Below are 230686 nucleotides of genomic sequence, written 5' to 3' on the forward strand. Positions count from 1 at the left end.
CTTAGTTTCAGGTCAATATCGTATAACGTTCTTTCCGCGAAATACGCGAATGCTTACGAAACTTGGGGTTAGGCGTATTCGTGATAATATCCCCGCTCCGATTCGCTTCACGCTGACCCTCTTCCTATCCTTGCACGAGACCCACATTGTACCTCCGACCCCACCCACGGTTCCCTTTCCTCACCCGCCAAATCCTACCGCTCCAAAGCTATTCCTCCATATCCATGAGACGATCAAGCGGACTTTTGATGCGCCTAATATCCTTGATGCTGACGTGGGTGTAGATCTCGGTCGTCTTTGGGCTGGCATGGCCGAGCAGCTCCTGGATGTATCGCAGGTCGGTTCCTCCCTCGAGCAGGTGTGTGGCAAAGGAATGCCGCAAGGTGTGAACGGTAGCGGGCTTGCGAATGGCTGCCAATCGCTTGGCGCGTTCGAAGGCAAACTGGATGGACCGCACATGGAGCGGCTTATGTAACCCTTCCCCGCTGGGAAATAGATATTGGTCAATGTCAGTCAACCTCATATATTGCTGCAGCAGCCGGTAGGCGGCATCGGAAAGTACGGTGTAGCGATCCTTTTTCCCTTTGCCTTGCCGGATATGGATGACCTTTCGCTCCGGATCTATATCCGATCTTCGTAAGGCGACGACCTCGCCGATCCGAAGTCCCGCGGAATAAATAACTGTCAAAATGGTGCGATGCTTGATATTCGGCACCGCTTCTAACAGCCGCTTTACCTCGGATGCGGTCAGCACCGTCGGCAGCTTCTTCTGCCGTTTGGGCCGAACCCAAGCCCTTGCAAAACCAGAACGCTGCTCAACCTCACAAAACCAAAACCGCAGCGCGCTAATGGCTTGGTTAATATAAATAGAGGTCCGCTCCTCATGAACCAGCAGGAGAATATACTGCTGCACGTCGCTTACGGTAACCCGTGACAAGCATTGGCTCTGCTGCTTCAAAAATCGCTTAGCATGACCGGGGTAAGCGCGCTGCGTCCCCGGCTGATACCCTTTTTGCTTCATCCATTCGTTCAATTGTCGCAGTGAATCAAACTCATACGGTGTCTTCAACGCACGCATAGCAGGAAATTCCGTATAAAGATACGAATCTGCCACACTGGCAGGCACCTCGCAAAAGTAATGGCATAAAACCGAAACCGCTTCCTGCGTCCTTGGGATCACCCAACAGCGGCGGACGGCATCCCATCGTCTACCGGGTACCCTGCGAATCCATTCCACCCACTGAGGAATCCGCGGAACAAAAACGGTTAATGTCGCCTCCGCCCCATCCTCAATCCCAATCTTACCAATTATTTTCGATCTCTTCTCCATAATTACCTCCTCTTCCCTTTACAACCACAAAAAAAAGAGACGACAAAATACAATTGTCGTCTCCGATGCTTTCGGATGAATAAATTATCAGAACTGATGTTCCCACAAGTGGAATTATACCATATTACTCATATTAATCAACGTAAGCCACTTTTTCCTGCGCGGTTTCGAATTCAAGCAGCAGCCACGTTCCCTGAGCAGAGGTGTGAATCGACATCCGATCCGTGGCCACATACATGAGAGAAAACCCTTTTCCCAAGGAGCGCTTGCTGCTGTACCCCGAAATGAGAATCGTCTTCGGCAGCTCATGCAGCGGAATCCCCGAGCCTTGATCCGAAACCAGAACCTGCAGCATCCCCTCGTCGGACTCGTATATCGATACCTTTCCATCCGCTGCGTGCTTAATCAAATTAGTCACGCCTTCGCTGACGGCCAGCTTCATATTCATTAGTTTACGCGGATCAGTCGGCTTCAAAAATCCGGAGGTGAACGCCCTGCTCTTTCCAACATCCGCTGTGGTCAAGATATCCATGGAGCCGAGAAACGTGCCAAGCTTCCCCTTCAATTCTTCACGTGTGAGGCAAATTGTGATTTTTTGGTGGGACAAGGTTTCAATCACATCTTTATACGCCTTCATCGAGTCGTTATAGATCTTACGCTCATACTGGACCATCGGTGTAATATCAAGCAAAAAAATGCGCACCTCCGCATCCTCGGGGTAATAATGCGCCTCAAACACGCGTTCCTCGTAAGTCAGCACCTCATGAAATGGTTTTCGCAATTGCCAACACAGCTTGGCCAGCTTCTTAATCTCATCATAAGGAGCATTCATATCCATCCCAAGCATTCGATCCGTGTTGTCATAATAAGTAAGCAAGGAGGCTTGACCCAGCCGTTGAAGCCGTTTCTCGCACTGCTCCTCCTGCTGCTCTGCAATATCTTTCGGCGATTCCCGCTTTTCTAAATACGGAAATCTCTCACGCAGTTCGCGAATCGTCTGTATCGTAACTGCAGAGACAAGGGACGGATCCAGACTTTTTCCAGACATTTCCTGAAGCAGTTCAAATACAATTTGATCATCTTTATACTTGAACATAAGTATGTCCAGCTCATTACAAACAGCAATGATTCTAGATTCCATAGGGATGTTTGTGCCAGCCAAGCCTTCCGGATAACCTTTTCCGTCATATCGTTCATGGTGATGCAGGATCCACGCAGATGCTTTGGGATTGGACAGAAAGTTCCGAACGATTTCCGCCCCTTTTTCGGAGTGCGCTTGAAATTCTTTCTCCTCAGATAGCGTGAAGGCTCCACGTTTTTGCAGCAACTGCGGCGGCAGCACCACCTTGCCGATATCGTGTACAATGGATGCTTGGATCAAATCATTGATTTTATCCTTAGGATAGGGAACCGTTTCAAGTAATTTTTCACATATAAACCCAACGCGTTCCCCATGCCCCTCCATCTGATTCGACATTCTTGATTCAAACAACCGAATAAACTGCTCCGAAGCCTTATGATTCACCTGCATTTGTTGAAAATACCCTCTGGAGAAAAAAACAATGATACCGAGATAGATCAAGAAGACAACCGCCTCCTTCACCCAGTCCTCTCCATGAGTTAAATAGTGAACGCCGACCACCGAATACGTAATGATTCCAACAGCCATTATCTTCGCCCTGCTCATAACACGCCGCCAAATCGGAACTCCATTGCCTTTTCCTTCTACTGCAATGAGTACATGCTTGAATACAAGAAAGAGCGTAACAGCTGCCAGAACTTTTAAATAAATGGATGATGATTCGAGCAGCTCCCATGCGGCGTAGGCTCCAAGGGCACTCACAGTATAACGGCCATACATAATCATAAACCATTTAATCATCATCCGCTTCGGTGATTTCCATGTATGCTTTACAGAAAAAAATGCGGTACTAAGAGCAATTCCTACCATACAAGCAGCATAGCCATAACTCATCAACAGCATTAGATAACAAACGATTCCTGCAGTGTAATACTCCCCGCGAAACAACCGCATCGGAAAAAAATCGAAGATGACCATGAGAAGCAATAACGGCCAGATAGACTCAAACGGAATTAAAGGGAATTGATAGAGTAGCACAAACATGGAAAGAACACCTATAAAATACATCATACGGGTATATTTCGTTTTCTCGATTACGGGAGTCTTTCCATCCTCCATAACACTCCATTTTCGAAGCATTGAGGCCATCCTTTTCATCGTCATTACCGCCGATCTCAGTAATATGGTTAGGCCAAAACATTCTCCCCAAAAATGTCCTCGATTTGCAAAAACTCAAACACTTCCATCACTTCTGGACGTACGTGCGTAATACGTACAGCTCGCCCGAGCTCCAGCAGCGCTTGAACAATTTTGATGAGAAGACCGATTCCGGTCGAATCGACGAAATATACCTCGGAAAAATTCATTTCAATCGTGGTGTACTTCACAAGCATCGGCTGGATCTCGGTTTCCATCAAATCCGTCACGTCAATATCGATATCACCTTCAAAAAAAATTACCGACTGCTCGCCATTTTCAAACAATTTATAGGTAAACATAGCTGCACTCCCTTAGTTTAATTTTAGATTGCCGTCCGCATCGAGCCGGGCATGAATATGTGTGCCGTTTTGCATAAATTGATGGGAACGGTTACCCACCTGAATGATCGTATTTTCCATAACTCTTGCAATCTTGATGAACGCATCAGCCGGCACTTGAATGCGGGTAGCCGCACCGCCGTGGGCCCCTGCCTCCTGAATGGATGTGCCAACATGCGCATAATACGTTCCACCCCGGAGAAAACCATTAACCTGAAGCTGCCCCCGGCAGTGAACAGTACTGTTATAGCATCCATTGTGAACGATCATATCACCACCGGAATACATATAGCTGTTATGTGCATAGTTGAACTTCATAAAGGACGCAACCTCCTCATTCAACTGACACAGCGCGAACATCCCTTCTGTCAATTCCACGAATTGGGCTACATCCCCTGCCGTATGAAACGTGCTTGAAACCGGGTTTAAGAAGCCTTTATGCACGGACTCCACATATTTTCCCCAAGCGGGCTCAAGCTCCGCTTCATAGGCAGACAGCTTCTGCGCTAGCTGAGTAAATTGCTGATGCAGACCTTTGAATTTCCCTTGCAGCAGTACTTGAATCAGCGTCCGCAAGCCTGTTTTTTGCAGATCAGCGACCTTGAAGGCACTGGCCCCGCTCACTTGGATAACCGCCTGCTGAAGCATTTTGACATTCCGGATAATCTCTCGCAAAATCGGCTCGATTTCCGCCATGACAATACTGCCCTTCCCAGCCGTAACATTACTCGTAATAATATTTGAACGAACGATGATTGATTGGGTTGCGCTCACGGTTGCCATGTTGCTATTGCCTTGAATCGTTACATTGCCAAGAGCGTCGACGGTCATTCCATCTTGGACCGAGCCAGTAATTTCAACATCCCCTTGGAAATGAATGTTTCCGCTCGCCAAGTCGACATCTCCCCCATGCACCAGCTTCGGGACGATGGAAACCGTCAGAATCTGACCTTTTTGCTGAATTTGAGGCATTCCCGCTTGAAGCGCAACAATCTTTGAACCTGAATCAATTAGAGATACGCCTTTTCCTTCAACAAAACGCAGCTCTTGAACGGGGTCCGCCACAATCTCCGCTCCGGTTACTGCAGTACCCGGCTTTCCTGGCACAGGCGGCAGGATCATTCCGATCACACTGCCTTTATCAACGGACGGAAACTCCTTAATTTCTCGAAAATCTACCGTGCCGTCTTCCCTTTCCTTTGGGGATGACTTTCGAGTTGTTGTATCCAGCAGACTTTTAAACTCGCCATGGGAGCCCGCTTCCGGCGCCTTGCCTGCAGCAATGATAAATTGGCCAGGCACCGTCGCCATACACGCTTTGCCGATTTCATCATGCTGAATGCCGAATACGACCCCAAGCTGACGCAGCTTTTGCTCAATATCCAATGGATCCAATGGAATAAACTGCTTACTTTGCTCAACACGCAGCACCGCCATGCGAGCTGGAGACAGATCCTCCAATTTCTTATCCATTCGGTATCCCGGGGTTACGGTCAGTCTTGCCATCAGCTTTCGTTCATCAAGGTCAATGCTCCATACCGGCTCAACGGCTTCCTCCTCAAAGGAAATTTCAAACCGGTCACTTTCCTTAACCTCCACTGTCTTTTCAACCATGACCCCGTTTTGAACAATTTTCACCCCAGGGCAAGGAGTCATCATTGGATGCTGATCCGGCGCATCTTTACAATGAATCATGCCGCCGACAACCCATACATGTCCTCCCAGCTCTCCCGCCGCCGAAACCGAGAAGGCATCGGAGCCCGGCGCATCGATGGAGGAGTCAATTAAATCTTCTATCAGCTTTTCAATGGACACCGAAGCCTCGGCATGATTCGCAGGCTCTGAAACAGCCTTGGGCCGAACGAGTGTGACACGAACAACCGCAGGCTTCGCTTTGCCAAAAAAACTTTTTGCTTCCGTTTCCAAAATTTCAATATGCACCTCCTGCTTGGAGGCCTCTAATAAGTCAAGCGCCGTTTCAATGGCCAGCTTCACTGTTTTCCCCTTGGAAACCACACTTTTTTCCATTCTCCCCACCGCCTTTATGAGCTAAAGTAGCCTAAGCCCCAATGAGCAACGAAAAAAGAAGACCTCCGAAAAGGGGGTCTTCTCCCGCTAACTTTTCGGCAACCCGGCTGCCATTGCATTGCACAGTGTAGCTATCATCTTTGATGTGGCGAATGCGTTAGGCCCGTGGCTTTGCGTCCCTGACTTTCGTTCAGGTTTGCCTTTTTCGATTGTCTAATAGGTAATTTGGACTAGGTAATATATACTATAAATATATTGGAAATATGGAACGTTTACAAGTCTTTTAATTTGGTAATTCAATCCAACTTTACTTGAGGAGGATGGAGATCAAACAAACATCATCCGCTTTATTGTCTCGAAGGGACACTACACGGTCAATAAACTCCTGATTATTTAGGGAATGAAAGCGCACTGCATCCAGCTCTAATTGGTGAATCCCTGCGGATATGGCGGTCCCCTTCGTTTCCACAAGACCATCGGTATAAATGACTAAACGATTCCCCGTTTCATAAGGAATGTAAGCGGTTTTAACATTCGGGGTTCGCTTCACCCCAATCGGCACACATGCGCTTTCCAATCTTGCAGCGACCTCTCCCTGCTGAATAAGAAGACCAGGCGGATGTCCTGCATTAAAATACTTGATATGCTTACGCTGGATATCGATCACCAAATAAATGGCCGTTAAGTAAACAAACTTTTTCCCGCCTCCGAACAACTGCAGCATTTGACGGTTCAATTCATAAAAGATTTGTTCCGGCTCGGTTCCCCGGTTTACTAAGCCTCCCAGCAAAGAACGGATGGACATGCTGATTAAGGAAGAGGACAAGCCGTGCCCGGATACGTCAATAAGCATGATGCCATACCGGTGCTCATCGATTGGCGTCCAATAAAACATGTCTCCCGATACCTCGTCGGATTGAATATATGCGCCATGTATCTCAATATGTTGATCGACAATGGGCGGGCTCAACACGCTTCTTTGGATCGTCTTGGCTAGCTGAAGCTCTTTTGTCATTTTCGCTTCACGGTCTTTACGGCTGTCCATTTCCTTCTTCAAGGTTATTGCCGATTTCACCCTTGCTAAAAGCTCCACACGCTCAAACCCTTTTTGGATAAAATCCATGCCTCCGGCATCGAAAGCATCCTGTAAGTGGTTTTTGTTCGCGGTTACAAAAATGATCGGAAGATCACGGTAACGGCTGCAGGACTTGATGCGGCGGCAGGCCTCAATACCGTCCATTTCCGGCATTACTACATCTAGCAGAACTAAATCGAATGAAGTAATCGGTCTGCCGATTTCTTTCCCGTCGGCATCCATTCCGAGTTTGATATATGCATCCTGAGCAGAGCTGGCCGTATGAATATTCGAGTAGCCGGCCTCCTGCAGGATATCCTGGAAGAATTTCATGTTGAGCAGGGAGTCGTCTACAATCAGGATACTCATGATGCATCTTCCTTTCCGCCTTTGTATCTTAATAATTCGACAATTTTTGCGAAATTCCTCTTTTCATCTTTTGGATTGCGTTATTGTAGTAATAAAGGCCTATATCGGACAAGAAACAACAGCCGGTCCCAGACAGCATGACGAGAAGCAGGTTCTGCATAGCAGGATACTTCTGCCTTGATCATTTATGACATCATCCACGTAGCACGTGTATATCCAAGCCTCATTCCGCAGCGCTCCATGTTCCGGTGGCTCGTCGAGGCGAATGCGGCTTGACTGACGGCAAGCACCGCTCCCTGCATCTCCGCATCCCGCAGCCTGCGTTGAATGAGTGCCTGCTGAATCCCGCGGCCCCGAACCTCCGGCAGCACCGCTGCAAACGTAAGCGATGCTGCATTCCCCTTCGTGTACATCACCGATACCCCGGCAGCCTCCCCTTCTAGGGACGCAAGGTAGAACGACCATCCTTCCCGGCCTAGCAGCACCCGGTTATTATGCGCCACCTCGACCGCTCCGGACAGCGGCAGGCCTGTTCCTAAACAATGAATTCGTGCGTAGATGTCAATCTCATCCGGCTGCAATGGGCGAATGTCGATCCTGTGAGAGGGATCGTTTTCTCTTGCCATAGCGCCCCTCTCTGCTCCTTCAAGTCTTTTCACAGAAGCCGCCTCTGACTGTAACCCACGATAAAAGCTGGCATGATAACCAACCGGCCGGCAGTCCTTCTCCAGCAAAGCTTGCATGGTCTCCTTCCCCGCGCGTCCCGGCACCAGCTCAATGGTCGCTTTTCTGCCTCGCTCCCGGTAAAGATCCAGCATTTCGTCAAGCTGAGGAAGATCCGCATCGCTAAAGCCCTTAATCGTGTTAAACTGCGGCCATGGCATCGCTTTGCTGTAAAGCAAGGTTGAAGTGCCCAGCCTGTGCAGCTCCACTCCCATTGGATTTCCTTCTCTCTCTTGAATCGCAATCATCCGATCCGTCATATATTCGATTTCCGAGCGCTCCAGCGCTTCGGCCAGCTGAGATGACATGTACATTGATAATCCCTCACCTTACATCCATAGTAAGCACTGCCCAACTCATTTCCATTTTCGTTCGACCAGTACGTTGTAACAAAATTCTCCAGCAACTAAAAAATCCCCTGCACCCAACATGAACATGTTGGATACAGAGGATTTGGTTTACTACATTATTTTGTGAAAATGTCTGTAAGTACAGGAACAATCTGCGATTTGCGGGACACAACGCCTTTAAGCACCGCTTTGTTATTTTCCAGCGTTACGTTGTAGGCTTTCTCTACCGCATTCGCCGAACGTCCGAGAGCAAGGCCGATCGAATCGTTGTTCAAGATGTCCGTTACGACAAACAGGAACAGATCCAAGCCCTTCTCTTCAATAATGCCGTTCAAAGCAGCTTCAATCTCAGCTTGACGGGACAGAACGTCGTTCGTGTCAACCGCGTTCACCTGTGCGATTTCAACCTTCGCGCTGCCCATTTGGAATTCCTTGGAGTCGAGGGAAATGAGCTGAGGAACCGTTTTGTCGCTCAGGTCAGCGCCTGCCTTGAGCATTTCCAGACCGTAGGCTTCCGCGTTTACACCGGCAATTTCTGCGAGCTCGCGAGCTGCGGCAACGTCTTCCTGCGTGCAAGTCGGCGACTTGAAGAGCAGCGAGTCGGAAATGATCGCGGACAGCATGAGGCCTGCAACCTCTTTGCGGATCTCCACGCCGTTTTCCTTGTACAGCTTCTTCAGAATGGTCGCTGTGCAGCCAACCGGCTCCGCGCGGTAATAAAGCGGACCGCTCGTTTCGAAGTTCGCGATACGGTGATGGTCGATTACCTCAACGACACGAACTTTCTCGATATCGGAAGCGCTCTGCTGACGCTCGTTGTGGTCAACGAGAATAACGTCCTTCGCTTCGTTCGCAACCGTCTCCACTTGGCGAGGCGCTTCTACCTTGAAATAGTCGAGCGCGTATTGCGTTTCGCCGTTTACGCTGCCGAGGCGTACTGCTTCCACCGATTGGCCTAAGCTCTTCTTCAGCTCCGCGTAAGCAATCGCCGAGCAAATGGAATCTGTGTCTGGATTTTTATGCCCAAAAATAAGTACTTTTTCCATCGTATGACTCCTTATTGGTTTATTTTGGCGAGAAAAGTATACCGTAGATCGATATTCCAATCAAGATTATATCGTGAAATGCCATTAATTCCAATCCCTTTAATGGGTTTTTTTCGGTATTCTTTTCCTCGGCCGATGTTATAAACCAAATGCCTGCTCTAAGTCGCGAATCTTCGCTGCGTCAATCGTCACGATGGAGCCAAGACTCTTCGCATCAATCAACGCGGCGGCGCTGTATTCCGCAACCTCCAGCCGGTCGAATGCCTCCAGCAGGCTTTTGCCGGTCGTCACGATGCAGTTGTTTTCCACGATAGCGATCGGCGTGTCCTTTACAAACCGGCTTGCTGTTTCCTGCTCCTTCTCGTAGACGGAGCGAAACGGCAGCTTTGGCGTGCCGCGCAGTAAAATATAGCTCTCCGGAATCGTACGGGAGTCAAAGGTGCTCTCGGTCACTGCAAAGGCCATGATGCTGGGCGGATGCGCAATAATGACCGAATGAATATGCGGATGCTGCTCGTAGATGGCTTGGTGCAGCAGCACCGAACGGCTCGGCGTTTTTCCAGCCTCAATCGCCCCGTTCTCCACCCGCACCAAATGCCCCGGCTCGACGTATTTCCGGTCCATGCCATAGGGCGTAATCAGGAAGGAGTTTCCTTCCAGCCGTTGGGAAAAAGTCCCCTGCGTGCTCGTAAACAATCGCTGATCATACGCGCGGCGGATAAAGCGGCACATCTCCCTGCGCGCTTCCCGCTCCGGTGTCGGGAAGCCTTCAGGCGTAAAGCTGGGAAGCTTTGGCTTCTGCTGAGCGAGCCGCACCGTGTTTAAGCTTTCTTCATCCAGCAGCAGCGGCTGGCCGACCCGTTTCGCCTGGATCTCCAGTCTCGCGCAAAAATCAAGGGTTTCAAATACTTGAAACGCGGTAAACAAATCCGCCCCACCAACCACGACTCCGTGGTTTTCCAGCATTACCGTATTGATGCCTTTGGCGAACACCTCGGCAATATTGCGCCCCAGCTCCTCGCTGCCCGGCAGCGCGTAGGCGGCCATGCCGATTTCGCCGCAAATTTGCCGTTCGTTCGGCAGCAGCCGTGTATCGGGAGCCGCTCTCACGATGCTGAAGGTGACCAGCGCAGGCGGATGGGCGTGGATCACTGCCTTCAAATCCGGCCGGGCACGGTAAATGCTCTGATGGAACGGCAGCTCGCTGGACGGCTTATGATTCCCGATCACCTCACCGCTGGACGTAACACAAACGATATCGCTGCGAGTCAACGCGCCTTTATCGATCGCCGACGGCGTAATCCAGAGGTCACCTTGATCATCAACAATCGATATATTGCCGCCAGAGGTCGTCGTCATTCCGTACGTGTAAATCCGTTCCATCATTAAAATAATTTGATCGGCAGGATGTAGAAGCTCAAACTGCATACCCAGCACCTCACTCACGAATATTTGTTTGTATTTGATTGTGTTTGTTTTCCTTTGTTTTACTATATACCAAACACACGCTGCTTTGGAATGATTTCCATCACAGATCGGAGAGAGATTCGCTTCGTCTTGCCATCCACGCCAAAAAGGCCAACCTCTGATATGGTTGACCTTTTTCATTCCTACATATGACGATGATTAGCGTCCGTATCCCTACTTTATGAATGTACCTGATGAGAATCCGCGTCGTTTCCCATGCTGCGGAGGCAGCGCAAGCCATACCTTGTTTTATTCCTCATCCTCGGAATCATACGTGCAGCGGAACCGTTCGACGCCCGGATACAGCTCACCCAAGCTTTCCACGGCAAAGCCGATGTTCCGATAAAACTCGATGGCTTCTTCGTCCGTATCGGCCACCACCCGCTTCGGCTCTTCCGACGCTAGCAGCTCCAAAATAATACCTCTGCCATACCCTTTTCCGCGCTCTAACGGATCAACGGCAAGATGCAGCACGCGGATGACTCCGTGCTCCAGCTTCTCATAGCCGATAAGCCCGATCACTTCGCCCTCTTCCTCCAAACCTAACAGCGAAAGCTTCGGATTCGTTTTATACAACGCCCGCGCCCGCTCCAGCTGCTCCGGGTCCGGAAACACACTGTATCCAAGCAGCTCGGCAATTTTCCCGTCCTCCAAACGGTGTTGAATATCGATCAGCATACCAGCACTCCTAACCTTTTCGAATACATACTGCTTTTAACACTGTACCACAACTGCTCCGCAGCCGGAACTGGCCCGGGCTAATCGTACGAGCAAAGAAAAAACCGGCGTCTGATAGACACCGGTTTTGCCCGCTAGCGGGTTATTATTTCTTTTGAGCTGCCTTGTAGGAAGCGTTAAACTCTTCGGTAATAGTTTTACCGCCGTCTTGGTTCCAACGCTCAACTTCTTTCTTGAAGCCAGCTTCATCGATGTTGCCCAGGATGAACTTGTAGGTAGCGTCCTTAATGATTTCTTGCAGACGTACGCCGCGCTCTGCATAAGTCGGGGAATCCAATGGAGCTGTCGGATCGTTGATCAAGTACTTGTTGTTATCGAGTGTAAGCTCTTCCGCTTTACGCTTCGCAGGAAGCTCGTGGTAGAACTTAAGGCTCGGGATTGTGCTCGGTCCGCCGATCAGGAGCGACTGGTAAGGCTTAACTTCCTTGTCTGTCAGCTTCGTGTCTTGAACTGGAGCAACCGCGCCGTCCTTCATGCTGTAGTGCTCGCCTTCAACACCGCTATAAATCAAGAGGCCAAGCTCTGGGGACATCAGCTGATCGTAGAACGTCAAAATTTTCTTCAGCTCGTCTTCTGTCTTCACTGCGGATTTCGGGAACAGAACTACGTTACCATATCCTGGTACAGACCAGATGCCGTAGCCCTTCGGTCCGCCGTCAACTACGTTGTGAACGTCAAGAACGGCTTTCGGGTTAACATCTTTAATCTTCTTATCCATGCTTACAACGTCGCCCATCGAACCGATATACATACCGGCTTTGCCTGTAATGAACAGGTTCTGCTGGTCGTTCTTCGAAGTTACAGGGAAGTCCTTATTGATCAAGCCTTCCTCGTAAAGCTTTTTCATGAATTTCATTGTTTCTACGTAAGCTGGATCTTCGAATTCTGGGTACAGCGTGCCGTCTTTAATGCCCCAGTTGTTCGGTGTTCCGTGCCACGAAGCGATTGTTTTGAATGCACCGTAAACGAGATCGCTGCGGTCAGTCAAGCCGATCGTATCGTTTTGGCCGTTTTTGTCCGGATCGTTTTCTTTGAATGCTTTCAGCATTTTGTAGACATCATCCAACGTTTTTGGAGCGCCCAGACCGAGGTTGTCCGCCCAATCCTTACGATAAATGATACCGGAACGTGCCGATGGGTTTTCTCTGTAGACACTATAAATCTTACCGTCGACCGATGTGTTTTCCAGAACGGTCTTGTCCAGCTTGCTCAGGTTCGGGTAGTCCTTCAGAAGAGGTCCGATTTCCCAGAACTGATCGTTGCGGATCGCGTCACGGAACATGATCAGCGAGGTTTGGTTTTTTAAATAAGTAACCTTCGGAAGTGTTCCTGTTGCGAAAGCGGCATTCAGCTTTTCTTCATAGCTGCCGTCCGGAACCCATTGGATTTCCAGCTCGGTGTTGGTTTTCTCTTCGACCATTTTTTCTATCTTGTCGGAAGGAACCTCTGCCGTATGCAGGTTAGCCATAATACTGATCTTTGTTGCTCCGTTCGCTGCGCTGCTGCCTTCTTCAGCTGGTTTCTCCCCGCCGCAAGCCGATACCATAGAAACGGTAACTGCAGCGGCAAGCATCATGCTTACCCTTTTTTTGTTCATTCTGCATCTCTCCACTTTTTCTATATATTTTTTGTACTGCACATCTCAAAGTATAAGTCTTCGGAGTACTGTCCGTACATAATCCACACATCAGCGCTTGTTGAAACACAAAACACAAAAGCCGCAACACAAGGCAGCTTCTAAGGCACCCCCTTATCTAATGATTATCGAAAAAATAGATGATTACTCGATGAAAACGCTGTCGTATCAAGCGATCTGATTCAATGATCATGCTTTGATTATCATTTTTCCCCTTTAGAAAAGTCTCATTTTCCATTCCATAACAAAAGGAGCCACTGTATTAGTGGCCCCTGCAAACTGATTTTCAATTATGCTTTCCTATTATGGTGATCCGAAATATGTGCCCGGTTGTGTCGCCTGCATGTACCCCATCGTTTCCGCAGCCAGTGAGCTTCGGTAATCACTGTCCTGCAGGAAGGTCGGAAATCGCTGCTGGGAAGGAATGGTGGTCGTATAAATTCGCAGTTCGCTATTGTTATAGATATACCACACTTCCTCCCTCCAGTCGCCGATAATATCGCCGTATCCCATCGGTGCGCTGCGCGAACCAACCGAGCCCTCTGCCGTAAGCAAACGCGTTAGTGTTCCGGTGCTGTAATTCCACTTATCGATCTTGGTTCCGTCCAGCAGCTCGCGCTGTACATCGGCATCCCACCAGATCGCCATATTGACGCTGGAAGGCTTCGTTCCGATCTTTGTCCCCGTACTGCTGTATAGATCGCCTTTGGACGACCATACCTCCAGCCCCCGGTAGCGCGGGTCGATATCTGCGGCCAAGCCGCGCCCCACGTCCGCCCACGAATCATCGCCCTGTCCCCAGATTAGCTTTCCCGTACGGGCTTCGCGAAGACTAATCGGATTCTCATAATCTCCGGGATCCTCTTGGATATAAAAGATTTCTTTGCCCGAACGATCCGGGTTAATATCAGTCATATGCACCCGGTCGCCATGACCTTCGCCAGTTGTCCATAGCGTTGTTCCATTATCGTCAATAGCGACGCTTCCATTAATAATTTCGTCGCGGCCATCATTGTCAATATCACCGGCGCGGAAATTGTGGAAGCCACCGCCGCCACTTTGCGACCATGCCCATTTGCGCGACAGATTGCCGCCGCTAAAGTTCCATGCCTCAGCCTTCAATGTCGTATACGTTCCGCGGAACGTAATGAGACTCGGCCGCTGTCCGTCTAGAAACGCAATCCCAATCAAATTCCGATTGACCCGATTGCCGTAGCAGTCGCCCCAATCACACACATTGCCGCGTGCAATCCAGTTTTCCCGGTCGCGGATGGCACCCGTTTGCCCATCCAGAATGACCAAATATTCCGGTCCCGTTAAAACCCGTCCGTCGCTATTAAAATAATTCGTCGTACCGTCACCGTTCCAATCCTGGTTAACCTCGCCGAATTTTGTCGCTACCTCAGCTTTGCCGTCCCCATCTAAGTCGTAAACGACAAACGGCGAGTACCAAATGCCTGGACGAATGTTTTTCCCAAGGTCGACACGCCACAGGAATGTTCCGTCGCTCTTGTACGCTTCAAGCTTGTAGGTTTCATTGGGTATGGTGCTTTGCGAAGGGTCGATATCCCCGTTCCCTCGCTTCACTACGAAATCCATCGTCCCATCCCCGTCCAAATCGCCGGTGCCGACCATTCTGGCTGCTTGTCCCGTATCATTTCGCAGCGGTACACTAATATAAGGCCGGGCAGGAGCATTCGCAGGAATGGTGAAGGAGGCGCTGGCTGCCTGCTCCTGTCCGTTGATCACTGCCCGCACATAATAACTGTTAGATTGCCCGATACTTACTCCCGTATCCACCCAGTTCGTACTCTGCGTAATGGGTTGGGAGTTCAGCTTAACCGCGCTCCCGCTGCCTGTTTTTCGGTAGACGTTAAAGCCGGTGCTTGCGGAATCGGATTGCAGCAGCCTCCAGCCGACATAGACGTTGCCGCTTCCTTGATAAACGGCGACTACGCCTCGGTCCGAAAGCGTAATCGCTGCTGCTTCGACCTTGCCGGTGTTAATTGTTGAAGCGGGAATCCATGCAGCGGCTGTCATGACCCCGCAGAGCAGCCATGAAATCGTCTTCTTACGTCCTAATGTTACCATTCTCATAAATTATTTCGCCTCCTCATCATTTTTGCTTCTTTTTGTTTAGACATGGGTAACGAACTGCAGATTAAGCGCTTTCAAAATAAGGTGCCATCCCGCCGCCAACCACTTTTTTTGCCGTAATGACTCCGTTATCACCCCTTTCCATGAATACAGCAACTGCGTTGTCTAGATCAATCTTTCAATTACACTTCCATTTAAACAAGAAGCACTTTAAAACTACAATAGGACAATCTTGTTTCATATGATCATTTCAACTAAAAATGATAAAACGATTTTGTCTAAAGTTGCAGTTTTTTGATTGAAGAAGTATTTCCCCCTCTGTAGATTGGAATCCGCGTCAAAAAAAGCGCCCAGGATCGTGTCCTGGACGCTTTGTTCTGACCTGTGATCTCGGGATCACGTGATCACGGAATCTGCCTATCATATGTCTCAACTCATTCCGAAGCTCCGTCACCCGGCGGTTACGCCGTCTCCTGCGCCCGGTATTTCAACACAAGACCTTGATACACCGACGAGCTTCGCATCAGCTCCTCATGTGTCCCGCTTGCGGACACCGTACCGCGGTCAAACACATAAATAACATCGGCATTTTGAACCGTGGACAGCCGGTGTGCGATTATAATCGTCGTTTTGCCTTTACGCCGCTCATCCAAATGATGCTGAAGCTGGCGTTCCGTCTCCAGATCAAGCGCGGACGTCGCTTCATCCAGCAGCAGCAGCTCTGCGTCCTTTAGCAGCGCCCGTGCAATCGCCAGCCGCTGCCGTTGGCCGCCTGAAAGCGTGATCCCCCGCTCACCGATCAGCGTATCGTATCCGTCGGCTAAACCGGCGATATAATCATGGATTTGAGCGGTGCGGCAAGCCTCCACCAGCGCGGCCTCCGTCACCTCTCCTAAGCCCATGATCAAATTATTACGGATCGTATCCGGAAATAAGTAAGGCTCCTGGAACACGACGGACAGCTTAGCCGCCCAGTCTTTACGCTTAACCTCCGATAAAGGCTCTCCATTGACCAGAATCGCCCCTTCTTCCGGCTCGTAAAAACGGGCCAGCAGTGCGGCCACCGTCGATTTACCGCCGCCGCTCGTCCCGACCAGCGCAATTTTCGCGCCAATGGGAAAGTCCAACGATATGCCGCTCAACACCTGATCCTGACGGCCCTCATAACGGAATGCAACCTGCTCAAAGCGCAGGGACGCAACAGGGTCGTGTAAGGACTTTGCCCCGTCCCGGGTGATTTCCCCATGCAGCGCGGCGCGCAGCCGTTCCACGGAGGCAAGCTCCGCCGAAAACTTCATGATAAAGTGAAAAATATTATGAAAGGACTCCATCAGCCTTGAGGAAAACTGAAACGTAACGACAAACATGCCGATGGACAGCTGATCCTCCAGTACAAGCCAGCCTCCGTACAAAAGAACGATCAGCGTCGCACCCCATTTGACCGGATCGCTGAACAAAATTTGTCTGCCCATCAGCTTTGCTTCCTTCATCGCGCTCTCGTAATAACGGCCGAAAAGCGTGTTATACCGCTCATCCTCCCACTTCATCCGGTGAAACGCGATGACCTCTCGAGTCGAGGACACGCCTTCTTCCATATGCACAAGCAGCTCCGATTTTTTCTTGTTCACGTCCGAAGCGAGGAGCTTACGTCGTTTGCCGAAGTAATTGCCGATCACAAAGTAAAGGGCACTAAAGGCTAACAGCATCAACACAAGCTTAATATCGGCGAGAGCAACGATCCAGATCAAAACGACCGCACTCGCGATATGCTGAATCGTGCGCGGAACAAATCCGCTTATAAATTGGCAGCTCAATTGCAAGTCCGTGGAGAAGTGGTACACAAAAGTCGCAGTCCGTTCCTTTTGCAGCAGTGAAATCGGCAGACGATACATCCGTTCCAGCAGTTTACGCGACATCAGCTTCTTCATCTTCGCCACCGTCCGGTAGGGCATAAGAGAAGCGTACGTAAACAGGAACGCATGCAGCAAATAGGCTCCGGCAAGCAGCAGCACAATGGAAAGAAACTGCTGCGGGTTACCGCCGAGCAGCACATCGTCGATCATCCGCTGCTGCAGGGCCACAGTAGCGAGTGCGCTGTACGACTCCGCGGTCAAAAGCAGTACCGACAGAAGGATCCACCAGCGAAACGGCTTCGCCTCTTTCCAAAGCCAACGCAGGCTACCCGACTTCTTGTCGTTGTTCATCACTCGACTCCTCCTTTGCCAGGGAGTAGAAAACTCCCTTTGCCGCAAGCAGAGCTTCATACGTTCCCGATTCCACCACACGCCCGCCATCGAGTACAAAGATCTCATCGTAATCCTTAATCGTCGACAAGCGGTGCGCCACCGTTAGAATCGTTCTACCGGACAGCAGCGTATCGAGCGCCTGCTGCACCTCGGCTTCGCTGACATTGTCCAGCGCCGAGGTTGCTTCATCCAGCAGCACGACAGCAGGATTTTTCATATACATTCGGGCGATCGCAATCCGCTGCCTTTGCCCGCCGGACAGCTTCACGCCCCGCTCCCCGACGACCGTATCGTACCCTTCAGGCAGCTCACGGATAAAGCTGTCGGCGTAAGCGGCTTTCGCGGCCTGAACGACCTCTTCATCGGAAGCTTCAGGACAGCCGAAACGAATATTTTCGCGGATGCTCGCACCAAACAAATACGTTTCCTGAAATACATATCCCAGCGCATTTCGTAAACTGCCGAGCGACAGCTCATCTACCGGGACGCCATCCAGTGTGATCCTGCCCTCCTGCGGATCGTAAAACCTACCCGCCAGCTTCAAGATCGTCGATTTTCCATTGCCGCTTGTGCCGACCAGCGCTGCCCTTGTCCCTGCCGGAACTGTAAAGCTCAGTCCCTGGAGCACGGGCGGCTTCCCTTCATAGCCAAAAACAACGTCATGAAAGCAAAGCTCGCCGCGAACCTGTTTCAGCTCCCTCGAAACTTCCGGCTCCCGAATGTCCGGTTCGGTTTGCATAAATTCATACAGCCGCTGCGCCTGGTACATCAGCACCTTTTGCTCCGTAATATTGGTCACGACTGCAGTCAGCCGGTGCATTGCAGCAAAGTAATACAAGGTAAAGGCAACAAATTGTCCGGCAGCGAGCTCGTTATTCACAAACAAATAGTAACCGTATACAAAAATGACGATCCCGCCGATATAATAGCTCATCCGCCGGTTGCTGCCGCGCAGATAGGCATACCAGAACATCTTCAAAAAGCTCGCATTGTGGGTATCGACCTTCGCTTGATACCGCTCCATATCCCAAGCTTCAGAGCCGTGCGCCCGCAGCTCCGCGAGGGACGATATGCTCTCGTATACCTTCTGCTGCTCGGCAATCCGATCCTGTGCAAGCTGCTTACCGTACACAGAAGCAAGGCGCTCCAGCTTGGGGCCGAAAATATAATAAAGCAGAAAGCTTGGCAGCACGATAAGCGTCAGCTGTACACTCGTTGCCACCATGACCCCGATCGAAATCGCCGAAAAAACAATTCCATTGATCATCCAAGGAAAGCCCTGCCGGTACAGCTTCTGCACCTCCGCGACCTCCGTATTCAAAAACGACAGCGTCTCTCCGATCGGCCGCTTCTCAAAGTACGAAAACCCGAGCTTCCTTAAGTGCCGAAACATGCTGTATTGCAAATCCCGGGCCGCCTTTTCCTGCAGCTGGCGTTGTGACAGATTTTCCAGCACGCTTGCTCCAAACATGAGCCCCAGCGCCGCAGCCAATATGCCGATCAGCAGCAAAAACTCCGTCTTCACCCCTGTGGCTCTCTCTTCTGGAACAATGACATCGATAAAATGCTCGATCAGCTTCGGGATCGCCAGCTCCACAGACGAAACAACTCCCATGGCCAGCACGAGAAGTACAAGCGTTTTCCAGTACGGCTTCATAAAAGAAAGAGTCCAGGCATAAACCTCAAGCATACGATGCGAATTAGGATTGTCAGCAGATTTCGTCCTTGTTTGCAGCAACTCCCCACCCCCATACTTCATTCCTTCGTTCCTGCATGCGTTTCTATAATCTACCATTAATTCTAATAGAGGACAATCCTCAGTTTCCAAAAATGAATGCGCTCCAACAAAGCAAAAATGGACCTGTTTCCAGGCCCATTCCATCATGCTTCAGACATCCCGTCCTCGCACCGTTTCGGCATTCGCAGTCGGCTGCTGTCCAGACGCTTCTTCCCGCTCCTGCTCGGTTTGGGGAGTATTAGAGCCCTCGGTTCCGCCCGCGATAAACGTATCAATCGCGCTAACCTCGTCTTCCTCCCATTTTTTCGAATACGCCTTGTTGGTAATCCAAATGGTCGGATAAATGACTAAAATGGCAATGATCCCTACGGTCACCCATACCCCAATGCTAACCATCCGCTTATGCTCCCCCTGCTGCATCCTCGTCCTGTCCCTCATTCAATTGCTGCGGCTCAAGACTGTATTTTACCTCGGAAAAATTCCGAATGATTCGTTCCTCGTTCTCCACATTGCCCGTGCGCTTTGCAATCGTCCTGCGCCAAATCTCGTTTTGCCGGTAATACTTCCCGTCCTGCTCCATAAACCGATGATTCCATTCTTCCATATGATAAGTATAAGGCCATTCGTTCGCGCTGCGAAGCGTTCCTTTTAGGTGGCGGTCAGCGACCTCGACTTCAAATTGAAATGTTTCCGCCGTACCGTTATAAAAGCGAAGATCAACATAATTATAAAAGACACTCGCGCCGCTGCCAAACGGCAGCACCCGGCGGTCATCGGGAAACGGATCGAAGCTGTGATGATGCCGCTCTACAATGTCCAGCGGCGAATGCAGGGCAAGCCAGAACAGCAGATTGGCCAGCTGGCAGATGCCCCCGCCTACCCCGGTTCGCACCTCGCCATGGGATAGAAGCAGCCCTTCAATATATCCTTTGCGCGCCGTTGTCTTTCCGACAAGCTTCCAGAATGAGAACGTTTCGCCCGGGCGGATCAATATGCCGTGAACCCGGCTTGAGCTGAGCCGCAAATTCGTTATTTTGTTTTCCTGCAGCTGCGGGTCCGTTGCACCAAGCCTTCTGCGAAGCAGAGACTGATGCCTTTTGCAGACAAAAGGCAGCGGCTCACTGACGGTTCGTGCGTAGCGAATCCGCGGATCGAAGTTTTGCATATGCCGGCTTAAACGCAATTGGGCCACCCGAAGCCGGTACAATGCCGGAAACACCCTGCCTACTCGCTCTTTCCACATCGCTTATGGTCACTCCCTCGCTTCATGATTTGAGGCTTCGCTGCTGCAGCCTGCCATCGATGCGTGAACTACGCGCGAAATCCGAGCAGCCAATCCAGCCGGCGCACCTGGACTGGCGCAGGCATGATGCGCAGCGCCGCATTGCGTGCGGCAATCGCCGCCGGCAGCTCAAGCTGCACGAGCTTCGCCATTCGCCGCGAGCCGCGTACCACGGCGTTCGTGCGGGGAATGCGCGCCCGCTCGTAAGCGCGCAGCAGCTGCGGCAGGCGGCTTAGATCGCCGTCGGCAGCGGCGATTTGCAGGTGGCGGCCCAACACCAGCGCGTCTTCCATCGCTTGGGCGCCGCCCTGCCCCAAATTCGGCAGCATCGGATGCGCCGCGTCTCCCACAAGCGTCACGCGACCCTTTCCCCATTGCGGCAGAGGCACGCGGTCATAAATATCGTGCGAGAGAATCGCCTCCTCTTCCGTTGCCCGGATCGCTTCAAGGACGGGTTCGTACCAGCCGCGGAACAATGAAAGCGCCGTTTTCTTCCGAAATCCCTGCGGAATGATTTGATTTTCCGGCCCGTTTACGGCCGAGAACCAAAACACATTTCCGTCGCCGAGATGCGACAGACCAAAGCGTCTGCCGGGTCCCCACGCCTCAAAGCCGCCGCCTGCTGAGGACGTGTAGAGACCCTCCCCCATTCCGGACAGCCTGCAAATGCCGCGCAGCGCGTGATAGCCGGAATAACGAAGCGGCGACAATCCGAACAGCTTCTCTCTCACTTTTGAATAAAGTCCATCGGCACCGATTAATAGATTTCCTTGAAGCTCAGAGCCGTCGGCAAACACCGCCGTAATGCCCTCTTTATGCTCCGTCCATCCGACGCACTGTTTCCCGTATCCAATTTCAGTATCCTCTCCCATCGCTTCCAGCAGCACCGACTGAAGCGCCGCGCGATGAATAAGATAGCTGTATGTGCCGTAAATCGCGGCCTGTTCGTCCACCGGCAAGCGGGTCAGCAAGTCGCCCTCCCAGGATCTGATGTCAGCGGTCTTTACTGCCGCACCCTTCCTGCGAACCGCTTCGGCAATGCCCAGCTCCCCGAGAGCATGCATCGCGTTTGCGGCCAGCACGATGCCGGCTCCGGCTTCCCGCAACGCAGGCGCCTGCTCGCAAAGTACAGTCTCCCATCCCGCCCTTTGCAGTGCCAAGGCTGTGCACAGCCCGCCGATGCCCGCGCCGATTAAGACGGCCCTCGGCCTCTTCCCCATTACCCCGTTCTCCTTTTCGATTCACCAACGCTGTAATCGATTTCCCTGTTGGTATTTTTTCACGATTTTGTATCTAATTGTTGCCTATAATTTATCATTCGTCAAATTGAAATCGAGTCTGATACAATAAAGCTACGTTGAATGGAGGTATCTTGAAATGACGATCTACTTTTTTGTTATGCTGACGGTTTTATTTATCGGGGTCATCGCTACCTTGATTATTGGACATTCTCAAGAAAATCGCGAGGAAACGCCTCGTTACATGCTCGGCTCGAAACGAAACCTGATCATCATTACCCTGATTTATCTCTTAGGTACAGGCATATTTCTTGCACTCATGTTTCTTAAATAGTCGACCAACACGTATTGGCCTCTCCGGTTACATCTCAATAAAATATCGAAAAAAGTCGAAATATGTTATATAATCGTGTGGACTCTCGACTTCTTAAGGATTATTTCACCATGGGCTTGGAGTGAACACAATGAGCACGTATTCTTTTGTCCTTTCTTTACATTTATACATAATTCCAATTGCTTTATTGTTTTATATGGCTGTAGAGATTTTTCTGCGCGACCGCAGGAATACGTTAAATCGGCTCGCTGCAGCCGTTTTTCTTATGATGCTGCTGCTGCTAACCAGCGATTTTTTCACGAAAATGTTTCCGCTCGAGTATAGTCAAGTGTTGACTCGCTGGTTTAAGCTAATCCCCGCATTTCTAATCCAAGGGTTTATCCTGCATTTTTATAGCCGGCTAACCGACCGTTTCGCACGATGGTCCTTTATTCGCACCGCCGTAACCTGTTATTTGCCTGCGATCCCTTTGGCTCTCCTTTTTTATCCGTCGGATTTATTCTATATCCAAGTCAACAGCGAAGGAGTATGGAAAGCTGCTATCCTTAGTCCTGCTTTGTACATGCTTGTCATCATTCCAGCCGTATATACGTTGACCCTATCCACTTATTTTCTCGCGACGGGCCGCCGTCACATCAAACGCACCCATAACTCGCCAAATCAAAGAAAACAAATCCGGCTGATCATGATCGGCACGGTGATCGGTGGAGCAATTGCCATATTCGGCTCCTATTTCAACCCTCTGCTCATGTTTTCCGATTCCTTTAGTTATCCCGAACCGAGCAGCTTAGGCATGGTCTTTTTTGCTTTAATGGTTCGGTACGCCATGACAAAATACGAATTCTTCCCTTCGATTGAGCGAAAATACAAAATTTTATATGACCGCTCCCCGATGAGTATTCTTTTGTTCAACGATCAAGGTCAAGTGATCGAGTCTAACCCTGCTTCCCTTGCCCTGTTTCGTAAATCAAGGCGGGAAATGCTCCGCTGCACATATAACATGCTGCTGGCACCCTATAGCGGCACGGCCGCCTCTCCTTCCGCTCGAGCTAATATTGTAGTAACGAACGTGCCGGGAATCCCCGAACGTCTGCTCCAAGTAGACAGCGAAATGATCACTTCGGGCGGAGAAACCTACAAATATATGCTGCTCCATGATGTGACCGACAATTTGATTGCCGAACAGAACATCACCTACATGGCTTATCACGATGCATTAACCGGACTGTACAACAGGCGCAAGTTCCAGGAGACGCTGCAGGAAATCACTCAGGCCTCTCAGGCTTCCAGCCGGTATACCGCTGTACTGCTACTTGATCTGGATAAGTTCAAGCATATTAACGATACAAAAGGACACTTGGCGGGAGACCGTATGCTCCAGCATTTCAGTCTCCAGCTGCAAAAGCATGCAGGACAAGCACTGCTCATCTCTCGATTGGGCGGCGACGAATTTGCATTACTCGTGAATAGCGACTCCTCAGAGGAGATCGAGCATTTGTGCCAATCGATCTTAATTGCGTTTGCGGTGCCGTTCATCGCCGATGACGAGCAGTTCTACATTACGGCCAGCATTGGAATCAGTATGTATCCGGACTATGGTACGGACCCGGAACAATTGCTTCAATATGCCGACATCGCCATGTACGAATCAAAACGTAACGGTCGAAACCGCTATACCTTCTTTCACAGCGGAATGGTGGAGCAGGAAAAGCGCAGGCACACCCTGGAAGCACGTCTTCGTTCCGCGATTGCCGAAGAACGGTTTGCTCTTGTTTATCAGCCGCAAATCGATCTGGAATCCGGGCAAGTATGCGGGCTGGAGGCACTGGTGCGCTGGCGAGAACCGGATGGAACCTTCATCTCCCCAGTGGAATTCATTCCGGTTGCTGAAGATACCGGGCTGATTGTCCCATTGGGCAAATGGGTCTTGAAGGAAGCCTGTGCAACGGCAAAACGCTGGATGGATCAAGGCCTGCCCGAAATCTCCCTTTCCGTGAACGTATCATTCCGTGAGCTCACGGATGAAGAATGGTACTCGGGTGTTAACACAATTGTCGCCGCTTCCGGCTTCCCATCACGTCTCGTACATCTGGAAATGACCGAGAGCTCCATTATCGCTGACGAGCATCAGGTAAAGATGGTTTGCAATCAGCTCCTGTCCCAAGGCTTTCAGCTCGCGATCGACGATTTCGGTACCGGCTATTCAACCTTTGCGGTGATCCAAACGTTGCCATTCCAGTATCTCAAAATCGATAAATCGATCATTCAAAACATCGAGGATAGCGCAAATACGCAAACGATTGTAAAAGCAATGATATCGATGGCACGGAGCCTCGGCCAACGGGTCGTCGCCGAAGGCGTTGAGACGGCGGGGCAGGCTGACATTCTGCGCGGCTTAGGCTGTCACAGCGTCCAGGGCTACTACTTCAGCCGCCCGTTGCCGGAGAAAGAAGCGCTTCAGTGGGTGCTGCAGTTTAATGACAGCGAAAAAAGGGGAGTCGGGGCATAATCCCGCTCCCTTCTGCTAATTCAACTCTTGGAGCCGTCCTGTTCCCGTTTTGTCCCCCTGTTCTTTTGCCTCCGCACTATGCCCTTTTTGGGAGGAACGAAGCGGAATTTCTTTTAGCAAAAAGGTCAATAGAAACGCAGCTGCAATGATCGCCGCCCCCACCAAAAACACACCGGTAAGCGCATAACTCATCGACTCCCTCAGCATTCCAATCATCTGTACAAACAGCTGCTGCATGCTTTCCGGCATGCTTCGATGGATCGCTTCCAGCTGATCCGGTGCCATCAGCACCTGCGGATCCTGCAGCTTCTTTAACGCGGCTGCTGCTTCCGGCGGCATTTGCGCCGGGTTAAGCTGCAGCTGAGCGAACTGCTCCGCCATTTTATCCTGCATGCGGTGCGCCATAACCGTACCGAGCAAGGATACGCCGATCGTCCCGCCCAGCTGGCGGAACAGCTGTGAAGACGCCGTGGCCACACCCAGCATATTTTCCTTTACCGCGTTCTGTACGGTTAACGTGAAAATCGGGAAACCGATGCCAAGTCCGAAGCCGACCACAATCATATACAAAATCGCCGTCCAGTTCGACGTAGCCGTACTCATCGTCGACAAGAGCACCATGCCGGAGGCCATAATAAACAGGCCGGCTAGCGCAAGCTTTTTATATTTTCCGCGCTTGGAGATGATTTGCCCGCTGATTGCACTTGCGAGGACAAGACTTAGCGTCATTGGCATCATCACATACCCCGAAATGGTTGCGGAAGTGCCAATAACCCCCTGCACAAAAAAGGGCATATACATGATCGCTCCGAACATGCCCGCGCCCATGATGAATCCGACCACATTCGAAACAGTGAACACACTGTTTTTAAAAAGCTGCAGCGGCAGCACCGGATTTTTGGCTACTGCCTCGACGATCATGAAAATAACGAGAGAAAGCACAGCACCCGCCAAAAGCATAATAATTTGCACCGAGCCCCACTCGTAACGCTGGCCTGCCCACGAGAACGCCAGCAACAGCGGAACAATCGTCGTGGTTAAGAACAGTGAACCCAGATAGTCGACGCTCTCCCCCTGCCTTTTCGGTACCGATGGAAACAGCATAAAGATCAGCACCAATGCAACCACACCGACAGGCAGGAACACCCAAAAGACCCACTTCCAATCGGTGTGATCCACAATATATCCGCCGAGCGTCGGACCGAACACACTCGCAAGACCGAACACGCCGCTCATGAGCCCCTGCCAGCGGCCTCGTTCCCTCGGAGCGAACAAATCGCCTACGGCAGTAAATGCCGTACTCATGATCACCCCGGCCCCCAAGCCTTGAATGCCGCGGTTTATAATCAATTCCACGATATCGTCCGACAATCCCGCCGTAAAGGAACCGCCGATAAAAATCAATAGCCCGATGACGATAAACGGCTTTCGTCCATAAATATCCGACAGCTTGCCGACAAGCACTGCGGTTACGGTTGAAGCTAGCATGTAGACGGTAAACACCCAGCTGAAATATTCCATACCGCCCAGATCGGCAATAATTCGCGGCAGCGCCGTTCCCACGATGGTCTGATTCAGCGCCGCAAACAGCATGGCTGCCATGATGGCGATCATAATCGTTACTTTTTTCTTTGGATCTAAGTGCTCCACCCTATTCCCCCGTCCTTTCTATCTCAATGTTGTTCAGCACCTTTTTGTAGATCCGCACGAGATCCGCTTGATCATCATCCGACAGCCCTTGAAAAAATTGCTGAATAATCATTCTTCGTGTCGATTCAAATGTGCGGAGCATCTCGATTCCTTCCGGAGTCGCTTCGACATAAACGACCCTTCGATCCTCTTCCGTCCTGCTTCTGCTGGCATACCCCGCAGAAATCAGCTTATCGCATAGAGCAGTTACCGCCCCTGAAGTAATCCCGAGCAGTTCCGCAATTTCGGAAGCACGGAGCCTTCCCCGCTGCTCAAGAAGCTCAAGAATCCATGCCTGGGAGGAGGATATCCCCCGTTCGACATTTTGTGTCCACGCCTGCGTCATTTTTCGGTACACCATGCGAACCACGTCGTCGAGCTCCAACAATTTATGATGATCCATATCCTATTTCACACTCCCAAAAGATATACCCATAAAATATTTTACCCACAGAGATATGTAACATTATGCCCCGAACGAATTTCTTTTGTCAAAGCGTACTATTGAATTAATATCGCCATTTTTACAATTTGATATCCATTAATTTCCCCTTTAGGGTTCATTGCAGCTGCATTACTACGATATTTACGTGATCTTTTGAAATATATTTAATGTGATTAATTCATGTTATTTCATGTCGTTAACTATATTCCGGAATACGCCTTATTCGTTTGGTTTTTCTCCCCGGCAGCGCTACAATGGAATTGAACTCATCCAAAGAAAGGAAGATTGCCCATGGCTCACTTATTTTCGGAGTGGAACATCCGCGGTCTTACGCTGAAAAATAGAATCGTCATGTCTCCGATGTGTATGTATTCTTGTCTTGAAGAAGACGGGAAAGCAACGAGCTGGCACGATATTCATTATGCCTCAAGAGCGGTTGGGCAGGTTGGCCTGATTGTTGTCGAAGCAACAGCCATTGCTCCGGAGGGACGAATTTCTCCCCGCGATCTTGGGATTTGGGAGGATGGACAGATCGCCGGACTGCAGCGCATCGTTTCTCTCGTTCATGAGCGCGGCAGTAAAATCGGAATTCAGCTGGCGCATGCCGGCCGTAAATCCGAGGTAGAGGGCACGATCTTTGCCCCGTCAGCAATCCCGTTTCAAGAAACGAGCCGGACTCCGCAGGAAATGACCGTAGAGCAAATCCGCGAAACCGTGAATGCCTTTGCTGCAGGCGCGAAGCGTGCGAAGGAAGCCGGCTTCGACGTCATTGAAATCCATGCCGCTCACGGCTATCTCATTAATGAATTTCTCTCCCCGCTTTCCAACCGTCGCGACGATGAGTACGGCGGTGATGAGGCTCGCCGTTACCGCTTGCTATCGGAAGTCATTGATGCGGTTCGCGGCGTGTGGGACGGACCGCTATTTGTCCGCATCTCCGCCAACGACTATCACCCGGAAGGAAATACACCGGAGGTTTATGTAAGATATGCTGTGAAGATGAAAGAGCAAGGCGTCGATCTCATTGACTGCAGCTCCGGCGCGGTCGTTCCGGCACGGATACCGGTATCTCCCGGCTATCAAGTGCCCTATGCCGCCCAGATCCGCAGCGAAGCCGGAATCGCCACCGGTGCCGTTGGCCTTATTACGGAAGGGCCGCAGGCCGAGCAAATTTTGCAGGACGGCAGTGCCGACCTGATCTTCATCGGTCGCGAGCTTCTGCGCGACCCGTATTGGCCGCGTACGGCGGCACAGCAGCTTGGAGCCAAGCTGCAAGCGCCCGTGCAGTACGAGCGCGGCTGGGCGTAAAGATTCGGCTCACACGCCGCACAAAAAGGCTTTCCGCGAAAACCGTGGAAAGCCTTATTTTCACTAGTGGAGCCTCCTAGCTTCACTGTCTAGGTAAATAAAATTATGGAGAGAATCTCTTGATCCTATCGTTTTCTTGCCTTGATGACAAAAGTAACAGGAAGCATCTTTGCTTTTTTTGAAAAATCGCCGCTATTCATTAATTCCTCATCAGATTGCTCAATCAATTCCTCAATGACAAATCCCGCTTTTGCCAACGCATTCACATAGGTGGATAGTTTACGGTCAGACAAGGTAAGCGTACTTCCGTCAAGAGATACCGAATACCAAGATTCATCGTGATAACATTTTTTAAATACAAGCATATTATTTTCTGCAGCAACACATTTGTGTATAGGATGAGACCAGCTAAAAATAAATACGCCGTCTTTTCTCAAGTAAGAAGCAATCCTGCGAAAAGTACCCTCTAGGTCGGTTGTCCAGCCTATAGCGTAAATCGAGTAAACAAAGTCAAAATACTCCTCTGGTATACCACATTCTTCTTCCATGGGAGAGCAGATTAATTTTGCTGATAGACCATAGTCGCTCAAATGTTGCTTTGTCTTTTCGATTTGGTTTTCAGAAATATCCAAACCCCATAGTTCAGATGCTTTACGTTCTCCCAAATATTTCAAAGATTGACCGCTTCCACAACCTATTTCTAGCACCCTTTTTCCTGAGACATCACCAAATAGCTGGCATTTTTCTTCGGAGACAAACGCCCCATACAAAGGAAGTGCGGTTGCTCCTAAAACATCATTACCTTTTGTATCCCAAAATAAGCCGTTTGTTTTATGTACAATACTCTTATCCATATTGACCGAGACGGCATCAACCTCACCACCGCCTATCATGTTTGTTCTATGTACAATATTCTTGTTCATAACCAATTATCGCCACCCCAACTCTATATTGGTATATTTGCAACACCATCATATCGTACATATGTTCCTATGTAAATGCTGTCTATAACGAATCATTAGAACGAAAGTGCCCACTAATGAGAAAACGGCATCCGGGTAATTTCCGGTATACCGTCATTGTGTTGTAAACTTTATATAATTTTTTTCCGGTAACGAGAGGATTTCGCCTACTGGCTTTCGTGCATCCCTTTTTCATCTATCTTGGATGCATCTTCTCCTGCTCCTGCTCCAGCCCCCGTACTATTACCATTAGCCGCCTGCAGCCGCTCCAATATTCTGCGCTTGCGATAAAGCATCCGGCCTGCCTCGGCTACGTCTTTTACCGTCCCGCGATTGATATACGCTCCAAAGACCATACCGGCCACCGGCACGAGCTGAAACAGCTTCTTCCAGCCAAAATTGTCGCGGTACGCCGCGATTACCTCTCTCCAGCCCTGCAGCTGAGAAATTCCTCGTTCGCTTCGTCCGTTTTGCGAAAAGTTAACAAGCTCATCTAGGACTGCCCTTTTGCCCACAATATCGGAAGACACGAACTGAAGACATTTCACAATGAAAATACGCTCCTGACGGTCATTAGGATCGTACCCGTAGCATAGTGCCATTTCCTGCAGCACCTTGAGGGACAGTCCGAGCAGCACAGGAATGTCAATGGCTAGCGTAAACACACCGCCAAAGCCTGTCGTTGCCCCTTGCACGGTAGCTACGCGGGCCCTGGATTGCTCCAGCTCGATAGCTGTCAAATCCATCACCTCAAGAGGAATCCGGGCCGCCTCCTGCGCCGATTCTATGACATTGTTCGAAAGCTGAGGGGAACTGCCTTCCACCGCTGGCAGCCTCCGCTGCAAAGCTTCATACACCGAGCGCGACGACACTAAATACCGCCCGCCGCTTTGAATAAACTGGCCGATCTCATCTAATATGACATTGATTTTCTCATGAATAAAAGCCGGGGTGATTTTGTCCAACAGGACGAACGGAAGACGGCCAATCTTTTCCCAAAACCATAAATCCTTCTGATCCTGCTCCCATTTTTCCACTTCACGGAGCTCGTGCTGCAATGTCTCTCGGCTCTCAACCATCGTCATGAAACAGGTCCTCCTATACCGAACATCAATTTTCATCATTGGGTACTCTCAGTGTGCCATGATTTTCTGCGTAATACTACGCATAGAGGAGAGCTCCGGTTGCATGCGGGTGCATGCGATCTTTGCTAATTGAACTGCAAACGAGGGGCTGCCAGGCACTTCGGTTACATGTCCAATAATCCATGTTTGCTCATCTTGTCTACTTCCAATATTAAATTGCTAAACAGCAAAAAAAGCGGGATCGCTCCCGCCTCAATTCCGATGTTTATCTCTCATTTCCCTTCAGAAGCAAATCTTCCTCAGAAATCACCGATAGTCCCGATCTATCGTATATGCCCCGCCGCTGATGTATTGAGGTACTGGCTTACAGCCTGCCTTGCTTCCGTCCGCCTCTGCTTGCGCTCTTCCTCGTTCATCCGTGGACAAGTGTAGCAATAGTACCCTCCATCTGTGCGATAAAACAAACAGCAGGACGATTTCAGTGCCACGGTTTTACCGGGGTCCTTCATGTCCTCCACAAACGTAAGCTTCGCATGAAAAGGATTGTGCTTTAGGCCGAACAGGTCCGGCTCCAGCTCTTTGAGAAACGCGAAGTCATCGCGGATACGCCCTACCACCGCCGCTTCATCCTCAAGGGCGGAGCACCAGGATGCGGTCTGGTTGTAGAACGCTCCCGGAAGCTGGCCCCACAGCTGCCCCGCAGGCAGCTCTGACACACTGGAGATGCAGTCGAACACCGGCTTTAGGCATTCGGAATATAACCCGCGAACGGCTGCCTCCCTCCACTCCGCTCTCTCTTGCGGGTGAACCGGGGCATCCAGAAGCTCGCCGTTCGCCAAGACAAACTCAAACCGAATTCGCCCCGACTGCTCGTCGCGAATCACCTGCAGGCGTGTTTGCTCAGCCTTTACGCTAAAGGCCGAATTATACACGGAAAGCCCATATTGGAAGCCAAGGGCAAACGTTCTCAGCCAGCCGGACAAAAAAGTCGCTGCAGGGGCTTGGCTATCCGCTTTAATACTTTCCGCATACGTATGTAGAAGCCCGCTCATCCGAGCCGGGTCGCACAGCTCGCGAAAAGTTAAAGATTCCGGCGCATCTGTAGCAGTATCCTTTGGCAGCGTAATCGCAAATTGCTGCTGCAGCCAGGAATAATCGACCTTCATCTTTTCTCCTGTCTTACGCATTCGAGGCCATGGCAATCCGCGGCTCTTCTTTCGCGACGGATTTGGTGATTTTATCGGAAGCTGCCGCCTGCTCTTGTCCAGTTAACTCATAAGGTAGACAAAGCGGCACACCGGTTCTCGGATCCGGAATAATGTCGGCCTCAATACCGAACACCTCACGCAATACATCCTCGGTCACAACCTCTGCCGGCTCCCCTTCACTGATCACTCGACCGGATTTAATCGCTACCATATGCTGAGCGAAACGAGTCGCGTGGTTTAAATCATGCACAACCATAATAATCGTACGGCCTTCCTCGGCATTCAGCTTTTCGAGAAGCTTCAGCACTTCCAGCTGGTGAGCCATGTCAAGGTAGGTGGTCGGCTCATCGAGGAACAAAATATCCGTTTGCTGCGCAAGCGCCATCGCAATCCATGCGCGCTGTCGCTGTCCTCCCGAAAGCTGATCGACAGGGCGGTCGCAAAAATCGGTCATTCCCGTCACTTCAATCGCCCATTGAATAACGTCCTTGTCCTCTTTAGACAAGGAACCGAAGCCCTTCTGATGCGGGAAGCGCCCGTAGCCGATCAGCTCGGATACAGTAAGTCCGTCCGGTGCAGTCGGATTTTGCGGCAAAATGGCAAGCTGCTTCGCCACTTCCTTCGTCGACTGCTTGTGAATACATTTGCCATCGAGAAATACGTTTCCGCCGGCCGGCTTTAAAATACGAGCCAGCGTCTTTAGAATCGTCGACTTGCCGGAACCGTTGGAGCCGACGAGGGCAGTAATTTTTCCTGTTGGGATCGAAAAATTCAAATCTTCAACAATAAGACGATCTCCGTAGGAGATATCCAGCTGCTTCGTAAAAAGCCTAGTCATTATGGCTGCCCCTCTCATACAAAATTTCGATCGACACCGATCAGCGAATCATTAAGGTGAAGTATTCCATATGTTAAATGAGAACGATCATCATTAGCACTCATTAATGATAATCGTTCTCATTTTTTACGTCAAGATTTTTCGTGCATTTTTTCCCAAATCCCGAAAATTTTCTACATCCGGGCAACCTTCTGGATTCCCGCAACGATTTTCAGCCAGCAAAAATAAAAAAACGCCGGGAACAAAGCCCCAGCGTCTCATTAACTATTGTAGCGGAATCCGATACTGCGATTTTTCCTCAACGATATGCTCCCCATCCTGATACACCCAGCGAAATAGCAGCTCATCCCCATCATAACCGGTTCGTGCACGCAAATCCGGTACAATGACGGAGTTTAGATTGTCGAGAATCGTCTGCTGCAGAAGCTGAAGCCGCTTCATCGCCTCGTCGGCTAAACGCTCCGCCTCCGGCTGCGGATGCTGTAAACCGTAAAAACGGATCGGCACCTGTTCTACAAGCAGATCGCCCGCTATCGGATGCCCGGCTTCCGCTAAGGTTCGGCTTAGAAAAGCAATCCAATCCTTTACCAAATCAATTTCAACCCTCATTCCTTCCTCCCCTTTCCACCATATGAACGGCTCCCTAGGTAAACTGCGGCCGTCGAGCTGTCTCCTCCGAAAACAACTTCCCTACCTTAATCCCATAAACGCTGACCCGAGAGCAGCACCTGCACCGCCTTTTTCATCAATGGCTTCGTCAGACCGTCGTATGGATCGCAGTGGACAAAATGCGTTTTGGTGTAATCCCCCATCGATTCCTGATCGTCCAAAATGACGATGCCCTTAATTTTCAGCCGCTTATTTTGCTCCAGCCACAGCTGAATTTCTTGCCACCGTTCTGCGCTTTCCTCAGGCTTGTCCAGCTCCGGCGTAACGCCAATCACGCGGCTTTGCAGCCCGGCCTCCTCCATTGCCTTCATAAACACCTTCCACAGCCTCGAGGTCTCTCGTTTTTTACGCCAAGAAGAGGTTACCACAATATACGCATTCGTCACCTCGATCATTTCCTTCAAAGAAAGCAAGGGTAAGGGGTCGAGCCGGATCTGGTCAGGACGCGTGTCCGCGCCAGCCCCCTGGAACTGTAAATTCCGGACTGTATTTATAACGCCGTCGATATCCAAAAATATAATTCTCATCAATATCCTTCCCTATCTGTACCAATATGTACAACGGGACGACCGTGCGGCCGCCCCTAACAAAATCGTTCTATTTACAGTGCAAATGTTTGGCTGATGATCACAAGAAGGATGAACAGAACCAAAATCGCACCAGTGGACGTCCAAACTGCTCCTACACCTGCTTCGTAACCTTTTGCTGCGTATGCCATGTTACTTCAACCTCCCGATATTGGTCTACGTGATGTTCATCACACTCATAGTCTATGGGCAGAGGCGAAGAAACGGATGGGCGTCAGGCTACCTTTTCTGGATTTGGGCGGATGCCATACGTGACATGATCGGGCTTCCATCCCACACAACCTCGCTTGAAGCTTTGCGAGACTGCACTTCAGGCTCCTCCAGCAGCACAAAAAAGTTTTTCGTCGGCAGGTCTCCGAGCTGATGCTTTGCGCATAACCGGTCCAAATAATAGCGCATATCCCCGTGATTGCCGGACAAATTATCTCCCCCGCCGTCAAAAGCGAACGCATAGATGGCGCTGGCCACCGGAACCCTTTTAACCGTAAAACGCCCCGATACCCGTAAAAAGAAATCCCAATCCCAATAATGATACATCTCCACATCAAAAGGACCGATCACATCATGAATCGATCGCCGGTAAAGACAGCCCGATGACACAAAAGTGGAGAAACGCTTCATCGCTTCCAGATCATGCTCGTACGCAAACAACAGCCGATCCATCGGAATTCGCCGATTGTTCGCCCGCTGGAAGTGAACGATTTCCACATCGCTGTATACGAGATCAAAGCCCTCGATTTCGTGCAGCATACGCCGGATATGCCCGGGAAGCAGCAAATCATCATCATCGCAAAGCATAATATACTCCCCTGCGGCTTTCGCCAACCCCGCATTGCGTGCATGAACATGCTTCACATTTTGCTCCAGCGTCACGATTTCAATATTCAATTCCGGATAATGCCCGCATACGGCTTCGACTGGGGTTCCTGCATCGTTGACAACGATAATCTGCATGGAATCTACCTGTTGGCGGGTCAAGCTCTCCAGCAGCTCGGCAAGCTCTAGCGGCCGGTTATAGGTTGGTATGATAACGGAAAGCAGCATCGTCGTTCCTCTTCCCACTATGTTTTGAGCCTACTTTACCTTTTTTATGAAAATTCGTCAACGTAAGTTCACACTAGCAAAATAGGCATCGACACGCAATGTTCACAGCTCCCCCGGCTGTTCGTGACAGAAATCACAGGTGCGGAGGATCCAGCGTGATATAAATAAGATATAAGATCGAACACCACGGAAGGGAAGATGAAACTATGAAACCATTCGCTCTTTTTAATATTGCTATGGTAATTACATTGATGCTGGGGGCACTGACCGGCGATGTTGCAGGCAACCTTACAGGCTACTTTGGACTCATTCTGCTCGTCATGGCTCTTGGCTGGTTTGGTGCCAGCGTAGCGTTATGGGTGAGTGCGCTCCGCACACCGGCGAAGCAATAACGACCCGAGCCCCAAGTCTCCATATTAAACCGTACTAGCACATGGAAAGTGGAAGAGAATACGGCCCAATATAAAAAGGCAGCGAGCGGCGGACACCGTTCAGCTGCCTATTGTTGTTGTATGTAATGGAGCACACAAGCGGCGATCGCCTCCTGCTGCGACCGCATAAAAACTAAATATGGTTCATGCTCTAGCGATGGCAATAGCTCCTTCGTAACGGTCACGGCAGCTATAATATGGTTAAGTGCGCCAAGCAGCTCCAGATCCTCCTTGGAACGCAAAAGCACAAGCTTCGGATGACCCTCCTGCTTGAACCCTTCAACCAGCACGATATCCAAGCCGCGCATTTGGTTAAGCAGCTCGTCCAGCGTGCTGCCTCTTCTTTCGTAGTAAGCGGTTTGCCCGGGAGAGGTAATCGCCGAACGCTGGGCCCCGGCCTGCCGGTGACGCCACGAATCCGTATCCGGCACATCCGGCTCGAAATCATGGGCGTCATGCTTTATGGTGCCGACCTTCAGTCCGCCTGCAGCAAGACGCTCGATCAAAGCGCAGACGAGCGTCGTTTTCCCGGAGTTTTTATAACCGACCACTTGAATGACTACCGGCTTCTGCCCCATAGCAATCCCCCTACGTCTGAATTCGGATTGCCGATACCACAGTGCCCTTGGGCAGCCCGCTCCCGCCGGGAGGAATCATAATGAAGCAATCCGCTCCCTTACCCGGATACATGCGGCTGGATTGATCGGCTCCCATCGGCTCGACATAAACAGCCGTCTGCTCGATCCAGCTGCGGCCCCGGATATAACGGGGATAAGCGTTGACCTTAGGAAAATCAGCGGCGAGAATCGCGCTGAACGGGCTTGGCTCGGCTGCTGCGGAGCCGAGCATGGCTTGGAGCGCCGGGCGCACAAGCAGCTCGAAGCCGGCGAAGCAGGCACCGGGATTGCCGGACAGCGCAAACAGCAGCTTGCCCCGGTGCACTCCCGCCGAGGTCGGGCTGCCCGGGCGCATCATCACTTTAGTAAAGAGCAGCGTTCCGCTCCATTCATGCAAGTAATCCGTCAAAATATCGTAGTCGCCGACGGATACGCCGCCGGTCGTGATGACCGCATCGCAGCTTTCCAGCAGCTGCTCGATGCTTTCACTAAGCGCGGCCGGTTCGTCCGACACCGCCGTACCGATGACCGGCTCGCCGCCGGCCGACCGCACCTGCGCGGCGATCATATATGCGTTGCTGTTGCGGATTTTACCCGGCGCAAGCGGCGCGTCAATCGGCAGCAGCTCCGTGCCGGTCGACAATATGCCGATGCGCGGCCGGCGGTACACCGCCACGGTGCTGCGCCCCGCCGAGGCCAGCAGCGCCGCTTCCGCCGCGCCGATCCGCGCACCCGCCGCAAGCAGCAGCTCGCCGGCCGGATGGTCCGAGCCGACGGCGCTGACGTTGGCGCCTGCGGGCACCGGCTTCTTCACGGCGACCACTGCCGCCGCGCGACCGCCCGCTTCCGCCGCAGCCTGCGCCTCATGACCGGCAAGCTCGGTCATCTCAATCATGACCACCGCGTCGGCGCCCTCCGGCACCATCGCGCCGGTCATAATTTTCGCCGCCGTACCCGGCGTGATCGCAAGCGCCGGCACCGTGCCGCAGGGCACGCTCTCGATGACGCGCAGCAGCGCCGGCTCCTGCGGGGTCGCCCCCGCCAGATCCTCTGCGCGTACCGCGTACCCGTCCATGCCGGAACGGCGAAAGTGCGGAACCGGCTCCGCCGCAGCAACCCGCTCGGCGCAAACTCTGCCGAACGACTGCTCCAGCCGGACCTGTTCCGCATCCATGACCGCCGCATATTGCAAAATCAGGCGGCGCGCTTCCTCTACACTAACGGCTTTCCGCTGAAAACGCCGCCTCCATTTTTCATCTCCGCTCATCTCCGGCCCGCCCTCCTTAGCACTCGCATCAGCCGCCGCTAACCGGCGGAATAAAGGCAACCTCGTCGGCTGACGAAACGAGCGTATCATCGTCGGCGTACGCCTGATTGACCGCTGCGAAGCTGATCGCCAGCACATCGGCGGCCGAAGGATACTGCGCAGCAAACCACGTCTTAAGCTCCCGCACGGCAACTGCTTCCTCCGCTGGATAGTGCAGCTCGCGGCTGCCGGCGGCTTCGGCCAGACCGGCAAACAATAAGATTCGAATCATAGCGGCCCGTCCCCCAATGAATAACAGCTTTGTCAGCTTTTATCACACGAATACGTATCAATTATTCGTTGTCCTTACCAATTTATAATATAAATTGGCTTCGGGGTCAAAGGCTTTTACCGAATTCTCCGAAATTTCCGTGCGAGCATCCATCGGGACTGCAACAAAAGTAAACAAGTCAAAGTACCATTTGATATGAGTGTGCTCCTCGTTCGGGTGAACACGTGCAAGCGTCTTCGGCACAGCCGGAGCCTTCTCCTCCCCGTCGGGCCCCTCGATGGAAACCAGTACCTGACGGCCTACAAACGGCTGCAAGCTTTTCTTCCATTCAGCCTCGTTCACAGCACGAGCATCCTTTCTTGCCCTTCAGCACTTCCAAGCGGAAGCCGGACACCGTATCCAGCAGTTCGAGATCCGCATTTTGTTCAAAATAGTCCAAGAGCTGCTCCTCATCGTTCCATGCGCCCTTGCCGCGCACCTCTGCAAGCACAATGTCGAGCTCCTGCTCCCGCTTCGAAGTAATATATTGATAATGACCGGCAAACAACCGGCCAAGCTCTCCGCGCACCTGATTTTCCAACACGCCTTCCGATTCGGCCGGATGAACAAAGCACAGTTCTAATGTAAATTCCTGCTCCACTTAGTCCACCTTCTTTTCTCTATAATAAATCCATAATGCGAGAGGAAACACCGCCAAATTCAGCACCGCATACAGGATCGTCTGCTCATAACGCTCATAATAAAACTGGTGAACCGCCTTCTGTGTAAACACGATGTTTAGAAAAAGCACCCCGCACATCAACAGCACACCGCGCCAACTACGCTTCATAACGCTTCACTCCCGTCGCATAGATGACTCCGCCGTCGATCTCAACCGTAATTTCCGGGAGCGGGCGGCGCGGCGGACCTGCTGTCGGCACACCGTTCTGCGGATTAAAAAATCCGTGGTGACAAGGGCAGACGAGTTCTTTCTTCGGTCCATCCCAGAACACCGGACAGCGTAAATGCGTACAGGCATTCTGGTACGCTTTATACTCGTTCTCGCCCAGCCGAATCAGGAGCGCGGTGTCATGCTCCGACGGATAAGCAAACTCCAGCGCTTCTCCTACCTTCAGCTTGGCCGTTTCGCCAATCTTCACACGCTCGTATTTCTTGCCGCCAAAGCCGGCAAGCTCCTTCGCCGCTAACGCTCCCCAAGGCAGCGTCGATACCCCGAACACTCCGGCTGCGCCGGCCACGGTTTTCATAAACGCGCGGCGATCCAGCTTCCGTTCGTTGTTCTTACGTATATTATGCGTATAATTATCTTCCTCAAACGGAATTTGATTGTTACGATTCGAATTCATGCTCGCTCACTCCTTTTCCGTAATGGCCGATTAAGCTCCCGGCTGCATGCAAGCAGCCGGCTCGGCTTTAACCAGCTGCTCTAAAACAGCTTCACTGTCCCCTGCAAAATACCCGGAAGGCTGATATGAACATTCGTTTCATTTTCCAAGTAAGGCGTGCTGGCCACCCATTTCTCGTTTGCCAGGACATGGCGTTCCTTCTTACGAGCCAGCTCCTCCTTGGAAATCCACTGCAGCGTATTCGTCGGGCACACGCTCGCGCACATCGGCGGGATATCGTCCTTCGTACGATCAATACATAGGTCGCATTTGTACATCAGCTTCTTCTCATCGTCAAACTTCGGAATGCCGTATGGGCATGCAATCGTGCAATTTTGGCAGCCCAAGCATTTTTCCACCATCGCCGACAGCACGGCCCCGGTTTCATGAACTTGAATCGCCTGTACCGGACAGCTGCGCGCGCAGGCCGGATTGACACAGTGCAGGCACATAATCGGCATCGTCTGCCGGCTTACAAATGGATCGACATCGACCACATAGTTTCGGTTCTCATTGTCATGTCCGCCGCACTGGGTGCAGGCCGCTAAACAGGATCGGCAGCCGATGCAGTTGTCCAGCTCGATATATAAAACGCTCTTCGCTGTATTTTCCATGTTTCGCTTTCCCTCCCGGTCAGCTGCTCTTTATTTTTTGAATTTGTGCGGCGCACGCCTTAAATTCCGGCATCCGCGACATCGGATCAAGCGCAGGGATCGTCAGCAAATTAATCGAATCGTTATGACCGAAATGATAAGGTACGAACACCGTATCCTTTCGAATCGCTTCGATCACCTTCACTTTCACGGCCATTTCGCCGCGGCGGGTAAACAGCCTCACCTGCTCGTCATGGGCAATGCCGTACTGCGCGGCCGTTTCGGGATGAACCTCAACGTACGGCTCCGGGCACATCGCCTTCAAAAACGGCGTGCGGCGCGTTTGACTTCCGGACAGGTAGTGATATACAACGCGTCCGGTCGTTAAACGCAGCGGATACTGCTCGCACGGCTCTTCCGCCGGAGGACGGTATGGCAGCGCACAAATTTTCGCCTTGCCGTCCGGGTAATTAAACTTCTTATCGAGGAACATGTGCGGCGTTCCTTGATCCTCTTCACTGCGGCACGGCCAGAATACGCCGTTGTTTTGCTCGATCTTCTCCCAGGTTGCTCCCGTATAATCGGCATAGCCGCCCTTTGTTGCTTCACGGAATTCATTATTGATATCGCGCGGCGTCTTCAAATGAGTAAAGTACTGCCCCCGTCCTAGACGCTCCGCAAGCTCGATTTGAATCTTCCAGTCCGGCTTCGCTTCGCCAAGAGGCTCCTGCGCTTTGTTAATTTTAATAATTCGCCCTTCGAGGTTCGTGACCGTGCCCTCATCCTCCGACCATGTTGTCGTCGGCAGAACCACATCGGCAAATTCCGCCGATTCCGAAAGGAAAAAGTCTGCGCACACCATAAAATCGAGCCCTTTCAGCGCAGAGCGTACATGGTTCAAGTTCGGCGCCGAGACGGCCGGATTGGAGCAGAGCAGATACAAGGAGCGAATCGTTTTCTCCTTCATCTTGTCAAACATTTCGTAGGCGGAAACACCAACGCCCGGCATTTCCGAAGGCTCGATGCCCCACACCTTCGCTACGGCCTCCACATGCGCAGGATTGTCGATTTTACGGTAGCCCGGCAGCTGATCGCATTTTTGCCCATGCTCGCGACCGCCTTGCCCGTTTGCCTGTCCGGTGAAGGTGGCCACGCCCGCCTTCGGCCGTCCGATTTTGCCGGTCACCAGCGCCATGTTCATGTAGCCGGACACGTTGTCCGCGCCCTTATGCTGCTGCTCGATGCCGCGTGCGAACATCACGATGGCGTTCGGCGCTTTGCCGTACAGATGAGCGGCGCGCACCAGCTTCTCCGGCGCAACTCCCGTAATTTCGCTCGTATATTCTGGAGTAAATTGCTTCACAACCTCCAGCGTTTCGGCGAAGCCGTTGGTATGCTGCTCAATAAATTGTTGATTCGCATAGCCATATTCAATGAGTAAATTAACCATACAGTTGGCCAGCGCCAAATCAGTTCCCGGGCGCAAATCCAAGTGCAGATCCGCTCGGCGGGCAATCGGCGTTTCACGCGGGTCGGCGACGATCAAGTAGCCGCCGCGCTCCTGCACCTCCCAGATGCGGAACATCGAGGTCGGATGGCATTCCGCCGTGTTGCTGCCTGCGATAAACAAGCAGTCCGTCTCATGCAGATCCGTCCACGGAAGCGTGGAGCCGCGGTCAATGCCGAAGCTGCGGATCATGCCGGCCGCTGCGCTGGACATACAGAAGCGTCCGTTATAGTCGATATATCTGGTTTGCAGCGCAACTCTTGCAAATTTCCCTGTTAAATAGCATTTCTCGGTTGTCATCGATACGCCGCTAAACACGCCGATGCTGCTGTTTCCATACTGCAGCTGCAGCTGCCTCCATCTGCGGGCGATCAGGTCGTAAGCTTCCTCCCAGGTCGCCGGACGGAAGCCTTCCTTCGTCCCCTTTAAGGAAGCATCCTCACGAATTAGCGGTGTAAGCAGCCGGTCAGGGTGATTCACCGTTTGATATGCGGTGACACCCTTCGGGCACATTTTGCCGAGCGTAACCGGCCAGTCGTAACGGGGCTCAACCCCGATAATCTTATTCGTCTTTGTGTTGACCCGAAGCTTCATCCCGCACTGCATGCCGCAGTAGCAGCAATGGGTGGACACCAAGTTTTCATCGGGATGGATGACGTTTTGTATTTTTTTCACGGCTGTATTATCCCTTTGCATCCTGGTTCGCCTCCTTGGCTTTAATCGTGTGTGTCGGAATTCCGCTAAACCGTCCGATTCGGAATTTCCGGCGGCAGGACGGGCACAGCTCGGCAAGATGATAGCCTTCCTGCGTCTTGAAGTTGATTTCGTTCTGCTTCAGCACCTCGATAACATCATTCGACTGCTCCAGCGAAATAAATTCGGTGCCGCAAGCCTGGCATGGCTTCATCGCCTGTGCACTGTAATGCTCGCGGTAATTTTTGACGAATACGCCAAGCGGGCGCATCGGAATATGAGCAAGCTTGCCGAACGGCAAATAAATCAGCGTTACGATGACGGAAAACTGATGGATCAAGGACAGCTCCGGATGCAGGAAGCCGTGCATCACAAGATTGCTGAAGGTAAGCAGCAGCCCGGTCACACTCACAAAAAGCAGCATGTACAGCGGCATAAAATCGTACATAAACGTTTGTTCCGCTCTCGCCTGCATGTTCTTCACCCGTCGGTAAAGCGCCATGCACACACCTGCAATGACCATGAAGGCCGTAATATTCAGCGCATTATAAAACAGGTAAGCGATGAAGCCGTCTGCACGCACGGTCATCAAATTCATGCCCATACCGACCACGTTGTACATGCCGTTGTCGTCCATCGTGAAGTACATCCATCCGAACACAAGCGGGAAGGTGACGAAACACGACAGCATACAGCCCCACCCGATCAAAAAATGCTGCAGCCAACGGTACGGCGCACGATTCCAAATGAAACGGTACAGCACCAAATTATCGGCCGAATTTACTGCGGTTTTGGAAGCTTTCCCTTGGAACAGCAGCTTCCAGCCCTTAGCGATAAACACCTTCGCCGGCGGCCGCTCGCTCCAAGCGAGAAAGCGGTAAAACAACCCGCCTAAAAAGACAATCGTTCCGACCATATAGCCGTAAAGATTTAAATCGATATGGGTGAACATCCGGGTTCCGATCAGAGACAAGAGGAACAAAATCAAAACTGAGAAAAACATGTTTCTAGCAAACTTAGAGGCAAATGCTCTATCGATTGATGCTTTGTTGTAGCTTCCTGCAGCCGTCTGCGGCTTCATGTTTATTCCTCCTTGCTTCGTTTGGTCGAGCTTCTTGTTCTTAATAGTAAGGGCTAGCCGGGAAACAAACCATCAGGGTTTCCCCCGAAACTTGCCGGGAAAAACCCTGATCTTGTTTCAGACAATTCATCAGCTTAACATTTCACTTCCGCGTTCTTCCGGAAATAGAACCAATAGGTAATCACCAAGCAGGTGACATAATAAGCAAGGAAAGCGTACAGCGCTGCGTCCGGCGCACCGGTTTTGTCGATCGCAAGACCGAACGCCTTCGGAATAAAGAACGCCCCGTAAGCACCGATCGCCGAAGTGAAGCCGATAACAGCCGCCGCTTCCTTTTGCTTGAAAATGACCGGAATCATGCGGAACGTCGAGCCGTTTGCAATCCCCGTTGTAATGAACAGCAGCAGGAACATGAGCAGGAAGCCGGTAAAATGGTGTACGCTTAGGAAATAGATAACCCCCACCGTTGCGCCCAGCATCACAATAATGTCCCAGAACGTAACCTTCGCGCCGCCGAGCTTATCGGACAGCCAGCCGCCCACCGGACGGATCAGCGCCCCGAGCAACGGACCAATGAAGGCGTACGTCAGCGGGTTGATGCCTTCAAATGATGTCTTTATAAGAAGCGGGAATGCCGCGGAATACCCGATAAACGATCCGAAGCACATCGTGTACAGCCAGCTCATAATCCATGTATGTTTGTTTTTGAATACTACTGCCTGCTCACGGAAGGAGGACTTGGCGGAAGCCAAATTGTTCATGCCGAAATAAGCGACAATACAAGTCAAAATAATCGGAACAACCCAGATAAAAGCCGCATTTTGCAGCCACTGCTGCTGCTCCGCCCCGTTTTTCGTTAAAATTTGCGCCGAGCCTCCGAGCGAGCCGAACACGCCAAACGTTACGATAACCGGCGTCAAGAACTGGACAACACTGACGCCAAGATTGCCTAAACCCGCATTCATGCCAAGCGCGGTGCCCTTCACCTTCTTCGGGTAGAAGAAACTGATGTTCGCGCTTGAAGAAGCGAAATTACCGCCGCCGAAGCCGCAAAGCGCAGCGAGGATCACCATAACGTAGTAAGGCGTTTCAGGGTTTTGCACGGCGAAGCCGATACCAATCGCTGGGATGAGCAGCGACGCGGTAGATAAAATTGTAAAGTTTCGTCCGCCGACAATCGGCACGAGAAAGGTGTAAAAGATGCGCAATGTCGCGCCGGTTAGCCCCGGCAGAGCGGCCAAGGTAAACAGCTGGTCCGGCGAAAACTGGAAGCCGACGCTGTTCAAATTTACCGCTACCACCGACCAGAGCTGCCATACGCAGAAAGCTAAGAGCAGCGCCGGGATCGAAATCCAAAGGTTGCGCGTCGCAATACGCTTGCCCGTAGACTCCCAAAATGCTTCATTTTCCGGATCCCACTGCTGAATCGTTGCCGGCACCTTCTCCGGCTGCTTGGGAATTCGCTGCTTTATTGTGGTTTGCATGCGCAATCCCCCCCGTTTTCGTTTAAGTACGCCTCGATTCTCGGGAATAAAATGTTGTTTTCCAAATGGATGTGGTCAAACATATCCGCTTCCAGCTCCTGAAGCTTCTGGAACGTGATCCGGTACGTGGTGCAAGCTCCTGCCGGCAGCTCAAATTGATTTGTCGTTTCGCGAATTTGCTTCAGCAGCTCGCCGACCCCGTTATGATCGTGGACGAGGCCTCCGATGGCGTGAACCGCTTTTTGCAGCGCCGCTCTATCATTTGTTCCTTCCGCCTGCTTAACGAGCGGGAACAGCACCTGCTCCTCCTCCGCCAAATGCAGCTCGATTTCCAGCTTCAGCTGGTGGTACAAGCGATGAAGCGGTTTCAACACATCCGGCTGATGTTCCCCGTGTACGCGCATTACCTTCGTTACAAATTCGCTTAATACCGGAAGCTCCTTCACTAGAAAAGCATGATGCTTCGTGGAAATGTGATCGACCAATTCGCCCATCGTTACCACTCGCCAGTCAACCGTCGCTGCCGCTCTTGCATCGGACTGCTGCTTCGCATCATTCAAACGCTGGATGACCACCTCGCGCTTTAGTCCTTTTAACGCAATGGCTTCCTCTAATGGCTTATGGCCACCGCAGCAAAAATCAATCTGAAATTCCTTAAATATATTGCTCGCTCCCGGAAAATCGGCAACAATCGCTCCTACCGTTTCTGCTCCGCTGTATGCTCCCATTTTCACAGCCTCCTCTATCCGTTAAGTTCTTCATTCATTGTAGATAAAGATGGCTTGTGTCCGATGTGATGGTCATCACCTGTCAGGTGTGAACAATATCACACGAAAAACCGTTGTGATGCGCATCACTTTCTTGCCTATAAAGCGGCTTTATAATCAGCGTATCGAACTGAAAATCATTCTCACCAACTATTCATCATTGGAGGCTGATTCATCATGGCAAAAACAATTGAATTCGACGCACGTCCTTATCTGAAAAAGAAGCTTGAGCCTTTTCAGCTCATTATGGAGAAGGTCAAGGAGCTGACACCAGAGGACACCTTCCTTCTCCACGCCCCCTTTCGCCCGACTCCTCTGCTCGCTCTAATGAAAACGAAGGGATATGTAAACCGTGTGGATCAAATCTCGTCCGATCATTGGGCGGTAACCTTTGTACCGAAACAGCGGCGGGCGGAGTTAGAAAAGGAAGCGGCATCGATTGAAGGATGCACCGGCGAGCCTTCAGTGGATACGGATGCTGCCGAATGTGCTGGCGGGGTTGGCCTTGTCGTCTTGGATAACCGGGGGCTGCAGCCGCCCGCTCCGATGGTACGGACGCTAAAGACTCTAGAGGAGCTCCAGCCGGGAGCTATGGTCCAAATTCATAATGACCGCGTCCCGGCATTTCTGATCGAGGAACTAAATACATTGGGCTATTCCTACAGCATTGAAGAGCAAGAGGATGGTTCCGCGAAGGTGACGATTACGAAATCGTAAAGGGGGTGTATTTCCATGTTCAGGCTGCCGCTATGCTTTATTGCCACCGGAATAGCCGGTTTCCTGCTTCATCAAGCCGTATCGTTCTTCACCTTGTCCTCGTGGCTCGTAAACCATCCGCGCAGTCCGGAAACATGGACTCAGGCGCACCTTCTTATCTTAGGCTGGGCCACAATGATTGCGATGGGCGCGGTTTATCAGCTGCTGCATGTCGTCCTGCAGCGCCATGTATTCAGCGAGCGCCTCGGCTTCGTCCATTATGCGCTGTTCACTTTAGGTACTGCCGGCATGCTCATCAACTATCGACTGGGTGCTGTCATGCCATTGGCATTTTTCGCGTCGTTAACCTTTAGCGGCATTATGGTTTTTGCCGTGAATATCGGGATAACCCTGCTTCGTGCACGGCTGTGGAATTCCGTGACGATCAGCGCATGCGGAGCGGTGCTCTGTCTTGTCCTTACCGGGGCAACTGGGCTCGCTATGGGATTAAATCTGGCCTTTACGTGGGCACCTGACTATCATTCAGCACTGTTTGGCGCGCATCTGTGGCTTGGCATGGTGGGCTGGTTCGGGCTGCTGATTACCGGCTTCAGCTACAAAATGCTCCCCATGTTTTATTTGTCCCACGGGTACCCCGTTCGCTTCGAAATCGCAGCGACGTCGCTATGGTTCGCTGCTGTTGTAGCCGGCGCTGCCGGAAACCTGCTTCAGCTTTCTCGGTATGTACAAAGCGCTGCATTATTGCTGCTTACCGTGTCTCTGCTCTGCTACCTCGCCCATATGCGCCTTATTTATAAGAGGAAGCATAAGTTTCCCGGCTCCGGTATCGCGTTCACGATCGCAAGCGCAGCCTGTTTGGCCTTCGGCGCGGCAGTCTGGACCGGATGGAGCTTTTATGCTCCGGAGGCGGCCGTATCCCCTGAAGGGATGCTGGCTGCAGGATGGTTTTATTTATGGGGCTGGGTTGGTTTTACGATCCTTGGCTACATGTCAAAAATCGTGCCTTTTCTTTGGTGGACGCGAAAATACGGAAATCTCGTAGGAAAGCAGAAAACTCCCTCGATGGCCGATTTACTAAATGACAGGCATGTGAAGCACAGCTTAATCGCAATCGCCGGGGCGCTAATCGTCGCGCTTGCGGGGCTTGTCGGCGAATGGCCTGCCGTCTCAGCCTTGGGAGGAACACTTCTCGCAGCGGGATGCTTCGTATATATGACGCTCATCGTGAACGTATTTCGTAAATAACGGAAGGAGTAGATTACAATGAAAACATGGACGGTAGAGCAAATTCAGGAGCTGCTTAAGCAGGTCATCGACCCGGAGCTAGGCATCAATATTGTCGATCTCGGCTTACTATACGGCATCGAAGTAAACGAAACGGATATCAATGTTACGATGACGTTAACTACGCCGGGCTGCCCGCTCCACGATACAATCTCTGGCGGTGTAGAACAGCTGTTAAAGCTTCAGGAAGGAATTCAATCGGTGCAGGTCGAAGTGGTCTGGCGGCCTGCATGGACGCCGGAACGGATGACCCCGGCTGCAAAGAAGCGGCTGCAGTGGTAACGAGGAGCCTTGGACAAAAACTGCGCCCATTCTACAAAAATGCGCTGCGGAAGGCGAATTATGCGGTTTCCCAGGAAATTGAAAAGCCGTATGGAAGAAAAAAAAGACGATCGCCGTTATCCAGCGCATCGTCTTTTTCGATTTGGGGAATGTTATTTTCCAATGAACATTTGTGTCCAATAATAGCGGTAGGAACCGCCTTTCGTAAGTCCAACCCCGATCGACGTAAACTTGTCGCTCAAGATATTGGCGCGGTGGCCCGGAGAATTCATCCATGCCGTCACAACCGCCTGCGGAGACGTTTGACCTGCAGCAATGTTTTCCCCTGCCGCACGATACGTAATTCCGAACGACTTCATCATCTCAAAAGGAGAGCCATAGGTCGGCGATTGATGGGAGAAGTATTTATTGTTCATCATATCCGCCGATTTCGCACGGGCTACTCCACTCAACTTAACATCCAAAGTTAATGGGTTTAATCCTGCCTTCGCACGCTCCTGGTTCACCAGATCGGAAACCTGCTTCTCCCAAGCTTCTATCGAGTCAGCAGCAGCCGTGGCTGGAGCACCCGTTGGAGCAGGCTGCGGTGCTGCCGGAGCTGGGCTCACCGGTTGGCTGGCTGCAGCAGGAATCGTTACACTTTGTCCCGGGTAAATCAGATTAGGGTTTAGCAGCTTCGGGTTGGCCTGCAGCAGCTTTGAAAAGGATACTTTATATTGAACGGCGATAGACCAGATGCTGTCGCCTGCTTTCACGATGTGTGTCGGTTGAGCGTTCGCGGAAGCTGCTTGAGGCAGCATAGAGATTGCGGCAACCATCACGCAAGCGGCAAATGCTTGTTTCCAATGTTTCATTGACGAAATCTCCTCCATTACATTTTGGTTTGGACGCTTCTTAGCGACCTGGGCTCCATCATAACGGATTCGATTCTGAAACGATACCCATAATATTTAACATGGAAAATGTGTGATAAAATAGTTGTTGCACAAGTGCTTGCTCCATGTTATGATACTACTTGTCCGAAAAACGATATGGAGCTGTGGTGTAGAGGCCTAACATGCCTGCCTGTCACGCAGGAGACCGCGGGTTCGAATCCCGTCAGCTCCGCCATTTACATAAGGACATTGTACGAGCAGCCCTTCTGGACTGCTCGTTTTTGCATTCATTTTTCACATCCAATCTACAAACAACCCCATGAGGAGATGAAATCAATGGTACGCGGCAGGTTTGCACCCACTCCCTCCGGCCAGCTCCATATTGGAAATGCACGCACCGCCCTGCTTGCTTGGCTGCAAATCCGCCGTTTAGGCGGTACCTTTGTGCTGCGAATGGAAGATCTCGACCGCCCTCGCACAAAGCCGGGCATGGCAGAGCAAATAATCGAGGATCTGCGCTGGCTTGGCCTCGATTGGGACGAGGGACCGGATGGTGCCGGCGGCCCTCACGCCCCCTATGACCAGAGCGAACGTACCGAGCTTTACGAGCACGCGCTGGAGCAGCTGAGGCAGAACGGCAGGTTATACCCCTGCTACTGCAGCCGGGCCGACCTCATGTCGGTCGCAAGCGCCCCGCATGGCATTGCCTCCGAGGGGCCGATATATCCCGGCTGGTGCAGGACGCTAACCGCCGAGGAACAGCGTGAACGGGCAGCAATAAAAACACCCTCTGCCCGCTTCGTGCTGCCGAACCACGATTGCCTTTTTCACGACCTTGTGCACGGCGACATGCATTACTCCGCACAATTCGGTGGTGATTTTATCGTAAAACGCGCAGACGGAATCATAGGCTACCAGATCGCGGTCGTTATTGACGATGCCGCCATGAACATTACGCACATCACAAGAGGAGCCGATCTGCTCGATTCGACTCCAAGGCAATTGCATTTATATGAAGCGTTAGGGCATGAAGCCCCGCAGTTCGCGCACGTCCCGCTGCTTTATGGCCCGGACGGAAGCCGCCTTTCGAAGCGGCACGGTTCCGTTGCTGTCCGCTCGATTCGGGACGGCGGCAGCTCAGCCGAACAGCTGATCGGTTATCTAGCTTGGACATGCGGCCTGCTGGACCGGCCCGAGCCGGTCTCAGCTGCGGAGTTAGTCCCTGGCTTTTGCTTCGACAAGCTTACGAAGGAGCCCTTTATCACTTCGGCTGAGCATCTTCACGCTTTAGCCAACGGAGTTTCACTTACATCATGATTCACGCTCTAAAATAAATGTTTCGGTCGCCTGCTTTAAAGAGAGGGCGGCCTTTTCCATATCCTCGGCCAGCTCCGTGGTTTGCTTTATACGAGCAACCTGATGGGAAGACGCCTCTGCCAAGCTCGCCGTAAAGCCGGCCGAATCGTTTGCAACGACCGCCATATTCTCCAAGGACGCAGTGACCTCCTCCGAACCGGCCGACATTTCTTGCGAGGCAGCGGATATATCTTGGATTTGCTCCGTTACGTGCTTCACCGATTCATAAATGCTGTGGAAGAGCGCGCCGGACTCCTTAACCGCCTCCAGGTTTTTGTTCACGTTTTCCGTTCCCGCCGAAATGGCTTGAAACACCGCCGATGAAGTATGCTGAATCGCCGTAATCCGCTCCGTAATGGATTTTGCCGACGTTTGCGTTTGCTCCGCAAGCTTCCGAACCTCAGCGGCTACGACGGCAAAGCCTCGTCCGTGCTCTCCCGCCCTTGCCGATTCAATTGCTGCATTCAAAGCGAGCAGATTGGTCTGATTCGAAATTTCCGTAATTAACCGGGCGATTTCCCCAATTTCCTGTGCTTGGCTGTTTAACGTGTGCACAGAACCATACAGCTTACCGGTTGCCTCGCCAAGAAGGTTCATTCCTTCAACCGTTCGGTCAACATATTTGTTGCCCGCTTCGGCATGCTGCAGCAGTGTCCCTGCAGATTCGCTTACGGCGGCTCCCGCTTCGGCAATACGCTGGATGCCAACCGCCATTTCCTCCATGACCCCCGCACTTTCTCTTGTTGCTTGGTTTTGCTTTTCCGTTCCTTCCGCGACCTGCTGAATCGACATGTACATTTCGTCCGTAAGACGACTGGACTGCTCGGCGGTGATTCGGAGTACTTCAACCGAAGAAGCGGTTTCCAATGCCGACTGACGGATCCCGCGGATCAACCCCTGAAGACGGTCCAAAAATTGATTAATTTCAATGGAAAGCATCGAAAGCTCATCACTGCCCTTAACCGGTATACGGTACGTCAGATCGGCCTCTCCGGAATTTAAATTACGCGCCGCCCGAAGCACAAGCGCCAGCTTGCGTCCGACCACCACACGATTGAGAATGAAAATAATTGCGATGATAACAAGGAATAGGACACCAAACTGTACAAGCAGCATCGTTCTTTGCTTGGCAATCAATGCATCCGAATCTTTCTTGGAAAAGGCAATCCGTACGCCGCCCCAATGCTGGCCGTCAATATAGAGCGGGTACGAAATGTCCCAAACCTCCGAAGAAGCTCCTTCCATCACACGCTCATATTTTTGCAGCAGCACCTGACTTTGGTCATTGTAGGCAGCTGCGGCGTAACCGACGGGATCATTAAACACCCGGTTCGCGCGGTATTTTTGGCTTACCAAGCCCGTATTCCCCCAGGTGTCCGCCGAAGCCGGCCCTTCCGGAGAGTAGCTGCGGTTATGCGTGGACACATATCCAATCGCTGCAGGATTATCCGAATAAGCAATCGGGATGGCAAATTGAATCGTCGGGTCCGCTAAAAATCCGTCAATCAGCGATTGCCAGCGCTCATCCGTATATCGATCATAGGCGCTTGTATATTTCAACTCGTACTGCCAAAGCGGCGCCGTACTTCCGTTAAATAAAGCTTGTTCTGCGGACATCTCCGCTGCGTTTGCTTGAAGCCGATGTTTTGCCGCCTGTTCACTTTCAGGAATAAGAGTAAGCTCGTCGTTAAAAATTTGCCGCTTCAACTCTTCTCCCTTTACATATGTACCATCGGAGAGCATAACCCCGTTTCGTATATCCTGCTCGGTAACCGCTTGCAGCGACTGGGACATAGACTTGGCTAATCCGCTGCCTTTATCCATAAGCTGTGCCTCCACATCTCGAGCAATGGTGTTCCATTGAAGAGATAGCAGCCCGAGCATGACGACAAGCATAACAAGTCCCGTGCTCAGCATAAATTTAGCCGATAAAGACGATCCCAATTTCCGTGAAGCTGATTGCACTCTGACCACTCCATTTGTCCTATGTATTTAGCCCTGATGATAATGGTTATCACTAGTCTAGGAGCCTATAATAACACGGAAAATTATGTATTGCTACTAAAAAAGACTAATTTTTAGTCAAAAAATACTACCCTGGAATTCATCCATGGGTAGTATTTTAGTCTTACATATTACTCTCCAGCTGGCGGAGTAAAAGAGCGGGAAGCAAATTCCGTATCCATCATAAAGAAGGCGTTGCTGTCCTTATCGATCCGCTTCAGCTTTTGAATGATGCTGTCAAACAACGATTCTTCTTCCACCTGCTCATCGATAAACCATTTTAAAAAGTGGATAGTCGCATGCTCTCGCTCGTCGATCGCAAGGTCGGACAATTCATAGAAGCGCTTCGTTACTTTAAGCTCGTGTTCATAGCCTTCCTGGAATGCCTGAAGCACCGATTCAAAGCTATTATTCGGCGTCTCCATTCCTTGGATTAAGGCACGTTCGCCCCGCGCATTGATGAAATGGTAAATTTTCATCGCATGGAAGCGTTCCTCTTCCGCCTGCACAATAAAGAAGTTTGCAAATCCGTCCAAGCTTTCCGCCGAGCAATAAGCGGCCATCGCCATGTACACATTTGCGGAAGCAAACTCGTAATTCATTTGGTCATTCAGCTTTTCCAGCAGTTTCGCACTAAGCATTGATAATCCCCTCTCCTCTAATTTGCTTTACCGCTCTCCTAACGCTTCCCTCACAAGCGGTCGTAAAGCGGTTGTTTCTTCCACATGAATGAGGGCGTCGTAACGCTCAGCCATTACCGTCGGTACGTAATTTCCCCATTCATATTTAGGGTGATATACGACACCAACCGCACGATGTCCTTTTTTTTCATAAAATTTGCCTGTTTTGTTGTCGAATCGAATCCAGACATTCTCACCATTTCCTTCTTTATGGAAATATTGCTCCCAGCTTTGCAGCTGCGCTTCCGGAACCTTCATCACCTCCGGCTCCGCTCCCCACTCCGTACCGGCGATTACCGATCCTTTGTAGGTAGAAAAACCGATGGCAAATGATGAGGCTTCACGTTCTCTCACTAGCTGGCCGACATTGACCATGCCTTCCCCAGCCATATCCGTTGCTCTGGCATCCCCAATATGGGTGTTGTGCTCCCAAATGACCGCCTTGGCATCCGGACCATGGAAATCAAGCAGACGGAACAGCACCTCCGTCATATGCATGTCTCTAATATTCCACGATTCGGCGTCGCTGCGCACCATCGAACGGTAATAGCGTTCAGCATTCACCGCCACAAGAGCATTCAGCTCCTGACTGAGCTGCTCTTCGTTTTGCAAATCCGCCTTACTGTATTTTTGTCTCATGGAGGTCAGCAGCTCTACAACCTCGTCTTCACAGGTGGCGGATAAAAACGCTGCCGAAACTCCATACATTTGCGATTCCTTATGGTAAGGCTCAAAGCAGTGATATGCCCGCTTAGCCGCCTGTATTTCTTCTGGGGACGCTCCTGTGCGCTCCAAATAGCTCATGATCTCGTCAAGAGACTCCCACAGGGAATACACATCCATTCCATAAAAACCGCAGGTACGCTCCTGCCCTTTCTTCAGCTGCTCTTGATTGTAATTGGACAGCCACCGAATAAGCTCAGCAGTCTCCCGGTTCGCCCACATCCACTCCGGCCATCTTCCAAACGCTGCAACCAAAGCATCCTCAGCGGAGGTTTGCGGCTTCTGCTTTACATAACGATTCATTTCATAACAGGAAGGCCAATCCCCTTCAACTGCGATGAAGGAGAAGCCATGCTTTTCGATTAATTGCTTCGTAATTTCCGCACGAATCGTGTAAAACTCCGACGTACCATGCGATGCCTCACCCAGCATTACAATTTTGGATTGGGCGGCCTCGTTGATCAGTGCGTCCAATTGGTTCATATCAGTAAAGGCTTGCAATGAGTCACTCATCCGCAATTAACCCCTTCCAGGCCAAGTCTCAGTAGGAAGTATGTCCCCTGACGCTGCGAATATTCTGTACCAAACGAGCCTTTTTTCGTAAAAAGATAAGAAAGAATCGCGGGTTCCTGAATAGGATGTTACATCGAATCATTTGGAGGGATGAAAAAGGTGGAGAACCAAAGGAATGAAATGGTGGCATCCAACCATGAACTACGGGCACTCGCAAGGGAGCAGCTGAAAGGGAACTGGGGCATTAGTATTGCGGTTGGCTTGATCTATATCGGAATATTTACCGTGTTAAGCTATATACCGCAGGTCGGCTATATTGTCCAACTTCTTATCAGCGGAGCGTTCACTCTAGGCATATACTTATTTTTTATCCAATTCCCGCGTGGAGGTGTCCCTCAAATTTCACAGCTGTTTGAGGGCTTTCAAAACTTTGGAAAATCGCTCGGACTATATTTACTGATCTCCTTGTTCACGTTTTTATGGACTTTGCTGTTGGTTATTCCGGGAATCATCGCTTCGTTCCGCTACTCCCAAGCCTTTTACATTTTAAACGACAATCCGAATATGAAGGTAATGGATGCGATCCGTCAAAGCAGCGAGCTGATGGACGGATACAAATGGAGGTACTTTCTTCTGCAGCTTAGCTTTATCGGCTGGGCGCTGCTGAGCATTGTTACATTTGGTATTGGATTTATTTTCCTACTGCCCTATGTATTAACGGCCAACGCTAACTTTTACGACCAGCTCAGCAAATCTCATGCCGGCCCGAAAATGTAACCTCCAATCATGGCCCGAAAAAACAAAGAAACAGCGGATTCATCATCTGAATGCCGCTGTTTCTTTTTCATTTCCCGTTATTATTCGCTGCAGCTTCCGCCGCTCGAAACTGCTGTACCGGATTCCACATTGATCTGATCCGAAACTGTATCCTTCACAATGTTGATAATCAATTGCAGCAAGTAGTTCAAGTCTTCCTGAGTTTGACGGAATTCGGTTACGATTGGATACTGATCAAGCTTGTCCTGCAGCTCTTCAATTTCCTGTTCGATCTTCTGCACCATCTTCTCATTCTGAAACGATTGGAACGCGACAATTTCCTTCTGCTTCCGCTTGATGGAGGAAATGATGTCTTGAATTTCTTTGTGGCCGCTGATTTTGCGTTCTGCTTCCTGAAACGTACGGACCTCGTCCGACGTCATAATAAGCCCTGCGAGATCCTCTGCTTTGGCCAAAATATCTTCACGTACCCGCAAATCGCGGATGTGGAACTTTTCAATTCCGCATCCTTCTCCGTGCTCATGATCATGATCGTGCTCGTGGTTATGTGCTGCCATCCTCTATCACTCCTTAACCGTGTGCCACGGTTTTCATCGGTGTTTCCACCAGTTCACCTTTGAGTACCCAAGTTTGCGGTTCCAAGACGCGGACATATACAAGCTGTCCTGTTAGCGCCTTATCTCCCGTAAAATGAATCAGCTTGTTCGTCCGTGTGCGGCCGGCGAGTACATCCGGGTTGTTTTTGCTCTCGCCTTCAACCAACACTTCGACAATTTCTCCTCGAAGTGCTTCATTGCCTTCCTTGCTGTATCGATTGAGCAAATCGTTTAGACGCTGAAGACGTTCTTTCTTGACTGCCATCGGTACGTTATCCTCCATTTCCGCCGCCGGCGTACCGGCACGTGGAGAATAAATGAACGAGAAGGCAAAGTCGTATTTCACTTCCTCGACCAGCGACAGCGTGTCTTGGAACTGTTCTTCCGTTTCCCCAGGGAAGCCTACAATAATATCCGTGGTCAGAACGACATCCGGAATCGCCGCTTTAATCTTACGGACCAGCTCAAGATAATGCTCGCGGCTGTACTTCCGGCTCATCCGCTTCAAAATTTCCGTATTTCCGGACTGCACCGGAAGATGGATATGCTCTACGAGGTTGCCTCGTTTCGCAAGAACCTCAATCAATCGGTCATCGAAGTCGCGTGGATGCGAAGTCGTGAACCGTACGCGCGGGATTCCGATGCTGCGGATCTCGTCCAGCAAATCACCGAAGCCATAGTCCATGTCTTCCAAGTCCTTGCCGTACGCATTCACGTTCTGACCCAGTAGCGTAAGCTCCATATAACCTTGACGCGCCAGCTCCCGTACCTCTGCGATGACGTCCTGCGGAAGTCTGCTGCGCTCCTTGCCGCGTGTATACGGGACAATACAGTACGTACAGAACTTGTCGCAGCCATACATGATGTTTACCCATGCCTTCATGCCTTCACGCTTCTTAGGAAGGTTCTCAATAATATCCCCTTCCTTGGACCACACCTCAACGACCATTTCCTTGCTATAATAAGCTTCCTTCAGCAAATTCGGAAGACGGTGAATATTATGTGTTCCAAAAATAATATCGACATGCGCGTGCTTCTGCAAAATCCGGTTGACCACCGATTCTTCCTGCGACATACAGCCGCATACGCCAAGAATCAAATCCGGCTTTTCCAGCTTGAGCGTCTTCATATGGCCAAGCTCGCCGAATACTTTGTCCTCTGCATTTTCGCGGATTGCGCAGGTATTAAATAAGATAACATCCGCCTTTGTTCGATCCTCGACGCGGATAAAACCCATTTCTTCGAACATACCCGCCATCGTTTCCGTATCATGCTCGTTCATCTGGCAGCCGTAGGTTTGAATATGATAATACTTCTGACCGCCTATGCGGCCGAAGTCCTTCATTTCCTCAGGAATCGCCTGCTCATAAATAATTTGCGTCTCTTCCTTGCCGCGCTGCTTTTCTTGTTTATAGGAAGGCTCCGAGATGATTTGCACATCGCGGCCCGGTATTCTAATTTTCTTCGCGTTCTCATCCTCAGAGAGAATCTTATAGGAACCGTTAAAATATTTCGAGTAATCCTTCGTTTCTTTCGACATCTGTTCACTTCCTCTCTATCATGCCGATTTACGATCTATAAAATCGCAAAATATCTAGCGGTTTGCATTTTGACATTATAGCATTTTTTTAACCAAACAAAAAGCCTCCCGCCAAAAAGGCGCGAGACATTGTTTACTTCATCAGATTACGGAAAAAGGATCGGTTCGTCAATCGATAATTTCCGCCAGATCGCCGTTCTTCACTCCGGCCGCATTTGCTTCGTCGGTATCGATATGCATATCCAGCGCGAATTGATCGGAAACTCTGGCTATCACGTGTTCAAACACGACACCGCGTTCTCCGCCTACTCTTACGCGCAGCTCCTGCTGATCCGCAACTCCCATACGTTCGGCATCGCTCGTATGGAAATGGATGTGGCGCGCTGCAACGATTACGCCTTTATCTACGGTCACCTCGCCTTTCGGGCCGACAATCGTGATTCCCGGCGTGCCGTCAATTTTGCCAGACTGCCGAACCGGCGCCGGAATGCCAAGCGTAAAGGAATCGGTGCGCGAAATTTCCAGCTGCGTTGCTCCTCTTGCCGGTCCTAAAATGCGGACTTTATCAAAACGTCCCTTCGGTCCGACAACCGCTACCTGCTCTTCTGCCGCGAATTGGCCGGGCTGCGACAGCGGTTTGAACTCTTTAAGTTGATAACCGGCGCCGAACAAAATTTCAATGTGCTCCGGGGATAAATGAATGTGACGTGCTGATACACCAACAGGTACTTGCTTCATATGGGTTCCGCCTCTCTATCTGAACAATGTTTATGTATGGTTTCCTACTTAGTATAACATGTAACGCAAAAAGGCATACGGGTGAGTCGGCCCGCATGCCTAATTGTGCGAAACTTATCGGAATTCTGCAACCAATTTGTCAAAATACTCCTGCGAAAGGGTAAGATCCTGCTTCGCAAGCGCTTCTTCCTTAAAGCCAACAACGAGATTTTCGTAGCTCTTTTTGGTTTTATCTTGATAAATAAGGCCTGTCAGCATACCGTTTGTTTCCATCAACTTCGTCATAGCGCCGATCCGGTTCGAGTTATCGTAGTCTGGAGTCTCTTCCAGATCAACAATGTTTTCTTTGAACCAATCATACGTATTGATTTTGTTGAAGGTTACGCATGGGCTGAATACGTTAATTACGGAGAAGCCTTCATGCTTCATGCCTTCTTCGATCAAGGAAGTAAGCTGCTTCAGGTTACTCGAGAACGATTGAGCAACAAACGTTGCACCGGCTGCCAATGCGATTTCAAGAGGGCTAAGAGTCGTCTCAATGGAACCTTCTGGCGTACTCTTCGTCTTGAAGCCTTCCGCACTGCGCGGAGACGTTTGACCCTTCGTCAGACCGTAAATTTGGTTATCCATGATGATATAAGTTACGTTCATGTTACGGCGGATCGCATGGACCGTGTGGCCCATACCAATCGCAAAGCCGTCACCGTCGCCGCCTGCAGCAATAACAGTCAGCTCACGGTTAGCCATCTTCAGGCCTTGTGCGATTGGCAGTGCGCGGCCGTGAATGCCGTGCAGGCCGTATGCGTTAATATATCCGGAAATCCGGCCGGAGCAGCCGATACCGGAAACCACTGCAAGATTTTCTGGCTCAAGGCCTACGTTAGCCGCTGCGCGCTGAATTGCCGCTTGTACGGAGAAGTCTCCGCAGCCCGGACACCAGTTAGGTTTAATATTATTACGAAACTCTTTAAAAGTTGCCATGATTAAATCAGCTCCTTGCAAGCTTTATGAACTTCGGACGGGATGAACGGTGTGCCGTCGTATTTGAGTAAGTTTTTAATTTTTTCGCCATTCCCGACATGGAGCTTAATTTGGTCAGCCAGCTGGCCTGTTGCGTTGTTTTCCATTACAACAACCGTCTTGGCTTGCTTCACGCGTTCTGCAACCTCTTCTGTTGGGAACGGGTGGATTTGGCGAACCGTCATGTGAGCGGTTTTGATGCCTTCCGCTTCCATACGTTCACGTGCTTCATCAATCGTACCGCCGGTAGAGCTCATGCCAACGATGATAATATCCGGGTTTTCATGATTCGTCTTGTAGTGAATTGGGTTTTGAATACGCAGCTTGCTCATCTTACCCATCCGCTTATCCATCATCTTCTTACGGTTGATCGGGCTTTCCGATGGGCGTCCTTCCTGATCATGCTCAACGCCTGTTACATGGTGAATACCATACTTCATGCCAGGAACGACACGCGGGGAAATGCCGTCTTCCGTAAATTCGTAACGCTTGAACAGCTTATTGTCTTCAAGAGCTGGAAGCTCTTCTGTAGCCAGCTTGCCTCGGCGGATTTCCACGTTCTTGAAGTCGATGCCTTCCGCCGTTTGCTTACCAAGGGAAAGCTGGAGGTCGGTGATCAAGATAACCGGGCACTGATACTCTTCTGCCAAGTTAAACGACTCAATCGTGTCGTAGAAGCACTCTTCCACTGTGCTCGGCGCGATAACGATCTTCGGAATTTCACCGTGCGTACCGTAAATCATCGCGTTCACGTCGGATTGCTCCTGCTTTGTTGGCAAGCCTGTGGATGGACCACCGCGCATCGTGTTCACGATAACAACCGGAGTTTCCGTCATACCGGCAAGGCCGATGCCTTCCATCATAAGCGACAAGCCAGGACCAGCAGATGCCGTCAAGGAACGAACGCCGCCGTAGTTCGCACCGATCGCCATGGTCACAGCGGAGATTTCGTCCTCCGTCTGAATTACCGTTCCGCCAAGCTTCGGAAGCTTCTTAATTAAGTACTCCATGACTTCGGAAGCCGGAGTGATCGGGTATGCCGGCATAAAGCGGCATCCGCCTGCTACTGCGCCAAGACCGATCGCTTCGTTGCCGATCATGAACAATTTTGCTTGACCGTCGGAAGGCTCAAGCTCGAATTCTTTCAGCGGTCCGCCCGCTTGATCCAGAATCGATTGCGCGCCGCGGCGAACAGCCTCTACGTTCTTCTCCACGATCGCTGCGCCTTTGCGGCCAAACTCTTCTTCAACCGCTTTTTCGAATATTTCGAGCGGCAATCCGAGAAGCGCCCAAGATGCGCCGGAAGCCGCCATGTTTTTGAATAGCGAGGTGCCGAGATCCTCTGCAATTTGTGTAATTGGAACCGGGAACAGTCTTACATCCGCAATTCCTTCTGGAAGTGTAGGATTGAATTTCGCATCGGCAACAACAACACCGCCGTTACGAAGCTCATGTGCGTTCAAGTCAATGGTCTCTTGGTCGAACGCAACCAGAATATCAAGATCATCGGATATTGCACGAATCGGCTTCGTACTGATCCGGATTTTATTATTTGTGTGTCCGCCTTTAATCCGGGAAGAGAAATGTCTGTAGCCGTACAAGTAGTAGCCCAGTCGGTTTAATGCGGTCGAGAAAATGCGGTCAGTACTTTCTACGCCCTCACCTTGCTGTCCACCGATTTTCCAAGACAATTGACTAATCAAAACGCCCATCTCCTTTGATATGTGTGAAGCGCCAATAAAAATATCTTTTCACGAGTCAAATAAAGTTTATGACGCTCGCCCTAAAATTGCAAGTGCTTTCTTATTGTTTTAGTGATAGCTATTTTCGATGAAATTCATACAATATTGAGATTGATTCTTTCAATTATTGTTCGCTTTCCGCTTTTATTTTATGAAAACGCTTGTGCGAAGCTTTTTCTCAGCCCTGCTGCCCGATAGGAAGCTGGTCGGACAAAAACTCGTACATATTGCGCCAAACGATACGTTCCACCAACTCTTCGCTGTAGTGCTGCTGAAGAAGCTCATAAAACTCAGCCAAGCTTTCACTTCTTTCCAAGCCTTCAATCCACACATCAATGCCGTCCCAATCCGAACCGATTCCGATCTGTTTTTCTCCCCCTAGAGAGCAGACATGATCAATATGTTCCAATACGTCGACCGCCCGCACCTTCCCCTTAGCTTTTACAAACCAAGGGACAAACGTGATCCCCATTCGGCCGCCCGTGCGAATGATTGCCTTAATCTGTTCATCCTTCAAGTTTCGCGGATGCGGACACAGCGAATACGCATTGGAATGCGAGGCTATAATCGGCTTCGAGGAAATTTGCAGGAGCTCCCAAAAACCGTTCTCCGACAAATGGGAAACGTCAAGCACCATGCCTAGGCGATTGCATTCCCGTACCAGCTCCCGGCCTTTTCTCGTAAATCCGCCCCCGCGCGGCTCCATAATGCCGTCAGCCGCCCAATTCGCACTGTTCCACGTAATTCCAACCGCCCGTACCCCAAGCCGGTACAGCGTACGGAGACACATTAAGTCCGCGTCGAGTCCATCCGCTCCTTCCAGCGTAAGCATGGCTCCGATTCTCGCATTCGATGTAAAAAGCTGCTCCAAGTCTTCTCGTGTAACGATAGGAGTCATTTGCGGGTGGGAGAGGATATGAGAATGATACAAATCCACTTCCTTCAAAATATGTGAAAAGTTCGGCTCCCCGAGTTCCTGAGAAATGTATATGGCAAAGGTCTGAAGCTTCACACCGCCCTTGCGCAAACCTGGAAGTGTGACGTCCAGCTGCCCTTCCCGATCAAATGAAAGACGAGGCTCGTTCATTAGCTTACTCAACACATCGCAATGCAAATCGATCCAACGCATGTTTCGTCCCCCCCAAAAAAATGAAAACCTCTAATGCGTAGGATCGCATCCAGAGGTTTCATGTTTTAGACGTTTCAAATGTTGTTGACGTCTACGTTACCGCGGTTCTACAATGAGCTTGATTGCCGTTCGGTCTTCCCCATCAATCACAATATCTGTAAACGCAGGAATGCATATCAAGTCTACACCGCTCGGTGCGACAAAGCCCCTTGCGATGGCTACCGCCTTAATCGCTTGGTTTAGCGCCCCGGCGCCGATCGCCTGCAGCTCTGCTGCTCCGCGCTCGCGCAGTACTCCGGCTAACGCTCCTGCTACGGAATTTGGGTTGGACTTAGCGGAAACTTTTAATACTTCCATTATCAGTACCTCCTCGGGGACTGCTACTTTCGTCCGGTACTAATAATTATTCAGAATCCGTAAAAAAATGACTATTTTGCTTAGAACCAAGCTCTATTGCCTTCCGCGGCACTTTTTTGAGGTAAAACGACTTCCTACATTTATTCAGGCCTAATCCATTACAAAGTCATTTTCGTACTGGCGTATTTTCGTTATGCTGCGCGCCTTCCCCGTTTCCTCGTCCATATCGATCGCGACGGCATGCAGCATCCACTGGCCTTCGGCCACGGTAAAACGGACAGGAAGCTGGGTTTTAAACTTGTTCAGCACTGATTCCTTGTCCATACCCAATACGCCTTCTCTAGGGCCTACCATGCCGACATCCGTTATGTACGCTGTACCGTTAGGCAAAATGACGTCATCGTTCGTTTGTACATGGGTATGGGTCCCCACCAGTGCGGAGGCTCTTCCGTCGATATGCCATCCCATCGCTATTTTTTCCGACGTTGCCTCGGCATGAAGATCAACTAATATACATTTTGTTTTTTTGCGGAGTAAAGCTAGCTGCTCATCCGCTTTGCGAAACGGGCAATCCAGGGGTGGCAGAAACGTTCTTCCCTGCAAGTTTAAGATGCCTAGCTCCTTGTCTCCGGCCTTGATGACTGCCGCCCCCTTACCGGGCGTACCCGGGGGAAAATTGGCCGGACGCACCATTCTCGGCTCGTCATCGATAAACTCGAACACTTCCTTATGGTCCCATGTATGATTGCCCATCGTTAGTCCATGAACGCCGAGCTCAAACAGCTCGTGCGCTACTCCTTTGGTAATCCCCTTGCCGCCGGCAGAATTTTCCGCATTGGCAATGATGATCTGTGGGTTATACTTTCTCTTGAGTGCTGGCAGCGCTTCTTTTACCGCCCGTCTGCCCGGGTTTCCAACGATGTCACCAATGAAAAGTACTAGCACGTAAGCTTTGCCTCCCAAACTATCGGATGATGAAAGAAAAAGTGGCGCATCGGCCACTTTTTCCAGGTTTGCGAAATTATTTCGCGTATTCAACTGCACGAGTTTCCCGAATAACCGTAACCTTAATATGTCCCGGATAATCGAGCTCGTTTTCGATCGTTTTGGTAATGTCTCTTGCGAGACGGAACGCTTCGGTGTCGTCGATCTTTTCCGGCTGAACCATGACACGAACCTCACGACCAGCTTGGATCGCATACGACTTCTCGACTCCGTCAAACGATTCGGAAATTTCCTCAAGGCGCTGAAGGCGCTTGATGTACGTTTCCAGCGTTTCACGGCGTGCGCCAGGACGTGCGGCAGATAAAGCATCCGCTGCCCCAACGAGCATTGCGATGACCGAAGTCGCTTCACAGTCGCCATGGTGGGAAGCAATAGAGTTGATCACGACCGGATGCTCTTTGTATTTCTTCGCCAATTCGACGCCGATTTCTACGTGAGAGCCTTCCACTTCATGGTCAAGAGCTTTGCCGATGTCATGAAGCAAGCCGGCACGCTTTGCCAGCGTGACATCCTCGCCCAGTTCCCCAGCCATAAGTCCGGTTAGGTAAGCAACTTCCATTGAGTGCTTCAACACGTTCTGACCATAGCTTGTCCGGAACTTGAGCCGGCCCAAAATCTTGATCAGATCTGGATGCAGTCCGTGTACGCCAACCTCGAATGTAGCCTGTTCCCCGTATTCACGAATACGCTCGTCCACTTCACGGCGGGATTTTTCAACCATCTCTTCAATACGAGCCGGATGAATACGTCCGTCAGCGACGAGTTTCTCAAGCGATGTTCTTGCGATTTCTCTTCGAATCGGATCAAAACCAGAAAGAATAACCGCTTCAGGCGTATCGTCAATAATAAGATCGATACCGGTCAACGTCTCAAGCGCGCGAATATTGCGTCCTTCGCGGCCGATAATTCGACCCTTCATTTCTTCATTCGGCAAGGTTACAACAGAGACCGTTGTTTCCGCGACATGATCCGCAGCACAACGCTGAATCGCCATCGTAATAATTTCTCTGGCTTTCTTGTCGCCCTCTTCCTTCGCCTGCTGCTCAATTTCTTTAATAAGCTGGGAAGTTTCGTGACGAACCTCCTGCTCCACGTTGCTAAGAATAATCTTTCTTGCTTCTTCCGTTGTTAAACCAGAGATCCGTTCCAGTTCGCTGACCTGCTGCTTGTACAACGAATCGATTTGTGCTTGAGTTTCTTCGATCCGCTTCTCTTTGTTGGTGATTTGTTCTTCTTTGCGCTCGAGGGACTCCATTTTTTTATCCAGCGATTCCTCTTTTTGCAACAACCGTCTTTCCAAACGTTGCGTTTCATTCCGACGCTCGCGAATGTCTTTCTCCGCTTCAGAACGAAGTTTGTGGATCTCATCCTTCGCTTCCAGCACCGCTTCCTTCTTTTGCGCCTCGCCATCCTTTTGAGCATTTTCAAGGATTAAACGCGCCGCTTCTTCCGCACTGGAAATTTTCGCTTCTGCAAAGGACTTCCGAATAAAATAACCAATCCCTAAGCATGCTGCACCAACAACGAGAACGATCAAAATCCAGATCACAGGATGCATCTGATTCACCTCCTCGTTGCATCACCAAGGGGTAAGCTTGGGATTTTTGTAATTGTCTCTTCCATTTCAACACACATTTTGATATTTGCGATTTCGCCAGAAAAAATAAAAAATACGGCGAAAAAAAGAAATATACAAGTTATATTGTAGCTTTTGCGTTAGAAAAATGTCAAGACAAGCTTATACTGCTTTTGTCGGCTTTTCATTGGGTATTTTGGCAAATAAAAAGCCGCCTTCGGAAAAATCCGTTGGCGGCTCTGAGCGATACGGTTCTTGTAATCAGCTAATCCTCTTCTTCCCATCCATTCTCCGGCTCGGCATCAACATCCGATCGCTGCTCCAATTCACGCAGCACCCTTTGAACTAACGCTCCTGTGAATCCTCTGCGCATTAAGAAAGAAGCTGTTTTATGCTTCCGTTCGAGCTTTGTTTGATAGGTTCTCGCCCATTTTTTCGCACCGGCTTCCAGCGCCACACGAAATTCGTCCTCTGGGTTGATTTCTTCAAGAGTATGCTGGACAAGCGTCTTGGCGACACCCTTCTGCAGCAGTTCCTGCTGAATCAGCCTTCGGCCCTTCTTTTGATAATAAATGCGGTTTTCGGTCCACAGCTCCGAAAATTGCTCGTCGTTCACATACTTGTCCGCAACAAGGCGGTCCATGGTGTGATCAATAACCTCGGAAGTAAATTGCTTGGAGGCAAGCTTATCGCGCACTTCTTTGGCCGAGCGTGGTTTTCGGCCGAGAAACCGGAGTGCCGTCGCATACGCCGTTTGCTTCTCCTCCGCATCGAGAATCGTCTGAATGCCCTCTTCATCAATCGGCTCGTTCTTAAAGAGACGAAAGCGCACCAACACGTCTTCATGCACGGAAAAAGCATAGGAGCCTTCAACAAAAATATTGTATCGGCTTCGATTTTTCGGCTGCTGCTCGACGGCAGAAATCCGCCGGATCGGCTCGTCCTTCATTCGCTGTCAACTACTCCAAGAGCGAAAGCTCTTCTTCTTCTTCGTCAACATCCGCCCCGGTCTTCGGGAACGGGCCTCCGAGGTTGCTTGCTTCGCGGATCTTTCTTTCAATTACTTCAGCAATTTGCTTGTTGTCCTTCAGGAACTGCTTCGAGTTCTCCCGGCCCTGACCGAGACGCTCGCCTTCGTAAGAGTACCAAGCGCCGCTTTTGTTCACAATATCCATTTCAGTAGCAATATCAATGATGCTGCCCTCGCGGGAAATGCCTTCCCCATACATAATGTCAAGCTCTGCTTGTTTAAACGGAGGCGCCACCTTATTCTTTACAACCTTAATGCGGGTACGGTTACCTACGACATCGTTACCGTTCTTAATCGATTCCACACGGCGAACATCCAATCGTACAGAAGAGTAGAACTTTAACGCACGTCCGCCCGGAGTGGTTTCCGGGTTTCCGAACATAACCCCGACCTTCTCACGGAGCTGGTTAATGAAGATAGCAATCGTCTTCGACTTGCTGATCGCTCCGGACAGCTTACGAAGCGCCTGCGACATTAAACGTGCCTGAAGGCCGACGTGGGAATCTCCCATCTCACCCTCGATTTCCGCTTTCGGCACGAGTGCCGCAACGGAGTCAACAACAATGATATCGACCGCATTGCTTCGTACCAGCGCCTCGGCGATTTCAAGCGCCTGTTCGCCTGTATCCGGCTGCGACAGCAGCAGCTCGTCAATGTTTACGCCAACCTTGCTCGCGTAAAGTGGATCAAGAGCATGCTCGGCGTCAATAAAAGCAGCTTGTCCGCCGGCTTTCTGCACTTCCGCAATGGCGTGAAGCGCCACTGTTGTTTTACCGGAGGATTCCGGCCCGTAAATTTCAATAATCCGACCGCGTGGGAAACCGCCAATTCCCAGTGCGATATCAAGTGCCAGCGCACCCGTCGGAACTGTTTCCACCTGCATATGGGTGGATTCGCCCAATTTCATAATCGAACCTTTGCCAAATTGCTTTTCAATTTGACGTAATGCCATTTCCAATGCCGCGCGACGATCCGTCAACGAATTCACTTCCCTTTTCCTATTCGATATGATTCCATCATTCATTGCATACATTCAAGCCTAGAAGGCGTGTTTACTAGATAAAGCTGTAAAGCTATCAGCTTCTTTTCTCTCTACTATCATACCGCCTTTCGATAGGTTTGCCAAGCTTTTTATCGAACATACATTCGATTATTTTGTGAACGGCAAACAAAAAACCGCAGCACACCAAAAACGTGAGCTGCGGTTCTTCCGCAATGATTGCCTTTATTATAGCTTAACCCCGCTCCAGCGGCAAGACTATTTTAACAGCGTCCAAAGGCGGTAAAACGCCGATTTGGCGGCGCGCAGCTTGATCAGACTGCGGTTCCCCCGCAGCGAGAGCTTAAACACCTGCGGCTCTCCCCCGGGGCCGGCCACGCCGACAAACACGAGTCCGACGGGCTTCCCTTCGGATTCCGCCGGTCCAGCAACGCCTGTGACCGACACGCCGTACGTTGTGCCGAACCGCTGCCGTACCGCCGTCGCCAAGGCAAGCGCCGTCTCCTCGCTCACCGCTCCAGGAGCACCTTCGCCTTCTAAGAGCTCTGACGGCAAGCCTAACAATTCCCGCTTCACTTGATTGGTATAACATACGATGCCCCCAGCAAATATGTCGGAGGAGCCGGGAATTGTCGTAATCATGTCGCTCAGCAGTCCGCCCGTACAGCTCTCGGCTAGGGCAAGCGTCTCGCCGCGCTTAGTCAGCAGCGCCATGACTGCCTGCTCAATCGAAATATCTTCCGTCGCATACAGATAATCTCCGACCCGTGCCCGGATCTCCGCTTCCGTTGTCGCAATTTTTGCGGCACCTTCCTCCACTGAGGAGGCTTTGGTCGTCAGCCGGATCGTCACTTCCCCTTCTTTGGCATAAGGGGCAATGGAGGGGTCCTGCTGCGAATCGATTAAATCAATCAAGGCATGCTCGAGGGACGATTCGCCGATGCCCGCGAACTTCAGCATCTTGGAGAAAAGCGGCTGCTCATCACCCATCATTTTACGAATCCAAGGAATGCTGTACTGCTCAAACATTGGCTTCAGCTCGCGCGGAGGTCCAGGAAGCATCATATAAAGCGTGCCGTCATGTTCATAAGCCGCGCCGACGGCCATGCCGGTGTCGTTCATTAGAGCGTCTGCCCCTTCGGGCAGCAAAGCCTGACGGGCATTACTCTCTACCATCGGAATCCCGCGTTCCTCGAAGAAGGAGCTGATTCTGCGCATCGATTCCTCATGAATGACCAGCTTACGCCCGGTAAACCCCGCAACCGCATCCTTCGTAAGATCGTCCTGGGTTGGTCCAAGCCCTCCGGTCAGCAGCACCAGATCCGCCCTTTGCTTGGCAATGCGGAGTGCCTCCTCCAAGCGTAGAGCGTTGTCACCGACGACGGTTTGAAAATAAACGTGAACTCCCAAACCTGCCAGCTGCTGCGATAAGTACTGAGCATTCGTGTTTACGATTTGTCCGAGAAGCAGCTCTGTCCCGACTGCAATAATTTCTGCTTTCATACAGCCACCCGCTATGCTTTATTTTTAGGGAAATGCAGTACGTTCTTATTTTTCCAAAAATAATCGATTCCAGAGTAAATCGTTATAATTGCCCCTGCCCAGCTGGCCAAAAGATCAAAACGGAAATGGATGAATGCAAATGGGAAGTTGTTCAATAATATTGCAACAATCATCGTAATTTGTATGCCGGTTTTCCATTTCCCCCATGTGGATGCAGCCATAACAGTGCCTTCGAGCAGCGCAACCTGCCGCAGCCCTGTTACTGCAAACTCTCGCGAGATAATGACGATCGCGATCCAGGAATCCAGCTTTTGCATATCGACAAGCGAAATCAAAACCGCTGCGACCAGCAGCTTGTCAGCTAACGGATCAAGCAGCTTCCCCAAATTGGTGACCATCTTCTTCTTGCGCGCAATGTAGCCGTCCAAACCATCGGTGCTTGCCGCAACAATGAAAATAAAAGCAGCAATAATTTGATTGTATGTAATGGAAAAGTCCTCGAGTTTAATCGAGGGCAAATCCAGCTTGACCAGCAAAAAAAACACCATAACCGGCACTAAAAAGATGCGTAGCAGCGTAATTCGATTCGCTAGGTTCATCCGACCGCCACCCCAGACAAGTCGTATTCGAACGCATGGGTAACCTTGACTCGGCAGAAATCGCCAAGCTTTAAATCCTTGCCCTTCACAAACACTTCTCCGTCGATTTCCGGCGCGTCATATTGAGATCGGCCGATATAAATATCATTTCGCCCGTCGTAGCGCTCAAGCAGCACATCAATCTCCTGTCCAACGAGACGTTCGCCAACCTGAGAGGAAATACCGCGCTGAATTTCCATTAATGTATTGGCGCGCCATTCCTTTACTTCATCCGCAACCTGGTCTGGAAGCCGAGCTGCGGGAGTATCCTCTTCCTTCGAGTACGCAAACACGCCCATCCGGTCGAACTTCATCTCTTGCACAAACGAAGATAACCGTTCATAATCCCCTTCGGATTCTCCCGGAAAGCCAACGATCAGCGAGGTGCGCAGGAACACATTCGGAATCCGCTCGCGAATCCGCGATACAAGCTCGCGTGTATCCCGCTGACGGCCTGGACGCCGCATTCTTTTTAGAATGCTGTCTTCACTGTGCTGAAGCGGCATATCGACATACTTGCATATCTTCGGATTGCTTGCCATAACCTCAATAAGCTCGTCCGTAAAAAAGCCGGGGTAAGCATAATGCAGCCGCACCCAACCGATTCCCTCGACTTCGCTAACCCGCTGCAGCAGCTCAGGCAGCATGAAACGGTCGTACAGATCGGTGCCGTAGTTCGTTGAATCCTGGGCGATGAGGCTGATTTCCTTCACACCCTGAGAAGCAAGCTGCTCAACTTCGCCAATGATCGATTCAATCGAACGGCTGCGGAATTTGCCCCGCATGATCGGAATACTGCAGAAGGTGCAGGCGTTATCGCAGCCTTCCGCAATTTTTACGTAGGCCGTGTATCTCGGCGTCGTTACTTTACGCGGCAGCTTCTGCTCATAGTTGAACACCGGATTTCCAACGTAAATCGGTTTTTTGCCGGCCAGCGCCTTGTCGACAATTTCATTGATTCGGTGAAAATCGCCCGTACCGACGATCCCGTCGATTTCCGGCATCTCCTCCAGCAGCTGTTCCTTGTAGCGCTGGGTTAGGCAGCCGGAAACGATCAGCGCCTTCAGGTTACCGGTTTCCTTCAGATCCGCAAGGTTCAAAATCGTGTTGACCGACTCCTCCTTTGCGGCATCAATAAAGCCACACGTATTAACGACGATTACGGTGGCTTCTTCTTTATCTTCTACAAGACGAAGGCCATGTTCTGCAACAAGACCCGCCATGATTTCAGAATCAACTAAGTTTTTCTCGCAGCCTAACGTCACGAATTTAATCTTCTCTGTCATTTCCACCGCGCCTCCTATCCCATAAAGTATAATATAGACGTTTCTCCAGTGTCAAAAAAAGAGACCTGTCGGATTTCCCCAGGTCTCTTCCTGATTATCTGTAGTTTACAAATTGCAAATCAATATCAAGGTCGGCCCCGCGCAGCAGCTGAATGACTGCTTGAAGATCATCGCGGCTTTTTCCCGTTACCCGGATCTGATCGCCTTGAATTTGCGACTTCACTTTCAACTTCGAATCGCGGATCAGCGTGTTGATTTTTTTGGAGATATCTTGGCCGATTCCCTGCTTTAAACCAACCCGCTGCCGCACCGTCCCTCCGGAAGCAGGCTCAATTTTACCGTAATCCAGATTCTTTATCGGCACACCGCGTTTAATCATCTTGGATTGCAGCACATCAATTACGGCGTTGAGCTTAAACTCATCGTCGGAAAGGATCACTAAAGCGTCCTTTTCTAGATCGAACTTCGTTTTCGTTCCTTTAAAATCAAAACGATTTTCAATTTCCTTCTCTGCCTGCTGAATGGCATTCGTTAATTCCTGCATGTCCATTTTCGAAACAATATCAAAAGAGCTTTCCGAACTCAAGACGTACACCCTTTCCCGAAAAAATAACAAATCCTAACTTTCATCATACCAAAACCAATCACACAAAGAAAGGCACCCGTTGAAACGGCTGCCCTTCCCCTTCACCCTTGTTCAATTATGCTCGATTGCGCTCAGGCTGTCTGAACATGTCCAAAATACCGAGAACGATATGGGCAAGTCCGAAGCCAAAAATACCGTACCCCCATTCGTCAGGGGTCAAATACCAACCGAGCAAGCTTACGATGACACCCAAACCAGTAACAATCCAGCTGACGGTCATAAGACACCTCGCTTCTATCGTAATGGCTGAACTTGTCATAGCTTGCCCGGCCGAACGCCAGTTATTCACATTATTGCTGCGTGCCTTGGGAGATTACGAGTCGAATCCGCTTCGGATTCGGTTGGTCCCCCGTATCGATTTCGACGCCATTGACATTTAGCTTCACCGCATTGGCAGCGCCCAAGACCATGTACACATCGTGGGAGTATTCCCACGACATCGAGTCACCCTGCTTTAAGGAGCCTTGATAAAGCATATCTCCCTTATCGTTCTGCTTATTTAAACCTACCCAGCATGCGCGGCCGTCCAGCGTAAGCTCGATTTTCATGCTTCCTGCTTTTACGGCGTAGACATCGACATTGTTTTGGTTTTCAACAAATTCAACCGCCGCTTCCTGCTTAGCCGGCTGCTCCGGCACTTGAGCTTGAGGGGCTGCAGGTGCCTGCTGCTCAGGAACTACCTGCGTTTCACCTTGATTTTGATAAACGGCTCCTGTAACATCCTTCGGAAGCTCGGAAGCAAGCTTCGGCGTAACCCGTGTTTCTTCTACGGATTGATCCCTTGGAGGAAGCGTCTTTAAAAAGTAAAAGTAAATGGAGCCCAAAATCAGCATTGCGAAGCACACCATAAGCATTGTTGAAGCCGCTTTGCTGAACCGTTCTGCTCCTATGCCCCGCGGCCTCCTGCGAGTGACAGGCTCAATTGGCTGCTCAACAGCCGGTTGAGGAATCTCACCCTTATACATTTCGAGCACCTCGTCTGGATCGAGGCCAACCGCTTCCGCGTAGCTTTTGACAAAAGCCCGAACATAAAAGCTGCCGGGCAATGCACTTAATTGTCCTTCTTCAATGGCTTCCAGGTATCGTTTTCGGATTTTCGTCGCTTCCTGGAGCTCATCAAGCGTTAATCCTTTTTCTTCCCTTGCTTTCCGAAGCAATTGTCCTAAGTCCGACAACCTTTTCACCTCCAGAATTTCAAAACTCAGCAGTAGTACTTACATTAAAACCCTTCATAGTTGGTCGTAAACGTTTCGTATGTAATCTCTTCTTCCGGATTGTTGCGCAATTCGACGATATAATCGAATGCATCGTACGTGTAATGCGATTCACGAATAAAAATGTCCGGATGTTCGATTACCTTGGTGGACGGCATCGCCATAATTTCCTGCAAAAGCGTGTGGTGCTTCTCGTTTGATCGGATCGTGCTTACAATTCCATCGATAATAAACACGTTGTTCGGGTTATATTCATCCTCTGACAGCTGACTGCGAACCGTTTGCCGGAGAAGAGTCGAGGAAACAAAGGTCCACCGTTTTTTTGCACAAACGCTTCCGGCAATAATCGATTCGGTTTTTCCGACCCGAGGCATACCACGCAGTCCGATGACTTGGTTGCCTTCCCGCTTAAATATTTCACCCAAGAAATCAACCAGAAGTCCCAGTTCATCGCGGGTAAAACGAAACGTTTTACGGTCATCCGAATCCCTTTCAATATAACGTCCGTGACGTACTGCAAGGATATCCACCAATTTAGGGGCGCGTAAAGCGGTTACGGTTATATTGTCCACTTTTTTTAGCATTTTACCCATCAAATCGATTTTTTCGTCATCATCCGACTGCAGCAGCAGCCCACGGGTTTTATCCTCTACTCCATTAATTGTAATAATATTAATGCCGAGCATGCCGAGCAGAGACGCGATGTCTCCAAGCAATCCGACACGGTTTTTATGTATTTTATATTCCATATACCATTCTTTTACTTCTTTATTCTCCATACTTGGTGCTCCTCTGCCTTCTTAATAGGTCTCCTTTCCTTACTTCTACAGGCAAACAGGGATTTCCTTCCCATGGGGCCAAAATAACTAAAATGTATGGAAAAAGCCTCCGTTCGGAGGCTTTTTCACTTTATATCCAAAATTTACGCGTTCTTTTCAGCAAGCTTGAACATCAAGTGAGCGATCGTTTTCTTTTCTTGCTCGTCCGCTACATTCCACAATTCCTGCAAAACGCGCTCTTCATCATTTTTCGGATCTACTTTTTTCGCAAGGAAATCGCCGATTTCTTTGGCTAAGTTTGTAATAACCTCTTCATTCATGCCGGTTTGCTTTGCGTTTTGTACACGCTCGCCCAAAAACTCTTTCCATTTATCCCAATACGTCAAAACTGTTGTCATTTTTCTCTTCCTCCCTTTGAAGTTTATTAAAATAACAGTTGTAATATGTGCGGAAAGGGAGGTGTCTATTCATAATGAATGAGCCGAGAAAAATCAGGTGATCCAGCCGCCGTTCGGGGAAATAATTTGACCCGTAATATAGCTTGATTCAGGCAACGCGATAAAATAAACGAGCGATGCAATTTCATCAGGCTGAGCAAATCGCCCTGCCGGAATTTCCTGCTGGAGCATCTGCCGGTCTTCTCCTTGCAGAGGATCGTTCATCGCCGTTTCGACCACTCCGGGAGCGACTGCATTGACCGTTACTCCGGAAGGGGCCAGCTCCTTAGCCAGCGCTTTAGTAAATGCATTCACTCCGCCTTTGGCAGTGGAATAGGCGACTTCGCACGAAGCCCCTGAAATCCCCCACACGGACGAAACATTAATGATCCGACCGTATTTTTGCTGCAGCATGTATGGCAGAAAGGTCTGAGTACAAAGGAACATGCCCTTGAGATTAATGTTCATGACATTATCCCAGTCCTCCTCCGATAAATCCTGCAGTAAACCATAATGCGCAACACCCGCATTATTCACTAAAATGTCCGGGAGCATTTGATGCTGCTCCAGCTTATCCCGCATGCGCTCGATTTGTTCCTTTGAACGCAAATCGGCGGAAATCGTCAGTACGTTAACGCCGTAAGCTAAACAAGCACGAGCCACCTCATTGGCGGATTCATGCGAATGTAAATAATGAATGACAATGTTAAAACCCGCGGAGGCGAACCGTTGTGCGACGGCAGCACCAATTCCTCTGCTGCCGCCGGTTACAAGCACGCACGATTCCGCAAAAGACTTTTGCGTCATATGTTCTCTCTCACCCGTTCGCTACGATAGATACGGCCAGCTGCGGCCATTGAATATGCTCGCGCATACGCTGGTTTACATCGTCCAGCGTAAACGACTCATATGTGGAAATGACATCAAATAAATCGGTATCGCGGAACTTAAACTTCGTAAACTCATTCGCGATCGCTTCCGGCGAATTGAGCATCCGCAAAAACCCGCCGATTCGCTTTTTCCGTGTTCTCTCGAAATCAGCAGCAGCAATGCCGCTTTCAAGCACCCGATTAAGCTCCTCTTGAATTCGGGACAGCAGCAACTCAGGATCGCGGGTATCTCCCCCCATAATGGAAAAAGCGTAATCCGGAGCACTGTTATACTCATGTCCAAACGAATCGGAAATCAGGTTTTCATCGTAAAGCTTTTGATAAAGCTCAGAGCTTGGATTCAGCAAAATATCCAATGTCAGCTTTGTCAGCAGCTCGCGGCGCAGCAGAGCGTCCCCGCTTTCCCCGACAGGCGCTTCCTTGAAGCCAAACAAGCATTTCGGCTGAGATACCGGAAGCTTTACTACCTTTTTGGCGGAACGAACCTCAAGCGGCTCCTCATTAAAGAAGCGGAAAATTTCGCCCTGCTCAGGGAAAGTCTTCTTTGCCTGATTATCACGAATCATGCGCATGAGCCGTTCTGCATCGAAGCCTCCAACAACAAATAGGAGCATGTTCGACGGATGATAGAACGTCCGGTAGCAGGTGTACAGCGTTTCCTTCGTAATTTCACCGATGGATTCTACCGTGCCTGCGATATCGATATGCACCGGATGCTGCTGATACATCGTTTCGATCAATCCGAAATATACGCGCCAATCCGGATTATCCTGATACATTTTAATTTCTTGGCCGATAATACCCTTTTCCTTATTTACATTTTCATCGGTAAAATAAGGGTTTTGCACGAAGTTAAGCAAAGTCTCCACATTTGCTTCAATATGCTCGGTAGCGGAGAACAAATAAGCCGTGCGGTCAAACGATGTAAACGCGTTGGAAGACGCTCCCTGCGAAGCAAAGGTAGCAAAAATATCGCCGGTAGGCTCCTCAAACATTTTATGCTCCAAAAAATGGGCGATACCGTCCGGAACATGAACCTCTTCCGAGCCTTCGACTTGGAAATGGTTGTCGATCGAGCCATAACGCGTGCTGAATGTCGCATACGTTTTTTGAAAGCCCACCTTTGGCAGAAGATAAACCTGCAGCCCGTTGGGCAGTGTCTCATGATACAAAGTTTCATTCACCTTTGGATACTCAAGCGTTTGCATTCGCAAATACCTCCTTCCGGTCGCGCAGGAAATAGATCGTATCAAGCCGCACGCCTTCCGCTACCCGTTTGATGGCATCAAGTCCGGTCGTTTGCACCGCTTCAATCAGCTGCGCGGTTGTTCTCTCCCGGCCGGAAAGCACCGTATTAAAGTCAAACATGATCATCTCGTAAGCACTGTCTTGAATTTCGCGAAGCTGGTTGACAATCATTGCACGCGTTTGCGCGAGCTCCAAATCGGAGATCTCGCCTTTCTTAATCGCTTCGAGCTGCTTTAGAATAATGTCGACCGCTTTCTCGTAGTTGGCAATTTCGATACCCGATTGAATGGTCACAATTCCTTTATGCCCATCGAATCTGGAGGAAGCGTAATACGCCAAGCTTTCCTTTTCCCTCACATTCGTAAACAGCTTTGCATGCGGGAATCCGCCCAAAATGCCGTTATACAGCAATGCTGCAGGGTAATCCTCGGAGGCGTAATGTGCAGCGGAGCGAAGGCCCATATTCAGCTTGCCTTGGTTGACCTCCATTTCCTCCGTTACACGTTTCACCTCGCGCACCGACTGTTTGCCGTATTCCATCCGGTACTCCACGGATTGTGCTCTTCCTTCGATTCGGAAAAAACGGTTCACATAATCCTCTACCTGCTCCGGAGTCGTTTCTCCCACCACATACACGTCGATCGGCGCCTTCGCTAACCATTCCCGATAAGCGGCAAACAGCCCTTCCGGTGTGATGGCAGGCAGATCCTCCAGCTTGCCGAGCGGGTGAAGCCGGTACGGCTCGCCCTCGCACATTTCTTCCAAGCAGCGTTCGGCGGCGTAACGGATCTTATCGTTTATGATCGACTGCAGCTTGCGCTCAAGCGTTTTTTTCTCCGCTTCAACATATTTCGCCAAAAAACGGCCGTTTTCGGTTGCCGGCTTCGTAATCGTTTCTCCTAAAAATTTAAAGGATTGCTCCAGCAGTGAATCTGCGGTTTGTACGAAACGATCGTTTATCACATCCATCCGGAACTGTACCATTTGATAATCTCCGCGCTTATACACATCAAAGCCGAAGCCTGCTCCGTACAAATCATCAAGCCGCTCGCGGAACTGCTTTGTTTCCGGGTAGGCTTCATTGCCCCTGCGCAGAACAAAAGGAATTAATGCTTGCTTCGTAATCGTATCTTCACGCAGCGGAGCACCGATAAAGACGGAAACCGCAAAGGTTTTGAACCGGTCGGTCGGCAAGACATGCAGTCGAATACCCCCGGCGGTTTGGCGTTGAAATACAGACGTTTGGGTCACGGTCATTACTCCCTTCCTGTTGCCCTAGGATATACATTCCATTATATACCTTTTGCAGACAAAAAAAGAAGCAACCAGACGATCGAATTCCTCTCGGCTGCTTCTTTTTCCGACAACTACATACAGAAAATATGTTTACCAATCGTTTTAACCTGCGGTCTTGTCCAAATCCATTTGGAAGTCGCCGTTACCGGGTTGAAGTAATACAGGCACCCGCCGCTCGGATCCCAACCGTTGAGAGCGTCCTGTACCGCCTGGCGGGCACGATCATTCGGTGTCAGCCAAATCTGTCCGTCGGCTACTGCTGTAAACGCACCCGGCTGGAAAATAACACCGGATGGCGAGTTTGGAAAGCTTGCCGATTCTACACGATTAAGAATAACAGCAGCCACGGCAACTTGTCCTTCATAAGGCTCGCCGCGAGCCTCGCCGTATACGGCGTTCGCCATAATTTTCAGCTCTTCCTCGGAAAAGCCGCGATGCGAGGAGCTTGCGATGCGGGTCGCTCCTCCGGCCGCTTGCGTCTTGGTACCGGCGGCTGCCCCTGCATTCGTTCCGCCCCCGCCTTGCCTTGGGGCAGCTGTATTCTGCTGGTTCGCTCCCGGTCTCCATTGCTTCGTTGCATTATAAAGCTTGACCTTTGTTTTGGCGCCTACGACTCCATCGACCTTCATACCGAATTTGTATTGAAAATCTTTTACTGCACGGGAAGTCTGCCAGCCAAATTCACCGTCAATCGGACCTTTGTAATAGCCCAAATGCTGAAGCCGGCCCTGTAATTCTTCTACATCCTTACCTTTCGCCCCGTAAACGAGGATGGCGTCGCTAAATGTCGGCTTCACATTCAGAGCGTCTGCGACCTGAAAGAACATGACAGCACAAAGGATTAGGGAAGCCAAAATCACTACCAAACGTTTGTTCATAAAAAGCAACAACCTCTCTCTACATGATGTGGCAAATTTACGTTTAGTATGAGAAAGGTTGCTTGCTTCTATTCGGTTTTTAGGAAGGGATCCGGCTTTGCTGCAGCTGCTCCAAACTCATCAGCACTTCACGAGGCTTACTTCCCTCATAAGGACCGACAATTCCTTTAGCTTCCATCGTATCAATAAGGCGTGCCGCTCTTGTGTAGCCGACGCGCATTCTCCGCTGCAGCAGGGATACCGAGGCCTGCTTCGCCTCCACGACAATTTGCACCGCTTGATCAAATAACTCATCCAGCTCCAAATCATCCTCGCCGCCGGATTCCTCGATCTCCGGCACCAGCTCCTCGCGATACTCCGCTTGCGCCTGGTTGCGGGAATAGGTAACGACAGCCTCAACCTCGTCGTCGGACAAGAAGGCCCCCTGCACGCGAAGCGGCTTTGAGGCGCCTACCGGCATAAACAGCATATCGCCTCGTCCAAGCAGCTTCTCCGCGCCGACGGAATCCAAGATCGTCCGGGAGTCGACCTGCGAGGATACGCCGAAGGCGATCCGCGACGGGATATTCGCTTTAATGACCCCGGTAATAACATCAACCGACGGACGCTGCGTGGCAATAATCAAATGAATGCCTGCGGCACGAGCCATTTGCGCAAGGCGGCAAATCGCATCCTCGACATCTCCGGCCGCAACCATCATCAGATCGGCAAGCTCGTCCACAATCACTACAATGAACGGCAAGAGCGGCTGATTGTTTTGACGCTGAAGGTTGTTATATCCTTCCATATTACGCGTACCTGACTTCGAGAAAAGCTCATAGCGCTTTTCCATTTCCACCACGACCTTCTTCAAAGCCAAGGAAGCGCGGCGCGGGTCGGTAACAACTGGAGCAAGCAAATGAGGAATGCCGTTATACACATTCAGCTCCACCATCTTCGGGTCAATCATTAAAAATTTAACCTCATCCGGCTTTGCCTTATATAAAATGCTCGTGATAATCCCGTTAATACAAACGGATTTCCCCGATCCTGTCGCACCAGCGACGAGCAAATGCGGCATTCTGGCTAAATTGGCTACGATCGGCGTGCCCGAAATATCTCTTCCGAGCGCAATCGTCAGCTTTGCTGAAGACTCATGGAACACAGAGCTTTCCATAACCTCCCGCAAGGTGACCATCGATACCTCCGTATTCGGCACCTCAATTCCAATCGCCGATTTACCAGGGATCGGCGCCTCCATTCGGATATCTTTGGCGGCCAGCGCCAAGGCAATATCGTCCGTTAAGCTTACTATCCGGCTGACCTTCACTCCAGGTTCCGGGTAAACCTCATAGCGGGTTACAGCAGGACCGATCGTGGCAGGGCCGACAGAGGCCTTTATACCGAAGCTTTCCAGCGTTGAAGCAAGCTTTCGCCGGCCTTCATCATTCGATCCCGAGCTCCCTTTCGAGCCGCCCTGCGGCCGGTTTAACAAGCTGAAAGGCGGCAGCTGATAAAACTGCTCCGGAGAATCCGGTCTTATCAAATTCGCTTCTCCTTCTTCATCTAGAAGAGCGGCATCGGTTAGTTCCGCTTGCTGTGCAGGCTGCTGGGCCAATTCCTCAGGGTATTGATCCGTAGCTCCCGTCACGAGTGCCGGCGAATCGGAATATCCCTCATCCGCCGTTTCAGGGACATCCATTAGGGTGACATTTTTAAACTCTTGCTTTGGTTCATCCTCTTGCAGCGGTTCAAAAGGTTCATCCTCAAAAGGATTTACGTCATGCGGAGTCGCTTTTCCTTTCGCAGATGCGCTTTTATCCCGAAGTATCACATCGTCAAGAGAAGGCTCATCGTCCTCATCCCAGTCCTCTGCTTGAGCGGACGCGGCTGACTTCGGCTTCTGCAGAAGCTCAAAAAACAGCGTACCCTTTTTCTTACCTGCAGGCTTTTCAAAATAAGTTTCTTCATCAAAATCATCCGTAAACACCGGTTTTTTCTCCGGCTTTGCCTTGCTGCGCTTTAAAGCTCCTCCGCTTTTTTGCTTTTCACCCGACACTTCCTTCGCGCGAATGCCAAGCTGACGGAAAACGGCACGAATGACCTCTCTAACCTTTTGCACGATATCGACATACGACTTACCGGTGATCAGCAGGAAGCCGAGAATAAACAACGTATATTGGATGAGCCTTGCTCCCCAAATATCAAACAGCATAAACAAAACGGAAAACATCGCTGCTCCGGCCATTCCGCCGCCGGCTTCCAGCTTCAGCCAGCGCTCGCCCGACGTCATGCCGTCAATTAAAAACAGCCACGATTCCGAAAGGATCGAGCCTGCGGTGTAATCCACCACGGGATGCAGCCTCGCAAACAGGTCGATATGGCTCATCAGCACGAAACCGAGAAGCACCAGCAAAATTCCCGTCTTGCGGGAAGACCAAGCGGCCGGCCATTCTCTGCGGATCATAATGCGAATCGCTGTAAAAATAAAGACGAGTGGAATCACCCAATCCCACTGCCCGATCAAAAAACGAAACATATAGGTAAGCGAATGTGCGACCGTCCCTTGGCGGGATAGGGCTATCACCGACAAAATTAAAATGATTATGCCGTACAGCTCAAACTTGACACTCGTTTTCAGGGATTTCCCAGTTGTTCTTTTTTTGCGCTTAGCCAAAATTACGACACCCCCAGAGCTCTATTATAGCATAGAACCCTAGGGGTGGACATCCTTACCAGTATGACAGCCTTCTTATACACCAAGCTTCGGCTGCAGTTGAATGGTTGTACCTGGAGCGTATGCCGGGTTTAAATACGGGGCAGGATCGGCAGAAATGAGTCTGACGATTTGCGCCTGATTCGCAGAAATATACCGTACCTGCATAAGAAGTCCCCCGTATTCGATTTCCTCCGGAGCTTCAATATCTTCCGAGCCCTCCATGATCATCTCAAGAGGAACTATCGAATGGATCATGTTAATGCACTCCTTTGGCACCGGCTGTGGCCGTGCCTCTTCTTTCTTCGATCCGTCTATTGAGCTCTCGAATCGCCTCGCCAACGCCGCCGACCGCATCGATTAAGCCGTATTTCACGGCATCGTGACCGATGACCGTCGTACCGATATCGCGAGTCAGCTCTCCTGTTTTAAACATGAGCTCCTTCAGCTTCTCCTCGCTTATCTTCGAATGCCCTACGACAAACCGGATAACCCGCTCCTGCATTTTGTCCATATACTCAAAGGTTTGCGGCACACCGATTACCAGCCCGTTCAGGCGAATTGGATGAATCGTCATCGTAGCTGTCTCGGCGATAATGGAATAGTTGGATGAAACCGCAATCGGAACACCAATACTATGCCCTCCGCCCAGTACAAGCGTCACGGTTGGCTTGGATAACGAAGAAATCATTTCAGATATAGCGAGACCTGCTTCGACGTCTCCGCCTACCGTATTGAGAATCACCAGAATCCCTTCAACCTTAGAGTTTTGCTCTGCGGCTACAAGCTGCGGAATTAAGTGCTCGTACTTAGTCGTTTTATTTTGCGGCGGAAGCACCATATGGCCTTCAACCTGCCCGATAATCGTTAAGCAAAAAATATTCGATTCCACAGCGGGAGTTGCGGTTTGCCCAAACTGCTGAATCGTTTCATTGACAATCCCTTTCTTTTTATCCGTTTCCGGCATTTCGGGTTGTTCACCTTTTGGTTTTTCGTTCATTGCGGAAATTCCCTCCTGTGCGGTTCCAGACTCTTTCATTCCTAATCTTCCCTAGTATGGTTGAAATCCGTCCAAATATTCACAGATGGTGGATGCGAAAAAAGCCCCGCGGTCTGTTGACCGAGGAGCTTTCCGGAGTGTCGGTTATGGTGAGTGATGTTTCGTCAAACTTCCATAATGATCGGTAAGATCATTGGACGTCTTCTGGTTTGCTCGTATAAAAATCGTCCGAGAGCATCTTTCACATTTGTTTTTAAAGATGCCCATTCATTTACATTTTCGCCCATTAGCTTCATTAATGTGCCGGTAACGATTTTGTTCGCTTCATCAAGCAAGCCTTCGGATTCGCGAACATAAACGAAACCTCTGGAAATAATATCTGGACCAGACAAAATTTTCCCTTCTTGCTTGCTGATTGTTACAACTACAACAAGAATTCCGTCTTGAGACAGCAATTTGCGGTCGCGAAGAACAATATTTCCAACATCTCCGACTCCCAAACCGTCAATCAAGACATTTCCTGCAGTCACTTTATTTCCTTTACGAGCAACACCGTTTTGAATTTCAACGGTATCGCCATTGTCGACGATAAAAATATTTTCCTTTTCCATGCCTACCGCCTCAGCTAATTGTCCATGCTGGCGGAGCATTCGGTATTCACCGTGAATCGGAATGAAATATTTAGGCCGCATAATGTTGAGCATGAGCTTCAGCTCTTCTTGGCTTCCGTGACCGGAAACGTGCATTCCCGTTTGCGAGCCAGGACCGTAGATTACGTTGGCACCAAGACGGAAAAGCTCGTCTACAGTACGCCCTACAAAGCGTTCGTTGCCCGGGATAGGCGTAGCCGCAATGATTACAGTATCTCCCGGTAAAATATCCACTTTACGGTGAGAAGAACGAGCCATACGAGTCAGCGCCGACATTGGCTCCCCTTGACTGCCTGTAGACAAGATCGCTACCCGATCCGCTGCCAGCTTCCCAACCTCTTCCGGCTCAATCAGCATGCCTTCCGGGATGTTTAAGTAACCAAGCTCCTGCGCAATGGATACCACATTGACCATACTACGGCCGATGACCGCTAGTTTACGGTTGGAAACATAACAAGCATCGATAACCTGCTGTACACGGTGTACATTCGATGCGAAGGTCGCTACAACGACACGCTGCCGCGCCGAACGGAAAACCTCTTCAAGCTGTGCGCCTACGACACGCTCCGAAGGAGTAAATCCAGGCCGTTCTGCATTGGTACTATCGGACAATAAAGCGAGAACGCCCCTGTTCCCGATCATGCCCATCTTATGCAAATCAGCATGCTGCTCATTTACCGGTGTGTGATCAAATTTAAAGTCACCGGTATGAACCACATATCCTTCCGGTGTATCTATACAAACGCCTACCGAATCCGGAATACTGTGATTCGTTCGGAAGAACGTTGCTGTCAAGCCGCCCAATTTCACTTCGGAATCTGCATTGATCAGAATCCGTTTCGTTTCGCCGAGCAAGCCGGCTTCCTTTAATTTACTTTCGATAAGTCCAAGGGTAAGTTTTGTTCCAAATACGGGTACGTTCAGATGTTTCAGCACATACGGCAGCCCGCCGATGTGATCTTCGTGACCGTGTGTGATTAATATTCCGCGTACTTTATCGCGATTTTCCGTTAAATACGTAATATCCGGAATAACGATGTCGACCCCAAGCATATCCTCTTCTGGGAACTTAAGTCCGCTATCAATCACTACAATGTCATTTCCGTACTGAACGACATACATATTTTTGCCAATTTCGCCCACGCCGCCAAGAGCAAAAATGACCACTTTATCCATATTCTTTTTTGACAAGAGAGTTCCTCCTCAGTGTTATTGACGACGATCTTATTCAAGCAAACCATTACTACGAAACCGCACCATTCACTCGGAAATATTATACATGATGCAAAACCAAAAACTCAAGTTCAGGCATAAAACCGATGAGCGATGCTTATAGCTTCTCCAAAACACTTCTTGCCGATGCCCCGCATCGGGCTTGACTCGCTGGCAACTCAAAGAAAAAAAGACCGATTGAGGGCATGCCCCAACCGATCTCTCTTTGCTTTATGATTTGGTTGCAAATAAGTTCGCAATAAATTTGCCTTCTGCTTCTGTCACTTCCACCATAGGAAGCCGCAGACCGCCTACATCAAGCCCGTGAAGCTTTAACGCATGCTTCACCGGAGCCGGGTTCGGTACGCGGTGTGGGCAGAAGAACAGGCCCTTAAACACCGGCATCAGCTTGCCATGCAGCTGAGCAGCGCGCGTGACTTCTCCGCCAACGAACGCATCGATCATCTCACGCATCGGCTTGCCGACTACATGCGCGGCAACGCTCACGATCCCATAGCCGCCAACGGACAACAAAGGAAGCGTTAAGCTGTCGTCACCGCTGTAAAGGCGGAATCCATCCGGCGCATTCGCAGCGATCAGTGACATTTGATCCAAATCACCGCTCGATTCCTTTGTTGCAACGATGTTCGGAATTTCTGCAAGGCGAAGCGTGAGCTCCGGCGACATATTGACGCCGGTCCGGCTCGGAATATTATATAACATGATCGGAAGCGAAGTGCTTTCCGCTATCGCTCTAAAGTGGCGGTATAAGCCCTCATCCGAAGGACGGTTGTAATATGGGGCCACCAGCAGAACACCGTCGACACCGGCCTTCTCCGCCACCTTCGTGAGATGGATAGAGTGTGCCGTATCGTTGGCGCCTGTGCCAGCAATGACCTTGCAGCGGCCAGCAGCCTTCTCTACCGCAAATCGGAACAATTGCTCCTTCTCTTCATCGGTTAATGTAGGTGATTCACCTGTCGTTCCCGCCACAACGATCGCTTCATTGTGTTGGTTCACGATTAAATCGTTAATAAGCTTTTCCGTCTGGTTCCAATCGATGCGCAGCTCTCCGTCAAACGGAGTAACCATAGCGGTAATTAATCTTCCGAAATCCAATGCGGTTTCCTCCTCAACGCACAATAGTCCTGTTGTTTTATGAATGGTGAAGGTTAAATTTTTGATGAAGCGCGTTCACGGCTTTCGCCATATCGTCTTTGCGGACGAGTACCCAAATGGTCGTATTGGAGTCGGCCGATTGAAGGATCGGGATGTCCTGTACCGTCAGAGCTTCTACGATTTGAGCCATAATACCGGGAACACCATTCATACCGCCGCCGATAACGGCGACCTTCGCACAGCCCGATAAAAGAGCGGGCTCGTATCCGAGCTCCCGCAAAATCTGCTGTGCCTGAGCTGCTTCCTTATCGTATACGGTGTAAACGACTCCGGAAGGGTAAACATTTATAAAATCAACACTGATTCCCTTTCGGGCCATAGCCTGAAAGACCTGCAGCTGCAAATCAAACTGGCCTTCCTTGGCTGCCACTTGAATCTGGGTCACCTGCTGCACATGGGCAATCCCCGTAACATGGCGGTCACTAACCTCCAGATTCATATCGCGGATCATCTCAGGACTGCACACCAGAGTGCCTTCCTCTTCCGAAAAGGTAGAGCGTACTCTCACAGGGATATTCGATTGCATCGCAACCTCAACTGCCCGGGGATGGATGACTTTAGCCCCATTATACGCCATATTACAAATTTCGGCATAGGTTACGTGGCTTAACGGCTTCGCATCCGGGACAACACGCGGATCTGCGGTAAGAATGCCTTCCACATCCGTAAAAATATCGACAACTTTTGCACGAAGGGCCGCACCAAGCGCGGTAGCAGACGTATCGCTCCCCCCGCGTCCCAACGTTGTATAGTCACCGTCTTTGGTTACACCTTGAAAGCCGGTTACAATGACGACCTTGCCTTCGTCCAGCAGCTGGTGAATCCGGTGCGGACGAATCGTTTCAATTCGGGCGTCACCGAATTGGGAGTTCGTCGTGATGCCCGCTTGCGCCCCGTTCAGCACGGCTGCCGGGATCCCTTCCCGATGCAAAAGGCTGCACATTGTGGTTGCCGAAATAATTTCTCCGCAGCACAGCAGCATATCCTTTTCCCGATTCGGTAATTGGTTTCCATTGTGTTCAATCCAATCAAGCAGGGTATCCGTAGCATACGGTTCCCCTTGACGCCCCATTGCAGACACAACGACTACGACTTTGGCATTCGTCTGGACGGCTTTCTTAATATGCTTAATGGCATGCCCTCTCGCTTCTTCAGTAGAAAGCGAGGTTCCGCCAAATTTTTGCACAATAATAGGCAATACTTTCCCCTCCTGACAGATCAGCGCCGATCAAAGGCGTTCTGCCGTTCGGGATCAAGCTTCCGTTGGTGTTGAAGCATCGTTCGATTGCGTATATTCTGCGATTTGTACGGCTTTCCAGGCTGCTTCTTTAGCAGGTTGTCGGAAACGATCCACAATTCAGCGCTCTTGGGCTGTTCAAATCTTTTCGCATAGTGCCGACAAAAGCGAGCTCGACGCCATTACAGCTGCCGGTCCCGCTTCTTCAGCCACAAAACTAAAGATTAATTGACTTCATCTAAAAAGCGTTCCACAAGCAGCGGCTGCAATTGCTTCCCTTGAAGCGCAGCTTCACAGGTTTCCATAATCAGGCTCATACGCGCAACCAGCGAGTTAGGCTTCGCTTCGGGAGCGTCCTGGCCGAACGGAACGAAGAAGATGTTCTTCGCAAAGATCAGCTTCGCAATGTTCGACAGGTTAAAGCCAAGGCCGTCATTGGTTGAAATCGCCAATACAAGCGGCCGTTGGTTACGCATTTGCGCCTTTGCCGCCATCAGGACCGGACTCTCTGTCATGGCATTCGCCAGCTTCGATGTCGTGTTGCCGGTACATGGCGCAATGACCATGACATCAAGCTTTTTGCTTGGCCCAAGCGGCTCCGCGTCAACGATTGAGGCAATAATATCATTTCCGGTAATTTCTTTCAACTGTTTTTGCCAATCTTCGGACTTGCCGAAACGAGTGTCCGTAGACATCATCGAATACGATGCGATCGGGATTACATTCGCTCCAGCGTCTACAAAACGCTTGATTTGCGGCATGACTTCCTCAAAGGTACAATGCGAACCTGTCAATGCATAACCTACGGTAATTCCCTTCCAATTCATCGATTCATCCCCCGTTTCTTTGCTTCTGTGAGTATTAACTCACTCACCGCATTGGCAATGATCCGGCCGGCTGTTTTGGGCGCAACCATTCCGGGCAAGCCCGGTGCCAGCATTGCCTTAATTCCTCGACGTTCCGCAAAGCGGAAATCCGTCCCTCCCGGCTTTGACGCCAGGTCGATAATGATCGAACCGGGCGGAAGCTGAGCAATAACGCCAGCCGTCAACACCTGGGCTGGCACCGTGTTAAACACAATGTCGACGTCCCGCAGTTCCTTGGCCAGATGATCCGTATGGAACGGAGTCACCCCCATTTCGACTGCTCTTGCAAAATGCTCGTTCCTGCGCACGCCGACCTTCACGTTCGCACCCAGCCCTTTCAGCGTACGCGCCAGCGTTAAGCCCGTGCGTCCGATCCCAATCACCGTGCAGGTAGAGCCATGAATGGTTATATCTGTGTTCTGGATCGCGATCATGACGGCTCCTTCAGCGGTAGGAATCGAATTATAAATGGCGACATCATCTCGATCGAGCAGCTCTACTACCGGAATGCCGTGCTTTCCGCACAGATTTGTTAAGAACGGCTTCGCCATCCCCGTATACACCTTGGCGTGTTTCGGCAGCGCCGCTACATGGCGTTCCTCCAACCGGAGCTCTTGTGAAGAAAAGATCGCCTCCACTTTGCCGGTATCATCGGTACCTACAACTGGCAAAATTACGGCATCGGCTTCGGAGAGCACCTCTTCGGTAAGATCGGCTTTGCGCACACCGCTGTAGCTCCGCTGCAAATTATCAAAACCAATCAGCTGAATGTTCGCATCCAACTCGTAAAGCTTTTGGATCACCTCCAGCTGCCTCGCGTCACCACCGAGGAAAACCACTTGAATCCCGGTCAGCATGGGTTCGAACTCCTTTCTTTTAAGACGCGTTGATACGTTATCCTATGCCATGCGCCCAGAAAGGTTCCTAAACAGCAAAAACCCATTCGCGGCGATCGCCTAGAATGGGTTTAAGAATCAAGTCTATTTTGTTCCTGTACTGCCAAAGCCGGAAGCGCCTCGAACGGTAGCTTCCAACTCCTCTACTTCAATCAAAACGGTGGTCGGAACGACGCCAAATACCATTTGTGCAATCCGTTCGCCGCGCTCAATGATGAATGGCTCCTGCCCGTGGTTAATAAGCAGCACCTTCACCTCACCGCGGTAATCGGCATCGATGGTTCCCGGCGAATTTAAGGTCGTTATTCCATGCTTGAACGCCAGCCCGCTCCGCGGACGGATTTGCGCTTCTAAACGGTCAGGCATCGCCAAGGCGAGCCCCGTCGGAATCAGCTGTCGTTCCCCGGGAAGCAGCTTCACCGGCTCCTCTACCGCTGCATATAAATCATACCCCGCCGCCTGCTCCGTCATCTTGGCAGGCAAAGGCAGTCCGGCTGCATTCGGCAGCCTCTGAACAAATACTTCAAACGACAAACTGATCCCTCCTGAATCCCGACAGCGCTTCATCGGACTGGCCGACGGCCGCTACCGCAAACGGCTTGCTGAACATCTGATCGGCAACTTTCTTTATGTCACTTGAGGTAATTCCATCAATTTTGGCAATTAGCTCATCCAGCGTATATTGGTACCCGAGCATCAGCTCGTTTTTTCCGTTACGGTTCATCCGGCTCGTCGAGCTTTCCAGACCGAGAATAAAATTACCCTTCAGCTGCTCCTTGCCCTTCTTCAGTTCCGCTTCCGTTAACCCGTTGTTGCGGATATCCGAGAGCACCTGCATCGTTACATCCAGCACTTCTTTCGTTTGCTTCGGGGCAGTCCCTGCATAAATGGTAAACATACCGGAATCCACATGCGCTGCATGGTACGAGTATATGGAATAAGCAAGTCCCCGCTTCTCACGAATTTCCTGGAACAGTCTTGAGCTCATCCCCCCGCCCACTGCATTATTCAGCAGTGTCATTGCATATAAAGCGGGATCGTCATGAGCGACACCCGGCAAAGCAAGACAAATATGATTCTGCTCAGTTTTTTTGCCATGAACGATTAAATCGGGAGAATATGCTGGTGCAAGCAGCGGAGTCTCAAGGCTTGAGTTATGAAACTGGCCAAAATGCTGCTCCAACAGCTCCAGTACGCTCTCATTTACATTCCCGGCAAGGCTAATCACCGTATTTTCCACAAAATAGCGCTGCTTCATAAAATGACGCAAATCATCCGACGTCATCTGCAGCAAATTGTCCTCTGTACCCAGAATGGAAAACGCAAGCGGATGCTGGCCGTAAGCCGCTTTGGATATTAAATCATGCACCATGTCATCCGGGGTATCATCGTACATTGCAATTTCTTCTATTATAACGTTCTTTTCTTTATCGAGCTCCTGCGGGTCAAAGGTGGAGTTGAAAAACATATCTGCCAGCACATCGACCGCAATAGGAAGATGCTGATCCAGCACCTTGGCATAATAACAGGTGTATTCCTTGGCAGTGAAGGCGTTGACATGTCCTCCAATGCTGTCGAACATATCGGCGATTTCCGCCGCATGAAACCGGTCCGTGCCTTTGAAAAGCATGTGTTCTATAAAATGAGAAATGCCGCTTGTTCGCTCATTTTCGTTCCGTGAGCCGTTCTTTACCCAGATGCCGAAAGAAACGGATCGGAGCGACGGTATTTCCTCAATAACTACGCGAAGCCCGTTGCTTAGTGTTTTTTTGATCACTCCGGCAGGTCCTCCTTGGTTCGAATTACTTCAACTAATAAACTATATCAAAATTACGAAGAAGGCTCAACCTGCCCTGGCTGCGAAAGCTGCTTCGGCTCGAGCACGCGGTCTACCGACAGCAAATCACTTACCGTTCCTAAGGATAGCCCTTTGCTCTTGATTGCTTTAATCATACCCGGAAGCGCCTCGCTGGACGACTGGGTTGGATGCATTAAAATCATCGCCCCCGGCTCAATGCGCTGTTCAATCCGCTTGACGATCCAGCCCGGCTCAGGCTTCTTCCAATCGATGGTATCGATCGTCCACAAAACGGTTTTTAAACCTAGCTCATGTGCGATTTTAACCGTTTCCATATTAAAGTCACCTGAGGGTGGCGCAAACCAGCGGTTTGTCACACCGACCTTTTCCTTAAGAAGCGCTTCCGTCTTCTGAATTTCCGACATTGCCGCAGTTCGGCCGAGCTTGCTCATTTCTTGATGGGAATATGCATGATTCGATGCCTCATGACCCATTTCCACCATCTTTTTCGCCGTTTCAATATGCTTGCTTAGCCACGTTCCGTCAAAGAAAAAGGTTGCCCGAACATTTTCCTTTTGAAGCGTCTCTAAAATCGAAGGCAAAAATTCATCTCCCCAAGCTACATTTATCATGATAGCGGCCATCGGCTTTTGGGAATTGCCCTTATAAATCGGGTTGGGCGGCAGATCATCCAGGGTAATGGCTGGAGGAATTTGCCGATATACATAGGGAATCTCTCCATCCTTGGATTGAAGTGCAAGCTCGTAGGTTTTCTCCACATCCACCTGCAGCCCGCTATACCCTTGAATCCCTTTCCACACCCGATCAATGCGCGCGTTAATCGGCTTTTCTTCTCTTTTTGCCGCTTCCTGCTGTATTTTTTCATAAAGCTCGCGGTTTTCCTGATCTTGAAATAAAAAAGCGTCAGCAGTAAAATTCGTCCCGTTCGATTTTACCGACTGTATGTATTGTTGGACGCTGTCCACCTGACTAATCGACACCCAAGTCACCAGCATAAACGTTCCCGTGATCCACCACTTTTTCACCGTTTCAACAACCCCTTTTCTTCCAATTTCAGCCGCACTACGAACAGGTTGTTTCCATCCTATGAAAAAGCGGACAAACTTATGCGGTTTTGCCCAACAAAAAAAGAGCCTGCAAAAATTCGGCTCTTTCGGTGTAATGCTATGTTATTGCTGTACCTGCGGCTGCTCCGGCTTCGGAAGCGTTGCCTTGCGGGACAGGTTCACCCGGCCCTGCTGATCGATCTCCGTAACTTTAACCGTAATCGAATCGCCAAGCGCCACCACATCCTCGACTTTAGCGACGCGATCATGCGAAAGCTGGGAAATGTGAACGAGGCCTTCCTTGCCCGGTAAAATTTCCACGAACGCTCCAAATTTCTCGATGCGCTTTACCGTGCCGAGATATGTTTCGCCTACGACCACTTCACGCACAATGCCTTCGATAATTTCCTTCGCACGTTCGTTTTTCGATTGGTCCGGCGATGCAATAAAGACGCGGCCGTCCTGCTCGATATCGATCTTAACGCCAGTTTCTTCAATAATTTTATTGATAATCTTTCCGCCTGCTCCGATAACATCACGGATTTTGTCCGGGTTAATCTGCATAACGGTAATTTTTGGTGCGTACTGGGACAATGCTTTACGCGGCTCATTCATAACCTCGGTCATTTTACCGAGAATGAACATGCGGCCTTCTTTCGCCTGCGCCAGAGCCTGATTTAAGATTTCACGGTCAATCCCATCAATCTTAATATCCATCTGGATTGCCGTTACGCCTTCACCGGTTCCTGCAACCTTGAAGTCCATATCACCGAGATGATCTTCCATGCCTTGAATATCAGAGAGGATGGAGAAATGCTCGCCGTCCTTAATCAGACCCATCGCAATACCCGCAACCGGCGCTTTAATCGGCACCCCTGCGTCCATCAGTGCAAGTGTGCTTGCGCAAATACTTGCCTGCGATGTGGAACCGTTGGATTCCAGCACCTCGGAAACAAGGCGGATCGTGTACGGGAATTCCGTTTCGGAAGGAATAACCTTCGCGAGCGCACGTTCGCCCAATGCACCATGTCCAATTTCGCGGCGGCCTGGCGGACGAAGCGGTCTCGCTTCCCCTACGCTGAACGGTGGGAAGTTATAGTGATGCATAAAACGTTTGGAATCCTCTAAATCGATGCCGTCCAAAATTTGCTCATCACCGATCGCGCCAAGCGTACATACGCTCAGTGCCTGCGTTTGACCGCGGGTGAACAAGCCGGAGCCATGTGTTCTTGGAAGCAGGGAAACGTCACATTCAATCGGACGAATCTCAGCAAGCTGACGTCCGTCTGGACGAACCTTGTCCACCGTAATGAGACGGCGAACCTCTTCCTTCACGATATTGTACAGCACTTCTTTCACATCGGACATTTTACTTGGTGTCTCAGCATAAACCTCCGAGAAGTGCTCTTCCGTTTCCTGATTGATTGCCGCAATTGCATCCGCACGGGCATGCTTTTCAGCAATACGAACCGCTTCAACGAGACGGGCGGATGCATGCTGTCTTACTTGCGCATCTACCTCAGCATCCACTTCATGAAGCTTTACTTCCATCTTAGGCTTGCCGGATTTCTCCGTCAGCTCCTCGATCGTTGATACGATTTTCTTGATTTCATCGTGACCAAACATAATTGCTTCCAGCATAACTTCTTCCGGAACCTCGTTGGCTTCAGCTTCCACCATCATAATCGCATCTTTTGTGCCTGCAACGACAACATAGATGTCGCTCTTCTCTTCCTGCTCAACCGTCGGATTGACGACAAACTTACCGTCAACACGTCCAACGATAACGCCGCCAATCGGTCCGTTAAACGGTACATCCGAGATGCTAAGCGCGGCGGACACGCCGATCATTGCTGTGATTTCCGGCGGGCAGTCCTGGTCCACGCTCATGACAAGCGCGACAACCTGAACATCGTTACGGAAACCTTCCGGGAAAAGCGGACGAATCGGACGGTCTGTCAAGCGGCTTGCCAAAATCGCTTTTTCGCTTGGACGTCCTTCCCGTTTAATAAAGCCTCCCGGAATTTTACCAACCGAGTACAAGCGTTCTTCATAATTCACAGTCAGCGGGAAAAAGTCAAGATCCTTCGGTTCAGCGGATGCTGTAACCGTACAGAGTACCGCTGTATCTCCATACTTAGCCATAACGGCGCCATTGGCCTGCTTCGCAAGCCTGCCCGTTTCGAGAACTAGGGTTCTACCGCCCAGTTCCATTTGCACACGGTGTTGTTCCATTGTGCTCCTCCCTTAAATTAACATATCCTACCTAACATTCTGCATACGGTCTAGTATTTCCTTCCTAGGCCGAAACATTTCATGCAATCTTATGTACAGAAAAAGCAACCCGTTTCCCTCGTAAGAGGAAATTCGGGTTGCTTCTTTAGGCTCGAATTAACGGCGAAGGCCGAGACGTTCGATCAAAGAGCTGTAACGTTTAACGTCTTTGTTCTTCAGGTAGCTGAGCAATTTACGACGCTGACCGACCATCTTGAGCAATCCGCGGCGGGAATGGTGGTCTTTCTTGTGCTCCCGCAGGTGGTTTGTCAAGTTAACGATGTTTTCGGTCAGGATAGCGATTTGAACCTCAGGGGATCCTGTGTCGTTCTGATGGGTTTTGTAATCACCGATCAGCTGCTGCTTGCGTTCTTGCGTAAGTGCCATCCTGATCACCTCCTTTAATTATAAGTATAATCGCCGACAGCCCAGACCTCGCCGGAGTGAACGAAAGTCCATGCTGCGGTTCTAATCTGTCCCTTGTAGGACAGCAAAAAGAATTATAGCATAATGCGATCCGAAAGTAAATGCTGCTTCGCTTCCATACGATCATTATTGATTTGCGCAATGAGTTCATCCACAGATGAAAACCTGCGTTCGCTCCGGATAAAGCGGTGCAGCTCCACTTCGATGATGCTGCCATATAGATCGCCCGTGAAATCAAACAAATGGATTTCGATGGTCACGATCCCTTCATCCCCATGAAACGTCGGTTTTTTACCGATATTCATAACGCCGCCATATCGGCTTCCTTTCGTCAGAACGGAAACCGCGTAAACGCCCTGCTTAGGGATGATATAAGGGCCAATCAGCTCCACATTGGCGGTCGGAACTCCTATCGTTCGGCCTCGGCCTTCTCCGTGCACGACCGTACCGGCAAACCGGAACGGCCTGCCTAAATAACGCTTAGCAAGCTCAGGCTGGCCGTTCTGCAGCGATGCTCTGATCAAGGTGCTACTTACGCGGTCTTCCTGCATCACATAAGGCTGGACGATCTCCACCGCAAAGCGGCCGCCGGCAAGCTCCTGCAGCAGCTCCGGTGTGCCCGCTCCCTTATGGCCGAAGGTAAAATTAAACCCGACAATTACGGTGGATACCCCTAGCGGAATAAGCACTTCATCGACGAACCGTTCCGGAGACACGCTGGAAAAGGGCTTGTCAAATTGGACGACGTAGGCTTCCTCAAGTCCGAGCTGCTCAAATTCACGCAGCTTATCCTCCAGCGGCGTTAAATATCGGGCATACTGCTCCAGACCCAGCACTTCGCGGGGATGCGGATGAAACGTCATTACCGCGGATACACCGCCGGTTTCTCCGGCGATCCGAACCGATCGGCCGAGCACCTCGCGATGGCCCAGATGGACGCCGTCAAAATCTCCAATTGAAAGCACGAGGTTTCGATGTGAAGGTTCACGGGTGGAGAGCGGATAAGAAAGATGATGAACGATCAACGATTCCGCGCCTCCTTAATTAAATACTTTAACAGGGGTCAACATCCGATCCGATGCTTCCCATGCAAAAATCCCTAAAAATAGCTGCTCTTCATTGTAAAGTCGCACGATGCTGCCATTCTCTAATGACTGTAAGGCCGGCTGGTCAATGGAAACAAGCGCACGGCCTTGAAGAGCCATCCGAGTAAGAGTTTCGTTAACCTTTACTTGAGTGATATGAGGAAGCGCCTGATCGGCTGAAATCAGCTTCTCTGTAAGCTTTCCCTCTGCCCATAAACGCTCCACTTCCTCTAAAGGAACCGATTCTGCTTCAGTAAAAGGCCCCGTTGCAGATCGCACCAGCTGCTTCATGGTCGCAGGTACCCCAAGCTTTTTGCCGAAATCCACACACAAGGTACGAATATAAGTCCCCTTTGAGCAATCCACTACAAATTGCACTTCCGGATACTCCTGCTCAAGCTGCATCTTCAAAATATGAATCCCGTAAATTTCTACTTTACGGGATTTCCGTTCGACCTCGATACCCTGTCTGGCCAGCTCGTAGAGACGTTTACCGTCATGCTTCACCGCGGAATACATCGGAGGCACCTGCTCAATCGTCCCTACAAAAGAGAGCAGCGTATGCTCGATCTCATCTTGGCTGAGCTTGATTCCTGGCCTATCTTCAATCAGCTCACCGGTAACGTCTTCCGTATCCGTGGATTGACCGATCCGCACGACAGCCTCGTATTGCTTGGGTAAATCCTGAATATATTCGACGACACGCGTTGCCCGGCCAATGCAAAGCGGAAGCACTCCGGTTACTTGAGGATCCAGCGTCCCGGTGTGCCCGATACGTTTAATTCGAGTGATTCTCCTTACCCGTGCTACAACGTCGTGGGAAGTCATTCCTGCCGGCTTCCAAATCGGCAGCACTCCTTCTATCGTTTCCGCCGTAATCATAAATTCGCTACCACCCGTCCTACGACTAGCTGAACCGCCTCGTCCATTTCTAGCTGCACCGATGCCCCCGCTGCCCGTCGGTGTCCCCCTCCGCCAAGCGATTGCGCGATTTCAGCGACATCCACGGTTCCGGAGGAACGAAAGCCTACCTTCACTCCGCCTTTAGGGGACTGCTTGAAGAGAAGCCCTACTTCTACCCCTTCAATGTTCCGGGGGTAGTTGACAAGCCCGTCAAGATCCTCCGGATTCGCACCGCACTCCTCGACATCCTTCAGCGTTACCGTCATCCAAGCGACGCGATTGTCTGCGGCCAGCGCCAGCGTGGAAAGCGCCCGGCGCAGAAGCTGAATCTGCGCAAGTGTCACGCGCTCCAGCAAACGTTCCGCCAGCTCCGGACCTTTCGCCCCTAGCTGAAGCAATCGTCCCGCCGTCTCCATCACCTTTGTGCTGGTGTTGGAATAACGGAAGCCGCCCGTATCCGTAAGCAGACCGCTGTACAAGCAGGTCGCAAGCTCCGGCGTCCATCGTGCGTTCATTTCGATGGCAAGGTCGTATAAAATCTCAGCGGTTGCGGCAGCATCGGCTTGAATCAAATTGACTGTGCCGAAGCTATCATTTGTAGCATGATGATCAATGTTCAGAAACGGTGTTCCCGACGCAATGAGTTCCGAAACAAGCCCTAGTCGCCCAAAATCCGCGCAATCGACAGCTATGACGGCTTGAAATCGCTGTCCCAGCTGCTGCACGGATTCATAAGTATGTATAGAAAGGCCACCCGACATAAACCGATACTTCTCCGGCATGGTACCTTCATTAACAAGCGTAAATGTTTTCCCTAAGCTGTTAAGCATATGACCAACGGCAAATGTGGAACCGGCAGCATCTCCATCCGGCTGAACATGGGACACAACAAGCACATCGTTATGCCCCATTACAAATTCAGCCGCTAAGCGGAGCTGCTCCTGGTAAGAAGCAAGAGGAGCGGAACTCATAGTTCCGCCGCTCCTGAGTTGATTTGTTCCAGCAATGCTTCAATGCGCGATCCGTAGTCAATGGAAGTGTCGAACTTGAACAGCAGTTCCGGGGTATGGCGAAGACGCATGCGCTTGCCGACCTCGGAACGGATAAAGCCTTTCCCCCGCGCTAAGGCGTGAAGGGTCGCTTCACGCTGCTCGTCGCTGCCAAGTACACTCAAGTATACTTTTGCCTGCGAAAGATCACTCGTTACATCGACACCGGTTACCGTAATAAAGCCGATTCGTGGATCCTTGAGTTCCGATTGAATGATCTGGGAGAGCTCTTTTTTGATCTGCTCCCCAACACGACCTGCTCGAAATTTAGCCATGAATGTCTCACCTCTCAACGGTTTCCATGATGAACGCTTCGACGATATCTCCTTCTTTAATATCATTGAAACGCTCCAGGCTGATTCCGCATTCGAATCCTTGGGTTACTTCACGTGCGTCGTCTTTGAAACGCTTTAAGCCTTCCAGCTTGCCTTCATAGACTACGACACCGCCCCGGATAAGACGAGCTTCCGCGTTACGAACAACTTTGCCGCTCGTAACCATACATCCGGCAATCGCGCCGACCTTGCTGATTTTGAAGACATTGCGCACTTCGGCTTGGCCGATTACCGTTTCCTTGTAGACCGGATCCAGCATGCCCTTCATTGCCTGCTCAATTTCATCAATTGCCGTGTAAATAACACGGTGCAAGCGAATGTCGACCTTCTCTTGGTCGGCTGTTGAAGCGGCTTGCGCATCCGGACGAACGTTAAAGCCGATAATGATTGCACCCGAAGCTGCAGCAAGAATAATGTCGGACTCGGTAATCGCACCGGCACCGCTGTGAATAATTTTCACGCGCACGCCTTCGATCTCGATTTTTTCAAGGGAGCCACGCAGCGCTTCGACGGAGCCTTGAACGTCCGCTTTGATGATGACGTTCAATTCCTTCATTTCGCCCTCTTTGATTTTGCTGAACAAGTCGTTAAGCGTTACGCGGGAATTCGCCCCGAGCTCGCTTTGACGCTTCGTAATGGAGCGTTTGTCCGCAATTTCACGCGCTTTTCGCTCATCCTCAAACACGATAAACGGATCGCCCGCCTGAGGCACGTCGGTCAAACCGGTAAGCTCAACCGGCGTGGAAGGTCCCGCTTCTTTAATACGGCGTCCCTTATCGTTTACCATGGCACGAACGCGGCCAAAACATACACCGACAACGATCGCATCGCCGATTTTCAGCGTACCGTTCTGGATCAATACGCGGGCCACAGGACCGCGAGATTTATCAAGCTCGGCCTCAATAACTGTACCGCGAGCGCGTTTATCCGGATTTGCCTTATACTCCTCCACCTCTGCAACGAGAAGGATCATTTCCAGCAAATTCTCGAGATTCAGGCGCTGCTTTGCCGATACATTGACGAAAATCGTATCGCCGCCCCACTCTTCCGGTACCAATCCGTACTCAGTCAGCTCTTGCTTAATCCGGTCCGGATTCGCTTCCGGCTTATCGATCTTGTTGACAGCAACGATAATCGGTACCTTCGCTGCTTTGGCATGTGAGATGGCCTCAACGGTCTGCGGCATGACGCCGTCATCTGCGGCAACGACAAGAATCGTAATATCCGTTACTTGAGCCCCGCGAGCACGCATCGTGGTGAACGCCTCGTGGCCTGGAGTATCGAGGAACGTGATTTTCTTGTTGTTGATTTCAACCTGGTATGCCCCGATATGCTGGGTAATGCCGCCTGCTTCACCTTCAACCACGCTTGTGGAACGGATAGCGTCAAGCAGGGTAGTTTTCCCGTGGTCAACGTGACCCATGATCGTAACAACCGGCGGACGTTCTACCAGATCCTCGTCTTCATCCTTTTCTTCGACATCCTCGAAGTTTTCATCGTTAACCGGAATTTTCACTTCCGTTTCTACACCGTACTCCGCAGTCATTAACAAGACTGTATCCAAATCCAGCTCTTGGTTAATGGTTGCCATCGTTCCCATGAAGAGCAGCTTCTTGATAACCTCAGAAGCGTCTTTATGAAGCAGCTTCGCAAGCTCTCCAACCGTCATTGGGCCGCGAACGATAACCTTCTTTGGAGTATTATCGATTTTTTCCTTACGAGGCTGCTCGTTTTGGCCTCTGCCACGACCCTGGTTCCGTCCGCCCTTGCCGCCGCGGAAGTTTCCGCCTTTATTATCGTCAAACCGCTTCTGATTCGGTTTCGATTTCTTAACCTGCTTGCCTTTGTTTGCGTCATCACTCGTATCGTCGTTGAACGAACGCTGTGGACGCGCATTGTCACGCACACCGCCGCTTGGTGCCGGACGAGCGGCTGCATTGCCATCGCGTCCGCCGCTTGGACGAGCGGCTGCATTACCGTCGCGTCCGCCGCTTGGACGAGCGCCCTGCTCGCCTGGCTTGCGCNTGCTTGGACGAGCGGCTGCATTACCATCGCGTCCGCCGCTTGGACGAGCGGCTGCATTACCGTCGCGTCCGCTGCTTGGACGAGCGGCTGCATTACCATCGCGTCCGCCGCTTGGACGAGCGGCTGCATTACCGTCGCGTCCGCCGCTTGGACGAGCGCCCTGCTCGCCTGGCTTGCGCTGAAAGCCGCCCTGACGTCCGCCCTGCTGGCCTCCGCCTTGGCCGCCCTGACCGCTGCTGCGCGGCTGGCCTTGACGGTCTCCGCCGCCCGATTGCGGCCCGCGGTTTTGCCCGCCGCCGCTTGGTCTGCGGTCGCCCTGCTGGCCTCCGCGATTATCGTTGCTTCGATTTTGTGAAGTTCCTTGCGGTCTGCGGTCCTGCTGCTGCCGCTCCTGCGGCGCCCGGTCCCGTTGCTGTCCATCATTACGTTGTTGATCGGACGGCTGAGAATTCGTTGTTGTATTCATCGTTCTTTGATCACCATGCCCCCGGTCTTGTTTCGCTTGCATTCCTTGATCTCCCCCCGCAGCCGGCTTTGGCTGCTCTTCGGAAGCCCGCCCTGCATTTTGCTGAGCGCTAACTGCAATAGATTTATTGGTATCAGCAGGCCGCTTGGACGCTGCGTTTGCTTTCACATCGCGGAAAAACTTTTCCACGGACTCTACCATTTTATCTTCCATCACGCTCATATGATTATTAACCGGCAAATTAAGCCTTTTTAAAATTGTAATAATTTCTTTACTGCTCATATTTAAAGATTTTGCATATTCGTAAACGCGCAGTTTATCCTTTGGATCTTGTTTACTCAATACTCTTCACCTCCGCTGTTATACGCAAGCCTTTACGGATCAATTCGGCGAACCCGTCGTCCGTGACAGCGATAACGACGCGCTCCGGCTTGCCAATCCCCTGCCCAAGCTGTTCACGTGTGAGCTGCTCCAGCACAGGCACATCGTAGAAGGAGCATTTGTCCTTATATTTTTTCCTTGCATTATCCGAAGCGTCGGTAGCCAGAAGCACCAGCTTGGCCGTTTTGCTGCGAACAGCCTTCAGCACCGCTTCATCCCCGGTCGCCAGCTTGCCCGCTCTCATCGCCAGTCCAATCGTCTGGATAGGATTCGCATTATTCTTCATCGTCTTCATCCATCCGATCTTTGCTCGCGTGGAACTCATCCTCGACCCGAATAAAATCCTGTTCCAGGCGGTCATAAATATCATCCCCTACGGCGGCCTTCAAGGCGCGGTCCAGCGATTTTGCTTTCTTGGCCAACCGGAAGCAGCTCACCTTGCCGCATAAATATGCGCCACGGCCTGATTTTTTTCCCGTCAAGTCAATGAGCACATCGCTTTGCGGCGTTCTGACGACACGAATCAGTTCCTTCTTAGGCATCATTTCTTGACAGGCAACGCATTTCCGCAGCGGCACTTTTCTAGCCTTCACGCCGATCCCTCCTCCCGCGTAAGCGATACGTTATCAACTAATCAATGCTAACAGAATCCTGCGGCATCTCTTCAGCATACGTCTTCTCACGGCCAAACTCTTGTTCTGCCTGCGTTTCGCTCTTAATATCAATTTTCCAACCGGTCAGCTTAGCCGCCAGGCGGGCATTCTGCCCTTTAATCCCGATCGCTAGAGAAAGCTGGTAGTCCGGAACGATAACACGCGCCATTTTCTCTTCCTCAAACACTTCCACTTCTACAACCTTCGATGGGCTGAGCGAATTGGCGACGTACTCCCCAACATCTTCCGACCAGCGGACAATATCGATTTTTTCGCCCTTCAGTTCGTTCACGATCGTTTGCACGCGCGCGCCTTTTGGACCTACGCAGGAACCGACCGGATCAACTTCCGGGTTGCTGGAATATACGGCAATTTTAGAACGGAAGCCTGCTTCGCGGGCAACCGATTTAATTTCAACGACACCGTCGTAAATTTCAGGAACTTCCAGCTCAAACAATCGCTTCAGAAGGCCCGGGTGCGTACGGGAGAGCACAATTTGCGGCCCTTTGGTCGTATTCTCAACGCGGGTGATATACCCTTTGATGCGGTCGTTCATTTTGAATTTTTCAGTCGGCATCACTTCGTTGAGAGGCATAATCGCCTCGACCTTACCCAAATCGATATAAATAAAGCGGGTATCCTGCCGCTGCACGATGCCCGTTACAATATCTTCTTCTTTGTCCACGAAGGCGTTGTAAATGAGTCCGCGCTCCGCTTCACGAATGCGCTGGGTAACGACCTGCTTCGCCGTTTGAGCGGCGATACGGCCAAAGTCACGAGGCGTAACCTCGATTTCGACGATGTCCTCCAGCTGGTAGTTCGGATTTAGCTCTCTAGCGGCATATAGTGAAATTTCCATCCGCGGGTCGAGTACCTCGTCGACTACAGTCTTTCTGGCAAATACTTGAATGCGGCCGGTTTGGCGGTTAATGTCAACGCGCACATTTTGCGCCGTGTTGAAATTGCGTTTATAGCTGGAGATCAGCGCTGCTTCAATCGCCTCGATGATCACTTCTTTGCTGATACCCTTTTCACGTTCCAAATCCGACAGCGCCTCGATAAAATCCATATTCATGGAACGTAGTTCCTCCTCTCAGAACCTCTGTTTACTTACACCGTCCGGTGCTTCCTGTTAAAATACAATCGCCAATCTGGCGCTCGCTACTTTTGCAAAGGGAATTGTATGTTCTTTTTTGCCGATCCGAACGACGAGCTCTTCACCGTTGTACGATTCGAGCAAGCCCTCGAATTCCTTCAGACCGCCGACCGGCTCATAGGTGGTAATAAACACATGCGAGCCTACCGCTCTGCGGTAGTCATCAGCTTTCTTGAGCGGCCTCTCCGCGCCCGGGGAGCTCACTTCCAAGAAATAAGCGTCAGGAATCGGGTCGGTCTCGTCAAGCTTCTGACTTAAGTATTCGCTGATTCGTCCGCACTCGTCGATGTCAATTCCGCCCTCTTTGTCAACGAAAACCCTTAAAAACCAGTTGCTGCCCTCTTTCACGTATTCCACATCGACCAACTCGAAGCCCTCAGCGTCTAAAAACGGCAGGAGCATTTCTTCCACGATTGGTTTGATAGGTTTGCCCACGCCTTGCATTTCCTCCTTTGTATATCGCAATTCCGCCACATAAAAGCTAAAGAGTGGGTTTCCCCACTCTTCATCATGACGAGAATTTATCACATCGCAACCATGTAGATTATAGCACAGGAAATAACAGGATGACAAGGGCAGTATAACAGATGTGCCTCCAAGCCCTAGAATAAGGACAGCTGATTCGATTCCGGCAAACCTCTAAAGCAGCCCATCGCGCCCAATATTTCAATAATCGATTTGGAAGCTTTAGAACGGGACTGGAAATCCTCGATCGATAAATATGGGCCATCCTCACGGGAGGCGGCAATATTTTTCGCGGCGTTTTCCCCAATGCCCTGCATCGCCGAAAACGGCGGAATAAGAGAGCTTCCTTCGATCAAAAACTTTGTCGCGTCGGACTTGTACAGATCGATCGGCTTGAAGGAGAACCCGCGAGCCGTCATTTCCAGCGCCATTTCCAAGATCGAAATCATCGCCTTCTCCTTCGGCAGCGCCTGGTGGCCCTTTTCTTCAATTTCGATCAGCTTCGCTTTAATCGCATCGTACCCGCGGCAGAACAAATCAATATCGAAGTCCGCGGCACGAATGGAGAAGTATGCACAATAATATTGCAGAGGATGATACACTTTAAAATAGGCGGTACGCACAGCCGAGATAACGTATGCGGCGGCGTGCGCCTTCGGGAACATGTACTCGATGCGTAAGCATGAATCGATATACCACTGCGGCACGCCGCAGCGCTTCATCTCCTCGATCCATTCGTCGGTAAGACCCTTGCCTTTCCGTACGCTCTCGGTAATTTTGAAGGCCAGACCCGCCTCCATGCCCGCTTTGTAAATCAAGAACAGCATGATATCGTCGCGGCAGCCGATAACGGTTTTAATGTTGCAGATGCCGGACTTGATCAGCTCCTGCGCATTGCCGAGCCAAACCCCGGTACCATGGGACAAACCGGAAATTTGCAGCAAGTCGGCAAATGTCTTCGGCTGCGTTTCTTCAAGCATCTGGCGAACAAATTTTGTTCCCATTTCCGGTACCCCAAAAGTGCCGACCGGTGAGCGTATTTGCTCAGGAGACACGCCCAGCGCATCCGTTGAGGAGAAAATCGACATGACCTTCGGGTCATTCATCGGAATTGTCGTCGGGTCAATGCCCGTCAGGTCCTGCAGCGCCCTCATCATCGTCGGATCGTCGTGTCCGAGAATATCGAGCTTGAGCAAATTCGCATCAAAGGCATGGTAATCGAAATGCGTCGTTTTCCATTCCGCCGATGTATCATCGGCAGGATACTGCACCGGGGTAATGTCCTCTACCTCAATATAATCCGGCACAACGACGATTCCGCCCGGATGCTGGCCGGTGCTCCGCTTTACGCCGGTGCAGCCGTTCGCCAACCGGTTAAGCTCGGCATTCCGCCACTTTTTGCCATGCTCTTCCTCATACTTCTTTACAAATCCGAAAGCCGTTTTCTCTGCCACGGTACCGATTGTCCCGGCACGGAAAACACTTTTCTCACCGAACAGCACTTTCGTATAGTTATGGGCGACAGGCTGGTATTCCCCGGAAAAGTTCAAGTCGATATCGGGAACCTTGTCCCCTTTAAAGCCAAGGAACGTTTCGAACGGAATATCCTGGCCCTCGCCCTTCAGCTTGCCTCCACAGTTCGGGCAATTCTTGTCCGGGAGGTCAAATCCGCTTGGGTAGGAGCCGTCCGTAAACCACTCGCTGAACTTACACTGACTGTTTAAACAAATATAATGCGGCGGAAGCGGATTTACCTCAGAAATCCCAAGAAACGTAGCCACGACCGACGAACCGACGGAACCACGTGAACCAACGAGATAGCCGTCTTCGTTCGATTTTTTAACAAGACGCTCGGAAATCAAATAGTTCGCGGAGAAGCCATATTTAATGATCGGTACCAGTTCTTTTTCCAGGCGTGCAGTGATGATTTCATTCAATGGCTCGCCATAAAGCTCTTTGGCCCGGTTATAGCATTTGTCGCGAATTTCGTCGTCCGCGCCCTCAATAATCGGTGTAAACAGCTTGTCAGGGAACAAGGCGTATTGTTCAAAACGGTCAGCCAGCTCCGACGTGTTGCGAACAACGACCTCAAAGGCAAGCTCCTTGCCCAAATGCCCCTCAAACTCACGCAGCATTTCGTTCGTTGTACGCAAATGCACATCTGGCTTTTTCTGATCCTTGAGCGGACTAAAGCCCGTAATCCCAAGAATCGTTATATCGCGGAACATCTTGTCTCTTGGGTTCAAGTAATGTACATTCCCGGTTGCTATCACCGGTTTCCCCAGCTTCTTGCCGATTTCACAAATCGTCCGATTCGCCTGCTCCAGCAGCTCGATGCCGTTTACTAACCCTTTGTCCACCAAATGCTGGTTAACGGTAGGCGGCTGAATTTCCAGAATGTCGTAAAATTGCGCTACCGCCTCGGCTTCCTCCAGCGATTTATTCAGCACCGTTTCAAAAAATTCGCCCTTTTCGCAGCCTGATGCGATAAGCAGCCCTTCTCGCAGCTCCTCCAGCTTCGATTTCGGGATACATGGCACACGATTATAATACTCGGTATGTGAAAGTGACACGATCCGGTATATGTTTTTCTTCCCTACCTCATTCAGCGCATAAATACAGCAGTGAAACGGTCTAGTATTGGATAAATCCTTGCCGACATTATCGTTTAATCGGTTCAATGTCGTCAGCCTGCGTTCCATCGCTTCCTTTACCAAGTGGAACAGGATATTCGCCAGCGCCTTCGCATCATCAATCGCACGGTGATGGTTGTCCAGACTAACCTTGAACTTGTCGGCTAACGTATTGAGTCGATGGTTCTTCATCGACGGGTACAGAAGACGCGCCATTTCCAGTGTATCCAGCACTGGATTATTCATTTCCGGCGCTCCGGTCTGCCGGCACGCTGCCTGCAGGAAGCCGGTATCAAATCTAGCATTATGCGCAACCATAACGGCATCGCCGGCAAATTCCAAAAACTTTGGAAGCACGTCCGGCAGATCCGGTGCGTCTACGACCATGTCATCGGTAATATGGGTCAGCTGCTGAATATGATATGGAATCGGCTCATGCGGATTGACGAATGTTGCAAACGTATCGATGATTTTACCGTTCTGTACCTTTACTCCGGCAAGTTCGATAATTTTATTAGCCGTTACGGACAGACCGGTAGTCTCGACGTCATACACCACATAAGTCGCCTGCTCCAGCTCCGTCTCATCCGCATTCATCACAACAGCTACCGAATCGTTAACGACATTCGCTTCCAGCCCGTATATGATCTTAATGCCGTTCTTCTTCCCTGCTTTTTCCGCCTCGGGGTAACACTGCACGTTTCCGTGATCAGTGATTGCGATCGCTTTATGCCCCCACTTGGCGGCAAGCTTTATATATTGATCGACGGATGTTGTCGCATCCATCGTACTCATCGACGTGTGCAGATGAAACTCAACCCGCTTCTGCTCGGCCTCATCCATCCGTTCTTTGGGAGGCGTAACCTCCACCAAATCCGACGGAATCATGACCAGCTCGGGAACCATCATAAAGCGGTCCAGCTCAACCTTGCCTCTGGCCCGGATCCATTTGCCGTTTTCCATCAGCTTCATAATCTTAACGTCTTCTTTATTTTTCGCGAACACTTTCATTTGAATTGAATCGGTATAGTCCGTTAAGCAGAACGTAAACAGGGTCGTTCCATTTTTCAGCTCACGAACGTCAAGATTAAATACATAGCCCTGAACGGTAACCTTCTTTTCTTCTTCTTGTATTTGTTGAATCGGTACCGGAGGGTCCTTGATTTCATAGCCCATCATCAGCCTCAAATCCGCATCCGGCGCTTCAACCGGCTCCTGCTCGGATACGACTGCCGACATCATTTGCTGCGTCAGTGCACGCTCTTCATCGCGCAAGCGCTGCATGAACTGTTCGTATTCCTCCTGCTTCTGCTCTCCGATTTGCTGCTGCTGAAGCTTGACGACAAGCTTTCTATTAAAATATCGGCCGTAAAAGGTTTGCACCAGCTCATCGATGCCTTTTTTCTTGGCCAGCTCCAAAAACGTCGATTCCGCGATGGCTACAGAAACTTTATTTCCTTCCACCTCAATAGAGGCCCGGCTTAACCAGCCGTTCACCGAAGGAACCTCTTTCTGCACCCAAGAGATAAACAATCCCCAATACTCGGGAACAATCGCCGAGTCCGGAACTGAATCGTCGACGATCAGAAACACCCGCACATGCGCGATATGAGCCAGCTTCTCATGAATTTTACGCACGAACGCCGTATAAATCTCGGCAGGAATCATTCGCCTAACCCCGATATAAAACGTCCACTGCTGCGAAGACTTCCCGCATTCCAAGCGCTCGATCCACCCGTCGTGAAAATACGTCTGCACGAGATCAGGTGCAATTTCCGTCTGCTTCAACAAAAGCTCGAAGCGATTCTGCTTTTCCACTGCATTGCTCACGTTCCGTCTCCTCCCCTGTCTATGTGAACGGATCCTTGAGTAAAAAAAGAAAGGCTTGAGGGTTCGAAAAGGAACGAACGCATCAAGCCGACAACAACCTTACTGAAACTGCAAAAGAGATAGAATCCCCTTATATTAATACGCTCTTGCAAATACGACCGTATGCTTTGCTTGCTCTCCGCAAACGAGGCAGGTCGATTTCTGCTCTTTCGTTTCGAACGGAATGTTACGGCTCGTCGCACCGGTTTCTTCCTTCACCTGACGCTCGCACGCTTCCGATCCGCACCAGCCGGCAAGGACAAAGCCTTTGAGCTTTTCTCCATCGCCGGTTTTCAGCTCGTCCAGCTGATCGATGGAACGGAAATGGTCCTGCATAAACTGTTTTGCCTTTTCAAGCATTTGCACTTGCGTTTCCTCGAGTAAACGCTGCACTTCCTCAACTAAGGAATCCAAGGCAACCGGACGTTTTTCACCGGTAATTCGTGAAACCAGTACAGCCTGTCCGTTCTCGATATCACGCGGTCCAAGCTCGATCCGAATCGGCACTCCGCGCATTTCGTATTCATTAAACTTCCAGCCTGGGCTTACATCTGCGCGATCATCCATGCGGACGCGGATTCCGGCCGCCTTCAGCTGCGCAAACAGCTCGTCCGCCTTAGCAATCACCTGCTCGCGTGTCTTCGGCGGTCCGATTGGAATCATAATTGCTTGTGTCGGCGCAACCTTCGGCGGAAGCGCCAAGCCGCGGTCGTCCCCATGCACCATGATCAGTGCACCCATTAGGCGCGTACTTACCCCCCACGAGGTGGTGTGCACAAATTGATGCGTATTATCGCGGTCCAAATATTTAATTTCGAACGCTTCCGCGAAGTTCGTTCCAAGATAATGCGATGTACCTGCTTGAACCGCGCGGCCATCCTTCATCATTGCTTCGATGGAGAAGGTGTCTACCGCGCCGGCGAATTTCTCGGATGGCGTCTTCTGGCCGGTAATGACCGGAATCGCTAAGAAATCTTCAACGAAAGAACGATAGATCTCCAGCATCTTCATCGTCTCTTCACGCGCATCCGCCTCGTTCTCATGAGCCGTGTGGCCCTCCTGCCACAAAAATTCACTTGTGCGCAGGAACGGCAGCGTCCGCTTTTCCCAACGGACTACGTTAGCCCATTGGTTAATCAATACAGGAAGATCACGATACGAATTGATCCACTTGGAATACATGTGGCCGATCATCGTTTCCGAAGTTGGACGAACAGCGAGGCGTTCCTCCAGTTTTTCTCCCCCCGCCTCGGTTACCCATGGCAGCTCGGGGTTAAAGCCCTCAACATGCTCCTTCTCTTTCTGGAAGAAGCTTTCCGGGATAAATAGCGGGAAGTAGGCATTCCGGTGCCCTGTTTCCTTAAAGCGTGTGTCCAGCTCGCGCTGAATCAGCTCCCAAATTTCAAAGCCGTCCGGCTTAAAGACAATACAGCCTTTGACCGGTGCGTAATCCATTAAATCCGCTTTACGGATGACGTCCAAATACCAACGCGAAAAATCCTCCGCCTGCGGCGTAATTTCTTTCACAAACTGCTTGTCGTTCTCTTTCGACATAAATGAAACCCCTTCTTATCCGCGGAATAAGCGTAAAATATCGTTATAAGTTACAGCGATCATTAACAGCATGAGCATCGCAAAGCCAATAAAATGAACCATGCTTTCCCGGTTCGGATCAATCGGTTTGCCGCGCAGCGCTTCTAGTCCGATGAAGAGAAGCCTGCTGCCGTCAAGCGCCGGAAATGGAAGCAAATTAAACAAGCCCAAATATAAGCTGAATAAAGCTGTCCAGAAAATGTAATATTCCAGACCGGCCGCCGCATATTCCCCAGTTACTTCCACGATCCGTACCGGACCGCCTAGGTCATCCAGCTTAAACTGCAGCAGCACCAGGCGCTTAAAGCCGATTAAAATTTGTTCCGAAGATTCGATCGTCGTCGTCCATGCCCCTTTAATCGCTTCCGGGAAGGTTGCGCCGCGCGCCAATACCTGCGGGCGAATACCAACATAGCCTTTCCCGTCCTTGAGGCGCGGCGTAACCTTCTTCTCAATCGTTTCACCGTTGCGCTGAAGCGTCCAGGTCATCGATTTTTCAGGCGAATCCGTAATTAGGCTGACCAGCTTGCGTGGGTCAGAGCCAACCGTCTCACCGTTAACGGCAACGACTACATCGCCGGCCATAAGTCCTGCTTCGCTTGCCGCTGTGTCTGGCTCAACGGAGCCAAGCTTGACTGCCTGCGGAATGCCGCTCATAAACATAAACACGACAAACAGCACAAAAGCAAGAATAAAATTCATAAACGGGCCAGCAAAAATTGCCAGCGCCCGCTGTCCGACCGTTTTACTGCCGAATTGACGGTTAACAGGAGCGATTTGTGTCTCCTGTCCCTTTGTCACCATCATCGCCTGTGGATCTACCGGATATCTTTGGATGTCTCCATCCACGTCCAGCTCCACAAATAAACGATGATCGAGATCAATCTTCTGTACTTCACCGCGCACTGCGGTCGGGTGGTCGTCCAATTTATCCAAATATAAATGTGTAACCGTACCATTTCGCAGTCCAAGAGCAAGCGTCTGCCCTTCCGCTATATGTACGATTTCCGGGTCTTCCCCCGCCATTCTCACGTAGCCGCCGATTGGAAGCAAACGAAGCGTATATCGAGTTTCCCCTTTACGGAAAGAAACGACTTTCGGGCCGAAGCCAATCGCAAATTCCCTTACAAGAATACCGGCCCGCTTGGCAAAGTAGAAATGTCCCCATTCATGCAGTGTAACCAAGACAAAAAACATTAAAATGATCTGCAGTATCACCTGCGGTGTGAACATGACCGGTTGCCTCCTTTGTTCTCCCCATGCAAGTATGTCCTAAGATTAACATTATTCTCAATACCCACACAAGAGAATCACAATTCAGCCTTTTTTCTTGCCCAACAATCGGCTTCCATTATTTCCTGCAAGCTCGGGTTCTCTATCCGTTCGTGCGAGGAAAGGGCATCTTCCACAATCGATTCAATTTGTAAGAATGGAATTTCGCCGCGCATAAAACGAGCAACAGCCACTTCATTCGCCGCATTGTATACCGTAGTGGCAGTCCCAGAAGCCTTTCCTGCATCGTAGGCAAGCCGAAGCATCGGATAACGGTCGAAATCCGCTTCGCGGAAATGAAGAGCAGCCGCCTGCGCTAAATTCAGCTTCGGCGCATCGTTCGTTAAGCGTTCCGGATAAGTCAGCGAATATTGAATCGGTACCCGCATATCCGGGACGCCAAGCTGAGCCATTACACTTCCGTCATGAAACTCGACTAAAGAGTGAATAATGCTCTGCGGATGAATCAGTACTTCAATCCGATCGTACCCGATATCATACAACCATCTTGCCTCGATAACCTCCAAGCCTTTGTTGGCCATCGTTGCCGAATCGATGGTGATCTTCGCTCCCATGGACCAATTCGGATGCTTCAATGCGTCCTCTACTGTAACATGGGCAAGCTCAGCGCGTGTCCGGTCACGGAAGCTTCCCCCGGATGCCGTTATGATCAGCTTCGCGATCGCTTCAGGCGGCTCACCGTTTAAGCACTGGAATATGGCGGAATGCTCACTGTCCACCGGTACCAGAGTAACTCCTTTTCGCGCCGCAGCGCTTGTTACCAAATGTCCGGCGCTGACAAGCGTTTCTTTGTTGGCCAGCGCTATCGTCTTGCCCGCCTCAATGGCACGAAGCGTCGGAAGCAGCCCTGCACTGCCGACGATAGCAGTGACCGTAACATCCGCACCATCCGCAGAAGCCGTTTCAATGAGTCCCTCTTCCCCGTACACGATACGAGTATCGGAAGCCTTCACACCGAGCTGCAGCCGAAGCTGCTCTGCAAGCTCCTTGGTCGCAACCGATACCATCTTCGGTTGAAACTTTACGATTTGTTCATAAAGAAGAGGAAGGTTATACCCTCCGGCTAAGGCCACGACATGAAAACGCTCTGGATGCCAACTAACGACATCGAGCGTTTGCGTTCCAATCGAGCCTGTACTGCCAAGTATGCTGATACCTTTCAATTCGTTAATCCCCCTAGTTAATACGGGATGAGAGACAGCAAATGCATGATTGGGAATACGATAATCCAGCTGTCCGTGCGATCCAGCACTCCACCATGTCCGGGAAGTAAATTCCCTGAATCCTTCACGTCCCGCACCCTTTTATACGCGGATTGAATTAAATCGCCCATTTGTCCGAGAACAGCCGCTGCGATCCCGATCGTAAGCGCATGCCCCATCGTAAGCAAATCCGGGCGAAGCAGTGAAAATACTACCGCGGACAAAACGGAGAATACAACTCCTCCCAGCGCGCCTTCTACTGTTTTTTTCGGAGATATGGATGGCCATAATAATGTTTTTCCAAGAGTACGACCTAAAAAGTAAGCTCCCGTATCGCTCAGCCAAATGCAGGCAAAGAGCAGTGCCGTCCAAAAGAGCCCATTATCCCCTAGTCTAGTATATATCATATAGTAAAATCCGAAACCGATATAAATCGTCCCAATAAATAAAAGCGCGATTTTATCGATGCTCGTCTTATTTTTCGAAAGGACTGTAATTGCAAAAAACAAAAACATCATGAGCCATACGACGGTCGGATAAGGCGGAACCGTAATGCCGAAGAGGTTTTTCCACGGCACAACAAAATACAAGACGCCAAGCAGACCTACTATAGCAGCCGCATCTGTGGGTCGGGAATGGTTCATTCGAACAAATTCAAAATACCCCATGATCGCAAGTAAGACGATAAGTGCCGTATATAGAACATCTCCTACGTACAGCAACGATAAGAACACGGCAGCTCCCAAGATCCCTGTGATCATCCGCTGCTTCATGCCGTAACCCCCCGTTGACGTATTGCGCCCTTCCTCATATGCCGCCAAAACGTCTGGCGCGCTGCTGATACCCGGCGATCGCTTCGTAAAAATGCTCTTTCGTAAACTCCGGCCACAGCGCATCGGTAAACCACATTTCGGTATACGCCATTTGCCACAGCATAAAATTGCTGACACGAAGCTCTCCGCTTGTTCGAATAAGCAGATCCGGGTCCGGAAGACCGCTTGATTGCAGCACAGCTTCCATATGCTCCTCGGTAAGCTCCTCTGGCTTCAGCTCACCGCGTGAGACAGACTCACAAAGCTGTTTCGCCGCATAAAGAAGCTCTTTTCTGCCGCCGTAATTCAGAGCAAAATTTAAGATAAGTCCTGTATTGTTCTTCGTACGCTCAATACCTTCTTCAATCGGCCGTAAAGCATGCTCAGGCAAGCCCTCTCGGCTGCCCATCATACGGATTTGCACGTTATTTTTAATCAATTCCTCTATTTCCAAACCAAGGAATTCCTGCGGAAGCTTCATAAGAAAATCAACTTCATCTTTAGGCCGCTTCCAATTCTCTGTTGAAAATGCATACAACGTTAAAATTTCGATCCCTAGATCATTGGCTGTCATCGTGATTTGCTTTACATTCTTCATTCCTTGATGATGCCCTGCCACACGCGGCAGACCACGCTTACGCGCCCAGCGTCCGTTGCCGTCCATAATTACTGCAACATGCTTCGGGATTTTCCCGGACGTAATATCGACTCGATCCGCCTGTTTCGTTTTTCCGAACCAGAGGTTCAACCGTTCCTTCATATCGAATCCCCCAACATCGGCGTGAACCATGACACCCCCCGAAACGGGGGGTGTGCGGATACGCGTTTATACTTCCATGATTTCCTTTTCTTTCGCTGCCAAAATCTTATCAACCTCTGCGGTGAACTTATCCGTCGTTTTCTGGATGTCTTCCTGGTGGCGACGGGATTCGTCCTCGGAGATTTGATCCTTTTCCAGCTTCTTAATATCATCATTCGCGTCGCGGCGGATGTTGCGGATCGCAACCTTCGCTTCCTCGCCGAATTTTTTCGTCATTTTCACGAGCTCTGCTCTGCGCTCTTCTGTTAAAGCAGGCACGACAATGCGGATGATCGTTCCGTCACTGGACGGTGTAAGCCCCAGATCGGACTTCATGATCGCTTTCTCTACGGCCGACAGTGCAGATTTATCCCAAGGCTGAAGAACGATGGTCCGAGGATCTGGAGTCGTGATTGAGGCCACTTGGTTAATCGGTGTCATCGAACCGTAGTATTCGACTTGGATCCGATCCAATAATGCAGGATTCGCTCGCCCCGCACGCAGTGTAGCAAGATCGCGCTTTAGCGCAGCGATTGCTTTATCCATACGCTCTTCAGCGTTTTTCTTAATGCTTTGCGGCATGTTTACACACTCCCCTGTACGACTGTTCCAATTTTCTCCCCAAGTACAGCGCGTTTGATGTTGCCCTGTTCTGTGATAGAGAAAACAATTAATGGTATGTTGTTATCCATACATAAAGAAGAAGCGGTGGAGTCCATAACTCCCAAACCTTTGTTTAACACTTCGAGGAACGTCAAACGCTCATATTTCTCAGCATTCGCGTCCTTGAACGGATCGGCGGAATACACGCCGTCCACTTTATTTTTCGCCATCAGGATGACTTCAGCTTCAATTTCCGCTGCACGAAGCGCGGCAGTCGTATCCGTGGAGAAGTACGGATTGCCGGTTCCCCCTGCGAAAATGACAACACGGCCTTTTTCCAAATGGCGGATGGCCCGTCTGCGTATGTACGGCTCGGCAACCTGCTGCATGTTGATCGAAGTTTGCACACGGGTCGGCACACCGATCTTTTCCAGTCCGTCCTGCAGCGCAAGTGCATTCATTACCGTGGCAAGCATTCCCATGTAATCGGCCGTGGCCCGATCGATTCCTTTGGCGCTACCGGAAATTCCTCTCCAGATATTGCCTCCGCCAACGACGACAGCCACTTCCACGCCAAGCTCAACGACATCCTGCACCTGCTCGGCAACCGTGGTGATCATACCAGCGTCGATCCCGTATCCAGCTTGACCGGACAGGGCTTCCCCGCTCAATTTTAATACGACGCGTTTGTATACTGGCTCACTCAATGGGACTACCTCCGTTTCGAACCTATTCAAAAGCTAAAAAAGAAGGAACACAGCGTGTTCCCGTCAGTCTTCTTCTTATTGTTTCACTTGCGCCATAACTTCTTCGGCAAAGTTTTCTTGCTTCTTCTCTAAACCTTCGCCAAGCTCAAAGCGCGCGAAACGACGGATCGAAAGGTTTTCCCCGATCGTTGCGATTTTTTCGTTCAACAGCTGCAGAACTGTTTTGTCTGGATCTTTAACGAACGGCTGCTCCAGCAAGCAGTATTCTTCGTAGAATTTCTTAACGCGGCCTTCAACCATCTTTTCTGCAATGTTTTCCGGCTTGCCTTCATTGATTGCCTGCGCCTTCAAGATTTCGCGTTCTTTCTCGATTTCGCTTGCAGGCACTTCTTCCCGACGAATGTAACGCGGGCTAGCTGCAGCAATGTGCATTGCGATATCACGCGCAAATTCTTTGAATTGAGCGTTTTTCGCAACGAAGTCCGTTTCGGAATTGATTTCAACGAGTACGCCGATCCGGCCTGCACCGTGGATGTAAGCTTCAACTACACCCTCAGTAGCGACACGGTCTGCTTTTTTCGCAGCTGCAGAAAGACCCTTCTCACGAAGAAGTTCCGCCGCGCGAGTCAAATCGCCATTTGCTTCTTCCAATGCTTTTTTGCAGTCCAGCATTCCTGCGCCTGTTTTTTCACGCAGATCTTTTACTAGGGACGCGTTAACCGCCATGTTATGTATCCTCCTTGAATTAAACTTCATGTTTAGAAGTGTAAGTTTGTATCCATAAAAAAGGGTAGGGTTCGGTTTTCAACCTCTCCTACCCTTATTTGTTGTTCCTTTAATTCGAATAATTATGCAGTCGTTTGCTCGCCCTGGTGAGCTTCGACAACAGCATCCGCCATTTTCGCTGTAAGCAGCTTAACAGCACGGATTGCGTCATCGTTACCTGGGATTACATAATCGATTTCATCCGGATCGCAGTTTGTATCAACGATACCAACGATCGGAATACCAAGCTTGCGCGCTTCTGCAACAGCGATACGCTCTTTACGAGGATCGATGATGAACAGTGCGTCAGGAAGCTTGCGCATATTCTTAATGCCGCCGAGGAATTTCTCAAGACGCTCTTGCTCTTTGCGAAGCAAGATAACTTCTTTCTTCGGCAGAACTTCGAATGTTCCGTCTTCTTCCATACGAGTAAGCTCATGCAAACGATCGATACGCTTTTGAATCGTTTGGAAGTTTGTCAGCGTGCCGCCGAGCCAACGCTGGTTAATGAAGTACATACCGCAGCGCTCTGCTTCTTCAGCAACGGAATCTTGAGCTTGCTTTTTTGTTCCGACGAACAGCATCGTGCCGCCTTCAGCAGCCAGGTTGCGAACAAAGTTGTACGCTTCCTCAACTTTTTTGACCGTCTTCTGAAGGTCAATAATGTAAATCCCGTTTCTTTCGGTGAAGATGTATTTGTCCATTTTCGGGTTCCAACGACGGGTCTGGTGACCGAAGTGTACCCCAGCTTCAAGAAGCTGCTTCATGGAAATAACTGCCATCTCCACACACCTCCTCTAAATTGGTTTTTTATGGTGTCCTCCGCGTCTCGCATCTTCGCTAAGACTTCTGTTTCCAGAAGCACCGCTTAGTCGAATTAAGGCGCGTGCGTGATTACAACCGACATTTAATATACCATAATCGACAGATGCAATGCAACCGGAACTATCCCTATGGCTTAATGGTAATTCGCGTTATAATTTCCGCCAGCTCCGGCTTACCCACGAACACATAGGTGCCAATCTGCAGCTTTTGATTCAGCTGCTGTTCTGCAAGTGCTGTCAAAAATTGATTCCGGCTCGATACGAGACCTAATTTTGTCAACGCATCGGCAATGGACGTTGCACTCGATTGCTCCGTTATAATCAACGCCGTTTTCATTTCCTGCTGCTGCTCTGCGGCCGCCTTCTTCGCCGCTTCTTCAGCCGCAGTCTGCTGAAGCTTGGCCACTTCTTCCTGCGTGTAAAGCTTCTCGCCTTTCTTTACTAACTCATAGCCATGAGCTGAAGCTTTTTCTTTTACGACCTCGACGGTGTCCTGCGCAGCTTCCCCAGGCTGTGGAGGAAGAGTCTTGCCCGGACCCTCCTGTGCAAAGGTAAGCAGCTGCATGATTAAGGCTGTGCCAATAATCCCCCATCCGAGACCATACAGAAATCGTTTTTTATCAGACACGGGAATCCTCCTCCCGCTCCGCTAGCCCAATAATTAGCTGGACTTCGCCTTTATTCATAGAAAGCTTTTTCGCTATGTACTCAACCGATTTCCCCTGCTCGTGCAGCTCAAACAGCTCGCTGTAGCGCTGCTTCATCGTCTGCTTTTCCATCGGCTGCTCCTCTGGAACCATTTCAGCTTCCGCTACAGCTTCAGCTTCCGGCTCGATCGTTTCAGAAACGTTTTGGACAGTTTCCGCAGGCTGAACCGTTCTAGCCGCTTGATCGAAGCGTTGTTCCTTTAGCCAAGAAATTTGTTCTTTTAAAAACGCCATTTCATCGCTGTTCATTTCCAGTTTTTGCAGCTTTTGCTTCAGGCCTCCGACTTCCTCGGCATGAGCCTGCTTCATCTCTAAAATTACGTTCATCAGCTGCTTGTTTTCCTGTTCGAATTCGACAGCAAAAGCCTCCATCGTCTGCTCAAAGTCATTGGGAATTCCCCCCTGATCTTCGGCTTTCAACGCAGGCTTTTTAGGCAGCATAAATGCGTACAATAAAATTACCGCTCCAAGTAATACGATGACTTGCCATGGCTCCAAGTTTACGATCACCCAATCTGTCAAAAATTTTATGTCGCCTAGAGCTTGAAATCAATATGCTGCCCTTTAAAAGGATGCGGCCGCTCCTGCTTCGAGTCCTCTTCATGCCGCTCGCGGTTAGGGGACCGTTTTTTTTGCTTTTTGCTTCGGTTGTACGGATTTTTGGCTCCATGCTCATCGTGAATGACTACGGCATCTGATTCTTGAACCTTGGCACTCTTTTGGCGCATGGCCTCCGTCCGTCTCAGCTCATCTTTCCCCTGCTGTGCCTGCTCCGCAGTCATTTTGTTTTGCAGCTGGCTTTGGAGCAGCGCAGCATCGTTTACACGCGGCAGCGCAATTTGCAGTTCTACGGGCTTAAAGTTCATTCATTCGCCCTCCAATCATCACGAATTGAAGTTTGAGACCTGAGCGATTTCCCCGTCAATTAAACGGAAAGAGATTTTCGGCGTTGGGTCTTTGACAAACCGGGTATACCTGCCGATTACAATTTTAGAACCTCCGTAGATCGTTCCGTTGATATCCACTCTGGCCCGTTCCGTATCCTCTAGCGAATGCTCAATTTCCAGTACCCGATCCTTAAGAACCGCCTGTTCTTCCAGCGTCTGCTTTTTGGTATGGTTTAACCGGATTCGCATCGCCATTTTTTCCTGATTCAATTGTCCTACGGAAGCCAGTTGATTCAGCAAGGCTAGCGCCTGCTCTGTTTTCATCAAATTTTCTTCCAGAGATTTAATCTGGCTTCGAAGCTCTACCAGCTCGTTTCGCAATTCAGGAAGAACACCAACCTCAATAACCGTAACCGTGGAGGTAGAATTCCCGACTGTCCTAGCCACGACTCTCTCGCCAGCCTGGATCACCCCGCCAACGACAAGCCCTTTCGCGCCATTGCAAATGACATCTTTTCCTGCCTTCACTTTGGAGTGCATGATGCTTTGGCTAACGATTACGTCTTTATCGGCCTCGACATTGCCTTCTAGAATAAACGAGGTCTTTACATTTTCCCCTGCTTTAATCAAGCCCTTATGGTTCGCTGTAATACCCGCTGTGATATCAATAGATCCGCCGGCCTCCAGCTCCGCGCCTTCAATTCCGCCTACTACACGAATATCGCCGGCTGCCCGAATACGAAAGCCCGTCAGTACATTCCCACGGATCACGACATTCCCGACAAAATCAATATTCCCAATATTATAATCGACATCCCCATTTACTTCATATACAGGGAATACATTAATTTTATCTTTTTCGGTTTTCGTTATCAGTCCGTCAATTGCTGCATACAGCTTCATCTTCTCAGGATCGGTGACAACGTTTTTGCCGACTTTAAAGTACGCCTCACGTCCGTCCTTCGCTGCTGCAACCTCACCCGTCACAAGCATTCCCGCTTGTCCTGCGGTTGCCAATATCCGTTCCGCGATTAGCTCGCCTTTTTTCACATTTTTCAGCTTAACGACTTCTTTATAATCAACCGTTCCGTCTTCGTTTGTCTGCGGTCGAACTCCTTCGCTTTCCCAATCGAATTCGGAAACAATTTTCCCATCCTCGCCCTTGACCGGAGCCTGTCCTTCGGCAACTACAATCGTTTGCCCGCTAAAGCCTTGCGGCGATTCAGCAAATTTTTTCAATACCTCGTGACGCAGACCATATACTACGCCGTAAGACTGCAAATACTGCTCGACCTGCTCAACTGAAAAAGCGACCTTCTCGTCCACTCGCATCACACGCATCTCTGCCGTTAACTTATCATCAGCGATTGCAAGAGTAACGAACTCATCCAACGAAAAATCCGGATTGCTCACAGTTCTCCCCCTAACGGTGCGAACACCAAAAAAAATTAGTCATGCATGAGCTGGCTTTTATACCTGCCCAGCACTCCCTTAAGCCTTAAAATTGCTTTGGAATGAAGTTGTGAGATTCTAGATGGGGATAAGGACATGACTTCCGCAATTTCACTTAAGGATAAATCCTCGTAATATAACAGGGATACGACGGTACGCTCCTTGTCCGTCAATCTTAAAATTGCTTTGGCAAGAGCGTCTTTTAGATAAATTTCGTTGACTTTACGCTCCGGGCTGACCGCCTTATCATCCACAAGCAGAGAAAGCCGTGTTTCCGATTCCTCTTCACGGATCGGGTCCTCAAGCGAACAAATCGTAGTGACGGCGATATCCTGGAGCATGGCTTGAAACTCTTTTTCCGAAATATCTAAGTACTCGCATATTTCCGCGTCGGAAACCGTACGCATATACTGCTGTTCAAGCTTCTGGTAAGCGTCTTCTACTTTCTTTGCTTTCTCGCGTACCGAGCGCGGGACCCAATCTCCTTGTCGCAATCCGTCGATAATCGCCCCGCGTATACGCCAGGAAGCATACGTTTCAAACTGCAGTCCGCGCTCCAGCTCAAACTTTTCCACAGCATCAATTAAGCCCATAATACCATAACTGGATAAATCGTCCCTAGATACATTCTTCGGCAGTCCGATGGCCAGCCTGGAGGATACATAATCCACAAGAGGAAGATAATTTTCAATCAGCTCTTTGCGCGCTTCCTTATCGCCAGCTTCCTTCCAAAGCTTCCAGAGGTCCTCTGTTTGCGTCTTCGTTACTTTTTGTACGGTCATGGTCTCACCACTTTCATTCGTCGCTTAATTTGCTGCGGATTGCTTTCGCCAGTTCCTCCGGATCAACGTTTTCTTCCTTTCGAACAATTCGTGGAGGCTGGAAAGGGACAAAATCATCCGATTCTTCTGCTTCAGCCGAGTGTTGCTCGGAATCGCTTTCAGAACTTTGGTATAACCCCTTTACGTCCAAATCATCTGGAGGGGTAACGTAATCTACCGAACCGCCCTTCCCATGGTTCGAGTCCCCTCCGGATGAATTGGGCTCAGCCTTCAGCAAGGTGCCAAAGGCGTACCGAATTCCAAACACGAAAATAAAAATCATGGCAAAGGAATACAAGCTTCTTAGAAGGGATAAAACAAATGGATTGCCCTGAATCGACACAAGAAACACAACTGCTGCAACAGCCAATCCAGAGCCAAGGTTCCATCGTATGCTGCCTATCATGAACTAGATCTCCTTTGTTCCTTGCTGCACGCTCCGAATATGGAGCATTCCCGTTTCACAATGAAATTCGATGGTTCTGCCATAGCTGCCTCCCGTATCCTCCGACCGAAGCGGAATGCGGTACTGCTTTAGGATTTCTTTACAAGACTCGACGTTACGAGGGCCGATCCTCATGGCATCTCCCGCCCCTGTGGAAAACGCAAACATCTGCGCACCGCCGGCCATTTTTGCTTCCATACGAGAAACTACAGCTCCAAGCGAATTCATTAGCCGGATCAATTCGGGAATTGCAGTATCCGCGTACTTTGCAATATTGAGCTGCCCTTCTCTCGCAATATCGGATGATGGGAGCATCACATGTGCCATACCGGCGACACCGGCCTTCGCATCGAATAGTGTAAGTCCTACGCACGAGCCAAGGCCCGTCGTCTTTAAAATCCCCGTCTTGGACAAAACATTTAAATCGGCCATTCCCACTTTTGTGATTGTATCTTCCATCATTCGCCCGCTGGCACTCCTAGTGCTCGAAAAATTTTATGAAACGAGTCTGGATCGGGAATAAAGAAAAAATGTCCCTCAACCTTGTCGTCTCCGTCGAAAAACATGGTGTCGATGAGCAGAGCATGGTCACCCATATGACCGAACTGCAGGAGTCCAAAGCTGAGAATCGCCCCGGCCATGTCGATTGCAAGAGCTGGAACAGTGGGAGCCATCGTCAGATGCGTAAAATCCGCCAAAGAAGATAAATAAGAGCCAGCCAAAATATTACCGATTTCCGCCAGAGCAGAAAGCTCGATTTCGGAATACTCCCCTTCCGGAAATACCTCTACCCCGACGAGAGAGGTAAGCAGAAGCTTGGCAGATTCAGGAGAAATCAAGAAAAACATATTCCCCGGTGTTTCTCCATCCACTCGCAAAAAGATTGCGATAACGACCGCTTCGTCTCCTCCAACACTTTCAGCAATTTGTTCAAAAGGAACCAGACTTACCTTCGGGACCTGCATATCGACCTGCCGATCCAGCATTGTGGCTAGAGCGGTGGCTGCATGCCCCGCTCCGATATTCCCCACTTCCCGCAAAACATCCAGCTGATAATCCCCAAAGGGCTTTATTTCATTCACAAAAATTTACTCCTCGATGTCAACAAGTTGTTTAAGCTCGCTCTTACTAAGCACTTCTTCCAGGTTAAGCAGAATGAGAAGACGGTTTTCCCCGATCTTCGCAACACCGTTCAGGTACTTCGCACGAATGCCGCCTACAAGCTCCGGAGGCGCACTGATCATATCGGAATCAAGATCGATTACATCGTTTGCGGAGTCAACGACAAAGCCAACCTCCATATCACGAACCGAAACGATAACGATACGTGTATTGTCTGTTACTTCGGTTTCCGGAAGATCGAAACGTCCGGCCAAGTGAATAACAGGGACAACAACACCGCGGAGATTGATTACCCCTTTTACAAAGGAAGGTGTCTTCGGCACGCGTGTAATCGGCTGCATGCGCTCGATCGTTTTTACCTTATCGACATCGATGCCGTACTCTTCATTTGCAAGTGTAAAAATAATAATTTTCATTTCGTTTCCCATCGCTGATCACTCCGTTCGTTTTTTTGAAAATTATTTGATGAGTGCGTTTGTGTCGACAATCAGTGCAACTTGACCGTCGCCCAGAATGGTGGCACCGGATATTGCGAACAGGTTCGTCAAATATTTGCCGAGAGTTTTCAATACGATTTCCTGCTGACCGATAAATTCCTCAACCATGACAGCCGCAACCTTTTCGCCTTTGCGGATGATGACAATTTCAGTTTCTTCTTCGTCGTCCTCGGAATAATCCGGAACTTCAAAGAGCTGGCTTAAGGAAATAACCGGTAAAACCTGTCCGCGGAAGTCCATAATCAACGTACCGTGCATATTGCGCAGATGCTTTCTGCGAATCGTTGAGGTTTCCACGATCGATGACAGCGGGATCGCATACTTCTCACTTCCCATTTTTACAAGCAATGCAGTAATAATGGAGAGCGTAAGCGGCAGCTGAATCGTAAACTTTGTACCTTCGCCCAGCTTAGAAGTAACGATAACATTTCCGCCTAGAGAAGTGATTTTCGAACGGACTACGTCAAGACCTACGCCGCGTCCAGAGATGTCAGAAATTTTATCCGCCGTACTGAAGCCGGATGCAAACAGCAGCATGTAGACTTCCTCGTCGGTCATTTTCTGTCCCTGTTCCGCCGTTACAATCCCCTTCTTTACTGCCGTAGCAAGCACCTTCTGGCGATTGATACCACGGCCGTCGTCCTCAATCTCAATAAATACATGATTCCCGCTGTGGAATGCCCGCAAATTTACGGTTCCCGTTTCCGGCTTGCCTGCAGCGATCCGGTCAGCGATCGGCTCGACGCCATGATCCGCCGAGTTCCGGAGCAAATGCACAAGCGGATCGCCGATTTCGTCGATAACGGTACGGTCCAATTCCGTTTCAGCACCGGTGACGACAAGATCCACCTTCTTATTCAGCGACTTTGCCAAATCCCGAATCATGCGAGGGAAGCGATTGAATACAGAATCAACCGGAACCATTCGAAGCTTCAGAACGATATTTTGCAAATCGCTGCTTACGCGGCTCATGTGCTCGACGGTGTCGTTCAGTTCACGGTTTTTCAGCTCGCCTGCCAGCTGCTCAAGACGGACGCGGTCAATGAGAAGCTCACTGAACAGGTTCATCAGGACATCCAGCTTTTCGATATCAACGCGAATCGTTCGGTTGGCAACCGGCGCATTCGCCGCAGCAGGCTTGGCATTACCGGCTGCCTGCTTCACTTCTGCAGCTTTTTCTTCGGAAGCTTCGTTTTTCGCTTCTTCTTTCCGAATCGCTTTTTGCTCCTCGGATTTTTTCGTTAAGTAATCGCGGTCAACCGCATTGATTTGAACGCTTTGAATTTCGGAGACACTTTTAATTAAGTGCTCCAGCTCCGGCATTTCCAGCCTGCTGATATAGTATACCGAGAAGGAACGGTCAAATTTATCCTGCTCAATGTCCTCCACCGTAGGGGTCGATTGTACAATTTCTCCGTTATTCTCAAGCCCATTAAACACCATGTATGCGCGTGCCGCTTTAAGCACACAATCGCTGTTGATTGTAACAACGAGATGGTAAGCTTTATGTCCGCTGGAAATGGATTGCTCGAGAATAGACATTTGATATTCGTCTAACCCTCCAGTTGCTTCCGCTGCAGCAGCGGCTGCATTTGCTTTGCTTGGCTTGCTGTCTGCATCCGCTTTACGGTAATCACCGGATACAATCGACTTTAAAGTCGCAACCAGATCACTGACATCCGCTTTCCCCGTCCCGCCTTGAATAATGTCCTCCACCATCGATTCGAGTGTGTCCAAACATTTGAACAAGCAGTCAAAAATGACACTGTCCATGGCAAGCTTGTTGTTACGGACTAAATCCAGTACGTTCTCCATTTCATGGGTTAAGGAAGCTAAGTCCTCAAATCCCATCGTTGCAGACATTCCCTTGAGGGTATGTGCGGAGCGGAAAATCGTCTGCACAATTGAAATGTCTTCAGGTGCTGCCTCCAAGGCGAGCATATTGTCGTTCATCGCTTGCAAATGTTCTCTGGATTCATCAATAAACATACTTAAGTATTGATTCATTTCCATTGTCCTGCACCTCCAAGTTTGCCTCGAATCTCTTAATTAAGTATAGGTGGTCTTTAAACGGGTCAGCGGGAAACGAGTTCAACCAGCTTGGCAGGGATATCGTTCTGCGGCAGGATGAAATCCACACATTTCAGTTCCACAGCCGATCTCGGCATTCCGTAAACGACACAGGTTTGTTCCGCTTCGGCGATGGTAGACTGAACCCCTTTTTTATATAAAGCTTCCATTCCCTTGGCGCCATCGCTGCCCATTCCCGTCATGATGACGAGATGCAGCTTGAGACCGGTGACGGAGAGCAGGGAATCATACATCGTATCAACCGACGGTCGGTGACCGCCTCGAGGCTCGTCCTTGTTCAAGCTTACCTTGTATAATCCGCCTTCTCTAATCATCGTCATGTGACTTCCGCCGGGAGCAATATAAGCCATCCCCGCTTCAAGCACATCTCCATGCTCTGCTTCCTTTACTCCGATTTCACAAAGTGAATTTAATCTTTGAGCAAGGGATGCTGTAAACCCGGGCGGCATATGCTGCACAATTAGGATAGGAGCCGGGAATTTCTTCGGAAGCGGGACAAGCACATGCTGTAATGCCCGCGGTCCTCCCGTGGAAGTCCCGATGGCAACCAGATGGGTAAAATCCGCTTTGCCTGTTGAGCTTGGCGGAGCCGCTTTAAAGGTTGCCGGCAGCGGAATGGGTGCTCTTGGCTGAGTAAGCTGGTAACCAGCACCCGTACTATTATGTTTACGAACATTAGATTTGACGGCCGCCAAGAGCTTGTCGTGCAGTAATGTCTTTACCTTCGCGATATCGAGTGAAATGGAGCCCGAGGGCTTGCCGATAAAATCGACAGCGCCCAGCTCCAACGCGCGGATCGTTGCGGCGGCCCCCTCCTGCGTCAAGCTGCTCAGCATGACAACAGGAGTCGGATATTCTTTCATAATTATCGTAAGCGCATCCAGACCGTTCATTTCCGGCATTTCAATATCCATGGTTAAAATGTCGGGTTTAAGCTGTTTCGTTTTTTCAATCGCTTCTTTTCCGTTTCTCGCAGTTCCAATTACCTCAAATTGAGGATGATCGGAGACGATATCGGAAACCATTTTTCGCATGAAGGCGGAATCATCGACGACAAGAACCTTATGCACAAAAACCCTCCTTCAAGCATCGTACGTTTTACTTCAGCAGCTTTATCATTTTGTTAAGGAAGCCCTTTACCCCAGGCTCGTTCACCAAATCAGGGGATGCGTCCGTTTGAACACCGTCAGCAAATCGTTCGGCGATTTTTTGAATACCTCGGGCAGCCGGTGTATTCGGAAAAGCAATGCTGAACGGCACTTGCTTTTTAACAGCCCTTGAAACATTAATGTCATCCGGTACATAGCCTAGTGTCGGTATATTTAAATCAAGAAATTGCTTGGCAACCATACTGATTTTATCGGCTGTTTGCTTGCCTTCCTTTGGTTCGGTTACCCGATTGACAACTAAACGGTAATTTACGTTTGGCTTGTTCGTGCTCACCATCTTGATGATGGCGTAGGCATCGGTGATCGAAGTTGGCTCCGGCGTCGTAACAACAATCGTTTCTTGCGCCGCTAAAATAAACTTCAAGGTCTCCTTGCTTAACCCAGCCCCTGTATCGAACAACATAAAGTCCGCGTAGCCGGAAAGCTGGCCAATTTGCTCCGCGAAGTAATCCAACTCCTCCTCGGTTAACCGAAGCAAGTCTTGAAATCCGGAGCCTCCTGCAATAAACTCGAGTCCGCTTGGACCCTTATGAATAATTTCCCATATCGTCTTTTGACGTTTCAGAAGGTGATACAGGTTGTACTGGGGCGAAGCGCCCATTAACACGTCGATGTTGGCCATTCCAATATCGGCGTCAAACACAAGTGCCTTGTAGCCAAGATTTTGCAGTGCAAGGGCAAAATTGAGCGTAAAATTCGATTTTCCTACGCCGCCCTTGCCGCTTGTAACGGTTACGATTCGTGTCGTTTTGGTGTGGGGAGTTCGCTGCAGCTCAACCAAGTTGCGTAAGCCCTGAGCTTGATCACTCATTGCGATCTTCCTCCACTATGGCGTCGATATACCGCTCTGCTTGCAGCAGCCCGATATCGTCCGGCACATTTTGACCGTAAGTGATATAAGAAAGCTGGAACGGGAAATCCTCCAACAGGTTGAAAATGGCACCGAACGAGTCCGTTTCATCCGCCTTCGTAAACAACACCTTATCCAGCTTAAACTTACTGAAATTCTCCGCAATCACTTTCATGTCTTTGTATTTCGCAGTCATGCTGAGAACGAGAAAGGTCTCGCTGCTGCCAGCCGCCTGCAGTAGGCTGTTCAATTCGGAAACATACAGCTCATTCCGAAAATTACGTCCGGCCGTGTCCATGAAGATCATGTCGCAATCCTTAAGGTTGTGGAATGCTTTAGCCAAATCCTGCGGCGAAAATACGACTTCAAGCGGAACGTTCAAAATATTAGCGTACGTCTTCAGCTGCTCTACTGCAGCGATTCGGTACGTATCCGACGTAATAAATCCAACTTTACGCTGATGCTTCAATACTTGTTCAGCCGCTAGTTTTGCGATGGTTGTCGTCTTGCCTACTCCGGTCGGACCGACAAAATGGATAACTCTTGAATTCGGCGAAATGCCATTCTTCGTGCGTCCCGAAGCCAGCGCAAGAAGCTGCTCCTTTACAAGTCTTGCAGCGTCTGCTGTCTCCAGCTGAAACGGCTCCTCTACCCCTGCAATCGCCTGCTCTATCATCCGTGCCGCAAGCGGCGGCAGGATATCGTGATTCAGCAAGCGCTGCTTCACAGCCTCAAACGGCTCAGGGAGCACGTTCTCTCCCGCAGTCTGCTTCGAAATGCGAAGCATCATCTCTTTCATCTGCTTCAGCTCTTCCAAGAGCTGATCTTCTCTTCTTGGTGACGAAGCGGTTGATCCGCCACTCTTTCCTGTAGTCGGGTTATCCGCAAGCAAGAGCCGCTCTTCTTCGTCAAGCAGCGCGGTTGAAGATCTAGCCTTTGCGTGGTCGGCCTGTGCGGCTCGAATGGCCGCCTGTAACGCCTGCTGTGCACTTGCTTGCGGCGATCTCGTTTCCGGCGCTTGTATGAGTTCAGCGTTTGGCGCTTGCAGCCCCCCGGTTTGCGTTTGCGCCTGATAAGCAGCTCTTCCGCTAGCATTGGAAATGGAAGCTGCTGCAGAGGAAGCCACAGCAGGCTGCAGCTTTGAGGGGCTCGGAGCAGCATCGTTTGCCGCGATCACTTCGATCTTTTTCTTCGTAAATAACCCGAGGAAGCCGCCAATCTTTATTTCTTTGGTGTTAATGATGACGGCGTCCTTCCCTAGTTCACTGCGAATCTTTTGCAATGCATCCGGCATGGAATCAACAACATATCGCTTTACTCTCATAGGTTCACCACCCCGACGCTTTGAATTTCAACGCTTGGTTCAAGCTCGCTATAAGACAAAATCGGGACATCCTGCATCGTACGATCTAAAAGCTGACGCAGGTACATCCGAATCGTCGGCGAGGTAAGGATGATGGGCTGCTGACCGAGCTGAAGCAGCTTTTGAATTTGTTCATTCACTTTTTGATAAATCATTTGCGAAGACATTGGGTCTAAGGCAAGATAGCTGCCCTGATCCGATTGCTGCACCGATTCGGCAATTTTTTTCTCAAGCTGAGGGCCAACCGTAATGACCTTCATGGCTTCCGGTCCGGCCGCATATTGATGCGTAATTTGTCGGGATAGTGCCTGGCGCACATATTCCGTTAATATATCAGTGTCCTTTGTATAACTTCCGTAGTCGGCCAGCGACTCGAAAATCGTAACCAAATCGCGAATTGAGACTTTTTCCTTAAGCAGCTTCGACAAAACCTTCTGAATTTCGCCAACACCCAGGACCCCAGGGATAAGCTCCTCGACAATCGCCGGATAGCTCTCCTTCAAATTTTCGATGAGCGCCTTCGTCTCTTGGCGGCCGATCAGCTCATGTGCGTGCTGCTTAAGCACTTCTGTTAAGTGCGTTGCAACAACGGATGGCGGATCAACCACGGTATAACCCGAAAGCTCGGCAATACTTTTCGTCGCTTCATCAATCCATAAGGCCGGAAGTCCAAACGCGGGCTCCTTCGTTTCGATCCCCATGACCGAATCGTCATCGATCCCAGGACTCATGGCCAAATAGTGATTTAGCAATAATTCGCCACGAGCCACCATATTTCCTTTAATTTTAATGATATATTCAATCGGTTTTAGTTGAATATTGTCGCGAATTCTTATAACAGGGACCACAAGACCCATTTCTAAAGCCACTTGTCTTCGAATCATAATGATACGATCCAGCAAGTCACCGCCCTGCTGCGTATCCGCGAGTGGAATCAATCCATAGCCGAATTCAAATTCGATCGGGTCAACCTGCAGCAGGTTGATAACACTTTCGGGACTGCGGACCTCTTCGATCTCCTGCTCCTCTTCCCGCTGCTCCTCTTCGATTTGCTTTAGGTTCAAGTTTTTCTGCATCTTATATCCGCCATATACAAGAAGCCCTGCAATCGGAAACGTCGTAACCACTCCAATCGGAGTGAACACACCAAGGAAACCAATCGTACCTGCTACAATATACAGCAGCTTCGGGTAGGAGAACAGCTGTTTGGTCAGGTCTTCCGCCAAATTTCCTTCCGACGCCGCACGCGTTACGATCATACCGGAGGCAACGGAAATAAGTAGTGCCGGAATCTGGCTGACTAGTCCGTCGCCGATCGTTAAAATCGAATATCTGGATACCGCTTCGGTAAAAGGCATGTCGTGAATCGCCATACCAATCACAAAGCCGCCAATCAAGTTGATGAAGAGGATGACAATACCCGCAATCGCATCCCCTTTGACGAATTTTGTCGCACCATCCATTGCGCCGTAGAAATCCGCTTCCTTTTGAATCTTAGAGCGTCGTTCCCTTGCTTCCTTATCATTGATTAATCCGGAATTTAAATCTGCATCGATACTCATCTGCTTACCCGGCATCGCATCAAGCGTAAAACGCGCCGCAACCTCAGCGACACGCTCCGAGCCTTTCGTAATAACGATAAACTGAACGACAACCAAAATTAAGAAGACGATAAATCCAACGGCAAGCTGTCCTCCGGCAACGAAGGACCCAAAGGTTTCGACAACCTTTCCCGCCTCCGCGTGCGCTAAAATGTTTCTCGTTGTCGAAATATTAAGTGCAAGCCGAAATAGTGTCGTGATTAGCAAAATGGTAGGAAATATGGAAAACTCCAAGGCATCCTTTGTGTTCATCGACATCAGCAATATCATGAGTGCGGCCGATATATTCACAATAAGCAGTAAATCCATAAGGTGAACATTGACCGGTACAACCATCATCAGCACAATGCCAATAACACCTACTAAAACAAATAAATCTCTTGGTTTCAAACGGACGCCTCCTTCCTAAGTCCTACATCACTTTTACCCACGCGACGCGGCTTTTCCCTTAAGTTTATATACATATGCCAAGATTTCGGCCACCGCCTGGAACAAGTCCTCAGGGATTTCCTGGCCGATCTCTACCTGTGCGTACAGCGCACGGGCCAGCGGCTTATTTTCCATCGTTGTAATCCCGTTGTCACGAGCGATCTGCCTTATTTTTAAAGCAACGAAGTCCTGCCCCTTAGCCGTAACGACGGGCGCATTCATTTCTCCTGCTTCATATTTGATCGCCACCGCAAAGTGCGTCGGGTTCGTAATCACAACGTCAGCCTTCGGAATTTCCTGCATCATCCGCCGAAGCGCCATTTGACGCTGCTTTTCTTTGATCTTTCCTTTAATCAGAGGATCGCCCTCCGATTTTTTATACTCGTCTTTGATATCCTGTTTGGACATTCGCAGGCTTTTTTCATATTCATACTTTTGATAAAAATAGTCGGCGACGGCGATCAGTACGAGTACCGCCCCTACCTTAAGTCCAAGCATTAGGACGAGATTGGATACATAACTAAGCATCATTTCAAGCGGCAAATTGGCCAAAGCCAAGAGCTGCTTTTGTTCCCCTGCAAGCGTCGTATAGACGATAAAACCAATTACACTAACCTTAATGAGAGATTTCAAAAATTCAACGACCGACCGCAGTCCAAAAATATTTTTGAAGCCAGTGATCGGATTAAGCTTGTTAAATTTCATCTGCAGGCCGTGACCCGTGAAGAGCAAACCAATCTGCAGATAGTTCCCCAAAATACCAACAACGACTGCGATCCCAAATATGGGGGCCAACAAGAGCAGTCCTCTGGCAATGAGATCCCCAAACAATCCAAATAAATTGGAGGGTGAAAATTCCATCAGCATATAATCTGTGAAGATAGACCGAAACAGGGCCATGATTTGATCCTTCATCACTGCCCCGTACATAAACAGAAAACCAAAGCTTGCCAGCATGAGGAGCGATTGCGGAACTTCCCTGCTTTGCGCAACCTGCCCCTTCTGACGAGCCTCCTGACGCTTTTTGGGAGTGGCAGGCTCCGTCTTTTCCTGGGAAAAGAACTGCAAATTTATCGGGATACGATGCCGCTGCAAGTGATAATTCTCCTCTCGTCGCAGCGCCAGGCTGCATTCATTTCGATTCAATCAGCTTAAGCAGCTCATCCATCGAAACAAACAAGGTTTCAAACAAACTTCGAAATAGGTAAGCAAAACCCGACATCAATAGGACCAGCATAAATAATCCTAAAATGATCTTGAGCGGTACACCGACCACAAACAAGTTAAATTGAGGTGCGGTTTTTGCCAAAATGCCTAACGCGACGTCAACTAAGAACATCGTCACGACAATCGGTGCAGCCATTTGAAACGCCAATGCAAACATTTTGCTGACAGAGGCCAAAATAAACATACTTAGCTCTCCCGAAGCAATATGGCTGAACAATTCGTTCTGCAGAGGCACCAGCTTATAGCTGTCCATCATGCCGCGGATCATATAGTGATGACCGTTCATTGTCACAAAAAGAAGCGACGCGATCATAAATTTCATATTTCCGAGCATCGGGCTCTGTGTGCCAGTTAAAGGATCGATGACGTTGGCGATACCGAAGCCCATTTGGATATCCATAAATGAACCAGCCACCTGCACAACCGAAAAGAACAAGTAAGCGACGAACCCGATCACAAGTCCAACAAGTACTTCTCTTAACACCAATAACACGTAGGCATCATCAAAACCGACGGCATTCTGTTGATCCATTGCCAAGAAAACGAGCAGAGCAATGAAAAACGAAAAACCAACCTTATATTGAAGCGGCAGCACTCTCGATGAAAAGATGGGAGCCACGACAAAAAAGGATGTAATTCGACAAAAAACAAGCATAAAAGTAGGCAGAAAAGATAATAACAGCTCCATAATCGTTCCGCCTAACCGATAAACCGGTGCAAATTATTAAGAAGGTTGTACGTGAAATCTAGAATCTTAGTCAAGATCCACGGACCAAATACGAGAACAGATAAGAAAACGGCAACAATTTTCGGAACAAACGCTAAGGTTTGCTCTTGGATTTGGGTTGTGGCTTGAAAAACGCTGATGATCAATCCGACAAGAAGGCCGAGACCGAGCATCGGAGCGCTGGCCATCAAGACAGTGTATACCGCTTGGGCAGCCAGAGAAATAACAAATTCGGTGCTCATGGTTCATCTCCTATTGCTCGGATTTACGTGTTAAAGCTGAACAGCAGCGACTTAACAACCAAATACCAGCCGTCTACTAAAATAAACAATAAAATTTTAAAAGGCAGCGATATCATGACCGGCGGAAGCATCATCATCCCCATAGCCATTAGCGTACTGGCGACGACCATGTCAATGACCAGGAACGGTATAAAGATCATAAAGCCCATTTGAAAAGCAGTTTTAATCTCGCTAATCGCAAAGGCCGGCACAAGCACCGTTAACGGAATTTCTTCTACCGTTTGCGGCTTTGCGGTACCAGTATAATTTAAAAACAGCTGCAAATCCTTTTCTCGCGTTTGCGCTGCCATAAACTTTTTAATCGGAACGCTTGCTTTACTAATCGCTTCCGTTTGTGTAATCTCGCCTCGCATATAAGGCTTATAGGCTTCCTCGTTTACTTGTCCGATGACTGGAGACATCACAAAGAGTGTGATAAACAAGGCCAATCCGATTAACACTTGGTTGGGCGGCATTTGCTGCGTCGCTAAGGACGTCCGCACAAAGCTTAGTACGATTACAATTCTCGTAAAACAAGTCATCATAATCAAAATAGCAGGCGCTAAGCTAAGAAGTGTTATTAGTAAAATAAGATTAATAGAGCTCGATACATCCGCTGGATTATTCGACGTGCCAATATTGACGTCGATACCCGGAATGCCGATTCCCCCTGCCGGATCAGCTGCAAGGGCGGTTTCCGCTGTACCGAAAGCGAAGGAGAACAACAGGAGCATCGCCACTGCGATCAAGCGAATATTCATTTCTCGTTCTTCCGTTCTTCTTTATATTGTTCGTTCAGCATATCCTCCAGCATTTGCTTACGGCCTGTTAACCCTTTCAGCCTTTCTTGGAACAACTGCTGAAATTCTGAATCTGGAAGCTCCTCAGACACAACCTGATTTTCCAAAGATGTTCTTTGGTCCTTCCCAAAGCGGCGCTTCACGAGTCCGGATAAAGAATGAATCCATTCGTTAGGCTTCATCGTCCCTTCCTGCTGAAGAGAATCGATGATATAGCCAGCCTCTTCCGGGTCTGAAATTTTGTCAACCAGACGAATCTCGTCGCCTACCCCGATAAGGTAAACGGATTTTCCTATTTCTACGACCTGAAGCGACTTATTCGGTCCAAGCCCTACTCCGCCCAATTGGCGGATAGCCCGGTGCGATTGGAACGATCGGTTTTTATTGGCCAGCACTTTAATGAGGAGTACAATCAGGCCTACCATTACGATAAGAACGAGAATGACCTGAATGATGCTGCCCGCAATACTCGGAGAATCGAAGTTTGGGGCTTCGGTTCCCCCTTGAAGGGGTGTACCCAAGCCCGTCCCTTGCTCACCGGCTTCCCCGGTCTCTCCACTAATGCCCGCCGCAAATACCGATACCGCATGGTACAACCCGACCGAAAGCGAGAGAAGGAAAGCTGCGATATACTTCCGCATTAGCCTAGCGTTTTCTTGATCGCTTCAATAACGCGATCCGCTTGGAATGGCTTAACGATGAAGTCTTTCGCGCCTGCTTGAATCGCATCGATTACCATAGCCTGCTGTCCCATTGCAGAGCACATGATGACTTTAGCGGAGCCGTCAAGCTTCTTAATTTCTTTCAGTGCAGTGATTCCGTCCATCTCTGGCATCGTGATGTCCATCGTTACCAGATCAGGATGAAGCTCCTTAAACTTTTCTACAGCTTGTGCGCCGTCGCTTGCTTCCCCAACAACTTCGAAGCCATTCTTTGTCAAAATATCTTTAATCATCATTCTCATGAAAGCTGCGTCGTCCACCACTAAAATTTTCGCCATTGTCACCGTCTCCTTTTGTTTTTATGCTAATTTCTGTTCTACTGTAATTTTTGCAGTCGATCCCACTGGCTGACAATATCCGTTACGCGCACGCCAAAATTTTCATCGATAACGACAACCTCACCCTTGGCAATTAATTTATTATTGACCAGAATGTCAACCGGCTCACCGGCCAGCTTGTCCAGCTCAATAATCGAGCCTTGTGAAAGCTCAAGAATGTCCTTGATCACCTTTTGAGTTCTACCCAGCTCTACGGTTACTTTCAGCGGGATATCAAGCAGCAGGTTTAAATTCGTTCCATCGGCATGGATGTTTGGTCCGCCTTGGAAATCAGAAAATTGTGCCTGCTGTACATTTACGTTCCGCTGCGCAGCTGCGGCGTATCCCGGCTGGCCATAATGCTGAGGCGCAGGCGGCATCATCGGCGGCTGCTGGTACATCGGCTGCTGCGGATAGCCCGGGTAAGGCGGATACGGCGGATACGGCGGCTGATAACCAGGCTGGCCGTATGGGTCATGCGCAGCTGGCGGTGCAGGCGGCGTTACCGGCGCCTGTTGCGCTGCTGGCTGCGAAGCGGCTGGAGCTGCTTTCGGCGCTTCCGGCGCTGGTGCAGGCTCTGAATCCATGCCTGCTCCGCCCATCAAGGAAGCGATCAGCTCCTTCGCAAACGAAACCGGAAGCAGCTGCATTAGATTGGAATCAATCAAATCGCCAATAATGAGCCGGAACGAAACTTTAATAAGCACTTCTTCATCCGGCAGCTTATCCGTGCCTTCTCCATTGGCCAAATCGATGATATCGATTCCCGGCGGAGAGATATTGACAAAGCGGTTAAAGATGGTTGACATCGATGTTGCCGAAGAGCCCATCATCTGATTCATTGCTTCTTGAACGGCACTGACGTGAATTTCGTTAAGCTCTACGCCTTCTTCGACGTTACCGGTTCCGCCCAGCATAAGGTCGGCGATGACCTGAGCATCGCGAGTTTTAATGACTAGCAGATTAATGCCTTGAAATCCGTCAACATAATTGACGTGAACGGCGACATGCGGTTTTGGGAACTCATTTTCCAGTTCCTTCTTCGCGATGACGGATACCTTTGGAGTCGTAATATCGGTTTTCATCCCGAGCAGAGTAGACAAGGCCGTTGCTGCGGAACCGAAGGTAATGTTACCGATTTCACCCAGTGCATCCTGCTCTAAGGGCGTTAAGTAATCATCGATTAGCGGCACGACGGGAGATGAGTCTGAAGCCCCGCCGTCCCCATCGGAATCGCCCGATTGGCGGAGTAATGCATCGATCTCCTCCTGCGACAAATAATCCTTACTCGTCATGTTCTTCTTCTCCTTCGCTGATGACATCAGTAATTTGGACTGACATTTTACCCTTCTTTACGCCGGGACTGCCAACAAACTTCAACTTTTCCCCGACGCGGATACCCAGTCCTTCTTCCGTCGTCTTATTCAGCGTAATGACATCCCCTACTGCCAAATTCAGAAACTCATGGACATTGATCATCGATGAGCCGAGCTCAGCAATAATCGGTAGCTTCGCTTTATTCAAGCGCTCCTGAAGGATTTCGGTTTCTTCCGTTCCTTTCGTCTTTTTAGGCGAGAAGAATAAGTTGTTGACCGAAAGCCGAGGCATGATTGGTTCGATTACGACGTGAGGAATACATAGATTGATCATTCCCGATGTATCCCCGATCTTCGTACTTAACGAAATCAGAGCTATCGTCTCATTCGGAGAAACGATCTGCATAAATTGCGGATTCGTTTCAAGCGAATCAAGACGCGGATACATATCGATTACGGTCTTCCATGCTTCCTGCAAGCTTTCAAAAGCTCTGCTAAAAATACGCTCCATAACGATCGTTTCAATTTCCGTTAATGCATTGATCTTTGGAGGCGTCGTTCCTGCCCCGCCGAGCAAACGGTCCAACATGGCAAACGCAACGTTAGGGTGAACCTCAAGAACCATTCTTCCTTCTAACGGCTCCGCCTCGAAAATGTTCAAGATTGTCATTTTCGGAATGGACCGGATAAATTCGTCATAAGGCAATTGTTCAACCTGCACTACGTTAATTTGCACAAATGTACGCAGCTGAGCGGAAAAATACGTCGTCAAAAACCTTGCAAAGTTCTCATGAATTCGGGTTAAACTTCGAATATGATCCTTTGAAAACCGGACTGCACGCTTGAAATCGTATGCGCGAATCCGCTTTTGCGTATCCTCTTTTTTCAGCTCCTCAGCATCCATCTCACCTGAGGAAAGAGCGGCCAAAAGCGCGTCTATTTCATTTTGCGAAAGAACGTCCACCATGAAGAGTCACCCCCTTATCTGCCTTTAAAATGTTGGAATGTAGTTTGGGTTTACTGCTCGGTCAAAATAAAATTGGTGACGTACACATGAGTCAGCTTGCCTTCTTGCAAGAAGCCATTCATCTTGTTGATCAAATCGGCAGCAAGCTGATCTCTGCCTTTACTTTCCTGTAATTGCTCTCCCGTCATTCCAGACAGGGTCTGAATGATCGTGCTTTTTACTTTATGATCAAGAAGCGTGAATTCATCTTTCGCTTTCTTGTTCTCGAGTTCAAAGGCAAAGCTGACTTTCACGATACTGGAACGATCCGATAAATTCGTCAGGATATCGTTCACTTCATGCGTAAGCTCCTTTAATTCGGAAGCCGGCTTCGGTTTCACCTTAGCCTCATCAGCAGCCTGCAGGGCCTGTGCTTTCGGATCTGTTGGCCCGTTTTCTTTCTCCAAATAATTTAACAAAATGAAGGCGGCCAAACCGACCAGCGTTATCGCGATCAGGATGACGATAAGCCACGGCAGCATTTTTTTAAACACTACGATCCCTCCGTATGTTCGAACATGACAGATGCCCGAGTCGCTCCAATGCTGCGCAAATAATGTCGAACCAAGTCTACCACATCATCCACAGATTCGAGAACGACCAATTTTTTGCCCGTTGTCATCGTAATGACAGTATCGGGTGTCGCTTCCATTGTTTCAATAAATAAGGCATTGATAGTGAGCTTTGTTTTGTTTAATCGAGTGACTTCAATCATCGGTCCTCCCGGCGTTTCCGCCTCTTATAAAGCTTGGGAATATTGGGGATGAAGTTTTAACGCCTCATCCCCAAAACGTTATTATCGCTTCAGGTTAACAATTTCTTCAAGCACACTGTCAGATGTTGTAATAATACGGGAATTCGCTTGGAAACCGCGCTGAGCTACGATCATTTCCGTAAACTCATTGGTTAAGTCGACATTGGACATTTCCAGCTGACCGGAAATAATCGCACCCGTTCCTATTTCTGTGTTGTTGGCGCCTACAGCGATATCAATTTCATCCAAGTTTGCGTTCGGAGTAACACGGTACATGTTGCTGCCGATCTTTTCCAAGCCTGCCGGGTTTGTTACTTTGGCTACGGCAATGAAGGTTCCAGTCCCTTCCGCAACACCTTCCGCGTTGATCGCTACGATTTCACCGCTTGTTGAAATCGAAAATGCAGTAACATCCTCTTCAAGCGTTACCCCTTCACCATCGGTGCTCAGAACAAGCATCCCGTCAGAGGTAACCAGCTTGCGTTCGGAATCTAACGTGAAGTTGCCGGCACGAGTTAAAAACTGCTGCTCTCCATCCGGACTCACCACGAAAAATCCGTCGCCGTCGATCCGCAGGTCCGTTACCACATTCGTAGTCATCGCGCTGCCCGGCGTATGCAGGGTGTCGATCGATCCCAGCGTTGAGCCAAGACCAATTTGCTTTGCGTTCACGCCACCGCGTCCGTCAGCCGGAGCGGTTACCCCGGAAATCGTCTGGCTTAACATATCCTTGAACATCACACGGCTGGCTTTAAAACCGGTGGTGTTGACGTTCGCAATGTTATTTCCGATAACGTCAAGCTTTGTTTGAAATCCGCGCATACCGGAAATACCGGAATAAAGTGATCTGATCATAGTCAGCCTCCAGGTTGGTTGGTAATGTAAGACCGCCTCTGTCGGTCAGCGGTCATGGGCTTCCTTTTACGGGCCGGCCCTTGATTAAGTAACGAATACAGCGCTATCGATCTGTGTAAACACATTCTCTTTCATCGATGCGTGGTCCATCGCCGTTATAACGGTTCGATTGGATACATTGACGATCATCGCCATATCCTGAAAAATAACTAATGAATCCTTTGCTCCTTTAGCCGCAGCTTTATCGATCGCATTCTCCAGCTTCTGGAGCTGCTCAGGCTTCAGTTCAATTCCCCGCTGCTGCAGCCTTGCTTCCGCATGGTGACTGAATTTAAGCAGCTTGGATTGCAGCATCTTGTGAAAAGCTGCTGTGCCCGCGGAACCGGCCGATGTCGTTGCCGACGTCTTCCTTGATCCGATAGGGGGAACTGCTCCCGGATAAAGCGAGCCTACGGAAACAGAAATATGTTCGCTCACGGGGTTTCCTCCTCCGCAGCGTTTGTACGCAATACCGAAACGATGTCCGTAATCGAAACAAGCTTCGATCCGATCTTTGCAAACGGCTCATTATCTTTCATCGTAATTGCTTCGACAAGCCCGGTCTGAACGGTCGCTGAGCTATCGTTGGAATCGATCCATTCTACCGTTTTGCCGATAAAATTCGAGGAGCTTGCTAACGATTGCCTGAACAGCTTAAATTCGTTAGACATGTTCATCATCTGCTCCAAGGAGCTGAATTGAGCCATCTGTGCAATAAATTCACGGTCCTGCAGCGGATTCGTCGGGTCCTGCGTTTTAAGCTGCATAACTAAAATTTTCATAAAATCGTCTCGTCCGAGCGCGCCGTTATCCTTTTGCTTATCGGCGGATACCGTCTTGGTGTTGTTTGCCGAATAATAAGGCCATACGCCTGATGACCCATACACACTTTGCGACATTCCATTCACCTCCCGCCCCGTTTTTACCGAAATTAGGCCGTTACGTTCAACTGCCCTCCGGCCAGTAAATCGATAAGCTCCTGCTCATTGCCTTCCAAATCAACAGCGAAATCGATGCTATCGCTTGAAGCTTCATTTCCGTTGCGCTGCTGACGCGCTTGCTGCTGGGATGCTTGCTGCTGGCGTCCTTCCTGGAATTGCTGTGAAGCAAATTGAGGCTGATGAGATACCTCGATTTTGGCAATTTGCAGCCCTTGGTTCTGAAGAGCATTTCTCAGCGAAGCCAGCTGGGATTCGATGGATTCCTTGCCCTGAAGAGTCTCAGCAGCGAAGGTAGCAACGACTTGACCGTTCTGCACGCTGACGCGGACATCAACTTGTCCAAGATGCTCCGGACGAAGAATAAGCTTCGCTTCGCTAAAGCCTTTCGCATCAGTGATGCTAAAGCCCTTAAACAAGAAACGAGATACCTCGTCTGCAAATTGATCCGCTTGAACCGTGTAGGTCGCCTCCGCTTTTCCGCTCGCAGGAGCCGAAGTCCCCGGCTTTAACGAATCGTTGTTTAACATTTGAAGAAAGTCTTTCCCCGCACTTTGATCCTCTGACTGGATAAGCTGGTCGCTAGTCTCCAAGCCCATCATTGCGAAGCCGGATTTTGCCTGTAAGCGCTCGAGGTGATTCATCTGACTCACCTGGATGCTTGCCGCCGAAGCGGTGCTCAGCTTTTGTGATTGTTCCTCAAGATTTGCGGTCGCTGAATTTGTACCTGAAGACGCTTCAACAGTAAAACCGGAGCGTTTCGCTAACTGTGCAATCAGTGCCGCGCCCTTTGCAGGTTCCGATTCATTCTGTGAAAGCTGCTTTAATGCATTCGTGCTTCCGACCAAGGCCTGCTGCAGCAGGTTCAACTGCACGGAAGCAGCCTTACCGTCAGACAGCAGCTGTCCGTTTTGGAGCATTCCCTGAAGCTCGGCTAGAATCGACGATACGGCCCGCACTTCATCTCCGGCAGCAGCCGATGCATGAAACGCACCCGCATTTGCAGAAATTCCAGCTGCCAGTTCGTTCACTAAGCCCTTTGCTTCTTCCAGCTGCGCCGGCGTCATATTTGGCACCAGCAAAGCCGCAAGCTGCTCGGCTCCAGCCAGCCAGTCATGAAGAGAAAACTCTTCTTCTCCGGTACTGCCAGCTGCCAAACCTGCAAAAAGACTTGCAAACATGCCAAGAGATTCTCCGTTTGCCTGTTTGACCGGAACCGACTGTACATTCGTCACATTGCCGCCTTGTATAAACCCGATAATTGGTCCACCCATTGTATATTCACCTCCTTTCAATAAGTAAAAATAATGATTTAATTACCAAGCTTTTCAGCGATTTTCGCCGTTTCTTCTTTAGAAACGTCCGCCATTGCTCCGAGTACAGCTGCCCTCTTGGCGTTATCCATCGCGGTTAAAATCGATACAACCTTTGCGCTATTCGTCTTGTTCATTTCCATAAGCACAGCGGCTGCATTTTTCGCAGTCATATCGCCGAATGTGCGGGATACCTCTTCTTTTGTGAGTCCGGTAGACTTCTGTGCGGAAGCGGTCGTTTTTTGAATATCTAATCTTTCCTGAAGCGCTGCGATTTGCTGGTTTTCGGCTAATGAAACGTCTTTTAACGCAATGGAGGCTTCCGCTGCTTTTTTCGGATCCATCTTTTCCAGCAGCTCCACCCGATCGTCTTGGCCCATTTCACTTAACACAAGCACCTGTTCGGCAAGAGTAAGATTTTGCAAAATCGGACCGGCTTTCGTTGGACTCATCTGTGCATACATTTCAGCCAAAGACTTTATTCGTGCCCGATATTCTTCATCCGATTGCTTTTTCTCCTCTGCCTGCTTTTTCAGCGCTTCTGCATCGGCTTGAAGCTTCTTAATCGTTTCGTCCTTCTCGCTGTTAGCCGCTGTCAACGTGTTGATTTCCTGATCCTTCTCCGTCAGCTTCCCTTGAAGCTCCGCTACCTGCTCTTCCGCTTGAGGTTCAGCTTCCGTTTCTGCAGCCGAACCCTTTGGTTCCGAACCTGCTTCCTTCTTCGGATCGGGAATTACCGTATTCAACAGGGGCACCTTATTTGCTGCTTTTAATGTCTGATTGACAACGTCATAACCGAACACCGTAAGCAAGACACCGGTTAACAGAAGCGTAAAGACGATGGGGATGGCGTAAAACAAAAAGCGCTCAAAGCCGCTGTAAGACCCCTTTTCCATCTCCATGTCGCTCACCGTCTCCCCTCCTTTAGCTTAGGTTTTAGTACTAATTAATAGGTTCCGCTTGCCCGCGCATGACGAATCGTTGCCATCTCATCCAAGCGTTCCTGCTCCTGCTTCAAAAAGAGCGCGTTGAATTGGGAGCGGGCCTTTTCCTTCGCGTTTTGCCATACCTTCTCGTCAAGCATCTTGCGCTGAAGCTCTTGACGGCGTTCGAGAACAGCACCCTGAGCTTTGGTAATTTCACGTTCCTGCTGCTTCTGCATCGCACTCAAGTGTTCCGTATACTGCTGCACCATCAGCATATCTGAAATGGTCATATGGCTCTCAGACGCAAGTTTAGCACGGCAAAAATCAATTTCACCGTGCAGAGCCTGCAATTTTTCCTCCAGCGCGTGAAGCTCGCTTAAGGCTTGCGACAGCATCCACTCTGCCTGTGAGGTCTCATTCATTTTTAGATCCAATACTTTTTGCAGCGGGTAACGAAATCGCATGGACGGTTTTCAGCTCCTAGGAAAATAATCCGATTAACTGTTCTCGTGCTTCCTCGTAGTTCACCTTGCCGGACGTGCTTTGCCGGGTAAAATCAATAATTTTTGGCATTTGACGAATAGATTCGTCAATTTCTACATTACTTCCCTGCTGGTACGCCCCGATATTGATGAGATCTTCCGAATCCCTATAAGTAGCTAGCAGCCGTTTAAGCTGTTCCGCAGCGGCCACCTGCTCTTCAGGAGCAATATCCTTCATGACGCGGCTGACACTGGCAAGCACATCAATCGCAGGGAAGTGTCCTTTATTCGCAAGCTTCCGATCTAAAACGATGTGCCCGTCAAGGATTCCTCGGACCGCATCCGCGATCGGTTCATTCATATCGTCGCCGTCTACCAGCACCGTGTAGAATGCAGTGATCGAACCTTTAACACCAGTGCCGGCCCGCTCCAGAAGCCTTGGCAAGTTTGCAAATACGGACGGAGTATATCCTCGTGTCGCCGGCGGCTCGCCAACAGCTAGTCCGACTTCACGAAGAGCCATCGCATAACGCGTTACCGAATCCATCATCATCATCACGTTTAATCCGCGGTCTCGGAAATATTCGGCAATCGTGGTCGTAATTAATGCGCCCTTCATACGAATCAAAGCAGGCTGATCCGATGTCGCGACAACGACGACGGAACGGGCTAACCCTTCAGGTCCAAGATCCCGCTCGATGAACTCGAGCACTTCCCGCCCACGCTCGCCAATTAATCCGATCACGTTCACATCAGCCGAAGTATTCCGGGCGATCATGCCGAGCAGTGTACTTTTGCCGACACCTGAACCCGCAAAAATACCGACACGCTGTCCTTTACCAACCGTAAGCAAACCGTCAATGGCTCGCACTCCCACACTGAGCGGATCGTGAACCCGCTGGCGAAATAACGGATTGGAAGGCTTATTGTTCGTTGAGTAATGGGTCATTCTTGTTGGAATGAACGATCCGTCTAAAGGCTGGCCTAAGCCGTCCAGCACCTTCCCCAGCAATTCATGCCCTACCTGGATCGATAACGGCTTTCCTGTACCTACTACATCACAGCCCGGTCCAATGGATTCCAGCTCGCCGAGAGGCATCAGAATCACTTTGTTGTCCCGGAAGCCGACCACCTCGGCTTTTATCGGTGCATTTGATTTATGCGGATAGATTAAGCAGACATCACCGACACTCGCATCCGGACCTTCTGATTCCACGGTTAATCCAATAACTTGCGTCACCTTTCCGTTCACACGAACCGGGTCCAGATGGCGAATTGCTTCCAAATACTTCGCAGCATTTAAACCGAAGGTCAACGTTATTCCCCCTCGTTGCGGGCTGCGAGCTGCAGCAAAGCGGATTTGATTTCAGTTAGTTGAGTATCAACTCTTGCATCAATACTGCCAAAGGAGGAACGGACGACACAGCCGTGATCCGTCACCGATGAATCCGGCAAAATCTGCAGCTCCGCTTGGGAATCCAGCATTAACGCCAGTTCATCCCGAGCGTCAAGCACGAAGGTGAAGTGGGCCGGCGACACACATAATGTAATTACGCCGCGCTCCTTTCGTCTGGTTAACGCTTTGCGGATGAGATCGAGCATCCATTCCGGTGTAGACGTTAGTTCGTGCTGTACGATTTTTTGTGCGATAGAACAGCTTAGCTCCAACAAAAAGGGCTCCGCTTCCTGAATAATTTGTTCCTTCTGCTGCTGCGCTCCTTGTAACAGTTCAGCCGCTTGGTGAAGCATGGTCTCATATTCCGCCTGCACAGCTTGCTCCGCCTGCGTCAGTCCTTCTTGGTACGCAAGCTCATAAGCTTCCATCCGAATGGCATCCAAATATTCGGTATCCTGCTGGCGGCGTTCGTTCCACCATTGTTCAATGTCAGCCTTAGCCGCCTCACGCAGCCGATCCGCTTCCTCCGCCGCACTGCGAACCTGCTCTTCGGCATACTGCTCCGCGTCCGACAAAATACGTTCTCTCATTTGCCTGATTTCAGCGTCTAAAGCCGCCTGCTCCAGCTCTTCCAGCGTCATCGAGTTTGCCTTTTCAGGTGCGCGCTGCTGCAGCTGAAGGACAGCAATTCGTTTCATATCTTCCAAGGAAACATAACCGTTCGATTTGATCACATTAGACAATAATGTCATCTCCTCCGCCACGGGCAATAATGATTTCACCAGATTCCTCTAAACGACGGATAATGGCAACAATTCGAGTTTGTGCTTCCTCCACATCCCGAAGACGAACAGGACCCATAAACTCCATCTCTTCCCGGAACGTTTCAGCCATACGTTTTGACATGTTGCGGAAAATAGCTTCGCGAACCTCTTCGCTTGCCACCTTAAGCGCAAGCTGCAAATCCGCATTATCAATATCACGGATAATCCGCTGAATCGAACGATTGTCGATATTAACGATATCTTCAAATACGAACATTCTCTTCTTGATTTCTTCAGCCAATTCCGGATCCTGGATTTCAAGAGAATCCAAGATAGTCCGCTCTGTACCCCGATCGACCCCGTTCAAAATTTGAACGATCGATTCAATGCCGCCAGCTGAAGTATAATCCTGTGTTACCGTAGAAGACAGCTTCTGCTCCAGCACCCGCTCCACCTGGGAAATAACTTCCGGAGAAGTTGAATCCATCAAAGCGATACGCTTTGCGACATCCGCCTGCTTTTCCTGCGGCAAAGATGAAAGGATGACAGATGCTTGATCCGCCTGCAGGTAAGATAAAACTAATGCAATGGTTTGAGCATTTTCATTTTGAATAAAGTTAAGAATTTGGGCAGGATCCGCTTTACGCGCAAAATCAAATGGCCGTACCTGGAGGGTAGCCGTAAGCCGATTAATAATATCAATCGCTTTCTGGCTGCCCAACGCTTTTTCCAGAATATCCTTGGCATAGGTAATGCCGCCCTGCGTAATATATTCATTAGCCAAGCAGATCTGATGGAACTCCGCTAGAATCGAATCCTTCTCAGAGCTGTCTACCTTGCGGACGTTCGCAATTTCAAGCGTTAGCTGCTCAATCTCTTCATCGCGCAAATGTTTAAAAACTTGCGCTGAAACGTCCGGGCCAAGCGTAATTAACAAAATAGCAGCCTTCTGTCGACCGGTTAAGGATTGCATTTGAAGCCCTCTGGCCATGTCCTGTCACACCTCTATTCATCAACAAGCCAAGTACGTAATAGATCGACGAATTCCTTCGGCTTTCGGTTGGCAAGCTCTTCAAGCTGCTTGCGCATTTGGTTTTCGTTCGAGACCGCTTCTAGATCGATGCTTGGAATGTCCGACCGCTGCGCTTCCTCGGCTGCCGCCGCCTCTGCCGCTGCCACCGCCGCTTCTGCGGTTTTGCGGCGTCTGGAAGCAATGAAATAGGCACCGCCGCCAACAAGCGCAAGCGCCGCTGCGCCGATTCCCCACAGCATCGCATTAGACAATCCGTTTTGCTCGGTGACTCCCGTTTTGCCGTCAAAGCTTCTCGGAATAACCGTTACTTTGTTTTGGAGCTGTTCGTTCGTATAACCAGCCCCGGAATCAGCCAAAGCTGTGCTGACAAAGCTGACGAGCATGTTTTGTACAAATTCTCTCGTCTCCGGAGTGAGCGAGTTCGGGTCGTTCGGGTCCGGAGGCTCGATCCCAACCGAAATCGCAAGATCTTTAACAACAAACGGACTGGAAACGATCTGACTCTTTACTTGATTAATTTCGTAATTAATGGTCCGCTGAATTTCTTCAGAAGAGGAAGCGCCGGTAGCCGCTGCTCCCGGATAATTCGGAACATCTGTGTCTCCCGTTCCGACAATCCCGCCGTTTTCACCGCCGCTGCTCGTTGAGGATCGCTGTGTTTCCTGCTTGCTTCTCTCAATACCTCTGTTGTCAACAACCGGTGAATAAATCGTTTGATCCGATGTCTTTTGATCGAAATTCAGTGTCGAAAAAACGCTGACAATTACTTTGTCACGACTGAACATCGTACTCAAAAAGTTCTGCACGTTTTTCTGTAAATCAAGCTCAAACGTTTTACGCACCTTCAATTGCGCTTCCAGAGCGTTTGCCGCTCCGCCAATTCCGCCACCCTGCTTTGAGGACGGTTGAAGCTCACCGTTCTGATCAGATACCGTAATGTTATCGATATTCAAATTCGGCACACTTTTGGCAACCAAGCTGTAAATGGTATCAATCTTGGCCTGATCCACGGAATAACCCGGTTTAAACGAAACGACAACCGATGCTGTAGAGGCAACCTCATTGGCCGCCGTCCGAATGTAAGGCCCTTGATCTGGAACATTCAATAACACTTTTGAGCTGCTTACTCCGCCGATTTGATTGATCAGCTTCTGAATTTCTCCCGCTCTGGCATCAGTGCTTAGGAGGTTAAACTCACTGTCTGTCATCCCAAACGAAGAGAGGTTGTCCCGGAAAAGTCCGAAGCCGATGCTTCCATTTTTGAGTAAACCTTGCGACTCTACATCCAGCTTGACCGACGCGACCATTTTCGTCGGAACACCGATCGTTTTCCCATCGGCGCTTAATTTATAAGGGATGTTGCTTTGTTCTAAATACGTTTTGATCGAAGCTGCATCGGTCGGATTCAAATCCGTGAATGCATTCGAATATTCCGTTTTCGTAAAATAAAAAAGTGTTAATGCTATAGTCAGAACGGTCATTGCCGCAATCGAGATCAGCATGACTTTCTGGACGGTCGTTATTTGTTTCCAATACTGGGTCAGCCGGTCCCGGTATCGGAGCAACGTCTCGTTCACTGTGTCACCCCACAAAACATGTAGTCATCGCCGTTAGATTTGCGTTCTCATAATTTCTTGGTAAGCCTCGACTGCTTTATTGCGCAATGAAACTGCAAGCTGAAGTCCTACCGAAGCTTTCTCGGCCGCAATCGTTAGTTGGTGCACATCTGCGAGCTCTCCAACCACAAATTTTGTGTTTAAGGCTGAAACCTGGTTTTGTTGGCTTTGAATGCCCTCCATGGCTTGTGTCAGCATATCTCCAAAGCTCTTGGAAATCTCAGTCGCACTAGCAGGCTTCACGCTTGCCGCCTGCTGAGCAGGTGCAGAAATCTGGAATGGTTGTAGACCGGTAAGCTGCATGTTGTCTTTTCCCCCTAGTTAAAGTAAAAATTGTTGGCAGGCTTTGTTTAGGCCTTACCGATCTCAAGTGCTTTGGTAATCATACCCTTGGTTGCGTTTAAAGCCGTAACGTTTGCTTCGTACGAGCGAGTGGCGGAGATCATATCCACCATTTCCTTTAGTACATCCACATTTGGCAGCATCACAAATCCATTTTCGTCGGCATCCGGATGAAGCGGATTATAAACCTGCTTGAAAGGGGTCGCATCTTCAACAATCCGAGTAACCTTAACCCCTTCACCGGTGTTTTCTCTCCCGGACGCATTCTGAAGGGCACTGGCAAACGAGGATTGACCCTTGGTTTCAAATGCGACCATTTTCCTAGCATAAGGAACCCATTTGCCATCGACCATTTTCCCTCTCGTTGTATCGGCATTGGCGATATTGGACGAGATTACATCCATCCGCAGCCGTTGAGCGGTTAACGCGGAGGCACTAATGTCAAAACCGTTCGTTAGTCTCATAATGTTCTATGCCCCTCCTATTGCTGTCCGCAAAAGTTTGAATTCATGTCCTACCTGCTGAACCAAAGTGTTGTAACGAAGTTGATTCGACGCCATTTGCGTCATTTCGACTTCGATGTCGACATTATTTAGGTTGTTCGTCATAACAGACCTCGTGTCTTTTTGAATCTGAGGCTCAACTAAAACGCTGTTCCTGCCGATGTTAAAATGGCGAGGGTCTGTTCGATACCCCGTGAGCGTCTCCGTCCGAGTCGAAACAGCATCCTGCAAAACCTCCTCAAAAAGCACATTTGACCGCTTAAAATAAGGGGTTTCTGCATTTGAAATGTTGTTGGCGATTACCCTCTGTCGGAGCGCCGCAGCATTTAACGTATTCTCTAGGAGTGTAAAATGCGGCTTATTAAAACTTACCACCGTTTCCCCGTCCTCACAATGAACTGTTATTTCCACCTTGACTAGTTCCACATTTCCTTCGTTATTCCTTCCCGATTCGACATTTTCCTCTAAAATTCTTCTACCATGTAAGGAAATCTTTTCAGGCATTTTGTCGACTTACATTATCTTCTACATTTTTTAGTTCCATTTCAATGCGCAAAAAGCCCTATCTTTTCACAAAGATAGGGCTTCAACCAAATAATATGTAATTTCCAAAGAAAAACCGTGAAATTTTTCACTTTTTTTTCTGTAGACCAGTTTGACAAATTCCTTTTACACCTTAGACTTCATCAGCTGTTCCACCAATTGATCATTAAGCACCTTAATATAGGTGCCTTTCATTCCTAGAGAACGGGTTTCAATGACGCTGGCGCTTTCCAGCTTGCGTAGAGCGTTTACGATCACGGAACGGGTTATGCCAACCCGATCTGCAATCTTGCTCGCCACCAGCAAGCCCTCCTTGCCCTTGAGCTCTTCGAAGATGTGCTCGACGGCCTCCAGCTCACTAAACGATAATGACGACATAGCGACCTGAACCATTGCTTTGCTGCGAGCCTCGACTTCGAGCTCCTCAGCCCGCTCCCGAACAATTTCCATTCCCACTACCGTCGAACCATACTCCGCCAAAATCAAATCGTCATCAACAAACTCCCGGTCGATTCTGGAGAGCAGCAGTGTTCCGAGCCGTTCTCCGCCTCCTTGGATCGGGATAATCGTAATATAGCTTTGCTGGAACAGCTCCCTTAATTTTTCCGTGACCGGAGGATATGCGGTATGCGATTCTTCTTGGGATACCGTCTCATCGATACGCATCAGCAGCTGGTTGATCTCAGCAGGAATTCGGCGGTCTTCGTAAATCATTTTTTCCAGCTGTTCTGAACGAAACGGTTGGGAGACACCATAACCGAGAATTTTCCCTCTTCTGCTAATGACGTACACATTTGCTTCGATGCTGTCACGCAGCACCTCGCCCATTTCCATAAAGTTGACGGCGTGACCCGCAGCTTTTTGAAGCAGCTTGTTCAGTTGTCGCGTTTTGAATAGCAGTGTCGTCATGCTCGTTCATTCCTTTTACAAAATATATTGGCTGAGGTCACGGCTCCGTACAATCTCACCAAGCTTGTCACGGACGTATTCAGGGGTTATTGAGATCGTTTCCAGATGGATATCCGGTGCTTCAAAGGACAGATCCTCCAGCAGCCTTTCCAAAATGGTATGAAGACGTCTGGCTCCGATGTTTTCCATGTTTTGATTCACTTCTGTCGCGATAAGCGCAAGCTCCGCTATCGCTTCCTCCGTAAACTCTACGCGGATTCCCTCGGTTTCCAGCAATGCTGTGTACTGCTTCGTTAATGCATTCTTCGGTTCCGTTAAAATGGCGACAAAATCGTCGCGCGTTAAAGAGGACAGTTCTACCCGTATTGGGAAACGGCCCTGCAGCTCCGGAATTAAATCCGATGGCTTTGCCACATGGAAAGCGCCGGCAGCGATGAAAAGGATGTAGTCGGTTTTTACGGGACCGTATTTCGTCATAATGGTCGAGCCTTCGACGATCGGAAGAATATCGCGCTGAACGCCCTCGCGGGATACATCCGGTCCGCCCGAACGTCCGCCCGAGCTTGCGATTTTATCGATTTCGTCGATAAAAATAATGCCTGATTGCTCGGCGAGCTGCACCGACTGCTGCGTAACCTCATCCATGTCGATCAATTTCTGTGCTTCTTCCTGGGTCAATACCTTACGCGCTTCCTTAACGGTCAGCTTACGCTTCTTGGTGCGCTTTGGCATAAAGTTGCCGAACAGCTCCTGCATGTTCATGCCGCCCATCTGGTCGGCGCCCTGATTGCCCGAAAGCATATCCAGCATGTTCGGCGCACTGTCCTCTACATCAATCTCAACCGTCTTATCTTCCAGCTCCCCACGGGCAAGCTGCTCCTTTACCGCACGTCTGCGGTCTTGCAGCGTCGGGTCGTGGTCCTCGGTTTCCGCTGCTTTCTGATTGTTGTTCCCAAACAGCATTTCCAGCGGATTTCGCTGATTGGACGCTTTCGCCGGCGATGGCACTAGGATTTGCACAAGTCTTTCGTTTGCCAAAACTTCCGCGCGGTCTTTCACCGCTTCGGTTTTTTCCGTCTTCACGATCCGGATCGCGGTTTCGACGAGATCCCTTACCATGGACTCCACATCCCGGCCGACATAACCGACCTCGGTAAACTTGGTTGCTTCCACTTTAATGAACGGAGCGCCTACGATTTTTGCCAAACGACGGGCAATTTCCGTTTTGCCGACACCAGTCGGACCGATCATCAGTATATTTTTCGGTACGATTTCATCTCGCATCGCCTCAGTCAGCAAGCTCCGGCGATAGCGGTTCCGCAGCGCAATCGCAACCGATTTTTTCGCATTTTTTTGGCCAACAATATATTTATCAAGCTCCGCGACAATTTGTCTTGGCGTTAAAGATTGTTTGGACTGGTTCACTCCGTCTCCTCCAATACAAGGTTTAAGTTCGTAAACACACAGATTTCCCCTGCAATCGTTAAAGCCGCCTTCGCGATATCCTTCGCTTCCATCTGCGGGGAATAGCGCTTCAGCGCCCGTCCGGCCGCCATGGCAAAGGTTCCGCCGGAGCCGATCGCGAGAATGCCGTCATCCGGCTCGATAATTTCTCCGTTTCCCGAAATAAGCAGCAAATGCTGGCTGTCCATCACAATCATCATCGCTTCCAAACGGCGCAGCACTCGATCCGAACGCCAGTCCTTCGCAAGTTCCACCGCCGCCCGCTGCAGATTTCCATGATGCTCTTCGAGCTTTCCTTCGAATTTTTCGAAAAGCGTGATCGCATCCGCAACCGATCCGGCAAAGCCGGCAACCACTTTCCCCTTGTATAGGCGTCTAACCTTTTTCGCTTGATGCTTCATCACCATGCTATTTCCAAACGTGACTTGACCGTCCCCGCACATTGCGCCTTTCCCGTTATGACGGACGGCGAATATCGTGGTCGCATGAAACTGTTCCATAGGCTCCTCCTAATGCGATTTGGACGTTAATCTACGCTCGCGGATGTGCGCGATTGTATACCGTCTGCAAATGATCTCTTGTAACGTGGGTATAAATTTGCGTCGTCGAAATATTAACATGCCCCAGCAGCTCCTGAACCGTCCGAAGATCGGCGCCTCCCTCGAGCATATGGGTAGCAAACGAATGGCGAAGCGTGTGCGGGCTGATTCCCTTCTGCAGCGACAGCTTCTCCACGTATCCTTCCAGCATTCGCCTCACGCTTCGGTCCGTAAGCCTTCCGCCATTTTTGTTTAAGAAAAGAGCTTCTTCCAGGGCGGATTTGCAAAGCTTCGCTCTGCCCTCCTGCAAATAGCTCTGCAGCGCTTTACAGGCATAGTCTCCGAGCGGTACATACCGCTCCTTCGAGCCTTTTCCAAGGACAAGAGCGATTCCATTATGTAGATCAATCGAGCGCAGGTTCATGCCCACCAATTCACTCACACGCAGGCCGCCGGCATAAATGGTTTCCAGGATGGCAGCATCCCTCAGACCAAGCGGCGTACTGGTGTCAATGGAACGAAGCAGCTCCGCCATCTCCTCCGAATAGAGGAACTTCGGCAGCCGTTTCTCCAGCTTTGGTGTGCGAACCAAAGAGAGCGGGCTCGATTCGATTTGGCTTTCTTTCATTAAAAAACGGTAAAAGGAGCGAAGCGCGGACAGCTTTCGGGAAACCGACCTCTTTGCATAACCTTTATGATTAAGCTCGGCCAAGTATGCCCTTACCGATAGATGCGAAACAGCAGCCGCATCATAAACGTGCTGCTGCTGCATGTATTGTGAAAAGTCGAGAAGATCTCTCGAGTAATTATGCAAAGTATGTTCGGAGGACTGCTTTTCAAGCCGCAGCGAGTGAAGAAACGAATCAATTTGATGTTCGAAGCTCAATGGGCTCCCTCCGCCCTTCATCGTATCATACGATTTTATTGGTTTACAAGCGAATTGCGCGAATTGTCTATAAAATTCTGAATCGTTTCCAGCGCGCGTTCTGCCAGCTTATCATTCTTTTCCTTTTTATTGCGGATTCTTTTCTCCAAAGGAGGCAGCAGCCCGAAATTCGCATTCATTGGCTGGAAATTGCGGAAGTCCGTCGTCGTAATATACTGTGCCATGCTGCCCATTACCGACTCGGATGGCAGTACGACCGGCTCCAAGCCTCTTGCCAGTCTGCCCGCATTCATGCCCGCCATCAGGCCGGAGGCCGCGGATTCCACATAGCCTTCAACACCGGTCATTTGCCCTGCAAAGAACAAATTTTCCCGCTTCCCAAATTGGTATGTCGGCTTGAGCACCTTCGGAGAATTGATGAACGTATTGCGGTGCATCACACCATAACGTACGATTTCGGCATTTTCCAGTCCCGGAATCATGGAGAACACACGCTTCTGCTCTCCCCATTTCAGATGGGTCTGAAAGCCTACTAGATTATATAGCGTTCCCGCCGCATTATCCTGCCTCAGCTGGATCACGGCGTGAGGAAGCTTTCCAGTGCGCGGATCAACGAGGCCTACCGGCTTCATCGGCCCGAACAGAACGGTTTGCTTCCCGCGCTTGGCCATAACCTCGATCGGCATGCAGCCCTCAAAGTAAATTTCCTTTTCAAATTCTTTGACCGGGGCGGTTTCGGCCGTAGTGAGCGCTTCATAGAAGCGCTCAAACTGCTCCTCATCCATCGGGCAGTTAATATAGGCAGCCTCTCCTTTATCATAACGAGAAGCGACAAACACCTTTTCCATATCGATTGAGTCTTTCTCTACAATCGGAGCCGCCGCATCATAGAAATAGAAATACTCTTCCCCGGTAAGCTCCTTAACTTGTGCAGACAGCTCCGGCGAGGTCAACGGCCCCGTCGCGATGACGACAATTCCATCCTCGGGAATGCTCGTCAGCTCCTCGTTGCGGAACTCCACCAGCGGATGCTCCTTGAGCGCCTTCGTAATTTCACCGGAAAATCCGTCCCGGTCAACAGCGAGAGCACCGCCTGCAGGAACGGCATGCTTATCCGCCGCCCCCAGTACAAGCGAATCGAGTCGGCGCATCTCTTCTTTGAGGACACCTACCGCGTTCGTAAGACCGTTGGCCCGCAAGGAGTTGCTGCAAACAAGCTCCGCGAACTGCTCGGTATGATGCGCCGGTGTTTTCCGTACCGGACGCATCTCGTATAAGATTACCGGCACACCCTGCTTTACAATTTGCCAAGCGGCCTCGCTACCGGCAAGCCCGGCCCCTATGACAATTACTTTTTCGGTCATTCTGCGATCTCCTCAACAACTTCTTCCTTGTAGTTACATTGTGTACAGTTTAGCTTCGTTTCACCGCGAGCGCGTTTTTCCACGAGCATGGAATCACACTCCGGACATTTTTTGGCAGTTGGTTTATCCCACGAAACAAAGTCGCATTCCGGGTACTGGTCACAGCCGTAGAAAATGCGTCCCCGCTTGCTCCGGCGTTCAACAATATGTCCCTTATCGCACTTGACGCAGCTGACGCCCACGTCCTTTACAATCGGCTTCGTATTGCGGCAGTCCGGGAAGCCCGAGCAAGCTAAAAACTTGCCGAAACGCCCCATTTTGTAAACCATGACCTTTCCGCACTTCTCGCACGCTTCGTCCGACTCTTCGTCCTGGATTTCGATTTCCTTCATTTCTTCCTCGGCGACCTCCAGCCGCTTTTCGAAGGAACCGTAAAATTCGCTTAAAACGCGAACCCATTCTTCCTTACCCTCTTCGACATGGTCGAGATCCTCTTCCATATGCGCAGTAAATTCGGCATCGAGAATTTCAGGGAAAAACTGCTCCATTTGCTGGATAACAAGTTCCCCCAGCTCCGTCGGAACAAACTTCTTTTCCTCAAGCGCTACATAGCCGCGCTTCTGGATCGTTTCCAAAGTAGGAGCATACGTACTCGGACGTCCGATGCCGAGCTCCTCCAGCGCCCGTACAAGCCGCGCTTCCGTATATCGCGGCGGCGGCTGTGTAAAATGCTGCTTCGGCTCAATGGATTCCTGCTTCAGCTTATCGCCCTGCTTCAGCGGAGGCAAAAACTTTTCGTCGCTGTCCGCATTCTCATCATCGCTTCCTTCGACGTACACCTTCATAAAGCCGTGAAACTTAATTTTAGAGCCCGTCGCACGGAACACCGTATCGCCTGCGGCAATATCCACGGTCATCGTATCCAAAATCGCAGAAGCCATTTGGCTCGCCACGAAGCGCTCCCAAACAAGCTTATACAAGCGGTGCTGGTCACGAGTCAGGAACGATTTCATCGATTCCGGATCTCTAGCTACCGCAGTCGGCCGAATCGCCTCATGCGCATCCTGAGCGCCGGCAGCTTTCTTCGTATAATTCCGCGGCGTTTCTGGAATGTAATCGGCTCCATATTTCTCCACTACATATTCGCGCGCTTCTTCCTGTGCGATCGGGGAAATGCGCGTCGAGTCGGTACGCATATACGTGATAAGACCGACTGTGCCTTCTTTACCGAGATCTACGCCCTCGTAAAGCTGCTGAGCGACAGACATCGTCTTCGCCGCACGGAAATTGAGCTTACGCGCCGCTTCCTGCTGGAGCGAGCTTGTGATAAATGGCGGCGCCGGATTACGCTGGCGCTCCTTTTCCCGAACATCATTGACAACAAATTCATTGCTGCCGATCAGCTTTAAAACTTCTTGAACCTCGGCTTCGCTGCCGAGCTCCCGCTTTTCCTTTTGAACCCCGTAAAACTTCGCTTCGAAAGCGGAATTGCCCGATTTGAGCGCTGCTGTAATCGACCAATACTCTTCCGGTACGAACGCTTCGATTTCATTTTCCCGATCCAAAATCAGCTTCACCGCGACCGATTGCACCCGGCCTGCGGACAGCCCCTTCTTCACCTTTTTCCACAAGAGCGGGCTAATTTTGTAACCTACCAAACGATCGAGAATACGCCGTGCTTGCTGGGCATTGACCAAATCCATATTGATTTTACGCGGTTGCTTGAATGCATCTTTGACGGCCTGCTTCGTTATTTCATTAAATACAACGCGGCAGCTATCCTCTGGTGACAAGTCCAAGTAATGAGCCAAGTGCCATGCAATCGCTTCCCCTTCGCGGTCGGGGTCGGCTGCGAGATAGACGCGCTTGACCTTCTTGCTGGCATCCTTCAGTTCCTTCAGGACGTCGCCCTTGCCGCGGATCGTAATATACTTTGGAGAAAAATTGTTTTCGATCTCCACCCCGATCTGACTCTTAGGGAGATCGCGGATATGGCCCATAGAGGCTTTGACGATAAATTTGCTGCCTAAATATTTGCCAATCGTTTTAGCCTTTGCCGGGGATTCCACGATGACGAGAGAATCGGCCATGAGGGCCCCTCCTTCCTAACATGCGTATCGTAAAAGAATATCATATAATGGCTGGAATGCTGCCCAAATTACCGTTAACACAAGGTGTAAACCATTCCGGGCATTGGTTTAATCTTCTTTTTTATAATCAAATTTATCAGAACCGAGTGCAAAAGTCCAAATTCAATTCCCGAAAGCTGTTGAAGCTGGTCAATATTCGCGGGCTCCGACGAGAGAATATCGATGATTTTCAGTTCTTCCGGAGGATCATAAGTATGCTCCAAAGAGCCGTCTTCCGACAATATTTCTGCATCGTTCGCCTTTGTCGGGAGTTCTCCAAGACGCCCCTGATACTCTTCCAAAATATGTGCGGCACTTCCGACGGCGGCCGCCCCTTGACGGATCAGCTGCAGCGTCCCTGTGCTTTGTTTTGACGTGATTGCCCCTGGAACAACAAATATGTCGCGGTTTTCCTCCATCGCAAGGTCTGCGGTAATCAAGGAGCCGCTTCTAGCCGAAGCCTCTACGACCAAGGTCCCAAGGCTTACTCCGGCGATAATGCGGTTGCGCTGGGGAAATAATCCGGGGTGAGGCTTGGTACCTATCGGATATTCCGTAATAACAAGGCCAGCTGTCGATATTTGCTCGAAAAGAGCGGCATTTTGCGGCGGATAAATATGATCGAAGCCTGTTCCCATCACCGCGATGGTTGAGCCTCTCCCCTCCAGCGCCCCCCGATGGGCGGCTGTATCTATGCCCTTAGCCAGCCCGCTTATAATGGTTACACCGGCCCGCGACAAATCAGCGGACAGCGTATAAGCGACTTTACGCCCATAAGGCGTCGCTTCTCTCGTACCCACAACAGCGATGGAAGGATTGTTCAGGAGCTCCAGATCCCCTTTCGTATATAGAACCCACGGCGGCTGTGCCGTTTGTCCCAGCAGAAGCGGATAGTCCTCATCTAATCTCGTCACAAGCCGGATTCCCTGTTTGCGGTATTCCTCCATCCGTTCTGCAATCCAGGTTTCACTCAACTTGCTTTTTAGAATTCCGGCCCGCTTTTCCCCTAGCCTCTCACGAACAAGCTCGTGCCATCCATCGGCTTCCAAAAGGATGGATAAGTCTGGAAACTGATCCAGCAGCCACTCAATCGATTTTCCGCCGATTCCTTCCAATTCATGCAGTCCAAACACGATTTCACTGTTCATCATCATACTTCCCCCTTTAATGGAAAACTCCATATAAGAAAACCTCTATCGAGGCCCCTTCAAGGATGAGCGACCGCAACTCATAGGTAGGTTTTCTTGTGATAAAGAATGTGTTCACCTCCGCTGAAAACTTATACATTCTTTATCGTTAAAAAAACAGCCTCCCATTCGCTTAAAGCGAACGAAAGGCTGCTTGCCTTACTGCATTATTTTTTTGTGATGCACTTCTCAAGAAGGCCGCGCTCTTCCAATACGGAAACAAGCGTCGAGCCCATTTCGGAAGGAGTCGGAGCAACCTTGATGCCGCAGCGCTCCATCGTAGCGATTTTCTCGGCCGCTGTTCCTTTGCCACCGGAAATGATCGCGCCTGCATGGCCCATGCGCTTTCCTGGAGGCGCTGTAACGCCGCCGATAAAGCCGACAACCGGCTTCGTCATATTCGCTTTGATCCACTCTGCCGCTTCTTCTTCTGCTGTGCCGCCGATTTCACCGATCATGATCACCGCAAAGGTGTCCGGATCTTCATTAAACAGCTTCAGAATATCGATGAACTCGGAGCCCTTTACCGGGTCGCCGCCGATCCCTACAGCTGTCGATTGGCCGATGCCGCGAGTCGAAAGCTGGTGAACCGCTTCGTATGTAAGCGTTCCGGAACGGGATACAACACCTACATGACCCTTCGTGTGAATATAACCCGGCATGATACCGATTTTGCACTCGTCCGGTGTAATAACGCCCGGACAGTTTGGTCCGATCAAGCGAGTGTTCTTGCCTTCCATGTAACGCTTTACTTTCACCATATCCATTACCGGAATTCCTTCGGTAATACAGATAACCAGATCCAGCTCTGCGTCCACCGCTTCCATGATCGCGTCCGCTGCAAATGCTGGCGGTACGTAAATTACGGATGCGTTAGCGTCTGTCGCAACCTTTGCTTCGGCAACCGTGTTATAAACCGGAACTGCCTTCGTCGACCCGTTCTCAAGGGTAATATCAACGTTTGTGCCGCCTTTGCCCGGCGTTACGCCCGCTACCATCTGCGTGCCGTAATCGAGGCCGCCTTTGGTATGGAACATCCCGGTTGCACCGGTGATGCCTTGAGTAATTACACGCGTGTTTTTATTAACTAAAATACTCATTGTATGGGTGCACCTCCAAGTTTACTTCACGAGCGCAACAATTTTTTGCGCGCCGTCAGCCATCGAATCCGCAGCAACAATGTTGAGGCCGGATTCGTTCAGAAGCTTTTTGCCAAGTTCCACATTCGTTCCTTCCAAGCGAACGACAAGCGGTTTGTCGAGCTGGATTTGCTTCGCCGCTTCGATAACGCCGCTGGCGATAACATCACAGCGCATAATGCCGCCGAAGATGTTAACGAAAATCCCTTTTACGCTCGGATCGGACAAAATAATTTTGAACGCTTCCGTAACCTTCTCCGCTGTAGCGCCGCCGCCAACATCAAGGAAGTTGGCCGGTTCGCCGCCGTAGTACTTGATGATGTCCATCGTAGCCATCGCAAGACCAGCGCCGTTAACCATACATCCGATGTTGCCGTCAAGGGCAATGTAGCTGAGATCGAACTTGGATGCTTGAATTTCCTTCTCATCTTCTTCGTCAAGGTCGCGAAGCTCAAGAATGTCTTTATGACGGAACAACGCGTTGGAATCGAAGTTGAGCTTTGCATCAAGTGCCATCACTTCACCGTCGCCTGTAACAACGAGCGGATTAATTTCAGCGATCGAGCAGTCTTTTTCTACAAAAGCGCTGTAAAGGCCAAGCATGAATTTTACAGCTTTGTTTACCAGCTCAGCAGGGATATTAATAGCATAAGCAAGCTTGCGGGCTTGAAACGCCTGCATGCCTACAGCAGGATCAATGATTTCTTTAATGATTTTTTCCGGAGAATGCTCAGCAACTTCCTCGATTTCCGTGCCGCCTTCTTCGGATGCCATCATTACAACGCGGCCTGTTCCGCGATCCAGTACGAGGCCAACGTAGTATTCCTTCTTGATGTCGCAGCCCTGCTCAACAAGCAAGCGCTTAACTTCTTTACCTTCCGGACCAGTCTGATGCGTGACAAGCACTTTGCCCAAAATTTCCGAAGCGTATGTACGAACATCATCCAGGCTCTTTGCAACCTTGACACCGCCCGCTTTACCGCGGCCGCCGGCGTGAATCTGGGCCTTTACCACTGTCACAGGTGTGCCGAGCTGCTTAGCAGCTTCTACGGCTTCTTCAACCGTAAACGCAACTCTGCCCTCAGGAACCTTGACGCCGTATTGTCTCAAGATTTCTTTCCCTTGGTACTCATGGATATTCATTCTCCGTACTCCTTTACCAAAATGTACAAACAATTAATAATTCGCGAACGATTCGTGAATTCCTCTTGCTCATGCAAGTTTTATTTTTCGTCCGCCAGTTTTTGCACACGAGTGCAAACGTTGTAATTGTACCATGTTTCTTCGACAAATTCCTTACTTCACCCGAAAAATCACGATTTTTCTTATTTCGCGGGCAATAAAAGGGAAAAGGCACAAAAAAACGCATCCCCTGTACGTAGGATGCGCTTAATGGGTTAACGGTATGCCGAAGCCACCGTCGTTTCCGTTCTAGGCTCGCGTTCCGCCTGTTTAACAAAGCGCAGCTCATTGCCGACAAAACGGCATACCATGCACTGCACCTGCGGATCGGCTTCCTCGATCAATTGAGGCTCACCCATTTCGCTTACTGAACCGTTAATGGCGTCCTTCATAAAAAACGTCGAAGTCGTTTCCAGCAGCGCAAACTTAACGCGGTTTGAACGGCAGTTCGGACAAAAATATGGTTTTTCCTGCATCATTGATCACCTCGTTCGTATAGAATAACCAAGGCTGCCATTTTTTATTCATGGAACGCAGGATTTTCACATCGTAAAGCGAACTATTGTAGACGAAGTATGAATACAAAAAAATGCGCTGGATCTTGATCCTGCTGCTATTTAAATGAGAGTGTAAGGAAGCACCTTCTCTCCGAAAATCACTTTTTCGGAAAGCAGGTGTTTTTTTATGTATGGAAAAATAACCGGGGGCTGTCTTCACGGGATAGACGGCATGTTAATCGAGGTCGAAGCGGACGTAAGTAACGGACTTCCCCAAGTAAATATCGTTGGCCTGCCGGACTCATCCGTCCGCGAATCCGTCGAAAGGGTCCGCTCTGCAATTAAGAACGGGGGATTTCAATTCCCGTTAGCGAGAATCACAATTAATCTAGCGCCCGCCGACCTTCGTAAGGAGGGTACATGCTTTGATTTGGCGATCGCAGTTTGCATCCTGACAACAAGCGGCCAGCTTTCTCCCGCTTTCTTCCAATCCGCGCTTGTTCTCGGCGAGCTGTCCTTGGACGGAGGCGTACGTCCCGTGCCAGGAGTGCTTTCCATGGTGCACCGCGCCAAGCAGGCCGGTATTTATACGGTTGTGCTGCCTGCGGAGAATGCCAAAGAAGCCGAATTAATTGAAGGCATGCGGATCGTCGTCGTGAAAAATGTACGGGAGCTGGCCAATCCGCAATGGTTTGAAGCTGCTGAGCGACAGGGGACGATAGTGCATACCGACGCCTCTGCCGGAAACGAGAGAGATAGCATGCCGGACTTTGCTGACGTCAAAGGACAGCAGCAAGCAAAGCGGGCGCTTGCCATAGCCGCCGCTGGAATGCATAACGTCATTCTTGTCGGTCCTCCGGGGTCCGGAAAAACGATGTTAATGCGCAGACTGCCCTCCATTCTCCCGCCCCTAAGCGACGAAGAGGCCTTTCAAGTAACTCGGATTTACAGTGCGGCGAATCTGCTGCACGGCCCTGCAAAATTTATCCGCAGGCGACCTTTTCGCGCCCCGCATCATACCGTCTCGCCCGGCGGTCTAGCCGGCGGAGGCACGATTCCGAAGCCCGGCGAGGTCAGCCTCGCCCATCACGGCGTGCTCTTTCTTGACGAGCTGCCGGAATTTTCGCGCAGCGCTCTAGAAATTTTGCGGCAGCCGCTGGAGGACCGGGTGTTGACGATTTCTAGGGCCAGAGGCTCCGTAACATTTCCGGCTACTTTTATTTTTGCCGCTTCCATGAATCCGTGCCCCTGCGGCTATTACGGTCAAACCGACGGGGTTCGCGTGTGCAGCTGCACCGAGCTCTCCGTCAAGCGGTATCGAGGTAAAATTTCCGGACCTCTGCTCGATCGGATTGATATGCAGGTCGAGGTGCCCCGCGTAACTGCAGCATGGAGCGAGACGCCCGTAACGGAGCATTCCGAGGAGCAGTGGTCATCCAAGGTGCTGCGCGCCGCGGTAGACACTGCGCATACCGTTCAAGCCAAGCGGTACGAACGGCTGGCGTTTTCCTACAACAGCGAGCTGAGCGGAAGCGCCCTGCGCACCTTTTGTAAAGTAGACCGACATGGACAAGGGATATTGAAGGGAGCGTTTGAGCACCTCGGCCTGAGTGCACGGGCGTATGATCGAATCATTAAGGTAGCGAGAACAATTGCAGATATGGAACAAGCGGAGAATATAAGAGGAGATCATATTGCGGAGGCAATTCATTACCGGTTCTGGGATCGACAGCTTTAAAACGCATTTATAACATGCTTAAGCTCCAGCACCGAGCCGTTAGAATCCATTGTAATGCCAATTACATCAAAGCGAATCGGCTGATCCCAGCCGCCGGTTGCTTGTAAATATACCGAGGCGGTGCTGCGCAGCTTCTGCTGTTTACGGCCGTCTACCGATTCAAGAGCTGTACCGTACGCTTGGCCGCTCGTCATGGGTGAACCGCAGGAGCCTGTTCTTGTCCTTACCTCAACAAAGACCCGGACCCCTTCGTGCCATGCAATCAAATCAATTTCACCGGTCCGGCATCGCCAATTGCGTTCCGTCACCTGGTATCCCAATGATCGCAGAAACTGCTCCGCCTCACGTTCACCGGTGCTCCCGGTTTGCTTTCTGCGATCCTTCGGATTGCTGCGCGATCCGTTGACTCCCACTATAAACCCTCCTTCGCCCGTTTATCCGCCCGGTATACAAAGCTTAAAATTTCTGCGACCAGCTGGTACAGCTCCGCCGGTATTTCCTGCTCCAGCTCCAGCTTGGAAAGCACCTCTACGAGAGAAGCGTCCTCTTGAACCGGGACGCCATGCTCCTTCGCCCGGTCCAAAATCGCTTCTGCCACCCGCCCTTTCCCCTTTGCAACAACAACAGGGGCTTGGCTTTTCTCGGGGGCGTACCGAAGCGCAACCGCTTTTTTCATTTGGCTCATACGCGCAGGTCCACCCCTTTGTAAGGCTTTGACGCATATTTGGAGGCAGCTGCCGCTGCAGCTCCCGCGGCGGATCCTGACGCTCCAGAGGCTGCGTCCTGCTCAGGGATCGGCGCTGCCTTCAACGAAAGCAGCTGATAGCCAACGGAATGCAGTGCCTGCTGAATTTCCGGCTTTGTCTGCTCCAACAAAGGAGCAATATGCGGAAAATTATTATGCACCTGCAGGCTTACAATTTTATCGACCACCTGAACGTCAACGATCGTATCCCCGAGTGTTTTCATCTGCAAATCAAATAAGAGCCGACAATTGTCAGCATCAACCCCGCCTTTTGCTCCTTTTCGCGATTGAATATGCACGGCGGCGGTCTGCCTGCCGTCCGGTCCCAGCAGAGGAACGAAAACGGTCATGTGCGAAAGCATTCCCGAACGGTCTGGTGTCATGAGAAGCTGCTGGCCGGAAATTTGCTGCGTAAGCTGGCCGGCAGTATCCTTCACGCTCGCAGGCACATCCTCGCTTTGCAGAAGCGAGAGCAGCAGCTGCTTTATCGTTTCTTGCGGGGCGGCCGATCTTGCTGGTGCCCCTTCGCCTGCGGAGGCTTGGATTTCGTTCCCAGCAGCTTTCTGCGCCGCAATCCCGGAACGGTCTGCTTCGTTTCGCTCCAGCATCTTCAGTAAATCCGATTCATGGTCGATCCCTAGGCTTTTCAGTATTGCAGCTACTGCATTTGGCTTCACTGCAGCACCTGTCTGCACTTCCAGCCCTTGAACCTGTGGCGGCAGTTCACGACCTCCTGCAGTACTTCCTCCTCCTTGGAGGCCCCCCTGAATAGGAACGGCCGCCGCTGATGGCAAAGGTGCCCGTGGAGGCACCGATGCGGCGGCAGCATTCCCTCCGGGAGCACCCGCGCCGATCCGCTCTCCCGCAGCCGGCTTTTGCCCCTCCGCTCCCTCTTTCCCGGGCTCCATAACGCCGAGAACCGCTGCCCCAGCTGCTGAAATTTTCGAAAGCACCGCTTCGAGCTTGCCGGCCAGCTGTGCTGTTTGTGCGTTTCCTCGTTCCGAGGCGGAGCGCGCCAAATCCTTCAATTCGCCGCTGAGCTTGTCCAGCAGCGAATCCAGAGGCGGCCCGAATAACGTCTGACGCAGCGACTTCACCACATCCTCGCTAAGCGGCAGTCCACGCTTAACAGCCAAAATCCCCGCTTGGGCCAGCTCGTCCGCATCAGCGCTTCGCAGTGCCTGCTCCCCGAGCCCTGTTCGCAGCGTATCAATCGTTTCGCGTGTGACCGCCATACCGGCCGCCTGCACATGCTGAACCAGCCTGCGCAGCTCCGGCTGGTCCTTAAGGCCAAGCACCTTCAGCGCATCCCCGGCCGCCTCCGGGTTAATCGGCAATGCGGATTTCTGCAAAGGCTTCAGCACGACCTGTCCTTGAGCGGATTCCGGCTGTACCTGCAGCAGCGTAACCTGTCCCGGGGCCAGCGGTGTTTCAAGCCTCGCTTTGACATGCGTGCCTCCCAAATTTACGATTGCTTCTTGATTTTCCAGAAGCTGCAGCACCAGCCCCTTGATCACCTGACCGACCTTCAGCTCAAGTAGCTTCGGCTCTGCAGGCGCAACATCTCCAACAAATGAACGCAGCAGCTGCTGTATATTCATTCCCGCCCCCCCCTTTCCCGACATCGTTACGTACTATATCGGCTTATTCCAGATAAACAGTTAGAGGCACCCGCTAAAACAACTCCTGCTGCTCTGCAAACAGCTTTCCCAAAAAAGACTGTCTATGTAATGGACTCGGCCCATATTCCAATAATGCCTGCCGATGCTCTTTCGTCGCATAGCCTTTATGCGATCCAAGACCGTACTGCGGGTACTGTGCGTCCCACTGCAGGCACAGTCGATCCCGTGTTACTTTAGCGATAATCGAGGCAGCCGCAATCGATTGGCTTAGCGCATCTCCATGGATGACAGCCAGCTGCTCAATATCGGTATCGATTTTTTCCGCATCGACCAATAAATATCCGGGCCGTATCCGCAAGCCTTCAACCGCCTTCTTCATGGCCAATCTTGACGCCTGCTTAATATTTATCCGATCAATGACCGAACAGTCCACACGTCCAATCGAAACCGCATCGGCCTGCTCCATGATCGTTTCAAAAAGCTGCTCCCGCTTCTTTTCACTGAGCTTCTTTGAGTCGTTCACACCCTCCAGCACCAAGCCTGCCGGAAGAATGACCGCAGCGGCCACCACATCCCCAAACAAACACCCTCTGCCAACCTCATCGACCCCTGCAATGGATGTTAAGCCGCGTTCCCATAATTCCTGTTCATATTGAAGCATATCAAGACTCCCTTCCATCCCTCTATTGTAAAGGCAGAGAGCATTGAGGAAAAGCCTTGACACCGCATAAAAAAAAACGCCCATGCGGCATTCGTGTGGAATGTCCGCATCAGCGTTTACGGTTTTTCTAAACTAATTCTGCCTAGCTTGCCTGTCTGCAGATCGCGCAGCAGTACCCGTGATGCTTTTTCCAGGTTCACGATCCCACCGCCCTGCAGGCATCCTCTTCTGCGTCCGATTTGCTCCATGACCCCGACAACGGCATCGCCAAAAAACTCGGACTCTGGATCCGGCAATGTCTCCAGCTCCCCCAGATCATACCGATCCTGCAAAAGTCCCGGGTAGGCGTCCGCTAAATATCCTGTCAAATGAAAAGCAACATCTTCCACGTTTAAAATTTCTTCCTTGATTGCACCGCTCGCCGCTAGACGATAACCGACCTTCTGATCCTCGAACTTCGGCCATAAAATTCCCGGTGTATCGAGCAGCTCAATCCCTGTGCCGACGCGAATCCACTGCTGGCCCTTCGTAACACCCGGCCGGTCACCGGTCGCCGCTACTTTGCGTCCCGCGAGCCGGTTAATCAGCGTCGATTTACCCACGTTCGGAATACCGACGATTAAGATGCGCACCGCGCGCGGATTGACACCCTTCGCTTCCCAGCGTGCAAATTTTTCCGCCATCAGCTCTTCGGCCCGCGGCTGAATTTCATTCACCCGGTGACCGCTGGATGCATCAATCGGCAGAGCCTTTAACCCTTTATCGGCAAAATAGCTGACCCATTGTTCCGTTACCCTCGGATCGGCCAGGTCCGTCTTATTCAATAATACGAGCCTCGGCTTATCCTTTAAAATATCATCAATCATCGGATTCCGGCTGGATAGCGGCAATCTGGCATCCAGGAGCTCTATCGCCACGTCAATCAGCTTCAGCTTTTCCTCGATTTGCCGTCTCGCCCGCGTCATATGGCCGGGAAACCATTGTATTGTCATCTTGCGCCACCTGCTTCCTGCATTCCGTCAGCCTCTAATGTGCAACAAATCCGATTTGCGAGAGAGGCCAAATCCGCACATCCGCCCGGCCAATTACTTTCTCATATTCGATAAAACCGATATCTCTGCTGTCTCTGCTGTTTCTCCGGTTATCGCCCATGACAAATAACTGATTTTCCGGAACGATATGCTCATCATAATTTTTATTGTTGTAAGTATTCCCGTTCCCCAGCTTTGCATATTCATCGATCACGCTCTGGATATAAGGCTCGGCAATCTTCTCCCCGTTTACAAAGACCGCATCTCCGTCTACCCTCACCGTGTCGCCAGGGAGCCCGATAACACGTTTAATATAGTCGGACCCGTCCGGCGCCTCAAAAACGATAACCTCGCCGTGCTCAGGTTCACGAATATCATACAATATCTTATTGACAATTACCCGTTCTCCTGTATGAAAATTCGGCTCCATGGATGGACCATCAACAAGATAAGGGGAAAATAAAAATACCCGGATGACGACGACGAGTACAGCGGCAATCAATAGCGCCTTAACCCAATCAATAACTTCTTCCTTCCAGCCTGGTTTCACTTCCGCCGCTTGCTGCGAGTACTGCCCAGATTGCTCCTGCTCCATAGCCCTGCCTCCTTTTCCACCTTATACAGGTCATTTTCATGCTTGTTTGGCATAACAAAAAGGAGCCCCCTTATCGGCAAGCCCCTTTTGGTTTTATCGAATTTCTTGGATACGTGCTGCTTTACCGCGAAGTTCGCGAAGATAGTAGAGCTTCGCGCGACGTACCTTACCACGGCGAGCCACTTCAATCTTATCTACTTTAGGCGAATGCAGCGGGAACGTACGCTCCACACCGACACCGTAAGAAATTTTACGAACTGTAAATGATGCGCTGATTCCACCGCCGCGGCGCTTGATAACAACACCCTCGAACAACTGAATACGTTCGCGGTTGCCCTCTTTTACCTTAACGTGAACCTTCAGCGTATCACCTGGACGAAACGCAGGAATATCCGTGCGTAGCTGTTCCTTCGTAAGTTCTGCAATAATGTTCATATTCATTAGGTGACTCCCTCCTTCCCCACAGGCGTTCATGCCGCTCCTTCCCGCTCTTCGGCGAGAGATCATTGCAGACAGCGGACCACCGGACTATGTACGGCTAAAACCGCAACAGACATTATATTATCACAGCTCCGCCTATATTACAAGAACATTTATGATCCTCTGCATACCAACGATCGAATAAGGCAGAAGGTCATCCGGATAAGGAGATCATTCTCGGTTCATTGCATCCCGCTATCCCCTTCGCTCAGAAAAAGAAACTGACCTTTCCCAAGGTCGCATGAGCACAGCTGCAGCAGCTCGTCTCTCCCGTCCTTCTCCTGAGAGAAAGGGATAGTCATTACCTTAGCCGCCAAAGCTCAGTAAACCCCCATTACAGGCTGCTAGCATTATGCAGACAGAATACCCCCGTCCCAGCCAGGCAGCCAACATCCACTCCACTCAGAGCCTCATCCGCTTACTTGCCTTAGATACAAGTTCCGACTCCAATTGTTTTATCCCCGCTCTCCATTGCCGTTCGCCTCACTCTGCTTCCGTTCCTCTGCCAGCTCCCGTTTCGCTTCTGCCAACAGCTTCTGCTCCTTGGCATCAAGTACATGCCCTTCGAGCAGCTCCGGTCTTCGGCTCAGCGTCCGTTTAAAGGACTCCTTTCGCCTCCACGCCGCGATTTTGGCATGATCCCCGGACAACAGCACTTCCGGCACACTCCAGCCTCTAAATTCCGGAGGTCTTGTATAATGAGGGTACTCCAGCAAGCCTGTACTAAAAGAGTCCGTTACCGCCGAAGTTTCATTTCCAAGCACACCCGGAAGCAGCCTGGCGACGCTGTCAATGACGGCCATTGCGGCAATTTCTCCGCCTGTGAGCACAAAATCACCGAGCGAAATTTCGTCCGTTATCAAGTGCTCCCGAATCCGCTCATCATACCCCTCATAATGCCCGCAAATAAGGATTAGATGCTCCTGGGCTGCAAGCTCCTCCGCCTTTTTTTGCGAATACGGCTCTCCTTGAGGGCATAAGAGAATGATTTTTCGCTTCACGTGATCAGAACATCCGACACGCCCCATGCCCGCTGCATTCGCCGGAGAAGCATCCACCTGCAATATTTGTCCGGCATCCGCTTCTCCCTCCTGACAGCCGCCAATAAACCGTTCCACGCCAAGCACATGCTCGACGGCCGCGAACAAAGGCTCCGGCTTAAGCACCATCCCTCCGCCGCCGCCATACGGGTAGTCGTCCACCGTCTTATGCTTGTTCGTCGAAAAGTCGCGAAAATCAGTGACATCGACATCCAGCAACCCTTTTTGCCTTGCTTTCCCTAATATGCTGGAGCTCAGCACGCCCTCAAACATTGCCGGAAACAAGGACAGCACGTCAATTTTCAAAGCTAAATCAAGCCTTCCATCAGATGTACTTTAACTTTCTTCTCTTCAATATTTACATCAAGCACCACGTCATTGATATAGGGAATGAGCAGGTCCTTGCCTTTCGGCCGTCCAACGACCCAAACATCATTCGCTCCTGGGGTTAAAATTTCTTTTACCTTACCGAGCAGCTCGCCTTCCTCACTGTAGACCTCGCAGCCGACGATTTCGTGATAATAAAACTCGTCCTCTTCCAGTTCAATCAGCTGATCCTCGGTTATTTTCAGTTCCCAGCCCTTAAAAGGCTCGATTTCATTGATGTTTGTAATCCCGTTAAACTTTATGTAATAAAGCCCCTTCTGCTCTCTCGCCGATTCCACTGTAAACATCTTCTGCTTGCTCGGATCCTCCGGATGCACAGCCAGCAGCTCGCTTCCTTTGGCGAAGCGCTCCTCTGGGAAATCCGTCTGTGCCAGCACCTTTACATCTCCGCGAATTCCGTGCGTATTTACGATCTTCCCTACATTAAACATCTTTTCAGCCATTTCCACACCTCCACACAGCATTGCCTTTAGCTTATCCCATTTTCACCGAAGATCGAGAAAAATAAAAGCGTTCAAAGATAAAAAGGTTAGAAGCATTTATCGCGCTCCTAACCCTTTATTGATTACGATACAATTTCCACGTTCACACGCTTGCTTTCTTTCACGGCTGCCGAGGTGACGACAGTGCGCAGCGCCTTGACAATCCGCCCCTGCTTGCCGATAACTTTGCCGACATCTTCAGGATGCACGGACAGCTCGTACGTGATGGAGCGGTCGTCTTCGGTAACTTTAACGCGCACCTCTTCCGGATGGTCGACCAGCTTTGACGCAATGATCGTAATTAATTGTTCCATCTCTAACCCCCCGTACAGAAGGCATTACTTCTGAAGCTTGGATTCGTGGAATTTCTTCAAGATGCCCGCTTTGCTGAACAGGTTGCGGACAGTATCGGAAGCTTGAGCGCCGTTTTGCAGCCACTTCAATGCTTTTTCTTCATCGATGTTTACCTGTGCCGGTTGAGCTACAGGGTTATAAGTGCCGATTTCTTCGATGAAACGGCCGTCACGCGGAGAACGGGAATCGGAAACCACCAGACGGTAGAAAGGAGCTTTGTGAGCGCCCATACGCTTAAGACGAATGCGAGTTGCCATGAAAATTCACCTCCTTAGTAAAATACGAAGCCACTATTTATTAACGGAACGGGAACTTAGGACGTCCCCCGCCAAGCATATTTTTCATGCCGGCCAAGCCTTTCTTTCCCTTCTTGCCTTTGCCCATCATACCGGACATCTGCTTCATCATCTTGCGCATGTCCTCGAACTGCTTCAGGAAACGGTTCACATCCTGAACGGTGTTGCCGCTGCCTGCAGCAAGCCTGCGTCTGCGGCTGGCATTGATCAACTCCGGCTTCAGCTTCTCTTCCTTCGTCATGGAACGAACGATCGCTTCCACGCGAGAAAGCCGTTTCTCATCGACATTAAGATCCTTCAAGCCCTTCACATTATTCATGCCGGGCAGCATATCGAGCAGCTGATCCAACGGACCCAGCTTACGCACCTGCTCCATCTGCTCAAGGAAATCCTCGAACGTAAATTCCGCACGGCGCATCTTGCGTTCCATTTCCTTCGCTTTATCCGAGTCGATGTTCGCCTGCGCTTTCTCGATCAGCGTCAGCATATCGCCCATGCCAAGGATCCGGGAAGCCATCCGCTCCGGATGGAACGGCTCTAGTGCATCGAGCTTTTCGCCCGTCGCAGCAAACTTGATCGGGCAGCCGGTAACCGCCTTAACGGATAACGCCGCACCGCCGCGTGTATCGCCGTCGAGCTTGGTCAGCACGACACCCGTTAATTCGAGTGAATTGTGGAAATGCTCCGCTACATTCACCGCATCTTGACCGGTCATCGCATCGACGACCAGCAGCGTCTCATCCGGCTTTACCTCAGCGCGGATTTGCTGCAGCTCATCCATTAAGGCTTCATCGATGTGAAGGCGGCCGGCGGTATCAATAATCACGTAATCATTACCGTTTTCCTTGGCGTGCGCCACACCCTGCTTCGCAATTTCAACAGGGCTTGTTTGATCTCCAAGAGAAAATACCGGCACCTTCAGCTGCTCGCCGAGCACTTGAAGCTGCTTAATCGCAGCCGGACGATAAATGTCGCCGGCAACCAGCAAAGGACGATGATTTTGCGATACCAGGTACTTCGCCAGCTTGCCGGTCGTGGTTGTTTTCCCCGCACCCTGCAGCCCGGCCATCATAATTACCGTCGGCGGACGATTGGAGCGTGCCAGCTTCGCTTGCGTACCGCCCATCAGCGCCGTCATTTCTTTATTCACGATGTCGACAACGACCATGCCGGGCGTGAAGCTCTTCATCACTTCCTGGCCGATCGCCTTTTCCTTCACGCTTGCGACGAACTGTTTCACAACCTTAAAGTTAACATCCGCTTCAAGCAGAGCGAGACGAACCTCCCGCATTGCTTCATTGACATCGTCTTCCGTTACTTTACCTTTTCCGCGCAGCTTGCTGAATACGCTCTGTAGCCGGTTGGATAAGCTTTCGAAAGCCATCTGTACATGCCCCCTTTCGTTTGAGGACTTCTATTATATTAGCTCCGCCATTTGGTCAATAAGCGCGCGCAGCCGCTGTGCATCAGGCTCGGACTGTGCGGCCGAATCCCGCAGCTGCTGCAGACAGGCCATTCGGCGCTCGTGATTTTCCAATAGGCGCAGCTTCGATTCGTAATCGTTTAACGTCTGCTCGGCCCGTTTAATATGCTCATAAACCGCCTGCCGGCTGATGCCGGATTCTTCGGCGATTTCGCCAAGCGAAAAGTCGTCATGAAAATAATAAGTTAAAAATGTGCGCTGCTTTTCCGTAAGCAGCGGAGAGTAAAAGTCAAAAAGCAGGTTTATTCTTGTCGTTTTTGTAAGAGCGTCCGACATGGGTGTGAACCTCCCTTTAACCGTCAAGGATAAACACTTTACAGCGACTTGAATATCATACCGAAAACAAAAAGAGATGTCAAGCGTGAATCCTTGACATCTCTTCGTCTAGGTTTGCGGACTACATTCTAAATTTCGCAACTGCCTCCTGCAGCTGCTCAGCCATTTTGGCCAGCGCGGCAGCGGAGCTGATAATTTCCTGAATGGAAGCCAGCTGCTCTTCGGAAGCGGCCGATACGCTTTCCGTTTCCGACGTCGCGCTGCGGGAAAGCTCGAGAAGCTCGCGGCTCTTCTCGCTCACTTCGGTTGAGCTCGCCGCCATTTCCTTAGAAGCCGCCGACAGACCGCGGATGAGCTCCGCTGCATCTCCCACCGATTGCTCGATCTCGGCAAAAGCGTCGCCAGCCGTGCGAACTACAGTAATGCCCTCTGCTGCGGTGTCGGTCATCTTCTTCATCGAAGCCACGGCCGATTCCGCTTCAATTTGAATAGCCTCGATTACCGCGCGGATTTGTTCCGCTGAGCTGGAGGATTGCTCAGCCAGCTTGCGAACCTCTCCCGCAACAACGGCGAAGCCGCGTCCCTGCTCTCCTGCGCGGGCAGCTTCGATCGCTGCGTTTAGAGCCAGCAGGTTCGTCTGACGTGAAATTTCGCTAATCGTTTGGACAATCGTACCGATCTGAACGGAACGCTCTCCCAAGGCCTCGACGACCGCTGCGGAGCTCGTTACTCCCTCGTTCATTTCATTCATTTTTTCAACGACCTCATTGATCGTTTTGCCGCCCTCTGTCGTAAGCGCCATCGTTTGCGACATCGAGTCTGCCATTTCAAGCGACTGCTGCGCCATCATCTGCAGCCCGGCGGACAAGTCGGAAACGAGCGTAAGGTTACGTTCTGCAAAGCCTTTCTGGCGCTCGGAGCCTTCCGCAACCGTTTGTGCGGATTCCGCAATATGCTCACTGGCTTGGCCCGATTGCTCAGCCCCGGCCGTCAGCTGCTGCGAAGATGCGGCCACCTGCATTGCCGTATCCTGAATCGAGGAAAGCAGGCCTCTTAAGTTATCCACCATTCCGTTAACCGAGCGGGACAACACGCCAAGCTCGTCGTTGGAGACGGCTTTAAGCGGCTCTAAAGCGAGATTTCCTTCCGCTACCTGAATCGCCGCATTCGAGACCTTCTTCAAAGAAGCCGAAATATAACGCGTTACCAGCAGTCCTAATACGATGACAAGAACCATGGAACTGATCGATATGATACGGAACAGCATCTGGAAGCTCGCGATATCTTCATGGGCACGCTGAACCGAGAGCTTCGTTTCCTCTTCGAGCGTCTGCATCATTTCATCCAGCATCTCGCGGCTTGCTTCAAACATCTTATAAGCGTTGAACGCTCTTGTCATGCTGTTTTCCGACATCGCCGATTCGGAGTTTTTCACCCATGCGCCTACATACGCTTTTAAGCTGCTATGCTTGGTGTCGATATCCTTTTTTATAGCCTCCGAAAAATTAGGGGATTCCATGATCATCTTCACCGATTGCTCGGCACGCTCCAGAGCCTGTTTATAGTTGGTCTCAAAATCTTTTTTCTCCGCCTCAAATTTATCGCCGGAAGTGGTCTGGAACACCAGTACGTTGCGTTCTGCTAAAAGCGCTTGATACAAATCGCGATCCGCGTTAAGCAGGTTATTTTTCGTCTGATCGCTAAGCGAAAGCGATTCAATGATTTGATTGGATACCGCTTTCACTTTTACATCCACAAAAATGTTCAGCACCGCCAGCACCACGAGCGGAATTAAAAGCAGCGTGAACAGCTTCATGCGCACGCTGTATGTAAATCTTCCTTTCCGCTGAATCTTTTCCTTCACTGGCTTGTCGATCTCTTTTCGCTGAAAAAAGAAACGCATAGAATTGAACCCCTTTCTGTAATAAACGACAGTAAGGAAACATTCTACGCGTTTCGACAAATTCCTTGTTTTGGATGCTTTGAAAAAATTACCGTTTGCCCGGATCGTAAGGCTGACCAAGCGCAGAGGGAGCTCTAGATTTGCCGACCGCACCTGCCAGAACGAGAATCGTCAGGATGTACGGAAGCATAAAAATAAACTCGGTTGGAATCCCGCGCGAAAATTCAAACAGCTGCACATAGTTGCGAATCGCCTGGGCGAAGCCAAAAAATATCGCTGCTCCAAGCGCCCCCGCGGGATGCCATTTCCCAAAAATCATGGCGGCTAAAGCAATAAAGCCTTGCCCGGAAATTGTAGTATGCGAAAAGTTGCTCGTGGTCGTCAACGTGATCGTTGCACCGCCAAGACCCGCTAACGCTCCGCTAAGCAGTACCGCGGCATACCGGATTCGAGCGACCTTGATCCCCACCGTATCGGCTGCGCTTGGATGCTCGCCAACGGCACGCAAACGCAGGCCGAACGGAATTTTGTAAAGCACATACCACGTGATGGCTACGAGCGCAATTGCTATGTATGTCGTAGGATACTCATTAAAAACGACGGGACCAATAAATGGAATTTGGCTAAGCTCTCCAATATTCAGCTTACTAAATACAGCCTCATCCAGTGTTGGGGTTTCTCCAGAGCCTTCAAACAGCATTTTGACCAGAAACAAGCACATGCCTACCGCGAGGAAATTGATGACGACCCCGCTAACCACTTGATCGGCCTTGAACGTAATGGACGCTACCGCATGAATTAGAGCAAAGATGGCGGCAAAAGCCATCGCAGCCACTAATCCTACCCATGAAGAAGCAGCGCCTAGCCCCGCCTCTTCTGCATAAAAGGCGGCCACCGCGGAAGCGAACGCACCGGCAACCATAAACCCTTCCAAGCCGATATTAACAACGCCCGAGCGCTCCGAAAAAATGCCGCCCATCGCCGCAAAAATGAGCGCTGTTGAAAAAACCAGCGTCGTGTTCATTAATTCGCCCAATACTTGTATGATATTCATTTCGAGGATACCTCCCGCTGAGCCTTTCTAGCCAAAGCAGGCTTAATTAACCAGCGTACGATGCCCTGAGCCGCTACGAAGAAAATAACAGAGCCGATGACAACCCGGATAATTTCTGGTGGCACATCCGCACCAAAGCTCATTCCCGAGGAGCCATAAGTTAGCCCGCCAAACAGCATCGCTCCGAGAACAACCCCCAGCGGGTGGTTCGCCCCGAGCAATGCCACTGCGATCCCGTCGAAACCGTAGCCCGGCATTGCTGTTGAGAGTACCTGGTATTTAAATACGCCCAAGCCTTCAAATACACCGGCCAAGCCGGCAAAAATACCTGCGATAAACATCGCTCTTACGACGTTCGTGCCGACATTCATGCCTGCGTACTGCGCCGCATCCGGATTGAATCCTACTGCACGCAGTTCAAAGCCTTGTTTTGTTTTCCACAGCAGCACGTAGCAAATATAAGCGCAAACAAGAGAAAGTGGAATCCCCCAATGCAGCCTCGCGCTATCAAACATGAGCGAAAGCCATCCAATGCTAAGGGAAGCAGATTCATCAATCACATAGGTACGCTGCTGCCCCGGCTCCAGAAAAAAGCGAATGATATAATTCGCCAAATACAAGGCGATCCAGTTCAGCATGATCGTGGTGATGACCTCGTTCACGCCCCGGGCCGCCTTAAGGTAGCCGGCAATTGCCCCCCAGAAGCCCGCCAGAAGCGCGCCTACGATGACAGCGAGGGGGGCATGTAGGAACCACGGAAGGTCTAACGCAACACCAACGACAATCGCCCCGGTCATTCCCATAATAAACTGGCCCTCGGCTCCGATATTAAACAAGCCCGTCCGAAATGCAAAAGCTACCGATAACCCCGTGAAGATGAGCGGCGCAATTTGCCGCACCGTCTCCCCGAAGTCGTAACGGTCGCCGAAAACTTTTTCGATCAAGAAGCCGTAAGCGACGATCGGATTGTAGCCACCGAGGAGCATCACGAGAGCGCCAAACAACAGTCCCAACAAAATCGAAACGAGAGGGACCAGAATGGAGTCCGCAGTAAAGGTCTGTATCAGCTTTTTCATTGCAGCGAACCTCCTTTCTTCTCAGCGGTGCTCCCCGCCATTAACAAGCCAAGCTCCTGATCATTGGTCAGCTTCGGGTCAACCTCGCCCACGATACGGCCTTCGTAAATAACTAGGATCCGGTCAGACACCTTTAAAATTTCATCCAATTCAAACGAAATGAGCAAAATGCCCTTTCCTTTATCGCGCTGCTCAATCAGGCGTTTATGAATATACTCGATCGCTCCCACGTCAAGACCTCTTGTCGGCTGTGCCGCAATCAGCAGATCCGGGTTACGATGAATTTCTCTTGCAATAATCGCTTTCTGCTGGTTTCCTCCGGACAACGCTCTCGCCGGATTGGCCAAGCTTGAGGTCCGAACATCAAATTCGCGAATCAGCTTATCTGCATGAGCTTTGATGGCTTCATGATCCAGCAGTCCGCTTTTCAAAAACTCCGGGTGGAAGTACGTATTAAGCACCATATTTTCACTCATTGTAAAATCGAGCACCAAGCCGTGCTTGTGCCGATCCTCCGGAATGAGCGAGAGCCCGCTTTCCGTGATCGCCCGCGGAGATTGACCGGTAATCGCCTTACCCCGTAGCAGCACCTCGCCTCCGGAAACCGGTCGCAGGCCGGTTAAGGCTTCAATCAGCTCCGACTGACCGTTGCCGTCGACTCCGGCGATTCCGAGCACTTCCCCGGCGCGCACTTGAAACGAAATCCCCTGCAGCACATCGACGCCCTTTACGCTTTTGGCACGCAAATTTTTAACGTCCAGGATGACTTCACCCGGCGACGCTTCTGTCTTCTGCACCTCGAAGGACACATGTCGGCCTACCATTTTTTCTGCGAGATCGGCTTCCGTGGTTTGAGCAATTTCCACAGAATCAATCACTTTCCCGCGCCGAATAACGGTGACTTTATCGGCAATCGCCATAATTTCCTTCAGCTTATGCGTGATGAGTATAATCGACTTGCCTTCTTTCACAAGGTTGCGCATAATCTCAATCAGCTCGTGAATTTCCTGAGGGGTAAGCACGGCCGTCGGCTCGTCAAATATTAATATATCCGCGCCGCGATACAGCGTTTTTAAAATTTCCACGCGCTGCTGCATGCCAACACTGATTTCTTCTATTTTTGATCGAGGGTCCACCTTTAATCCGTATTGTTCCGAAATGCGGCCTACCTGCTCTTCGGCCGTCCGGTAATCGACAGCCATGCCTCGCTTCGGCTCCGAACCCAAAACAATGTTTTCCGTTACGGTAAACGGCTCAACGAGCTTAAAATGCTGATGCACCATGCCGATGCCGTTGGCGATGGCGTCATTGGGGCCGTTGATTCGGGTTTTCTTTCCGTTAATCAGCACTTCTCCCTCATCCGGCTGGTAGAGCCCGAACAAAATGTTCATCAGCGTGGACTTGCCGGCCCCGTTCTCACCGAGAAGGGCATGAATTTCCCCTTTTCCCACCATTAAATTGATGTCTTCATTCGCCGTGAAGGTTCCGAAACGCTTCGTAATGCCCCTCATCTCCACGACCGGCATTGCTTCCGCCGCACTCATCGAATCATCCTTTCAACCAAGGAAAAGGCCAGTTGCACTCAACCAGCCTTTTCCGCGTCTTCTTATTCAATTGACGAGATATGGGTACCTATTCTTATTGAACGGTCTCGACTTTAATCTCGCCTTTCACAATCTTATCCTTATACTCTTGAACCTTCTTCAAAACATCCTCTGGAACGTTCTTGTTTTTCTCTGGCAGACCAACTGCATTTTCTTTCAATCCAAGCACGGTTACTTTACCGCCTGGGAATTCACCGTTAATCAGCTGCTGAGAAAGCTGGAATACCGCCTCATGAACGCCTTTCATCATCGACGTCAGGGTTACATCATCGCCAAATTCAAGGGATTGATCCTTATCTACACCGATAACCCAAACCTTCTGTCCCGCTTTCAGGCGATCCTTCGCTTCATTAAATACGCCGTTTCCAGTACCGCCGGAAGCGTGGAAAATAATGTCGGCGCCCGCGTTGTAGATCGTAGCGGCTGCTGCCTTGCCAAGGTCAGGCTTATCAAAAGAGCCTGTATAGTTGATCGTAACCTGTGCATTCGGGTTTACGGCTGCAACACCCTGCTTAAAGCCGAGCTCGAAACGCTTAATTACTGGAATTTCATTGCCGCCAACAAAGCCGATTTTGTTCGTTTTGGTCATCATACCTGCAACAACACCAACCAAGAAGGAGCCTTCATTTTCAGCAAAAGTGATGGAAGCGACGTTCGGTGCTTGCACCACGTTATCGATAATAGCCAGCTTCGCGTCCTTGTTCTGTTCCGCTACTGCTTTAATTGCATCGCCCATCAAATAACCGATGCCCCAAGTGAGGTTATAGTTCTCTTTTACGAATTGGTTCAGGTTTGGAACGTATTCCGCATCCGCCTTGGACTGCAAATACTTTACTTCAGCTCCGGTCTCCTTCTTCAGCTGCTGAAGACCTTCCCAAGCGCTCTGGTTAAACGATTTGTCGTTTACACCGCCAACGTCCGTTACCATGGCAATTTTGAAGCCTTTGCCCTTTTGCTCACCAGCGGCCGGCTGATTGCCTGCGCCCTGCTGCGTCTCCTGCTTTTGTCCGCAGCCCGTTAACGCCATAACAATAATAAGCGCTGCGATGGTGAGTACAGAAATTCCACGTTTCATAAACATGTTTTGTCCCCCATTTTCCTTCCGTATTTTTTATTACTTTCCTCCGGAGGCCTAGAAATTATACACTAGGCAGCCAAAGATATGTACAAACATTTCAGGGTGACAACGTCAAAATAAATCGAATGGCCTCCGCAGAAAATGCTGCACACGCAAATGTTGGAAATCGACAATATTATACATTGTTCGAATACGTTTTGCGAGTATGTTTTTTAACATTTTTTTAATATTATTCGTTTTTTATTCGAAAAGCCAAACGATTTGGCCAGAAATACAAAAAAAAGTCCGGCTTTTGCCGAACTTTTCTCGAAAACCTAGAAAACCGAATCCATGATCCATTTTACAGCGAGTCTGCTGCATCCTTGTCTTCCGCTTCTTCCGTTACAAGTCCCGCAAACAATGCATGGACAAACTGATCCGCATCGAACGGCTGCAGGTCATCCATTTTTTCGCCGAGCCCAACGAACTTCACGGGGATCTCCAGCTCCTGCCGAATGGCAATCACGATGCCGCCCTTCGCTGTTCCGTCCAGCTTCGTCAGCACGAGGCCGGTTACCCCGGTCTTTTCACCGAAAAGCTTCGCCTGCTGCAGCGCATTTTGGCCTGTTGTCGCATCCAGCACCAGCAGCACCTCATGCGGCGCTTCCGGAATTTCGCGGCGAATAACACGGTAAATTTTATTGAGCTCCTCCATGAGGTTAACTTTGTTTTGCAGTCTTCCCGCCGTATCGCAGATCAACAGATCGACGCCGCGCTGCTTAGCCGCTTGCACCGCATCAAACACTACAGCCGCAGGATCAGAGCCCGCCTGTTGTTTAATGACGTCGACGCCGACACGGCTGCCCCAAACCTCAAGCTGTTCAATTGCACCTGCCCGGAACGTATCCCCTGCAGCCAGCAGCACCTTTTTGCCCTGCTGCTTATAGCGGTGCGCCAGCTTTCCGATCGAAGTCGTCTTGCCTACCCCGTTAACGCCTACAACCAGTACGATGGTAAGCCCGGAAGGAGCCATAAGCAGGTCATGCTGCTCATCCTCCCCGCGCAGCAGCTCGACCAGCTTTTCCGACAGCACCGGTCGAAGCTCCACGGCATCCTCAATTCGACGCTTCCGTACCTCCGTACGCAGCTCCTCAATCAGCTTCAGCACCGTGTTTACACCGACATCGGCGCCGATCAAAATTTCTTCCAGCTCTTCATAAAATTCTTCGTCGATTTTTTTGCGGCGCAGGATCAATTCCTCGAATTTTTCCGTAAAAGCATTCGTTGTTTTGCTAAGGCCTTCTTTAAATTTTGAAGTTACCGCCTCGGTTTTGCTGGCGATGCTCTCTTTCAATCGTTTAAAAAAACTCATCGATTTCCTCCCATTCCTACGCCGACGCCTGCTCTTCGTTTTCGTCCTCCAGACGTACCGACACAAGCTTCGATACGCCGCCTTCTTCCATGGTAACCCCGTACAGAACGTCCGCTTCCTCCATCGTTCCCTTACGGTGGGTTACAACGATAAACTGCGTTTGCTGTGAAAATTCTCGTAAATATTGCGCATAACGCGTAACATTCGCCTCGTCAAGCGCTGCTTCAACCTCATCCAGTACGCAAAACGGTACAGGCTTTACATGCAGAATTGAGAACAACAGCGCAAGCGCGGTCAGCGCTTTTTCTCCACCGGAAAGCAGCTGCAGGTTTTGCAGCTTTTTGCCCGGCGGCTGTGCAACAATTTCAATGCCCGTTTCCAGCGGATTATCCGGCTCGGTCAGCATCAGATCGGCACGGCCTCCTCCAAACAGCTTGGAGAAAACGACCACAAAATGCGACCGAATTTCCTGGAACGTAGAAACGAACCGCTTGGACATTTCCGCATCCATATCGCGAATGACCTGGTACAATGCTGTTTTCGCTTCAATTAAATCATTCTTTTGTGTATTCAAGAAATCATAGCGCTCGCTGACACGCAGGAACTCTTCGATCGCCCCTAAATTCACGTCGCCAAGAGAGCTGATCTGCCGCCTAATGTCCCGAACCTCCGCTTGAGCAGACGGAACATCCTCCGGAACCGGGTAGCGTTCCTTCGCCAGCTCGTAGCTCAGCTCATATTCCTCAGACAGCTTTTTCAGCAAATTATCCAACTCCACGTCAAGCCGCCCTGCGCGAACCTCGGTTTGCCGCAGCTGATCTTCCACCTGCTTCAGCTTAATCCGCTGCTCCTTAGTCTCGCTTTCCGCTTCCTCCAGCTTGCGCACAAGCTCGGCACGCGTCGCGCGCTGGAAATCGAGCTGCTCCGAGCACTTTTGGCGCAAAATGCGCAGCTCGTTCAGCCGTTCGATTTGCGCAGCCAGCTCCACGCTGCCCTGCTGCTGCTCGCTCTCCATCGCCTGCAGCCGCTCGCGGTCGGCAGCAATATCCGCTTCCGCAGCGCCAAACTCCGCCTGCTGCCTGCGGATCTGCTCAAGCAGCGATTGCTGCTCCTGCGAAGCGGCGGCTACCTTCACCTTGAATTCGGTGAGCTGAGCCTGCAGCTCTTCCTTGAGCGATTCGCCGGCCTTGCGGGCCTGCTCGGCGTCGCGAATCGCCGCCTGAAGCTGCTGCTCCTCGGCTTCAAGCTCTACCGTACGCTGCTTCAGCTCCTCGATGCGGCGATCGCTGGATTGCATTTCCTCGCGATGGCCGTCCTGGTCCTGCGTCAGCAGCTCCAGTTGCTCGCGTACGCTCGTCAGCTCGCTTTCCGTGCGGTCGCGCTCCGATCGCAGCTGCTGCTCCGTCATGCGCTTCGCTTCGCCTTCGGAGCGCAGCTTCTCGAGCTGCTTACCGGTATCGGCGATTTTCGCTTTCAAGGTCTGCGCATTGCTGCGCAGCTCGCCTAACTGCTTATCGGTTTTCGCAATATCCTCGTCCAGCTCCTCCAGCTGGCGCTGGCGGCCCAAGATGGACGACGTTCGTTTTTGCAAGCTTCCGCCGGTCATCGAACCGCCGGCATTTACAATATCGCCCTCGAGCGTAACAACCCGATAGCGGTACTGGCAGCGCGCCGCGATTTTGTTCGCCTGCTCCAGTGTGCCGGCAATGATCACATTGCCCAGCATATTTTGCAGGATCGACTCATACGCGCGGTCGGTCGCAACTAAATCAGCGGCAACGCCGACATACCCGTCGGCGCCCTCGATGCTGCGGCGGTCCGAATCGCCGATGCTTCGCCCGCGAATGACGTCCAGCGGCAGCACGGTCGCTCTTCCGAGCTGGCGCTGCTTCAAATACGCGATCGCCGCCCGGCCCGCCGCTTCGTTATCCACAACAATATGCTGCAGCGCAGCACCCAGCGCCGTCTCAACAGCGGTCTCGTAAGCGGCCGGCACGCGCAGCAGCTCGGCTACCGCACCGTGGATGCCCGACAAGCCGCCTCGCGCCCGCGCTTTAAGCAGCTCACGAACGCCGTGCTGAAAGCCGTCGTAGTCATTCTGCATTTCTTTCATCGTATCGCGGCGGGAAATCAGCGAGTCGTATTTCTGCTCCCACTTGCGCAGCGTCTGCTGCACATCAAAAAGCAGCGGCTCGTCCTCCTGCAGCGATTGCGACAAACGAATGTATTCGTTCCGCGATTCTTGAACGTCTCGCGAAGCCTCCGCAAGACGCTCCTCCAGCTCGCGAAGCTTCTCCTGCAGCCGGTCGTTCTGCTCAACCCACTTCCCGCCGTCGTCGTCCAGCCGCTGCAAACGGCGAATCGCCGTTTCCTTCTGCTGTTCGACGTACCGAAGCTCATTGCGTGCCTGCGCCAGCTCGTTCAGCTTGTCCAGAAGCTGCCCCTTAAGGCGCTCCTCTTCCTCGCCGGTTAAGCCGCCGCTGACCCCGAGCAGCCGCCGTTCCTCTTCGCGAAGCAGCTGCTCCAGTTCGTCACGGACCGCTTTCACCTCTTGATGCTTCGTTTCAAGGGCCGTCAATTCCTCACGCTTTAATCCAAGTCTGCGTTCCGCTTCAGTAATTTCCAGCAGCAGCTGCTCATGATTGCGCTCCAAGAAACGGGCCCGCTCCCGCAGCACCTCGCCTTGGCCTTCGCATTTCTCGGCTTCCTCCGTAATGTGCAGCAGCTCTCCCTGCTTCTGCTCGATCTGCTCTTCCATCCGGCGGATGTCAACCCGCTGCTGCTCCAGCTGCGCATCATGCGCGCTGACAACGGTAGACAGCTCCAGCTCCTGACGCTGCAATGCTTCTAGACGCTCGCCGGCTTCCTTCCAAGCCGCATGAAGCTGATCGATCTGATAAACATATAAGGAAACTTCCTTGGTCTTAAGCTCTTCTTTGAGCAGCTTAAACTGCTGCGCCTTCTCGCTTTGCTCGCGCAGGGGCTCGACTTGATCCTCCAGCTCGCTTACAAGGTCATTAATGCGCAGCAAATTCTGCTCGGTTTCCTCGAGCTTCTTGACCGACTCTTTTTTTCTTGCCTTATATTTGACGATACCGGAGGCCTCTTCCAAAAGCGCTCTGCGATCCTCGGACCGGGCGCTGAGAATTTCTTCGATTCGGCCCTGACCAATGATCGAATACGCTTCTTTTCCGATTCCCGTATCCATAAACAGCTCGACAATATCCTTTAATCGGCATGACTGCCGGTTAATAAAATATTCACTTTCCCCGCTGCGATGCACCCTCCGAGTAACGGTCACCTCACTGAAATCGAGCGGCAGCGCATTATCGGAATTATCGAGCGTAAGCGACACCTCGCCGAAGTTAACCGCCTTTCGGGCATCGCTCCCTGCGAAAATAACGTCCTGCATATTGCCGCCGCGCAAGGATTTCGCACTTTGCTCTCCCAGCACCCATCTGATCCCGTCGGAAATATTGCTTTTTCCGCTGCCGTTCGGCCCGACAACGGCCGATATACCTTGTCCAAATTCCAGTTCTGTTTTATCTGCAAACGATTTAAAGCCGATCAGCTCGATCCGTTTCAAATACATGATGAATGATTCACCTCACGCCCCATTGTACCACAATCCAAGGCGGAATAGAGATACACAAAAATCAGCCCTTTTCAGCATTCAGCATCTGCAGCGCCGCTGCTGCCGCCTGCTGCTCGGCTTCCTTCTTGGACCGACCAATCCCGCTGCCCAGCTTTGTTTGGCCGACATATACTTCCGCTTCAAATTCCCGGTCGTGAGCAGGCCCTTTTTCGCTGACGATCTTGTATTCCAGCTGCGGCATGCCGCGATGCTGCGTGTATTCCTGCAGCTGTGTCTTATAGTCGTTCACCTGGGGCTTTCCGCTGCCTGAAAGCTTTGCAAACAAATGTTTTTGCAAAAACAGACGCGATGCCTCAAACCCCTGATCCAAATACAACGCGCCAATAAAGGCCTCGAATACGTCGGCCAGCAGCGCCGGTCTCGTCCGTCCTCCGGTCAGCTCTTCCCCTTTGCCGAGCAGCACAAAACGGCCAAACTCCAAATCCTCGGCAAAGCGGAACAGCGATGGCTCACAAACGATAGAGGCACGCAGCTTCGTTAATTCTCCCTCCGGCTTCTTCGGGTAAACAGTATATAAATACTCTGAAACCGCCAGCTCCAACACCGCGTCCCCCAAAAATTCGAGCCTTTCGTTATTTTGAATCGGCCCCATACGATGCTCATTGGAGTAAGAAGAATGCGTGAACGCCTGCTTAAGCAAATTCAAATCCCGAAAGACGATTCCTAGCTTCTCTTGGAGCATGTCTAACGGCTGTGGCTGAAACATGAAAAAGCACCCCCATAGAAAGATGGAAACCAACCAAGCCGGACGCCCCAGCTTGGTTGGTTATCGTTAACCGTTATATTTTTTCAAAACAACCGTAGCGTTATGCCCGCCGAAACCGAAAGAATTAGAAATCGCCACATTCAGATCCGCTTTCCTAGCTTCGTTCGGTACATAATCGAGGTCGCATTCCGGATCCGGATTCTCGTAATTAATCGTCGGAGGAATAATACCGTTCTTTAAAGACAATGCGCTGATCACCGCTTCAACTCCGCCTGCTGCGCCGAGCAGATGACCGGTCATCGACTTGGTCGAGCTGACCGCCAGCTTATACGCATGATCGCCAAACGCCAGCTTAATGGCTTTTGTCTCGGAACGGTCGCCCGGCGGCGTCGAAGTGCCGTGAGCGTTAATATAGTCCACGTCCTGCGGCTGAAGGCCTGCGTTGTTCAGCGCTCTGCGCATACAATGTGCCGCCCCTTCCGGGTCCGGGTCGGTCATATGATGCGCGTCTCCGCTCATACCATAACCAATGACTTCGGCATAAATGGTCGCTCCGCGCTTTTGCGCATGCTCCAGCTCCTCAAGAATGAGGACCCCGGCGCCTTCGCCCATTACAAATCCGTCCCGCTCCGAGTCAAATGGACGGCTTGCTCTCTGCGGCTCGTCATTGCGTGTAGACATCGCTCTCATCGCGCAAAATCCCGCTACGCCGACAGGCACGATCGTCGCCTCCGCACCGCCGCAAATCATTACTTCAGCGTCGCCGTATTGAATCAGCTTCATCGCTTCACCAATCGCATTTGAGCCGGTAGCGCACGCGGTAACCGCGGTCGAGTTCGGCCCCTTCGCACCGTAAAGAATCGAGACTTGGCCGGAAGCCATATTCGCAATCATCATCGGAATAAAGAACGGGCTAACCCGCTTCGGCCCCTTCTCCAGCAGCGTTTTATGCTGCTCGGACCAAGTGCCGAGACCGCCGATACCCGAACCGATGTATACCCCTACCCGTTCCGGATCGGTATCGTTCTGGATATTCAGGTTCGCGTTCTTCAACGCTTCATGCGTCGCCGCTACGGCAAACTGCACAAAACGGTCCATCCGGCGCGTCTCTTTCTTATCCATATAATCTTCGGGATTGAAATCTTTAATTTCCGCAGCAATCCGCGTCGTGTAGTCGCTCACGTCAAACGACTCGATCGGGGAAATGCCGGACTTGCCGGTAATTATGCTGTTCCAAAACGTATCTAAATCTTTACCCAGCGCGGACATGACCCCCATGCCGGTAATAACGACTCTGCGTTTCATTCCACAGTCACCCCTGCTATGTCAACGTATAATGCTAATGCTGCATTCTCACCTGCGCTCGATCGTATTTGCTACGCATGACGCAGTTGGCTGTATCATACAGCATATTTCTCGGAATCTGGTACTCATGTATTTGAAAAAGTGCACCGCTTCCATTGGAAGTATAAAAAAATGCACCCTGCACGTTCATTTCTATGCTAAATGCCCCAGCAAAATGGACAAAAACGTAATCCCATTCATCGTTTGGCACTAGCCTTGATTTTACCGCGAACCGTATTTCACGACTCTTAACCTGCTAGACAAGCTGCTTGAAAAAGACGTAAATGAGGAGAAGTCCCGTTTGGTACCAAACGGGACTTACGCCGGTTTATTACGAGTGAGATTGTATGTAGTTAACTACCTCACCTACAGACGTAATCTTTTCTGCGTCCTCATCAGAAATTTCCAAATCGAATTCGTCTTCAAGTTCCATTACGAGCTCGACGACATCGAGAGAGTCGGCGCCCAGGTCTTCTTTGAAAGACGCTTCCAGGGTTACTTCTGCTTCCTCAACCCCAAGGCGATCGACGATGATGCGCTTCACACGTTCCAACACGTCGGACATCCGGTTCACCTCCTCCTACGTATTATACGAAAATAGTGGACAAAATACCATACGCTACAATGTCCGGTTATTACATATACATGCCGCCGTCGACGTGAAGCGTCTGGCCGGTCATGTAAGCTGCGTCGTCTCCCGCCAAGAAGCGCACTGCTCGTGCGATATCCTCCGGCTGGCCGAAACGCGCAAGCGGGATTTGACCCATCATGGCTGTGCGGTTTTCCTCCGACAGTTTATCTGTCATCTCCGTCTCGATAAAGCCCGGTGCAACGCAGTTCACGGTAATTCCGCGGGAAGCAAGCTCACGAGCTGCCGCCTTGGTCATGCCGATCACACCTGCTTTGGCCGCTACATAGTTAGCCTGGCCGGGGTTACCGAGCACACCGACAACAGAAGAAATGTTAATGATGCGGCCCGAACGCTGCTTCATCATCGGACGAGTTACCGCCTTAACGCAGTTGAACACCCCTTTAAGGTTCGTGTTAATAACTGCGTCAAACTCCTCCTCCTTCATGCGCATGATCAAATTATCACGCGTGATGCCGGCGTTATTGACGAGAATGTCCACCCGCTCGAAGCGGTCGATCACTGCCTTCACCATCTCTTCCACTTGATCGGCACTGCCCACATCGGCCTTTACCGTCATGGCACGGCGACCAAGCGCTTCGATGCGCGCGGCGGTCTCCTGCGCGGCGGCTTCGCTGCCTGCGTAGTTCACCGCGACATCCGCCCCCGCTTCGGCCAAAGCAATAGCGATTGCGCGGCCGATCCCGCGGGACGCGCCGGTAACAAGCGCTACTTTCCCCGTTAGCATCATTCGTCTCCTCCTTTATGCTCATAACAACATAATCGATTGAATGCGGAAGCTCCGCCCGATTTTGCTTTGCAGATCAAGATTATTACGTTTCCAATGCGTTCTGCAGTGCGGCCATGCTGTTCACGGATACCACCGTTACACTGCGGTCCACTTTCTTAATCAGACCCGCGAGAACGGTGCCCGAGCCCAGCTCGATAAACCGGTCGACACCTTGAGCGATCAGCCAAGAAACCGTATCTTCCCACAAAACCGGAGAATACACTTGTTCTTCCAGCAGCTTGCGGATGTCCTCCGGCTCCGTTACCGGTCTTGCTGTTACGTTCGCTACGACCGGCACCGATGCGCTTTGCATCGACACGCCGCCAAGCACCTCGGCGAGCTGCACCGCTGCAGGCTTCATCAGTGAGGAATGGAACGGGCCGCTTACTTCCAGCGGAATGACCCGCTTGGCCCCGATTTCCTTCCCGCGTTCTACGAAAGCCGCGACACCCTCTGCACTGCCCGATACGACAATTTGTCCCGGACAGTTCATATTCGCCGGCTCCACCGGTCCGACCTCTGCGCTGATTTTTGCGCAAAGCTCCTGCAGTGCGGCACGCTCCGCGCCCAGCACTGCTGCCATTGCTCCTTTGCCTGCCGGAACCGCTTGATCCATCAAGAGGCCGCGCGAGCGAACCGTCTTGACCGCATCGGTAAAGCTCATGACGCCTGCCGCAACGAGCGCGCTGTATTCGCCCAGACTGTGCCCCGCTACAAAATCAGGCGTGACACCCGACCGGCGGAACAGCTCCCAGTACGCTGCACTTACAGTCAGCAGCGCCGGCTGCGTGTTGTATGTTAATTTCAAATCGCTTTCCGGGCCTTCGAAAATGAGCTTAGAAAGCTCGTATCCCAGCGCCTGGTCAGCATCCGCAAACAATCCGCGGACAATCTCGTCAGCCTCGTAAGCATCCTTGCCCATGCCAACCGCCTGAGCGCCTTGACCCGGGAACACAAAGGCTGTTTTCCCCATGCTGCATCCCGCTCCCTACTCTGTTGTACGTAACACGTATAACGTATTTAGAATAATAGCTTAGTAGATGACTTTAAAAGAAATCCCCTTCTTACCAAACGAGCACCGAGGCGCCCCAAGTGAGCCCGCCCCCGAAGCCGACAAGCACCAGCTTGTCCCCTTCCCGCACTCTTCCTTCTTCTACCGCTTCCGCAAGCGCAATCGGGATCGAGGCCGCCGACATATTGCCGTAGCGGTCCACGTTAATCATGCATTTCTCTGGAGACAGCTCCAAACGCTCCAAGGAAGACTGGATAATGCGGATGTTGGCCTGATGCGGGACGAGCAGATCGATATCTCCCTTTTCCATCCCTGCCTTACGAAGCGCTTCTTCCGCTGCCGTACCCATAATGCGAACCGCAAACTTAAACACCTCGCGGCCAGCCATATAAATGTACTGCATTTTCTCGGAAAGCACCTGCTCCGAAATCGGATTGCGGGATCCCCCGCCGCTCACCTTCAGCAGCTCGCCGCCGGAGCCGTCTGCGCCAAGCTCAAAGGAACGGAACCCTCTGCCTTCGGGCACCTCGCCAAGCACCACTGCGCCTGCGCCGTCGCCGAACAAAATGCATGTATTTCGATCCGTATAATCGGTAATTTTAGACAAGCATTCCGCGCCAACAACGAGCGCGTACTTATAAATTCCGGTAGCGATAAAGTTCGCAGCGTTCGCTAACCCGTAAACAAATCCGGAGCAAGCCGCCGAAAGGTCAAAGGCTGCCGCCTTCTTCGCGCCGAGCTTTTCCTGCAGGATGCAGGCTGTGGACGGAAACGCCATATCCGGCGTAACAGTCGCCACCACGATCAGATCCAAATCCTCCGCAGTAATCCCTGCCTCCTTCATAGCAAGGAGGGCTGCCGCGTACGCGAGATCCGACGTCGCTTCGTGCTCGGCGGCAATCCGCCGTTCGCGTATGCCCGTGCGGGTGACAATCCACTCATCATTCGTTTCTACCATTTGTTCCAGCTGCGCATTCGTCAGCACTCGTTCGGGCACGTATTTGCCCGTGCCGATCACACCTACAGGCTTAACATTCATGGAGTTTCCTCATTTCGTACGGAATTCTGTCGATATCGACTCCACCAGACGGCTCTCCACCGCTGTGCGCGCCTGGCGCACCGCATTCAGAACGGCCCTTGCATCGGACGAGCCATGCGCCTTCAGCACAAGCCCGTTTACTCCGAGCAGCGGCGCACCGCCGTGTTCTTTATAATCCAGTTTGTTTTTAAACGCCGACAATCCGGGCTTCAGCACTGCTGCTGCCAGCTTCGTTGTCAGCGACTTTGTAAATTCGGTTTTCAGCGCAGAGAAAATCGCTCCCGCTGCACCCTCCAGCGTCTTCAGCAAAATATTACCGACGAATCCGTCGCACACCAGGACATCGCAGCTGCCCTGCAGCACATCCCTTGCTTCGACGTTGCCGACAAAGTGGACAGGCGCTTCTTGCAATAAAGGATATGCCGCTTTCGTCAGTTCATTCCCTTTTCCTTCCTCAGTCCCAACATTCAACAGGCCGACACGAGGTTTGGCAATTCCATGCACCTTCGCGCGGTATAGGCTGCCCATAATGGCATACTGCCGCAGCTGCTCCGGCGTTGCATCCATATTCGCACCAAGATCCAGCGCCAGCACGCCGGTGCCGTCCATTGTCGGAATCATCGGGGCCAGACCAGGCCGGTCGATCCCTTCGATCCGGCCCACTACGAGGAGACCGGTCGTCATAAGCGCCCCGGTGTTACCGGCGGAAATCATGGCATCCGCTTCGCCCTCGCGGACAAGACGGCCGGCTACGACCATAGAAGAATCCTTCTTGCGGCGAACCGCGCGGACCGGCTCGTCCTCCGCTTCAATAACCTCTGAAGCGGCATGCACGATTACATTGGAAGGCAAGCTGCCACCCGCCGCTGTGCGAATGCGCTCTTCCAGGCCCACTAAGAGGAGCTGCGTATCCGGATAAGCCGCTGCCGCCTGCAAAACACCTTGGACGACCGCTTCCGGAGCGTGGTCGCCGCCCATGGCGTCGATTGCGATTTTCATGCTTCCTTCCCTCCGGTGCGAAATATCGTAAATTTCCCTTCAAAAACGAGCTCGTCGCCTACATACGTATGCACGTTGACGCGAACCATGCCCTTCTTGGCTGAGCTTTTATCCACATTTGCCTTGGCAATACATTTCTCATGAAGCCTTACCGGCCGCAAAAACCGGATTTCCGCCCCTGCGGTCAGCGCCATTTCTTCATTCATAACGGCAATAGCCAGCGAGTTCGCCTGTGAAAAAATATGATGCCCCCGCGCGATGCCATTCCTCGAAAACACATGCTCTTCCCTAATCTCAAACAGCGAAATGCCCGACTGGTCGAGCTGAAGATCGATCACCTCGCCGATTACCTCATCGATGGGAAGGGACCGGACTTGGTCATAAGACTGGGCAGCCATCGCCTTTAGTCTTTCCCTCAATTCGGGGATTCCAAGCTCAAGACGGTCCAGGCGGATCGTTTGAATGCTGACGTTGAAGTGACGGCAAAGCTCGTCATCCGTTACGAACGGATTGGTTTCTATAAGCCGGACCAGCTGGTCCTGGCGGTCTTTTTTCGGTAATCGTGCGATTGGGGCTTCCCCCTTTGGCTCCGAAGATATTTAGTCGTAACTTTTAGTACCTAGTAATAATAGTATATATGATAAATCTGTCCTCTGGCAAACACTTTCCTTGAATGTACGTCTGGCGCGTGTTATTTTATGACTAGGTACTAGCATTAGGTATTCACTAACTTCTAAAAATGGATGGTGCTTTAATTTATGTCAGTTGAAATTGTAGAATCCGTCATCAAAGGACGCCGGAGCGTTCGCCGCTTCACTCCGGAGGCCGTTTCCCGCAGCGAAATCGAAGCGCTGATCGAATGCGCGCGTTATGCGCCGAGCGATACAAATTCGCAAACCTGGGCGTTTACGGCCATATTGGACCGTGCGCTGATCCGCCGCATCGAGGAAATCACCTGGGAACAGCTGCACCGGCTCGGAGCGGAGGCAGAGACACGCGGCTTGTCTAAAGAGGGCCGTTTATTAGTGCGTTCCTTTGGTCCTTATGCAACGGCCTTTTCGGATGCTCCGGCGCTTCTAATCGTCAGCTCCACCCCATACGCCTCCAAATTCCGCGATAAAATATTCGACCCGATCGGCTTCGTCAGCGAGGAGATATGGAACGAGGAAGGTATGAAGAGCAGCTGTCTCGCTGCGCAAAATGTAATGCTGGCCGCTCACGCAAGAGGCCTCGCCAGCTGCCCGATGACCGGTCCTGTCCTGCTGGCCGGGGCACAGCTCAAAGAGCTGCTTGACATCCCCGAGGAGCAGCAGATCAATATGGTCATCGCCCTCGGCTATCCCGCGGAAATTCCTGCCGCACCGGCTCGAAAGCCAACTAGCGATATTTTGCGCATCATAGACTAACCCATCAGGGCTCCCGGCTGCAAGCGCTTCGGGGGCCCTTTACTCACTCCTCCGACCGACGCACCTTTTGAATAGCACAAAAAAAGGAACCGGACCTTACACGGAAATTTCCGTCTTAGGTACAGTTCCTCTTTTTCACGCCATGCCATTGCATTATTGCTTGATGATCTCTCTGCCTTTATAAGATCCGCAAACCTTGCATACACGGTGAGCAAGCTTCAATTCTCCGCACTGGTCACATTTAACCATGCCTGGGATTTCCAGTTTAAAGTGAGTACGACGCTTGTCGCGGCGAGATTTCGATGTCTTTCTAAACGGTACTGCCATGAGTCCCACCTCCTTCAACGAATTCAAACCCTTGCCAGACGCACATTACGTTTTGAAAAAATCTTTAAGCCCTTCCAATCGCGGATCAATCCGTTCCTCTTTGCATTCGCAAGGGTGATCGTTGCGGTTTTTGCCGCACATCGGGCAAATTCCTTGGCAATCGTCACCGCACAGCGATACAAGCGGCAGCTCCGTTTGGAGATATTCTAGCACATAGGGCTGTAGATCAATTTTGTCTCCCGATATCCGTTGAATATCGTCGTCTTCCTCTTGGGACTCCCCGTCGTCCTGTTGCTCCCCGCCGCCTGCTTCCACTTGAACGAACCGCTCCTCGAAAGGGATTTCGAGTTTAGTGGTTACCTGCGTTAAACACCGGGAACATGCTGTGACGATCGTCGTCTCCAACCGGCCCGACACGTCTATCGCGCCTGCCTTGTATGTAGCCGTCAAATCGACTTCCAGCGGTGCAACGGTTAACAAATCCTTGCGGCCGCGGGCCGCGTCAGTCACATCGAGCCGCTCGCGGATATGAACAGGCGCTAGTTTAGTCGCCATTTCCCGAAACTGGATCAACATTAGAATCACCTCAAACAGACGAAATCTATTATACCGAGTGGTCGTCTCGGTTGTCAACCATTTTCCCTTGAAAGCCTTTTGCCGAACCCGTATACTTAAGCCATGAAAACCGTCGGAATCATTGTAGAATACAATCCGTTGCACAACGGACACGTTTATCATTTCCAACAATCGAAAATGAACACGCAAGCGGACGCGGTAATCGCTGTTATGAGCGGGCACTTTTTACAGCGGGGCGAGCCGGCCCTCGCCTCCAAGTGGGCCCGCGCCGAAATGGCGCTTCGCATGGGCGCCGATCTCGTGCTCGAGCTGCCGGTCGCCTTCAGCGCCCAGCCGGCCGAGTGGTTCGCCTACGGCGCCGTGTCGGCGCTGGACGCTACCGGCGTCGTCGACGCGCTCTGCTTCGGCAGCGAGCACGGCGACCTCGCCGCGCTGCAGGCGCTGGCCCAGCAGCTTGCGCGCGAGCCGGACGAGCTGCGCGCCGAAGTCAAGGCGCGGCTCAAGGGCGGCGCCAGCTACCCGGCGGCGTACGCGGCCGCCGCGCTGGCGTCGGCGCGCTCCGGCGATGAGCCGCTGCCGGGCGCGGAAGCGGTGGCCCAGCCGAATAACATTCTCGGCCTGCATTACCTCATCGCGCTCGAGCGCCTGGGCAGCCCGATTACGCCAGCAACGATCGCCCGGACGAAAGCGGGCTATCATCAGGCCGACATTACGGACAGCCGCATTGCCAGCGCCACCGCAATCCGCAGGCTGCTGTTCGAAGAGTGCAGTCTGGACGGGCTCGCCCCCTTCGTTCCAGCCTATACCCTCGACATTCTGAAGCGCGAGGCTGCCGAAGGACGAGGTCCCATCCGCTGGGAGGCCTACGCCCGGCAGCTGCTGCACAGCATCGTCACGGCATCGCCGGAGCAGCTAAACAGCGTCGCCGAAATGACCGAAGGGCTGGAGCACCGGCTGAAGCGCGCCATTGCCAGCCTGTCTGCCAGCCCCTCGGAGGAGGCAATCGTCAGTCAGCTGTTAGCATCCCTCAAAACAAAGCGCTACACCCATGTAAAGCTGCAGCGGCTGCTCACGCGCGTGCTTCTATCGCACAGCAAAGCAGTGCTGTCCCGCGAAGTGCTGCAGGCGGGCTCCCCTTACCTGCGGGTGCTCGGCTTTACCGGTACCGGGCGCGAGCTGCTGCAGCGCATGAAGAAAACCGCCCGCGTCCCGGTCATTACCAAGGTGTCCCGCGGCCTGCATCCGTTTCTCGATCTCGACATCGACGCAACCGCAGTGTATGCCGCAGGCTTCCGGCAGCCCGATTCACGCCAGCTGCTGCGCGATTATTACCAGGCGCCGATCCGTGTATAACGTTGGCTACTTTCCGTCTGCCTTAGCCGGCTTGGCGGTGAGCTTAGCCAAGTGGGCCAGCGCATCGCCGATCGTTTCAACCTTCACAACCTCCATATCGGAGCCGATTTGCTCCGCCTTCCGGCGGGCTGTATCGTAATTTTTCGCCGGGGCAAAAAACACCTCGGCGCCCTTCCGGTCGGAAGCGACGACCTTGTACTGAATACCGCCGATTTCGCCCACCTTCCCGTCCGGCGTGATCGTCCCGGTTCCGGCAATGCGGTACCCTTTGGATAAGTCCCCCGGCGTCAGCTGATTGTAAATTTCGAGCGCAAACATCAGCCCGGCGGAAGGTCCGCCGATTTGTCCCGCTTCAATCCTTACCTGCTTCCCCGCATCCTCGGCTTGAACCGAAAGCAGCTCCGCCGTCGTAATACCGACGCCAACCCTTTCATTTTGCCCCGGCTGGGAAGTCGACATCGGCGAAACAAGCAGCGTAGCGGAAATCAATTCTTCTCCCCGCTTCACCTGCATCGCCACCTTATCGCCCGCCGCGCGGCCGCCAATTTCCCGCGTTAAATCGTCATAGGAAGCGATTGTAACGCCATTCACCTGCACGACCCGGTCTCCCGGCTTCAACACCCCGTCCGCAGGCATTCCGCTGATCGTCTGAAGAATAACTACCCCTTCATTCCGGATTTTGTACGGTACCGCCGCCTGCTTATATGCCGCTTCAATCGCATTGGCCTGCGAGGTCAGCATATACGCTTCTTGGCGCTCCGTATATTCCTCTTGCGTTTCGTTATCCCCAAACACTTCCTTTCGGGTAAACACATCGGCATGCCGGTCAAAGTACGAGCCGATATAGGATAACACATTGGAATACGTCATCCGGACCGTCGTCATCATGAAGACGCCCTTTTCCTCGGGATCACCCGCTTCGATTTGAACCATCGGCCGGGTCGCTTCCGCTGTGCCCGGTTCGAAAACGACATAAGGCGTCGGCATAAATATCAAAATGTACATGACCGCGGCCGTCGCTAAAATCATTCGAATCGGACCGCTTTTACGGTAACCTCTTCCCCCCGCCATGCTTTCCCCCCTACTGCAGCTTGGTCTAAAGCGATTCCGATGAGCGTACATATGTACTAGCTGTAACGCAGACGGCACACTGAAAGAAAACGAGGTGAACCCATGACATTGAACCGCACGACCTTTAATCGAATCGGCTCGCTCATGATGGGCACCGGCGCCCTCGTGCTGGTGCTCATGATCGTTTTGTACCCGGACCAAGCCTTTGATTCGTCGCTTAAAGGCCTTTCCATTTGGTGGAACGTCGTGTTCCCCGCTCTGCTTCCTTTTTTTATGCTGTCGGAATTTATGCGCGCCTATGGCCTGATGCAGGGACTCGGCGTCCTGCTGGAGCCGCTCATGCGCGTGCTGTTCCGCATCCCGGGCGTAGGCGGCTGGGCGCTGGCCCTTGGCATGACCGCCGGCTCTCCGGCAGGCGCAGAAGCGACGGCCGCACTGCGCCGGAACGGTCTCGTTTCCCGAGGCGAGGGCGAGCGGCTGCTTTCGCTGTCTCATATGAGCGGACCCGTGTTCATCGTTATTGTGGTCGGCACCGGCTTCCTTGGCCAGCCGAAGCTCGGCGTGATCCTGGCCGTGGTCCATCTCGTATCCGCGCTGGCGGCAGGTGCTCTGCTCGCTTTATTCAGCGGCAGGCCAGCCCCTACAGCCGGTCCTGCGGCCGGACCGCCGTATAGATCCGCCTCTTCGGGTATCCCTTTATTCCGTCGTGTTCTTCTGGCCGTTGAGGCCGCGCGCACGCAAGACGGCCGCGGCTTCGGCAAGGTGCTTGGCGATTCGGTCTATCAATCGGTACAAACCCTACTGGTGATCGGCGGTTACATCATTATGTTTTCTCTGTTTCTGAAGGTCGCGTTTCTCACGTATACCGCATTCATTGTACAAATGGCGTTTATCCATCTGCTTGAACCGTTCGGCATTACCCAGCAGGCGGCTCACCAGCTTATTTCCGCGCTGTTTGAAGTGCATTTGGGCGCCCACGCGCTCAGCCAGCCGTCCGGCGTCGGCCCCTTTGCAGTCACGCTCCTGATCGCCTGCGGACTGGCATGGAGCGGCTTATGCCTGCATGCCCAAGTTCGCAGCATCATTAAAGACACCGACCTAAGGTACGGCACCTTTCTGCTCGGCCGGCTGGTGCATATTGCCGTATCCCTTCCGGTCGCCATTGTGCTGTGGCAGCCGCTTCAGCGCCTCATCGGACCGAACGAGACAGCCGCGTTCATGCCGCTCGGGCCCCGCGTCCCAGCCGTCGATCCTGCCGGGCTTCCCATGGAAGGCTTTGCGCTTGCCGTTTCTACTGCGGCGCTGCTGGGCATCTGTATCGGCGGAATGCTCGCCGTTTCCCTTGCGGCTTCACTGCTCCGCCGGTTAGCCAAATTTGCCGCGTAGCGCCTCGGCCACCTCATCGGGGACAAAATCGCTGACGTCCCCGTGAAACTTAGCCAGCTCCTTCACAATGCTGGAGCTTAAATAGGAATACTTCGGATTCGTCATCATAAAAAAGGTTTCGACATCCGGGTTCAGCTTCTGATTCGCCGACGCCATTTGCAGCTCATATTCAAAATCCGATACCGCCCGCAAGCCGCGCACGATCACGTGCGCTTTTTTGTGCGTCATATAATTGACGAGCAGGTCACGGAAGCCGTCCACCTCGACGTTCGGCAAATGCCCCGTTACTTGGCGAAGCAGCTGCTGGCGCTCTTCCAGCGTAAACAGCGCATTTTTGGCTGTGTTGTTCAGCACCGCCACGATCAGCTTGTCGAACTGCTTCGCCGCGCGGTGAATGATGTCCAAGTGCCCGCACGTTACGGGATCAAAGCTACCCGGGTATACTGCGATTCTAAGGCTCATTGTGTTCGTTATCCCCTTCCGGTTCCTGTGCGTATTTATAAATGCGAATCGCAGTTTCGCCATACTCAGCCGTCCGAACGGCTTGGAACTGTCCGATTTGCTCCGGATAGGCGTGCCCTGCTTCGTATTCCACGACGATCGTCGATTGTTCGCCGATAATCCCCGCTTCCTCCATTTGAAGAATCAGCTCGTCGGCAATTTTAAGCCGATACGGCGGGTCCAGCATCACCAGCTCAAAACGAGCCTCCCGCTTGGCCAGCGCCTTAATCGCCCGATGCGCATCGTTGCGGTACACCTCAGCTTGTCCTTCAAGCCCTGCGGTCCGCAAATTCAGGTGGATCGTTTCAATTGCTTTCTTATCCATATCGATAAAAACAGCCCGATCCATCCCCCGGCTGAGCGCCTCGATGCCGATGCCGCCGCTGCCTCCAAATAGATCAAGCATTTGTCCTCCCGAAAAGTAAGGACCAATCATCGAAAAAAGCGCTTCCTTCACTTTGTCCGTCGTCGGCCGCGTGCCCATCCCCGGCACCGCCTTGAGCGGCCGGCCCCGGGCCGTTCCCGAGATTACCCTCATCCGCCTGTTAACCCCTTTTCCCAAGCTAAGCTGTATGTAACGTTATCGTACCACATCGGAGCCTGCGTGAAAAATTTTCCGCCCTCCGTGTATAAACATTCCGAAAACGGTAATCATGATAGTATCGACATCACGGATGTCGTAGACAACCGCGGAGAAGACTTACGTTTCCCCATAAGCTCTTCGTCCGGTTTCTCCTCTCCCATGAGGCATTCACGAAAGTGGGTGCCGAACCTTGATCCGCGTCGGCCTTGTGCCGCGCGGTTTTTTTTAGTTTATAGCCCTTCAACAAAAAAATAGTCAATGGGGGCATTTCTTTTTAATCGACTTCACCACCAACAATTCCCGCCCCTCCACCGTAAACCCATTTTCCACCGTCTCAGGCTTTTCCGATTTGAGTCCCAAAAAAATTCAGGGCATCTTCCCAACTTTGCCCAATATGATACTTAATTCTGTCCTTAAAATAAAACAACCCATCATGTTTAATGAGTTGTGAGCCTTGGGATGTATTCAATCAACAGAGGAGTATTAGCTGTGCATCATTTTGAAGTCCTCAAAATCTCGCCCTTAATCATGCAAATCTACAAATTGTAGGTTTTTACTATACAAAATAAACGTTCCGATTCCTAATATTCTCCTAATATTATATGATGTTGGTTAAAAATAGTCGGGAGGTCTTACCTTTGCAGAAATCATGGAAAATCGGCATTATCGGAGCTTTGCTTTTCACCATGGCCGCAGGTTCAGTCGGCGCGGATACGCGGAAGTTTGAAGCGGAACTAGCTCCGTTTCAAATATATTTCAATGGTAACCCCATTAATACCGGTACAGAACCTTATCCTCCGCTTATGTACAACGATATCATTTACATTCCGATGACCTATGAAAACAACAAAAAACTAGCTATCGAAGGTGTAATGTATGAGGACTATATTTCTGTTTTTAATTTCGGCATAGATGCAATTAAAGAATCGATAGAAGAGCTTGATAAAAAATTTGCATCAAAAAGGGGCGCTTCAAATATTCGAATGAGCATAGAGGAGTCTGGAAGCACTTTAATTATGCAACTAGATTCAATGGGAAATGAACATTCGGATATTCAAAACATTCAAGATTTCATTATTCACGGAATGAAAACACGAGCCGATTTCTACAAATTTGAGTTATTTCAAAATAAAGTACACGTTTCAGATATCATTGTTGATTCCGAAAAATTCAAGAGTTATCTTTCGGGAAAATCAAAGGATGAATATTACACAATCAATCCTGTTAACCTCTAGGGTATATCATCCACACCTTACTTAATTAAACCATCGCTCCCTAACCGGAGTGATTAGGATTGAGGCCACATGCTCGCTAAAAAGAAAAAGACATGAGACTCCGCGCCTCATGTCTTTTTTCTTACACTTTAAATTTCGATGCGGCCTGTGCCAGCTCCTTCGTAAGGGAACCGATCGTATCAACCATGCCCGCCAGCTGCTGCACCATTGCAGATTGCTCCTGCATCGTTGCGGTCACTTCCTCAACCGATGCCGAAACCTCCTCACCTGTTGCGGACAAGCTTTGCGCCGAGTCCATAACTGCCTCTTTTTCTTTCTCCATCTCAACCACTTTACGCGCCATATCCTGAATCTCCGCCGCGATATGGGAAACATTATTGAAAATCGATGCAAATGCTTCTTTTGTTGCTTCAACATATTGATCCTGGTCGACGGAAACTTGTTCAATTTCAGAAACGCTTGCTTTGTTTTCATCTACAAAAGCAAGGTTTTGCTCAATAATTCCATTGATTTCCTGAGACTGTTTGGTGCTCTGTTCAGCCAGCTTGCGAATTTCGGAAGCGACAACCGCAAAGCCCCGGCCATGCTCTCCTGCTCTTGCCGCTTCGATGGATGCGTTTAAGGCAAGCAGATTCGTTTGGTTAGCAATGTCCGTAATCGTACCGGTAATCTGGCTAATGTTGTTCGAGCTTTGCTGCAGCTTGCTTGTAATATCGGCAATCTTCTTCACCTCAAGCTCGTTGCGTTCCTTAACGCGAATAAGGTTCTCAATCACCGTTCGACTATTATGGAAAATCGTTATAATCTTGTCCGCTTCCTCTTTGATGAGGTTTGTTTTTCCCCTTAAAGATTCAAAACTCTCGCCAAAACTATGGAACTTATCGACAATTTGCTCGGTATCTCTGGACTGCGTCTCCATGGCTCTCGCAATCTCGCTGCTCGTTGTCGTCGTTTCCGCGACGGATACGGCCGTTTGCTTCGCGGAGTCATCCAGCTCATTCGTGCTGGTGTTCAAAACGCCAATCGATTCATTCATACTCGTGATGAGTTCTTTGTTGTTTTTAGCCATCACACTGAAGCTGTCCGCCAGCTGCTTAAATTCACTTTTATAGTTCCCAACCGCCGTAACGGTCAAATCCCCTTCGGCCATTTGCTTAAACAATTGGTTCAGTTTAAGGATCGGGCCCGTTATGGTTCTGGAAATCAAGATCCCCGCGGCAATGGCAAGGAGCATCGCAATCAGCGTAATCATAAGCAATTTATGGAGCATATCTTGAACCGGCTTATAAATGATTTCATACGATTCCGTTACACTTACGGTAATGTCCGCATCAGGGATTTTAGTAAAGCTAAGATAGCTGGTGCCAAGATCAACTTCGCCTTGAATTGGCTTGTCTTTCGCTCTTTCCTTAAGAAAAGCTTGAACACCCTCATCTGTCAGTGTCGTGCCTACACTTTCGGAATTCACGGAATTATAAATAATAACACCGGATCGGCTTAATATGGTAATGTCCCCTTCAATTTCGGTCCGTTCCAGCTGATGAACGAAAAAGGAAGCATCTACTGTTGCAATAAATACACCAATAGTTTTACCGTCAAGATCAACGATAGGCTGAGTAAAAGGCATAACCAGCTTTCCTGTGCTTTTTGAAACGATAGCGTCACTTATAAAAGGCTGTCCTTTTATCGTTTCCTTAAAATATTCCCGGTCACTTCGATTCCCTTTGAGATCAGCTACGGAAGAGGATGCAATGATCGTTCCTTGCGGATCGATAACCTGAAATGCTGTAATGCCTCGGGTCATTTCCACACTGGATGTTAAAATCCGATTCGATTTTTGCAGCAACGCGTTTTTATCTGAAAAAAACTCGTCGTCCGTCATTTCATTCGAATTTCGAAGGGCAAGCAGCGATTTAAACGTATCATGATTGGAAGCCTGAGCTACGATCTGTTTCTCCGTCAATATCGAAGTAAATAAACTTTCGCCAATCAAATTGCTGTTGGAAATCATAATTTCCTTGCTTTCTTTTAACAATAAATCTGAGTTCGTCTGATACAAAAAAACACCGGATCCTGTGAACATGATTGCTACCAACAAGGAAATGTAAAGCGGTAACTTCAACCTCAGCGACATTGTCCGTCCAAAAAAATTCCATTTCGGCTTGTTCATACTGTGAACTCCTATCCGCAGATGAATTGTAGTAAGTCAATGCACCATTTATGTATTTATCTAATGGAGACATCTACTTGATCACTCCTTTGAGTTTACCTTCCTGCATAGCATATCGACCATTTAAATATGTTGAAATCTGACAAAATATGTCGAAAAACCGGATGTAAATAAAGGAAAAAGAGCATAGTTTGTACACTACGCCCTTTTCAACCTTGTTCTGTATACATTTTTGCAATTCACTTTTGATCAACGTATCCGCCGATCGCCCGAACCCGAGTCCCATATAGAGAAGGCAAAAAACCTTACTTCACCAGCGGCTCAATGCAGGCCGGCTCGTCATTTTTCACGCTGCCGACCATCGGAGATACCGCATAAGCGGTCATTTCCTCCGCCGGGTACGGCCGCAGCAGCTCCAGCAGCGCCCGTGTGTCCCGATTGCCGCGGTCCAGCCAGCGGGCTTCCGCCTCACGCGGAAGAATGACCGGCATCCGGTCGTGAATATTCGCCACCAGCTCGTTCGGCGCCGTCGTTATGACGGCGCAGGTGCTTACCCTGCGCCCATCCGGCGACATCCACGTGTCGTACAAGCCCGCCATCGCAAACACCTCGCGGCTTTTCAGAGTGATGCGCAGCGGCTGCTTGCTCCCCCCGTCCTTCTTCCACTCGTAAAATCCGTCCGCAGGAATGAGGCAGCGCTTGCGGGTCAGCAGCGTCCGAAACGCCGGCTTTTCCGTAATCGTTTCCGCCCTCGCGTTAAGCATTTTGGCTCCGATTTTTTCTTCCTTCGCCCACTCCGGAACGAGCCCCCATTTCAATTCACCGATCCGGTTCCGCTCCCCGTCATGGATGACTGCCAGCACCATTTGACCCGGGGCGACATTGTATTTCGGACCGTGGAACAGCAGCTGCGGGCCCTCAATGAGAAACCGCAGCATCAGCTCCTCCATTGTCACGGTAATCGTATATCTTCCGCACATCGCTGCATCCCCCTCTTGAAAACAGAACATTTGTTCGCTACTCTATATATACTATAAGGAACATGCGTTCCCTTGTTTTGAGTTACACCTTCTATACCATTAAACCGCTGCGCAGCCTCCAACACAAGTGCCGATCAATACACCGCGTTCTCCACCGCGCTGGTCGCGGGAAACCTTCAACTGCATATACACAAGAAAATTTTACTAACAACTTTTATCACATAAAACCAAATGTTTCATTGCATCACGAACGTACATTCGGTATATAATAGGAATATATGTTCGCATAATTTGGAGCTGATCATAATGAACAACGATAGGGCACCTGCCGTCCAAGGCAGTGTCTTCACGACCTTCAACAAATACTGCCGCGGCCTCCAAGCCCTAAGGAGCAGCCGACGTCCGGGCCGTGAGCAGCAATGACGGAACGAACCATTTTCTTAATCGATGGTCAATCTTTCTACGCCTCCATTGAAAAAGCGGCCCGGCCGGAGCTGTCAAAGAAGCCGGTCGCCGTCGGGGATCCTTCGCGAAAGTCCGGCATCCTTCTGGCGGCTTGCCCGGAAGCCAAGGCACGCGGGGTGAACACAGGCTTGCGGGTAGGCGAAGCCCTCGCCCAATGCCCTGATTTGGTTGTCGTCCGCCCCCGGATGCAGACGTACATCTCCATCTCTTTGTTTATTACAGAAATTTTTGAATCGTTCACAGACCTTGTCGAGCCTTATTCCATCGATGAGCAGTTTCTGGATGTAACCGGATCGGTATCCTATTTCGGATCCCCGGAAGAAATTGCCCGCCAAATTCAAACCCGCGTGCTCCTGTCTACAGGGGTACGGATCCGCGTTGGAATCGGTCCTACCAAAATATTGGCCAAGATGGCCACGGACAACTTCGCGAAAAAAAGACCAGACGGAATTTTCAGGCTTGACTCCTCCAATATAGAGTCCGAGCTATGGCCGCTGTCCGTGAATCAAATGTTTATGGTCGCTTCCCGGATGACGAAGCATTTTGTCCGAATGGGACTCTTTACGATCGGAGATATCGCGCGCCTGGAACTAGCCGAATTCAAACGGCGCATGCGCCGGGAAATGGGAAAGCAAAGCGATATTCAAGCGGAGTATTATTGGCAGACCGCCCGCGGAATCGATCCCAGCCCAGTGGTGCCAAGCATCCGCAACAAATTGAAATCGGTCAGCCATGGCAAAACGCTCCGCAGCAGCCTGTATACGAAGCTGGAGGACATTGAGGTGGTGCTTTTGGAGCTTGTGCTGGAGGTGTGCCGCCGCAGCAGAAAGCATGGATATTCGGGAAGAGTCGTGACCGTCGGCGCTCAGGAAACCGACGGGACGCGGGGCACGTGGTTTCATCGGCAGGTCACTCTTCCCCACGCCACATCGCTGTCCCATGAAGTGGCCGCAGCCGCCATCGGCTTATTTAGAACCTATTGGAGCGGTCTGCCCGTAAGTCACCTTCACGTAACTCTTACTCAATTAACTGACGATGCAGTCCAACAGCTTACCTTGTTTGAAGACCGTGTAAAGGCGTACAACTTAGAAAGAACGACGGATCACATTATCGACCGGTTTGGCAGCGCCGCGATCATGCGGGCTTCCTCATTATTAAAGTCCGGGGTGGCGCTAGAACGGGCGGAACAGATTGGAGGCCATTACAGGTGAGTAAACTAGACGGCAACGAACGCTGGAAATCCAAGATGCTGCTCACGGAGCATCAAGAACAATACGAAAACCGAAACGACACGTCAAAATCGAGCAAACGCCCTTCCGAGGATGAGCTTAAAATGATTCGCGATTCGATCCTGCTTCCCCATATGGTCACGATGGTGCAGAAGAGCCTAACGGACATCGAGAACAGCTCCAACCTGTTAAAAAAGCTGTATTTAGCCGTTGGCCAAGAGGTGCTCGATGCGATGAGCAAGGACTTGTATAACCTGCGTCGGGAGCTGGCGAAACGCAGCATCAAAGTCATCAATGATGAACAAATTGATCTTGTCATCTACCATCGCTTTGTATGCAGAGGTTATGAGGAACGGTTCGGCATGGTTCGCGAGGTGATGCGTTCGGAAATCAGCCTTCAGCTGGCCAAGTATGTAAAAGAGATCGTTGGGCGCCTCGCTTGAAGCCATTCTCGGGTCACCCCCGAAGCAGCGGGAAATCGGGCGGCCGCTTCCCTTAGGGAAACGCCCATCAAGGCCACCCAGCAAAAAAAGCTGTCCATGAGCCGGAACAGCCCCTGAACAGCTTTTTCAAGACATTCTATACCTTTTACTTGGAATCAAATGCGTTGCGCAGCCCGTCTCCCAAGAAATTGAAGCACATAATGGTGATGAAAATCATCATCCCCGGGAAAACAGGATACCACGGAGCCTCCACCATGATCTTCATGCTTTGGGCGGATTGCAGCAGGTTGCCCCAGCTGGCCGTCGGCGGTTGAATTCCGAGGCCTAGGAAGGATAGGCCCGATTCCGTGAGGATCATCGTGCCCATGTTCATCGCCGCCGCAACAATAACGGGGGCCATGGCGTTGGGAAGAACGTGAAAGAAGATGATGCGCCGATCCGACAGTCCCATGGAACGCGCGGCATCGATGTACTCCCGATTTTTCACCGACAAAATCTCCCCCCGCAAAAGGCGGGCTTTCCCCATCCAGCCGAAGGCCGTTAAGACGATAATGATGTTCAACAAACTGGGCTTCAGCAGGGTTACCACCGTAATCAGCAGAAAAAATTGCGGAAACGCCAGCATCACGTCGACAAAACGCATCAGGATGCTGTCTACCCGGCCGCCGTAATATCCGGCGACAGCCCCCACGGCAATACCGATAACGACATTGAAGAGAACCGAGAAAATCCCGACCGACAGCGATACCCGCGCTCCGTAAAGCACTCGCGTGAACAAGTCCCGACCCAAATCGTCCGTGCCGAACCAATGCTCCGCACTTGGCGGCTTTAACCGGTTCAGCAAATCCTGCTCACTGGGATCGTAAGGGGCGATGAAAGGGGCGAGCAGAGCCAAAATAATGATCCCCAGCAGGATGATCATGCTGATTACAGCCATCCTGTTTTTCTTAAAACGCCCCCAAGCCCGGTTGCCATGCTGCGGATGCGGAAGAGACACGGCCGGCAGCGGATTAGTTACAGCAGTATTCATGTCTTATCCCCTCGCTTCCTGCGGCCGGCTTAAATTGATTCGCGGGTCAAGCAGCGCGATCAGCAGGTCGGCAACGATGCTTCCCGCAACAGTAAGGATGGACGCCATCGTCGTGATCGCAAATAATACGGGATAATCGCGCTGAAAGGCCGATTCGATAAACAGCCGCCCCATGCCGGGAATGCTAAAAATATTTTCCAAAATCAATGACCCTGTGAAAAACCCGGCCAGTGTAAGTCCAAACAGGGTGGTGACCGGAATGAGGGCGTTACGGAGTCCGTGCCGGAAAAGCACAAGAAGGTACGGAAGCCCCTTGGCATGAGCGGTCCGGATGTAATCCTGATGAATTACCTCCAGCATGCTGGACCGAATATGCCTGATCCACAGCGCCACCTCCCCCATGGTCATCGCGGCCACGGGCAGGATCAGATGGCGAATCCGATCCATAAGGCTGAAATCGGCGTTAATGGTTTTCAGACCTCCCGAGGGCAGCCAGCCCATTTTTACCGAGAAGAACATCATGAGAAGCAAAGCCAGCCAGAAGCCCGGTACGGCAATGCCTGCAAACGTGAAGCCGGAAATGATCTGGTCAAGCCTGGAATTGGCCCGAATGGCACAAAGAATACCCAAAGGCACGGCGATTAGAATCGACAGCACGAAGCTGCTGACCGTAAGCAGCAGGGTGGTCGGAATGCGCTCCAGCACCAGCTTGGATACGGGCTCCGATTTCAAGAAGGAAGTCCCGAAATCTCCACGCAGCATTCCGCCGCCCCAGTCCAAGTACTGACGATACAACGGTTTATCCAAGCCGTACGCCTTCGTCATATTCTCGATATCAACCGCTTTTATCGTCGGATCCTCCGTAAATTGGGACAACGGCCCTCCCGGCGCCAGATGGATGATCGCAAACGAAATGATCGTTATGCCGATCAAAATCGGGATGGCGTTAAGCACCCGCTTCACAAGATAAAGAGCCATGGCACGTCACTTCTTTCCCTTATTTCGTAAAGTACCACTTCTCCACTTCCTTTAGGCTGTCTCGAAGCGGGTTGAAGCCTTCCAGATTGCTCGGATACGCCATCACAGTGGTCGGGGTGTACAGGAAGGTGTACGGCTGGTCCTCAGCAATCTGTGCGTCCACCTTGGCGAGCAGCTCTTTCCGCTTGCTTTTGTCAAAGCTTTGCAAATCTTCTTCAATCAGCTGATCCACTTGCGGATTGCTGTACGAGACCGTATTGAGGCCATGTTCAATTTCCGCGGAATGCCAAATTCCTTTTGGATTCGGATCACCGGTAATGTTCCACGCATAGTAAATGGACTCAAATTTTTTCTCCTGAAAATTTTTCGTAAAGGCTGAGCCTTCCACCACGCGAATATTTATGTTAATGCCAACCTTCTTCAGCTGCTGCTGAATGACAGTAACAGCCTTTTCGCGAATTTTGTTACCCTGGTTCACCTGCATCTCGAATTCGAATGTTTTGCCGTCCTTATCCAGAAGGCCATCGCCATTCGTATCCTTCCACCCGGCCTCTTCAAACGATTTCTTCGCCTTCTCCACATCGTACGGGAATTTCGGCACATTATCGCTGTAAGTCCAATAAGACGGGACAGTCTGGCCGTGCATAATCTTCCCTTGACCTTCCGCAACGCCGTCAATAATACCCTGTCTGTCGATCGACATAGTCAGGGCCTGACGGATCTTTTTATCTGCAAACAACGGATTCGTCAAATTCCAGCCGATAAAGGAATAGCTTGTCGTAACAATTCCTTTCTGCAGCTTAATTTTGCCGCTGGTTTTGGCCGCTTGCTCGATGACGGACAGCTGGTCCGCCGGTACGCCGATCACATTAATTTCGCCGGTTTGCAGCTGCGCCATCATTGAATTGGCATCCGGTATAATTTTGGCGGTAATTTTCTCAATCGCAGGCTTTCCTCTGTAATAGTCCTCATTGCGTGTAAAGGCCAAATACTGACCCGTCTTCCACTCCACCAGCTTATACGGACCGGAGCCTATAGGCTTTTTGTAAAATTCCGATTGATTCAGTTCCTTGATCGGCACATCCTTCAAAAGATGCTCCGGCAAAATGTTATAGGGGAACAAGTCGATATATCCGGCAAAAGGTGTTTTGAACGTGAATTTAATCGTTTCCTCGTCGACCTTTTCCACCTTGCTGAGCTCGGAAAAGGTGCCTTTTCGCGGACCGGTATAATCGGGGCTAAGGGCCACATTGTATGTAAACACCACATCGTCGGCCGTCAAAGGCTCTCCGTCGGTAAATTTGGCGTCCTTGCGGATTTTTATCGTCATCGTCATTTTGTCATCCGAAAAGACAGGCATGCCTGTTGCCAAATCCGGCACGATTTCTTGATTCTCATTGAGTTTATATAAGTAACTGAATACGAGTTCCGTTACTTCGCTGGACGTAGTTGTCGTCGCCCATAACCGAATAAAGCCTTGCGGTTCGGACAAATACGCCGTTATAATCTCTCCTCCGTCTACCTTCGTTTTGGCGGTTTCCGTGGTTGTGGACGTGGAAGCAGGCCCAGACGTTTCTCCGGCGGCATCGGGCTTGCTCCCCGTGTCGGAAGAACAAGCCGATAATACCGTCATTCCCAGCAGCAGTGCGGACAGGACAAGCTTGGAATTTCTTTTTCGAAGTGTAGATGACATGTGTTTACCCCTCTCAATTGGTGTACTGAGCTTCTTCTATGAAATGGCAGGAGGCATAATGTCTCGCGCCGACTTCACGCAGCCTTGGTTCTTCTGCCCGGCATTTGTCCCGAACAAAGGGACAACGCGGGTGAAACGCACAACCCGATGGAGGCCGGGCTGCATTAGGCACTTCACCCTGCAGAATAATCCGTTCCCGTGAATGCTCTGCATCCGGCTCGGGAACAGAGGATAAGAGAGCCTGGGTATAAGGATGTCGCGGGGAATCATACAGTGGGTTCTTGTCCGCCAGCTCCACAATTTTTCCTAAGTACATGACAGCTACCCGGTCGGAGATATGCCGCACAATGCTCAGGTTATGAGATATGAACAAATAGGAAACATTCGTCTTGGCTTGAAGCTCGGTAAGCAAATTTACGATCTGGGCCTGAATCGATACATCCAAAGCGGAAACGGCCTCATCCGCGACAATCAGCTTCGGCTTGAGGGCTAACGCTCTTGCAATAGCAATCCGCTGCCGCTGTCCGCCGGAAAATTCGTGCGGATATAAGGCTGCCGACTCCCTGCTCAGCCCGACGGTGACCAGCAATTCACCCGCACGTTCCAGCGCTTCTTTCCATCTGATCTTGTCGTGAACAACCATAGGCTCGGCGATCGCCCGGCCTACCGGCATCCGCGGGTTAAGTGAGGCATACGGATCCTGAAACACACATTGGAGATGCCTCCGAAACGAATTGAGCTCACGGGACTTCATGCCGCTTAAGGAACGGCCGTCGAAGTATATTTCACCTTCGGTCAATTCCATCAATCGTAAAATCAACCTGCCTACTGTCGACTTGCCGCAGCCGGACTCTCCAACGATGCCCAGGGTTTCTCCCGGAGCAACCGTGAAACTAATTCCGTTGACGGCATGAATGAGCGTTTTATGTAAACTGCCCCCAACAGAAAAAACCTTCTTGATCCCTTCCACTTGAAGAAGCGGAGCACTCATTCTTCATTCCCCCTACGCCTGTAGTTTAGAGCAGCGAACCAGATGCCCTTTGGCTATCTCGCGGAGCTCCGGCACAGCGGCACTGCATTCTTGAGAAGCCAGCCGGCATCGGTCAGCGAATCGGCAGCCTTTGCCAAACCGCCCCGCAGGCGGCACGGTACCGGGGATCGGCACAAGCGGACCGGACGATCCCTTCAGCTTCGGCGTGGAGTGAAGCAATCCGATCGTATACGGATGAAGCGGAGCTTGAAAAAGCGTCCGTACGTCACATTGCTCGACAATCTGCCCCGCATACATCACGATGACCCGGTTGGCCATCTCGGCGACTACACCGAGGTCATGCGTAATGAACAAGATCGACATATCATTATCGCTTTGAAGACCGCGCATCAGATCAAGCACCTGCGCTTGAATCGTGACATCAAGAGCGGTGGTCGGCTCATCCGCAATAAGCAAATCAGGTCTGCACGCCATCGCCATGGCGAGCATCACCCTTTGCCGCATGCCTCCGGACAGGCGGTGGGCATATTCCTTGCGGATCCGTGTCGGCTCGGGAAAACCAACTTTTTTTAACCATAGATCCGCCACTTCATCGGCTTCCTTTTGACCTGCCCGAAGATGTCTTCGAATCCCCTCCGTAAGCTGTTTACCGATAGTAAGAACCGGATTCAGAGATGTCATCGGCTCTTGAAAAATCATGGACAAGCGATTTCCTCGAACCTTTGCCATGTCCCTGCGGTTCAGTTCCAGCAAATTTTCTCCTTGGAAGCGAATCTCCCCATGATCCACTGTGCCGATCCGCGGAAGAAGCCCCATAATCGAGAGAGACGTCATGCTCTTCCCGCATCCTGATTCCCCAACAAGCGCAACGATTTCTTTCTTGCCAATACGAAAATCCACTCCGTCCACGACGGCCAACTCTCGTTTCTTGTCCTTCAGCACCGTTCTTAAGCCCTTAACCTCCAAAACCGCATCGGACATCAAGATCACCTTCGCTTTATGTATCAACATATAAAAACCAAAACCGCAAACCTTATGTTAGATATATTAACACAAAGCACGAGTCAGTCAATTACTTTTTTGATAAATTTAGGTTATAATATATGTTAAGCCCTGAAATGTAAGGAATATATCCGTATAACCCAGTTTAATCATTCAAAAAATGTAATATTTAGTTACATAAAAAATGTTTTTGCAACTTATCCGCCAAGGAGGAATTCTAAATTTTTCGGCTCTTATTACTTGTCCATCCATACTCATTGTGGATAACATATTGGCCACAAAAAAATTCCGGATCGTGCAAGGCAGAACGCTCTGCCCGACATGATCCGGAATTTTTATGTTTATACCTACAATCCTCAGCCAGCTAGATCTAGCGAAACATTCCCCAAAGCTTGATAAGATGAAACGTGTTGTTCGGATCAATCTTCTGCGCTACAACGAACCGGATAATAGCCTCCATTTGCGACTCGCCTAGCTTCTCACCTAAAATTTTCGAAACCCGACCGGCCAGCTTTTTTACCTTTGCCCGGTCTTGGAGATCCGATTTCGAAAGGTTAAGTAGTACGTCCTTCACCTGCTGGCTCGCCGCAGGGTCCTTCATTTTTTTCTTAATCCGTTCGACCAATTCCGGGCTGATTCCGTACTTTTCATAAGGTTTCACCGGGGCACCTCCTGCAAAAAGAAAGTCATTCCCCATTGTATGCAGGCGCACGCCCTGAAGTGCTTGGCCTCGTCGAAAGCCCGCGCAGTAATCTCGATACGGAATCCAAGGGACGAAGAATACAAGTGCTTCCACGGAAACGTAAACGTACCAATGCCCATCAAAAAAGGAATGCCGCTCCGATCCGGCCAAACTGCGACCATCACGCTGCGACATCCCCCTAAAAAGAAATACGATAGCCCTATCCAAAAATCAAATTAATCCAAAATACCTGTCCCTAAAATTCCTTCCTGCTTCAAATACCGCACCAAGGCGGCATATTCCGGCCGCACCCAGAAGTCGTCCTGCGCCAGCAGCTGCGCCGCATCGTCGCGCGCCTGCTCCAGCGTCTCAAAGTCGGCGACCATATCCGCCAAGCGAAATTCCGGGAGCCCGCTCTGCTTCGTCCCGAAAAAATCACCGGGGCCGCGCAGCTCAAGGTCGCGGCGCGAAATTTCAAAGCCGTCGTTCGTCTCCGTCATCGCCTTCATCCGCTCGCGCCCCGTTTCAGACTTCGGGTCGGCGATCAGAATGCAGTACGATTGATGGGAGCCGCGCCCAACTCGCCCGCGCAGCTGATGCAGCTGCGACAAGCCGAAGCGGTCGGCGTCGTAGATAATCATCAGCGTAGCATTCGGAACATCGACCCCGACCTCGATAACGGTCGTCGATACGAGCAGGCCAAGCTCTCCCGCCGCGTAGCGGCGCATCACATCATCCTTCTCGGCAGCAGGCATTCTGCCGTGCAGCAGGCCCACCTTCTCCGGCGGCAGCACCGCGCACAGCTGCTGATGAACATCGATTGCGTTCTGCACATCGAGCTTCTCCGATTCCTCGATCAGCGGACAAATGACATAAGCTTGACGGCCTTCGCCGAGTTCCCGCTGAATAAAGCCGATCACACGCTCCATCTTGTCATGCTTGACCCAATACGTCTCAATCGGCTTACGGCCGCCGGGCAGCTCCCTCAGCGTCGAGACGTCCATATCGCCAAAGGCGGTAATAGCGAGGGTGCGCGGAATCGGCGTCGCCGTCATCGTCAGCACATCGGGATTAAACCCTTTGTGCCGCAGCACACTGCGCTGCTGTACACCAAAGCGGTGCTGCTCGTCCGTCACGACCAAACCGAGCGAGCGGTACTCCACATCCTCTTGAATGAGAGCATGTGTCCCGACAACAACGTCGATCAAGCCCATTCGCATCGAAGCAATCATGTCCCTCCGCCGCTTGTCCGTCAAGCTTCCGGTAAGCAGCCCTACCGTGATGCCGTAGGGCTCAAACATCCGCGTTAACGAACGCGCATGCTGCTCGGCCAAAATCTCCGTCGGCACCATAAGCGCCCCTTGATGGCCGGCACGGACCGCCGCATACAAAGAGACGGCGGCAACGACCGTTTTGCCGGAGCCGACATCGCCCTGCAGCAGCCGGTTCATGCTGGACGGAGCCTGCAGATCACGGAGAATCTCCGCAATCACCTGCTTTTGCGAGGCAGTCAGCGTAAAAGGCAGCTCCCTCACAAATCGCCTGACCTCTTCCATGTCAAATTTCATCGCCACTCCGTCCTTGCGGTTGCGCGAAACCGCCCGGTACGCCTGCAGCTTCAACTGGAACATAAACAGCTCCTCATAAACGAGGCACTCTCTCGCCAGCGCTCCCTGCTTCGTCCCCGATGGCTGATGAATTTCAATGACAGCTTCCCTGCGGGGGATCATCCCGCGCTGCGCGGCAATTTCCGCAGGCACCATTTCCGGGATGGCCGGAGCATACTGCGTCAAGGCTTGTCCGATCACCTTGCGAATCCATTTCTGCGTGATCGGCCCGCCGACGGAGTACACCGGCTGCACCGTACCGCCCTGCGCTTTACGTGAACCCGGGAATTCAGTTTCCGAGACGGTCATTTGCCTTCTTCGCGCGTCCCATTTGCCCGTAATCGTCAGCTCCAGCCCCGGAACAAGCCGCTCGCGAAGAAACGGCTGGTTAAACCATGCTGCGGTAATCATTAACGAATCCGCAGTCATTTTGCACGTTATTCTAGACTTCCTCCTGCCAAAATGCTGCAGCACCGGCATGCCGACAACCTTGGCCAGCAGTGTTACTTTTTCTCCATCGGCCGTCTCGGCCAAATCGCGAATGCGGTAATCCTCGTATCGAAAAGGGAAATAAAAAAGCAAATCAGCCACGCTCGTAATTCCGAGCGCGGCTAATTCTTTCGCTTTTTGCGGGCCGACCCCGGTCACCGAGGTCAGCGGCAATGTATGCAGATCGAGCATATTAATCAGCCTGCTTGGCAAACACCGCTACCGTCCCCGGCCCGACATGGGTGCCGATTACAGGACCCAGCGAAGTGTACTGCACTTTTTTCACATCAAAATGATTACTGATCATTGCGCCAAACTCCTCAGCCGTTCCCTGCGACTGCGAATGAGCGATCGTCATATCGATCGACTTTCCGGCGAAATGCTGGTCCAAAAGCTCGATGATTCGCACCATCGCTTTCTTTTGGCCGCGAATTTTGTCCACCGCCGAAATTTCCCCTTCGTTATCCACCGTGAGAATCGGCTTAATGTTCAACAAAGAACCGAACAGCGCCGCCGCTTTACCGATCCGACCGCCTTTTTGCAAATATTCCAGCGTATCCACCAGGAAGTATAATCCCGTCGCATTGCGAAGCTCTTCCACGCGATTTACGATTTCGTCTACGCTCTTCCCCGCATCCGCCCATTCGGCCGCTTCTACAACGAGCATTCCGCAGCCGTACGAGGCAGAACGAGAATCGATAATCGTAATATTTGCGTTGTCATCGAGAAGCGACTTGGCCAATACCGCAGATTGATACGTTCCGCTGAGCGCCGAGGACAAATGGATCGAAATGACATGAACCTCGGGATCGGCCGTCAACGACTTGAATACTTCTAAGAAATCAACCGGCGATGGCTGCGAGGTCGTCGGCAGCTGCTGGCTTTGGCCCAGCTTTTCGTAAAACTGTTCGGCTTGAATCGTTACCGAGTCAAGAAATGTATCTTTCCCGAAGTGAACCTTCAACGGAACCATTTCGATTTGCAGCCGGCTGCGCATCTCTGCCGGGATGTCCGCCGTGCTGTCCGTTACGATACGGATTTTAGTTGTCATTAGCTATCCCACCTCCGGGAACGGTTTTACTCCACGGAAAAAATATAATAATAAATTGGCTGTCCGCCGCGATGAATTTCGATTTCCGCATTCGGATACGTTGTGCTCACATGCTCCGCAATCCGCGCGGTCATCTCCTGTTCAGCATCCTCGCCCGTCAGCACGGTAACGATCTCATCCCCGTTCTCGATCATTGAATCGAGAACGCTAATGCACACGCTGTATAAATCCGGATCAGAGGAGACAATTTTGCTTTCGCTGATGCCAAGGAAATCGCCGGCTTTAATCTCCATCCCGTCCATGCTGCTATCACGCACCGCATGTGTAACCTGCCCAGAACGGATCGCGGCTGCCGCTTCCTTCATCGTTTCTGCATTTTGCTCGGCTGGAGCAGAGTCTTGGAATGCCAAGATCGCCGCCATACCCTGAGGAACGGTCTTCGTCGGAATGACCTCAACGCCCTTTTCCACGATATCCTTCGCCTGCTGAGCAGCCAGCACAATGTTCGAGTTGTTCGGCATGACAAACACCGTTTCCGCGTCCACCTGCTCGATCGCCTTTACGATATCTTCCGTGCTCGGATTCATCGTTTGTCCGCCGGAAATAACTACGTCAACGCCAAGGCTCGTAAAGATTTCGGCAATGCCGTCACCCGGAGCCACCGCAACCATACCGAAAGGCTTCAAATAAGCCGGCTCCTCTTGCTCCGGTTCATCTGCAACTGTTCCAGAATAAGCCGCATCGGAATGATCAATTTCAAGAATATGCGTATGCTGCTCACGCATATTTTCAATTTTTATCTTCGTTAGATCACCGAATTGCATGGCAAGGTTCATCACCTGTCCAGGATATTCGGCATGAATATGTACTTTGACCAGCTCATCATCAGACACGACCAGCAGCGAATCCCCGTGCTCTTCAAGCGTATCGCGGAACTTGCGCTCATCGAAAGTAAGCCCTGGAGTTTTGTCCGGGTTCAGCTTAATCATAAATTCGGTACAGTAACCAAATTCGATATCTTCCGTTGCGAGCATCGCCTGCGCGCGCTTCGGCTCCTGCATCCGGTGAGCTTCTTCAGCAAGCGGGGCTGTCCCCGCCTGAGCGCCCGGCACCTTCTGGTCATACGCTTCCTTCATAAGCGGAGTTGGCGTATGATCGATCAAGCCACCCTTTGGCTGCTGCGCCGTCTGACCCGTCAAATCAGGGGCCGCCCCGCCACGCAGCACCGCGGCAAAGCCCTCATAAATATAAACGAGGCCTTGTCCGCCGGAGTCCACAACACCGACCTGCTTAAGCACCGGCAGCTGCTCCGGCGTGCGCGCCAGCGCATGACGCGCCGCCTTCAGCACCTCGTCCATGAGCTCGGGAAGATCCGTAATCCGGCGGGCAACCGTAACCGCGTGCTTCGCTGCTTCCTTGGCCACGGTTAAAATCGTGCCTTCCACCGGACGTACAACGGCCGCATAAGCCGTTTCAACGCCCTGCTGAAGTCCCGCCGCAAATTGTACGCTGTCGATTTCCTTCTGGCCGGCTACGCCTTTGGCAAAGCCCCGGAACAACTGGGACAAAATGACACCCGAATTCCCCCGGGCTCCCATCAACAAGCCTTTGGCTAAAATTTCAGTCGCTTTACCGATCTCCCCTCCGGCTGCCTTACTGCGAAGAGCCTCGACCCCGGAAGTTAAAGTTAAATTCATGTTGGTGCCGGTATCCCCGTCCGGAACGGGAAATACATTGAGCGCGTTCACGTTGTCCACGTTCCGATGCAGCAAATCCGCACCGGAGAACACCATGCTCATGAAGTCGTTACCGTTTATTAAGCGCTTACTCAACGTTCATTTCTCCTTCCTAACGAGACACGCGGACGCCTTGAACAATGATATGGATAAAGTCGACCTGAAGTCCTATGATCTCATTTAATACGTATTTTACTCGGGACTGTACATTGTTCGCCACTTCCGAAATCTTCGTTCCATACATGACAACAATGTGCAAATCAATATGTAAGCCGTCGGCTTCTCTGCGGACTTCAACACCGCGTCCGAGGTTTTCCCGGCCGAGCAGTTCGGCGATGCCGTCCCGTACCTGTTTCCTTGATGCCATTCCGACAAGTCCGTAACACTCCAATGCAGCCGAACCGCAAATAACCGCGATGACTTCATCAGTGACGTATACTTTGCCTTTTTCGGTAACGAGCTCTATGGACACGGGAACCACTCCTTTTTTCAGTATTATAGACTAAAGTACATTGTACTATAATGAAACCAAGAAATAAATGCAAACTTGTACAAATTGTACTTGGTCTACGAATATTCATTGACTTGGTAAATTTCCTTATGATATGATAGTGGAGTTGAGGAGGTGTTATGATGGCTCGCAGATGTTTTATTACCGGCAAAGGTCCCGGAACTGGCAACAACGTATCTCACGCGAACAACAAAACTCGCCGTACTTGGGGAGTAAACGTGCAAAAGGTTCGCATTCTTGTGAACGGTAAGCCGAAACGCGTTTGGGTCAGCACCCGCGCTTTAAAATCCGGTAAAGTGACCCGTGTCTAATAGATGGTAAGTAAATAGACAAAAAGCACCCATGAATCGGTGCTTTTTTTCATGTTGAAATTCGTATGTGTGCGCGTCCTCTAAGTATACGTGCATGCTACCTGCCTGGGAACGTTCAACGCACTAGTTTTTGTTGAACGTATTTAGAATGGCTTTAACCATACCGCCCAAAAATTTAGGTAGTTTAATCGTATAAAATTTCACTTCTACCCCTCCTTTGCTGCCTCCCTATAGATGTATTGTATTCAGGGGTGTACGAAAACGTGCCTAAAATTTTTATCCCGCCTTCCAACTTTTAGGAAGACATTGTCGGAAGGGGCCAGCCCTGCACGTAAGCAATGGCTACATACACGATGCTCAGCAAAAAATATAACGCTACTGTCGTGCCAAGGAATGCCCATCGGACTCCCCACGTATCATAATTCCGAAAAAAACGGAGCCCCATAAAGAAGGCCCCCAAGGAAAAAATGTATTTGCTGAAATCATTCAGCAACGAAAACACGGCAAGGCAGAGCGCGCACACAAGTGCGTTTCCTGCAACCGCCCAAAATGTTCTCATGCCGTCGTTCCCCTCTCTATTTATAAGTATCCCCGCTTATGGGCGAAGCTTGGCAATTGCCGCCCCGCGGTCCTGCTGCGCAAATACGGCGTTACCCGCCACTAGCACGTTCGCGCCCGCCGCCATAACCAGCTTAGCGGTTTCCGCGTTAATCCCGCCGTCGACCTCGACATCCACCTTGCCGGTTAAGCCTTTTTCGGCCAGCATGGAACGAAGCTTTTCCAGCTTTCGAAGCGTTTCCGGAATAAAGGCTTGTCCGCCAAAGCCCGGATTGACCGTCATAATTAAAACAAGATCCAGCCGCTCTAAAATCGGCTCCAGCAGCTCTACCGGGGTCGCGGGGTTAAGTGCCACACCCGCACGGGCTCCCAATTCCTTAATGCGTTCCACAGTACGGTGCAAATGTACGCTCGCTTCCTGATGCACGGTGACGATATCGGCTCCAGCTTCCACGAAGTGCTCGATATAACGCTCCGGCTTTTCAATCATCAGGTGAACGTCCAAGGGAAGCCGGGTAATCGGCCGGATGGCTTGGACAACTAGCGGGCCGATCGTAATGTTCGGGACAAAATGTCCGTCCATCACATCGACATGAATCCAATCCGCCCCTCCCCGTTCCACATCTGCAATCTCTTCTCCCAATTTGGCGAAATTCGCCGACAAGATCGACGGTGCAATATGAATCATCGTCAGTACCTCGGCTTTCTCTCTTTAATTTCTTGTATAAAAGCTAAGTAATTTCGGTAGCGGCTTTCCGCCACTCCACCCGTTTCGCTTGCCTCTCTAACCTTGCAGCTCGGCTCTTTCAGATGCAGACAGCCGCGAAACCGGCACTCCTCGGCCAGCGCAGCGAATTCAGGGAAGCATGCGCCCAGCTCGCCCGCTTCAATTTCCATAAAATCAAGCTGGCTGAATCCTGGTGTATCGGCGACAAAGCCTCCTCCGTTGCCCAGCGGAATCAGCTCCACATGGCGGGTCGTATGCTTGCCTCTGCCAAGCTTTTCGCTGATTTCATTCGTTTCCAGCTGTAAGCCTGGAAACAGCGCATTCAGCAGGGAGGATTTCCCTACGCCGGACTGACCGGCAAACACACTCAGCTTGCCCTGAAGCGCCTCGCGGACTTCCTCTACGCCTTCCCCGCGCTTTGCGCTGGTGGAGATGACGCGGTAACCGATGTTCTCGTAGAGACGAAAGGTATTCTCGTAAAACTCCGCTTCCTCCTCGGCGTCACCCCCGTCAAGCAGGTCCCGCTTGGAAAAGCAGAGCAGCGGCTCCAAGCCAACGCTTTCCACATGCGCCAAAAACTTGTCCAGCAGCTGCAGGTTGATGACCGGCCTGCGAACGGAAAACACGAGCACCGCCTGCTCCGCATTCGCGATCGGAGGGCGAATCAGCTCGGTAGACCGCGGCTCAATTTCGTCCACGGTCCCCTCGCCGGTTTCAGCTACGCTGTATTCGACGCGATCGCCGACTAACGGGCTGATGCCTCTTTTTTTGAAAATCCCGCGCGCGCGGCACTGCACCGTTTGATGCGGACGGTCCTCCGGCGCCACATAATAAAATCCGCTGAGCGCCTTCATGATGATTCCCGATGGCATACTAGTTTTGCCCTCCTGAACCGCTCGTTTGACCCGCTCCCGCAGCTCCTCCGGAGGCGGGCGGTTTATCGCCGGAGCCTCCCGAGGTGGAGCCCCCGCCGCTTTGGCCGCCGTTTGCCCCGCTAGGCGTGCCGTTTACCGGCTGAGCCGTCGCTTTTTGCGCGTCGCGGTGCGTCCACGTATACTGGTTCCATTTTTCCCCATCACGGTAAATTTCAATAACCGCATCCTTCGTCGGGGATGTCACGACACCGATCGGGAACTTCTGCGACTTCGTAATTTTCCTTGTTCCCCATTCCACCTTATCGCCCATCGCATCTGTAACGACAATGCGAATCGACGTTTCCTTATCCTGCGCCGACGGCGGAACCGTGACGTCCACCTTCGATTCAACCGCTTCGTCAGGCAGCCCGTCGCTCACCCAAATCTTAATCGTATCCCCAGCCGGAACCGGCTCCTTCGGCCGATACGGCCACTGCTCGTAAACCTGCCCCTTCGGGTAATACGCTTTATCTCGGATAATATTTTCCGCCGGCAGCTTCAGGTTTAAGCGGGTCGCTTCGGAAATTGCTTCCTTCTCCGTCTTGCCGATCAAGTTCGGCATCTCCAGCATTTCCCGTCCTTTGCTCACGGTAAATTTCATCGATACCTTGGCCGGATCGAATTCAGTCCCCGCTGCCGGAGTTTGCTGAATAACTGTGCCGGCCGGCTCGTCGCTGTGCTCCTCGACCTTTTCCAGCTGAGCACTATCCAAGCCGCCTGCGGTAAGCTCCGCTACCACATCGTTATAAACTCTTCCTTTGTAATCTTCCATGACGGAAAGCATGGTGCCTTTGCTGACCCAAAGCTTCACCGGCGAATTCACCTTAACGGTCATGCCTTCCTTTTCCTGCTGGTACACGATCCCCTTCTGGACATCTTTCTGGTACATTTCGATAATCGGCTCGTCAACTACCAGCCCTTCAGCCTCCAGCTTCTTGCGGGCATCGTCAAGACTCATGTTCACCACGCTTGGAACGACCACATCCGGAACTTCCTTAAACAGCGCCTGCACGCCGATCCACATTCCGCCGAGAATGGCGGCTATCACACCGAACCATATGAGCGTTTTGACCCAAGGATTCATTCTGCGCCGGACGGGCTCTTCCGCCACCGCTGCTGTTCCGCTAGACTGCGGATCCTTGCGCGGCTCCTTCTCCAGTCCCTTCCATTCGGCGAATTTGCCGTCTTGGGTGCGGATGGCCGGCATAACAAGCGTTGCCTCCATGTCATCGCCGTCATGATCGCCGAAACGAATTTTCGGCTCGTTTCTGCGTTCAGGCGAAAGGCAGCTTTCCAAATCCTTCAGCATTTCGTTGGCAGACTGATAACGCTCCTCCGGCATTTTGCGCATGGCCTTCAAAATAATATTTTCCACGCTTTGCGGAATAAGCGGGTTCACCTTGCGCGGCTCCTCCACATTTTCCTGCAAATGCTTAAGTGCAACGCTAATCGGGCTTTCTCCCAAGAAGGGAAGCTTCGCCGTCAGCATTTGATACAGCACAATGCCAAGCGAATACAAATCCGATTTCGCCCCGGTGTTGACACCCTTGGCATGCTCCGGCGAAAAATAATGCACGGAACCGACCACAGAGCCCGTCTGCGTGATCGTTGAAGATGTAGCTGCACGGGCGATGCCGAAGTCGGTAACCTTCACCCGGCCGTTTTTCCCGATTAATATGTTGTGCGGCTTAATATCTCTATGAATGATTTGATTATGATGGGCGTGGTCAAGCGCATCGGCAATTTGCGCCGCGATATGAACCGCTTCCTCCACCTGTAAGGGCGCCCGTTCTTGAATGATTTCATTCAAGTTATGCCCCTCGATATACTCCATTACGATGTAATGGGTGTCGCCCTCTTGGCCGACATCGTAAATGCTGACGACATTCGGATGGGATAACGAAGCAGCTGCCTGCGCCTCGCGGCGAAACCTGCGAATGAATTCCTCGTCGTGAACAAATTGGGGGCGAAGCACTTTAATGGCAACCTTCCGATGAAGTAAAATATCATGTCCTTTGTATACGAGTGCCATTCCTCCGCCGCCGATGCGCGCCATAATTTCGTAACGGCCGCTAAGCTCTTGTCCGATCAATTCATTCACCTCGCTTCCTCGTCCGTAATCGATTTTGTTTCTTCTGATTGACTATGCTGCAGCAGCACGACGGTAATGTTATCGTCACCGCCCGCTTCAAGCGCATGGACCACCAGCTGCTCCACTTTCTCTTCCGCAGAAGATCCGCTTTGCAGGATGGCCAGCATTTGCTCCTCGCCAACCTGGTTCGTTAACCCGTCTGTGCAAAGAAGAAGCTGATCCTGCGGCTTCCATGGCAGCTCTGTCGAATCCACATCGACATGCTGCTCCGTCCCAAGCGCACGCGTTAAGACGTTGCGGCGCGGATGCATATGCGCCTCTTCCTTGGAAATCTGCCCGTTCTTTAGCAGCTCGTTAACGAGCGTATGGTCCTCGGTCAGCTGCTTTATCCCTTCGTCACCAATTAAATATGCCCGGCTGTCGCCGATATGCCCAAGAAAAATACGCTGCTCATCCGCCAACGCGACGACCACCGTAGTCCCCATCCCGTGATAGTGCTCCTTCTCGGAGGCCGCTTGGAACACAGCGTCATTCGCCCGTAAAATCGCCGAGCGAATCGCTTCTTTCAGTTCTTCTTCGTCCATATCCGCATGGACGGTCTCCGTCAGCTCGGCCTGAATCGTCTCGATCGTCAGCTGACTCGCCGTATCCCCCGCTTGATGCCCACCCATGCCGTCCGCCACGACGGCAAGGGTGTATCCGTTCAACCCCGGAATTAATACGCAGCGGTCTTCATTGACCTGACGTATTTTTCCGATATCTGTTCTGAGGGCCGTTATCATTCCTTTGATCACCTCGTGCCCGTAGACTCCATATGCTTCGCCCGCAGCTGGCCGCAGGCGGCGGCGATATCATGCCCCTGCTCGCGGCGAATCGTCGCATTAATTCCTTTTTTCGTTAAAATGCGCTGAAATTCAAAAATATCGTCCCGCGGCGTACGAACGTAATTCCGTTCCGGAACATAGTTAACCGGGATCAGGTTGACGTGGCAAAGCATGTCCTTCAGCACATCAGCCAGCTCCTCCGCATGCTCGGGACGGTCGTTTACACTGCCGATTAGAGCATATTCAAACGTAATGCGGCGCCCGGTTTTGGCGATGTAATAATGACACGCATCAATTACTTCCTTGAATGGGAAGCGGCGGTTCACCGGCATCAGCTTGGAGCGAAGCTCGTCGTTAGGCGCATGGATCGAAATCGCCAAGTTAATTTGCGTGTCTTCATCGGCAAACTTATACATGCTCGGCACGATACCGCTCGTCGATACGGTAATATGCCGCTGGCCGATGTTGAGCCCTTTCGGGTGAATCATCGTGCGCAGGAACGTCATGGTCGCATCGTAGTTTTCGAATGGCTCGCCCGAGCCCATAATCACGATCGAGCTGACCCGCTCGTCCTCGGCATCCAGCAGCTTTTGCGCATAGACCACTTGGGCGATGATTTCGCCCGCAGTCAGGTTCCGCTTCAGACCGCCCAGCGTCGATGCGCAGAACGTGCAGCCGATGCGGCAGCCGACCTGCGTCGTAACGCAGACGCTGTTGCCGTAGTTGTGGCGCATAATGACCGTCTCAATCGCATGGTTGTCGTGCAGGCCGAATAAAAATTTAACCGTTCCGTCCTGCGATTTCATGTTTGTAATTTCCTTCAGCGTGACGAATTCAAAATGCTCCATCAGCTTATCGCGCAACGACTTGGACAGGTTCGTCATTTCCTCAAAGCTCTGCACCCGTTTTACATAAAGCCAATCGTAAATTTGGCCGGCGCGGAACGCGGGCTCTCCGCTTTCCTTGACCCAATCGGTCAATTGCTCCAGCGTGTAGTCGTAAATAAAAGGTTTCATCATGATCACTGCCTTACCGGTTTGAATTTGGAAGCCTCAGCCGGATCAGCCGAATGTTCCTATGTATGATTTAGTTTAAGCCCATCCGCTCTATTTTAACACAAAAAGGCAAGCCCCGCAGACGGTTTTTCATTCCGCGCGAGGATTAACGCTAAGTTTCAACAAAATTCGCAACTTTGATTCGTAAAAATGGCCCGCCTATACAAAAACACCTGCTCGTCCACAAGTCCGAGCGAGGTGTTCCCGCACAAGTATGTTCACGCCTTGCTTTTGGCTGCTGCGTCGTCATGCCATTCCAAACGATATTTAGAATCAGCGCTTACTTTAGCCGTTTCAGCCGCGCCATAAAGAACCCGTCCGAATGCGTATGATGCGGAAGAATTTGCAGCATGCCCGACCCAGGCTCACAGCCTGCCGCTGCCAGCACGTCCGCCGGCAAATACGGAGAAATGTCGTCGAGCGCAAAGTCCGGATGCTCCTGCAAAAACTCGCGGATGCGCCGCTCGTTTTCTTCCGGCTCGGTTGTGCACGTGCTGTACACGAGTACCCCGCCGGGCTTCAGCAGACCGTGGATGCGCTGCAAGATCTCATCCTGCACGCTGCAAATGTCGGTAATGTCCGCTTCCTTCTTTGTCCATTTCATATCCGGCTTCCGACGAATGACGCCGAGACCCGAGCAGGGTGCATCGAGCAAAATCCGGTCGAACCGGTTCGCCTCAAATTTCGCAGACAGCTCGCGGGCATCCGACACCATCGTACGGATGCACTCGAAGCCGAGCCGCTGCGCCTGCTCCTCGATTAGCTTGCGTTTATGCGGATGAATATCGCTGGCGTACAGCTCGCCGCGATCCTCCATCCGTTCGGCAAGATGCGTCGTTTTGCCGCCCGGCGCCGCGCAGCAGTCCAGCACCGCCATGCCCGGCTCCGGGGCGACAAGTCGCGCGACCAGCATCGAGCTTTCATCCTGGATCGTGTACCAGCCCTGCCGGTACCCTTCCGTCAATGCGGCATTGCCGCTGCCCTCGGCAAAGACGACACCGTCCTCGGAAACGGCGGAGCGCTCCGCCGTAATCCCCAGCTCCGCCAGCTTGTCCAGCAGGGCGGCGCGGTCAAACTTCAGCCGGTTGACACGCACGCTGGTACGCGGCGGTATATTGTTGGCGCGGCACATCTCCGCCGCCGTTTCTTCGCCGTAGCGCTCAACCCAGCGGCGCACCAGCCACTCCGGGTGCGAGTGCTCCAGCGCGATGCGCTCCGCCGCTGGAAGTGAGGAGGGTACGACCAGCTCCGCCCGCTGGCGGATCACGTTGCGGAGCACCGCGTTGACCAGCCCGGAAATGCCCTGATGGCCCCGTTCCTTGGCAATGCGCACCGCTTCGTTCACCACCGCGTGGTCGGGGACCCGGTCCAAATAATAAAGCTGATAGAAGCTGAGGCGGAACAACGCCCGCACCCAAGGCTCCAGCTTAGCGACACCCTTGGCAACGAAACGGTTCAAGAAGTAATCAATCGTATTGAGCCGCTGAATCGTGCCATACGCAATCTCTGTGGCGAGCCCGGTTTCCTGCCGATCCAGAGGATGCTTTTCTAACAGCCGATGCAGCAGCAAATTGCTGTAGGAGCCCTCCTGCTCTACACGCAGCAGCAGCTCCAGCGCAAGCTCACGCGCCGTACGGACGCTCGGCTGGGAACGGCTTCGGCCCCGGCTTTTATTCATCGCCGAACACCGTCCCCTTCTGGATTTGTCCCCCGCGTACGAAATCCGCGGCGGACATCGCCTTCTTCCCGGCAGGCTGCAGCTCGGTTATAAGCAGTGCGCTTCCTTCGCCGGCAGCAACAACAATGCACTCGCCGCTTGTGTCCAGCACAGTGCCCGGCTTTGCCCCAGATGCCGCCTTCGATGCCGCAGGCTGGCAGCGCCAAATTTTCAGCACATCGCCGTTCCACAACGTAAAGCCGCCTGAGAACGGCCGGAGCCCGCGCACCTGATTAAACAAGCTGCGCGCGTCACGCTGCCAATCGATCCGCTCGTCGTCGCGGGATAAATTGCGGGCATAGCTTGCCTCTGCCTCGTTCTGCGGCACCGCCTGAAGCTTGCCCTCCAGCAAGTCCGGCAGCGTATCGCGCAGCAGCTCCGCTCCAGCCTCGCTCAGCTTCGTGAAAATCGTCCCCGAGTCGTCCTCATCGGTAATCGGCACCTCGACCCGGGTGAGCATATCGCCTGTATCAAGGCCCTCGGCCATATACATAATCGTTACGCCGGTCGCGGATTCTCCGTTCATAATCGCGCGCTGGATCGGCGCACCGCCGCGGTATTTCGGCAGCAGCGAGCCATGCACATTAATGCAGCCGTGCTTCGGCAAATCCAGCACCGACTTCGGCAAAATTTGCCCGTACGCCGCAGTTATAATCAAATCCGGCTGCAGCGCGCGCACCTCTTCAACCGCTTCGGGGGCGCGAAGCTTCAACGGCTGATAAACCGGCAGCCCATGCTTTAGCGCCTCTTCCTTCACCGGTGTTGGCGTCAGCACCTTTTTTCTCCCCTTCGGCCGATCCGGCTGTGTGACGACGCCGACCACGTGGTAGCCCTCTTCAAGCAGCAAACGCAGAGAAGGGACGGCGAAATCAGGCGTCCCCATAAATACGATGCGTGTATGATCCCGCGTACTCGTCATTTCCTGCCTTCCTTCCTGACCTCCGTACGCAGCACCTCAGGCTCCGGCTCCCGCTCGTAAATCTTTTCGGCTAAATCTGTAAATAGTATACCGTTCAAATGATCGACCTCATGCTGGAATGCGCGGGCAAGCAGCTCGGTTCCTTCGATCACGATCTCTTCACCATGGCGGTTGAGGCCCTTCACCTTCACACGCATCGCCCGCTTCACATCGCCGTTCAGGCCCGGAATGCTCAGACAGCCCTCAGGTCCAAACTGCTCTCCGTCCATTTCCAAAATTTCCGGATTAACCATTTCGATCAGCCCGTTATCGTCACCAACGTCGATTACAATCACACGCTTTAAAATTCCGATTTGCGGTGCCGCTAGACCGACGCCTTCGGCATCATACATCGTATCCGCCATATCGGTCAGCAGCTTTTGAATGTTTGGAGTAATTTGAGGAACCGGCTTCGCCTTTTCCCGCAGCACCTGATCCGGTGCTTTCACTATGTTTCGAATCGCCATGAGGAGTAACTCCCTTTCCGTAATTTGTCTATGATACAGTGTATCCGATCCGGCATCGATCTTTGCATGTCCCATGCCGGTATTACATCATCATTTGCGGGTCCACGTCGATGCTGATTTGCAAATCCGTTTTTCGCGTCCGATCATGAAACGCATCCGATGCCCGCCGCACAGCTGCAATTACCTGATCCGGCTCCTTGCGGATTTTGACGACGCACTGGAACCGGTATCGGTCCTTCAGACGCGGAATCGGCGAGGCGACCGGACCAAGCACCTCCGCACGGAGCTGCTCTGTTTCGAATGGATCCATATTGCCCCGCTGGCCCCATTCCGAACGCAGCTTATCCGCCCATTCCTCCGCCGTTCGTACAACAGCCTGAAGCATCGTCCCCGAAAAGGTGACACAAATCAGGCGGCAGTATGGGGGATAACCGAGACGCTTCCGTAGCTCGAGCTCCTGCCCGACGAACGCCTCATAATCATGCCGGCTTGCCGTCAGCACGCTGTAATGCTCCGGGTTATAGGTTTGGATCACGACCTCGCCTGGAAGCTGATGCCTTCCGGCCCGGCCCGCCACCTGAGTAAGCAGCTGAAACGTCTTTTCCGCCGCCCGGAAATCGGGCAGGTTCAGCACCGTATCCGCTGCAATCACCCCAACTAACGTGACATAGGGAAAATCAAGCCCCTTGGCAACCATCTGCGTGCCCAGCAGCACATCCGCCTTGCGCTCGCGGAACAAGTTCAGCCATTTTTCATGCGAGCCCTTCTCGGAGGTGGTATCGACGTCCATGCGAATGACCCGGATGCCGGGAAACAGCTTTGCCAGCTCCTCCTCGACACGCTGTGTGCCCGTTCCGAAATACCGGATATGCGGACTTTCGCATTCCGGGCAAAGCTCCGGCTGAAGCTGCGCAAACCCGCAATAATGGCAGCGCAGATGATTGGAGCTTTGATGATATGTAAGCGAAATGTCGCAGTGCGGGCATTCCGCTGTATAACCGCAGGAGCGGCACATAACGAATGTGGAGTAGCCCCGCCGGTTCAGCAACAGCACGGACTGCTCGCCCCGTTCCAGCCTTGCCTCCAGCCCCTCATGTAAAGGTTTGGAGAACATCGATCGGTTACCGTTCTTAAGCTGGTCCCGCATATCGACGATCTGCACCGCAGGCAAAGGGCCGCCGAGAGCGCGCTTGCTAAGAAGCAGACGGGTGTAAGCGCCGCGCAGTGAACGCGCATAGCTCTCCAGCGACGGCGTAGCTGATCCGAGCACAACGGGCGCCCCGTTCATGCGACCGCGCTGCAGCGCAACCTCGCGGGCATGATACTTCGGGCTGTCCTCCTGCTTGTAAGACGACTCATGCTCCTCATCGATAATGATCAGCCCAAGCTTCGTGAACGGCGCAAATACCGCCGATCTTGCGCCTACGGCCACCTTCGCGCCGCCTTCGGCGATCTTCCGCCACTCGTCATAGCGCTCGCCGTTCGATAGCCGGCTATGCAGCACCGCCACCAAGTCGCCGAAGCGGCTTTTAAAGCGCTCCACCATTTGCGGCGTTAAGGAAATCTCCGGCACGAGCACAATCGCCTCGCGTCCTAAATCAAGACAAGCCTGGATCGACTGGAGATATACCTCCGTTTTACCGGAACCGGTGATGCCCTGCATGAGAAACGCCTCCGGCCTTTGCTCGCGCACCGCTGCAACGATGCTCCCATAGGCCGCCTGCTGCTCATCGGTCAATGCCAGCGGCTTACTGGCAGCAAAGCTGCGGCCTTCGTACGGATCGCGAAGCACCTCCTGCTCCTTTACCGTCACCCAGCCCTTGCTCTCGAGCGCCTTGACCGCACTGGAGCTGACTCCCAGCTCCTTCGTCAGCTTGGCCAGCGCCACAGCCTCTCCCTGCTCCTGCAAATATAGCAGCACTTCCTTCTGCTTGGCCGCTCGTGCCGGAAGGGATTCCGCAAGCTCCGCCAGAGCCGCTAACGGACCCACCGCCTCGACAACCTGCACCTTTTTCCGGTTCAGCCGGTCCTTCACGCTGCGCTCCAGCTCCAGAACCCCAGCGGCCGTCCAGGACTTCACCAGCGGGGCGCAGTCCGGAAACTGCTTCGTCAGCTGATCAAGCTTGATGGGCTGCTTTTGCCGGATATAATCCAGCACACGCTGCTCTTCGTCCGTGGCAACTAAGCCGACTAAGCCGACTAAGCCGGCTGAGCCGCTCGCTGCTGCAAATTGCCCTTCCATAGCATTATCGGACAGGCTCACCTTCGTTTCTGTTTGCGCCTTGAGCGCAGCGGGAAGCATCACCCCGATCGAGGTTATCCGCGGGCAGGCATAAGTACGGCTCACCCAATCGGACAGCTCAATCAGCTCCTCCGTCAACGGAGGCGCAGCGTCAAGCACCTCTTCGATCCCGCGAAGCTTGGATGGATCAACGTCCGTTTCCCGCGAGAGCCCAACGACAATGCCCTGCAGTACCCTGCCCGCAAATGTGACCGCTACGCGGCTGCCCACGGCAATCCAGGACTGCCAGTGGTCAGGCACACTGTAATCAAACGGGCGGTCGGCAGGACGCGCCGGCACGTCAACAATAATGCGGGCGTAGAGCGGCGCCGTCACTCGTTCCCTCCGGCCGGTCGGCCGCAGCCCATGCGTTCTGCAGTCAAAAGCAGCAGCCGCAGCGCCGCTTCGTGCTTGCTAAGCGGAGGGAATGACGCTGCCGGACCGTTCCCATCAAACACATGCAGCACGTTGGTGTCCTTCCCGAACCCGGCCAGCGGGTCCGTCACATCGTTTGCAACTATGAGATCGCAATTTTTGCGCTGCAGCTTTTGCATGGCATGCAGCTCCAAATCATTCGTTTCCGCCGCAAAGCCCACCAGAAACTGCTTCGTTTTGCGCTGACCGAGAGCGGCCAAAATATCCGGGTTTTTCACCAGCCGAAGCGTAAGCTCGTCTTCCTGCTTTTTTATCTTCTGCGCGGCCGGCTCAGCAGGCCGGTAATCCGCGACAGCCGCCGCTTTTACCACGAGATCTGTATCACTAAAGCGCTCCAGCACCGCATCCATCATGTCCAGAGCGGATTGAACACGAACGAGCTCCACCCCTTCCGGCAGCTTCTCCGAAACCGATGCGTACACAAGCGTCACCTCGGCACCGAGCCTGCGTGCTTGTTCCGCAATCGCAAAGCCCATTTTGCCCGACGAATCGTTGGTGATGTAGCGCACCGGATCAATCCGTTCCACCGTTCCGCCTGCGGTTATAAGCACTCTTTTTCCGGCCAACAGCTTAGGGGGCTCATTTTCCATGACTAGCTGCTCCAAATAAGCAGCAATTTGCTCCGGCTCAGCGAGCCTGCCCTTGCCCACATAACCGCAGGCCAGCTGTCCCGTCCCCGGTTCAACGAATCGGATGCCGCGCAAGCGCAGTGTATTCATATTTTCTACAACCGCCGGATGCTCGTACATATGTACATTCATCGCTGGGGCGACCACAATCGGGCAGGTGGCCGCAAGAAGCGTCGTCGTCAGCATATCGTCCGCCAAGCCATGAGCCATTTTGGCAATCACATTTGCCGTTGCCGGAGCGACGACGATCAAATCCGCGCGATCCGCCAGATCGATATGAGCGATTACCGAGGCATCCTGCTCATCAAACGTATCCGTATACACTGCATGACGGGTGATCGATTGGAACGTTAAAGGCGTGACAAATTTCGCCGCCCCTTCGGTCATGATTACGCGTACGTTTGCTCCCGCTTGGGTCAGCCTGCTGCAAAGAGCAACTGCTTTATAAGCGGCAATGCCCCCGCTCACGCCGACCACTACGGTTTTCCCCTTAAGCATCGTGCGCGCCTCCTCCCTGAAAGAAAAAAATAACAACCGCAAGGGTTGTTGTAGAGTAATGCTTACGGATTTTAGTTCTCTGTCTCGTTCCCGTTTTGTTTTTCCTCAGCGTCTGAAGCTTCCTTCATCGTTCTTTCAAAGCCGATATAATCGCCGTAAATCTCTTCCAAAGCGACTCCGACATTTTTGTGCGAACGAGCATGCTTTACCTGCGTTTTGGTTGTGTCGCGAAGCATTCTAGCTCTCTTCGAGGCTAACGTAACCAGTAAATATTTGCTTTCAACCTTATGAATCAGTGTGTCGATCGATGGATATAACATACACTACACCTCTACATGCCATTTTTGTAAATCCGCTAAAAAGCGTTCCCTGCGGCAGTGCTCTGCCGTAATGATGGATTGGATTCGCTGACGCGCCAGCTCAACACGGTCATTAACGACTGCGTAATCATAATGCTTGAGCAGCTGAATTTCTTGGGACGCCACATGCATGCGGGCACGGATCGATTCCTCAGATTCCGTTCCTCTGTTATTTATGCGCACCCGAAGCTCATCCAGTGACGGCGGCATGACAAAAATAAAAATTCCTTGCGGAAATTTTTCCTTTACCTTCAGCGCACCCTGCACTTCGATTTCCAAAATGACATCTTTACCTTGATTCAATGTTTGTTCTACAAAATCACGCGGGGTGCCGTAATAGTTCCCGACATATTCTGCCCATTCGAGCAGAGCATCATTGCGAATCATCGATTCAAATTGCTCGCGTGTTTTGAAAAAATAGTTCACCCCGTCCTTCTCGCCTTCGCGAGGCTTCCGGGTCGTAGCGGAAACGGAATATGTAATTTCAGGCGCAGCTTCGCGCAGCGAGCCGCAAATGGTGCCTTTCCCGACTCCGGACGGACCGGAAATGACAATTAAAAGTCCCTTACCCATGTAATCCCCCGGTTACTCGTCATGATCATCATCTTTGTTTGAGAGGCGATGGGCTACTGTTTCCGGCTGAACCGCAGACAAAATGACATGATCGCTGTCCGTGATGATAACTGCCCTCGTACGGCGTCCATAAGTTGCATCAATCAGCATGTGGCGGTCACGCGCTTCTTGAATAATCCGCTTGATCGGCGCAGATTCAGGACTAACAATCGAAATGATGCGGTTTGCAGAAACAATGTTGCCAAATCCGATATTGATTAATTTGATGCCCATTGCCGTTCCCCCTCAGACTCTATAGTAGGCTAGTTTTACCGTATTTTCCGCTTCGCATACGATTGCGGTCCGTTATTCGATATTTTGCACTTGTTCTCTAATTTTTTCAAGCTCTGCTTTCATATCGACTACTTTGTTGGTCAATTCGAGGTGTTTGGCCTTCGAGCCGATCGTATTTGTCTCCCGATTCATTTCCTGAATGAGAAAATCGAGCTTTCTTCCGATCGAGCCGCCCTGTACCAGAAGCTGGCGAAATTGTCCGAAGTGACTTTTCAGCCTTGTCAGTTCTTCATCAATGTTCGAATTTTCGGCGAACAATGCGACTTCCGTCACAGCCGGCCTTCATCGATGGCGGCATCCTTCAACGCCTCGGAAACCCGTTCGCGCAGCTTAGCCCGATATTCTTCCACAACAACCGGTGCCGCCGCCGACATTTCCTGCCAAATCTGCTCCAAGGTACCCGTGCGTTCCGTTAAATCCTGAAGCAGAAAGCGTCCCTCGGTTTGCCGCATTCCGTCAAAATGCTGCAGGGATACATCCATGCACGAAATTAGAGCATCGCTAAGCTGCTCTTCATCCAGCTGTTCCGAGCCGCCCATCCGAATCACTTCCTGAAGCGATAGAAGCTGCTGAAGCGTGACATCATCGGACAGCCCGAACTTTTCCTTCAGCTGCCGCGCCGCGGCTATAAAGCCTTCGGCAAGCTCCCAATGAATTTCCGGCTGACGGGCAGTTCCCGCTTCCGCCTCCACATTGACGAATACGTCGACTCTCCCTCGTTGTACGGTTTGCTGCACCTTCTTGCGAAGGGTATCCTCAAAGCGCACCCACTCCCGAGGCATGCGAACGACGACCTCGCCATAGCGGTGGTTCACCGATTTCACATCAATGGTCAGCTTTAAGCTGCCGACAACCACCTCTCCGTGACCGAATCCGGTCATGCTTCGCAGCATTCAAATCACTTCCGTATTTTGGATTTAGGCAGAGTTTTTATTTATTCTAATTCATTTTGCCAACGGGGACAAGGGAGATTACCGATTACTCACCTTCGTTCGGCTTCCCGACTTTTTCCCATATATATTTCGTTAGCTGCTCCGTCATCGTATAAACGAGCAGCGGCGTGATCAAATAAATTCCATTAAACCTCGCCATTGCCGTATCCAGCAGCTCTTTCGCGATTTCCAGCGATACGCTGCGGCCTTCCTCGCCTTCCAGTCCCGCCATGCGCTTGCGCACCTCATCCGGCAGCTGGATGCCCGGCACTTCATTATGGAGAAACTCGGCATTGCGTCCGTTTGTAAAAGGCATAATTCCGATAAAAATAGGGACATGCAAATGCTTCGTCGCTTCATAAATGCGTTCGATCAAGGCGGCATCGTAGACCGGCTGGGTCATAATCATATCCGCGCCCGCTTCAATCTTCTTCTCCAGACGCTGCACCGCTTTATCCAGATGCTTGACGTTCGGGTTGAACGCTGCGCCAACAACGAAATTCGCTTTCTGCTTAAGCGGCTTTCCGGAAAATGCGATCCCTTCGTTGAGCTGCTTGATCATACGAATCGTCTCAAATGAAGTCATATCGTATACGGAGCTCGCCCCTGGAAGATCGCCGAAACGAGGCGGATCGCCGGTAATGACGAGTACATGGTTCATGCCGAGCGCGTGCAATCCCATCAAATGAGATTGCGTACCGATCAAGTTCCGGTCGCGGCACGCCATATGCAGCAAAGGCTCCGCGCCGACCTGCTGCTTGACCAGATGGCCGAGCGCCAGGTTGCTCATTCGTGTAACAGCAAGCGCGTTGTCCGCAAGCGTAATCGCATCGGCGCCGGCTTCCTTCAATGCAGCCGCGCCTTTCATAAACTTCGCAATATCCAGGTCGCGCGGCGGGTCCAGCTCCACAATGACGGTGTGGCGTTTGGCCGCAAGCTCCACCAAGTTCGGCTTAGCCTTGTCGGCAGCCGGTGCATCAGGCTCCGCCGTGCCCGTCACAGGCTCGCGCACCGCAATCGCTTCGGCTGGAGCCGGCGTGTTCGCCGGCTTGTCCGGCTGCGCCTGCTCCGAAAGCCTGCGCACCGCTTCAGCGATTGCCGCCGTATGCTCCGGCGTCGTGCCGCAGCAGCCGCCGATAATACGCGCGCCTTTGCCGGCAAAATCCGGCACATTGTCGGCGAAATATTGCGGCGACGCCGCGTACGTAAAGGCATCCCCTTCCAAAGCAGGCAGGCCCGCGTTCGGGAATACGGACACCGGCATAAGAGGCGTCGGCCATTTCAAGGTGTCCAACGCCTTGCTGATGCCGAACGGACCGCTTCGGCAGTTGAACCCGAAGACATCGCCGCCCTCATCCTTCACCGTTTGCGCAGCCTCCGCGTACGAGAATCCGTCGAGCGTGCGTCCGACCGGATCGGCAGCAAACTGGCAGATAAGCGGAATATCGCTGCTCAGCTGCCTTGCCGCCCGAATGGCGGCGAGCATTTCTTCCAATTCGAAGAAGGTTTCCAAAATCAAGCCGTCCGCACCTGCTTCAAGCAGCGCGGCCATTTGTTCTTTAAACAATTCACCCGAGCGGCCCGCAGCGGCCGGCTTTCGTCTTCCTGTACGAATCGAGCTGACCGAACCGATCACATATGCGTCCGTACCAACGGCGCGCCTTGCAATTTCTACGGCTTTACGGTTCAGCAGCGCCGTCTCGTCCTCCAAACCGAATTTGGCCAGCTTCTCACGGTTTGCCGCGTACGTATTCGTCTCGATGATTCGGGCGCCCGCTTCATAATACTGGCGGTGCACCCGTTCGATGACTTCCGGCTGGGTGATATTAAATTCCTCATACGAGGAACCGACAGGGAATCCGAGCTGATGCAAATAAGTGCCCATCGCTCCGTCCCCAACAATAATTCGCTCCGTTAACGCTTCGCGCAGCGGCTGCTTCAAGTTCCTCACCCCGCTTCGATATCACATCCGCCCATGGCGGTTCAGTAAAAATTAAACCTCTACGGTACCCCGGTACACGAGCTCCGCCGGTCCCGTCATATATACGTGATTGTCCGCTTCATCCCATTCGATCAGCAGGTCGCCGCCCTTAAGCGATACCGTCGCAGTACGGTCGGTTTTTCCGTTCAGCACGGAAGCGACAACTGTCGCGCAAGCGCCCGTTCCGCAAGCTAGCGTCGGCCCTGCGCCGCGTTCCCACACGCGCATAACTGTATGGTCGCGGGAGCTAACCGTAACAAACTCCACATTGATCTTGCGCGGGAACAGAGGGTGCACCTCAAGCTTCGGTCCCCATGTCTGCAGATCGAAGTTCGCCGCATCGTCCACATAAATGACACAGTGCGGGTTGCCCATGGAAACGGCGGTAAATTCAAATGTACGTCCATCCACTTCGATCGGTTCGTTGATCACGCGCTCCTTATCAATCGTCGTAGGTACCTGTGTACCCTTCAAAATCGGCTCGCCCATATCGACGCGCACGGCAACCGCTTTTCCGTTTTCCACGGTCAGCTGCACCTTCTGTGCGCCTGCGCCGATCGTTTCGATCGAAATTTCATTGCGTCCGCCAACGAGATTGTGATCGTACACATATTTGGCTACACAGCGGATCGCGTTGCCGCACTGCTCCGCTTCCGAGCCGTCCGAGTTCATGATGCGCATCATATAATCCGCCTTTTCGGAAGGCAGAATATAAACCAGCCCGTCCGCACCGATACCAAAAAACCGGTCGCAAAGCTTCACAGCAAGCTCGGATGCGTTCGCAGGCAGTTCTTTATGTCCAAAAACAACGATAAAATCGTTGCCAAGACCATTCATTTTCGTAAATTCCATTGAAAGTCCACTCTCCTTGATCCTATTCCTATTTTCTTCATTCCCCCCATCATACCGTAAAACCAAGCAATTGAGTAGTAGATATGCATAGTTTCAGGGACGGAATCGAAAATACTCGAAAAATGTTCAACGGAAACTCTTCAACTGGCCCCAAACCTTTCCTGCCCGTGCCGTGCAAAAGGAACCCACAAGTACCTGGACAAGTTCCCGGAAAAGTCCCGAAAAGAGAAAAAGAGCCGCGAGAGCAGTCCCAGCAGGAATGCCCAAGCGGCCTTTTGTCATCATTATCGAGCGGTAGAGCCCGGCGTGTAGCGGATCGTGCGCTTCGGTTTCTTCGGCGAAAACACACTTCCGAGACCGAAAAACACCGTAGGAAACGCTGCGAAGCCAAGCACAAGCAGCCAGTCCGTCAGGTTTAGTGCAGTTGTCTTGAAAATCGGCTGCAGGCTCTCCACATAAATGACCGGCAGCATCAGCAGCAGCGACGAAATGACGGCAAGCACCAGCCATTTGTTTTGCAGCGGGTTGCGATGGAAAATCGAGCGGGAGCTGCGGCAGTCGAATACATGAATCAGCTGCGCCATGACTAATGTACAGAATGCGACCGTCTGCGCCTTGATCAGATCGCCTTCCTTAAGCGCAATCCAGAACGCGGCGAGCGTACAAATACCGATCGCAATCCCGCGCGAAATAATTTTCCAGCCGAGCCTTCTGGCGAAAATGTTCTCCTTCGCACCGCGCGGCTTGTGCTGCATCAAATCCTTCTCCGCCTGGTCGACGCCAAGTGCCATCGCCGGAAGACCGTCGGTCACCAGGTTGACCCACAAAATTTGAATCGGCACGAGCGGCAGCGGCATGCCCGCCATCATCGCGAGGAACATCGTCATAATTTCGCCGACGTTTGAGGCGAGCAAATAGCGGATAAATTTACGAATATTTTCGTAAATGCCGCGCCCTTCTTCGATCGCCGCAACGATCGTTGCAAAGTTATCGTCGCTTAGCACGAGCGCGGATGCTTCCTTGGACACGTCGGTGCCGGTGATGCCCATCGCGATGCCGATATCCGACGCCTTGATTGCAGGCGCATCGTTGACGCCGTCGCCGGTCATCGCCACGACGTGGCCCTTGCGCTGCAGCGCCTTGACGATGCGCAGCTTGTGCTCCGGCGCAACACGCGCGTACACGTAAATGTCGTCGACGCGC

Annotated in this window: 227 protein-coding genes, 1 tRNA gene and 1 riboswitch (1 of these 229 cut by a window edge); of the genes, 18 read left to right on the forward strand and 210 right to left on the reverse strand. The window is 51.2% G+C overall.

Annotation, left to right across the window (positions count from 1 at the left end):
• Nucleotides 1-208 precede the first annotated feature (208 nt).
• From GQS10_RS00005 to GQS10_RS00080, 16 genes are all read right to left on the reverse strand, one after another.
• Nucleotides 209-1330, reverse strand: coding sequence for a tyrosine-type recombinase/integrase (locus GQS10_RS00005; RefSeq protein WP_207952062.1), 1122 nt, complete (start codon nucleotides 1328-1330; stop codon nucleotides 209-211).
• 133 nt (nucleotides 1331-1463) lie between these two features.
• Nucleotides 1464-3215 (reverse strand): HD domain-containing phosphohydrolase, encoded by a 1752-nt coding sequence (locus tag GQS10_RS00010; protein WP_166237717.1) that lies wholly within the window; start codon nucleotides 3213-3215, stop codon nucleotides 1464-1466.
• 383 nt (nucleotides 3216-3598) lie between these two features.
• Nucleotides 3599-3910 carry an STAS domain-containing protein gene (locus GQS10_RS00015; RefSeq protein WP_166237719.1) on the reverse strand — a complete coding sequence of 104 codons (312 nt, stop codon included), beginning with the start codon at nucleotides 3908-3910 and terminating at the stop codon, nucleotides 3599-3601.
• A gap of 12 nt (nucleotides 3911-3922) precedes the next feature.
• Nucleotides 3923-5977 carry a flagellar assembly protein A gene (locus GQS10_RS00020; RefSeq protein WP_166237721.1) on the reverse strand — a complete coding sequence of 685 codons (2055 nt, stop codon included), beginning with the start codon at nucleotides 5975-5977 and terminating at the stop codon, nucleotides 3923-3925.
• 94 nt (nucleotides 5978-6071) lie between these two features.
• Nucleotides 6072-6188, reverse strand: a riboswitch (cyclic di-GMP riboswitch).
• A gap of 96 nt (nucleotides 6189-6284) precedes the next feature.
• Complete coding sequence (locus GQS10_RS00025) at nucleotides 6285-7421, reverse strand: fused response regulator/phosphatase (RefSeq protein WP_207952063.1); 1137 nt, start codon at nucleotides 7419-7421, stop codon at nucleotides 6285-6287.
• A 185-nt stretch (nucleotides 7422-7606) separates the two neighbouring features.
• Nucleotides 7607-8458 (reverse strand): GNAT family N-acetyltransferase, encoded by an 852-nt coding sequence (locus tag GQS10_RS00030; protein WP_166237723.1) that lies wholly within the window; start codon nucleotides 8456-8458, stop codon nucleotides 7607-7609.
• 152 nt (nucleotides 8459-8610) lie between these two features.
• Nucleotides 8611-9540 (reverse strand): manganese-dependent inorganic pyrophosphatase, encoded by a 930-nt coding sequence (locus tag GQS10_RS00035; protein WP_166237725.1) that lies wholly within the window; start codon nucleotides 9538-9540, stop codon nucleotides 8611-8613.
• Between the two features lie 138 nt (nucleotides 9541-9678).
• Nucleotides 9679-10968: a class II aldolase/adducin family protein gene (locus GQS10_RS00040; protein ID WP_166237727.1), complete on the reverse strand. Its 1290-nt coding sequence runs from the start codon at nucleotides 10966-10968 to the stop codon at nucleotides 9679-9681.
• A 288-nt stretch (nucleotides 10969-11256) separates the two neighbouring features.
• Nucleotides 11257-11685 (reverse strand): GNAT family N-acetyltransferase, encoded by a 429-nt coding sequence (locus GQS10_RS00045; RefSeq protein WP_166237729.1) that lies wholly within the window; start codon nucleotides 11683-11685, stop codon nucleotides 11257-11259.
• A gap of 145 nt (nucleotides 11686-11830) precedes the next feature.
• Nucleotides 11831-13342 carry an extracellular solute-binding protein gene (locus tag GQS10_RS00050; protein ID WP_166237731.1) on the reverse strand — a complete coding sequence of 504 codons (1512 nt, stop codon included), beginning with the start codon at nucleotides 13340-13342 and terminating at the stop codon, nucleotides 11831-11833.
• A 342-nt stretch (nucleotides 13343-13684) separates the two neighbouring features.
• Nucleotides 13685-15478, reverse strand: a complete 1794-nt coding sequence (locus GQS10_RS00055; protein WP_166237733.1) for a rhamnogalacturonan lyase family protein — start codon at nucleotides 15476-15478, stop codon at nucleotides 13685-13687.
• A gap of 461 nt (nucleotides 15479-15939) precedes the next feature.
• Nucleotides 15940-17682, reverse strand: a complete 1743-nt coding sequence (locus GQS10_RS00060) for an ABC transporter ATP-binding protein (RefSeq protein WP_166237735.1) — start codon at nucleotides 17680-17682, stop codon at nucleotides 15940-15942.
• Nucleotides 17657-19381 carry an ABC transporter ATP-binding protein gene (locus GQS10_RS00065; RefSeq protein WP_166237737.1) on the reverse strand — a complete coding sequence of 575 codons (1725 nt, stop codon included), beginning with the start codon at nucleotides 19379-19381 and terminating at the stop codon, nucleotides 17657-17659. The genes GQS10_RS00060 and GQS10_RS00065 overlap by 26 nt, the downstream gene beginning before the upstream one ends.
• 231 nt (nucleotides 19382-19612) lie before the next feature.
• Nucleotides 19613-19858, reverse strand: coding sequence for a hypothetical protein (locus GQS10_RS00070; protein WP_166237715.1), 246 nt, complete (start codon nucleotides 19856-19858; stop codon nucleotides 19613-19615).
• Between the two features lie 4 nt (nucleotides 19859-19862).
• Complete coding sequence (locus tag GQS10_RS00075) at nucleotides 19863-20705, reverse strand: VanW family protein (RefSeq protein ID WP_166237739.1); 843 nt, start codon at nucleotides 20703-20705, stop codon at nucleotides 19863-19865.
• A gap of 68 nt (nucleotides 20706-20773) precedes the next feature.
• Nucleotides 20774-21964, reverse strand: coding sequence for an FAD-dependent monooxygenase (locus GQS10_RS00080; protein ID WP_166237741.1), 1191 nt, complete (start codon nucleotides 21962-21964; stop codon nucleotides 20774-20776).
• A 157-nt stretch (nucleotides 21965-22121) separates the two neighbouring features.
• On the opposite strand from GQS10_RS00080, the gene GQS10_RS00085 reads away from it, so the two are divergent.
• Together GQS10_RS00085 and GQS10_RS00090 are read left to right on the forward strand one after the other, a co-directional pair.
• Nucleotides 22122-22316, forward strand: coding sequence for a hypothetical protein (locus GQS10_RS00085; protein WP_166237743.1), 195 nt, complete (start codon nucleotides 22122-22124; stop codon nucleotides 22314-22316).
• 196 nt (nucleotides 22317-22512) lie between these two features.
• Nucleotides 22513-24825, forward strand: coding sequence for an EAL domain-containing protein (locus GQS10_RS00090; RefSeq protein WP_166237745.1), 2313 nt, complete (start codon nucleotides 22513-22515; stop codon nucleotides 24823-24825).
• A 15-nt stretch (nucleotides 24826-24840) separates the two neighbouring features.
• On the opposite strand, the gene GQS10_RS00095 is transcribed toward GQS10_RS00090, so the two are convergent.
• On the reverse strand, nucleotides 24841-26475 hold the full coding sequence (locus GQS10_RS00095; protein WP_166237747.1) for a DHA2 family efflux MFS transporter permease subunit: 1635 nt from the start codon (nucleotides 26473-26475) through the stop codon (nucleotides 24841-24843).
• A 1-nt stretch (nucleotide 26476) separates the two neighbouring features.
• Nucleotides 26477-26917: a MarR family winged helix-turn-helix transcriptional regulator gene (locus GQS10_RS00100; protein ID WP_166237749.1), complete on the reverse strand. Its 441-nt coding sequence runs from the start codon at nucleotides 26915-26917 to the stop codon at nucleotides 26477-26479.
• 333 nt (nucleotides 26918-27250) lie between these two features.
• On the opposite strand from GQS10_RS00100, the gene namA reads away from it, so the two are divergent.
• Nucleotides 27251-28267: an NADPH dehydrogenase NamA gene (namA, locus tag GQS10_RS00105; RefSeq protein WP_166237751.1), complete on the forward strand. Its 1017-nt coding sequence runs from the start codon at nucleotides 27251-27253 to the stop codon at nucleotides 28265-28267.
• A 125-nt stretch (nucleotides 28268-28392) separates the two neighbouring features.
• Here namA and GQS10_RS00110 read toward each other — a convergent pair whose 3' ends face one another.
• The 8 genes from GQS10_RS00110 to GQS10_RS00140 all read right to left on the reverse strand — a co-directional run bounded on the left by GQS10_RS00110 (nucleotide 28393) and on the right by GQS10_RS00140 (nucleotide 34660).
• On the reverse strand, nucleotides 28393-29190 hold the full coding sequence (locus GQS10_RS00110) for a class I SAM-dependent methyltransferase (RefSeq protein ID WP_166237753.1): 798 nt from the start codon (nucleotides 29188-29190) through the stop codon (nucleotides 28393-28395).
• Nucleotides 29191-29396: 206 nt separating this feature from the next.
• Entirely contained in the window at nucleotides 29397-30314 is a 918-nt protein-coding gene (locus tag GQS10_RS00115) for an EcsC family protein (protein ID WP_166237755.1), read from the reverse strand.
• Between the two features lie 323 nt (nucleotides 30315-30637).
• A complete protein-coding gene (locus tag GQS10_RS00120; RefSeq protein ID WP_166237757.1) occupies nucleotides 30638-31480 on the reverse strand; it encodes a (2Fe-2S)-binding protein in 843 nt (280 codons plus the stop codon).
• A gap of 13 nt (nucleotides 31481-31493) precedes the next feature.
• Nucleotides 31494-32360, reverse strand: coding sequence for an ABC transporter ATP-binding protein (locus GQS10_RS00125; protein WP_166237759.1), 867 nt, complete (start codon nucleotides 32358-32360; stop codon nucleotides 31494-31496).
• A 264-nt stretch (nucleotides 32361-32624) separates the two neighbouring features.
• Nucleotides 32625-32969, reverse strand: a complete 345-nt coding sequence (locus GQS10_RS00130; protein ID WP_166237761.1) for a hypothetical protein — start codon at nucleotides 32967-32969, stop codon at nucleotides 32625-32627.
• Nucleotides 32970-33055: 86 nt separating this feature from the next.
• Nucleotides 33056-33556 (reverse strand): HAD domain-containing protein, encoded by a 501-nt coding sequence (locus GQS10_RS00135; protein WP_166237763.1) that lies wholly within the window; start codon nucleotides 33554-33556, stop codon nucleotides 33056-33058.
• A 74-nt stretch (nucleotides 33557-33630) separates the two neighbouring features.
• The gene (locus GQS10_RS22890) at nucleotides 33631-33747 is read right to left on the reverse strand and encodes a YjcZ family sporulation protein (protein ID WP_207952064.1); all 117 of its coding nucleotides are present in this window, start codon (nucleotides 33745-33747) and stop codon (nucleotides 33631-33633) included.
• Between the two features lie 88 nt (nucleotides 33748-33835).
• A complete protein-coding gene (locus GQS10_RS00140; protein WP_166237765.1) occupies nucleotides 33836-34660 on the reverse strand; it encodes a glycosyltransferase family 2 protein in 825 nt (274 codons plus the stop codon).
• A gap of 206 nt (nucleotides 34661-34866) precedes the next feature.
• On the opposite strand from GQS10_RS00140, the gene GQS10_RS00145 reads away from it, so the two are divergent.
• On the forward strand, nucleotides 34867-35052 hold the full coding sequence (locus tag GQS10_RS00145) for a hypothetical protein (protein ID WP_166237767.1): 186 nt from the start codon (nucleotides 34867-34869) through the stop codon (nucleotides 35050-35052).
• Between the two features lie 107 nt (nucleotides 35053-35159).
• Here the strand turns inward: GQS10_RS00145 and mobB are convergent, their stop codons facing one another.
• The 12 genes from mobB to ric form a co-directional block, all read right to left on the reverse strand.
• Nucleotides 35160-35669, reverse strand: a complete 510-nt coding sequence (gene mobB / locus GQS10_RS00150) for a molybdopterin-guanine dinucleotide biosynthesis protein B (RefSeq protein WP_166237769.1) — start codon at nucleotides 35667-35669, stop codon at nucleotides 35160-35162.
• Nucleotides 35670-35679: 10 nt separating this feature from the next.
• On the reverse strand, nucleotides 35680-36975 hold the full coding sequence (locus GQS10_RS00155) for a molybdopterin molybdotransferase MoeA (RefSeq protein WP_166237771.1): 1296 nt from the start codon (nucleotides 36973-36975) through the stop codon (nucleotides 35680-35682).
• Between the two features lie 28 nt (nucleotides 36976-37003).
• Complete coding sequence (gene moaD, locus GQS10_RS00160) at nucleotides 37004-37246, reverse strand: molybdopterin converting factor subunit 1 (RefSeq protein WP_166237773.1); 243 nt, start codon at nucleotides 37244-37246, stop codon at nucleotides 37004-37006.
• Between the two features lie 57 nt (nucleotides 37247-37303).
• Nucleotides 37304-37588, reverse strand: coding sequence for a hypothetical protein (locus GQS10_RS00165; protein ID WP_166237775.1), 285 nt, complete (start codon nucleotides 37586-37588; stop codon nucleotides 37304-37306).
• Nucleotides 37575-37886, reverse strand: coding sequence for a hypothetical protein (locus GQS10_RS00170; RefSeq protein WP_166237777.1), 312 nt, complete (start codon nucleotides 37884-37886; stop codon nucleotides 37575-37577). The genes GQS10_RS00165 and GQS10_RS00170 overlap by 14 nt, the downstream gene beginning before the upstream one ends.
• On the reverse strand, nucleotides 37887-38075 hold the full coding sequence (locus GQS10_RS00175) for a hypothetical protein (protein ID WP_166237779.1): 189 nt from the start codon (nucleotides 38073-38075) through the stop codon (nucleotides 37887-37889).
• Nucleotides 38065-38592, reverse strand: coding sequence for a Rieske 2Fe-2S domain-containing protein (locus GQS10_RS00180; protein ID WP_166237781.1), 528 nt, complete (start codon nucleotides 38590-38592; stop codon nucleotides 38065-38067). Before GQS10_RS00180 ends, GQS10_RS00175 begins: the two co-directional genes overlap by 11 nt.
• Before the next feature lie 80 nt (nucleotides 38593-38672).
• A complete protein-coding gene (locus GQS10_RS00185) occupies nucleotides 38673-39245 on the reverse strand; it encodes a 4Fe-4S dicluster domain-containing protein (protein WP_166237783.1) in 573 nt (190 codons plus the stop codon).
• Between the two features lie 19 nt (nucleotides 39246-39264).
• Nucleotides 39265-41427 carry a molybdopterin oxidoreductase family protein gene (locus GQS10_RS00190; RefSeq protein ID WP_166237785.1) on the reverse strand — a complete coding sequence of 721 codons (2163 nt, stop codon included), beginning with the start codon at nucleotides 41425-41427 and terminating at the stop codon, nucleotides 39265-39267.
• Nucleotides 41414-42505 carry a respiratory nitrate reductase subunit gamma gene (locus GQS10_RS00195; protein WP_166237787.1) on the reverse strand — a complete coding sequence of 364 codons (1092 nt, stop codon included), beginning with the start codon at nucleotides 42503-42505 and terminating at the stop codon, nucleotides 41414-41416. Before GQS10_RS00195 ends, GQS10_RS00190 begins: the two co-directional genes overlap by 14 nt.
• Before the next feature lie 134 nt (nucleotides 42506-42639).
• Entirely contained in the window at nucleotides 42640-43989 is a 1350-nt protein-coding gene (locus GQS10_RS00200) for a NarK family nitrate/nitrite MFS transporter (protein WP_166237789.1), read from the reverse strand.
• Nucleotides 43974-44717, reverse strand: a complete 744-nt coding sequence (gene ric / locus GQS10_RS00205; RefSeq protein WP_166237791.1) for an iron-sulfur cluster repair di-iron protein — start codon at nucleotides 44715-44717, stop codon at nucleotides 43974-43976. The genes GQS10_RS00200 and ric overlap by 16 nt, the downstream gene beginning before the upstream one ends.
• 216 nt (nucleotides 44718-44933) lie before the next feature.
• Here ric and GQS10_RS00210 point away from each other — a divergent pair, with 216 nt between their 5' ends.
• The 3 genes from GQS10_RS00210 to GQS10_RS00220 are packed head-to-tail and all read left to right on the forward strand — an operon-like array spanning nucleotide 44934 to nucleotide 47039.
• A complete protein-coding gene (locus GQS10_RS00210; protein ID WP_166237793.1) occupies nucleotides 44934-45473 on the forward strand; it encodes a DUF2249 domain-containing protein in 540 nt (179 codons plus the stop codon).
• Nucleotides 45474-45488: 15 nt separating this feature from the next.
• On the forward strand, nucleotides 45489-46718 hold the full coding sequence (locus tag GQS10_RS00215) for a heme-copper oxidase family protein (RefSeq protein WP_166237795.1): 1230 nt from the start codon (nucleotides 45489-45491) through the stop codon (nucleotides 46716-46718).
• A gap of 18 nt (nucleotides 46719-46736) precedes the next feature.
• Nucleotides 46737-47039, forward strand: coding sequence for a metal-sulfur cluster assembly factor (locus GQS10_RS00220; protein WP_166237797.1), 303 nt, complete (start codon nucleotides 46737-46739; stop codon nucleotides 47037-47039).
• A 152-nt stretch (nucleotides 47040-47191) separates the two neighbouring features.
• On the opposite strand, the gene GQS10_RS00225 is transcribed toward GQS10_RS00220, so the two are convergent.
• Entirely contained in the window at nucleotides 47192-47893 is a 702-nt protein-coding gene (locus tag GQS10_RS00225; RefSeq protein ID WP_166237799.1) for a CAP domain-containing protein, read from the reverse strand.
• Between the two features lie 179 nt (nucleotides 47894-48072).
• Between GQS10_RS00225 and GQS10_RS00230 the strand changes: the two genes are divergently transcribed.
• Nucleotides 48073-48149: transfer RNA gene (locus tag GQS10_RS00230), tRNA-Asp, on the forward strand.
• 101 nt (nucleotides 48150-48250) lie between these two features.
• Nucleotides 48251-49231 carry a tRNA glutamyl-Q(34) synthetase GluQRS gene (gluQRS, locus tag GQS10_RS00235; RefSeq protein WP_166237801.1) on the forward strand — a complete coding sequence of 327 codons (981 nt, stop codon included), beginning with the start codon at nucleotides 48251-48253 and terminating at the stop codon, nucleotides 49229-49231.
• Here gluQRS and GQS10_RS00240 read toward each other — a convergent pair.
• From GQS10_RS00240 to GQS10_RS00250, 3 genes are all read right to left on the reverse strand, one after another.
• Nucleotides 49226-51187, reverse strand: coding sequence for a methyl-accepting chemotaxis protein (locus GQS10_RS00240; RefSeq protein ID WP_166237803.1), 1962 nt, complete (start codon nucleotides 51185-51187; stop codon nucleotides 49226-49228). The two genes, gluQRS and GQS10_RS00240, sit on opposite strands and share 6 nt — an antisense overlap.
• 218 nt (nucleotides 51188-51405) lie before the next feature.
• Nucleotides 51406-51915 carry a ferritin gene (locus GQS10_RS00245; RefSeq protein ID WP_166237805.1) on the reverse strand — a complete coding sequence of 170 codons (510 nt, stop codon included), beginning with the start codon at nucleotides 51913-51915 and terminating at the stop codon, nucleotides 51406-51408.
• 27 nt (nucleotides 51916-51942) lie between these two features.
• Complete coding sequence (locus GQS10_RS00250; RefSeq protein ID WP_166237807.1) at nucleotides 51943-53190, reverse strand: erythromycin esterase family protein; 1248 nt, start codon at nucleotides 53188-53190, stop codon at nucleotides 51943-51945.
• Nucleotides 53191-53349: 159 nt separating this feature from the next.
• On the opposite strand from GQS10_RS00250, the gene GQS10_RS00255 reads away from it, so the two are divergent.
• Nucleotides 53350-53967, forward strand: coding sequence for a DUF975 family protein (locus GQS10_RS00255; RefSeq protein ID WP_341804976.1), 618 nt, complete (start codon nucleotides 53350-53352; stop codon nucleotides 53965-53967).
• 80 nt (nucleotides 53968-54047) lie between these two features.
• Here the strand turns inward: GQS10_RS00255 and GQS10_RS00260 are convergent, their stop codons facing one another.
• The 102 genes from GQS10_RS00260 to GQS10_RS00765 form a co-directional block, all read right to left on the reverse strand.
• Nucleotides 54048-54524: a YlbF/YmcA family competence regulator gene (locus GQS10_RS00260; protein ID WP_166237809.1), complete on the reverse strand. Its 477-nt coding sequence runs from the start codon at nucleotides 54522-54524 to the stop codon at nucleotides 54048-54050.
• 13 nt (nucleotides 54525-54537) lie between these two features.
• Nucleotides 54538-56103 carry a tRNA (N6-isopentenyl adenosine(37)-C2)-methylthiotransferase MiaB gene (gene miaB, locus GQS10_RS00265; RefSeq protein WP_166237811.1) on the reverse strand — a complete coding sequence of 522 codons (1566 nt, stop codon included), beginning with the start codon at nucleotides 56101-56103 and terminating at the stop codon, nucleotides 54538-54540.
• A gap of 168 nt (nucleotides 56104-56271) precedes the next feature.
• On the reverse strand, nucleotides 56272-56841 hold the full coding sequence (locus GQS10_RS00270; protein ID WP_166237813.1) for a phosphate propanoyltransferase: 570 nt from the start codon (nucleotides 56839-56841) through the stop codon (nucleotides 56272-56274).
• A 114-nt stretch (nucleotides 56842-56955) separates the two neighbouring features.
• Nucleotides 56956-57822, reverse strand: coding sequence for a 2-oxoacid:ferredoxin oxidoreductase subunit beta (locus GQS10_RS00275; protein ID WP_166237815.1), 867 nt, complete (start codon nucleotides 57820-57822; stop codon nucleotides 56956-56958).
• A 2-nt stretch (nucleotides 57823-57824) separates the two neighbouring features.
• The gene (locus tag GQS10_RS00280) at nucleotides 57825-59564 is read right to left on the reverse strand and encodes a 2-oxoacid:acceptor oxidoreductase subunit alpha (protein ID WP_166237817.1); all 1740 of its coding nucleotides are present in this window, start codon (nucleotides 59562-59564) and stop codon (nucleotides 57825-57827) included.
• Nucleotides 59565-59781: 217 nt separating this feature from the next.
• The gene (locus tag GQS10_RS00285) at nucleotides 59782-60732 is read right to left on the reverse strand and encodes a dipeptidase (protein WP_166237819.1); all 951 of its coding nucleotides are present in this window, start codon (nucleotides 60730-60732) and stop codon (nucleotides 59782-59784) included.
• Nucleotides 60733-60828: 96 nt separating this feature from the next.
• Entirely contained in the window at nucleotides 60829-61089 is a 261-nt protein-coding gene (locus GQS10_RS00290) for a stage V sporulation protein S (RefSeq protein ID WP_006286829.1), read from the reverse strand.
• Between the two features lie 150 nt (nucleotides 61090-61239).
• Nucleotides 61240-62034 (reverse strand): TIGR00282 family metallophosphoesterase, encoded by a 795-nt coding sequence (locus tag GQS10_RS00295; RefSeq protein WP_166237820.1) that lies wholly within the window; start codon nucleotides 62032-62034, stop codon nucleotides 61240-61242.
• A 76-nt stretch (nucleotides 62035-62110) separates the two neighbouring features.
• Nucleotides 62111-63652, reverse strand: coding sequence for a ribonuclease Y (rny, locus tag GQS10_RS00300; RefSeq protein WP_166237822.1), 1542 nt, complete (start codon nucleotides 63650-63652; stop codon nucleotides 62111-62113).
• A 283-nt stretch (nucleotides 63653-63935) separates the two neighbouring features.
• A complete protein-coding gene (locus tag GQS10_RS00305) occupies nucleotides 63936-64619 on the reverse strand; it encodes a RecX family transcriptional regulator (protein WP_166237824.1) in 684 nt (227 codons plus the stop codon).
• Between the two features lie 10 nt (nucleotides 64620-64629).
• Complete coding sequence (recA, locus tag GQS10_RS00310) at nucleotides 64630-65679, reverse strand: recombinase RecA (RefSeq protein WP_166237826.1); 1050 nt, start codon at nucleotides 65677-65679, stop codon at nucleotides 64630-64632.
• Nucleotides 65680-65958: 279 nt separating this feature from the next.
• Nucleotides 65959-67203 (reverse strand): competence/damage-inducible protein A, encoded by a 1245-nt coding sequence (locus tag GQS10_RS00315; RefSeq protein WP_166237828.1) that lies wholly within the window; start codon nucleotides 67201-67203, stop codon nucleotides 65959-65961.
• Nucleotides 67204-67214: 11 nt separating this feature from the next.
• Entirely contained in the window at nucleotides 67215-67802 is a 588-nt protein-coding gene (pgsA, locus tag GQS10_RS00320; protein ID WP_166237830.1) for a CDP-diacylglycerol--glycerol-3-phosphate 3-phosphatidyltransferase, read from the reverse strand.
• Complete coding sequence (rimO, locus tag GQS10_RS00325) at nucleotides 67799-69127, reverse strand: 30S ribosomal protein S12 methylthiotransferase RimO (protein ID WP_166237844.1); 1329 nt, start codon at nucleotides 69125-69127, stop codon at nucleotides 67799-67801. The genes pgsA and rimO overlap by 4 nt, the downstream gene beginning before the upstream one ends.
• A gap of 94 nt (nucleotides 69128-69221) precedes the next feature.
• Entirely contained in the window at nucleotides 69222-69713 is a 492-nt protein-coding gene (locus tag GQS10_RS00330; RefSeq protein ID WP_166237846.1) for a YajQ family cyclic di-GMP-binding protein, read from the reverse strand.
• A 115-nt stretch (nucleotides 69714-69828) separates the two neighbouring features.
• Complete coding sequence (locus GQS10_RS00335; RefSeq protein WP_166238319.1) at nucleotides 69829-69993, reverse strand: DUF4175 domain-containing protein; 165 nt, start codon at nucleotides 69991-69993, stop codon at nucleotides 69829-69831.
• A 70-nt stretch (nucleotides 69994-70063) separates the two neighbouring features.
• Entirely contained in the window at nucleotides 70064-70948 is an 885-nt protein-coding gene (locus GQS10_RS00340; RefSeq protein WP_166237848.1) for a helix-turn-helix domain-containing protein, read from the reverse strand.
• Nucleotides 70949-70992: 44 nt separating this feature from the next.
• Nucleotides 70993-71766 (reverse strand): DUF3388 domain-containing protein, encoded by a 774-nt coding sequence (locus tag GQS10_RS00345; RefSeq protein WP_166237850.1) that lies wholly within the window; start codon nucleotides 71764-71766, stop codon nucleotides 70993-70995.
• Between the two features lie 143 nt (nucleotides 71767-71909).
• Nucleotides 71910-72164, reverse strand: a complete 255-nt coding sequence (locus GQS10_RS00350; protein ID WP_166237851.1) for a DUF3243 domain-containing protein — start codon at nucleotides 72162-72164, stop codon at nucleotides 71910-71912.
• Between the two features lie 93 nt (nucleotides 72165-72257).
• A complete protein-coding gene (ymfI, locus tag GQS10_RS00355) occupies nucleotides 72258-73010 on the reverse strand; it encodes an elongation factor P 5-aminopentanone reductase (protein WP_166237853.1) in 753 nt (250 codons plus the stop codon).
• 10 nt (nucleotides 73011-73020) lie between these two features.
• A complete protein-coding gene (gene yfmH, locus GQS10_RS00360; protein ID WP_166237855.1) occupies nucleotides 73021-74301 on the reverse strand; it encodes an EF-P 5-aminopentanol modification-associated protein YfmH in 1281 nt (426 codons plus the stop codon).
• Nucleotides 74288-75598, reverse strand: coding sequence for an EF-P 5-aminopentanol modification-associated protein YfmF (gene yfmF / locus GQS10_RS00365; RefSeq protein ID WP_166237857.1), 1311 nt, complete (start codon nucleotides 75596-75598; stop codon nucleotides 74288-74290). The genes yfmH and yfmF overlap by 14 nt, the downstream gene beginning before the upstream one ends.
• A gap of 110 nt (nucleotides 75599-75708) precedes the next feature.
• Nucleotides 75709-76515, reverse strand: a complete 807-nt coding sequence (gene sleB, locus GQS10_RS00370; protein ID WP_166237859.1) for a spore cortex-lytic enzyme — start codon at nucleotides 76513-76515, stop codon at nucleotides 75709-75711.
• Between the two features lie 79 nt (nucleotides 76516-76594).
• Nucleotides 76595-79171, reverse strand: coding sequence for a DNA translocase FtsK (locus tag GQS10_RS00375; RefSeq protein ID WP_166237861.1), 2577 nt, complete (start codon nucleotides 79169-79171; stop codon nucleotides 76595-76597).
• 75 nt (nucleotides 79172-79246) lie between these two features.
• Nucleotides 79247-79468, reverse strand: a complete 222-nt coding sequence (locus GQS10_RS00380) for a YlzJ-like family protein (protein WP_166237864.1) — start codon at nucleotides 79466-79468, stop codon at nucleotides 79247-79249.
• A gap of 1 nt (nucleotide 79469) precedes the next feature.
• Nucleotides 79470-80210, reverse strand: a complete 741-nt coding sequence (locus GQS10_RS00385) for a ClpP family protease (protein WP_166237866.1) — start codon at nucleotides 80208-80210, stop codon at nucleotides 79470-79472.
• 164 nt (nucleotides 80211-80374) lie between these two features.
• Complete coding sequence (locus GQS10_RS00390) at nucleotides 80375-82051, reverse strand: ribonuclease J (RefSeq protein ID WP_166237868.1); 1677 nt, start codon at nucleotides 82049-82051, stop codon at nucleotides 80375-80377.
• A gap of 252 nt (nucleotides 82052-82303) precedes the next feature.
• Nucleotides 82304-83191, reverse strand: coding sequence for a 4-hydroxy-tetrahydrodipicolinate synthase (gene dapA, locus GQS10_RS00395; protein WP_166237870.1), 888 nt, complete (start codon nucleotides 83189-83191; stop codon nucleotides 82304-82306).
• A 37-nt stretch (nucleotides 83192-83228) separates the two neighbouring features.
• A complete protein-coding gene (gene dapG / locus GQS10_RS00400) occupies nucleotides 83229-84449 on the reverse strand; it encodes an aspartate kinase (protein WP_166237872.1) in 1221 nt (406 codons plus the stop codon).
• A gap of 263 nt (nucleotides 84450-84712) precedes the next feature.
• The gene (locus GQS10_RS00405) at nucleotides 84713-85315 is read right to left on the reverse strand and encodes a dipicolinate synthase subunit B (RefSeq protein WP_166237874.1); all 603 of its coding nucleotides are present in this window, start codon (nucleotides 85313-85315) and stop codon (nucleotides 84713-84715) included.
• A complete protein-coding gene (gene dpsA / locus GQS10_RS00410; protein WP_166237876.1) occupies nucleotides 85312-86211 on the reverse strand; it encodes a dipicolinate synthase subunit DpsA in 900 nt (299 codons plus the stop codon). The genes GQS10_RS00405 and dpsA overlap by 4 nt, the downstream gene beginning before the upstream one ends.
• Before the next feature lie 123 nt (nucleotides 86212-86334).
• Nucleotides 86335-86790: a dUTP diphosphatase gene (dut, locus tag GQS10_RS00415; protein ID WP_341804986.1), complete on the reverse strand. Its 456-nt coding sequence runs from the start codon at nucleotides 86788-86790 to the stop codon at nucleotides 86335-86337.
• Nucleotides 86774-88027, reverse strand: coding sequence for an insulinase family protein (locus GQS10_RS00420; RefSeq protein WP_166237879.1), 1254 nt, complete (start codon nucleotides 88025-88027; stop codon nucleotides 86774-86776). The genes dut and GQS10_RS00420 overlap by 17 nt, the downstream gene beginning before the upstream one ends.
• A gap of 53 nt (nucleotides 88028-88080) precedes the next feature.
• Nucleotides 88081-89064, reverse strand: a complete 984-nt coding sequence (locus GQS10_RS00425; RefSeq protein WP_166238321.1) for a polysaccharide deacetylase family protein — start codon at nucleotides 89062-89064, stop codon at nucleotides 88081-88083.
• Nucleotides 89065-89238: 174 nt separating this feature from the next.
• Entirely contained in the window at nucleotides 89239-91350 is a 2112-nt protein-coding gene (gene pnp / locus GQS10_RS00430; protein WP_166237881.1) for a polyribonucleotide nucleotidyltransferase, read from the reverse strand.
• A 156-nt stretch (nucleotides 91351-91506) separates the two neighbouring features.
• A complete protein-coding gene (rpsO, locus tag GQS10_RS00435) occupies nucleotides 91507-91776 on the reverse strand; it encodes a 30S ribosomal protein S15 (RefSeq protein WP_166237883.1) in 270 nt (89 codons plus the stop codon).
• A 113-nt stretch (nucleotides 91777-91889) separates the two neighbouring features.
• Nucleotides 91890-92840, reverse strand: coding sequence for a bifunctional riboflavin kinase/FAD synthetase (locus GQS10_RS00440; RefSeq protein WP_166237885.1), 951 nt, complete (start codon nucleotides 92838-92840; stop codon nucleotides 91890-91892).
• Nucleotides 92841-92855: 15 nt separating this feature from the next.
• Nucleotides 92856-93782 carry a tRNA pseudouridine(55) synthase TruB gene (gene truB, locus GQS10_RS00445; protein WP_166237887.1) on the reverse strand — a complete coding sequence of 309 codons (927 nt, stop codon included), beginning with the start codon at nucleotides 93780-93782 and terminating at the stop codon, nucleotides 92856-92858.
• Entirely contained in the window at nucleotides 93779-94774 is a 996-nt protein-coding gene (locus GQS10_RS00450; RefSeq protein ID WP_166237889.1) for a DHH family phosphoesterase, read from the reverse strand. Before GQS10_RS00450 ends, truB begins: the two co-directional genes overlap by 4 nt.
• A complete protein-coding gene (rbfA, locus tag GQS10_RS00455) occupies nucleotides 94771-95127 on the reverse strand; it encodes a 30S ribosome-binding factor RbfA (protein WP_166237891.1) in 357 nt (118 codons plus the stop codon). The genes GQS10_RS00450 and rbfA overlap by 4 nt, the downstream gene beginning before the upstream one ends.
• Nucleotides 95128-95134: 7 nt before the next feature.
• Nucleotides 95135-98020 carry a translation initiation factor IF-2 gene (gene infB, locus GQS10_RS00460; RefSeq protein WP_166237893.1) on the reverse strand — a complete coding sequence of 962 codons (2886 nt, stop codon included), beginning with the start codon at nucleotides 98018-98020 and terminating at the stop codon, nucleotides 95135-95137.
• Nucleotides 98013-98345, reverse strand: coding sequence for a L7Ae/L30e/S12e/Gadd45 family ribosomal protein (locus GQS10_RS00465; protein WP_207952066.1), 333 nt, complete (start codon nucleotides 98343-98345; stop codon nucleotides 98013-98015). The genes infB and GQS10_RS00465 overlap by 8 nt, the downstream gene beginning before the upstream one ends.
• Nucleotides 98335-98652: an RNase P modulator RnpM gene (gene rnpM / locus GQS10_RS00470; protein ID WP_166237895.1), complete on the reverse strand. Its 318-nt coding sequence runs from the start codon at nucleotides 98650-98652 to the stop codon at nucleotides 98335-98337. Before rnpM ends, GQS10_RS00465 begins: the two co-directional genes overlap by 11 nt.
• 37 nt (nucleotides 98653-98689) lie before the next feature.
• A complete protein-coding gene (gene nusA / locus GQS10_RS00475) occupies nucleotides 98690-99787 on the reverse strand; it encodes a transcription termination factor NusA (RefSeq protein WP_166237897.1) in 1098 nt (365 codons plus the stop codon).
• A gap of 57 nt (nucleotides 99788-99844) precedes the next feature.
• Nucleotides 99845-100303, reverse strand: coding sequence for a ribosome maturation factor RimP (gene rimP, locus GQS10_RS00480; protein ID WP_341804978.1), 459 nt, complete (start codon nucleotides 100301-100303; stop codon nucleotides 99845-99847).
• A 167-nt stretch (nucleotides 100304-100470) separates the two neighbouring features.
• Nucleotides 100471-104796, reverse strand: a complete 4326-nt coding sequence (locus tag GQS10_RS00485; protein ID WP_166237899.1) for a PolC-type DNA polymerase III — start codon at nucleotides 104794-104796, stop codon at nucleotides 100471-100473.
• 135 nt (nucleotides 104797-104931) lie between these two features.
• Nucleotides 104932-106389, reverse strand: a complete 1458-nt coding sequence (proS, locus tag GQS10_RS00490) for a proline--tRNA ligase (protein ID WP_166237901.1) — start codon at nucleotides 106387-106389, stop codon at nucleotides 104932-104934.
• Between the two features lie 15 nt (nucleotides 106390-106404).
• Nucleotides 106405-107661 carry an RIP metalloprotease RseP gene (gene rseP, locus GQS10_RS00495; protein WP_166237903.1) on the reverse strand — a complete coding sequence of 419 codons (1257 nt, stop codon included), beginning with the start codon at nucleotides 107659-107661 and terminating at the stop codon, nucleotides 106405-106407.
• A gap of 77 nt (nucleotides 107662-107738) precedes the next feature.
• A complete protein-coding gene (locus GQS10_RS00500; RefSeq protein ID WP_166237905.1) occupies nucleotides 107739-108884 on the reverse strand; it encodes a 1-deoxy-D-xylulose-5-phosphate reductoisomerase in 1146 nt (381 codons plus the stop codon).
• Between the two features lie 17 nt (nucleotides 108885-108901).
• On the reverse strand, nucleotides 108902-109696 hold the full coding sequence (locus tag GQS10_RS00505; RefSeq protein ID WP_166237907.1) for a phosphatidate cytidylyltransferase: 795 nt from the start codon (nucleotides 109694-109696) through the stop codon (nucleotides 108902-108904).
• Between the two features lie 34 nt (nucleotides 109697-109730).
• Nucleotides 109731-110495, reverse strand: coding sequence for an isoprenyl transferase (locus tag GQS10_RS00510; RefSeq protein ID WP_166237909.1), 765 nt, complete (start codon nucleotides 110493-110495; stop codon nucleotides 109731-109733).
• A gap of 66 nt (nucleotides 110496-110561) precedes the next feature.
• Nucleotides 110562-111116, reverse strand: a complete 555-nt coding sequence (frr, locus tag GQS10_RS00515) for a ribosome recycling factor (RefSeq protein ID WP_166237911.1) — start codon at nucleotides 111114-111116, stop codon at nucleotides 110562-110564.
• A gap of 2 nt (nucleotides 111117-111118) precedes the next feature.
• Entirely contained in the window at nucleotides 111119-111844 is a 726-nt protein-coding gene (gene pyrH, locus GQS10_RS00520) for a UMP kinase (protein WP_166237913.1), read from the reverse strand.
• A 75-nt stretch (nucleotides 111845-111919) separates the two neighbouring features.
• Entirely contained in the window at nucleotides 111920-112570 is a 651-nt protein-coding gene (gene tsf, locus GQS10_RS00525; RefSeq protein WP_166237915.1) for a translation elongation factor Ts, read from the reverse strand.
• A gap of 122 nt (nucleotides 112571-112692) precedes the next feature.
• Nucleotides 112693-113391, reverse strand: coding sequence for a 30S ribosomal protein S2 (rpsB, locus tag GQS10_RS00530; RefSeq protein ID WP_166237917.1), 699 nt, complete (start codon nucleotides 113389-113391; stop codon nucleotides 112693-112695).
• Between the two features lie 169 nt (nucleotides 113392-113560).
• Entirely contained in the window at nucleotides 113561-114061 is a 501-nt protein-coding gene (locus GQS10_RS00535; protein ID WP_166237919.1) for an endolytic transglycosylase MltG, read from the reverse strand.
• The gene (locus tag GQS10_RS00540; protein ID WP_166237921.1) at nucleotides 114054-114638 is read right to left on the reverse strand and encodes a DUF6115 domain-containing protein; all 585 of its coding nucleotides are present in this window, start codon (nucleotides 114636-114638) and stop codon (nucleotides 114054-114056) included. Before GQS10_RS00540 ends, GQS10_RS00535 begins: the two co-directional genes overlap by 8 nt.
• Before the next feature lie 38 nt (nucleotides 114639-114676).
• Nucleotides 114677-115006 carry a hypothetical protein gene (locus GQS10_RS00545; protein ID WP_166237923.1) on the reverse strand — a complete coding sequence of 110 codons (330 nt, stop codon included), beginning with the start codon at nucleotides 115004-115006 and terminating at the stop codon, nucleotides 114677-114679.
• Nucleotides 115007-115024: 18 nt separating this feature from the next.
• Nucleotides 115025-116440 (reverse strand): DUF342 domain-containing protein, encoded by a 1416-nt coding sequence (locus tag GQS10_RS00550; protein WP_341804979.1) that lies wholly within the window; start codon nucleotides 116438-116440, stop codon nucleotides 115025-115027.
• A gap of 35 nt (nucleotides 116441-116475) precedes the next feature.
• The gene (locus GQS10_RS00555) at nucleotides 116476-117261 is read right to left on the reverse strand and encodes a FliA/WhiG family RNA polymerase sigma factor (RefSeq protein ID WP_166237925.1); all 786 of its coding nucleotides are present in this window, start codon (nucleotides 117259-117261) and stop codon (nucleotides 116476-116478) included.
• A 13-nt stretch (nucleotides 117262-117274) separates the two neighbouring features.
• Nucleotides 117275-117706 carry a hypothetical protein gene (locus GQS10_RS00560; protein WP_166237927.1) on the reverse strand — a complete coding sequence of 144 codons (432 nt, stop codon included), beginning with the start codon at nucleotides 117704-117706 and terminating at the stop codon, nucleotides 117275-117277.
• A 3-nt stretch (nucleotides 117707-117709) separates the two neighbouring features.
• Entirely contained in the window at nucleotides 117710-118207 is a 498-nt protein-coding gene (locus GQS10_RS00565) for a chemotaxis protein CheD (RefSeq protein ID WP_166237929.1), read from the reverse strand.
• Nucleotides 118204-118827: a chemotaxis protein CheC gene (locus tag GQS10_RS00570; RefSeq protein WP_166237931.1), complete on the reverse strand. Its 624-nt coding sequence runs from the start codon at nucleotides 118825-118827 to the stop codon at nucleotides 118204-118206. The genes GQS10_RS00565 and GQS10_RS00570 overlap by 4 nt, the downstream gene beginning before the upstream one ends.
• A gap of 6 nt (nucleotides 118828-118833) precedes the next feature.
• Entirely contained in the window at nucleotides 118834-119295 is a 462-nt protein-coding gene (locus GQS10_RS00575) for a chemotaxis protein CheW (protein WP_166237933.1), read from the reverse strand.
• Nucleotides 119296-119325: 30 nt separating this feature from the next.
• The gene (locus GQS10_RS00580; RefSeq protein ID WP_166237935.1) at nucleotides 119326-121377 is read right to left on the reverse strand and encodes a chemotaxis protein CheA; all 2052 of its coding nucleotides are present in this window, start codon (nucleotides 121375-121377) and stop codon (nucleotides 119326-119328) included.
• A gap of 62 nt (nucleotides 121378-121439) precedes the next feature.
• A complete protein-coding gene (locus tag GQS10_RS00585; RefSeq protein ID WP_341804980.1) occupies nucleotides 121440-122525 on the reverse strand; it encodes a protein-glutamate methylesterase/protein-glutamine glutaminase in 1086 nt (361 codons plus the stop codon).
• A gap of 28 nt (nucleotides 122526-122553) precedes the next feature.
• Nucleotides 122554-123435, reverse strand: a complete 882-nt coding sequence (locus tag GQS10_RS00590) for a MinD/ParA family protein (RefSeq protein ID WP_166237937.1) — start codon at nucleotides 123433-123435, stop codon at nucleotides 122554-122556.
• Nucleotides 123428-124798, reverse strand: coding sequence for a flagellar biosynthesis GTPase FlhF (flhF, locus tag GQS10_RS00595; protein WP_166237939.1), 1371 nt, complete (start codon nucleotides 124796-124798; stop codon nucleotides 123428-123430). The genes GQS10_RS00590 and flhF overlap by 8 nt, the downstream gene beginning before the upstream one ends.
• Nucleotides 124795-126828, reverse strand: a complete 2034-nt coding sequence (flhA, locus tag GQS10_RS00600; RefSeq protein WP_166237941.1) for a flagellar biosynthesis protein FlhA — start codon at nucleotides 126826-126828, stop codon at nucleotides 124795-124797. The genes flhF and flhA overlap by 4 nt, the downstream gene beginning before the upstream one ends.
• A 33-nt stretch (nucleotides 126829-126861) precedes the next feature.
• Nucleotides 126862-127962: a flagellar biosynthesis protein FlhB gene (flhB, locus tag GQS10_RS00605; RefSeq protein WP_166237943.1), complete on the reverse strand. Its 1101-nt coding sequence runs from the start codon at nucleotides 127960-127962 to the stop codon at nucleotides 126862-126864.
• A 37-nt stretch (nucleotides 127963-127999) separates the two neighbouring features.
• The gene (gene fliR / locus GQS10_RS00610; RefSeq protein WP_166237945.1) at nucleotides 128000-128782 is read right to left on the reverse strand and encodes a flagellar biosynthetic protein FliR; all 783 of its coding nucleotides are present in this window, start codon (nucleotides 128780-128782) and stop codon (nucleotides 128000-128002) included.
• A gap of 11 nt (nucleotides 128783-128793) precedes the next feature.
• Nucleotides 128794-129063 carry a flagellar biosynthesis protein FliQ gene (gene fliQ, locus GQS10_RS00615; protein WP_166237947.1) on the reverse strand — a complete coding sequence of 90 codons (270 nt, stop codon included), beginning with the start codon at nucleotides 129061-129063 and terminating at the stop codon, nucleotides 128794-128796.
• A 23-nt stretch (nucleotides 129064-129086) separates the two neighbouring features.
• Nucleotides 129087-129863 (reverse strand): flagellar type III secretion system pore protein FliP, encoded by a 777-nt coding sequence (gene fliP / locus GQS10_RS00620; RefSeq protein WP_166237949.1) that lies wholly within the window; start codon nucleotides 129861-129863, stop codon nucleotides 129087-129089.
• Nucleotides 129860-130543, reverse strand: coding sequence for a flagellar biosynthetic protein FliO (locus GQS10_RS00625; protein WP_166237951.1), 684 nt, complete (start codon nucleotides 130541-130543; stop codon nucleotides 129860-129862). The genes fliP and GQS10_RS00625 overlap by 4 nt, the downstream gene beginning before the upstream one ends.
• Nucleotides 130543-130902, reverse strand: a complete 360-nt coding sequence (locus GQS10_RS00630; RefSeq protein WP_166237953.1) for a response regulator — start codon at nucleotides 130900-130902, stop codon at nucleotides 130543-130545. Before GQS10_RS00630 ends, GQS10_RS00625 begins: the two co-directional genes overlap by 1 nt.
• Before the next feature lie 38 nt (nucleotides 130903-130940).
• Complete coding sequence (fliY, locus tag GQS10_RS00635) at nucleotides 130941-132236, reverse strand: flagellar motor switch phosphatase FliY (protein ID WP_166237955.1); 1296 nt, start codon at nucleotides 132234-132236, stop codon at nucleotides 130941-130943.
• Nucleotides 132226-133224, reverse strand: coding sequence for a flagellar motor switch protein FliM (gene fliM / locus GQS10_RS00640; RefSeq protein WP_166237957.1), 999 nt, complete (start codon nucleotides 133222-133224; stop codon nucleotides 132226-132228). Before fliM ends, fliY begins: the two co-directional genes overlap by 11 nt.
• A 50-nt stretch (nucleotides 133225-133274) precedes the next feature.
• Complete coding sequence (locus GQS10_RS00645) at nucleotides 133275-133757, reverse strand: flagellar basal body-associated FliL family protein (RefSeq protein WP_166237959.1); 483 nt, start codon at nucleotides 133755-133757, stop codon at nucleotides 133275-133277.
• Complete coding sequence (locus GQS10_RS00650) at nucleotides 133757-133978, reverse strand: flagellar FlbD family protein (RefSeq protein ID WP_166237961.1); 222 nt, start codon at nucleotides 133976-133978, stop codon at nucleotides 133757-133759. Before GQS10_RS00650 ends, GQS10_RS00645 begins: the two co-directional genes overlap by 1 nt.
• A gap of 81 nt (nucleotides 133979-134059) precedes the next feature.
• Nucleotides 134060-134872 (reverse strand): flagellar basal body rod protein FlgG, encoded by an 813-nt coding sequence (gene flgG, locus GQS10_RS00655; protein ID WP_166237963.1) that lies wholly within the window; start codon nucleotides 134870-134872, stop codon nucleotides 134060-134062.
• Between the two features lie 84 nt (nucleotides 134873-134956).
• Complete coding sequence (locus tag GQS10_RS00660; protein WP_166237965.1) at nucleotides 134957-135349, reverse strand: TIGR02530 family flagellar biosynthesis protein; 393 nt, start codon at nucleotides 135347-135349, stop codon at nucleotides 134957-134959.
• Nucleotides 135346-135810, reverse strand: coding sequence for a flagellar hook assembly protein FlgD (gene flgD / locus GQS10_RS00665; RefSeq protein WP_166237967.1), 465 nt, complete (start codon nucleotides 135808-135810; stop codon nucleotides 135346-135348). The genes GQS10_RS00660 and flgD overlap by 4 nt, the downstream gene beginning before the upstream one ends.
• A 32-nt stretch (nucleotides 135811-135842) precedes the next feature.
• Entirely contained in the window at nucleotides 135843-137123 is a 1281-nt protein-coding gene (locus GQS10_RS00670; RefSeq protein ID WP_166237969.1) for a flagellar hook-length control protein FliK, read from the reverse strand.
• Nucleotides 137124-137161: 38 nt separating this feature from the next.
• Nucleotides 137162-138064, reverse strand: coding sequence for a MotE family protein (locus GQS10_RS00675; RefSeq protein WP_243734877.1), 903 nt, complete (start codon nucleotides 138062-138064; stop codon nucleotides 137162-137164).
• Nucleotides 138065-138108: 44 nt separating this feature from the next.
• Nucleotides 138109-138552 (reverse strand): flagellar export protein FliJ, encoded by a 444-nt coding sequence (gene fliJ / locus GQS10_RS00680; RefSeq protein ID WP_166237973.1) that lies wholly within the window; start codon nucleotides 138550-138552, stop codon nucleotides 138109-138111.
• Nucleotides 138553-138568: 16 nt separating this feature from the next.
• On the reverse strand, nucleotides 138569-139885 hold the full coding sequence (fliI, locus tag GQS10_RS00685) for a flagellar protein export ATPase FliI (RefSeq protein ID WP_166237975.1): 1317 nt from the start codon (nucleotides 139883-139885) through the stop codon (nucleotides 138569-138571).
• A gap of 2 nt (nucleotides 139886-139887) precedes the next feature.
• On the reverse strand, nucleotides 139888-140718 hold the full coding sequence (locus tag GQS10_RS00690; RefSeq protein WP_341804987.1) for a FliH/SctL family protein: 831 nt from the start codon (nucleotides 140716-140718) through the stop codon (nucleotides 139888-139890).
• A complete protein-coding gene (gene fliG, locus GQS10_RS00695; RefSeq protein ID WP_166237979.1) occupies nucleotides 140702-141721 on the reverse strand; it encodes a flagellar motor switch protein FliG in 1020 nt (339 codons plus the stop codon). The genes GQS10_RS00690 and fliG overlap by 17 nt, the downstream gene beginning before the upstream one ends.
• A 14-nt stretch (nucleotides 141722-141735) precedes the next feature.
• Nucleotides 141736-143340 carry a flagellar basal-body MS-ring/collar protein FliF gene (fliF, locus tag GQS10_RS00700; RefSeq protein WP_166237980.1) on the reverse strand — a complete coding sequence of 535 codons (1605 nt, stop codon included), beginning with the start codon at nucleotides 143338-143340 and terminating at the stop codon, nucleotides 141736-141738.
• A 33-nt stretch (nucleotides 143341-143373) separates the two neighbouring features.
• Nucleotides 143374-143682, reverse strand: a complete 309-nt coding sequence (fliE, locus tag GQS10_RS00705) for a flagellar hook-basal body complex protein FliE (RefSeq protein ID WP_166237982.1) — start codon at nucleotides 143680-143682, stop codon at nucleotides 143374-143376.
• Nucleotides 143683-143729: 47 nt separating this feature from the next.
• Nucleotides 143730-144185: a flagellar basal body rod protein FlgC gene (gene flgC, locus GQS10_RS00710; protein WP_166237984.1), complete on the reverse strand. Its 456-nt coding sequence runs from the start codon at nucleotides 144183-144185 to the stop codon at nucleotides 143730-143732.
• A 6-nt stretch (nucleotides 144186-144191) separates the two neighbouring features.
• Entirely contained in the window at nucleotides 144192-144728 is a 537-nt protein-coding gene (gene flgB / locus GQS10_RS00715) for a flagellar basal body rod protein FlgB (RefSeq protein ID WP_207952068.1), read from the reverse strand.
• Nucleotides 144729-144893: 165 nt separating this feature from the next.
• Nucleotides 144894-145676 carry a GTP-sensing pleiotropic transcriptional regulator CodY gene (gene codY / locus GQS10_RS00720; protein ID WP_166237986.1) on the reverse strand — a complete coding sequence of 261 codons (783 nt, stop codon included), beginning with the start codon at nucleotides 145674-145676 and terminating at the stop codon, nucleotides 144894-144896.
• Between the two features lie 15 nt (nucleotides 145677-145691).
• Nucleotides 145692-147101: an ATP-dependent protease ATPase subunit HslU gene (gene hslU / locus GQS10_RS00725; protein WP_166237988.1), complete on the reverse strand. Its 1410-nt coding sequence runs from the start codon at nucleotides 147099-147101 to the stop codon at nucleotides 145692-145694.
• Nucleotides 147098-147640 (reverse strand): ATP-dependent protease subunit HslV, encoded by a 543-nt coding sequence (gene hslV, locus GQS10_RS00730; protein WP_166237990.1) that lies wholly within the window; start codon nucleotides 147638-147640, stop codon nucleotides 147098-147100. Before hslV ends, hslU begins: the two co-directional genes overlap by 4 nt.
• Before the next feature lie 31 nt (nucleotides 147641-147671).
• A complete protein-coding gene (xerC, locus tag GQS10_RS00735) occupies nucleotides 147672-148565 on the reverse strand; it encodes a tyrosine recombinase XerC (protein WP_243734857.1) in 894 nt (297 codons plus the stop codon).
• Nucleotides 148566-148600: 35 nt separating this feature from the next.
• Nucleotides 148601-149929, reverse strand: coding sequence for an FADH(2)-oxidizing methylenetetrahydrofolate--tRNA-(uracil(54)-C(5))-methyltransferase TrmFO (trmFO, locus tag GQS10_RS00740; RefSeq protein WP_166237994.1), 1329 nt, complete (start codon nucleotides 149927-149929; stop codon nucleotides 148601-148603).
• Nucleotides 149926-152019: a type I DNA topoisomerase gene (gene topA, locus GQS10_RS00745; protein ID WP_166237996.1), complete on the reverse strand. Its 2094-nt coding sequence runs from the start codon at nucleotides 152017-152019 to the stop codon at nucleotides 149926-149928. The genes trmFO and topA overlap by 4 nt, the downstream gene beginning before the upstream one ends.
• Nucleotides 152020-152093: 74 nt before the next feature.
• The gene (gene dprA, locus GQS10_RS00750; RefSeq protein ID WP_166237998.1) at nucleotides 152094-153209 is read right to left on the reverse strand and encodes a DNA-processing protein DprA; all 1116 of its coding nucleotides are present in this window, start codon (nucleotides 153207-153209) and stop codon (nucleotides 152094-152096) included.
• A 203-nt stretch (nucleotides 153210-153412) separates the two neighbouring features.
• Complete coding sequence (gene sucD / locus GQS10_RS00755) at nucleotides 153413-154345, reverse strand: succinate--CoA ligase subunit alpha (RefSeq protein ID WP_166238000.1); 933 nt, start codon at nucleotides 154343-154345, stop codon at nucleotides 153413-153415.
• Between the two features lie 21 nt (nucleotides 154346-154366).
• The gene (gene sucC / locus GQS10_RS00760) at nucleotides 154367-155527 is read right to left on the reverse strand and encodes an ADP-forming succinate--CoA ligase subunit beta (RefSeq protein WP_166238002.1); all 1161 of its coding nucleotides are present in this window, start codon (nucleotides 155525-155527) and stop codon (nucleotides 154367-154369) included.
• A gap of 254 nt (nucleotides 155528-155781) precedes the next feature.
• The gene (locus GQS10_RS00765; protein WP_166238004.1) at nucleotides 155782-156042 is read right to left on the reverse strand and encodes a hypothetical protein; all 261 of its coding nucleotides are present in this window, start codon (nucleotides 156040-156042) and stop codon (nucleotides 155782-155784) included.
• A 208-nt stretch (nucleotides 156043-156250) separates the two neighbouring features.
• On the opposite strand from GQS10_RS00765, the gene GQS10_RS00770 reads away from it, so the two are divergent.
• Nucleotides 156251-157801 (forward strand): YifB family Mg chelatase-like AAA ATPase, encoded by a 1551-nt coding sequence (locus GQS10_RS00770; protein ID WP_166238006.1) that lies wholly within the window; start codon nucleotides 156251-156253, stop codon nucleotides 157799-157801.
• Here the strand turns inward: GQS10_RS00770 and GQS10_RS00775 are convergent.
• The 28 genes from GQS10_RS00775 to fapR all read right to left on the reverse strand — a co-directional run bounded on the left by GQS10_RS00775 (nucleotide 157798) and on the right by fapR (nucleotide 186061).
• Nucleotides 157798-158214, reverse strand: a complete 417-nt coding sequence (locus GQS10_RS00775) for a YraN family protein (protein ID WP_166238008.1) — start codon at nucleotides 158212-158214, stop codon at nucleotides 157798-157800. The genes GQS10_RS00770 and GQS10_RS00775 overlap by 4 nt on opposite strands.
• A complete protein-coding gene (locus tag GQS10_RS00780; protein WP_166238010.1) occupies nucleotides 158214-158486 on the reverse strand; it encodes an EscU/YscU/HrcU family type III secretion system export apparatus switch protein in 273 nt (90 codons plus the stop codon). The genes GQS10_RS00775 and GQS10_RS00780 overlap by 1 nt, the downstream gene beginning before the upstream one ends.
• Nucleotides 158483-160147, reverse strand: a complete 1665-nt coding sequence (locus tag GQS10_RS00785) for a hypothetical protein (RefSeq protein WP_166238012.1) — start codon at nucleotides 160145-160147, stop codon at nucleotides 158483-158485. The genes GQS10_RS00780 and GQS10_RS00785 overlap by 4 nt, the downstream gene beginning before the upstream one ends.
• A gap of 73 nt (nucleotides 160148-160220) precedes the next feature.
• Nucleotides 160221-160829 (reverse strand): ribonuclease HII, encoded by a 609-nt coding sequence (locus GQS10_RS00790; RefSeq protein ID WP_166238014.1) that lies wholly within the window; start codon nucleotides 160827-160829, stop codon nucleotides 160221-160223.
• Between the two features lie 116 nt (nucleotides 160830-160945).
• Complete coding sequence (ylqF, locus tag GQS10_RS00795; RefSeq protein WP_166238016.1) at nucleotides 160946-161821, reverse strand: ribosome biogenesis GTPase YlqF; 876 nt, start codon at nucleotides 161819-161821, stop codon at nucleotides 160946-160948.
• Between the two features lie 34 nt (nucleotides 161822-161855).
• Nucleotides 161856-162455, reverse strand: coding sequence for a signal peptidase I (lepB, locus tag GQS10_RS00800; RefSeq protein WP_166238018.1), 600 nt, complete (start codon nucleotides 162453-162455; stop codon nucleotides 161856-161858).
• A gap of 93 nt (nucleotides 162456-162548) precedes the next feature.
• Nucleotides 162549-162890 (reverse strand): 50S ribosomal protein L19, encoded by a 342-nt coding sequence (gene rplS, locus GQS10_RS00805; RefSeq protein ID WP_166238333.1) that lies wholly within the window; start codon nucleotides 162888-162890, stop codon nucleotides 162549-162551.
• Nucleotides 162891-163390: 500 nt separating this feature from the next.
• Complete coding sequence (trmD, locus tag GQS10_RS00810) at nucleotides 163391-164281, reverse strand: tRNA (guanosine(37)-N1)-methyltransferase TrmD (protein ID WP_166238020.1); 891 nt, start codon at nucleotides 164279-164281, stop codon at nucleotides 163391-163393.
• 2 nt (nucleotides 164282-164283) lie between these two features.
• Complete coding sequence (gene rimM, locus GQS10_RS00815) at nucleotides 164284-164805, reverse strand: ribosome maturation factor RimM (RefSeq protein WP_166238022.1); 522 nt, start codon at nucleotides 164803-164805, stop codon at nucleotides 164284-164286.
• Between the two features lie 122 nt (nucleotides 164806-164927).
• Nucleotides 164928-165158, reverse strand: a complete 231-nt coding sequence (locus GQS10_RS00820) for a KH domain-containing protein (protein ID WP_166238024.1) — start codon at nucleotides 165156-165158, stop codon at nucleotides 164928-164930.
• A gap of 24 nt (nucleotides 165159-165182) precedes the next feature.
• Nucleotides 165183-165455 carry a 30S ribosomal protein S16 gene (rpsP, locus tag GQS10_RS00825; protein ID WP_166238026.1) on the reverse strand — a complete coding sequence of 91 codons (273 nt, stop codon included), beginning with the start codon at nucleotides 165453-165455 and terminating at the stop codon, nucleotides 165183-165185.
• Between the two features lie 40 nt (nucleotides 165456-165495).
• Nucleotides 165496-166878: a signal recognition particle protein gene (ffh, locus tag GQS10_RS00830; RefSeq protein WP_166238028.1), complete on the reverse strand. Its 1383-nt coding sequence runs from the start codon at nucleotides 166876-166878 to the stop codon at nucleotides 165496-165498.
• A gap of 33 nt (nucleotides 166879-166911) precedes the next feature.
• Nucleotides 166912-167253, reverse strand: coding sequence for a putative DNA-binding protein (locus GQS10_RS00835; RefSeq protein ID WP_166238030.1), 342 nt, complete (start codon nucleotides 167251-167253; stop codon nucleotides 166912-166914).
• A 121-nt stretch (nucleotides 167254-167374) separates the two neighbouring features.
• Entirely contained in the window at nucleotides 167375-169156 is a 1782-nt protein-coding gene (locus GQS10_RS00840; protein WP_166238032.1) for a methyl-accepting chemotaxis protein, read from the reverse strand.
• A gap of 88 nt (nucleotides 169157-169244) precedes the next feature.
• Nucleotides 169245-170210 (reverse strand): ABC transporter permease, encoded by a 966-nt coding sequence (locus GQS10_RS00845; protein WP_166238034.1) that lies wholly within the window; start codon nucleotides 170208-170210, stop codon nucleotides 169245-169247.
• A complete protein-coding gene (locus tag GQS10_RS00850; protein WP_166238036.1) occupies nucleotides 170207-171286 on the reverse strand; it encodes an ABC transporter permease in 1080 nt (359 codons plus the stop codon). Before GQS10_RS00850 ends, GQS10_RS00845 begins: the two co-directional genes overlap by 4 nt.
• Nucleotides 171283-172830, reverse strand: a complete 1548-nt coding sequence (locus tag GQS10_RS00855) for an ABC transporter ATP-binding protein (RefSeq protein WP_166238038.1) — start codon at nucleotides 172828-172830, stop codon at nucleotides 171283-171285. Before GQS10_RS00855 ends, GQS10_RS00850 begins: the two co-directional genes overlap by 4 nt.
• A 94-nt stretch (nucleotides 172831-172924) precedes the next feature.
• The gene (locus GQS10_RS00860) at nucleotides 172925-173965 is read right to left on the reverse strand and encodes a BMP family lipoprotein (protein WP_166238335.1); all 1041 of its coding nucleotides are present in this window, start codon (nucleotides 173963-173965) and stop codon (nucleotides 172925-172927) included.
• A gap of 343 nt (nucleotides 173966-174308) precedes the next feature.
• Nucleotides 174309-175319, reverse strand: a complete 1011-nt coding sequence (ftsY, locus tag GQS10_RS00865) for a signal recognition particle-docking protein FtsY (protein ID WP_166238040.1) — start codon at nucleotides 175317-175319, stop codon at nucleotides 174309-174311.
• A gap of 16 nt (nucleotides 175320-175335) precedes the next feature.
• Nucleotides 175336-178911 carry a chromosome segregation protein SMC gene (gene smc, locus GQS10_RS00870; protein ID WP_166238042.1) on the reverse strand — a complete coding sequence of 1192 codons (3576 nt, stop codon included), beginning with the start codon at nucleotides 178909-178911 and terminating at the stop codon, nucleotides 175336-175338.
• 64 nt (nucleotides 178912-178975) lie between these two features.
• On the reverse strand, nucleotides 178976-179680 hold the full coding sequence (rnc, locus tag GQS10_RS00875) for a ribonuclease III (protein WP_207952070.1): 705 nt from the start codon (nucleotides 179678-179680) through the stop codon (nucleotides 178976-178978).
• A 66-nt stretch (nucleotides 179681-179746) separates the two neighbouring features.
• Entirely contained in the window at nucleotides 179747-180985 is a 1239-nt protein-coding gene (fabF, locus tag GQS10_RS00880) for a beta-ketoacyl-ACP synthase II (protein ID WP_166238044.1), read from the reverse strand.
• A gap of 370 nt (nucleotides 180986-181355) precedes the next feature.
• Nucleotides 181356-181589 (reverse strand): acyl carrier protein, encoded by a 234-nt coding sequence (gene acpP / locus GQS10_RS00885; protein ID WP_166238046.1) that lies wholly within the window; start codon nucleotides 181587-181589, stop codon nucleotides 181356-181358.
• 70 nt (nucleotides 181590-181659) lie between these two features.
• Nucleotides 181660-182400 (reverse strand): 3-oxoacyl-[acyl-carrier-protein] reductase, encoded by a 741-nt coding sequence (gene fabG, locus GQS10_RS00890; protein WP_166238048.1) that lies wholly within the window; start codon nucleotides 182398-182400, stop codon nucleotides 181660-181662.
• Nucleotides 182401-182485: 85 nt separating this feature from the next.
• Complete coding sequence (gene fabD, locus GQS10_RS00895) at nucleotides 182486-183415, reverse strand: ACP S-malonyltransferase (RefSeq protein ID WP_166238050.1); 930 nt, start codon at nucleotides 183413-183415, stop codon at nucleotides 182486-182488.
• A gap of 91 nt (nucleotides 183416-183506) precedes the next feature.
• Nucleotides 183507-184493, reverse strand: a complete 987-nt coding sequence (locus GQS10_RS00900; protein ID WP_166238052.1) for a beta-ketoacyl-ACP synthase III — start codon at nucleotides 184491-184493, stop codon at nucleotides 183507-183509.
• Nucleotides 184494-184502: 9 nt separating this feature from the next.
• The gene (gene plsX / locus GQS10_RS00905; protein WP_166238054.1) at nucleotides 184503-185492 is read right to left on the reverse strand and encodes a phosphate acyltransferase PlsX; all 990 of its coding nucleotides are present in this window, start codon (nucleotides 185490-185492) and stop codon (nucleotides 184503-184505) included.
• On the reverse strand, nucleotides 185489-186061 hold the full coding sequence (gene fapR, locus GQS10_RS00910; protein ID WP_166238339.1) for a transcription factor FapR: 573 nt from the start codon (nucleotides 186059-186061) through the stop codon (nucleotides 185489-185491). Before fapR ends, plsX begins: the two co-directional genes overlap by 4 nt.
• 189 nt (nucleotides 186062-186250) lie before the next feature.
• On the opposite strand from fapR, the gene GQS10_RS00915 reads away from it, so the two are divergent.
• The gene (locus tag GQS10_RS00915; protein ID WP_166238056.1) at nucleotides 186251-186898 is read left to right on the forward strand and encodes a nitroreductase family protein; all 648 of its coding nucleotides are present in this window, start codon (nucleotides 186251-186253) and stop codon (nucleotides 186896-186898) included.
• A 153-nt stretch (nucleotides 186899-187051) separates the two neighbouring features.
• Here GQS10_RS00915 and rpmF read toward each other — a convergent pair whose 3' ends face one another.
• On the reverse strand, nucleotides 187052-187225 hold the full coding sequence (gene rpmF / locus GQS10_RS00920) for a 50S ribosomal protein L32 (protein ID WP_166238058.1): 174 nt from the start codon (nucleotides 187223-187225) through the stop codon (nucleotides 187052-187054).
• A gap of 45 nt (nucleotides 187226-187270) precedes the next feature.
• The gene (locus GQS10_RS00925) at nucleotides 187271-187801 is read right to left on the reverse strand and encodes a YceD family protein (protein ID WP_166238060.1); all 531 of its coding nucleotides are present in this window, start codon (nucleotides 187799-187801) and stop codon (nucleotides 187271-187273) included.
• A 102-nt stretch (nucleotides 187802-187903) separates the two neighbouring features.
• On the opposite strand from GQS10_RS00925, the gene GQS10_RS00930 reads away from it, so the two are divergent.
• Complete coding sequence (locus tag GQS10_RS00930) at nucleotides 187904-189154, forward strand: nucleotidyltransferase (protein ID WP_166238061.1); 1251 nt, start codon at nucleotides 187904-187906, stop codon at nucleotides 189152-189154.
• Nucleotides 189155-189160: 6 nt separating this feature from the next.
• Here the strand turns inward: GQS10_RS00930 and GQS10_RS00935 are convergent, their stop codons facing one another.
• Nucleotides 189161-190225, reverse strand: a complete 1065-nt coding sequence (locus tag GQS10_RS00935; RefSeq protein WP_166238063.1) for a YlbL family protein — start codon at nucleotides 190223-190225, stop codon at nucleotides 189161-189163.
• A 102-nt stretch (nucleotides 190226-190327) separates the two neighbouring features.
• Between GQS10_RS00935 and GQS10_RS00940 the strand changes: the two genes are divergently transcribed.
• Nucleotides 190328-191611 carry a nucleoside recognition domain-containing protein gene (locus GQS10_RS00940; RefSeq protein WP_166238065.1) on the forward strand — a complete coding sequence of 428 codons (1284 nt, stop codon included), beginning with the start codon at nucleotides 190328-190330 and terminating at the stop codon, nucleotides 191609-191611.
• On the opposite strand, the gene coaD is transcribed toward GQS10_RS00940, so the two are convergent.
• Both coaD and rsmD read right to left on the reverse strand, forming a co-directional pair.
• Nucleotides 191591-192073 carry a pantetheine-phosphate adenylyltransferase gene (gene coaD, locus GQS10_RS00945; protein WP_166238067.1) on the reverse strand — a complete coding sequence of 161 codons (483 nt, stop codon included), beginning with the start codon at nucleotides 192071-192073 and terminating at the stop codon, nucleotides 191591-191593. The two genes, GQS10_RS00940 and coaD, sit on opposite strands and share 21 nt — an antisense overlap.
• On the reverse strand, nucleotides 192063-192650 hold the full coding sequence (rsmD, locus tag GQS10_RS00950; protein ID WP_166238069.1) for a 16S rRNA (guanine(966)-N(2))-methyltransferase RsmD: 588 nt from the start codon (nucleotides 192648-192650) through the stop codon (nucleotides 192063-192065). Before rsmD ends, coaD begins: the two co-directional genes overlap by 11 nt.
• Nucleotides 192651-193333: 683 nt before the next feature.
• Between rsmD and GQS10_RS00955 the strand changes: the two genes are divergently transcribed.
• Complete coding sequence (locus GQS10_RS00955) at nucleotides 193334-193930, forward strand: hypothetical protein (protein WP_166238071.1); 597 nt, start codon at nucleotides 193334-193336, stop codon at nucleotides 193928-193930.
• Nucleotides 193931-194051: 121 nt separating this feature from the next.
• Here GQS10_RS00955 and GQS10_RS00960 read toward each other — a convergent pair whose 3' ends face one another.
• The 3 genes from GQS10_RS00960 to GQS10_RS00965 all read right to left on the reverse strand — a co-directional run bounded on the left by GQS10_RS00960 (nucleotide 194052) and on the right by GQS10_RS00965 (nucleotide 197080).
• Nucleotides 194052-195893, reverse strand: a complete 1842-nt coding sequence (locus GQS10_RS00960; RefSeq protein WP_243734858.1) for a methyl-accepting chemotaxis protein — start codon at nucleotides 195891-195893, stop codon at nucleotides 194052-194054.
• Nucleotides 195853-196173 (reverse strand): hypothetical protein, encoded by a 321-nt coding sequence (locus GQS10_RS22995; protein ID WP_243734860.1) that lies wholly within the window; start codon nucleotides 196171-196173, stop codon nucleotides 195853-195855. The genes GQS10_RS00960 and GQS10_RS22995 overlap by 41 nt, the downstream gene beginning before the upstream one ends.
• A gap of 232 nt (nucleotides 196174-196405) precedes the next feature.
• Entirely contained in the window at nucleotides 196406-197080 is a 675-nt protein-coding gene (locus GQS10_RS00965) for an SOS response-associated peptidase (protein ID WP_166238075.1), read from the reverse strand.
• A 419-nt stretch (nucleotides 197081-197499) separates the two neighbouring features.
• On the opposite strand from GQS10_RS00965, the gene GQS10_RS00970 reads away from it, so the two are divergent.
• Nucleotides 197500-198756 carry a DNA polymerase IV gene (locus tag GQS10_RS00970; protein WP_166238077.1) on the forward strand — a complete coding sequence of 419 codons (1257 nt, stop codon included), beginning with the start codon at nucleotides 197500-197502 and terminating at the stop codon, nucleotides 198754-198756.
• Nucleotides 198753-199217, forward strand: coding sequence for a YhjD family protein (locus GQS10_RS00975; RefSeq protein ID WP_166238079.1), 465 nt, complete (start codon nucleotides 198753-198755; stop codon nucleotides 199215-199217). The genes GQS10_RS00970 and GQS10_RS00975 overlap by 4 nt, the downstream gene beginning before the upstream one ends.
• A gap of 145 nt (nucleotides 199218-199362) precedes the next feature.
• Here GQS10_RS00975 and opp4C read toward each other — a convergent pair whose 3' ends face one another.
• The 10 genes from opp4C to GQS10_RS01025 form a co-directional block, all read right to left on the reverse strand.
• Nucleotides 199363-200247: an oligopeptide ABC transporter permease gene (gene opp4C, locus GQS10_RS00980; RefSeq protein WP_166238081.1), complete on the reverse strand. Its 885-nt coding sequence runs from the start codon at nucleotides 200245-200247 to the stop codon at nucleotides 199363-199365.
• A 3-nt stretch (nucleotides 200248-200250) separates the two neighbouring features.
• Nucleotides 200251-201225, reverse strand: coding sequence for an ABC transporter permease (locus GQS10_RS00985; RefSeq protein ID WP_166238083.1), 975 nt, complete (start codon nucleotides 201223-201225; stop codon nucleotides 200251-200253).
• Nucleotides 201226-201244: 19 nt separating this feature from the next.
• Complete coding sequence (locus GQS10_RS00990; protein ID WP_166238085.1) at nucleotides 201245-202918, reverse strand: peptide-binding protein; 1674 nt, start codon at nucleotides 202916-202918, stop codon at nucleotides 201245-201247.
• A 13-nt stretch (nucleotides 202919-202931) separates the two neighbouring features.
• Entirely contained in the window at nucleotides 202932-203909 is a 978-nt protein-coding gene (locus tag GQS10_RS00995) for an ABC transporter ATP-binding protein (RefSeq protein ID WP_166238087.1), read from the reverse strand.
• A gap of 12 nt (nucleotides 203910-203921) precedes the next feature.
• Entirely contained in the window at nucleotides 203922-204920 is a 999-nt protein-coding gene (locus GQS10_RS01000) for an ABC transporter ATP-binding protein (protein ID WP_243734861.1), read from the reverse strand.
• 361 nt (nucleotides 204921-205281) lie between these two features.
• Nucleotides 205282-205788 carry a stage VI sporulation protein F gene (locus tag GQS10_RS23595; RefSeq protein WP_341804981.1) on the reverse strand — a complete coding sequence of 169 codons (507 nt, stop codon included), beginning with the start codon at nucleotides 205786-205788 and terminating at the stop codon, nucleotides 205282-205284.
• Between the two features lie 41 nt (nucleotides 205789-205829).
• Nucleotides 205830-207881 (reverse strand): ATP-dependent DNA helicase RecG, encoded by a 2052-nt coding sequence (gene recG, locus GQS10_RS01010; RefSeq protein WP_166238089.1) that lies wholly within the window; start codon nucleotides 207879-207881, stop codon nucleotides 205830-205832.
• 1 nt (nucleotide 207882) lies between these two features.
• Entirely contained in the window at nucleotides 207883-208740 is an 858-nt protein-coding gene (locus GQS10_RS01015) for a DegV family protein (RefSeq protein ID WP_166238091.1), read from the reverse strand.
• Between the two features lie 26 nt (nucleotides 208741-208766).
• Complete coding sequence (locus GQS10_RS01020) at nucleotides 208767-210572, reverse strand: DAK2 domain-containing protein (protein ID WP_166238093.1); 1806 nt, start codon at nucleotides 210570-210572, stop codon at nucleotides 208767-208769.
• Between the two features lie 16 nt (nucleotides 210573-210588).
• The gene (locus tag GQS10_RS01025) at nucleotides 210589-210948 is read right to left on the reverse strand and encodes an Asp23/Gls24 family envelope stress response protein (protein ID WP_166238095.1); all 360 of its coding nucleotides are present in this window, start codon (nucleotides 210946-210948) and stop codon (nucleotides 210589-210591) included.
• 161 nt (nucleotides 210949-211109) lie between these two features.
• Here GQS10_RS01025 and rpmB point away from each other — a divergent pair, with 161 nt between their 5' ends.
• Complete coding sequence (gene rpmB / locus GQS10_RS01030) at nucleotides 211110-211298, forward strand: 50S ribosomal protein L28 (RefSeq protein ID WP_166238097.1); 189 nt, start codon at nucleotides 211110-211112, stop codon at nucleotides 211296-211298.
• 123 nt (nucleotides 211299-211421) lie between these two features.
• On the opposite strand, the gene spoVM is transcribed toward rpmB, so the two are convergent.
• From spoVM to GQS10_RS01125, 20 genes are all read right to left on the reverse strand, one after another.
• Nucleotides 211422-211502: a stage V sporulation protein SpoVM gene (gene spoVM / locus GQS10_RS01035; RefSeq protein ID WP_166238345.1), complete on the reverse strand. Its 81-nt coding sequence runs from the start codon at nucleotides 211500-211502 to the stop codon at nucleotides 211422-211424.
• A gap of 91 nt (nucleotides 211503-211593) precedes the next feature.
• On the reverse strand, nucleotides 211594-211857 hold the full coding sequence (locus GQS10_RS01040) for a hypothetical protein (protein WP_166238099.1): 264 nt from the start codon (nucleotides 211855-211857) through the stop codon (nucleotides 211594-211596).
• 36 nt (nucleotides 211858-211893) lie between these two features.
• Complete coding sequence (gene rpe, locus GQS10_RS01045) at nucleotides 211894-212544, reverse strand: ribulose-phosphate 3-epimerase (protein WP_166238101.1); 651 nt, start codon at nucleotides 212542-212544, stop codon at nucleotides 211894-211896.
• Between the two features lie 2 nt (nucleotides 212545-212546).
• Nucleotides 212547-213455, reverse strand: a complete 909-nt coding sequence (gene rsgA / locus GQS10_RS01050; protein WP_166238102.1) for a ribosome small subunit-dependent GTPase A — start codon at nucleotides 213453-213455, stop codon at nucleotides 212547-212549.
• Nucleotide 213456: 1 nt separating this feature from the next.
• Complete coding sequence (gene pknB, locus GQS10_RS01055) at nucleotides 213457-215589, reverse strand: Stk1 family PASTA domain-containing Ser/Thr kinase (protein ID WP_243734881.1); 2133 nt, start codon at nucleotides 215587-215589, stop codon at nucleotides 213457-213459.
• Nucleotides 215590-215594: 5 nt separating this feature from the next.
• On the reverse strand, nucleotides 215595-216371 hold the full coding sequence (locus GQS10_RS01060) for a Stp1/IreP family PP2C-type Ser/Thr phosphatase (protein ID WP_166238106.1): 777 nt from the start codon (nucleotides 216369-216371) through the stop codon (nucleotides 215595-215597).
• Nucleotides 216372-216379: 8 nt separating this feature from the next.
• On the reverse strand, nucleotides 216380-217429 hold the full coding sequence (gene rlmN / locus GQS10_RS01065) for a dual-specificity RNA methyltransferase RlmN (RefSeq protein ID WP_166238347.1): 1050 nt from the start codon (nucleotides 217427-217429) through the stop codon (nucleotides 216380-216382).
• Nucleotides 217430-217748: 319 nt separating this feature from the next.
• Entirely contained in the window at nucleotides 217749-219146 is a 1398-nt protein-coding gene (gene rsmB / locus GQS10_RS01070) for a 16S rRNA (cytosine(967)-C(5))-methyltransferase RsmB (RefSeq protein ID WP_166238108.1), read from the reverse strand.
• On the reverse strand, nucleotides 219139-220104 hold the full coding sequence (fmt, locus tag GQS10_RS01075) for a methionyl-tRNA formyltransferase (protein ID WP_166238110.1): 966 nt from the start codon (nucleotides 220102-220104) through the stop codon (nucleotides 219139-219141). Before fmt ends, rsmB begins: the two co-directional genes overlap by 8 nt.
• Nucleotides 220101-220610 carry a peptide deformylase gene (gene def, locus GQS10_RS01080; RefSeq protein ID WP_166238112.1) on the reverse strand — a complete coding sequence of 170 codons (510 nt, stop codon included), beginning with the start codon at nucleotides 220608-220610 and terminating at the stop codon, nucleotides 220101-220103. Before def ends, fmt begins: the two co-directional genes overlap by 4 nt.
• Before the next feature lie 82 nt (nucleotides 220611-220692).
• Nucleotides 220693-223227, reverse strand: a complete 2535-nt coding sequence (gene priA, locus GQS10_RS01085) for a primosomal protein N' (RefSeq protein ID WP_166238114.1) — start codon at nucleotides 223225-223227, stop codon at nucleotides 220693-220695.
• Nucleotides 223224-224453, reverse strand: coding sequence for a bifunctional phosphopantothenoylcysteine decarboxylase/phosphopantothenate--cysteine ligase CoaBC (coaBC, locus tag GQS10_RS01090; RefSeq protein ID WP_166238116.1), 1230 nt, complete (start codon nucleotides 224451-224453; stop codon nucleotides 223224-223226). The genes priA and coaBC overlap by 4 nt, the downstream gene beginning before the upstream one ends.
• 71 nt (nucleotides 224454-224524) lie before the next feature.
• On the reverse strand, nucleotides 224525-224773 hold the full coding sequence (gene rpoZ, locus GQS10_RS01095) for a DNA-directed RNA polymerase subunit omega (RefSeq protein WP_166238118.1): 249 nt from the start codon (nucleotides 224771-224773) through the stop codon (nucleotides 224525-224527).
• A gap of 3 nt (nucleotides 224774-224776) precedes the next feature.
• Nucleotides 224777-225385 carry a guanylate kinase gene (gene gmk, locus GQS10_RS01100; RefSeq protein ID WP_166238120.1) on the reverse strand — a complete coding sequence of 203 codons (609 nt, stop codon included), beginning with the start codon at nucleotides 225383-225385 and terminating at the stop codon, nucleotides 224777-224779.
• 12 nt (nucleotides 225386-225397) lie between these two features.
• On the reverse strand, nucleotides 225398-225658 hold the full coding sequence (gene remA / locus GQS10_RS01105; protein ID WP_166238122.1) for an extracellular matrix/biofilm regulator RemA: 261 nt from the start codon (nucleotides 225656-225658) through the stop codon (nucleotides 225398-225400).
• 72 nt (nucleotides 225659-225730) lie between these two features.
• Nucleotides 225731-225991 (reverse strand): endoribonuclease YicC domain-containing protein, encoded by a 261-nt coding sequence (locus GQS10_RS23600; protein ID WP_341804982.1) that lies wholly within the window; start codon nucleotides 225989-225991, stop codon nucleotides 225731-225733.
• On the reverse strand, nucleotides 225988-226611 hold the full coding sequence (locus tag GQS10_RS01110; protein ID WP_341804983.1) for a YicC family protein: 624 nt from the start codon (nucleotides 226609-226611) through the stop codon (nucleotides 225988-225990). Before GQS10_RS01110 ends, GQS10_RS23600 begins: the two co-directional genes overlap by 4 nt.
• An 85-nt stretch (nucleotides 226612-226696) precedes the next feature.
• Nucleotides 226697-228592: a bifunctional homocysteine S-methyltransferase/methylenetetrahydrofolate reductase gene (locus GQS10_RS01115; RefSeq protein WP_166238124.1), complete on the reverse strand. Its 1896-nt coding sequence runs from the start codon at nucleotides 228590-228592 to the stop codon at nucleotides 226697-226699.
• 51 nt (nucleotides 228593-228643) lie between these two features.
• Nucleotides 228644-229483 carry a diaminopimelate epimerase gene (gene dapF / locus GQS10_RS01120; protein ID WP_166238126.1) on the reverse strand — a complete coding sequence of 280 codons (840 nt, stop codon included), beginning with the start codon at nucleotides 229481-229483 and terminating at the stop codon, nucleotides 228644-228646.
• Between the two features lie 284 nt (nucleotides 229484-229767).
• Nucleotides 229768-230686, reverse strand: the 3' portion of a protein-coding gene (locus GQS10_RS01125) for a calcium-translocating P-type ATPase, SERCA-type (RefSeq protein ID WP_166238128.1). It continues 1847 nt past the right edge of the window; the window shows 919 of its 2766 coding nt (coding positions 1848-2766); the start codon falls outside the window, past its right edge — the gene reads right to left on this strand; the stop codon is at nucleotides 229768-229770.

This window comes from Paenibacillus turpanensis (genome assembly GCF_011421635.1).
Lineage (GTDB): Bacteria > Bacillota > Bacilli > Paenibacillales > YIM-B00363 > Paenibacillus_AK > Paenibacillus_AK turpanensis.

Bases quoted from the DNA above. Each gene is read 5' to 3' on its own strand.
- GQS10_RS00080 (WP_166237741.1), bottom strand. From the start codon at position 21,964: ATGGGGAAGAGGCCGAGGGCCGTCTTAATCGGCGCGGGCATCGGCGGG.
- GQS10_RS00580 (WP_166237935.1), bottom strand. From the start codon at position 121,377: ATGGAAATGAATCAATACTTAAGTATGTTTATTGATGAATCCAGAGAA.
- opp4C (WP_166238081.1), bottom strand. From the start codon at position 200,247: ATGAATACTGCTGTAACTAATCCGCTGCCGGCCGTGTCTCTTCCGCAT.
- rpe (WP_166238101.1), bottom strand. From the start codon at position 212,544: ATGATTCATATTGCACCGTCGATCTTGTCGGCGAATTTCGCCAAATTG.
- sleB (WP_166237859.1), bottom strand. From the start codon at position 76,515: ATGAACAAACGTTTGGTAGTGATTTTGGCTTCCCTAATCCTTTGTGCT.
- rpsO (WP_166237883.1), bottom strand. From the start codon at position 91,776: ATGGCACTTACGCAAGAACGCAAGCAGCAGCTGATCGGTGATTACAAA.
- GQS10_RS00925 (WP_166238060.1), bottom strand. From the start codon at position 187,801: ATGTTGATCCAGTTTCGGGAAATGGCGACTAAACTAGCGCCTGTTCAT.
- GQS10_RS00130 (WP_166237761.1), bottom strand. From the start codon at position 32,969: ATGAGGGTTGAAATTGATTTGGTAAAGGATTGGATTGCTTTTCTAAGC.
- codY (WP_166237986.1), bottom strand. From the start codon at position 145,676: ATGACGACACTGCTATTCAAAACGCGACAACTGAACAAGCTGCTTCAA.
- fliQ (WP_166237947.1), bottom strand. From the start codon at position 129,063: ATGAGCACCGAATTTGTTATTTCTCTGGCTGCCCAAGCGGTATACACT.
- yfmH (WP_166237855.1), bottom strand. From the start codon at position 74,301: ATGCAAACGCTTGAGTATCCAAAGGTGAATGAAACTTTGTATCATGAG.
- dprA (WP_166237998.1), bottom strand. From the start codon at position 153,209: ATGATGAACAGTGAAATCGTGTTTGGACTGCATGAATTGGAAGGAATC.
- GQS10_RS00115 (WP_166237755.1), bottom strand. From the start codon at position 30,314: ATGACGATGGTTGAGAGCCGAGAGACATTGCAGCACGAGCTCCGTGAA.
- GQS10_RS00085 (WP_166237743.1), top strand. From the start codon at position 22,122: ATGACGATCTACTTTTTTGTTATGCTGACGGTTTTATTTATCGGGGTC.
- nusA (WP_166237897.1), bottom strand. From the start codon at position 99,787: ATGAATATGGATTTTATCGAGGCGCTGTCGGATTTGGAACGTGAAAAG.
- gluQRS (WP_166237801.1), top strand. From the start codon at position 48,251: ATGGTACGCGGCAGGTTTGCACCCACTCCCTCCGGCCAGCTCCATATT.
- GQS10_RS00195 (WP_166237787.1), bottom strand. From the start codon at position 42,505: ATGAAGCCGCAGACGGCTGCAGGAAGCTACAACAAAGCATCAATCGAT.
- gmk (WP_166238120.1), bottom strand. From the start codon at position 225,385: ATGGGTAAGGGACTTTTAATTGTCATTTCCGGTCCGTCCGGAGTCGGG.
- GQS10_RS00035 (WP_166237725.1), bottom strand. From the start codon at position 9,540: ATGGAAAAAGTACTTATTTTTGGGCATAAAAATCCAGACACAGATTCC.
- pnp (WP_166237881.1), bottom strand. From the start codon at position 91,350: ATGGAACAACACCGTGTGCAAATGGAACTGGGCGGTAGAACCCTAGTT.
- GQS10_RS00045 (WP_166237729.1), bottom strand. From the start codon at position 11,685: ATGCTGATCGATATTCAACACCGTTTGGAGGACGGGAAAATTGCCGAG.
- sucD (WP_166238000.1), bottom strand. From the start codon at position 154,345: ATGAGTATTTTAGTTAATAAAAACACGCGTGTAATTACTCAAGGCATC.
- flgD (WP_166237967.1), bottom strand. From the start codon at position 135,810: ATGTCGCAAAGTGTGTATGGGTCATCAGGCGTATGGCCTTATTATTCG.
- coaBC (WP_166238116.1), bottom strand. From the start codon at position 224,453: ATGCTTAAGGGGAAAACCGTAGTGGTCGGCGTGAGCGGGGGCATTGCC.
- coaD (WP_166238067.1), bottom strand. From the start codon at position 192,073: ATGAGCCTTAGAATCGCAGTATACCCGGGTAGCTTTGATCCCGTAACG.
- rsmB (WP_166238108.1), bottom strand. From the start codon at position 219,146: ATGAATAAAAGCCGGGGCCGAAGCCGTTCCCAGCCGAGCGTCCGTACG.
- GQS10_RS00625 (WP_166237951.1), bottom strand. From the start codon at position 130,543: ATGCGGAAGTATATCGCAGCTTTCCTTCTCTCGCTTTCGGTCGGGTTG.
- GQS10_RS00010 (WP_166237717.1), bottom strand. From the start codon at position 3,215: ATGATGATTAAATGGTTTATGATTATGTATGGCCGTTATACTGTGAGT.
- GQS10_RS01015 (WP_166238091.1), bottom strand. From the start codon at position 208,740: ATGACAACTAAAATCCGTATCGTAACGGACAGCACGGCGGACATCCCG.
- GQS10_RS00275 (WP_166237815.1), bottom strand. From the start codon at position 57,822: ATGGCAACTTTTAAAGAGTTTCGTAATAATATTAAACCTAACTGGTGT.
- GQS10_RS00190 (WP_166237785.1), bottom strand. From the start codon at position 41,427: ATGCAAAGGGATAATACAGCCGTGAAAAAAATACAAAACGTCATCCAT.
- GQS10_RS00405 (WP_166237874.1), bottom strand. From the start codon at position 85,315: ATGAATTGGAAGGGAATTACCGTAGGTTATGCATTGACAGGTTCGCAT.
- fabG (WP_166238048.1), bottom strand. From the start codon at position 182,400: ATGCTAACGGGGAAAGTAGCGCTTGTTACCGGCGCGTCCCGCGGGATC.
- ffh (WP_166238028.1), bottom strand. From the start codon at position 166,878: ATGGCTTTCGAAAGCTTATCCAACCGGCTACAGAGCGTATTCAGCAAG.
- GQS10_RS00020 (WP_166237721.1), bottom strand. From the start codon at position 5,977: ATGGAAAAAAGTGTGGTTTCCAAGGGGAAAACAGTGAAGCTGGCCATT.
- flhF (WP_166237939.1), bottom strand. From the start codon at position 124,798: ATGAGAGTAAAGCGATATGTTGTTGATTCCATGCCGGATGCATTGCAA.
- ylqF (WP_166238016.1), bottom strand. From the start codon at position 161,821: ATGACAATACAATGGTTTCCCGGCCATATGACGCGGGCGAGACGGCAA.
- GQS10_RS00915 (WP_166238056.1), top strand. From the start codon at position 186,251: ATGTCAGTTGAAATTGTAGAATCCGTCATCAAAGGACGCCGGAGCGTT.
- GQS10_RS00075 (WP_166237739.1), bottom strand. From the start codon at position 20,705: ATGTGGAAAGAGCGAGTAGGCAGGGTGTTTCCGGCATTGTACCGGCTT.
- def (WP_166238112.1), bottom strand. From the start codon at position 220,610: ATGGCGATTCGAAACATAGTGAAAGCACCGGATCAGGTGCTGCGGGAA.
- GQS10_RS00670 (WP_166237969.1), bottom strand. From the start codon at position 137,123: ATGGGTGGACCAATTATCGGGTTTATACAAGGCGGCAATGTGACGAAT.
- GQS10_RS00120 (WP_166237757.1), bottom strand. From the start codon at position 31,480: ATGAAGGTCGATTATTCCTGGCTGCAGCAGCAATTTGCGATTACGCTG.
- GQS10_RS00545 (WP_166237923.1), bottom strand. From the start codon at position 115,006: ATGAACTTTAAGCCCGTAGAACTGCAAATTGCGCTGCCGCGTGTAAAC.
- dapF (WP_166238126.1), bottom strand. From the start codon at position 229,483: ATGGAATTTACGAAAATGAATGGTCTTGGCAACGATTTTATCGTTGTT.
- remA (WP_166238122.1), bottom strand. From the start codon at position 225,658: ATGGGCATCAAATTAATCAATATCGGATTTGGCAACATTGTTTCTGCA.
- mobB (WP_166237769.1), bottom strand. From the start codon at position 35,669: ATGGGGCAGAAGCCGGTAGTCATTCAAGTGGTCGGTTATAAAAACTCC.
- fabF (WP_166238044.1), bottom strand. From the start codon at position 180,985: ATGAAACGCAGAGTCGTTATTACCGGCATGGGGGTCATGTCCGCGCTG.
- GQS10_RS00100 (WP_166237749.1), bottom strand. From the start codon at position 26,917: ATGGATCATCATAAATTGTTGGAGCTCGACGACGTGGTTCGCATGGTG.
- GQS10_RS00335 (WP_166238319.1), bottom strand. From the start codon at position 69,993: ATGACCGTCAGCTGGATTGTTACTGGTTTGGGTGTCATCGTAAGCTTG.
- GQS10_RS00940 (WP_166238065.1), top strand. From the start codon at position 190,328: ATGACATTGAACCGCACGACCTTTAATCGAATCGGCTCGCTCATGATG.
- flgG (WP_166237963.1), bottom strand. From the start codon at position 134,872: ATGATCAGATCACTTTATTCCGGTATTTCCGGTATGCGCGGATTTCAA.
- tsf (WP_166237915.1), bottom strand. From the start codon at position 112,570: ATGGCGGTTAACGCGTCCCTAGTAAAAGATCTGCGTGAAAAAACAGGC.
- fliM (WP_166237957.1), bottom strand. From the start codon at position 133,224: ATGGTGGACGTTCTTTCGCAAAATGAAATAGACGCGCTTTTGGCCGCT.
- GQS10_RS00175 (WP_166237779.1), bottom strand. From the start codon at position 38,075: ATGAAGCGTAGTTGGCGCGGTGTGCTGTTGATGTGCGGGGTGCTTTTT.
- ftsY (WP_166238040.1), bottom strand. From the start codon at position 175,319: ATGAGTTTTTTTAAACGATTGAAAGAGAGCATCGCCAGCAAAACCGAG.
- GQS10_RS00560 (WP_166237927.1), bottom strand. From the start codon at position 117,706: ATGATAGGCAGCATACGATGGAACCTTGGCTCTGGATTGGCTGTTGCA.
- GQS10_RS00450 (WP_166237889.1), bottom strand. From the start codon at position 94,774: ATGAGTTCCGCTCCTCTTGCTTCTTACCAGGAGCAGCTCCGCTTAGCG.
- fliJ (WP_166237973.1), bottom strand. From the start codon at position 138,552: ATGCGATTTCGTTACCCGCTGCAAAAAGTATTGGATCTAAAAATGAAT.
- GQS10_RS00425 (WP_166238321.1), bottom strand. From the start codon at position 89,064: ATGCTGGTGACTTGGGTGTCGATTAGTCAGGTGGACAGCGTCCAACAA.
- proS (WP_166237901.1), bottom strand. From the start codon at position 106,389: ATGTCGAAAGAGAACGACAAGCAGTTTGTGAAAGAAATTACGCCGCAG.
- rplS (WP_166238333.1), bottom strand. From the start codon at position 162,890: ATGAACATTATTGCAGAACTTACGAAGGAACAGCTACGCACGGATATT.
- GQS10_RS22995 (WP_243734860.1), bottom strand. From the start codon at position 196,173: ATGTCTCCATTAGATAAATACATAAATGGTGCATTGACTTACTACAAT.
- rseP (WP_166237903.1), bottom strand. From the start codon at position 107,661: ATGTTCACACCGCAGGTGATACTGCAGATCATTTTAATGTTTTTTGTC.
- GQS10_RS00380 (WP_166237864.1), bottom strand. From the start codon at position 79,468: ATGATCCATTCGATAGTTCCTCTTGAGATGATCATGGAGGGCTCGGAA.
- hslV (WP_166237990.1), bottom strand. From the start codon at position 147,640: ATGGAACAGTTTCATGCGACCACGATATTCGCCGTCCGTCATAACGGG.
- GQS10_RS00305 (WP_166237824.1), bottom strand. From the start codon at position 64,619: ATGAAGGACGAGCCGATCCGGCGGATTTCTGCCGTCGAGCAGCAGCCG.
- GQS10_RS00770 (WP_166238006.1), top strand. From the start codon at position 156,251: ATGTATGGAAAAATAACCGGGGGCTGTCTTCACGGGATAGACGGCATG.
- fliG (WP_166237979.1), bottom strand. From the start codon at position 141,721: ATGGCCAGAGGGCTTCAAATGCAATCCTTAACCGGTCGACAGAAGGCT.
- GQS10_RS00030 (WP_166237723.1), bottom strand. From the start codon at position 8,458: ATGTACATGTCATCTCAGCTGGCCGAAGCGCTGGAGCGCTCGGAAATC.
- GQS10_RS00985 (WP_166238083.1), bottom strand. From the start codon at position 201,225: ATGGCTCTTTATCTTGTGAAGCGGGTGCTTAACGCCATCCCGATTTTG.
- GQS10_RS00990 (WP_166238085.1), bottom strand. From the start codon at position 202,918: ATGTCATCTACACTTCGAAAAAGAAATTCCAAGCTTGTCCTGTCCGCA.
- GQS10_RS22890 (WP_207952064.1), bottom strand. From the start codon at position 33,747: ATGGCATACGCAGCAAAAGGTTACGAAGCAGGTGTAGGAGCAGTTTGG.
- GQS10_RS00835 (WP_166238030.1), bottom strand. From the start codon at position 167,253: ATGTCGGACGCTCTTACAAAAACGACAAGAATAAACCTGCTTTTTGAC.
- plsX (WP_166238054.1), bottom strand. From the start codon at position 185,492: ATGAAAATCGCAATCGACGCCATGGGCGGCGACCACGCTCCGGAAGCG.
- frr (WP_166237911.1), bottom strand. From the start codon at position 111,116: ATGCCGCAAAGCATTAAGAAAAACGCTGAAGAGCGTATGGATAAAGCA.
- GQS10_RS00855 (WP_166238038.1), bottom strand. From the start codon at position 172,830: ATGAGTGCGGCGGAAGCAATGCCGGTCGTGGAGATGAGGGGCATTACG.
- GQS10_RS00505 (WP_166237907.1), bottom strand. From the start codon at position 109,696: ATGAAGCAGCGGATGATCACAGGGATCTTGGGAGCTGCCGTGTTCTTA.
- GQS10_RS00270 (WP_166237813.1), bottom strand. From the start codon at position 56,841: ATGAAGCAAGTACCTGTTGGTGTATCAGCACGTCACATTCATTTATCC.
- pgsA (WP_166237830.1), bottom strand. From the start codon at position 67,802: ATGAACCTAGCGAATCGAATTACGCTGCTACGCATCTTTTTAGTGCCG.
- GQS10_RS00650 (WP_166237961.1), bottom strand. From the start codon at position 133,978: ATGATTGAAGTCACTCGATTAAACAAAACAAAGCTCACTATCAATGCC.
- rpsP (WP_166238026.1), bottom strand. From the start codon at position 165,455: ATGGCAACTCGCATTCGTCTTAAGCGTATGGGCGCTCACAAAGCTCCT.
- GQS10_RS00840 (WP_166238032.1), bottom strand. From the start codon at position 169,156: ATGCGTTTCTTTTTTCAGCGAAAAGAGATCGACAAGCCAGTGAAGGAA.
- GQS10_RS00465 (WP_207952066.1), bottom strand. From the start codon at position 98,345: ATGAAGAATAATGCGAATCCTATCCAGACGATTGGACTGGCGATGAGA.
- GQS10_RS01110 (WP_341804983.1), bottom strand. From the start codon at position 226,611: ATGCTGCGAAGCATGACCGGATTCGGTCACGGAGAGGTGGTTGTCGGC.
- GQS10_RS00860 (WP_166238335.1), bottom strand. From the start codon at position 173,965: ATGAAACGTGGAATTTCTGTACTCACCATCGCAGCGCTTATTATTGTT.
- GQS10_RS00790 (WP_166238014.1), bottom strand. From the start codon at position 160,829: ATGCTTCAATATGAACAGGAATTATGGGAACGCGGCTTAACATCCATT.
- GQS10_RS00210 (WP_166237793.1), top strand. From the start codon at position 44,934: ATGGCAAAAACAATTGAATTCGACGCACGTCCTTATCTGAAAAAGAAG.
- GQS10_RS00005 (WP_207952062.1), bottom strand. From the start codon at position 1,330: ATGGAGAAGAGATCGAAAATAATTGGTAAGATTGGGATTGAGGATGGG.
- GQS10_RS00040 (WP_166237727.1), bottom strand. From the start codon at position 10,968: ATGCAGTTTGAGCTTCTACATCCTGCCGATCAAATTATTTTAATGATG.
- rbfA (WP_166237891.1), bottom strand. From the start codon at position 95,127: ATGGCTAAATTTCGAGCAGGTCGTGTTGGGGAGCAGATCAAAAAAGAG.
- namA (WP_166237751.1), top strand. From the start codon at position 27,251: ATGGCTCACTTATTTTCGGAGTGGAACATCCGCGGTCTTACGCTGAAA.
- GQS10_RS00260 (WP_166237809.1), bottom strand. From the start codon at position 54,524: ATGGCAGCACATAACCACGAGCACGATCATGATCATGAGCACGGAGAA.
- GQS10_RS00970 (WP_166238077.1), top strand. From the start codon at position 197,500: ATGACGGAACGAACCATTTTCTTAATCGATGGTCAATCTTTCTACGCC.
- GQS10_RS00060 (WP_166237735.1), bottom strand. From the start codon at position 17,682: ATGAACAACGACAAGAAGTCGGGTAGCCTGCGTTGGCTTTGGAAAGAG.
- rpmF (WP_166238058.1), bottom strand. From the start codon at position 187,225: ATGGCAGTACCGTTTAGAAAGACATCGAAATCTCGCCGCGACAAGCGT.
- fliR (WP_166237945.1), bottom strand. From the start codon at position 128,782: ATGGAGCTGTTATTATCTTTTCTGCCTACTTTTATGCTTGTTTTTTGT.
- GQS10_RS01000 (WP_243734861.1), bottom strand. From the start codon at position 204,920: ATGTTGATACATAAAGCGAAGGTGATCTTGATGTCCGATGCGGTTTTG.
- GQS10_RS00240 (WP_166237803.1), bottom strand. From the start codon at position 51,187: ATGCTGAGCACGGGACTTGTTATGCTTGTCGTCATGCTCGGGCTGCTA.
- GQS10_RS00850 (WP_166238036.1), bottom strand. From the start codon at position 171,286: ATGAAAAAGCTGATACAGACCTTTACTGCGGACTCCATTCTGGTCCCT.
- rny (WP_166237822.1), bottom strand. From the start codon at position 63,652: ATGCATCCTGTGATCTGGATTTTGATCGTTCTCGTTGTTGGTGCAGCA.
- rpsB (WP_166237917.1), bottom strand. From the start codon at position 113,391: ATGGCAGTTATTTCCATGAAGCAGCTTCTTGAAGCTGGGGTACACTTC.
- GQS10_RS00185 (WP_166237783.1), bottom strand. From the start codon at position 39,245: ATGGAAAATACAGCGAAGAGCGTTTTATATATCGAGCTGGACAACTGC.
- dpsA (WP_166237876.1), bottom strand. From the start codon at position 86,211: ATGCTGACCGGGATTCAAGTGGTTTTCCTCGGTGGTGACGCGAGGCAG.
- GQS10_RS01040 (WP_166238099.1), bottom strand. From the start codon at position 211,857: ATGAGAACATTTTGGGCGGTTGCAGGAAACGCACTTGTGTGCGCGCTC.
- GQS10_RS00015 (WP_166237719.1), bottom strand. From the start codon at position 3,910: ATGTTTACCTATAAATTGTTTGAAAATGGCGAGCAGTCGGTAATTTTT.
- rpmB (WP_166238097.1), top strand. From the start codon at position 211,110: ATGGCTCGCAGATGTTTTATTACCGGCAAAGGTCCCGGAACTGGCAAC.
- GQS10_RS00995 (WP_166238087.1), bottom strand. From the start codon at position 203,909: ATGAGTGCTCCGCTTCTTCAAGTGGAAGGGATCAAGAAGGTTTTTTCT.
- rsgA (WP_166238102.1), bottom strand. From the start codon at position 213,455: ATGCCATCGGGAATCATCATGAAGGCGCTCAGCGGATTTTATTATGTG.
- GQS10_RS00065 (WP_166237737.1), bottom strand. From the start codon at position 19,381: ATGAAGCCGTACTGGAAAACGCTTGTACTTCTCGTGCTGGCCATGGGA.
- fliP (WP_166237949.1), bottom strand. From the start codon at position 129,863: ATGAATATTCGCTTGATCGCAGTGGCGATGCTCCTGTTGTTCTCCTTC.
- yfmF (WP_166237857.1), bottom strand. From the start codon at position 75,598: ATGACCGTGACCCAAACGTCTGTATTTCAACGCCAAACCGCCGGGGGT.
- GQS10_RS00345 (WP_166237850.1), bottom strand. From the start codon at position 71,766: ATGGAGAATAAAGAAGTAAAAGAATGGTATATGGAATATAAAATACAT.
- rimO (WP_166237844.1), bottom strand. From the start codon at position 69,127: ATGACAGAGAAGATTAAATTCGTGACGTTAGGCTGCGAGAAAAACTTA.
- rnc (WP_207952070.1), bottom strand. From the start codon at position 179,680: ATGTTTCAGCCACAGCCGTTAGACATGCTCCAAGAGAAGCTAGGAATC.
- GQS10_RS23595 (WP_341804981.1), bottom strand. From the start codon at position 205,788: ATGTCGCAGCGTGATGGTCGCAGTTTGGCCGGATCGGAGCGGCATTCC.
- GQS10_RS00965 (WP_166238075.1), bottom strand. From the start codon at position 197,080: ATGTGCGGAAGATATACGATTACCGTGACAATGGAGGAGCTGATGCTG.
- GQS10_RS00930 (WP_166238061.1), top strand. From the start codon at position 187,904: ATGAAAACCGTCGGAATCATTGTAGAATACAATCCGTTGCACAACGGA.
- fliE (WP_166237982.1), bottom strand. From the start codon at position 143,682: ATGCAGCTTACCGGTCTACAACCATTCCAGATTTCTGCACCTGCTCAG.
- GQS10_RS01060 (WP_166238106.1), bottom strand. From the start codon at position 216,371: ATGATAACGGCCCTCAGAACAGATATCGGAAAAATACGTCAGGTCAAT.
- GQS10_RS00350 (WP_166237851.1), bottom strand. From the start codon at position 72,164: ATGACAACAGTTTTGACGTATTGGGATAAATGGAAAGAGTTTTTGGGC.
- GQS10_RS00780 (WP_166238010.1), bottom strand. From the start codon at position 158,486: ATGAGCCAAATGAAAAAAGCGGTTGCGCTTCGGTACGCCCCCGAGAAA.
- sucC (WP_166238002.1), bottom strand. From the start codon at position 155,527: ATGAATATCCATGAGTACCAAGGGAAAGAAATCTTGAGACAATACGGC.
- flgC (WP_166237984.1), bottom strand. From the start codon at position 144,185: ATGAGACTAACGAACGGTTTTGACATTAGTGCCTCCGCGTTAACCGCT.
- GQS10_RS00630 (WP_166237953.1), bottom strand. From the start codon at position 130,902: ATGGCGAAAATTTTAGTGGTGGACGACGCAGCTTTCATGAGAATGATG.
- rlmN (WP_166238347.1), bottom strand. From the start codon at position 217,429: ATGAAACCTTTTATTTACGACTACACGCTGGAGCAATTGACCGATTGG.
- GQS10_RS00200 (WP_166237789.1), bottom strand. From the start codon at position 43,989: ATGCAAACCACAATAAAGCAGCGAATTCCCAAGCAGCCGGAGAAGGTG.
- GQS10_RS00285 (WP_166237819.1), bottom strand. From the start codon at position 60,732: ATGCGTTGGATCGATTTGCATTGCGATGTGTTGAGTAAGCTAATGAAC.
- GQS10_RS00690 (WP_341804987.1), bottom strand. From the start codon at position 140,718: ATGACATTATTGTCTAATGTGATCAAATCGAACGGTTATGTTTCCTTG.
- GQS10_RS00555 (WP_166237925.1), bottom strand. From the start codon at position 117,261: ATGACCGTACAAAAAGTAACGAAGACGCAAACAGAGGACCTCTGGAAG.
- GQS10_RS00220 (WP_166237797.1), top strand. From the start codon at position 46,737: ATGAAAACATGGACGGTAGAGCAAATTCAGGAGCTGCTTAAGCAGGTC.
- GQS10_RS00935 (WP_166238063.1), bottom strand. From the start codon at position 190,225: ATGGCGGGGGGAAGAGGTTACCGTAAAAGCGGTCCGATTCGAATGATT.
- GQS10_RS00315 (WP_166237828.1), bottom strand. From the start codon at position 67,203: ATGAAAGCAGAAATTATTGCAGTCGGGACAGAGCTGCTTCTCGGACAA.
- GQS10_RS00125 (WP_166237759.1), bottom strand. From the start codon at position 32,360: ATGACTAGGCTTTTTACGAAGCAGCTGGATATCTCCTACGGAGATCGT.
- fliY (WP_166237955.1), bottom strand. From the start codon at position 132,236: ATGACGAGTAAGGATTATTTGTCGCAGGAGGAGATCGATGCATTACTC.
- fabD (WP_166238050.1), bottom strand. From the start codon at position 183,415: ATGGGGAAAACAGCCTTTGTGTTCCCGGGTCAAGGCGCTCAGGCGGTT.
- GQS10_RS00785 (WP_166238012.1), bottom strand. From the start codon at position 160,147: ATGAATATACAGCAGCTGCTGCGTTCATTTGTTGGAGATGTTGCGCCT.
- ymfI (WP_166237853.1), bottom strand. From the start codon at position 73,010: ATGACGCAAAAGTCTTTTGCGGAATCGTGCGTGCTTGTAACCGGCGGC.
- GQS10_RS00250 (WP_166237807.1), bottom strand. From the start codon at position 53,190: ATGAGTGACTCATTGCAAGCCTTTACTGATATGAACCAATTGGACGCA.
- truB (WP_166237887.1), bottom strand. From the start codon at position 93,782: ATGATTACGGCGGAAACGATAGAAGGAGTGCTGCCGATTTGGAAGCCG.
- smc (WP_166238042.1), bottom strand. From the start codon at position 178,911: ATGTATTTGAAACGGATCGAGCTGATCGGCTTTAAATCGTTTGCAGAT.
- trmFO (WP_166237994.1), bottom strand. From the start codon at position 149,929: ATGACCGAAAAAGTAATTGTCATAGGGGCCGGGCTTGCCGGTAGCGAG.
- miaB (WP_166237811.1), bottom strand. From the start codon at position 56,103: ATGTCGAAAGAAACGAAGGATTACTCGAAATATTTTAACGGTTCCTAT.
- GQS10_RS00050 (WP_166237731.1), bottom strand. From the start codon at position 13,342: ATGAACAAAAAAAGGGTAAGCATGATGCTTGCCGCTGCAGTTACCGTT.
- GQS10_RS00900 (WP_166238052.1), bottom strand. From the start codon at position 184,493: ATGAATGTTAAGCCTGTAGGTGTGATCGGCACGGGCAAATACGTGCCC.
- GQS10_RS00140 (WP_166237765.1), bottom strand. From the start codon at position 34,660: ATGCTGCTTTCCGTTATCATACCAACCTATAACCGGCCGCTAGAGCTT.
- GQS10_RS00385 (WP_166237866.1), bottom strand. From the start codon at position 80,210: ATGAACGAAAAACCAAAAGGTGAACAACCCGAAATGCCGGAAACGGAT.
- GQS10_RS00565 (WP_166237929.1), bottom strand. From the start codon at position 118,207: ATGATGGAAGATACAATCACAAAAGTGGGAATGGCCGATTTAAATGTT.
- fmt (WP_166238110.1), bottom strand. From the start codon at position 220,104: ATGACGAGTACGCGGGATCATACACGCATCGTATTTATGGGGACGCCT.
- GQS10_RS00510 (WP_166237909.1), bottom strand. From the start codon at position 110,495: ATGAAGGAACGGTTGAACCTCTGGTTCGGAAAAACGAAACAGGCGGAT.
- rpoZ (WP_166238118.1), bottom strand. From the start codon at position 224,773: ATGTTATATCCATCGATCGACACACTGATTCATAAGGTTGAAAGCAAA.
- lepB (WP_166238018.1), bottom strand. From the start codon at position 162,455: ATGGAGCAGGAGCAATCTGGGCAGTACTCGCAGCAAGCGGCGGAAGTG.
- moaD (WP_166237773.1), bottom strand. From the start codon at position 37,246: ATGATTCGAATCTTATTGTTTGCCGGTCTGGCCGAAGCCGCCGGCAGC.
- GQS10_RS00055 (WP_166237733.1), bottom strand. From the start codon at position 15,478: ATGAGAATGGTAACATTAGGACGTAAGAAGACGATTTCATGGCTGCTC.
- GQS10_RS00675 (WP_243734877.1), bottom strand. From the start codon at position 138,064: ATGGAGATGGAAAAGGGGTCTTACAGCGGCTTTGAGCGCTTTTTGTTT.
- GQS10_RS00145 (WP_166237767.1), top strand. From the start codon at position 34,867: ATGAAACCATTCGCTCTTTTTAATATTGCTATGGTAATTACATTGATG.
- GQS10_RS00290 (WP_006286829.1), bottom strand. From the start codon at position 61,089: ATGGAAGTATTAAAAGTTTCCGCTAAGTCCAACCCAAATTCCGTAGCA.
- GQS10_RS00110 (WP_166237753.1), bottom strand. From the start codon at position 29,190: ATGAACAAGAATATTGTACATAGAACAAACATGATAGGCGGTGGTGAG.
- GQS10_RS00070 (WP_166237715.1), bottom strand. From the start codon at position 19,858: ATGGTTAGCATTGGGGTATGGGTGACCGTAGGGATCATTGCCATTTTA.
- acpP (WP_166238046.1), bottom strand. From the start codon at position 181,589: ATGTCCGACGTGTTGGAACGTGTGAAGCGCATCATCGTCGATCGCCTT.
- GQS10_RS00025 (WP_207952063.1), bottom strand. From the start codon at position 7,421: ATGAGTATCCTGATTGTAGACGACTCCCTGCTCAACATGAAATTCTTC.
- rimM (WP_166238022.1), bottom strand. From the start codon at position 164,805: ATGGCTGAAAAGATGTTTAATGTAGGGAAGATCGTAAATACGCACGGA.
- ric (WP_166237791.1), bottom strand. From the start codon at position 44,717: ATGGGAGCATACAGCGGAGCAGAAACGGTAGGAGCGATTGTTGCCGAT.
- recG (WP_166238089.1), bottom strand. From the start codon at position 207,881: ATGCTCGATCTGCATACATTGCCGCTGACCTCGGTGACCGGGGTCGGC.
- topA (WP_166237996.1), bottom strand. From the start codon at position 152,019: ATGGCCGATTCTCTCGTCATCGTGGAATCCCCGGCAAAGGCTAAAACG.
- flgB (WP_207952068.1), bottom strand. From the start codon at position 144,728: ATGCCTGAAAAGATTTCCTTACATGGTAGAAGAATTTTAGAGGAAAAT.
- GQS10_RS00820 (WP_166238024.1), bottom strand. From the start codon at position 165,158: ATGGAACAATTAATTACGATCATTGCGTCAAAGCTGGTCGACCATCCG.
- GQS10_RS00180 (WP_166237781.1), bottom strand. From the start codon at position 38,592: ATGAATTCGAATCGTAACAATCAAATTCCGTTTGAGGAAGATAATTAT.
- GQS10_RS00090 (WP_166237745.1), top strand. From the start codon at position 22,513: ATGGCTGTAGAGATTTTTCTGCGCGACCGCAGGAATACGTTAAATCGG.
- GQS10_RS00765 (WP_166238004.1), bottom strand. From the start codon at position 156,042: ATGCAGGAAAAACCATATTTTTGTCCGAACTGCCGTTCAAACCGCGTT.
- GQS10_RS00575 (WP_166237933.1), bottom strand. From the start codon at position 119,295: ATGGGAAACGAAATGAAAATTATTATTTTTACACTTGCAAATGAAGAG.
- GQS10_RS00845 (WP_166238034.1), bottom strand. From the start codon at position 170,210: ATGAATATCATACAAGTATTGGGCGAATTAATGAACACGACGCTGGTT.
- GQS10_RS00245 (WP_166237805.1), bottom strand. From the start codon at position 51,915: ATGCTTAGTGCGAAACTGCTGGAAAAGCTGAATGACCAAATGAATTAC.
- rsmD (WP_166238069.1), bottom strand. From the start codon at position 192,650: ATGAGGGTAATCTCGGGAACGGCCCGGGGCCGGCCGCTCAAGGCGGTG.
- GQS10_RS00135 (WP_166237763.1), bottom strand. From the start codon at position 33,556: ATGAGAATTATATTTTTGGATATCGACGGCGTTATAAATACAGTCCGG.
- GQS10_RS00155 (WP_166237771.1), bottom strand. From the start codon at position 36,975: ATGAGCGGAGATGAAAAATGGAGGCGGCGTTTTCAGCGGAAAGCCGTT.
- GQS10_RS00225 (WP_166237799.1), bottom strand. From the start codon at position 47,893: ATGAAACATTGGAAACAAGCATTTGCCGCTTGCGTGATGGTTGCCGCA.
- GQS10_RS00215 (WP_166237795.1), top strand. From the start codon at position 45,489: ATGTTCAGGCTGCCGCTATGCTTTATTGCCACCGGAATAGCCGGTTTC.
- GQS10_RS00590 (WP_166237937.1), bottom strand. From the start codon at position 123,435: ATGAGTGATCAAGCTCAGGGCTTACGCAACTTGGTTGAGCTGCAGCGA.